Here is a 219947-nt window from a genome sequence, read left to right on the forward strand (position 1 = left end):
ATGGTGGCGCCCGGCAGCGCGGCGCGGAACCCCGCCACCGTCTGCGCGATCGCCGCCGCTTCGTTGTAGCAGGGCAGCAGGACGGCGATTCTGGGTTCGGTCATGCCCTGCCCTATCGTGCCGGAGGCTGCCTTGCAGATGCTATTTTCGGCCACCGAACCCCCTGAAACGCAAATCCCCGGCGGAGGCCGGGGTCCAGTCGGGGAAGGTCCATAACGGAGCTTTACGCGCCGTTATAGTAGCCTTTCCAACTGGACCCCGGCCTCCGCCGGGGAGGTGGCCCGAAAACGGGTCGAGTGCCTCGACGACGAGGCACTCGATCGGCGTTACGCCTCGGTCTTGGTCGGCGCCTTCTTGGCGCGCGGCTTCTTCACCGGTGCGTCGGCAGCTTCGGTGCCCTCGGCATTCTCGGCCGCGACCGGCGACGACTCGGTCACCGCGGTCTCGGCCTCGACCGGTGCCGCCTTCTTCTTGGCAGGCGCCTTCTTGGCGGGCTTGGCCTCGTCTGAAGCCTCGTCCGTCACGGTGTCGTCCGCAGCAGCGTCGTCGGACGCAGGCTTGGCCTTCTTGGCGGCAGCCTTCTTCTTGGGCTTGTGGTTGTCGTGGTCATGCACGTGCGTGCCGCTCGCGAAACCGTCCTCGCTCTCGATCGCAGCTTCCAGCTCCTCGCGGGTCGCTTCGCGATCGGTGATCTCGGCCTTCTCGAACAGGAAGTCGACGACCTTGTCCTCGTACAGCGGCGCGCGCAGCTGGGCAGCGGCCATCGGCTCGGACTGCACATACTGCATGAACTGCTGACGCTGCTCGGCCGGATACTGCTGCGCAGCCTGGGCGAGCAGACGCTGCATTTCCTGGTTGGAAACCTCGACGCCGTTCGCCTGGCCGATCTCGGACAGGAGGAGCCCCAGGCGCACGCGACGCTCGGCGATCTTGCGGTAATCGTCGCGCTCGCCTTCCATCTCGGCCATCGCGGCCTCGGGATCGGCTTCGTGCGTGGCTTCGTGCTGGAGCTGCTGCCAGATCTGGTTGAACTCGGCTTCCACCATCGACGGCGGAACCTCGAAGTCGTGACCTTCGGCGAGCTGGTCGAGCAGCTTGCGCTTCATGTGCGTGCGCGTGAGCCCGTTATGCTCCTGCTCGATCTGACCCTTGAGCAGGCCCGTGAGCTGCTCAAGGCTCTCGAGACCCAGCGACTTGGCCAGATCCTCGTCGATCGCGCTCTCGCCCGCGGTCTTCACCGATTTGACGGTGATGTCGAACGTGGCCGGCTGGCCCGCGAGCGACTTCTCCTGATACTCCTCGGGGAAGGTCACGTTGAGGACCTTGTCGTCGCCGGTCTTCACGCCAACGAGCTGGTCCTCGAAGCCGGGGATCAGACGCCCTGCGCCGAGCTCGACGCCCATGTCGGTGCCGGTGCCGCCGTCGAACGCGACGCCGTCGGCGGTCTTGCCGACGAAATCGACGGTGACAAGATCGCCCATCGCGGCGACGTAATCGTCAGCGGCGTCGTCCCACTTCTTCTGCTGGTCGGCGAACTTCTGGAGCTGCTCGGTGACCGCCTCGTCGGCGACGGGCACGGTCAGGCGCTCGAGCTTCAGGCCGTCGATCGCGGGTGCCGGCACCTGCGGGAGGACTTCCAGCTCAACCTTGACGACCGCATCCTTGCCGATGTCGTAGCCGTCTTCCAGCTCGACCGAAGGCTGCATCGCGGGGCGCAGCTGCTTTTCGGCGACGAGCGTCTGGACGCCCTCCTGGATCGCCGCGTTCACCGCGTCCTGCGTCAGCGCCGGGCCGTGCATCTTGCGGATGAGGTTCGCCGGCACCTTGCCCGGACGGAAGCCCGGCATCTTCATCTGCGGCGCGAGGCGCTTCAGCTCGACATCGACCTTCGCATCGATATCCTTCGCAGTGATGGTGAGGGTGTAGGCGCGCTTGAGGCCCTCGTTCAACGTCTCGACAGTCTGCATGTCCGGCCTTTGTCTAAAAGAGCATTCGGGAAAAATTCGTCTGGGTGTCGCCCCGCCCGAGCGGCGGAGTGGTGCGGGCGAAGGGACTCGAACCCCCACATCTTGCGATGGCAGGACCTAAACCTGCTGCGTCTACCAGTTCCGCCACGCCCGCACAGGACATCGCCGTAGCGGGCGCGTCTATACCAACGTTGTATGCCGGGGCAAGCACGCAAGGCAACTACACGTGATCGCACGCGTTGATGCAGCAGAAGGAGAGAGCATCATGGCTACCCAACCCCCTGCAGAATTCCCGACGCCCTCGTCGCCCGCCGAGCCGACGACGCCCCCGCCGGAGTTCAATCCGCCCGCACCCGACGTGGATTATCCCGATCCGAGCGGCCCCTCGACCGATCCCGCTCCCATCCAGCCGGAGGTGTGACGATGACCGATCCGCATGCAGGCACCAATCCCGAAACGCGTCCCGAGGATCGTGACGCGGACCCGCGCAGCGACATCGAACAGGCGGTGCAGTCGCGCTCGGACGCGGTCGAGCGCGGCGAAGGCGGTGACGAGCCCGAGACGTTTACTGATACCGGCATGCCGGACGGCGTCGGCGGCACCGGTGGCGTGACGAAAAACCAGGACGGCGACGCGCAGTAAGTCGCGCCGGTCAGCAACCATAAATGCGGGGGTGGATAGCATAGGCTGTCCACCCCCTTCTTGCAGGATCCGCCCATTTCCACGCCCGCCAGCACCCCGCTTTCGGGGCTGCTCCCCGACCTTGCCCAGCATCAGACGCTGTACGTGGCGCTTGGGGTCGCAGTACTGGTGTTCGTCGTCGCGCAGCGGATCCCGATCGTCCGGACGCTCGTCAATCTCGCGATGACGCTGGTGCTGGTCGGCCTGCTCTTCGTGGCGATCGGTCAGCGCAGCCAGTTCGATCCGTATCTCGGCAAGATTGCCAAACTGCTGCGGATCGAGGACCAGCAGGTCGTCGGCGGCGAGGTCCGTATCCGCATGGCGGCGGACGGCCATTTCTGGGCGCGGGCGCGGATCGACGGCGTCGAGCGCCGTCTGTTGATCGACAGCGGCGCAACGATCACCGCGCTGTCGGCGAAGACGGCGGACGCGGCGGGGATCGATGCGCAATCGAGCGTCGTGCCGATCGTGCTCCAGACCGCCAATGGCGCGATTCCCGCGCAGTCGGGCCGGATCCGCGAATTGAAGCTCGGCGAGATCATCGCGCGCGACCTGCAGGCGGTGGTGTCGCCCGCGTTCGGAGACACCAACGTGCTGGGGATGAACTTCCTGTCGCGCCTCGCATCGTGGCGAGTCGAGGAGAATGTCCTGATCCTGGTCCCGCATCATCCGCAGAAAGTGGGCGTGTAACGGGAGCCAGACTCATGCTCTCGCCCTACCCTCACATTTGCCACCACCCCGGCGAAGGCCGGGGTCCAGTTGGGGGGGCGAGGTAACGGGACGCAGCGCCTGATCAGCAACGTCTCCCAACTGGGCCCCGGCCTTCGCCGGGGTGGTGGGATTGTTGACGCTTCCCCTAACGCTCTAGTTCCCCCGCGAACGCGGGGGCCCAGGAATCCAGCAGCGTTGCGCGCGGTTACCCTGGACTCCCGCCTTCGCGGGAGAACGGGAACGGCGTTACGGCGCCACCGACTCCCCGAGCGCGCTCTTCAGCACCTCATTCACCACCGCCGGGTTGGCCTTGCCGCCCATGGCCTTCATCGTCTGCCCGACGAAGAACCCGAACAGCTTGTCCTTGCCGCCGCGATAATCGGCGACCTTGTCCGCATTCGCGGCCATCACGTCGGCGATGACCTTCTCGATCGCGCCCGTATCGCTGGTCTGCTTCAACCCGCGATCCTCGACGACCTTCGCCGCGCCGTCGCCGGTCTCGAGCATCACCTCGAACACCTGCTTGGCAAGGCTCCCCGACAGCGTACCATCGGCGATCAGCCCAAGCAGTTCCGCCGCCTGCGCAGGCGATACCGGCGAGTTGGCGATATCCTTGCCCGTCCGATTGAGCGCACCGAACAGCTCCGACGTCGTCCAGTTCGCCGCCGCCGCCGGCTTCACGCCCGCATCGAGCAGCGCATCGAACCAGCGCGCCGCCTCGACCTCGGCGGTCAACACCGTCGCCTGATACGCCGTGATCCCGAGCGCCTCATACCGTGCCCGCTTCGCATCAGGCAGTTCGGGCAGCGACGCCCGGCATTCCTCGAGGAACGCATCGTCGAGCACCAGCGGCAACAGGTCGGGATCGGGGAAGTAGCGGTAATCATGCGCGTCTTCCTTCGACCGCATCGAGCGCGTCTCGTTGCGATCGGGATCGTAGAGCCGCGTCTCCTGCTGGATCTTGCCGCCAGCCTCGAGCACCTCGACCTGGCGCTTGGCCTCCTGCTCGACCACCGCCATCACGAAGCGCACCGAATTGACGTTCTTCGTCTCGGTCCGCGTGCCGAGCTCGTCGCCGGGCTTGCGCACGCTGACATTGACGTCGGCGCGCATCGAGCCCTCTTCCATGTTGCCGTCGCACGATCCGACATAGCGCAGGATCGACCGCAACTTACGCAGGTACGCGCCCGTTTCCGCCGGCGATGCGAGATCGGGCTTCGACACGATCTCCATCAGCGCGACGCCCGAACGGTTGAGATCGACATAGGACTGGGTCGGATGCTGGTCGTGCATCAGCTTGCCCGCGTCCTGCTCGACATGGATGCGCTCGACGCCGATCCGCTTGCCCGCGGCATCGGGGTTCTTCTCGTCGAGGCTGATGTCGATCGCGCCTTCGCCGACGATCGGATGATAGAGCTGGCTGATCTGATACCCCTGCGGCAGATCGGCGTAGAAGTAATTCTTCCGGTCGAACCGCGACCACTTATTGATCTGCGCGTCGATCGCCATGCCGGTGCGTACCGCCTGGCGGATGCACTCGCGGTTCGGCACCGGCAGCATGCCCGGCATCGCCGCATCGACTAGCGAAACCTGCGTGTTGGGCTCAGCCCCAAACGCGGTCGCCGCGCCCGAGAATAGCTTGGCGTTCGACGTCACCTGCGCATGGACTTCGAGGCCGATCACGACCTCCCACTCGCCGGTTTCGCCCTGGATTCTGTAGTCGCTCATGTTACCACCAAGCCTCTGGCCGTGCCGTAAATCCTGCCCGCTGTTCGATTGCGAGCCCTGCGTTCAGCACACCTTGTTCGTCGAGCGGCTTGCCGATGATCTGCAAGCCCAGCGGCAGGCCCTGCTTGTCGAGACCACCCGGCACCGACATCGCCGGCAGACCCGCCAGCGACGACGGCACGGTGAAGACGTCGTTCAGATACATCGCGATCGGATCGGCCGACTTCTCGCCGAGCGCGAACGCCGCGGAAGGGGCGGTCGGCGTGAGCAGGACGTCGCACGTCTCCCACGCCTTTTCGAAATCGCGCGCGATCAGCGTCCGGATCTTCTGCGCCTGCGTATAGTACGCGTCGTAGTAGCCGGCCGACAGCACATAGGTGCCGATCATGATGCGGCGCTTCACCTCGGGACCGAAGCCGTCGGCGCGCGTCGCGGCGTACATGTCCTGCAGGCCCGAGCCCGCGGGCAGGTCGCGGATGCCGTAGCGCACGCCGTCATAGCGCGCGAGGTTCGACGACGCCTCGGCAGGCGCGATAATGTAATAGGCGGGCAGCGCGTATTTGGTGTGCGGGAGCGAGACCTCGACGATCGTCGCGCCGGCATCCTTCAGCCAGTCGATGCCCTTCTGCCAGAGCGCCTCGATCTCCTCGGGCATCCCCTCGACGCGGTATTCCTTGGGGATACCGACGCGCAGGCCCGCGAGGCTGGCCGACAGACCCGCTTCCCATTTCGGCACGTCGAGCTGGAGCGAGGTGCCATCCTTCGAATCGAACCCGGCCATCGCCTCGAGCAGGATCGCGCAGTCGCGCACGTCGCGTGCCATCGGCCCGGCCTGGTCGAGCGACGAGGCGAACGCGATCGTCCCCCAGCGCGAGCAGCGGCCATAGGTCGGCTTGATGCCGCTGATGCCCGTGAAGGCGGCGGGCTGGCGGATCGAGCCTCCGGTGTCGGTACCGGTCGCGCCTGGGCAGAGCCGTGCTGCCACTGCCGACGACGAACCGCCCGACGAGCCGCCGGGGGCGAGCGAAGCGTTACCGCCGTCGTTGCGCTTCCAGGGGCTGATCACGTTGCCGAACGCGGAGGTCTCGTTCGACGAGCCCATCGCGAACTGGTCCATGTTCAGCTTGCCGAGCATCCCCGCGCCCGCATCCCAGAGGTTCTGCGAGACGGTCGACTCATAGGTCGGCGTGAAGCCTTCGAGGATATGGCTCGCCGCGGTCGTTGTGACGCCCTTGGTGCAGAACAGGTCCTTCATGCCGATCGGCACGCCGGCCAGCGGCTTGAGCGTCTCGCCGGCGGCGCGTGCGGTATCGGCGGCGGTGGCGGCGGCGATCGCGTGCTCGGGCGTCTCGACCAGGAACGCGTTGAGCGCCTTGGCCTGGCTCACCTTGACGATGAACGCATCGGCGACGTCGCGCGCCGAGAAGCTGCCGTCGCGCACGCCGTCGCGGATGCCGGCGATGCCGAGATCGGTAAGGTCGGTCATTATTCGATCACCTTGGGCACGGCGAAGAAGCCGTGTTCAGCTACGGGCGCGTTGGCCAGGATCTGCTCGCGGATATTGCCGCCGGTGAGCGGATCGGCGTTGACGACGTCGTCGCGCAGCCGCAGCGTGTTGGGGATGACGGCGGTCATCGGCTCGACGCCGGTCGTATCGACCTCGCCCAGCATCTCGATCCAGCCAAGGATGTTTCCGAGTTCCGGCGCCATGCGGGCGGCGTCCTCGTCGGTGATCGCGATGCGCGCAAGGCTCGCGATCCGCTTCACGGTTGCAGTATCTACGGACATGCCGCTCGGCTAGCACCGCGCGGCGCGCAGGCGCAATATGTTTCCCGTGCGAGATCTAATCCTCCCCCGCCAGGGGGAGGTGGCAGGCGTCAGCCTGACGGAGGGGGAGGAAAGGGAAACCGATGTTCCGTGTCCTCCCCCTCCGTCGCCTTCGGCGCCACCGCCCCCTGGCGGGGGAGGATTGATCGCCCTTCTAGTTCCCCCGCGGAGGCGGGGGGCCAGGATTGCGGGCGCCGCCGCTCAAGATCCTGGCCCCCCGCCTCCGCGGGGGAACAGCTTGCCTCGACGAACAAGAACGCCCCCGTTGCAACCGCCCCCGGCTTGCGGCACGGGGGCCGCACCGCCTGCACGGAAGGTCCCGCTTGGCCCGCAAGTTCCTCTATTTCGTCGCCGTGATGATCGTTCTCGCGATCGCCGCGCTGCTCGCCTACCGCTTGTTCGGGACCGACATGATCCGCATGGCGATGGTCCCGCGCGCCACCTTCGAGGCGCAGCGCGAAGCCCCGCGCAACATCTATGCGCGCAAGATCATGTGGCTCGCCCGCCCCGACGCGCCCGGCAACCCCGCGCTCTGGACGCCCCCCGGCTATACGCCCGGCCCGCGCGGCACGGGCGCGGCGATCTTCTTCATCCACCCGACATCGTACATCAACCGCGACCATTGGAACGCGCCGATCGACGATCCGGAGACCAACGCGCGCGCCGAGCTGTTCCTCCGCGGCCAGGCGAGCGCGTTCAACGAAGCCGGCGACATCTGGGCGCCGCGCTATCGCCAGGCGACGTTCGGCGCGTTCCTGACCAGCGCCGCCGAAAGCGAACGCGCGCTCGCGCTCGCGTACGGCGACGTGTCGGCGGCGTTCGACCGCTTCCTCAAGGAAGTCGGCCCGACCCGCCCGATCATCCTCGCCGGCCACAGCCAGGGCGGCGCGCACCTCACCCGCCTGCTGCGCGACCGGATCGCGACCGACCCGAAGCTGCGCGCACGGATCGTGGCGGCCTATGTCGTCGGCTGGCCCGTCTCGCGCACCACCGACCTGCCGCGCATGGGCCTGCCAGAATGCCGCACCGCCGATCAGACCGGCTGCATCCTGTCCTGGGAGAGTTTCGCCGAGCCCGCCGACCCATCGCTGATCGTCGACGCCTATGACGCGACGATCGGGTTCGACGGTCGCCCGCGCAAGGGCACGCCGATCGTCTGCACCAACCCGCTGACCGGCACCGCCGACGCCGCCGCGCCCGCGACCGCCAACCTCGGCACATTGGTCCCCGCCGCCGATCTCGCGACCGCGACGATGGCGGTCGGCAGCGTGCACGCGCGCTGCGCCGACCGCGGCTTCCTGCTGATCGGCGACGGCCCGAACCTCGGGCCGTACGTGCTGCCGGGTAACAACTACCACGTCTACGACTATAGCCTGTTCTGGGCGAACGTCCGCGCCGACGCCAACCGCCGCCTGAAGGCCTTCGCGCAATGATCACGCTCTCCGCCGCCCAGTTCCGCGACGCGCTCCCCGATGGCGGCCGGCTGATCGGCCTCGACGTCGGCACCAAGACGATCGGCACCGCTTTGTGCGATGCGGGCTGGTCGTTCGCGAGCCCTGCGCTGCTGATCCGCCGCACCAAGTTCCAGAAGGACAAGGCCGCGCTCGCCGAGATCATCACCGCGCAGAAGGTCGTCGGGCTCGTCATCGGCCTGCCGATCAACCTCGACGGCAGCGAAAGCCCGCGCTCGCAATCGACGCGCGCGTTCGCGCAGAATCTCAAGGACATGGGGCTGCCGATCCTGTTGCAGGACGAGCGCTGGTCGACTGTCGCGGTCACGCGCACGCTGATCGAACAGGACGCCAGCCGCGCCAAGCGCGCCGAACTGGTCGACAAGATGGCCGCCGCCTACATCCTCCAGGGCGCGATCGATGCGCTGGTGACCGCGCAGATCTGACCCGCCCCCCAATCCTCCCCCGCCAGGGGGAGGTGGCAGGCTCTTGCCTGACGGAGGGGGAGGTAAGCGACCACCTTTCGGTCCGTGTCCTCCCCCTCCGACGCCTTCGGCGCCACCTCCCCCTGGCGGGGGAGAAACGAGATCGGTCAGCGGCCTGCCCGTTTCCCTTGCCCCCCGCCCCCGCCGCCACTATTCCGCGCTTTTAATGCGAACCTCAGATCACCGCCCCGCCGCCCTCATCGAAGGCGGCGCCGTTTTCCCGCACCGGCACCTCACCGGTATCGACGGGCTCCAGCCGCACGAGATCGCGTTCCTGCTCGACGAGGCGGAGACCTGGGTCGAGGCGAACCGCACGCATGCGACGCCCGACAAGCGGCTCGCCGGCCTGACGCAGATCAACGCCTTCTTCGAGAACAGCACCCGAACGCTCCTCTCGTTCGAGATCGCCGGCAAGCGGCTGGGCGCCGACGTCGTCAACATGCACGCCGCGCAATCGAGCGTGAAAAAGGGCGAAACGCTGATCGACACCGCGATGACGCTCAACGCGATGCGCGCCGACGTCATCGTCATCCGCCACATGTCGTCGGGCGCGGTGCGGCTGATCGCGGACAAGGTCGGCTGCCCGGTGCTCAACGCAGGCGACGGGCGGCACGAGCATCCCACCCAGGCGCTGCTCGATGCGCTGACGATCCGGCGGCGCAAGGGCGCGATCGCGGGCCAGCGTGTCGTCATCTGCGGCGACCTGCTGCACAGCCGCGTCGCGCGCTCGAACATCCTCGCGCTCACCGCACTCGCCGCCGAGGTGCGCGTCTGCGCGCCGTCGACGCTGATGCCGGCGATGATCGAGCGGATGGGCGTCACTGCGTTTACCGATTTCGACAAGGCGCTGGAGGGCGCGGACGTGGTCATGATGCTGCGCTTGCAGAACGAGCGAATGGACGGCGCGTACGTCCCCTCCACGCGCGAATACCGGCTGCGCTACGGGCTGACGCTCGATCGCCTTGCAAAGGCCGCGCCCGATGCGCTGGTGATGCACCCCGGCCCGATGAACCGCGGCGTCGAGATCGACTCGGCGGTCGCCGATCATGCGCGCTCGGCGATCACCGAACAGGTCGAGATGGGCGTCGCGGTCCGGATGGCGTGCCTCGACGTGCTGACGCGAAGAGCGCGCGGCGTGGAGGGTTGGGCATGATCCTCGCGCTCACCAACGCCACGCTCGCCTGCCCGGTCGGCGGCGTGACGACGGGCAATCTGCTGGTCCGCGACGGCGCGATCGTCGCAACCGGGATCGTCGACATCCCCGCCGACGCCGAGATCGTCGACTGCGGCGGCAAGACCGTCGCGCCCGGAATCGTCGATCTCGGCGTGGCCAAGGTCGATCGCGCCGCGTTCCGCGCGGGCGGCATCGTCCGGATCGGCCTGATGCCCGACCAGTCGCCCGTCCTCGACGATCCCGGCATCGTCCAGCGCGCCGCGCTGATCGGCAAGCCCGACCTCTGGATCCACCCGATCGCCGCCGCCACGCGCGGCCTCGAAGGCCACGACCTTGCCGAAATGGCGATCTGCCTGTCGGCGGGCGCCAAGGCGGTCGGCACCGGACGGCACTGGATCGCCGACAGCGGCGTGATGCGGCGCGTGCTCGCCTATGCGCGCGATCTCGACGTGACCGTCGTCACGCATGCCGAGGATGGCGGGCTCACCGCCGGCGCGGTCGCGACCGAGGGCGAGACCGCGACCCGGCTCGGCCTGCCCGCCGCCCCCGCGGTCGCCGAGGCGCTGGCGATCGCGCGCGACCTGATGCTCGCCGAGGATACCGGCGCGCGGCTGCACATCCGCCAGGTGACGACCGCGGCCGGGTTCAACCTGATCCGCGCGGCCAAGCGCCGCGGCGTTGCCGTGACCTGCGGGATCACGCCCGCGCATCTGCATCTGTCGGAGATCGCGGTCAGCGATTTCCGCTCGTTCGCGCTGCTGTCACCACCGTTGCGCGCGGAGAGCGACCGGCGTGCGGCGCTCGCGGCTATCGCCGACGGGACGATCGACGTGCTGTGCTCGGGCCACGAACCACGCGGGCCGGAAGAGAAAAGGCTACCGTTCACCGATGCGACCAGCGGCATGGCGGGCGCGGAAACGCTGCTGCCACTCGCGCTGATGCTGGTGCGCGACGAGCATCTGACGCTGCAGCGCCTGTTCGCGCTGCTGGCGTGCAACCCGGCGCGGGTGCTGGGACTCGATACGGGGACGCTGGAGGTGGGCAAGCCCGCCGATCTGATGCTGTTCGACGGCCAGGCGCCGTGGCAGATCGTCGGCGACGACTTCAAGGCCGAGGCGGGCAATACGCCGTTCGACGGACTGCCCGTGCAGGGCCGCGTGCTGCGGTTGTGGAAAGGTGGCCGGGAGGTTCGGTGAGGCGGGCTCGACCAAGCACCCGAACCACCCCGGCGAAGGCCGGGGCCCAGTTGGAAAGGTCGGCGTAACGGAGCGCCCCCTCAATCAACGACGTTCCCCAACTGGGCCCCGGCCTTCGCCGGGGTGGTGGCTATCCAGCGGCTGGACCGTCTGTCCGCCGCCCCTTCTTACCGCGAAGCGACCTGCACGCCCGGCTTACGCAACCACTGCGCCATCATGTCGCCCGCGCCTTGGCGAACGAAGCACGCCCCGCCCTTCGCGCGATACTGACGGCACATCGAGTCCGCCGCCGAACGGCTGAACCCGCCGACGGACAGGCGGTAGAAATCCTCGCCCTTGGCCTTGAACGCCATCCCGTTCGGCGCATGGCCGGCGAGCACCGCGAACCGGCGTGACGCGCGGCCCCACGCATCCTTCGCCACGCCCGCGCTCTCGAACGCGCCGAGCTGCACGTACCAGCTGCCGGTCGCCTGCGGCTTCACCGGATAGGCAGCCGCCGGCGCGGACGCCGCTGCGAGCTTGATCGCCCCCCCAGCCGGGCGAAGCATCATCGCCGGCAGCGCCTGGACGACCTCCTGTCGCGGTCCGAACGTGACCTTCGAAAAGCCCGCGGCCGGCACCGAGGCGACCTCGACACGACCCGCGTCGACAGCCTCGACCGGATCCGCCGACGCCATAGCCTGCGCCGGAACACCCGGTGCGACCCGCGCCGGATTCAGCGCCAGCGCCACCGGCTGCCCCGAATCCGCCGCGGCCCGCACGCCGAGCAGGCTCGCCACCTGGTCCGACGCGGCGGCCGGCTGCGCGAACAGCGCCCATTGCTCGAGCCGCGCATCGACATCCCCCGGCGCCATGTCCGCCGCCGCGACCACGCGCGCCTCCTGCCAGCGGGCCGCCAGGGCGAAGCTCAGCGCGAGATTCTGCCGCACCTTCACGCTCGTCTCGGGCGACCGCGCGACCTCGGTCAGCAGCGCAATCCCGCCCGCGGTGTCGCCGGCCAGCGACAGCGCGAGCCCGCGATCGAGCGCCGGGATAATCGCCGCCTGAGTCGCCAGCGTCTGTCGTGCCGCCTGCCAGTCGCCGGTCGCGACCTGCGACAGCGCGAGGTTCAGCGCCGCCTTGCCGCTGGTCGGCGACAGCGCGAGCGTATCGGCGAACGCCTGCGAGGCGGACGCGAACCGCCCCCCCTGCAGATAGCTCTGGCCGAGCAGCATGCGATATTCCGCCGACTGCGGCATCAGCGCCACCGCGCCTTCTGCGTAGCCGATCGCCGCACCGCCATCGCGCCGGGCCAGCGCAGTCTGCGCCTTGCCCGCATTGGTCGCCGCGCCCTTGGCCGCCGCCACGCCGCTGCGGTCGCCGGCCGAGGCGAGGCTTCCGCCATTGGCGGCGCAGCCGACCATCGTCCCGCCGAGGAGGAGGGCGGAGATACCGCCGAGGAGAAGTGCGCGCGTGTTCATCGCGGAGTATCCCTGTGTCAACATTTGCGTTTGGCCGGCGGTAGCTGCGCAACCAGCGCATCGACCTCCGGCAAGCTGTTCAGAAAGGCATCGAGCGCCTGCGTGACGAGATATTGCGCAGACCGGCCGGTGACCGCGCTCGCCAGCCGCAGCCGGAGATGCCGCTCGGTCTCGAGCCGCAAGGTGAACGCCACCTTCGCGCCCTTGGCCTTGGCTTGGCTCTCGCGCCCGATCCGTGCCGCGGTCGCCGCCGACACGGGGGCGATCTCCACCGGGCGCTCGATCTCGACCTTGAGCGCGGCGCGTTCGACCAGCACCGGCGGCGGCGCCGTGCCCAAGTCGTTCCAGCCGAGATCGTCGAGCGCATCGGTCGACGGCACGGTCAGGTCCTGCGGTCGCATCGCCGGGCGCGCGGTGCCCTTTCGCGCCAGCAGCGAGGAGGTCAGCGACACGGTGCGTTTGGGCTGCGCCATGACGTCAGCCGACCACCCGGCGGCCGAACCCACCGGCGGCAGGACGCTGCCCGACCGCGGTCGGCACGCTGAACACGGTCCGGCGAAAATTCTTCTCGAGCCGGTCGCAGACATAGGTCCACAGCGCCTCGATCTCGGCGGTCGACTTGCTCCTCGCGTCCAGCTCCATGACGGTGCGGCCATCGATCATCGACGACGCGAAGTCGGTGCGCTGGTGGACGATCACCGGTGCGACGGTGCCGTGCTGCGACAAGGCCAGCGTCGCATCGGCGGTGATCCGCGCCTTGGGCGTCGCCGCGTTGACAACGAAGATCAGCGGCTTGCCGGCACGCGCGCACATGTCGACGGTGGCACCGACGGCACGCAGGTCATGCGGCGACGGCCGGGTCGGCACGACGATCAGCTCGGCGACCTGGATCACGCTCTGGATCGCCATGGTGATTGCTGGCGGCGTATCGATCATCGCCAGCTTGAAGCCCTGTTGCCGGAGGATTTCGAGATCCGCCGCGAGCCGCGAGACGGTGGTCTGCGCGAACGCCGGCTCCTCGGCGGTGCGCTCGTTCCACCAGTCGGACAGCGAGCCCTGCGGATCGATGTCGATCAGCACCACCGGGCCATGCCCCGCCCGCTCCGCCTGGACGGCGAGATGACCCGTCAGGGTCGTCTTCCCCGATCCCCCCTTCTGCGATGCGAACGCTAGAACGCGCATAAGTCCCCAACCCCCTGGCAATCGATGCATATGTGCCATGCGGTGGTCTAAGAACCGGTTAACGGCGCTTCATGATGCGCGCGCGGTGGTGTCGCGGCTGGACGGCGTCGCGATGCCCGCGTCTGTTCTTGCGCAAGCCGTGACCTTTGCCTTGCGCGACGAACGACGGCATGGTGTGGACGAGTTGATGGCGGCGGGCGCGATGGGGTTGGAATGATGACGGTTGGCAAGCTTTTCCTGGGTGCGATCGCGGTGGCGGGGGCGCTCGTCGCCACGCCCGCACTGGCCGACGTCAAGGCCGGCGTCGACGCCTGGGCCAAGGGCGACTTCCCGCGTGCGATCACCGAATGGCGCCCGCTCGCGATCGCCGGCGATCCCGATGCGCAGTTCAACCTCGCGCAAGCCTATAAGCTCGGCCGCGGCGTTCCGCTCGATCCCGCGCTCGCCGAAAGCTGGTTCCGCAAGGCCGCCTTGCAAGGCCATCTCCAGGCCGGCGACAATTACGGCCTCGCGCTGTTCCAGGCGGGCAAGAAGACCGATGCACTGCCCTGGCTCGAAAAGTCCGCGGCACGCGGCGAACCGCGCACGCAGCTCGTGCTCGGCACGATGCTGTTCAACGGCGACGGCATCCCGCGCGATTTCCCCCGCGCCTATGCGCTGATGACCCGCGCCTCGGCGTCCGGCCTGCAATCCGCCGCGCAGACGCTGGCGCAGATGGACCAGTATATCTCGCCCACCGATCGCGAAAAGGGCACCGCACTCGCGCAGCGCTATGCCTTGCAGGCAAGCTCGGCCACGCCGCCGCGCGAGACGGCGGCGAAGGCAGGCGGACAGGCGAGCGGACGGATCGACGTACCCCCCTCACGGATCGCCGAGACGCCGCGGCCGACACGTGTGCCGCCAACCGTCACGCCTGCGCCAGCGAAGCCAACCCCCGCAAAGCCGGCCCCTGCGAAAGCCGTTGCGGCAAAGCCCGCCCCCAAGCCTGCCCCCGTCAAAGCCACCGGCAACTGGCGCGTCCAGCTCGGCGCATTCCGCGATCAGAACAATGCCGAGACGCTGTGGAACACGGTGCGCGGCAAGCTTCGCGGCGCCCAGCCCTTCTACCCCAAGGCTGGCGGCGTGACCCGGCTACAGGCGGGCGGGTTCGCCTCCAAGGCAGACGCGACGCGCGCCTGCTCGGCGGCACGCGTTCCCTGCGTGATCGTTGCCCCCTGACCTGCAAGCGCCAGGACCGGCGCATGGTCGCGTAACCGACTGCTCCTGACGAGGATGTCCGCATGCTGTTCCTGACCTTGGCCCTGGTGTCCGCGTCGCCGACCTGCACCGATATCAAGCAGCAATGTCGCGCCTGCCCGACCGGCGGGAACGTGGGCGCCTGCTCGACGGTGGGCATCGCCTGCCAACCGACGCGCCGCATCTGCGTGCCGGCCAAAACCCCGGCGCGTCCGGACCGGACCACCGACAAGAAAGCGCGCTGAGCACGCCCGAGGCCCCCGTGGCCAATGCCGGATACGCCGCCGCAGGGATCAAATAGCCGGACCGGTCGTTTCGTTTCGACATCGACCGGGAGCTAGATGCATGATTTCGAAGACCTTGGCGCTGGCACTTGCCGGCGCAACGCTGTTGGCCGCCTGTTCTGGCCAGCAGCCTGCAACGACCAATACCGACACGCTGGCGGATAACGGCGTCTCGCTGCGCAACCTCGCCGACACCGACGTCGCAGTCCCCAAGCCCGAGCAGTTGACGGTAAAGGGTAGGCTGATCCCCACCCCGTCCGACCCCACCTCGCGCCATTTCCTGCTGCGCGAGCGCAAGGCGGCTAGCGGCACGATCATCGCGATCCTGCGCCAGGAACATGACGGCAGGATCGCCTATGCGCGGACCGAGACCGATTGCGCCAACCGCCTGTTCCACGTCCTCGGCGTCGGCCCGAACCGTGCGCTGGTAGAGACCAACATCACGCATGACGGCCCGCTGCGCCCGATCAAGGGCCTGCCGTTGCGTGAGGAACTCGCGACCTATGTCTGCGCAGCGAGCGGTACGCCGCTGGCCAAGGCGTAACCCGACTGCGGCCAAACCTGATCCTCCCCCGCCAGGGGGAGGTGGCTGGCTCTTGCCAGACGGAGGGGGAGGAAAGGGCAACAGCTGTTTCGTGTCCGCCCCCTCCGTCGCCTTCGGCGCCACCTCCCCCTGGCGGGGGAGGATCGTACGGGTAGCTAGTCCACAATCCAGTTCCGCCGCGCGATACCCTGCGCATAAAGCAGCGCGGTCAGGTCGCCATGATCCACCCGCGCCGCCGCCGCCGCCGCGACGATCGGTTTCGCGTGATAGGCGACCCCCAGCCCGGCCGCCTCGATCATCGCCAGATCGTTCGCGCCATCGCCCACCGCGAGCGACTCCTCCACCGCGATTCCCCGCTCCGCGATCGCCGCGTTGAGCGTCGTCAGCTTCGTCGCCGACCCGACGACCGGCTTCGTCACCGTCCCCGTCAGCACGCCGCCCTCGATCTCGAGCACATTGGCGATCGCGCGATCGAAGCCGATCGCCTTGGCCACCGGCTCCGCGAACCGCGTGAACCCGCCCGACACCAGCACCGCCAGCGCCCCGCGCGCCCGCATCGTCCGCACAAGCGGCTTGGCGCCCGGCATGATCGTCACGCGCTCGGCCAGACACCGTTCGATGTCGCTCTCCGCCAGTCCCTTGAGCAACGCCACGCGCGCATCGAGCGCCGCCTCGAAATCGAGCTCGCCGCGCATCGCACGTTCGGTGATCTCCGCGATCTGCGGCTTGATGCCCGCATAATCTGCCAGCTCGTCGATGCACTCGACGGTGATCATCGTCGAATCCATGTCGGCGACGAGCAGCGTCTTGGTGCGCGTGAGACTCGATTGCACGACCACATCGGTCTGCGCGAACGCCCCCTCAAGCGCGCTGCGCGCCGCATCCGGTGCCATCCCGAAGATCAGGTCGGCGGCATCGCCCTCGTCGATCCAGCCGCTCGCGCCCGGTGCGCATCCGGCATCGCGCAGCCGGTCCATCGCGGTCGAAATATCGCCTGCGGTCAGCGTGCCCGAGGCTATAAGCGTTGCCGTGAACATGAATAATCTCCCGAAGGTCGCGCTCATCGCAGGGCCGACCGCGAGCGGCAAGTCCGCGCTCGCGCTCGCCATCGCCGCGCGCCACGACGGCGTCGTCATCAACGCCGACTCCGCGCAGGTCTATGCCGATCTCCGCATTCTGACCGCGCGCCCCTCAGCCGAGGAGGAGGCCAGCGCCCCGCACCGCCTGTTCGGCCATGTCGACGCCGCCGACGCGACCTACTCCGCCGCACGTTGGGCCGCCGAGGCGACGCGCGCGATCGACGCCACGCTCGCGGAGGGCAGGCTGCCGATCCTGGTCGGCGGCACGGGTCTCTACGTCCGCACGTTGCTCGACGGCATCGCCCCCGTCCCCGCGATCGACCCGGCGCTTCGCGAGCAGATCCGCGCGCTCCCCGTCGCCGAGGCGCATGCCGCGCTTGCGCAGCTCGACCCGCCCGCCGCCGCGCGGCTCAACGCCGCCGACACCACGCGCGTCGCGCGCGCGCTGGAGGTGGTCCGCGGCACCGGCCGCACGCTCGCCGACTGGCAGACCGAACGGGTGGGCGGCATCGGCGACCGCCTCGACGTCCGCGCGCTGATCCTCATCCCCGACCGCGACTGGCTGAACGCGCGCATCGACCAGCGCTTCGCCGAGATGGCCGAAACCAGCCAGGCGGAAGTCGCCGCGCTTCTGGCCCGCACCGACATCCCGCAGGACGCGCCAATCCGCCGCGCGATCGGCGTTCCCGAGATCGCCGCGTTGGTCCGCGGGGAAACGTCAATAGCCGACGCAATCGCGGCCGGATCGCTCGCCACGCGGCGCTATGCCAAGCGGCAATATACCTGGCTCCGACACCAGCCCCCGGCCGCCTGGACGCGCACGGACGCGCTCGATTTTCCGACGCGCCTGCAGCAATTTGAAACTATATTGCTCAAATGATGTTTGACACGCATCTTTTATATCGGTAGCCGCCCCCTCCACGAGGCGCTAAAGGCGGCGCATTCGAAAGGATTTTGACGTGATGACCGAGAAGAGTGGAGCCGATATCCTGATCGAGGCGCTGTGCGATCTCGGCGTGGAGGTCGTGTTCGGCTATCCGGGTGGCGCCGTGCTGCCGATCTACGACGCGCTGTTCCGCAGCGGCCGGATCAAGCACATCCTGGTGCGCCACGAACAGGCCGCGACGCATGCGGCGGAGGGCTATGCCCGCTCGACCGGCAAGCCCGGCGTGGTGCTCGTCACCTCCGGCCCCGGCGCGACCAACGCGGTCACCGGGATCACCGATGCGCTGATGGATTCGATCCCGATGGTCGTGATCACCGGCCAGGTGCCGACCGCGCTGATCGGGACCGACGCGTTCCAGGAGGCCGATACCGTCGGCATCACGCGCCATTGCTCGAAGCACAATTACCTCGTGAAGGACCCCGCCCGCCTGGGTGCCGTGATCCACGAGGCGTTCCACATCGCCACCTCGGGTCGCCCGGGGCCGGTGGTCGTCGACATTCCCAAGGACGTGCAGGTCGCCACCGCGCGCTACACCAAGCCCGGCCCGATCCAGCACAAAACCTATCGCCCGCAGGTGAAGGCCGACCAGAGCCAGATCGAGCAGCTCGTCGACATGCTCGCCGCGGCCGAACGCCCGATCCTGTATACCGGCGGCGGCATCATCAACTCAGGGCCGGCCGCGAGCCAGCTGCTGTGCGAACTCGTTCGCATCACCGGCGCACCGGTGACGTCGACGCTGATGGGCCTCGGCGCCTATCCCGCGAGCGGCGAGCAGTGGCTCGGGATGCTCGGGATGCACGGCACGTATGAGGCCAACATGGCGATGAACCAGGCCGACCTCGTCGTCGCGCTCGGCAGCCGGTTCGACGACCGCGTGACCGGCCGGCTCGACGCGTTCAGCCCGAATTCGCGCAAGGTGCATATCGACATCGATCGCTCGTCGGTGAACAAGACGGTGCGCGTCGATCTCGGGATCATCGCGGATGTCGGCCATGCGCTCGAGGACATGGTGCGGATCTGGAAAAGCCGCCAGCATCCCAAGCCCGACACGACCGACTGGCAGCGGCGGATCGCCGGCTGGCGTGCGGTCAAGTGCCTCGACTTCCCCGAGAACGACCCGAACGAGATCATGCCGCAGCGCGCGATCCGGGCGCTGTTCGACGCGACGCACGCGCGCAACCCGATCATCACGACCGAGGTCGGCCAGCACCAGATGTGGGCCGCCCAGCATTTCGGCTTCGAAAAGCCGAACAAGTGGCTGACCAGCGGCGGTCTCGGCACGATGGGGTACGGCCTGCCCGCCGCGATCGGTGCGCAGCTCGGCAACCCGAACGCGCTGGTGATCGACATCGCCGGCGAGGCGTCGATCCAGATGAACATCCAGGAGCTGGCGACCGCCACCCAATACCGGTTGCCGGTGAAGATCTTCATCCTCAACAACCAGTATATGGGCATGGTCCGCCAGTGGCAGGAGCTCACCTATGAGAGCCGCTATGCCGAGAGCTATTCGGACTCGCTGCCCGATTTTGTGAAGCTGGGCGAGGCTTACGGCTGGAAAGGCATCCTGATCGAGACTCGCGACCAGCTCGACAGCGGGATCGCGGAGATGCTGGCCTATGACGGCCCGGTGATCGTCGATTGCCGCGTGTCGCAGCTGACCAACTGCTTCCCGATGATTCCGAGCGGAGCGGCGCATACCGACATGATCCTGCAGGCGAACGAAGTGTCGGGCACGATGGACGACGAAGCGAAGGCGCTGGTTTGATGGCGCCGTCACTTCTTCCCCCCTCCCGCATGCGGGAGGGGCCGGGGGTGGGCTCGCGCTCAACCCCGACCGGCATCGCTTGCGGTCATCCGCGCGCCCACCCCCTACCCCCTCCCGCAAGCGGTAGGGGGGGAGACTGAACCATGCATATTTCCCAAGAAAAGGCCGAGCGGCACACGCTCGCCGTGATCGTCGACAACGAACCGGGCATCCTCGCCCGGATCGCCGGCCTGTTCACCGCGCGTGGCTATAATATCGAGAGCCTGACCGTGTCGGAGATCACCGCCGACAAGGCGGTCAGCCGCATCACGATCGTCACCAGCGCGTCGCCCGCGACGATGGAGCAGATCCTCGCGCAGCTCGACCGGCTCGTCCCCGTTCACAAGGTCACCGACCTGACCGCACAGGGCGCGCACGTCGAACGCGAGCTGGCGCTGGTCAAGGTCCGCGGCACCGGCGACCACCGGATCGAGGCACTCCGCCTCGCCGACGTCTATCGCGCGCGCGTGGTCGATGCGACGACGTCGAGCTTCGTGTTCGAGGTGACCGGCGGGATCGACAAGATCGACAAGTTCGTCGAACTCATGGGCGAAGTCGGCCTGATCGAAGTCGCCCGCACCGGTATCGTCGCGATCGCCCGCGGCAAAGAGCCGGCCTGAATTAACACCCGACCACGATTTTCACCGAAGCCCGTCGCCCCCACTCCGTCACCCCAGCGAACGCTGGGGTCTCCCCGCGGCTCCTGTCCCCAAGAGCCGCATGAGATACCAGCGTTCGCTGGTATGACGGATGTGCGGGCGTCGACGCTTCCCAATGCAACGCTTCAAGAAAGGACTCCCCCAATGCGTGTCTATTACGATCGCGACGCCGACCTGAACCTGATCACCGACAAGAAGATCGCGATCGTCGGTTACGGCTCGCAGGGCCATGCCCACGCGCAGAACCTCCGCGATTCGGGCGTCAAGGACGTCGCGATCGCGCTGCGCGAAGGCTCGCCCACCGCCAAGAAGGCGATCGAGGCCGGCTTCGCGGTCAAGTCGAACGCCGAAGCGGCGGCCTGGGCCGACATCGTCATGATCCTCGCCCCCGACGAGCATCAGGCCGCGATCTACGCGACCGACCTGCACGACAACCTCAAGCAAGGTGCGACGATCGCGTTCGCGCACGGCCTCAACGTCCATTTCGGCCTGATCGAGCCGCGCGCCGATCTCGACGTGATCATGATCGCGCCCAAGGGCCCCGGCCACACCGTGCGCAGCGAATATGTCCGCGGCGGCGGCGTCCCCTGCCTGATCGCGATCGACCAGGACAAATCGGGCAACGCGCACGACATCGCGCTCGCCTATGCGTCGGGCGTCGGCGGCGGTCGCTCGGGCATCATCGAGACCAACTTCCGCGAGGAATGCGAAACCGATCTGTTCGGCGAGCAGGCCGTGCTCTGCGGCGGCATCACGCACCTGATCCAGGCCGGGTTCGAGACGCTGACCGAAGCCGGCTATGCGCCCGAAATGGCCTATTTCGAGTGCCTGCACGAGACCAAGCTGATCGTCGACCTGCTCTATGAGGGCGGGATCGCCAACATGCGCTACTCGATCTCGAACACTGCGGAATATGGCGACATCACCACGGGCCCGCGGATCATCACCTCGGAGACCAAGGCTGAGATGAAGCGCGTGCTGGCCGACATCCAGTCGGGCCGCTTCGTGAAGAACTTCATCCTCGACAACCGCGCCGGCCAGCCCGAGCTGAAGGCGGCGCGCAAGCAGGCGTTGGCGCATCCGATCGAGAAAATCGGCAGCGAACTGCGCGGCATGATGCCGTGGATCGGGAAGAACGCTTTGGTCGACAAGGCGAAGAACTGACGCGAACGCGCGATAGCGCGTGAGCGCGGCCGGCACGACGGAGCCCGCCCACAGGGCGCGGCTTCGCCGTGGCCGACGGGCGGGCGCGGAAAGTGCGCTTCGGTTGCCCCAACACCCTCACTCCACCCCGGCGAAGGCCGGGGTCCAATTGGAAAGGTTGTAGTAACGGAGAACGATCCTCCGTTACCGACGCCCCCCAATTGGGCCCCGGCCTTCGCCGGGGTGGTGGCGTTTTGGGGGTAAGCGCGCCACTCCACAAACTCTCCCGCTCGCCAATCCCGCCTCCCCGCCCCCCCCTTGTTCCCCCGCGAAGGCGGGGGCCCAGGGTCTCGGGCGGTGATCGTGGTTTAGCTGAGCCCCCGCATCCGCAGGGGAACCGCATGGGCTCCACCGACCCAAATCCGAAACACAGCGTTGGCATAACGCCGTTTGACGCAGCGCAGCCGCTCGGCCAGCATCGCGCATCAAAAAGGAGACCCCGCATGCGCCTAGTCCTAGCCACGATCCTCGCCCTCACCGCCGCGCCAGTCTTGGCCCAGACCGCCGCCGTTCCCGGCGCCCCCGTCAAGGCACGTGTCGCCGCCGGCACCTATGCGGTCGACCCGAACCACACGCAGGTCACGTGGCAGGTCAACCACATGGGCTTCTCGATGCTCGAAGGGCAGTTCGGCGCGTCGGGCGGCAGCATCACGATCGATCCCTCCAAGCCGAACGCGACCAAGGTCGAGGTCAACTTCGCGATCGACCAGCTTTCGGTCACCTCGGCACCGTTTACCGGTCATCTGAAGTCGAAGGACTTCTTCGACGCCGCGACCTATCCGACGGCCAAGTTCGTCTCGACCAAGGTCGTCGCGACCGGCGACAAGGCGACCATCACGGGTAACCTCACGCTCAAGGGCGTCACCAAGCCGGTCGTGCTCCAGGCGACGTTCGTCGGCGCGGGCGCGAACCCGATGAACAAGAAGCTGAACTTCGGCTTCCGTGCGACGACCTCGATCAAGCGCAGCGATTTCAACATCGGCGCCTATGCCCCCGTCGTGTCCGACAAGGTCGACCTGACGATCAACGCGGCCTTCGCTGCGCAATAATACCTATGCGCACCCTATCGCGCTGGACATTTACCGTGTCCGCGCGATAGGGAAGACGCAATGTCTCACGGTCGCATCCTGCTGCTTCGACTTACGCGCCCTTAGGCGCGCCGATCGTTTGCGTGGTGGCCAGCCCCCGCGCCTCGCGCCTAAGGGCTGACCCGAACGCTCCCGATCACGAGAGACACGAGCCATGCTGCGCGACCCATCGACAAAATACCGACCCTTCCCGCAAATCGACCTGCCCGACCGCCAATGGCCGTCGAAGACGATCGTCAAGCCGCCGCGCTGGCTGTCGACCGATCTTCGCGACGGCAATCAGGCGCTGATCGACCCGATGGATGCCGAGAAGAAGACTCGCTTCTTCGACCTGCTTTGCAAGGTCGGCCTGAAGGAGATCGAGGTCGGCTTCCCGAGCGCCGGCGCGACCGAATTCGACTTCATCTCCGGCCTGGTGAAGACCGGCCGAATCCCCGACGACGTGTCGATCCAGGTGCTGACGCAATCGCGCCGCGACCTGATCGAGACGAGCTTCGCCAGCCTCGTCGGCGCGAAGACCGCGATCGTCCATCTCTACAATGCGGTCAGCCCCGCCTGGCGCAAGATCGTGTTCGGCATGGACCGCGCGCAGGTGAAGCAGATCGCGATCGACGGCGCCAAGGTGCTGCGCGACGAAGCAGCGAAACAACCCAACGTCCGCTGGCAGTTCGAATACAGCCCAGAGACCTTCTCGACCGCCGAGCTCGAGTTCAGCCTCGAGGTCTGCGAGGCGGTGATGGACGTCCTGATGCCGACGCCGGAAAATCCGATCATCTTCAACCTGCCCGCCACCGTCGAGTGCGCGACGCCGAACATCTATGCCGACCAGATCGAATGGTTCGGCCGCCACATCCGCAATCGTGACTCGGTCGCGATCAGCCTGCACACGCACAACGACCGCGGCACCGGCGTCGCCGCTGCCGAACTCGGCATGATGGCGGGGGCGGACCGCGTCGAGGGCTGCCTGCTCGGCAATGGCGAGCGCACCGGCAATTGCGATCTCGTGACCGTCGCGCTCAACATGTACACGCAAGGCGTCGACCCGAAGCTCGACCTGTCGGACATCGACGGCGTCGTGAACACGGTCAACTACTGCACCAACATCCCCGTCCACCCGCGCACGCCCTATGCCGGCGATCTCGTCTTCACCGCGTTTTCGGGGTCTCATCAGGACGCGATCAAGAAGGGGTTCGCCGCGCAGGAGGCGAAGAACGACACGCTGTGGGAAGTCCCCTACCTCCCGATCGATCCCGCCGATCTCGGCCGCAGCTACGAGGCGGTGATCCGCGTCAATTCGCAGTCGGGCAAGGGCGGCGTCGCCTGGGTGATCGAGCAGGATAAGGGGCTGAAGCTGCCCAAGCGGCTCCAGGCCGATTTCAGCCGTCATGTGCAGGCCTATGCCGACGAGACGAGCCGCGAACTGAACGCGGCGGACATCTGGGGCCTGTTCGAGCGGACATACATGCCGCAGGCGAACGACCGCGTCGAACTGCGTGATTACGAGGAAAGCGGCACGGCGGGCCAGCGCGTCTTCATCGGCCGCGTTGCGATCGATGGCGAGGAGCGGTCGATCTCGGGCCGAGGCAATGGGCTGATCTCTGGCGTGATTGCGGCGATCGCCGAGTCGACCGGTCCCACGCTCGACGTCGTGGATTATAACGAGCACGCGATCGGTCACGGCGCCGACGCGCAGGCCGCGGCCTATGTCGAATGCCGGACCGCGCAGGGCAAGACGGTCTTCGGCGTCGGCATGGACACCGACATCGCGACCGCCTCGGTCCGCGCCGTCCTCAGCGCCGCCAACCGCGCCTGACGCCAGGAAGGGCGGCCACCGGTCACGCCGGTGGCCGTTCTCTCAGGCGAGCTTCGCCAGCAGCATCTTTGCCGCGTCTTCTGACGAGGCGGGGTTCTGCCCGGTGATCAGCAATCCGTCCTCGACGACGTGTACGCCCCAGTCCGCGGTCTTCGAATAGCGGCCACCCTGCTGCGTGAGCATATCCTCGACGAGGAACGGCACGATATCGCTGAGCCCAACGGCCGCCTCTTCGGTATTGGTGAAGCCGGTGACCGTCTTCCCCTTGACGAGCGGCGACCCATCGGCCGCCTTCACGTCGCGGAGCACGCCGGGCGCATGACAGACCAGCGCGACGGGCTTGCCCGCGGCGATCGTCGTCTCGATCAGCGCGATCGATGCCTTATCGTTGGCGAGATCCCAGAGCGGGCCGTGTCCGCCCGGATAGAACACCGCGTCGAAATCGGCGATCTTCATCTCGGACAGTTTCCGCGTATCGGCAAGCGCCGCGCTGGCCTCGGCATCCGCCTCGAACCGGCGCGTCGCGTCGGTCTGCGCGTCGGGCTTCGCGCTGCTCGGATCGAGCGGCGGTTGGCCACCCGCCGGCGAGGCGAGCGTGATGGCAACGCCCGCGTCCTTGAACACGTAATAGGGTGCGGCAAGTTCCTCGAGCCAGAAGCCGGTCTTGCGGCCGGTATCGCCGAGATCGGCATGCGAGGTGAGAACGACGAGAATGTTCACCATAAGTCTCCGGATAAGGGGTATGGGGAGGGAACGAACCGGCTTCAGGATCGGCGCCGCTCTCGGTAACCAAATGCGCCCGATCGTGGGACTATCGCTTCGACTCGATAGCGCGTTCTCGCACTATACGGCACCCGATCGCGGCGTCGGGGTAGATATCGGTCTTCATCGTCTCGACCTCGACCCGCCGCACACGCGAGTCACCGAGGCACAGCGTCGCGATCGCCTCGCACAATGTCTCCTGCAACGCGAACGGTCGCTCCGCCGCCATCGCAAGGATCCCCTCGCGGACGAAGTCGTAATCGAGCACCTCGCCGATCGCATCCTCGCCGAGCCGCCCCGGATACACGACTGTCATCTCGACCGAGACGACCACGCGCTGCGGCGCCACCTCGTGCGGATGAATCCCCAGCCGCATCATCACCTCGAGCCCGTCGAGGATCGTCGTGAACTCAGCCATGCCGCCCCTCAAACATCACGTCGCCATCACGCGCCAGAAACCGCTGCCCGCAATCGACGAACACCGTTTGCCCGGTCACGCCCTGTGCGCCAAGCAGCCACGCGACCGCGTCCGCCACCGCTTGCGCACCGACCGGCCGCTTCAGCAGATTGTCGCTCGCCACCGCCGCAAACTCGGCATCGGTCTGGTCGCCGCTTGGCAGCGTCAGCCCCGGTGCCACCGCATTGACGCTGATCCGCGGCCCCAGCGCCTGCGCCAGCATCACCGTCGCCCCCTCCAGCGCGATCTTGCCGCAGCTATAGGAGAAGAAGTCGGGATTGAGATTCGCCACCTTCTGGTCGAGCAGATTCACGATCGCGCCATCGCGCACGTCCTCCTGCGACGCCAGCGCCGAGGCCAGCAGCACCGGCGCCCCGCAGTTGATCGCGGCCAGCTCCGCAAACAGCGCCGGATCGACCGCCGGCGGCCGGTCGAACTCGAACTTCGACGCGCAGTTCACAAGCCCGTCGATCGCCCCCCCGATCGCAGCCCGCGCCGCCGCGAACAGGTCGCCGATCGCACCGAGATCACCCAGATCCCCCTCGACCGCCGCCGCGCGTCCGCCGGTCGCGACGATCTCGTCGACCAGTGCCGCCGCCTCGCCAGGCGAATGCCCCTGATGCACGACCACCGCATGCCCGTCCGCCGCCAGCCGCCGGGCGATCGCCGCGCCCAGCCGCTTCGCCCCGCCCGTCACCAGGACGGTTCGGCTCATGCGCGCGCGCCCATCAGCGACAGCACTTCCTTGCGGCTGCGCTCATCGTCGCGGAACACGCCCATCATCCGGCTCGTGACCATCGTCACCCCCGGAGTCCGCACCCCGCGCGCGGCCATGCAGGCATGAGTCGCCTCGATCACCACCGCGACGCCCTGCGGCTTCAGATTGTCCCAGATGCAATCCGCGACCTCCGCGGTCAGCCGCTCCTGCACCTGCAACCGCCGCGCAAAGCCGTGCAGCACGCGCGCGAGCTTCGAGATGCCGACGACATGGTTCTTCGGCAGGTACGCGATGTGCGCCTTGCCGATGATCGGCGCCATGTGGTGCTCGCAATGCGACTGGAACGGAATGTCCTTGAGCAGCACGATCTCGTCATAACCGCCGACTTCCTCGAACACGCGTTCGAGATGCCTGGCGGGATCGTCGCCATAGCCCGCGCAATATTCCTTCCACGCACGTGCAACACGCCGCGGCGTATCGAGCAGCCCCTCACGGGTCGGATCGTCCCCCGCCCAGCGGATGAGCGTGCGGATCGCCGACGCTACGTCTTCGGGCACAATCGGCTTGCCATCGGGACCCACTTGGTCGGCGACCGCGGACCAGTCCTCTGCCCCGCCCGTTTCATCCCGCATCGCAACACCCTTTATCTACATACCCAAACATCGGAACATGGGTCCTCTTTTGCAACTGTTTCATTTGAGCAACGCCGCGTAAATACCCGTAAAACAGGCCTCAAAAAGCGTTGACGGTTGATTTTTTTAGTCGTTACTTCGCCATACCTGAAAAACTAAATCGTGAATCGGCAAAGACCGGCACGATCGGGGAGAGGACTGCCATGGCAAAGTTCGAATTGCTCGCCGCATCGGCGATGATACTCCTGTCGATTGCGCCGGCAATGGCGCAGACCGCGACCACCACGTCCGCTGAAAACACCGCGCCCACCAACGATCCGGGGCAGGAAGCCCCCTCCACGCAGACCGCCCCGGCCGACACCCCATCCAGCGCCTACGCCTCGCAGGATATCGTGATTACCGCGCAACGCCAATCGCAGCGTCTGCAAGACGTTCCGATTGCTGTGAGTGCCTTTACCGCAGACAACATCGCCAAGCAGCAGATCGTCAACCCGAGCGCGCTCCAGCAGACGCTGCCCAACATCACCTTCACCAAGACCAACTTCACCACGTCGAGCTTCACGATCCGCGGGATCGGCGATCTGTGCACCGGCGCGACCTGCGACACCGCGACCGCGATCCACGTCAACGACATGCCGCTGGTGACGACCCGCCTGTTCGAAAGCGAGTTCTTCGATCTCGAACGGATCGAGGTCCTTCGCGGGCCGCAGGGCACGCTGTTCGGTCGCAACGCGACCTCGGGCGTGGTCAACTTCATCTCCGCCAAGCCCGATCTCTCCGCGATCCATTCGGCGGCCGAGTTCGAATATGGCAATTACGATTCCAAGCGCGTGAAGGCGATGTTCAACCTGCCCTTCACCGACACGCTCGGCATCCGCGTCGCGGGCACCTATCTCAACCGCGACGGCTATACCAAGAACCTGTATGACGGCCGCGACATCGATGGCCGCGATCTCTATTCGGTCCGCGGTACGCTGTCCTGGGAGCCGACCAGCGCCACCCGGATCGACCTGATCGGGTCGTATTTCCGCGAGAAGGACGATCGCTCGCGGTTGCAGAAGCAGCTGTGCCACCGCGACCCGACCGGGATCCTCGGCTGCCTGCCCGACCGGCTCGCCAATGAAACCGCCAACGGCAACTCGACGCTCGCCGCGGTGCTCAGCTCGAGCGAGTTCTTCGCGGTCAACAACCCCGCGCTCGCGCGCTTCGGCCTGCAGAGCCTCTACGGCCAGGACACCTATGCCGGTGTCGTCAACCCGGCCGACGTCCGCACCGTGTCGCTCGACTACAGTCCGACCTATTTCGCCGAGGAGGAGCAATATACCGCCAAGATCTTCCATGATTTCGGCCCGCTCAGCCTGAACTTCACCGGCGGCTATACGCGCAACGTCGTCGACAGCGGCACCGACTACAACCTTGCAGTCGAGAATTCGCTCACCAACAATGCCGGGCTCGCCACGCTGAACGCGCTCGCCCGCACCGGCTCGCCATTCGCGTTCCTCAACGGCGTGCGGCAGACGCTGATCCCCAACGGCCCCGCGGGCGGCGTCTGCCAGTCGGCGGCGGACCCCAATAATGTCGGCGTCTATGGCGGCAACTCGATCGGCTGTTACGCACAGAGCCTCGACTTCGATCGCTCGCGTCAGGTGAACCGCCAATATTCGGCCGAAGCGCATCTCGACAGCAGCTTCGACGGGATGTTCAACTTCCTGCTGGGCGGCATCTATGTCGACAGCAAATCGACCAACACCGATTATTTCGTCAACGCCTTCGGACTCGACTACGCCTCGGGCATCCTCGGCTCGGCGAACGCGGCGGGGCTCGGGCTGCCCGCGGGCAACGGCTATTTTCTGTCGACGCCCTTCTACCGCAACAGCGACACCGAGTTCCGCCTGAAGTCGTACGGGATCTTCGGCGAGACCTATTTCAAGTTCACCGACGCGCTCAAGCTCACCGTCGGCCTGCGCTACAATCACGACAAGAAGACCGACCAGGCGCGCAATCTCGCGCTCAACGTGCTGACGCCGATCGGCGCGACGGGCATCGAACAGGGTCTGAACTACGGCACGGTCGATTTCGACCCGAACCTGCCCGGCCGGCAGGAGTTCGCCAATGCGCAGGTCAGCTTCTCGCGGCTGACCGGTCGCGCGGTGCTCGACTACCGGATCACCGAGAACAACCTGCTCTACGCGTCCTATTCGCGCGGCTATAAATCGGGCGGGATCAACCCGCCGCTGCTGCCGCTGTTCAACGTCAGCAGCACGTTCGATCCGGAACAGGTCAACGCATACGAGATCGGCTCGAAGAATACCTTTGGCGGCGGCCAGCTCAGGCTCAACCTCACCGGCTTCTATTACCAGTATAAGAACCTGCAGCTGAGCCGGATCGTCGCGCGCACGTCGGTCAACGACAACGTCAACGCCGATATCTACGGCGTCGAGGCCGAGGCGATCATGAGCCCGATCCCGGCGTTCGTCGTCAACATGAATGCGAGCTACCTGCATTCGAAGGTGTCGAGCGACAAGTTCCTCGTCAACCCGCGCGACGTGTCAGGCGGGCGTGCGGACGCGGTGATCATCAAGGACATCACCAACGCATCGAACTGCGTCGTCGTCCCCAACGCGGCGGGCAATGCGGCGCTGGCGAACGGCTATGTCGCGGCGGTCAATGCGCGAGTGGGGCTGCGCGCACCGACCGCGATCCCGACGGTCGCGGCGACCGGTGCGTTCGGCATCTGCAGCGTGTTGCAGGCCAATGCGCCGGCAAGCGGCGTATCGGTGCTCGACGGCGTGACCACCAACATCCGCGGCAACCGCCTGCCGCAGGCGCCCACCTATAAATGGTCGGTCGGCGCGCAGTACACGATCGACTTCGCCAACGGCATGAACATCGTCCCGCGCGCGGACCTCAACTATACGGGCGGGTTCGCGGCGAGCATCTTCAACACCGCGGTCGACCGCATCCCGGGCTATGCGGTGGTCAACATGCAGATCCAGCTCAACGCGCGCGAGGACCGGTTCTACGTCCGCGGCTTCGTGCAGAACCTGGCGAACAACAACGCGACGACGGGGCAATATGTCACCGACCAGTCGGCCGGCCTGTTCACCAACATCTTCACGATCGAACCGCGGCGGTATGGCGTAGCGGCGGGGTTCAAGTTCTGAATCGTAGATAGCCGGCTGCGACCCTAACAATCCTCCCCCGCCAGGGGGAGGTGGCGCAAAGCGACGGAGAGGGAGGACATGCGACGGGGGTTTCCCTACCCTCCCCCTCCGTCTGGCAAGAGCCAGCCACCTCCCCCTAGCGGGGGAGGATCATCCGCCACCACCCCCTCGTCATCCTGACGAACGTCAGGATCCAGCGTTACGCATGCTGCGCTGCTTGGCTCTGGATCCTGACTTTCGTCAGGATTACGGAGCGGGGCCGCGAAAAGGTCCGACGGCTACCTCAAGCCCTCAGCCCAACCCGACGCTACACCAACCGCTCGGCATGCCAGGCGACATGATCGCCCATGAACGTCGAGATGAAATTATAGCTGTGATCATAGCCCGGCTGCATCCGAAGCGTCAGCTCGATCCCCGCCGCCTCGCACGCCTCCGCCAGCAATTCCGGCTTCAGCTGCTCAGCAAGGAAGCCATCCGCGTCCCCCTGATCGACCAGGATCTCCGCCACCCGCGCGCCATCCGCGATCAACGCGCACGCGTCGTACGATCGCCACGCCATCCGGTCGGGCCCGAGATACCCGCCAAGCGCCTTCTCGCCCCACGCGCACTGCAACGGCGCCACGATCGGCGCGAACGCCGAGACGCTCCTGAACCGATCCGGATTACGCAGCGCGATCGTCAGCGCGCCGTGGCCGCCCATCGAATGCCCCATGATCCCCTGACGCCCCATATCCGCCATCGGAAACTGCGCTGCGATCAGCGCGGGCAGTTCGTCCTCGACATAGGACCGCATCCGGAAATTGGCCGCCCAGGGCGCCTGCGTCGCATCGACATAGAAGCCAGCCCCCTTGCCGAAGTCATACGCCTCGTCATCGGGCACGTCGTCGCCGCGCGGCGAGGTATCGGGCGCGACCAGGATCACGCCGAGCTCGGCGCAGGCGCGGCGATACTCGCCCTTGTCCATGACGTTGGCATGCGTGCACGTCAGCCCCGACAGGAACCACAGCACCGGCAGCCGCGCACCCTCGGCATGCGGCGGGACGTACACGGCAAACATCATGTCGGTGCCGGTCGCGGTCGAGGCGTGGCGGTACACGCCCTGGACGCCGCCATAGGCCTTGCTGGTGGAGACGGTCTCCATCACGCGACCCGGTGCAGCGCGCAGATCTTGTTGCCCGACGGATCGCGCAGATACGCCAGATACAGCTTCCGCCCGCCGGTCGCCTCGCGCACGCCCGGCGGATCCTCGCAGGCGGTGCCGCCATGCGCGAGGCCGGCGGCGTGCCACGCGTCCGCCGCGTCGGTCGAGGCCGCGGCGAACCCCATCGTGCTGCCATTGCCGTGGCTGGCCGGCTGGCCATCGATCGGCTTGGTCAACAGGAAGCGGCCCCCGGCATGCGCGTAGATCACCCGCCCCCATTCATCGGTAACACCCGCCGGCACGCCGAGCGCGCCGAGTGCCGCGTCGTAGAACGCCTTCGATGCCGCGATATCGTCGGCACCGAGCATGATGTGCGTAAACATGGCCGCTCCTCAGTAGATCACGACGGAGCGGATGCTCTCGCCGGCGTGCATCAGGTCGAAACCCTTGTTGATCTCGTCGAGCGTCAGGCGGTGCGTGATCATCGGGTCGATCTCGATCATGCCGTTCATGTACCAGTCGACGATCTTGGGCGTATCGGTCCGCCCGCGCGCGCCGCCGAACGCGGTGCCGCGCCAGTTGCGCCCGGTGACGAGCTGGAACGGCCGCGTCGAGATTTCCTTGCCCGCCTCGGCCACGCCGATCACGATCGACGTGCCCCAGCCGCGGTGGCACGCCTCGAGCGCCTGGCGCATGACCGTCGTGTTGCCCGTCGCATCGAAGGTGAAGTCCGCGCCGCCGTCGGTCAGCGCGACGATGTGCGGCACGATGTCGCCCACCTCCTTCGGGTTGGCGAAATGCGTCATGCCGAAGCGCCGGCCCCATTCCTCGCGGTCGGGGTTGATGTCGACACCGACGATCATCCCGGCGCCCGCGAGCTTGGCGCCCTGGATCACGTTCAACCCGATCCCGCCAAGCCCGAACACGACGACGGTATCGCCCGGCTGGACCTTGGCCGTGTGCACGACCGCGCCGACCCCCGTTGTCACGCCGCACCCGATATAGCAGCTCGTGTCGAACGGCGCGTCGGTACGGATCTTGGCGACCGCGATCTCGGGCAACACGGTAAAGTTCGAGAAGGTCGAGCAGCCCATGTAATGGAAGATCGGCTGGCCCTTGTAGCTGAACCGCGTCGTCCCGTCGGGCATCAAGCCCTTGCCTTGCGTCGCGCGGATCGCGGTGCACAAATTGGTCTTGCCGCTGAGGCACGACTTACACTGGCGGCATTCGGGCGTGTAGAGCGGGATCACGTGATCGCCGACCGCGACGCTGGTGACGCCCGCACCCACTTCGCGCACGATGCCGGCGCCTTCATGCCCCAGCACGCTCGGAAACAACCCTTCCGAATCAAGCCCGTCGAGCGTGTAGGCGTCGGTATGGCAGATGCCCGTCGCCATGATTTCGACGAGAACTTCGCCGGATTTCGGTCCCTCGAGGTCGAGTTCGACGATCTCGAGCGGTTTTTTTGCCTCGAACGCAACGGCGGCGCGGGTCTTCATCGGTGGGTCTCCTTGATTGCCGCCCTGATGCCTCGCGGCTCGCGCCTTCGCAACCCGCCGCCGATGCAACCAATCGCGCAGTCCCTGGGTTGATCGTTGCAAATCAAGGAGATGCGACGATGAAAGATCCAAAAAAGGGCGACGAGGTCACCTGGAAATCGCACGGCGGCGAGGCGCACGGCACCGTCGAAAAGAAACAGACCAGCGACACGACGATCAAGGGCCACACCGTCAAGGCCTCCAAGGAGGAGCCCCAGTTCATCGTAAAGAGTGACAAGGGGGGCAAGGCAGCGCACAAGGCGGACGCGCTCACCAAGGCGTGACCACGCGCGCAGTGCCAAACGCACGCGCGCAACAGGAAGGAATGCTTATGGCTACAGCTCCCAAGACCGGCGGCATCCACGCCCCCGTTCAGCCCTCCCCCGAGCTCGGCGAGATCGTCGGCAACGACAAGCTGCCGCGCAGCGAAGTGATCAGCAAGGTGTGGGTCTACATCAAGGCCAACAACCTCCAGAACCCTGAGAACAAGCGCGAGATCCTCGCGGACGAGAAGCTGAAGAAGGTCTTCGGGCGTGACAAGTGCACGATGTTCGAGATGAACAAGTACATCTCGCAGCACGTCAAGGCCTAACCGCCAGCACTGCACGGCAAGCGGCGGCGGGGATTCACGCGATACCCGCCGCCCTTGATACCGGGTCGATCCGACCCTGACCAACTCGCGCCCGGCTTAACGTCCGCGCGTTCTCCCCAAGCTTGATCGTCGCCAGCGACCGCGGTATTGCGCGATCCGATGCCCCCGTAGCTCAGCCGGATAGAGCGACGGTTTCCTAAACCGTAGGCCGCGTGTTCAAATCTCGCCGGGGGCACCAGCTTTTCCGCGGATTTCTGCGGAAAACTGGTCCTACGCAAAGCGCGAAACGCGCGACAAGCTACGGTTCGCCCCGACACAGTCGGCGGCACATTATGTTCTCCGCCCGTTCCGCCGTCGTGCCACTGCACGGCGACGCAGAGTCGCGCGTGCTCCACCTCCCAATACTTAGCCTGATGAGGCTCCAGCGCCCGCTCTGACTGGCGCGCCACCACCCCAAAACACGTCCGCGCGGCTGAACACACCGATTCAGCTGGCGCTTTCGTGCGCCCATCGACTTCCCTCCGGGAGCCGACACGATGTCGCTTACCTTCTCTTCCACACCTACGCTGCGGGGCTTCGGCCAGATCGCAGGCACCATCGCTAAAGCTGCGGACGGATCAGTCCGCGATCGCGGACCCGACGCACAGGTTCGCCGCGGCTGCGTCGATGAGGCCGCACCAGCAGCGCAACCGTGGGACCGCAACCGATTCGAGTCGACCGCTGAAAGGATCTCGACCGTCGAGTCCCTGGTGGCGGTAGCGAAAGAGCTGCAGGCGGAACATGCCGCGGAATTTCCGCGGGGCACGAAGCAGAAGCTCAAGCATGAACGTGAGGTGCTGTCAGCTGAGCTGGAGGAACTGATGGGGTGCCCCGACGCCGATCGTCCGAACGGTCGCCCCGCCGCTATCCGGATCGCGCTGGCCGCGATCAAGGCGGACCTCGAGAAGCATTCGCTTGGGATCACCCGCACTGACGTTGCGGTATACGAAGCGGTTTTCAACTTTCTGTGCTTCGCGGGCTCGGGGCGCTGGTTTCCGTCTTGGGCGAAGATTTCGGTCGCGGCACGATGCTCCGAGAAAAGCGTCGGTCGAGCGTTGCGCCGCCTCGGGCATCACGGGCTGCTCGCATGGATCAGCCGCAGCACTACCAAATCACGCCGGAGCGATCCCGCGGTGAAGCAGCGGGTGCAAACGAGCCACGCGTATTTCCTCGATCTCAAGAAACGGATGGCGGAGCGGGTCTACCAGCGCTTCGTCCAGCTGCGCGATCGACGGCGCCTGCGGTTCGGGATCACCAAGGCCGCTGCCAAGCCTGAGCAGGCCGTGCAGCCCGCTCCGTCGAAGGACGTCGCTGAACTCCGCCGCACTATTGCCGGCTTCGGTGCCTCCCTTCTTGCCTCAGACGGACATCTTGGCCGAGTATGAAAGCTTCTAGGTTTATAATGAAAAAAGAACGTCTTCGCTGAACGCGAAGCCGGCGTAGATTTGTTCTCCCCCAAAGCCGAAACGGCATGGCTCAAGGACCCGACCGCCAAGATCCGGCTGTCGGAACGTGGCGGCTTGCGCCGCCCCGGGCTGTCGAGGGGGGAGTGAACGAAAGTCGTTGTTCTTTTCTTGCGTCGCGTATGCGGCGCTGATCAGATGTCGACCAACAGATCCGCCCACTCCTGGAACAGGTCGCGCAGTCGCTGAAGCTGAGCACTGCGATCGTAAGCCGCCTTCACTTTGTCTTTCGGCGTATGTGCCAGAGCCCGTTCGACGACATCGCCATCTGCTCCCTGCGCCTTCTCGTTCATCAGCGTCGAGAACGTAGCGCGCCAACCGTGCGGGACATGCCGCCCCTCGAAACCGGCGCGATCGTACAGCGTGCCGATCGACTTCTCCCCGATCATTCGGCCGGCGCCGCAATCGAAGATCAAACCATGCATATTTGCATCGTCCTGATGCATAATTGCCCGGACCTCGCGCAACAGCGCGACCGCCTGGCGCGACAGCGGCACCGCATGATCGTTCTTCGCATCGAGCTTCTTTGCTGCCGCCAGCTTCATCCGCGCGGCCGGTACCCGCCAAAGCGGCGCAGCCCCGTCGAGATCCTCGATCTCCTCCCAGCGCGCGCCGCGTACCGCGGCGAAACGGACCGCCGTCAGTGCCAGAAATCGCGATGCGAGTTTCACGATCGGCGCGACGTCGACCAGCTCGGCCGCGGCGAGCAGCGCGCGCGCGTCCTCGATCTCGAGCAACGCGGGATGGTGCTGTGCCGGCGCTGGCGGGGTGAGCGCGCGGCTGACGATCGCCGCGGGATCCTGGTCGACCAGGTCCTCTGCCATCGCATAGGCAAATACGGCCGAGATCCGCTGACGCACGCGACCGGTGGTGACCAGGCTGCCGCGCTCCTCGATGACGCGCAGCGCGTTCAGAATCACCGGCACAGTGACGGCGCCGATCGGCATCGCGCCGATCGCCGGGAACACATCACGCTCGAGGCTGGCGAGGACGTCGCCGGCATGCACGTCCGTCCAACGCAGGCGCATGTGGGTGTGCCATTGGCGCGCGACGTGCTCGAAAGCACGAGCCTGACCGGTTTGCGCAAGTTCGCACGTCCGGGGATCCTCGCCGCGGCCGAGCTGCTCGCGCACCTGGTCGCACCGGGCACGGGCGGCGTCGAGCGTCACCTCGGGCACGGCGCCGATCGTCAGCAGCTGCTCCTTCCCGCCGAGGCGGAACTTCATCCGGAATGACTTCCGGCCCGTCGGCGCGACATAGAGGTGCAGGCCGCCCTGGTCGAACAGCTTGTAGGGGGCCGCGCGCGGCCGCGCGGCTTTCACCGCGGCGTTGGTCAGCATAGAATGCTCCAATGGTGGACAGGAAAAAATTAGGACCGCGAATCAAGCGACTGCGCGAACTTTTGAGCGCTGCTACGCCTGGCGATTGGGCGGCAACGGAAGTGGATGGCACGGTCTATATCGACGCAGACGATAGCGGCGATCATCCCATCGCCATGATCATGAGCGGATCGCCGCATAGTCAGGACCGCGCTGACGCCGCGCTAATTTCAGAGATGAAGCGAGCGCTTCCGCTCATCCTCGATGCCTTGAGCTCGGCGGTCGACGACGACAAAGGCGCTACTCGCCTGCATTGAAATGAACGCTTCGCCGCCTGGACCGGCTGGCCCGAAAATAGCCAGTCCACCCGCAATCGGTGCGGAACTCAACACAGATTAGATTGTGAGCGTCCCTCATATGATGGCGACGCGTAGCGAGTCAGCAGTCAGAAGCGCTGATGCAAAAAACGCCTTTATCCCAAGCCGCGAAGCTTTTGAGTATCCTCGAGAGCGGTGTGGTAGAGGCAGAACTATTGGACTTGGAGCTTATCGCTGCGCGTTTGCACGACATCATCGATCTTCTCCGCCCGCTGGACCCTACCAGGGTCAGAAACTGAGCTTGACGGCGGAGGCCCCCTCCGCCGCAGCGACGCTATTCTGCGGGTTATAGCCGCGTCGATACCTCCGATTTAATCAGTCAATACCCCGGCTGCTTTCGCCCAATTGCAGACAGCGGTGCGATCGTTCATCTTCGCGGCCAACTGAGGCCACGAGGTAACGAACAATGAGCTACAAGACGGACCATCGCAGCCGAACGCGGGCGATCGCTGTGTATGGAGCGATCGTTTGCATCGGGGCGGCGCTGGGCTTTCTCGTACGGGCGGGCGTGATCACCGACCACATCCTCTGGTAACAGCTGGCAACGATCATAAGACCGCTTTCCTCCCATACCGGCCAGCCCGCTTCCGCTCAATTCCGGACGCTTCGGTCACAAATCATGACTCCCGATAACGGCCATTCGTTCAGCGCATCTTTCCCGGTTTAAATTTGCCCCATCTGCTCCGAACGGCGACCCTTACCTGCCGCCGTACCGTAAAGGCGCCGTGAAGATTAACTTCAATCAAGTATTATCCGGCAACCTATGGTATGAGTCACAAATTGCTGATCGAGCACGGCCCTTGGCAACTGAGAGACTCAATGCTCCCGCCGATATTACGGGAACTGCGTTTTGATCTCAGAAATTGACCCTCGCGGTTTGTTTGCAAAAAATCTCTTAGCGCATTCGCAGATACAGGTTTTTGACGACGGAGCTTTGGGCCGTTTGAAAGCTCGAACAAGAACCTTCGATTCGGGAAGCTACGTATTCAGGGAAGGCTTGCCAATTTCAGAATATGCATTTGTAATATCGGGGTATTTATTCCGCCAAAAGCAGACATCGGACGGTCACCGGCAAATTGTATCATTAATAATTCCTGGAGACATAGTTAATCCAGAAAACAGATTTGTGAATAATCTGGACCATAACGTGGTTTGTGCGGAAAAATCTAGCATCGGGTATGTGCAAAAATCCGAGTTTGATTCATTAATGGACTCCCATTCATACATTCGGCTGGCCTTAGATTTAATCACTACTGCAGAATCACGCCAATTACGGGAGTGGCTATTAAATATAGGCGGGCGTTCCGCAAGAACTCGTGTAGCTCATTTCTTGAACGAATTTGCTGCTAGAACGAGGCTACGCGGCTTGAATGATGGTTTGCGGTTTTACCTGCCCATCTCGCAGGAGCAGATTGGGGACGCCGTCGGAATTACACCTGTTCACGTTAACAGGGCTATCAGGTCTCTAGTTGAAAGCGAGTTAATCAATCACAAAAACAGAGAATACAAAATAGTTAATCTAGACGGATTTAGGCAAGCTGGTCAATTCTCAGAACAATTTCTTACAGTCAATGATTTTTTTGAATAATTATTGCTGCGTGGATACCTCGACATATAACGTTAAATGCTAAGCGGTTCCATGTCGGCTATTATCGCCTTACCTCTCCATCCCTGATACCGTAAGCAGACAGTTTGCGTTCCTTTCCTTACTGGCCATTCCCGACCATGTATTTGCGTCCGTTCCCATTGGCTGTAGAAGGGCCGCATGCGGGCTCGCCATACCGATCGGTACGCTGTTTACATCTGGCTACCTGCCTTAATTGGCGCCAGTCATTTGTCGCTGTGGTGGGATGATCCAACGCCCAGCACAGTAATGCTGCTGGGAGGCAGCTTCTGGCTGCTGTGTGGGATCGCCGCACTTATCCAACGGATGCGTAAAGCTGAGACTGAACGCTAAAACGTCAATATGCGTCAGTTTTCATCCAAAGCAGCCTGACAGCTTTCCTTTCCCAACCGGCACTTTTTATGAGGCGACATCCGGTCGGGTTTACCGCGTGATCGGACAGTCTCAGCTACACGGGGCGAGGAAAGTAAACAATGACGGCTGGGATAGCATAAATCTTGATATAGTTTAAGTCATCGTCATGCCACGAGTCGCCCTCTCGCCCGTTCAGCGCCTGCGCGAAGACCTGGAGGATGCCTTGGCGCAGGCAGATGCCTTAGACCTATCACTGGTAGCTATCCAGATCGCGGAGGCGCTCGAGATGCTCGGGCCTTGTGAGGACGGCAAAGCCCGGCTGCTCGGTTAGCACGAACGAGGGCGGGGCAAACGTTCAACAGTGCATCGCTTGGTCTTAAACGAACGACTATGCTCCAAAGCGGACGGTCCGCAATCCTGCCCATTCCGACCACTCCGCTTCCGCTCATCTTCGCGCGGAACATGTTCTATACCGCCGCCAGTCTCGGACGATGCATAGGTTAGACATTCTGTCCCAAACATAGGATAGGTGCGCCGTACGACACAGCGTAAGAATCTTCCTTCATGAACGAACAACCGGCGCACCCTGCGGACGTCCTTAAATCACGCATGGAGACGTTACTGGCATTGCTAGATCATTATGATTTTCCACTGCCTGCTGCGTGGCTGGCAAAGGCGATCGAGGCGATGCCAAACGGCGACAATCACTAATGTCCGATATTCGCGAAACCCGGACTATATGGATGACGCGACGAACTGATCGGAAGCGGCCGGTCCGCTTTCCTCCCCAAACCGGACATTGCCGCGGCGAAGGAACTCTGCGCTGCATTGACGCGTCTCCGCGGGTTTGAGCGCCCTCGACACCCCCGATCTGACCAGTCGATACCCCGGCTGCGTTCGCCGAAAAGCGTCCAGAATGACCGCTCCGGAGGGCCTCTTGACAACAGNCCTTGCCTTCGCTCGGGCCGCCGATGACGAGCCGGTGCCGCGGCGAAGGAACTCTGCGCTGCATTGACGCTTCTCCGCGGGTTTGAGCGCCCTCGACACCCCCGATCTGACCAGTCGATACCCCGGCTGCGTTCGCCGAAAAGCGTCCAGAATGACCGCTCCGGAGGGCCTCTTGACAACAGACTGACGGCAATGCTGAAATTTGGGAGTAAGGAGGTTACTATGTTCGACGACCAGGACCGCGCCTACTTTGCTCGACGTGCCGCGATGGAACGCATATCGGCTTCCGAAGCATCAGACCCGGCGATACGCAAAATCCACGCAGATATGGCGGAAGAGTATCAGCGTAGGTCGGAGGGAGCTGAACCCCGAAGTTTGGTTCCTCTCTCCGCCGATAAGCCACTTTTTACGGACGGCAGCTAGCCACCAAAATCAGACATTGTCGCGGCGGAGAAACCCTCCGCCGCAATGACGCATAGCCGACGCCGCCCCACAGGATCGCGAGCCGGTGGAGCGCGAGGAAGGTCACGCCATAGCCGGCNTGGTTCCTCTCTCCGCCGATAAGCCACTTTTTACGGACGGCAGCTAGCCACCAAAATCAGACATTGTCGCGGCGGAGAAACCCTCCGCCGCAATGACGCTTTCTCGCAGGTTTCAGCGGGGCATGTACCCCACTTTTGGGTAGGCGATACCCCGGCGCAGACGCCGCAATAGCTACTCGAAAGCACGAAGATCAGCGCGCCTTGCCAGCGCGACGATGACGCGGATCCGCATCACGACGTTGCGACCTTGCACCGGCCGCGATCAACGTTGCCGATCCGGTGCGCGATCCAGCCCTTATAGAAGACCTTCAGCTTCGGATTCACGCGGACCAGGCGCGCATATTCCGCGGCCTGCGCGCGATCGAGATTGACCAGCGTTGCGACGCACAGGTTGCTGGCGCCGAGCTTGCCCTGGCACGCGCGGTACGCCGCGATCGTCCCGGGCCCGACGCGGCCGTCAGTCACCAGCTTGGTACCGCACAGTGCGTTGGTCGATTGCTGGAACCACGTCGACGGGCGCGCCGGCCCCATGTTCACGGTCGTGTCGAACAGCTCGGCCGTCACCGCGGCGTCGATCGGCACCAGGGCGGCATAGCCGGGCTGCACCAGGTACCGCTTGTAATAGATGCTTTCCGCCACGTCGCGCGGCAGCGTCCGCATCGGCCCGGTGTAGCCGTTCTGCACGGCGACGGCCTTCGTGATCCCCATGTGCGTCTCGCCGCCTGGGTCGGCCGGGTGATTCACATAGCCGCCCTCGATCGTGATCACGCTGGCGATCATGGCGAGCGCGATCGCCGCGATCCCGCCGGCCGCCTTCGGCGCGACCTTGCCGGTGATCGACTTCCACAGGCTCTTGCGCTCACCGGCCGGCTTCTGCGGGATCAGGCGCACGAAGATCGTCGCGACGAACAGCAGCGTCGGAATCACGCGCGCAACCGACTCAGGAAATACCGCACGAATGTCGTCGGGCAGTCCGTTCCAGATCTGGAGCAGCGTGTCGGGGGCGGCCGCGGCAAAGGCGGTGAGGATGGCGCCGAGCGCGGACATGCGCACGGACCACAGCGGCCAGGCGCGCGACCATAGGTCACGCACCCGACGCATGGCGTCGAGTTTCATCGGTATCTCCTGTGAGGGGGGGCGGCCGGCCGCCGGCGGGATCAGGTGCGGGCGGGTGAGCCCAGCGCCGGCGCGGCGCGCGGCCGACGTCGGATATGAACGATCAGCCGGCAGGCGGGCGGGATTCCTTGGATCGCGGCGCCCGCCAGGATCATGAGCATAGGACCGTCGATCATCGCGCGGCCATCTTCGGCGCCGGCGCCATCATCTCGAGCTTGGTCTCGATCCGGATCGTGCGGCCGTCGATCTTGGTCAGCAGATCGGTCTTGGCCTGGTTGGCGGCCTCGAGCACTTCGATACGACGGGTGTTGGTATCGATCTGCGCGGAGCGGTTGCCGTCAGCGCGGAACATGCCGCCGACGACCGCAAGCGGGGCAACCACTGCGCAGCACACCATGATGATGTCCTTCAGCGCCAGGCGCTGTTGTGGGGCGTCGCTCACGCGAGCCGCCGTCCCGCGACGCCAAGGCCCGCGAGGATGTAATTCTTCATGATGCGAGCCTTTGCTTAGACGGGGGGCGGCAGGCGAGGGCCTACTCGGTGGGGGACCGTTCAGGCTCCGGAGCTGCGGCGCGGGCTGCTTCGCTCGGTGTGATCGGCGCCGGTTGATGCCAAGATCCGCAATACGCAGCGCGCAAAATACGGCCATCTTCGCCTCGGCCGAGGCGGGAAACAGCGGTGTGAACGGGATCAGCGTGCGGCGATCGCGGATCCGTCGTTTCCAATCGAGGCAAGCCGTCGACCAGATCGGAACGGTCAATTGATCGTCCGCGTTGGCGCGCCGATCGCGCCGAACTTACGGCCGGCCGCCGCGGCACGATCCTGCGCCTGCGCCTTCTTGCCCTTGGCCGGCGCGCCCGCCTCGTTGATCGTCTTGAGCGAGCTGGCGAGGTTCTTGAGGATCTGCGATCGCGCCGGCAGCGACACCGCCTTCATCATCGCGTTGCGCCGGTTCTCGTCCTCGTCATTGGCGGTCATGATCTCGATCGCCTCCTCGAGTTCGCCCTGGTAGCTCGTCATCGCGTCGAGCTCGTCGAGCATGCGGGCGGCCAGCTGGCGGCCGTTCTCGGCGATCGTGGCGGCATCGATCGGCTCGGACGGCTCGACCGGCACTGCCTGCGCGGCGCGCGGCGCGGGAAGCAAAGTGCGCACCGGTTCGCGCTTGCGGACCGGCCGTTCCCAGCCTTTGGCCTTCGCGCGCTTACGAATAGCCGCTTCCGATATCGCGTAACGGTCAGCTATTTCCCGGATCGAGTCGTCGCTCGACAAGTATTCGCGCTCGATTTGCGCCCACTCGTCAGGTGTTTTGCGGGTCGCCATCGCTCAGCCCCCCGCCCCGAAAGTACGCACCCAGGATCGCCCAGGAGGAAAAAATCTCCGCGTGGGAGCCATAGGGGTCCAGCGGGTCGGCCCCCGTTAGGGATCGACCCACCCCCCTGCCCCGCGCGATCAGGCTAGGAGCGCTGCGCGTTCCGCCCGCTGCTTGCGACTGTCGTGGCACGGCTTGCAGAGCGTCTGCAGGTTGGCGAACAGCCAGAAGAGACGCTCGTCGCCGCGGTGCGGTTCGCAATGGTCCGCCACCAGGCGCGACGTGTCGGCCGAGGTGAAACCGCAGCCAGGCCATTGGCAGGTGTAAAGGTCGCGAGTGAACACGAGCACGCGCAGCGCACGCCAGCGCGCCGACTTGTACCACTTGTGCCAGGGCTTGAAGAGGCGGCGGTCGGCGTCGGCGCTGCGCTCGACGCGCGCAAGGGAGCCCATCGTCGGCTTGAGCCTGGTGAGCGTGCTGCCGACGGCCTTGAGCTTCCCCACGGTGGTTACGCGGATGCCAAGTCGATGGTGACCGGATGCCACGGCGCGTCGTGCGCTGGCCGGTCGTAGAAGCGGACGTAGGTGCGCGAGCCGATGACGCGGATCGAGTCCTTGATCGCCTCCATGGCGCGCAGCCAGCGCGGGTCGGTGAAGTCGAGCCGGAGCAGGCGGAACAGCTCAGCGCGGTTGATCCGGCCTTCCTTGTCGACCTGGAAGACGCCGTTGACGATCGCCTGCAGCTCGACCGGCGAGCCGCCTGCCCAGCCCATGAGGCACTCGTCGATCAGCACCTTCGCGGCCTGCAGCTCGGGGCCGAACTCAAGCAGGTCCGCGACCTGCACCTGGGCGCGCTCGCGGCCGTCGAAGGTGAGCAGCGTGATGTTGCCCTTCTTCCCGCCGACGGTCGTGCCGTACTCCTGCGCGAGCAGCGCCTGGAACGCGCCGACGCGCTCGAACGTCCGCGCCTTGAACGCGGCAATGAGGGCGGACAGTTCGCGCGCGTCCGTCAGGATCGCACGCACCGTCTCGTCCATGAGCAGGTCGACCGGCTTGACCGCGGCGAGCGGGACCAGGCTGCCCTTGGCGTCACGAAGATACGGTGTGCCGGCGACGTCGACCGCGGCGGGGTGCTTGGCGGTGCTCATGCTGGTGCGCCCTGGTTGCCGGGTGGCGCGACGCGCGCGGCGATCGTCGCGACCGGGAGGATGCTGAGGATCTCGCGCAATAGGCTTACCGGGACGCCGACCAGGGCATGATCCGGATGACCGGCGTCGACCGCGCGCTGAATCGCTTCGCGAGGGATTGCCATCACCAGCCGGCCTTCGTGCCATCGGCACTGACATAGAGGGGGGGACGGGCAGCGCGGGTGACGCTGCCCCGGAAGGCGGCGAGCAGGTCGCGGGCGATGCCCCGCGCCTGCTCCTCAAGGACGTTGTAATCGTCCGAAGATACAACGCCCAGCCGCACTCGTTGGGTCAGCTCATCGAACCGCGGTGTGATGCGTTCGAGCTGATCGGCCAGGTTCGAGTTCGACTGGGCGGCCACTGCACCGGATCGGGGAACATCGTGACGCATATCAGATCTCCCTTCACGTAGGACGCACGCACAAAGGGGGGCGGGCCGCGTCCAGCGGATACAGCTGTGGCGGGGTCGATTTGCGAGTTACGTGACCGTTTGGGGAGGTGACCTTGTGGGAAGTTCCCCAAAGGTCACCCCCAAACTTTGGCCATGCCCTCCATCAGATAGGGGAGCTTTTTGGTTTGAACTGGACACGTCGAGCGACTTACAGGTTCGGTCCACTAAATCGCCATTGTACGTTTATCACACGATGTTAGGTCCGCGCCGGATTTATTAACATTTGGTAACGTGTCATATTAACAACGCGCGAATCGGGAATGTATTTAATCCTGCTAGTTCGTGCCAGTTGCCGACGATCTGCTAATAGAGCGCGCGCAGAATGCCTGCGTCGCGGGGGCGATGGCTGCTAATCTTCTAGCCACCCTTGGCAATGAATTGGAGGGACGAAATGCAATATTCTGCAATCCCACATTTGACCGTTCGCGAAGAAGAAGTGTTCCGGCTTGTCGCTAGAGGGCGCTCGGCCAAAGAGGTCGCTCAAGAGCTTAGCATCGCGCCGTGTACCGTCGAGCGCCACATCGAAAATGTGCGACTTAAGACACGGACTCGGAACAGGGGTCATATGATCGCGGTCGTTATGCGAGATAACTGGCTAGCAGCGCTTCCAGCTGTCTAACGCCGAGACCAGGAGCGATCGGGCCCGTCGGTTGGAAAGCCGCCAGTCCCGCGCGGCCGTCGTCAGCGCCATGTCGTCCACGATGATCGCGAGCAGCATCGCACCGTGCGGAGCGACCGCCTCACGCCAACGGGCGTATGCGCGCTCACGAATCACGGCAGCGATAGGCGCGTGCGAAGCGCTGTGCGGACCGCCGCCCGAGCTGCGCGGCTCCAAGTTCGCAGTGCGCACCGCAACCTCGGCCGTGATGGAATGGTACGCCTCGGCGATCTGATCCGCCGCGGCAAGCTGGTGCGCGTCGATCGCACCGGTTCCGACGAGGCGGGCGAGCGCCCCCTCACGTCGCGCTTGCGCAGCAGCGTGTTCGTGCGTCTCAGCCGTGCCGTTCGTCTTGTGCGACCAGCGCTCGCGCAGCTGCACGCGCTCCTCGATGCCAGGCACGAGCGTCACCGTCGCCGCCGCCTTGCCCTTCTTGCGCCGGTTGGCGCCCTTGGGTTTCGGACGCGGCTCGCCAAGCACCAGGTGCGCGACGCGCTGTTGCTCGCGTTCGGTTGTGAGAGCAGGCGCTGCCTGGTCAGTAGGTAGGTGTGGCATGGAGATCCCCGGCGTCGACGTCAGGGATATGCTCGAGGATCGCCACGAGCGGGAGATGACCTTGTGGTAACGGCCGCACGCGATCGGCGTTCGCGAAATCCTCGTTCACGACGACGCCGAGCTGACGCATCCGATCAAGCAACTGCCGCTCGAGCAACCCGGGCACGGTGATCGCCCGTTGCGCGCCAGCTGCGCGCTCGATCATCTTCTCGAATGCCAGCTTCTTCACCAAGGCCTTTGCCCGGGTGTCACTAACGTCGAGCGCGAGCGCGATCTCACGCATTGCGCGACTGCGGCCGTGCTCGAGGATGTACTCGGATATGAAATCGAGCGCCTGCTGCTTACGGCTTGCTGGCGCTGGTAGTACCTCTGAATATGCCCCCATTGTTCCCCCAAATCCCCTAGGAAAACATAGTGAGAATCACGATTCAGCGCTAGCTCCATGACGGGCACTACATATTAGAACGCAACCTGAAGGATCCACGCAGCCAGACGACGGGCGTGATGGTCAAATGTTGGACCCTATATTCGACCATTGGTTGTCGACAGTCTCATCGGCAGCTGCAAGTCTCAGCGATGAGGCGGAATGAGCGAGGATCAGTCCAGGACCTAATTGAGGGCTTGTGGGGCTTGCGTTCCTTAGCGATCCAGCTGGACCTGAAGGTCGTTGGGGCGCTCATAAAGGCCGCTATCGGAGTCATCCCGACCACTCTGCATTAGCCAGGCGCAATGCGGCGCGTACTAAGCCCCATGGCTCGTGCTCTCACGTAGACCGACGCCGGGGTACGACCAAGCAAGTCGGCAATTTCCGCGATATGCTTCGTGGCAACCCATCGGGCTATGACTTGCTCGTCGCCTTCCGACCACGGACATCCACTGTTTGGGTAGGCGGTCTTCGTCACGCGGTGGCTTCCCTATGTTATGCGGCGGAGGCCCCCTCCGCCGCAGCCAATCACACCCCGCAGAAACCTGCGGTTTGCGAGGAGGCTATGCCACGATGTACCCCAACGATACCCCTGGCAGGCAGCGCTCGACAGCTAGCGCAATCAAAGATGGATCGTGCCTCCGTGCTCGTCCGCTTCCGCCCACATTCGGTCGTTCGGCGCGGGCTTCAGGCTTACCGATTGCCGCCGTTCGTTCAGCAAGGCATCATATCGAAATGACGATCACCCCAGCCGTCCTTGCTCAGTTAACGCTGGCCGACGTCCGCGCGGTAGTCTTCTACAAACGGGATGAAATTACGACCGATTTGCTATGCTGCGATGTCGAGGTCGCGGGGCATGTTTGGTCGTTCCATGAGGAAGCGGCTGGCTGGCCAGACCTGATCGCGCATCTATCCGCACTGCCGGGCTTCCGTGCCGACTGGTATGAAGCCGTGGTCAGCCCGCCGTTCGCTACATCCGACACGATTGCGTTCGACAGGCGGTGATCGCCCACTTGAGAACGTTCGCGAACGCTCTTGCCCGGCCTACTAGCGGCCGTCAGGATGCGGCGATGACGAGAATTAAACGGCTGCTTCGATCTTCTGCGCTCGTTTTGTCAGCTGTAGCGGCACTAATTTCCGCCCCTGCGCAGGCGGCTCCCCAAATTCCGCTAGCCGCAGGTAGCTACAAGCAGTTGAGTTTGGTTATGGCTGCGGCAGGCAAGTGCGGATTTCGAAGCTTCCGGATCGGAGAAAGTGCTTGGCCGTACAAGTATCTCTACACAGCCGATGACCTCGGATCATACCCTTGTGTTCAAGCTTGGCTCAAAAATTCGGCGCGACGTCTCGGCCTCAAGCCCCGGTATCCAGAAGATGCTTACCAGCGATAAAGCGCAGCGACGTCGGCTTAACAGCATCAGTCACCGAAAGCAGCCCTTCCGCTTTCCTTCCCCTTGCAGACATTCGCCAGAGAAGCCTAGCGTTAGGCATGACAGCGCCTATCGACCGCAACGGGACTTTCATCGGTCCTGTAATCGCAGGAATAATCCTGATCGTCCTCTTTGGCGGCTATGTGCTCTTCGCGTGGCTGGCAGGCGACGTTTGACGTCCGTTTTCCACCATCTGCGATCCAAAGCGGACAGTCTGCTTTCCTTCCCAAACCAGACATTGGGGCGGAGGATATACCCTCCGCCGCAGCCTTTCCGAACCCGCGGAAAGACGACGTTTTTCGCCACCCTGTTCGACGTTGTACCCCGCCGATACCCCGGTACAAAACGCCCAATAGCGGATGCCCGCTGCCTCTAGAGCGTTCCTAACAGCGGCCGTTCATTCAGGTGAATTTGACGATGACTTCGCTGTTCGCTGGGAGCCCGTGTATATCTTTGAAGGCGGTCAGTGCCTCTCGGATTACCTCGTCTGTTTCTTGTCTAGTTTGATCTCCAAATTGCCCTCTCCGCGGATCGACGAAGTGCACGGTAGGATTCATCGCGGACGGGTGATCGTGCCGCCACTGACGCTCCCGATCAGAGAACCAACTCGTCGAAAATCCAACTTCGGCGCCATCCGTACGAACGATTTTAAATCGGCGATTGCCGTCGGAGCCACCCCCGTTCGTGAAAAGCTCCAGCCCTCGGTCAATATCGATAGTTCGGAGTTCGGCAGGATCAGCTAGAAAGGCCATGCGGTCGCCCTCAACGGTCAACGAAACAGTCCCAAATATTAGGTCGTTTTCGTTAACGATCACCCCCGAAGGCGCCCGTCCGCTTCCCTTCCCGAACCAGACGTTCCAGCCGAGCCTTAGGTAAGCTGAAACCGCGCCGTACATGGCGATGTCTCATTCGCAGAGGCAGGTTGAGCGTTACCACAACTTGCCGCGAGGGTCCGAAAACGCCCAGGCGCAGTCACTCGTCTCGTTGATTGCCGAGTGTACCTAGCCAGTCACCGCCGAGCGACAGCATAGCCATCCCGACGAACGGTGCGGGCAGCACCATCGTGACCCATGCCCAGATGAATACGACAGGAATGCCGATGTTGCGATTGTGGATAGCGGCTGCCTTGGCGTCTTCCAACTCGAACCCGATCCATAACGCCGCAGATAAGCCGACAAGCCAGCACAGCGCCACTCTGCGCTTGAGATGGGTTCGATCGTGGGGGATCAGCCACCGCACTGCCACGAGAATTGCCGCAAAGACCGCACCCCCGATGAGAACGGGAACGACCAAAAGCTTAAGGCGAAGCTCCAACCATCCTTCCATCGGCGTCAGGATGGTGGTCCGCCGCGGACTAGTCAACGACCGCTTGTGTTTCCAAACTGGCCATTCCGCTTACGCCCAAAGTCGGACGATCCGGTAGGCAACTCGCAGTCTCAAAAGCGGTCATCTGTTCATGCCGATGATGCCAAACCCGGCGATGACATGATGCAAAAATCGAAAGTTTTGCATCACGAATGAGGTGGGATCAGCTCGCCTGCTAGCGCGTAGCAGCCGACACCCGCCCGCCGGCTCCTCGCTGTTACATCCAGTAGTGAGCTACAACCATACCGACGCCAATAGCTCCAATCACTATTCCGAGATGGGAACGTCGTGCCTTATAAGAGAGGGATTGTTCGGTATTTAGTAAATCGGCTAAGTCCGGTACCTTGCCCGCTGTAAGCCACGGATGACGGCCTGCTAATGACTTTGCCAGATCGCGCGTGAACTCTGGACCATCGCTCCAGGTTTTGTGCCGATCTAATAGCTTTTCGGCTTCTAGTATTACGTTCGCCTTCCAAGTCGACGGATCGGATAAATATCTTTTAATAGATGATAGATTTTTAGCAGCCTCAAATACAACGTCGCCAGGACTGGTCCGGATTCCGGTAGCAGCGAGAACCTCAATTAAACCCGGGCGGCAATTTAGTTCGCCACTCAAAACTGGATGGACGGCGCGACTAAGCCTAACGCCATAATCCTGCTCCCCCCTGCTGTTGACATAACTGATTACGACACCGTCTTTTTCGATAAATGCCTGCGTATTATAACCAAGAATGCCGTCGGATTGGATAAGCGACCAGCCCTGGCCTGACACCAGCACAGCCATGGGAGGACAGACATCACTCAGCGGAAGCACTTTGGATTTAACCATCGCGCCTTTTTGACAGGCACCAATTGCGAAAACCTAAATGTCAGCTAGCCGGTTGCGATGCAAAACTCACAAGTTTTGCATCGACCAAAGGGCGGCGGAAAACCGAGCGTTCCGCCGATGCAAAAGATTGATGCATGTGGGATGCTTGGCTCAGTGGCCGGTTTCCTGGGGCGCTGCCCGCGAAGCGGAAGGTCCGCTTTCCTTCCCGAGCCAGACCTTGCCGCGGCGGAGACACCCTCCCCCGCAGCTTCTTATAGCCTCACTAAGTCAGCATATTGCGGACGCGCCTAGGCGCGCTGCACCCCCCGCGGTACCCCACTTGATCCTCGACCCGAGGGTCTAGTCCAGTGAAAACATCGGCAACCTTCGGGCGCCCCGCGGCGTAATCACGAGGTGGACCGGCCACGAGACGTCATCAAAAACGGACATCCCATTTTTGGACAAAGCGGAACGTTTGGAGAACAGTTGTCAACGCTAGCGCAGCGTATTATGTAGCGGTAGGCCTGCGACCAGCGAGGATAAATGAGCTATTTAGATGCCACTCCGTCGGGCTTGAGCAAGGCTCAGGTCTACGAAGTTGCGGAGTCCTTTGCGGAACAGTTCGGTTACAAGCCGGGCGAAGATCTGCCGGCGTTCGTGCGCAAGTTAGGCGGAAACGTACAAATTGAAGATACGCTTCTTTCTGATCCAGAGAGATCGGGAAGCCTATACGTAGAGGCACCGGATGAATTCAAAATAATCCTTCCAGCGCACACAGGTCGCGCCCGGGATAGGTTCACTATCGCACATGAGCTGGGACATTACGTCCTGCACTACCTATGGGATCCTACCCGGGTGGGCGGCCGGATGATGGCGCTGAGAAGGGGATCTGATCGCTTAGAGTGGGAAGCAAACTGGTTCGCTGCCGCTTTCCTTATGCCCGCGGCAACCTTCGCAGATGCTTGGAAGAGCGGTTTAGACACAGGATCTATCGCCCAGCAATTTGGCGTATCAGCCCAAGCAGCCGAGCTCAGAGCTAAAACCTTGGGCCTGTCCTAAGTGATAGAGCTGGACCAATGCCCCGAATTCTTGAAACCTCGCCTGCGAATTTTCCTCAGCGCGGATATCATTGGCTCGACGGCACAAAAGCAGTCTAAACTTGGCGCACTCGAACCGAATGGCCAGGCAAACGACCCGTCCTGGTTTACAACCATACAAGGGTTCTATTTCGAAGCGCAACAGTCCGTAGAGCAGTCGTGGGAGCGTCTGCAAAAGGCATTAGGTGTCGGTAGCTACCTGGGCGCCGCGCCAACCCTTTGGAAAACTGTCGGCGACGAAGTCTTATTTACAAAAGTGATCTCCGATCATCGGCAAGTTTTAGCCATCGTACGATGTTGGATTGATGCCCTGCAAGCTATGCGCGAGTTCCTCGCAAGAGAAGGCAAGGGGCGCCTTGGCGTCAAGAGTACGATTTGGCTAGCCGAGTTTCCTATTCGTAATAAGGAGGTGGTGCTCAGCGGTGACACCTTCTCGCAACGCGGACCTATCGAAGATTACTTCGCTGAGAACGGTAGAATCCTAAACACGTACTATCTCAACGGTCGAAAAGACATCAACATCGACTATGTTGGTCCATCAATTGATACCGGATTTCGCCTTACGACGCAGGCCTCAGCTCGCAAACTCATCATCAGCGTGGAGGTAGCTTACATTCTGGCAATGGCCCCGCGTCTTGCGAACCAGGTTATCGTACCTGTAGATCTGCGCTACGATGGGGATGTGCATCTGAAAGGGGTCATGGGCGGTTCGGGTTATCCCCTTTTCTGGATCGATCTTAGCACTGATGACTCGGCTGCGGTGTTGTCAGACCGCCTCTTGGGGCAGGATAAACGTGACAGAGATCTTGTTTCGGACTTTTGCCGAGCCTTCTTCAACGAGAATGAAGATTTCATCTCGCCTCCCTTTATCGTCTCTGCCGAAGAAACAGTACTGACACACTATCCAGATTGGTATGGTGAGCGTCTCGATAACTTGGTAAAGTGGTTTGATTCGCCGTCAGACGGGATTGCATCCATTGAGCAGGCGGAAGCCGCGGCTGATACATCGGCAGGTTTGGGAGACCCGAATTTTCCAGAAAACTGGAAAGCCTTTTCAGAGCGGCTAAGTCGGTTATCGGCGGCCCTCGATAAGAATAACGACGCTACAAAAAGCTAAGTGCGGCGGAGATCCCCCCCGCCGCAGACTAGCGCGGGCGTGCCTTCGCCAGATCTGCCTTGAGACCGGCAATTGCTCGGTTGCACTGCGCTAGATTAAACTTCATTTCGGTATCATCTAAACCGATATCGAACGACTTCAGATAGTATCTGCGAGCGCGGGTATCCTCCGACTTGCCGTATTCGAGAACCAGCGCGTCGGACCGAACTTTGCCAATGACCGACCGACACGTACCGGCCATCATCATTATCCCACCCCGTGCCTGGATAGCGGGCGTCTGCCAACTAGCGAGCCCGCCGTCTTCGAGCATGCTGTCCGTAAATATGGTCGCAGCAGCGTCGGCGCTGAAACCTGCCGGTTTCGTTACGACCTTCGAGAAGACTGGATCCTCGGTCGCCTCAACGCACGTACGGGCGTAGCTCAGCAGAACCGACCTGAGATTGCGCAGCTGCGCTTCGCTTTTGGCGTTGTCAGCTTCGGCCCCTAAATCTCGAAGGAACAGCTTGGTCTGCCGGTCGGACGATTCCGCTGCGAGTTGGTCGAGCCGGTGCTGATCCATGCCCCACCCTGACGCCTCCTCTTTAAAAGCGGCTGCTACTTTTGCCGGAAGGTCAGGATCGATCGTCATGCCAAGACGGCCGCATAACGGAGCAGTGACGACCAGGCGGGAAACTCGATCGATCCGATCTTGTTGCTGCTGAGTTTGCGCGCGCGCTGGCTGAACCGACAATGCGATCGCGCTCGCGATCGCGAGCGCGGCGGAGCCGAGCCAAGTTACCGAAGCGTGCATTACTCCCCTTTTCGGTGCGGCTGCGGCGGAGGATCCCTCCGCCGCGGCCTATTGAGGCCCGCGGAAATGCGCGAGTTTTGATACCAGTCCGCAACGATGTACCCCGGCGATACCCCCATGGACTGCGCCCTCTCGACTAAACGGTCGGACTCTGATTTATAGAACATAAACGGAACAGATTGCCGGGAGGACGGGTGGCTAAGCCTACGCTGCGAATGACGCCAGGTTGCTCTCATGCATGCATCAGATGCGATGTCATCTGCGCTGAGCTTGCGGGATTGCGGGACGATCTGTGGGGAGAGGTCCAGCGCCTTCGACTGCGGCTTTCGACTCATCAAGATCCTGATACAGCTCGGTCGATTGAAGCCGTGCAAGAGCTTTGGGCAGCCGCTTGGCGAGAGCACGAGCTAGCTCGGCGCCAGTCAGTTTACCAAACACCCGAAGCTGAGCCTCGAACATATCCGCCAACGCATCTTCGTTTGGCATGGCAACAGCCAGCAGCAGATGTTGCACGCGTGGCTCACAGCGTGGGAGAGGCGTACCCAATTCGGGATCGTCAGTCTCGCCGATGAGGTATTCGGTCGATGTGTCTAACGCTCGGGACACCTTATGCAGGTGGGCCGAACTGTACGCTAACCCACTAACAATTTTGTGGATTGCCGACTGAGACACACCGACGCGACGAGCTAGCTCAGACTGGCTAAGCCCTTTGGCCTTCATAAGGTCGCGTATGCGTTCGGCTTTGATCACATTCACAATCTATAACAGCGGTAATAAAGCGCACGTCCACCTTGGTGCTTGACCATCTACAACCAGGGTAATAGATGGGCATGATGATTTGCCGGACCCCCCTCGAATCAATCCAGCGTGCGGTCGCGATCTACGGATCGCAGTCTGCAACAGCCCGTGCGCGCGGCGTAAGCCAGGCGGCTGTCTGGAAATGGGTTCACGGAAAGGCGTAGCTTCCCGCAGAACAGGTGCTGGCGATCGAACTTGATACCGGGGTTTCGAAGCATGACCTTCGTCCCGATTTGTATCCGCATGACCTGAAGTCCCACGACGGTCCCGAAAGCATCGAGACATCACGATGAGCGGCCGTGAAGGCCGCCGCCCAGTTTCTCTCTGCCGCCATCCTGGCGGCGAGCGTCGACGGCATTCCTCCCCCCGGTTGCCGTCGACGTACATCTCATTGCGGCATATTTGCCCGCCCCAGGCGCCGCGCGCATCGGGAATCGAAACCGGCGTTTCCCGTCATGGGTGACGTGCAGCTGCCAGTCGCAGAGCGTCGGCTCGCCGAGGCAACCAAGCGGGCCGTGCAGGCCGCAGGCGGTGGGAAGGTGTGCGAGGACGAGACCGGTCTCTCGGACACGCGAATCTCGTGCTTCTGTTCGAAGAACGATCGCGCCAGCATTTCAATCCGCAACGCCGTTCGGATCGACGGCATCGGCGCTCGCGAAGATGGGCATCCTCACATCCTGAACGCAATGGCGAGCCTGCTGGGCGCGGTCGTGATCATGCTACCGGAGCGCGATGGGGCAGAGCCCTGCCTGCGTACTGGCGTAATGGCGCTCAGCATCGAAGTGGGCGACGTCTCCCGCGCCGTGTCAGACGCGCTTGCCGGCACCGGCGAGGACGGTGCGAAGGTGACGCCTCGCGAGGCCCAGGCAGCGCTCGATCACATCGCTGATCTCGAACGCGCCACCGCCAAGCTGCGCTACCAGCTCGAGCACATCGGCTCCCCGCCGGAAGCGCCGCCCTAAGCCCGATCTACTGCTCACCTGACACCGCCGCCCCCCGACCCGCCCGCGATCATCACGATTTGCGGGGCGGGAAACTGCTGCCTGGACTCTCCTGATGCTCAACCGACGCGAAGCCCTCACGAACATATCGAAGGCCCTACGGGAGCAGGCTTGCGCCCTGCAGGCGCTGAACCTGCCGAGTGATCATGACATTCCGCAAGGCATGCGTTTGCTGCTCGACGCGATCGATTATGTCGACGTCGCAGCCGGCGGGAACCTTGACCAGCAGGTCGCGGCATGACGCTGACCCCGGGCCAATACCTGCGAACACGTCGCGAGGCGGCAGGGCTATCGATCGCCGATGTCGCCGAGCGGATCGCGACTGTGCCGCGCTGGGCGCAACATCTCCGCCGCGGCTGGCTTGCGCAGATTGAGAGCGACCAGATGCCTGCGTCGTTCAACACGATCGTCGTGCTTCACCAGGTGGTGCAATTCGACCTTGGCGTGCTGGTCGCTCTGTCAGCAGAGGGTATCGAAGCTCCCCGCTTGTGCGTCGTATGCGCCTGCAGCGAAGCAGACCCCTGCGTCGGCCATGCCGGACCGTGCTCGTGGATCTCAGACGATCGCTGCAGCGCATGCCCTGGCAGCGCCCCTAGAAGCAACGCTGATGCTGCGTAGGCACGTTGCCGTCGTGACGGCCGCAATCTCCCATGTTGACGAGATGAAATATTGCGCGGGGGACCGTATGACGGTCGCCTCCCCCGAACGGGTCGGCATTGCCGGTGCCGTATTGATCACCGGCCTGTCCCGCCGCACCCTGCAGGACCTCGCGCCATCGATTCCCGGCGCGAGCAAGCCGGCGGGACGCTGGCTCTTTGCCGTCGCCGAACTCCGCGCTTGGGTCACACGTACAACGAAGAGGCCTTCATGCCGAAAAATCTATACGTCCGCGCGGGCATCTACTGGGCGCGCTTCAAGGTCCGCGGTGTCGAATACCGAGAAAGCCTACGAACGCGTTCTGAGCGGGTCGCGGTGAAGAGACTGGCGCTTTTACGCGAGCAAATCGAGGACGAGTCGGTCTTTGGGGCTGCCGGTCCCGTGAGCTGGGCCGATGCCGTGGTGAGCTGGAGCCAGCGCATTTCCACGGCTGTCGGTAGTCAAACCTATACCCGCTACCTTTGCAGCTTGCGCCAGGTCCGGGGGCACTTCGACCCGTTGTCAGTGCAGCAGATCTCGGCCGACGTCCTAAAGGACCTCATAAAGGCCCGTCGACGTGCTGGAGTGAAGAACGCAACTATACGCCGTGATCTCACTGCGATTTCGAGCGTGCTCGATAACGCGGCCGACGAAGGCTGGATTTCCGATAATCCGGCGGTCGGATTGAACCGGCGTCGAATCGTGCCGGAGCGCATCGAGCGAATCGTTCTGCCTCAGGAAGCGTCGATCGCGATGGTCTTCCCGCGCCTCGTTCCACGTGTGCGTGACCTATGCGAATTTACGCGCGAAACCGGTCTGCGCCTCGACGAGGTCACCGGTCTGCGCCACGCGTCGATCGATCGCAATGAGCGGACGATCACAGTCGAGAAGGGCAAGGGCGATAAGCTGCGCGTCGTACCGCTGACGAAAATTGCGGAGGCAATCATCGATCGGCAGCCGCGCTACATCGGTAAGCCGTGGGTGTTCTGGAAGGACAAGGGACAGCGCCTGACGGAGGTATCGTCGCGCCTCGGCGATCTGACACGGCGGGTGGCACAGAAAGCGGCACGCGAAGAGGTGGAGTTCCACCGCTTCAGTCACCATGACTTTCGTCACCTGTTCGCCGTTGAGTACCTCCGGTCGGGACGCGGCTCGATCTACGATCTACAGGGCGAGTTAGGCCACAGCACGATCACCGTGACCGAGCGCTATCTCGCGTTTCTTACACCTGACCAGGCGAAGAGCGCCAAGTCGGTGATGGCACAGCGCGGGGCACACTCCCCACGGTTCGAGGCCGCGAACGCTTGATGAAACCGCGCGTTTCTGCCCTTTTTGCGCCATTCCCGGGGGTGGCACGCTACGTCTTCCTAAACCGTAGGCCGCGTGTTCAAATCTCGCCGGGGGCACCAGCTTTTCCGCCTGACCATGACGACGTGATGCGCCCTTCAGTTTAGCGTTTTAGGCGCGGCGGTCGGCAGCAGCGGGGCGATGGGAATACCCTCGTCGACCAGCGCCTTGGCGTCGGCGACGCTCGCCTGCCCGTGGATCGTGGCCTGTTTTTCCTCGCCCAGATGCATTGCACGGGCGCGTTCGGCGAATGCCGTGCCGACCCATTCGGACGTTTTGAGCGCCTCGGCCTGCTGGCTCGCGAGGCGCTGCATCACCGCCTTGATCGCACCCGGCGTCGGCGCATCGGACTTGCTGTTGCCCTTTGAGGCGATTGCGGGCGCCATCAGCGCCTTGGTGACGTCGCCGCTGTCGCACAGCGGGCACCGGACCTGTCCGGCGGCGCGCTGCTCTTCATACGCCGGGGTCGAACCGAACCAAGCCTCGAAGACATGGCCGCCGCCGCATTTCAGGTCGAAGACGATCATCGAACGACCGTCACCGGAGGTATCGACCGCCGGTGTTGCAGCACCGGGATCCTCGACCGGACCGCATCGACGCTGGCGGGATCGAGATCGACGAAGGCGAGGCCCGCCTCCTCCCCCATGTCGAGGATCACCTCGCCCCAGGGATCGACCACGAGCGAATGCCCATAGGTCGCGCGACCATCGGCGTGGATGCCGGTCTGCGCGGCGGCGACAACGTAAGCACCCGCCTCGATCGCCCGCGCACGCAGCAGGATCTGCCAGTGTGCGGCGCCGGTCGGCCGGGTGAAGGCGGCGGGCACGGACAGTAACGTCGCACCCGCATCGCTGAGCGCGCGGTAGAGTGCGGCGAACCGCAGGTCGTAACAGATCGACGCACCGACCATCCCCGCGGGCGTATCGACCACGATCGCGGTCTCGCCGCCGACATAGGCGGCGGACTCGCGCCAGCTTTCGCCCGACGGAAGATCGACGTCGAACAGATGCAGCTTGTCATAGCGCGCCCGGATCGTCCCCGAAGAGTCGATCAGAAAGCCCCGATTGGCGAACTTGCCATCGTCACGGCGGATCGCGAGCGACCCGAGATGCACCCAGATCCCCGCGGCCGCGGCAGCATCGCGGACACTGGCGAGGACCATATCCTGGTCCTCGCGGACGATCGCCTCTCCGGCACGACGCCGGTCACGATCGATCAGCCCGGACATTTCGGGCGTGAACAGCATCCCGGCACCGGCTTTCCCAGCGGCACCGATCGCATCGGTCAGCGTCGCTGCATTGACCGCGGGATCGATCCCGCTGGTCATCTGAAGGACGCCGATCCGTGGCATCAGGCGAGCAGGGGGTCGAGACCACCCTTTGCATCGAGCGCGGCGAGATCGTCCGAGCCACCGATATGCTTACCGTCGATAAAGACCTGCGGCATGGTCATGCGGCCACCCGACCGTTCGACCATCTCCGCCTTTTTCGGGCCGCCCATCGTGACGTCGAACGTCTCGGGCTCGACGCCCTTCGATGCGAGAAGCTTCAGCGCCCGCGAGCAATAGGGGCAGAACTGCTTGATGTAGATTTCAACTTTAGCCATCGGACCGAAATGTGGTTGCGGGTCGCCATTGTCAATCGTCGCGCTCCGCGGGCAGCACGCGCGCCCAGCATAAAATCGTGACGGAGCGGGCACCTGCGCGCAACAGCACGCGCGTACAAGCCTCCGCGGTCGCGCCGCTGGTATAGACGTCGTCGACCAGCACGACGGCCTTGCCGCGAACCCGCCCCGGTGCCGCAACCGCGAAGGCGCCCGCCACCACCGCCGCGCGCTGTCGCCGTCCCAGCCCGCGCAGCGCGACGGTGCGACGCGGCCGGACGAGCACGTCGCGGTCGTGCGGGACGTGCGCCGCCTTGGCGAGCGCGTCGGCGATCAACGCGGCCTGGTTGAACCCGCGCGACCAGATACGTCGGCGATGCAGCGGCACCGCAACGAGCAACTCGGCATCGGTGGGGAGCAGCCACCGCATCCGCAACGCCATCGTCTCGGCAAACGCGGTCCGCCCGCCATATTTCAGCCGAAGCGCCAGGCTCCGCGCGACCGGGCCATAGGCGACCGCCGCGCGGACACCGGCATGGCGCGGCGGATCGCGCAGGCAGTCGCCGCACCGCGCATCGTCGCCGCGATCGAACGCGAACGGCAGGTTGCATCCGGCGCACCAGGGCGGCGCGATGAACCGCAGGCTGCTCCAGCAGGCGGCGCAAAACCGATGATCCTGCGCGACCGGGATGCCGCACCCCGCGCAACGCGGCGGCAACGCGGCGTCGACGACATGGCGTAGCACGGCCGGCAGTTTCAACACCGACCCCTTTTCCTACACCCCGCGCCGCGTAGCCGCCGTGCGCGGTGCGACTGTTTGCGCCCTACCCCTTGTCGGCGATGCCGGTGCGCGGCACAAGCGCCCCCGTGTCCGATCAAGCGCCCCAAATCTTCGACCGTGCCGCCCGCCGCCGGCGCCGCGATCGCGCCGCGCCCGCCTATGCCGAGCACGACTTTCTCCGCGCGACGATGCTCGACGGCATCGACGAACGGCTCTCGGCGGTAACGCGGTCGTTCACCGACATCCTCGATCTCGGCTGTTTCGACGCAGCGCTGCCCGCCCCCGCCGGCGCGCGGATCGCACGGTGCGACCCCGGCCATGCCTTTGCCGCCGCCGCGCACGGCGTGCAGGCCGACGAGGACCGATTACCCTTCGCCGATGCGAGCTTCGATCTGGTGGTGAGCGCGGGCGTGCTCGACCAGATAGACGACCTGCCCGGCGCGCTGTCGCTGATCCGCCGCGTGTTGCGGCCGGACGGGTTGTTTCTCGGCGCGTTCGTCGGCGCGGGAAGCCTGCCCGCCCTGCGCGCCGCGCTGCGCATCGCCGAAGCGGACCGGCCCGCGGCGCGGCTGCATCCGCAGATCGACGTCCGCTCCGCGGGCGACCTGCTGATGCGCGCGGGTTTCGCGCTCCCCGTGGCGGACGTCGAGACGCTCGACGTCGGCTACCGCGATCTCGGTCGGCTGCTGGGCGATCTCCGTGGGATGGGGGCGAGCAACCTGCTCAACCAGCGCCAGCCGATGTCGCGCGACATACTGGGCCGGACGATCGCGGCGTTCGCCGCCGCGGCGGACGATCGCGGCCGCACGCACGAGACGTTCCAGATCGTGTTCCTGACCGGATGGTCCCCCGACCCGTCGCAGCCCAAGCCCGCGCGGCGGGGCAGCGCGACCGCCTCGATGACGGACGCGCTCAAGGCGAGAGACTAGCCGATCATCCCATCGCCCTCGGCATCGCGCGCGAGGATACGGCCCATAGCATCGAACAGCGAATCCATCGCCACCGGCTTGAAGATCACGTCGTCCGCGCCCGCGACGATGCAGCGCTCGCGCAGGTCGGGGGCGATATCCGCGGTGACGACGATGATCGGCACGCGTGCCTTGCGATCGTCGCGCGCGCGGATGTGCTGGATCGCGGTCACGCCGTCCATGCCGGGCATCCGCAGGTCGACCAGGATCATCGCGAAATCCTGTTCGTCGATGATTTCCAGCCCGCGTTCGGCGCTTTCGGCTTCGACCATCGTCACGCCGGCGACGTCGAGCATGTCTTTCACGACCCGCCGGTTCATCCGGTCGTCCTCGATAAAAAGAACGTTCACCAGCGTCTCGTCGACAGCGGGACATGCGAGGGAAATGCGGCCGACATAATCGTGCATCTACGCTTTATGCAGCGTCCGACACAAGGACGGGATGCACGCCCTTTTGCGGTGTCGATTCGCCATAGATCGCCTGCACCAGCGCAGCACCGCTGACCGGCCTCGCAATGACCCTGGTGATGCCTGTCGCCAGCAACTCATCCTGCTCCTGCCCGGCCGATACGGGCCACAACACGCTCGTCTGCGCCCGCGCCAGACCCGCCGCGTCCGCGATGCGGCGAAGGTCGGCGAGCGGATCTTCGCCCAGCCGCACGGTCGCATCGTCGATCAGCACGTGCGCGACGGCGCCCTCCCCCAGCCGCGTGACGGCCGCGTCGGCGGATCCGGCAAACGCGATCTCTCCGGCGTGCGGGGCAAGCAGCGTCTTGAACATGCTCCGGGTGATCGGATTGCGATCGACGACCAGCGTCACCGCGACGTCGTCGGCCGCTGGGGCCGCGACCGGCACGATGTCGACCGCGCGGACGAAGGGCAGCACCAGCGTGAACGTCGTCCCCTGCCCCTCGACGCTGGCGACCAGCACATCGCCGCCCATCGCGCGGGCGAGGTTGCGGCAGATCGCCAGCCCGAGCCCGGTCCCGCCGAACTGGCGGGTGGTGCCCGCATCGGCCTGTGCGAAGGACTCGAAGATCTGTTCGAACTTGTCGGCGGGGATGCCGATTCCGGAATCGGTCACCGCGATCCGCAACCGCCCGTCCGTGCCGACATCGACCGCGAGCATCACGCGGCCGCGCTTGGTGAATTTGAGCGCGTTGGACAGCAGGTTGAACACGATCTGACGGATCCGCGCGGCATCGCCCAGGATCATCGCGGGACAGCCCTTGAGGTCGATCTCGAACGACAGCCCCTTGCTGCGCGCCTGTTCCTGCCACATCCGCGTCGCGTCCATGACGGTTGCGCACAGGTCGAACGGCACCGCCTCGATCGTCAGGTTGCCCGCCTCCATCTTGGCGACGTCGAGGATATCGTCGACCAGCGCGCGCATCGTGATCCCCGCGCCGCGCACGACATCCAGCCGATCACGCAGCAGCGGCGACAATTTAGCGTCCGCCAGCATCACCTCGGTCATGCCGAGGATACCGTTGAGCGGCGTGCGGATCTCATGGCTCGTCGTCGCCAGGAATTCGGTCTTGGCGGCGAGCGCCTTGCCGAGCGCGCCGTTGGTGATCGCCAGGTCGGCGTTCACCGCGCGCACCATGTTGCGACTGCGCCGGATCGTGAACAGCCCGATCGCCAGCAACGCGATCACGATCGCAACCGCCGCCGCGATCCCGAAGAACACGTAACGCTGCGTCCGCACCCGCGCGCGCTCGAACACGATGCCGCGACGCAACTCGTCCGCGCGCAACTGGCTGATCTTCAATTCCTGGTTCGCAAAATCGAACCGCGCCGCCATCAGCGCCGACTTGGTACTGGTCGCGACCTTCGTCGCAGCGTCGTCGATCCGTTTCAGCGCCTGGAGATGGACCAGCGCCGACTTGGGATCATCGGCCGCAAGAAACACGTCATAGGCAGTCTGGTGGAGATCCTTGAGCGAAATGCTCGCACCCTGCGGCCCGGGATTCGCGAGCGCCTGCTTGATCAGCGCCACGGCACGCGGGACCTGCCCGCGCCGCAACGCCAGCTTTGCCGAGATCGCGACGATGCCGGGTCTCAGGACCGCGGTTTCGCGATCCGCGGTCAGCCGCATACCTTCGCGGATCGACTGCTCGGCGCCTCCCAGATTGCCCGACGACAGCTGAAGCAGCGCGAAGTTCGCATAGATCTGCGCCACGAGCGCCGGACTCTTCAGTTCCTTGGCGAGAGACAGCGCGATCTTGAACTCTGCGAACGCCTGCTTGTATTGCTTCAGTTCACCGAACGCCGTCGCGCGATTATTGTAGACCGATATCGACAGGCTCGGATCTGTTCGATAGACTTCGATCGCCTGATCATAATATTTGAGCGCGGTCGTCTGATCCATCGCCTCGGTGTACAGCCACGCGATGAAGACGAGCGCCATCGCCTGCCCGCGATTATCCCCCAGCTGCCTGTACCGCGCGAATGCCGTTTGATAATCCGTCAACGCCGCGCCGGCACGCCCCTGCCCACTTTCGGCGCCACCGCGCGACAGCAGGATATCGGCATACAGCTTGGACTTTGGTGCGATGCTGGCAGCCTTGGCCAACGCCGCGCTGATCAACAGCCGCGCCTTCTCGGGATCGCCCGTCCGTAGATATGATTCACCCTGTAGCCACTGCGCCGTGGCCGTCGAAATCCCGCGAACCGCCGGATCGTCGATCGATGCGGCGATCCGCTCCGCGGCGGCAGCCTTGGTCCGCGCGACGGCGGGATCGATCAGCATAGCCGCCTTCGCATCGGCGATCGTCTGATCGAACCGCCCCGCTGCCGGCAGCTCGGCCCCCTGTGCGCGGCCGGGCGAAATAAGTCCGCAGCCGATAACCAGGCCATACGTGGCCAGGCCCATCCAGCGTGCGGAGAGACGGCTCATCCGCGCTTCCACACGGTCGCAAGCCGGTTGAACGGCGCGCGCGCCTCCGCTGCGATCGCGAGATGCTTCTCTTCGGCGAGGAAGTGGATCAGCGCGTCGAGGTTGATCGGACGACTGATCAGGAACCCCTGGATCATGTCGCACCCCATCACCGACAACAACGCCATCGCCGCCTGAGTCTCGACGCCCTCGGCAACCACTTCCATCTCGAGCGCATGGGCAAGGTCGATCGTCGAGCGCACGATCAGCGGGTCGCGGTTCGAACTCGTGAGTTGCGTGACGAACAGCTTGTCGATCTTTAGCTCGCGCGCGGGCAACTGCTTAAGATAGGCGAGCGACGACAGCCCCGCGCCATAGTCGTCGATCGCGATGACGATGCCGATATCGGCGAAGATCTTGAGGTTCGCGATCGCGCTTTCGGGATCGCGGATGACCGAGGTCTCGGTGATCTCGAACCCGAGCCGCGCGCCGCTGGTCTCGACCAGCGCGCACACCGTCCGGACGAACCGGGCGTCGGCCAGGAGTACCCCTGCGATGTTGATGAAGATCCGCAGCTCATGGCCATGCGCAGCCAGCGTCCTCTGGTCGCGGATCGACCGGCGGATCGTCCACAGCGTGAGCGCGACGATATCGCGCGATTCCTCCGCGATCGGGATGAAGTCGCTCGGCAGCACCAGCCCCCGGGTCGCATGATTCCAGCGGACCAGCGCCTCGACGCTAGTGATCTCCTGCCGCCTGAGATGGACCTTGGGCTGATATTGCAGGAACAGCTCCTCGGCATCGATCGCGATCGTCAGGTCGCTCGCCAGTTGCGCCCGGTCGATTGATGCCGCGCCCGCGTTCACGTCGCGGGCGACCGCGACCCGCTCGCTACGCGCGTCCGCCAAGGCGCGCTCGGCCTCCTCGACCAGATGGACCTCGTCGTGATCGCCGATCGTGGCACCGGCGGCGGCACCGAACTGGACATGGACCTTGTGCTGTTCGCCATCGATGTCGAACGGCAGGTCGAGCGCGCCCTCGAGCGCGGTGATCGCCACGTCGAGCGCAAGCCGCGCCTCGCTCTCAAAGGCGATCTCGACCATGTCGCGGCCGGCGACGACGATTCGCGCGTCGGGCAGCACCGAACCGATCCGCGCCGCGACGTCGAGGATCAGCATATCGGCGCGCGGACGCCCCAGATGCCGGCGTAGGACGCCGAAATTCTCGATCTCGGCCAGGATCAGGAACTGCCAGGCGATGGCACGATGCGGACGCGCCGGAATTAGCGCCTGACTTACAGGGCCTAACGCGCCGACCGGGTCGTCGGCCTGGACGCTGCTGGCAACGCGTGACTGCGGAAACTCCCTCATGCCTCCGCGATATCGGACACGCCTAAACATACTCTTAAGCACAACACACACCGTTGGCCGCAAAACGTGGTTAACAAAATACAAATCTCATTGTTTAACGTTTTGTTATCCATTAAGCCGAAATCGCACCCGATTGGGTGTCAATAAGGGAGCATAAAACATGCTGAATCTCATCATCTCGCTGATCTACAGCGGCATTCGCCCCTGGTGAATGCCGACGTCGGCTCGATCAACGCTGTTCGCCCCTATATGGCGAACACGGTGATCGGGCCGACACTTTACCCATGATGACTAGCGTGAAGCGGCAGGAGGCACGTTGCTTGGTTAAGGCGTCACCGGGGCCGATCGGTCAGTAACACTGCTGTAACATGACACTATAAAGTCGCCGGTCGAGCGCCACCGAGGCCCCGCTCCCGACGCAAACTTACCCTCCCCGCAGCCCAGCCCCACTCCGCGGACGCGCACGATCATTGCGACGATACGGGTCGCCGGGTGCTACACACGATACTGATAGGGAATGCGGGCCGGTCGCCGGCCGCCATGGGGGAACGGCGCGAACGCGCGCCATTCCCCGAACGCTTGGCCTTAGCGCATCAACTCCACCGCCATCGCGGTCGCCTCGCCACCGCCGATACACAGCGATGCCAGTCCGCGCGTCTGGCCGGTGGTTTCCAACGCGGACAGCAACGTCGCCAGGATCCGCGCGCCGCTCGCACCGATCGGATGCCCCAGCGCGCAGGCGCCGCCGTGGATGTTCACCTTGTCGTGCGGCAGGCCGAGGTCGCGCATCGCGATCATCGCGACGACCGCAAACGCCTCGTTGACCTCGAACAGGTCGACGTCGACGGCCGACCACCCCGCCTTCTCCATCGCCTTGCGCATCGCGAACACCGGCGCGGTGGTGAACAGCGCCGGTGCGTGAGCATGCGCGGCATGCGCCACGACCCGCGCGATCGGCGTAATGCCCAGCCGCTCGGCGACGCTCGCCCGAGTCATCACGAGCGCGGCGGCGCCGTCGGAGATCGACGAGGCATTGGCAGCGGTGATCGTGCCGTCCTTCGAAAAGGCCGGCTTGAGCGTCGGGATCTTGGCGACGTCGCCCTTGGCCGGCTGCTCGTCGAGCGCGACCGTGGTCGTGCCTTTGCGGCCCTTAATCTCGACCGGCACGATCTCGCGATCGAACGCGCCCGACGTCTGCGCGCGCTGCGCACGGTGCAGCGATTCGATCGCGTAGTCGTCCATCTGCGCGCGCGTGAACTGGTATTCGTGCGCGGTATCCTCGGCGAAATTGCCCATCAGCTTGCCGGGTTCATACGCATCCTCGAGCCCGTCGAGATACATATGGTCGAACATCCGGTCATGCCCGATGCGCGCGCCGCCGCGGTGGCTCTTCGACAGATACGGTGCGTTGGTCATGCTCTCCATGCCGCCCGCGACGAGCAGGTCGACCGACCCGGCCCCCAGCGCATCGGCCGCAAGGATCGCCGCCTGCATCCCCGATCCGCACATCTTGTTGACCGTCGTCGCCTCGACATGGTCGCCAAGTCCGGCGTTGATCGCCGCCTGTCGCGCAGGCGCTTGGCCGAGCCCGGCGGGCAGCACGCAGCCCATGTAGATCCGCTCGATATCCGCCGCCGACACGCCCGACCGACCGACCGCACCGCGGACCGCATCGGCGCCAAGCTGGGTTGCGGTCGCGCCGGCGAGCGCGCCCTGGAACGATCCCATCGGCGTACGCGCGTAGGACAGGATGACGACGGGATCTCGATCGACGGCCACTTATGCTCTCCATATAGTCTTATGCCCCCGTATCTGGGGTTGATGCGCGGCAATACAAAGCAGCGCGGGATGCGCCTAGACCCGTCGACATGGAAACACTCATCACGACGCTCAAATGGTGTGCCGCGGCGTCCGGGGTGATCGCCGCGTTCATGGTGTCGCTCGATTTCGGGCGACGCGTGACCGGCTGGGGGTTCGTGCTGTTCGTCGGCTCGTCGATCGCCTGGCTCAGCGGTGCAGCCTTGACCGGGGACTGGGCGCTGGGCACGCAGAATATCGTGTTGTTCGGGATCAACCTCCTCGGCGTGTATCGCTATCTGGTGCGCAAGACCGGTGTCTGAGGCCGCGGTCTGGGCGCTGCTGCTGGGCATGCTCGGCGCGATCCTTGGCAGTTTCGTCGCGGCGCTGGTGACGCGCTGGCCGGACGGGCGATCGGTGATGGCGGGCCGCTCGACCTGCGATCACTGCGGGCGGACCCTCCGCGCGGTTGAACTGGTGCCGTTGTTGAGTGCGCTCGTCCTTCGCGGACGGTGCCGCGGTTGTGGCGCCGCGATCAGCCCGGTGCACTGGCGGATCGAGCTGGCGGGAGTGGCGATCGGCGTGGCCGCCGGGATCGTCGCGCCCGGGCCTGTCGGGGTCGCGGGCGCGGTATTCGGATGGCTGTTGCTGGCACTGGCGAGCCTCGATCTTGTCGCGTTCTGGCTGCCCGACCGGCTGACATTGCTGCTCGCCAGCACCGGCGTGATCAGCGGAGCGGTCGGGATCGGCCCGCCGCTACTCGCGCGGGCGATCGGTGGCATTGCCGGATTCGGCACGCTGTGGCTGGTCGCGTTCGGCTATCGACATCTCCGCGGGCGCGACGGGATGGGCGGCGGCGACCCCAAGCTGCTCGGGGCGATCGGGCTGTGGCTCGGATGGCAAATGTTGCCCGCCGTTCTGCTGATCGCCAGCATGATCGGGCTCGGCGTCGTCCTCGCCGCGCACCTCAAGGGGCGCAGCGTGGCGGCGGACACCGCGCTTCCGTTCGGCGCGTTGCTGGCATTGGCGGCTTATCCCGCATGGCTCTTCATGATAGGCCTGACGCCATGATATCGCTCGCTCTTCTCCTCGCCTTGCAGGCTGCGGCCAACCCAGGCCCCGGCCCGCTGGGCGCGATCGGCAAGCAGAAGCTCCCCGCAAAGGGGTGCGCCGCCTATCTCTGGAGCATGGACGCCGGCCGCCAGCTCGTTGCGATGGCCACCGCCGACCCTGGGCAGATCCGCCTGGCGATCGACGGCAAGACCACCGACTATGCGATGGCGACCCAGTCGCCCGCGATCGGCTTCGGCTTCGGCGGCGTCACCCAGTATCGCGGCGGCGACGTCACCGCGACGCTCGACATGGCGGTTTCGGTGCGCGCGGACATATCGGCAGGCGCGACGGTGACGTCCGCGACGCTACGGATCGACCGCCCGGGGCGCGATACCGTCGTCATGCCGGTCGGTGGCCTCATCGGCTGCGTCTGAGTCAATTTTCGTGAAACCAAGCCGCCCTCCGTGCGTTACGTGGGCGAAGATGGGGGTGAATCGTACACGATCGCTGCCGGTAAAAGGGAATCGTGTGACAGCTTCGAACAGCCGGCATCATTGGCTCGCTCTGGCGTTGGTAGCGTCTAATACGGGATTTGCGGGCATTTGTTCCGCCCAGTTGGCAAAGCCCGGCACCGCCCCTGCCAAGGGTCCGGACGCCCCCAAGCCCGGCGATCAGACCCAATCGGCCGATCCGCGCGCTGATGCGCCGATCGTCCCCGATGCCGAGTTCGACAGCGCGCTGCCCCCGCTCAGCAGCGACCTGAACGCGCCGCTCGAACCCATGTCCGCAGCGCCCGCGGTCGCCGCCACCCCCGCGACCGCGACGACGTCCGCAACGACGGTGTCGGGCGACGTCCTGCCGCCGACCGGCCCCGCCGACCCGCAACTCGCGCAACCGCTGATCCCGCTGTCGAGCTTCGACACGACCCCGCTCCAGACCGCGGCGGACATCAAGGACAAGGACGCGCCCGAGATCCGGTACGAGACCGCGACCAAGGGGCTCGACAAGGCTGGCTCCGGGCTGGAGGCTGAATACAAAGCGCTGTCCGCGCTCGCCGAGGGCAAGGGCAAGGCCGCGAACGCCACGCAGGTCGCGGCGCGCGGGCGTGAGGACGAGGCGCTGGCGGTGCGCCTGCTCAAGTCGCTCGGCTATTACGACGCCACCGCGATCTCGACGATCGAGACGATCCCCGACGCCGACAAGACCAAGCCCGCGCGTCTCAAGGCGACCGTCAGCGCGCAGCCGGGCCGGCTTTACTCGCTGTCGTCGATCACCGTGCAAGCGAATGCGACGACGCCCCCCGATCTGGTCCGCCAGCAATTGCCGCTGAAGGTCGGTGACCCGATCGAGGCCGCGCGGATCCAGGGCGCCGAGGCGAATGTCAGCCTGACGCTGCCGCAACAGGGCTATCCGTTCGTCAAGGTCGGCGAGCGCGACATCCTGCTCGACGACCAGACTCCGACGGGGGCGTACACGCTGCCGGTTGACACGGGGCCCCGCGCGTCGTTTGGCCAGCTTCGCACTGAAGGCGATCCGGTGTTCAACCTGGAGCATCTGGGCCTCTTCCCGCGGTTCAAGGCGGGCGAACTCTACGACAACCGGATGACCGACGACCTGCGCGACGCGCTGGTCGCGACGTCGCAATTCTCGACCGTGTCGGTCGAGCCCGTCCGCACCGGCACAGTCAACCCCGACGGCACCGAGCAGGTCGACCTGCTGGTCCGCCAGAGCGCGGGCAAGCCCCGCTCGCTCGGCGGCAATGTCGGCTATTCGACCGGCCAGGGCTTTCGTGCCGAGGGCACGTGGCAGCACCGCAACCTGTTCCCCTATGAGGGCGCGCTGATCGGCTCGGTGATCGCCGGCACGCAGGAACAGGGCCTGTCGGGCACGTTCCGCCGCGCCAATGCAGGCCGCCGCGACCGCACGTTCAGCCTGACCGCGGGCGCGAACCATTCGAATTACGACGCCTATGACGCGTTCACGACCAGCGTCGGTGTCCGCTGGAGCTACGACTCCACGCCGATCTGGCAGAAGCCGCTGACCTATTATTACGGCGGCGAGCTCGTGGGCACGAACGAGAGCGTCTACGACTTCACGCAGGGCAAGGACGTCCGCCGGACCTACGGCATCGTCGCGCTGCCGGGCCAGGTGAAGTTCGATCGCTCGGACAGCCTGCTTAATCCGACCAAGGGCTATCGCCTGACGCTGAACCTAAGCCCCGAAACATCGGTGCAGGGGTCGGTGAAGCCGTACATCCGGACGATGATCGAGGGGACGTTCTACTACCCCGTCTCCAGCAGCATCGTCATCGCCGGACGCGCCAAGGCCGGCTCGATCCAGGGCGTCGACCGTGACGATCTGGCCCCCTCGCGGCGCTATTATGGCGGCGGCGGCGGGTCGGTGCGGGGCTATGGCTATCAGCGGCTCGGGCCGTTCGATCCCAATGGCAACCCGGTCGGCGGCCGGTCGCTCAACGAATTTGCGCTCGAAGCGCGCTACCGGTTCGGCGATTTCGGCATCGTGCCGTTCATCGATGCGGGCAACAGCTATGAGAGCAGCACGCCGAACCTGTCGTCCCTGCGCTACGGTGCAGGTATCGGCGGGCGCTTCTACACCAGCTTCGGCCCGATGCGTTTCGATGTCGCGACGCCGCTAAACCCACGCAAGGGCGACGGCAAGATCGCGCTCTACATCTCGATCGGGCAGGCATTCTGATGGCCGAAAACGGCACCCCTGCGGTCGAGCAGACCGTCATCGTCGAGCGTCGCCCGTTGTGGCAACGTATCCTGAAATGGCTGGCCATCCTGGTCCTCGGCCTCGTCGCGCTCGTCCTGATCGTCCTGTTCGGCATCAACACCGATCCCGGCCGGCGGCTCGTCGCGGACCAGATCGGCGGCTACACCACCGCCTCGGGGCTGAACATCAAGGTCGGCCGCATCGACGGCTCGATCTACGGCGCGATGACCTTGAGCGACGTCCGCGTGTCGGACCCCAAGGGCGTGTTCCTGACCAGCCCGAAGCTCGCCGTCGATTGGCGCCCGTTCGCGTTCGCCAAGAACCATGTCGACGTACGCTCGCTGACGACTCCGCTCGTCACGCTGCAGCGCCGCCCGGTGCTCAACGCGACGCCGACCGATCCGAACGCGCCGTTGCTCCCCGATCTCGACATCGACGTGAACCGTCTGGTGATCGACCGCTTCGTAATCGCCAAGCCCGTGACGGGCCAGACGCACATCGTGAAGATCGATGGCGCGGTGCATATCGCCGATCGCCGCGCGCAGCTCACCACTAACGCAGCCGCGCTCACCGGCCCCGGCATCGCCGGCGGCGATCGCCTCGTGCTAAAGCTCGACGCGGTACCCGACCAGAACAAGTTCGACGTCAACGTGAAGCTGACCGCGCCGGTCGGCGGCGTCGTATCAACAATGGGATCGTTCAAGGCGCCGCTGACCGCGACCGTCGATGGCCGCGGCAGCTGGGCTGCGTGGCAGGGCCGCGCGGTCGCGACGCTCGGCGGCGGGCAGCTCGCGAACCTCGCGCTGACCGCGAAGAACGGCCATATCGAAGTGCGCGGTTCGACGCGTCCCGGCCTGTATCTCGAGGGCCCGGTCGAACGCCTGACCGCGCCACAGCTCGACGTCGCGATCGACACGACGCTCAACGATCGCAAGGCCGACACGCGGGTAACGCTGAAGTCGGACGCGCTTGCGGTCGACGCGGGTGGTCTCATCGATCTCGCCAAAAGCCGGTTCGGCAATTTCGCGGTGAACGCCAAGCTGCTCACCCCCGGCGCGATCCTCCCCAACCTGCGCGGTCGTGACGTCACGGCGCGCGTCGTCCTCGACGGTGCGTTCGCGACGCCGACGGTCGACTACAAGGTGCGCGCGGCGACGATCGCGTTCGGCGACATGGGCGTCGAGAATCTCTACGCCGAGGGTCTTGCCCGCATCAATGCGGACCGCATCCTGGTCCCCGTCAAGGCGCGCGCACGCCGCGTCACCGGGCTCAACGCCGCGGTCGGTGGTCTCGCCACCAACGTCGCGATCGACGGCGACTTCGCAATCTCGGGCGTCAACGTCCTGTCCGACAACCTCAAGATCCGTTCGGACAAGATCGATGCGACCGCGGTCGTCGTCGCGAACATGGCCACCGGCCGCTACACCGGCGCGCTGAAGGGGCGGGTCAACAATTACCGCGTCGACGGGATCGGCATCGTCAACCTGACGACCGACGCCAAGCTGGTGCCGGGGCCGAACGGCGGCTTCGGGATCACCGGCCGCGTCGTCGCGCAGACCTCGCAGATCTTCAACGAAGGCGCGCGCAGCTTCCTCGGCGGTAACGCGATCGTCCGATCGGATATCGGCTACAGCCCCGAGGGCATCGTCACCTTCCGCAACCTGCGGATGAACGCGCCACAATTCCGCGTCACGCGCGGCGAAGGCCGGTTCGATCCGGCGACCGGCGCGGTGCTGGTGAACGCGGATGCCTATTCCACCGTCTACGGCCCGCTGTTCGCGCGCGTGACCGGCAGCGCGACCGCCCCCGTCGTCGTCCTGCGCGCCCCGCGTCCGGGCGTCGGCGTCGGGCTCGTCAACCTCAACGCCCGCATCGTCGGCCGCGGCGGCGCCTATGCCGTCACCGCGAGCGGCGGCACCAATTACGGCCCGTTCACCGCCGACGTGCTCGTCACGCCGGGGACGCAGCTCGCGGTCGACGTGCGCCGCGTGGTATTCGCCGGGATCGTCGGCAGCGGGCGTATCGTCCAGACCGCCGCAGGTTCGTTCGCCGGCGCGCTCCAGTTCGCGGGTCAGGGCCTGTCGGGCAACGTCCGTCTCGCTAATCAGGGCGGCTATCAGCGCGCCGACGTCGCAGCGCGCGCCAATGGCGCCCGGATCCCCGGGATGGTCGATTTCACGATCGGCCGCGCGATCATCAATGCGACCGCGGTCCTGACTCCGACGCCCCAGATCGTCGCCGACGCGCAGGTCGCGGACATGCGCTACGGCGCGATCGTCCTCTCCGCAGGCCGCGCGAAGGTGAACTATGTCGGCGGCAACGGCACCGCGCAGGCGTTGCTCACAGGCTCGAACGGCGTCCCCTTCCGTCTCGCGGTCAACGCCAAGCTCAGCCCGAACAATTACCTCGTCGCGGCGCAGGGCCAGGCCAACGGCATCGACTTCCGCACCGTCAACCCGGCGCGCATCCAGGCGGTGAAGGGCGAATACCGCCTGTCGCCGACCCGGATCGACTTCGGTGGCGCAGGCGGTGGCTCGGCCCGTCTCGCGGGCACCTATGGCCGCGGCACGACCGCACAGGTCCGGCTCGATCGCCTCGATCTGTCGACCCTGTCCGCGCTCGTCCCCAATCTGGGGATCGGCGGCAAGGCCACCGGCAGCCTCGACTTCACGCAGGCCAATTCGACCGCACTGCCGACCGCCGACGCGCGCATGACCGTCACCAACTTCACCCGCTCGGGCCTCGCCGCGGTCTCCGATCCCGTCGACATCGTGTTCGCCGGGACGCTCGGCGGCGAAGGCGGCATCGGCCGTGCGCTGGTGCGTCGCGGCACCTCGGTGATCGGCCGGATGGTCGCGAACCTGCGCCCGCTCCCCGCGGGCACCGGCTCGTGGAGCACGCGCCTGATGGCAGCGCCGCTGTCGGGCGGGATCCGCTATAACGGCCCGTCCGCGGTGCTGTTCAGCTTCGCGGCGATCCCGAACCAGCAATTGTCGGGGCCGATCGCGGTCGCCGCCGATGTCTCCGGGCGCCTCCAGGCACCGCAGCTCAACGGCGTCGTCCGTGCCGACAATCTGACCTACGACAACGAGACCTATGGGACTCGCCTGTCGCAGATGCGGATCGCCGGCCGCTTCTCGAACACCGACTTGCAACTGACCCAGCTCAGCGCGAAGGCCGGCGACGGCACGGTGCAGGCGCAGGGCTCGATCGGGTTCGCGGCCGACAGCGGCTTCCCGATCGATCTGCGCGCGACGCTGAACAATGCGCAGCTCGCCAAGAGCGATGCGATCAGCGCCACCACGACGGGCACGATCCACCTGACCAACGGGCGTGACGGCGGCCTCATCCAGGGCGATCTCCAGATCCCCGAGGCGCGCTATCAGATCATCCGCCAGGGCCAGGCCGAAGTGCCCGAACTGACCGGCGTCCGCCGCAAGAGCGACATCCGCACCCCGCTCTCGACCGACCGGTCGCAGGTGCCCGCGGTCGGCAAGTTCAAGCTCGACCTGCGCGTGCGTGCGCCCAACCAGCTGTTCGTGTCGGGCATGGGGCTCGAATCCGAATGGGAGATGGACATGCGGATCGGTGGCACGTCCGCCGCGCCGGTCATCACCGGCGGGATGGATATCGTGCGCGGCACCTATTCCTTCTCGGGCAAGCGGTTCGAGGTCACCAAGGGCCAGATCCGCTTCCGCGGCGGTGCGCTGACCGATCCGGACATCAACATCCAGGCGAGCACCACGACCAGCGACATCACCGTGACGATCAACGTCACGGGCACTGGCCAGCGTCCGCAGATCGCGTTCACCTCGACCCCGACGCTGCCGCAGGACGAGGTGCTCAGCCGCCTGTTGTTCGGGTCGAGCCCGGCCAATTTGTCGGCGACCGAGGCGATCCAGCTGGCGTCTGCGCTGAACTCGCTGCGCGGGTCTGGCGGCGGGGGTCTCAACCCGCTCGGCAAGCTGCGCTCGGCGACCGGGTTCGATCGCCTCCGCGTCCTCGGCGCCGACGAGGCGAGCGGGCGTGGCACCAGCCTGGCTGCGGGCAAGTACATCACGAAGAACATCTATGTGGAGATCGTGACCGACGCGAAGGGCTATACCTCGACGCAGCTCGAGATCGCGCTGACCAGGGCGCTCAGCCTGTTGTCGGCGGCAGGATCGAGCGGCGGGCAAAGCGCCAGCGTCAAATATACGAAGGACTATTGAGTAAAGATCACAACAGGATAAGTTTGGTTATGAAACCTATGGCGTAACGCCGGGGCGAGGGGATGCAGCATGGCCGAGCATGTCGACGTGATCGTTGTGGGTGCCGGGATTTCCGGGATCGGAACCGGCTACCATCTCCAGACCCGCTGCCCCGATCGCAGCTACATGATCCTCGAGGGGCGCTCGGCGATGGGCGGGACGTGGGACCTGTTCCGCTACCCCGGCATCCGCTCCGACTCGGACATGCACACGCTGGGGTTCGCCTTCCACCCCTGGACCGCGGCCAAGTCGATCGCTGACGGTCCCTCGATCCGCGCCTATGTCGAGGAAACGGCGAGGGAATACGGGATCGACGCCAAGATCCGCTACGGCCACCACGTCAAGTCCGCGGCGTGGTCCACCGCGGATGCGCGGTGGACAATCGAGGCGACCGGCCCCGATGGCTCCCCGGTGACGCTCACCTGCAACTTCCTGTCGATGTGCGCGGGCTATTACAATTACGCCAAGGCCTATTCGCCCGAGTTCGAGGGCGCGGAGAGCTTTGCCGGGCAGATCGTCCACCCGCAATTCTGGCCCGAGGATCTCGATTATAGCGGCAAGCGAGTCGTCGTGATCGGCAGCGGCGCGACCGCGGTGACCTTGGTGCCGACGATGGCACAGACGGCCGAGCACGTAACGATGCTCCAGCGCTCGCCCACCTACATCGTCGCGCGCCCCGGCGAGGATGGCGTCGCGAACTGGCTGCGCGGCAAGCTGCCGGCCAAGGCCGCGTACGGCATCACGCGGTGGAAGAACGTCCTGATGGGGATGTTCTTCTTCCGCCTCGCCCGCAAACGCCCCGCCAAGGTGAAGGAGCGGATGATCGGCATGGTCCGCGATCATCTCGGCCCAGACTATGACGTCGCGACGCATTTCACGCCGCGCTACAATCCGTGGGACCAGCGCGTCTGCCTCGTGCCCGACGGCGACCTGTTCACCGCGATCAACGCGGGCAAGGCCTCGATCGTCACCGACACGATCGCGCGGATCACGCCCAACGGCATCCACCTCGATTCAGGCAACGACCTGCCCGCCGACGTCATCGTCACCGCCACCGGGCTCGAACTGCAATTGATGAGCGGCGTCTCGTTCAGCCTCGACGGGCAACCGATCGAGCTCGCCGGGCGGCTCCAATATAAGGGGATGATGTTCGACGGCATCCCGAACCTGTCCTCGACCTTCGGCTACACCAACGCGTCATGGACGCTGAAGGCGGACCTGACTGCGGTGTACGTCTGCCGCCTGCTCAACACGATGACCAAGCGCGGGCTTCGGCAGGCAACGCCGCACAACGACGACCCGACGATGAAGAGCGAGGCGTTCCTCGATTTCTCGTCGGGCTATGTCCAGCGCGCCGCCGCCGCGCTGCCTGCACAGGGCGAACGCAAGCCGTGGAAGCTCAACCAGAATTATGCGTTGGATCTTATGGCGTTGAAGTTCGGCTCGGTCGACGACGCGATGCGCTTCTCGAACCCCGCCCCGGCGAAGGAGCGATTGCCCGCCTAGTAGATCAGGGCAGCGTCTCGCCCGCCTCGACGCCCCACAGCGCGCCGATGTCGACAAAGCCCGCCTGCCCCTTCACGTCGAACCGGCACCAGCCATTGCCGCACTGCGCCAGCCGCCCGACCACGCCGGGTGCCGCACGGTACAGCACGCGGCCCGACGTGGCGGGCTTGTCGCGCAGTTCGACCGGGCCCGCCCCGCGGACGATCGCGGTGCGCGTGCCGCTCAGCAGATTGGCCTGCATCCAGCCCTCGGTCCCGTCGGGATCGGCGACCTTGCGCCATTCCTTGAAGATCGCGACGACCTTGATCGGCAGGTCCTGCCGCTGATACAGCCAACTTGCCGGATAGGTCCGCGCCGGCCCGGTCCGCATGCGGGCGCGCGACGCCGAGATCGAGGCGTAATAGGGCACCGCCCGCTTCGTCGCGTCGGCGGCAGCCGCCGGCTCGGACACCAGCGCGGTGAAAACAACGGCGGAAAGCGCTGCGGCGAGAATGCGCATGGTCATGTCCTAACTGGCAAGCCGACCTCCTATCGCGATGAACCGCTTTCCTCAACCGAAGTTGGAGTCTCGATGTTGACGACCGCACGGGCCTTCGCCAAGCCGTCTCCATGACCGACACACGCCGCTGTCCGAACCCCAAGGTCGTCGTCACGCGCGAGCTCGCGGATACGCTGATGGACCGGATGGAGGCGCTGTTCGATACGCGCAACAACCGCGCCGACGCGAAGCTGACGCGGGCCGAGCTTGCCGAGGCGATGGCGGACTGCGACGTGCTCGTCCCCACCGTCACCGACGATATCGACGCAGAGCTGATCGCGGGCGCGGGCGACCGGCTGAAGCTGATCGCCAACTATGGTGCGGGCGTGAACCATATCGACCTGAAGGCCGCGCGCGCGCGCGGGATCATCGTCACCAACACGCCGGGCGTCCTCACCGAAGACACCGCGGACATGACGATGGCGCTGATCCTCTCGGTCCCGCGGCGGCTGGCAGAGGGCGAGAAGCTGGTCCGATCGGGCCAGTGGAAGGGCTGGAGCCCGGGCGGCATGCTCGGCCACCGGATCGGCGGCAAGGCGCTCGGGATCGTCGGGATGGGGCGGATCGGCCAGGCGGTCGCGCTCCGCGCGCGTGCGTTCGGGCTCACCATCCATTACCATAATCGCCACCGACTTCCCGCGGTGCGCGAGGCGCAACTGGCCGCGACGTTCCACGACTCGCTCGACGCGATGCTCGCCGCGGTCGACATCGTGACGATCCACACCCCGCTCAATCCCGACAGCCGCAACCTGATCGACGCGCGCCGGATCGCACTGATGCGACCGCACGTCTATCTCATCAACGCGGCGCGCGGCGGGATCGTCGACGAGGCGGCGCTGGTCGAGGCGCTCGAGGCGGGCCGCCTCGCCGGCGCCGGTCTCGACGTCTGGGCCCACGAACCCGCGATCGACCCGCGCCTGCTCGCGCTCCCCAACGTCGTGATGCTGCCGCACATGGGTTCCGCCACGCTCGAAGGCCGGATGGCATCGGGCGAGCGCGTCATCCAGAACATCCGCATGTGGGCCGACGGCCACCGCCCGCCGGATCAGGTGCTCGACGGCTGGATCTGAGCGATCCGAAGCACGATGCCGGAACCGTTACCGCGATGCAGCATTTGTTGGATACCCCCGGAGAGACAGGAGTATCCAAGATGAAGAAGTTTGCCGTTTCCGCCCTGCTGCTCGCGTCCGCCGTTTCGATGAGTGCATGCTCGACGCTCAAGGGCGCAGGCATCGGCGCAGCGGGTGGCGCAGGTGTCGCTGCCGCAACGGGCGGCAGTGTCGAGAAGGGCGCAGCCGTTGGCGGCGCAGGGGGTGCCGTCGTCGGCACCGTGGCCGACTGACCTGACCCAGACCCCGGGCAGCGTATCGAACGCGCCCGGGGCTTATCCTTCCCCGCAAAGTAAAGAATTGTAGCGGCCGTCTCAGACCGCGCGCATCCAGTGCGTCCGCGCGACGTTCCCCGTCAGCACCTTCGACCCGAACGCCTTGATGATCCTGGCGGCGTCCACGCTGTTCATCAGCACGACGCGCGTGCCCCCTGACGGCAGGCTTTCGATCGCGCTGATGATCGCATTGTGCTTCTTGCACATCGCCACGACCTGCGGCTGTTCGACGCTGACGTTCACCGCGCGTGAGATCGGTACGACCGTGTCCACCTCGGTCGTCACGAAATGCGTCCTGAAGTCACGATGGAAGAAGAGATCGTCATGCGGCATTCCCGGCTCGGAGCGGGAGCGCAAAGCATCTCTCAGTCGCAGCCTGCCCGTATGAAGCGCCGCGATGCGCCGGGTATGCGCGCTATCGCCCCGATCGGCAATGGCGACCGGCGCGTTACGGTCGCACCCTCAGCAGCGCGAGCCCGAAACCGACGAAGATCGCCCCCGTCAGCCGGTCGAACGCACGCCGCATCGCCGGGCGGGTCAGATACCGAGCGAGCGTCCGCCCACCCGCCACATACACGCCGTACCAGAAGCTTTCGACCACCGCGAAAGTGGCGACGAGGATCGCGAACTGCGGTCCCTGCGGTGCGGCCCGATCGACGAATTGCGGGAGAAACGCCGCCGCGAACAGCAACAGCTTGGGGTTGCTGATCCCGATCACGAACCCGCCGCGATACAGCCGCGCCGCCGATGCGGCCGGCATGCGCGTGACCGGCGACGTATCGTCCCCCACGTCGATCGGCGATCCCGCCCCGCGCCAGGCCTTGATCCCGAGGAAGATCAGATAGGCGACACCGGCATAGCGCAACGCGTCGAACACGCGCGGCCAGGCCGCGAGCAACGCCGACACCCCCGCCGCCGACGCCGCCAGCACGAGCACCAGCGCGGTCAGGCAGCCCGCCATCGCGGCGATGCTGCGTCGCGCGCCAAATGTAATGCTGCGCGTCATGACGTGCAGCATATTGGGCCCCGGCGTCCCGCACAGCAGGAACACCGCACCCAGGAACAGCCACCAGGCGTGTAGCGTCATCCTTGCCCCCTGCCCTCAAGATCCGCGGTCACCGACCGGCATGGCGACCCCGGGCCCGCCGGGGTTGCCCTTGTCCGCAGTATCAGTCGCCCGTGAGGATCCGGTCCACGAGCTGCCCGACGCTGGGCACGAACCCGTTCGAATAGAACGGATCCTTCTTGAAGTTGTACGCGGCATGGCCGGCAAACATCAGGTTCTGGTCGATGTCGCCGCCATGCGCGATGTCCTGCAGCGTCTTCTGGATGCAGAAGCTGCGCGGATCGGCGAGGCGTCCGGTCGAGTTCGTCTCGGTATCCGCCCAGCTTGAGAACGAGCATTGCGACAGGCAGCCCATGCAGTCCGCCTGGTCCTTGCGGATCATGCCCTTCTCGTTCGGGCTGACGAACACCAGCGTGTTGTCGGGCGTCTTGAGCGCGTCGGTAAAGCCCTCGCCGAACCACTGGCGTGCGCGCAGCAGGTCGTTGCGCGTGACCCAGAAATTCTTGCCCTTCACGCCGACGTCGAGCTGGAAGATGTGGTCGCCCGCCTCCTGCGTCGAGAACGCGATCTGGCGTTCCGAGCGCGCCTCGAGGCTGCGCAGGAACGGGTTGCGCACCGCGGACGAATAAAAGCCGGTCGGCGAGAATTTGTGCAGCAGCACGTCGCCTTCCTCGATCTGCGTCAGCGCGTTCTTCCAGTCCGCGGGGATCGGGCTTTCGCGAGTCAGCAAGGGCCGCGTGCCGAACTGGAACGCGATCGTGCCGAGCTCGGGATTGTCGATCCAGTCGTTCCAGTCGCGTAAGTACCAGACGCCGCCTGCCATCACGATCGGCACCGCGTCGCTGATGCCGCCTTCGCGCATCACGTCGCGCAGTTCCTTGACGCGCGGATAGGGATCCTGCGGCTTCAACGGGTCCTCGGCGTTCGACAGGCCGTTATGCCCGCCCGCGAGCCACGGATCCTCGTACACGACCGCGGCGAGCCACTCGGCCGCCTTCGAATAGGCGCGCTTCCACAGCGCGCGGAACGCCCGGCCCGAGCTGACGATCGGCAGGTAGCTGACGCCGTAGGACGCGGTGATCTCGCTCAGCTTGTAGGGCATGCCCGCGCCGCAGGTGACACCGGCCACCTTGCCGCGCGTCCGCTCGAGCACGCCGTGCAGGATCCGCTGTGCGCCGCCCATTTCCCACAGCACGTTGATGTTGATCGCGCCCTTGCCGTCGGCGATCTCGTACGCGCGCTCGACCTGCTGGACCGCACCCTCGATCGCGTACTGGACGAGCTCCTCGTGCCGGTCGCGCCGCGTCAGCGCCGCATAGACCTGCGGGATGATCTTGCCCTCGGGATCATAGCTGTCGGCGTTGACCGCCGACACGGTGCCGATACCGCCGGCCGCAGCCCAGGCGCCGGCCGACGCGTGGTTGGTCGCGGCAACGCCCTTGCCGCCCTCAACCAGAGGCCAGACTTCCCGACCGTTATAGACGATAGGCTTCAGGCCCTTGAACACGACGTCACCTCTCCCGGAAAATACGGCCCCCTATATCGCAAGGACGCAGCGCGCGAGCAAATTAAGACCTAGGTTAGCGCACCGGCTCGTCCCAGTGCACTCTCGTACAGGCTGCGATAGCGCGCGATCATCATTGCCTCGTCGAATTCTGCGCGTGCCTTGGCCTGGTTTGCAAGCCCGACCGAGGCGCGGAGCGTCGGATCCGCGACCAGCGCCTGCAACGCGTCACGCAGCCGCACCTCGTTGGCGATGTCGGTTACGAACGGCAGATTCTCGGGCGAGACCATCCGCTTGATGTCGCCGACGGGATAGCTCGCGATCGGCAGGCCCGCGGCCATCGCCTCGACCACCGAGATCGGGAACTGCTCGCTGCGCGACGACACCGCCAGCATGTCGAAATGGCCGATATAGCGGTAGGGCCGATCGAGGAATCCGGGCAGCACCAGCTTGTCCGCCATCCCCATCGCCGCCGCTGCCTGCACGATGTTGGCACGCTCGGGCCCCTCGCCGACGATCACCAGCCGTACCCGCCCCGACACGCCACCGACCGCGCGGACCAGTGCGGTGAGGTCCTTGACCTCGCGCAGGCCTGCCAGCGCACCGATCACGACCTCCTTGGCGTTCGGCACGAAGCCGGGGATCGCCTTGGGCTCGGGCTTCTGCGCGTAATAGGCGGTGCCGATCCCGTTGACGATCCGGTGGACGCGCGCGCGCGGCTGCTTCCAGGTGTTGAGCGCGATCGCCTCGAGCGCCTCGGACGGCACTGCCAGCGCATGCGCGGCGCCCAGCGCGAGCCGCCGATAGATGTTGCGCTCGATCTTGAGCCCGCCCGCCTCGTCCGCGTTGAACCCGTCTTCATGATGGACGAGCGGCGGCGCGCCCTTGCTGAACGCGCGGCGCGCCATCGCCCCGTCGATCGCGCCCCAATTATAGGTCAGCACCAGGTCGAACCGCCGCATATATTGCGCGATCGCCTCGTAGCGCTTGACCGAGGGCTTGCCGGTCAGCGGCGGCGGGTTCTGCGCGATCTCGTAGCGGATGCCCTTGGCGATCGAATCGCGTGCATCCAGCGCATCGGGCACGCCGGAGACGATCGTGTGCTTCGCCCGGTCGCCGAACGCATTCATCAAGGCGACCGCCCGCGCCTCCTTGCCGCCCAGGCTGAACGAGGAGTGGAGATGCAGGATGTTGACGGGTGCGGCCATGTCCGAGCGATGCCGATTTTTCAGCGCATTTTCAAGGGATCTGCCGCCCCCGGCAGGGCATGAAGCGCACCCGCCGCGCACCACGTATCTGAATAGCACCGCCGATTCAGACCTTTCTCCCACAGATATCGATCGATCGCATAGCAAGACGGACAAGCTTAGATTTGCGCTGGATACTATAGCGTTCTTTATACCTCCTTACCGGAACACCGGTACAGAGAGGATGATCATCATGACAACTTATGATTTCGATCAAAAACAGATCCAGAGCGTTCTGGATGCCGCATCGGAGCATGCGAAAGAGGCCAATCTGACGGGGTTGAGCCCGACGACCGATGTTTCGGGCGGCGGTGCGATGATGTTCGCCGGCGGCTGCATCAGCGTCACGGTCAAGAATCACCGTATCTGCCTCAACCTGCCGCTGGGCTTCGGGTCGTTCTGCTTCCCGATCCCGTCCATCTTCCCCGACGGCACCGCCGCGAAGGCGTGTATCGACATCTGCACGACCTGGGGCATTCCGACCGGCGTCAAGGTGTCCGTCTCGGTCGCCGGCCATGTCGTCGTGTCGAAGTCGTTCGGACGCTGCTGATCCGACCTGCCGGGAGGACACGCGCCCCGTGTCCCCCCGCTTGGTCCCTCTATGCGTCTCCGCTCAGCCCGCGAACACGGCCTTGTCGATATGCGTGATCCGGCAGGCGAGGTCCGCCTCGCCGCTCGCCACGACATAGAAGTCGCCCGCATCCGCGATGCCGGTCGTGAACACGACATTGTCGAGATACAGGCTGTCCTTGAGCGGCTCGGTCAGCGCAGGGTTCGGCTCGAGCAGCGCCTTGTGCTCGGTCGCGACGGTGATCGACGGATCGTCCCTGTCGAGGATCGACCAGTAGGTGCGATAGATGCCGACAACGCCCGACGGCTCGACGCCGTGCCACAGCGTCAACCAGCCGCGATCGGTCAGGATCGGCGGCGCACCGCCCCCCATCCGCGCGGTCGAGACGGTGGCGGCGTGTGGCCGGATGCCGGGCTTGTCGTGCGGCTTCCAGTGCAGCGCATCGGGCGAGCGCGACAGGTTGATCGACGGTCCCGCCCGCCACTCGCTGCCCGGCGGATAGGCGAAGTACAGGTCGCCGAGCGGCCGCGTCTGCGCCCAATATTGCCCGCCGATCAGCCCCTCGAAGATCAGCATGTCCTTGTTCTGGTGATCGAGCACGATCCCCTCGAGCTGCCAGTCGAGCGCATCGGCGGAGGTGTACAGCGTCGTCGAATGCCGCTCCGGACTGACCGAGCAGGTGGTCATCAGATACCGATCCCCGACCTTCGAGATCCGCGCATCCTCGACGCCATAGCACTGATACGACGTCCGCGGCGCGATCGCCTTGTCGTAATGCACCGCAACGACCGATCGCCCTTCCGCGTCCAGCTCAACCGGCAACAGCCACGACAGCGACGTCAACGCCATCACCTTCCACCCCCCGCCGGGAATCAGAAACTTACGCGGATCCTTGGTATCAACCATCTGCAACGGCCATGCATCAAGCAGATAGGCGCCATCCTGCCAGCGGATCGCATGGACGTTGCCGCCCTTGATCGGCTGGCGCAGCGCCTCGGCCACGCGCACCATCAGCAGCAGGTTGCCGTTCGCCAGCCGCGTCATCCCCGGGTTGAACGCGCCGAGCACATAGGTCTCGGCGCCGACCTTGCCCGCCAGCGGCGAGCGCGACAGGTCGATGTCCGCGGGAGTGAAGACGAGCTGGTCGAACATGCGATTCTCCTTGGTGATGAATGGCGACGCGACCATTCATAGCGTTCGTCAGGATGACGGGAGGGTTTGCGCCTGATGGCATACCGCCAACCTGGCTGCGTTATTCCCCCTCGAGCGCCCGCGGGACGATGACGATCTGCTGGATCACGGACCGTGTCGGCTGCGTCAGCAGGAACTCGACACCCGCGGCGATATCCTCGCCGCGCAGCATCTGCTCCGCCGCGATCATCGCGCGCTGCTTGTCGTCGGGCACGTCGGGATATTGCATGTTCGAGCCGACCTTGCCCGGCTCGACCAGCGACACGCGGATACCCTTGGGCCCCAGTTCGCGCCGCAGCGCCTCCGAGAAGCCGGCGATGCCCGACTTGATGCCGGCATAGACGGTCGAGCTCGGCCCGAGGATATGCGCGCTGAGCGAGCCGATCAGGACCATGTCGCCGATCGGCGTCATCCGGTGCGCGGCGTGGTGCGCGCTCAGCAGATAGGCGGTGAAATTGACCGCGATCGCATAGCGCAGCGCGTCCTCGTCCATCTGCGTCAGACCACCCGCGGCCACCGCCGCGTTGATCACGGTGATGTCGAACCCGCCGAGATAGGCCTCGCCCGCATCGAAGAACGCGCGCACCTTGTCGGGGTCAGCCAGTTCGGTGACCATGCCGTCACCCGTGCCGACCGCCCGGATCTGCGTCAGCGCGTCCTCCAGATGGCCCGCGTCGTGGCCGCAGATATAGACGCTGACCCCCTGCCCAGCGAGCATCACCGCGATCGCCCGGCCGATCCCGGTCGTCCCCCCGGTGATGATCGCACGGCGGCCCTTCAGGGGGCGTGCGCTGGTATGAAGATCGGCATGGTCGGTCATGAAATTTCCTGGTGCATCGGCGCAGTGCGCAGCATCCGGCGGGCTTAGGCGCGGATCGCCGCCCCCTCAAGCGCGCGCGCCAGCAGCCGGTCGATCGGCGCCTGCACGATCGTCTCGGTCAGCGTCGGGGCATGGCCGACGCCCGGCACCGTCACCAGTTCGGCGCGGTCGAGCGATGCCACCATCCGCTCCGCGGTCGCCGCCGACAACAGGTCGGATCGACCGCCGCGCACGATCAGCGTGGGCACGTCCCGCAGCGACGCGAGCGCCTGCCACATGTCCGGCCCCGCTTCGTTGCCCGGCACGCGGAACGGCTCGGCGATCTTCAGGTCGTAATCGAGCACGATCCGCCCCGAACTGTTGAGCCGGTACAGCCGCTTGGCCATCGCCAGCCACTCTTCGATGCCCCAGTCGGGATAGACGTCGCCGTTATTCTCCGCGACGCAGCGTGCGGCGTGCATCCAGGTCGGGAAGACGCTCGCCTTGCCGACATAGCCGCGGATCCGCGACAGGCCCTGCGCATCGACCTCCGGCCCGACATCGTTGAGCAACGCTGCCACCATCCGCCCGCGCGATGGCCCCGCCATCAGCATCGCGACGATCCCGCCGAGCGACGTGCCGAACGCGACATAGCGATCCACCCCCTGCTCGGTCAGCAGCGCCTCGACGTCCTGGACATAGGTCAGCGGGACATAGGACATCGGGTCCTTCGCATAGGCGCTCTCGCCGCGGCCGCGGAAATCGACCGCGATCAGCCGCCACCGCCCCGCCAGCCTTGCCGCGATCGCATCGAAATCGCGCGCGTTCCGCGTCAGCCCGGCCATGCAGAGGATCGGCGTCTGGCCTTGCTCGCCGCCCGGATAGTCGCGCGCGTGCAATCTCAGCCCGTCGTTGGACCACCAATAGAGGTTTTCGTAAGCGGCCATGGTTGCGTCCTTCGGGTAGCGGCCACCATATCGCCGCATGCCCATCGACCCGCAAGCCTTCCGCTCCGCTCGCTATCGCCCGGAGACTCGCCTTCTGACGCTGGGAGAGGGGTTCTTCGATCCGGTCGTCCCCGCCGACTTTCCCGAGACGCGGCTCCGCTTCCGCAACGATCGCGCCGCCCGGCAGATCGGGCTCGAAGCGCTGGGCGACGATGCGTGGACCAGTCATTTCGGCCGGTTCGTGCCGCTGCCTCGCACGCTCCCGCAGCCGCTCGCGCTGCGCTATCACGGCCACCAGTTCCGTCAGTACAATCCCGAGATCGGCGACGGTCGCGGCTTCACCTTTGCGCAGATGCGCGACGATCGCGACCGGTTGATGGATCTGGGTACCAAGGGATCGGGGCAGACGCCGTGGAGCCGGTTCGGCGATGGCCGCCTGACGCTGAAGGGCGGCGTGCGCGAGATCCTCGCGACCGAGATGCTCGAAGCGCTCAACGTGCCGACCTCGCGCACGCTGTCGCTGATCGAGACCGGCGAAGAGCTGCAGCGCGGCGACGAGCCCAGCCCGACGCGCTCCGCGGTGCTCGTCCGCCTCAATCACAGCCATGTCCGCATCGGCAGTTTCCAGCGCCTCGCCTATGAGCGCGACGAGGCAGGCCTGCGCACGCTCGTCGGCTACACGCTGCGCAACCTGTACGACGAGGACAGCGACGATCCCGTCCGCCTGCTCGACCTCGTGGTCGGCCGCACCGCGCGTCTCGCGGCGCGCTACATGGCGGCGGGCTTCGTCCACGGCGTGCTCAATTCGGATAATATCAACGTCACCGGCGAGAGCTTCGATTACGGCCCGTGGCGCTTCGCCCCGACCTGGGATCCCGCCTTCACCGCTGCCTATTTCGATCATCAGGGCCTCTACGCGTTCGGCCGCCAGCCCGAGGCGATCCACTGGGACGTAATGCAGCTCGCGATCGCGCTCCGCCAGATCGCCGAGAGCGAGCCCTTGATGGCCGCGCTCGACCAGTTCGGCCCGCGCTATCAACCCGAGGTCACGCAGGCGATCCTCTGGAGGCTCGGCGTCCGCCCGCGCGATCCCGACACCGACGGCGACTTGGTGCAAGCTACGGAACGCGCGCTCCGTACCTCGGGCGTCGGCATCGACCGCTTCTTCTTCGACGCGTTCGGCGGCGACTTGCCCGAGACCTATGGAGAACCCTGGGCCGACGTCCGCGCTGCACTCGCGTCCTATGAACCGCGCAAGGATCGATCGCACGCCTATTGGTCGGGCGAACCGTGCAGCATGCTGATCGACGAGGTCGAGGCGATCTGGGCCCCGATCGCCGAGCATGACGACTGGACGCTGCTGAACGCGAAAGTCGCTGCAATCCGCGCGATGGGCGAGGCGCTCGCCGAATAATTGGAATCACGTCCGATTTGAGGCAAGAGCAGCGCATGTCCGACGAGATCATCTCCTACGAACCGGCCACCGGCGCGATTCTCTGGCGCCATCCGATCGGCGACGTCGACGCCGAAGTCGCCTGCGCGCGGGCCGGATGGTCGAGCTGGGCGTCCAAGCCGCTCGCCTTCCGGATCGAGACGATGCGGCGCTTCGCCAACATCGTCCGCCAGCGCAACGATGCGTTTACCGATCTGATCGCGCGCGAGACGGGCAAGCCGATCTGGGAAGCCCGCGGCGAAGTCGAGACCGTCATCGCCAAGGTCGACATCTCGGTCAGCGCCTATGCCGATCGCACCGCGCAGCGACGGTTAGAGGCGACGATGGGCTCGCGCATCGCCGTTCGCCACAAGCCGCACGGCGTGCTGGCCGTTCTCGGGCCGTACAACTTCCCCGCGCATCTGCCCAACGGCCACATCGTGCCAGCACTGATCGCCGGCAACGCGGTCGTCTTCAAGCCATCGGAAAAGACCCCCGCGGTCGGCGCATTCCTCGTCGAATGCTTCCGCGCCGCGGGCGTGCCGGCAGAGTGCATCCGGCTCGTCATCGGCGGCCCGAGCGAAGGCAAGGCGCTCGCCGCGCACCCCGATATCGACGGCCTGCTGTTCACCGGCTCGGCGCATACCGGCCTCGCGCTCAACCGCGCGTTCGCGGACAAGCCCGAGAAGATCCTCGCGCTGGAGATGGGCGGCAACAACCCGATCGTCGTGTGGGACACGCCCGACCTCCACACCGCGGCGATCCTGATCATCCAGTCGGCGTTCACCACCGCAGGCCAGCGCTGCACCGCCGCCCGCCGGCTGATCGTCGATACCAAGCTGTACGAGCCGCTCATCGCGACTCTCGACAAGATGGTCGGCCGGATCATCGTCGGCGAACCGCACGCCAACCCGGCGCCGTTCATGGGCCCGGTGATCGACAATGACGCTGCCGACCAGCTGACCGAGAGCTTTCTCGCGCTGCTGATGCGCGGCGGCCGCGCGATCCGCCACCTCGAACGCCCGGTCGAGACCCTGCCGTTCCTCAAGCCCGCGCTGATCGACGTCACCGACGTCGCCGACCGGCCCGATGTCGAACTGTTCGGGCCGATCCTGCAGGTCGTCCGCGTCGACGATTTCGACGCCGCGATCGCCGAGGCCAACGCCACGCGCTACGGCCTGTCCGCCTCGCTGATCAGCCAGACGCCCGCGCTCTACGACCGGTTCTGGGCCAATATCCGCGCGGGCATCGTCAACTGGAACAAGCCGACAAACGGCGCCTCCTCGGGCGCGCCGTTCGGCGGCATCGGCTGGTCGGGCAACCACCGGCCAAGCGCCTATTACGCAGCGGACTATTGCGCCTATCCGGTCGTCAGCAGCGAATCCGAAAGCGCACGCGCCAGCATCGGCATCGGCCTGGCGGACGGGTGACCGCCGCCGATCCTCCCCCGCCAGGGGGAGGTGGCTGGCTCTTGCCAGACGGAGGGGGAGGTAAGCGATGACCTCTGCTCCGTGTCCGCCCCCTCCGTCGCTTCACGCCACCTCCCCCTGGCGGGGGAGGATCGTTAGGCCCGTTGCTCCGGACATGCCGATCGATCCGGTCGGCAAAAGCTCTCCTACCCCCCGCCAAAGCATCATTCGGTTGCAGCGCAGCGCGTTGCCGCCCATCTCCCATGCCATGGCAAGTCTCCTAGACCCTACCGCCCGCGGGCGCGTCATCCTCGTCGGGGCGGGCCCGGGCGATCCCGGCCTGCTCACCGTCCGCGCGGTCGAGGCGCTCAAGACTGCGGACGTCGTCGTGCATGACGGCCTGATCGACCCGCGCGTGCTCGATATCGCACCGCCGGGGGCACAGCGCATCTCGGTCGCCAAGCAGCGCGCGCGCCACACGCTGCCGCAGGAGGCGATCAACGCACTGATCATCGCGCATGTGAAGACCGGCGCGATCGTGATCCGGCTAAAGGGCGGCGATCCGTTCGTGTTCGGCCGCGGCGGCGAGGAAGTCGAAGCCGTGCGCGCCGCGGGGCTGCCCGTCGAGGTCATCCCCGGCGTCTCGGCTGCGCTCGGTTGTGCCGCCGAGGCGATGCTGCCGCTCACCCACCGCGATCATTCGAGCGCGGTCAGCTTCGTTGCGGGCCAGTGCAAAGGTCTTGACGAGCAGAACTGGGCCGGGCTTGCCGGCCAGGGTCGGACGCTCGTGATCTACATGGGCATCGCGACCGCGACCGACATTGCCGACAAGCTGATGGCCGACGGCGTGGCGCCCGACATGCCCGTCGCGGTGCTCGAACGCGGCACGTTGCAAGGGTCGCGCGCGATCCGCACGTTGCTGGCCGATCTCGGCGCGATGGTGACTCGCGAAGCCGTGAAGAGCCCCGCGATCATCGTCGTCGGCGAAGTCGTCGAACTGTCCGACGCGCAAGACAAACTCGCCCGCTGGGCACGCATTGCAGAGGCCGCCGCATGAAGCTGTTGACCGGAAACGACCTTCCCACCGGCGACGTGATCTGGTGGACCGGCGAAGGCTGGTCGCGCCATATCGAGGATGCGGTCGACGTCGGCGTCGCGGGCGAATCGATCCTGCAGGCGGAGGAAGGCGCGCGCCGCGTCAACGTCCCCTATCTGATCGAGGCGACGCAGACCGACGACGGCCCCCGCCCCGCCCATATCAAAGACCGCATCCGCGCGCTTGGCCCGACGATGCGACCCGATTTGACTCTCAAACCCGCCGACCCCGATGCCGGCAGCTGGGTGATCTGACATGTACAAATATGACGAATACGACCAGGCCATCGTCGACCAGCGCGTCGACGAATTCCGCGATCAGGTCCGCCGCCGCCTCTCGGGCGAGCTGACCGAGGACCAGTTCAAGCCGTTGCGGCTGATGAACGGCCTGTATCTCCAGCTGCACGCGTACATGCTGCGCGTCGCGGTGCCGTACGGCACGCTCGACGGCCGGCAGATGCGGATGCTCGGCCACATCGCACGCAAATATGATCGCGGTTACGGCCATTTCACGACTCGACAGAACATCCAGTTCAACTGGATCCAGCTCGACCAGACCCCGGACATCCTCCAGGAGTTGTCGACCGTCGAGATGCATGCCATCCAGACGTCGGGCAACTGCATCCGCAACATCAGCTCTGACCAGTTCGCCGGCGCCGCCGCGGACGAGGTCGCGGATCCGCGCCCCTGGGCCGAACTGATCCGCCAGTGGTCGACGTTCCACCCCGAATTCACCTACCTCCCGCGGAAATTCAAGATCTGCGTGATCGCGGCGGATGAGGATCGCGCGGCGATGCGGCTGCACGACATCGGCATCGGGCTGCACGTCCGTGATGGTGAACTCGGCGCGAAGATCTATGTCGGCGGCGGCATGGGCCGCACGCCGATGATCAGCCACGAGATCCGCGATTTCGTCCCCGCCGACGACCTGATGAGCTATCTCGAGGCGTGCCTGCGCGTCTACAATCGCTACGGTCGCCGCGACAACATCTACAAGGCGCGGATCAAGATCCTGCTGCACGAGATCGGCCCGGACGAATATCGTCGCCAGGTCGAGGAGGAATTCGCCGCAGTGAAGGGCCTCGGCCTCGATCCGCCGCGCGCCGAGCTTGAGCGGATCACGAGCCATTTCGGCGCGCCCGCATTCGAGGAAAACGCATCCACCGAGATCGACCGCAGCGATCCCGACTTCGCGGTCTGGCTCGACCAGAACGTGAAGGCGCACAAGCAGCCCGGCTATGCGATCGTCAACATCAGCCTGAAGCCCGTCGGCGGCATCCCCGGCGACGCGTCGGCGGACCAGATCGACGTGATGGCCGATCTCGGCACGCGCTACAGCTTCGACGAGCTGCGCGTCACGCATGCGCAGAACATCGTCCTGCCGCATGTCCGGATGGCCGATCTGCACGCGGTGTGGTCGACGCTCAGCGAGGCGGGTCTCGCCGAGGCCAATCTCGATCTGATCAGCGACATCATCGCCTGCCCCGGTCTCGATTATTGCAGCCTCGCCAATGCGCGCTCGATCCCGCTCGCGCAGAAGATCGCGACCCGCTTCGGCAGTCTCGATCGCCAGCGCGATCTGGGCGAGCTGAAGCTCAAGATCAGCGGCTGCATCAACGCCTGCGGGCATCACCATGCCGGGCACATCGGCATCCTCGGCGTCGACAAGAAGGGCACCGAGAATTACCAGCTCTCGCTAGGCGGATCGGGCGCGGAGGATGTGAGCCTCGCCAAGATCACTGGCCCCGGCTTCTCCGAGGACGGCGTGGTCGACGCGATCGAACGCGTCACCGACCGCTATCTGCAGGTGCGCGACCCCGGCGAGCGGTTCCTCGACACCTACCGCCGCGTCGGCTTCGAGACGTTCAAGGAGGCGATCTATGGTTGAGTATCCGGACCAGACGCTGCTGCGCTTCCGCGACGACGAGCCGCATGACGAGCCTGCGGTGACGCTCGATTCGTTCATCGGCCAGAGCAACGCGGCCGCGGTGCGGCTCGAAGCGGGCGACGATGCGCGCGCGCTGTTGCCGCAGATCGACCAGCTCGCGCTGATCGAGGTGAGCTTTCCCGGCTATCGCGACGGGCGCGGCTACTCTTCCGCGCGGATCCTGCGCGAGGCGGGCTATACCGGTGAACTCCGCGCGCAGGGCGACGTACTCGTCGATCAGATCCCGCTGATGCGCCGCTGCGGGTTCGACAGCTTCGCGCCGCAAGCGCCGATCGACATCGACGTGCTGCGCGCGAGCCTCGAACGCTATGACACGCCGTACCAGAAGGCAGCGGACGGCGCGGCGCCGGTGTGGAAGCTGCGCCATGGGTGAACCCGCCCGCATACTCGACATGATCGACGTCACGCCTGCGTTCACGCGCGGGGACGCGCAGGCGATGCAGACGCGGTTCGAGGGCGTGTCCGCGCAGGACATGCTGCGCGAACTGCTCGCGGGCGAGTTGCGCGGGCGGATCGCGGCGGTGTCGTCGTTCGGCGCCGAATCGGCGGTGCTGCTGCACATGGTCGCACAGGTCGATGTCGACGTGCCGGTGGTCTTCACCAACACGCAGAAGATGTTCGGCGAGACGCTGGCATACCGCGACGAGCTGGCGGAGAAGCTCGGTTTCACGGACCTACGCGTATTCCGGCCCGATCCGCGGTTGCTCGCGATCAAGGACAAGACCGGGCTTCGTTGGTCCTACGATCCCGACGGCTGCTGCGACCTGCGCAAGGTCGAGCCACTGCGCCGCGCACTGGCGCCGTTCGATTCGTGGATCTCGGGGCGCAAGGGCTTCCAGTCGGGGACGCGCACCGCGTTGCCGCGGTTCGAGGAGGATGAGGGCCGGCTGAAGATCAACCCGCTGGCGGATTGGGACAAGGCCAAGCTCGACGCCTATTTCGCCGAGCATCAGCTCCCCCGGCATCCGCTCGAGGCGCAGGGCTATCTCTCGATCGGCTGCGCGCCGTGCACGACGAAGGTGGCGCCTGGCGAAGATCCGCGCGCAGGCCGGTGGCGCAGCTTCGACAAGGTCGAATGCGGCATCCACGCCCCCACCGATTACGACCCGATGATCTGACTCCGGTCCCTCTCCCCTCCGGGGAGAGGGAGGGAGGAGCCGTAGGCGACGGAAGGGTGAGGGGCGTTGGGAGGCGACGTCCCGAGCCCCACACCCCTCTCCCTTCCCACGGCCAAGAGGCCGCGGGCCCCTTCCCTCTCCCCGACGGGGAGAGGGACATAAGAGCCTCAATACTCGGCGAGATCCGAGAACTTCGTGATCGTCGGATCGAACTTCATCCGCACCTTGCCGGTCGCACCGTGACGCTGCTTCGCGATGATCAGCTCGGCCAGGCCATACACGCGCTCCATCTCCGCCGCCCATGACGCGTGATCCTCGAAGATCTTCGCGCTGTCGCCTTCGGCCGGGCGCTTGGGCTCCTTCGACGCGACGTAATAATCTTCGCGGTACACGAACCAGACCATGTCGGCGTCCTGCTCGATCGACCCCGATTCGCGAAGATCCGACAGCATCGGCGTCTTGTCCTCGCGCGATTCCACCGCACGCGACAGCTGCGACAACGCCAGCACCGGCACGTTCAGATCCTTCGCCAGCGTCTTCAACCCACGCGAAATCTCCGAGATTTCCTGGACACGGTTGCCATCCTTGCTCTTGCCCGACCCCGACAGCAGCTGGAGATAGTCGACCACCACCAGCCCGATCTCGTTGTTATGGCGACGCTGCAACCGGCGGACGCGCGTGTGCAGCGCACCGATCGACAGACCGCCGGTATCGTCGATGAACAGCGGCAGGTTCTCAAGCTCGGCCGCCGCCGCCGCGAGCTGCGCGAACTCGGTGCGGCTGATCTTGCCCATGCGGAGCGATTCGGACGAAATCTGCGACTGCTCGGCGAGAATACGCGTCGCCAGCTGATCCGCGGACATCTCCAGCGAGAAGAATGCGACCTTCGCGCCGACCGAGTCCTTGGGCGCGATCCCGTCGGCCATGTCGCGCATCCAGCGCCGCGCCGCGTTGAACGCGATATTGGTGGCGAGCGACGTCTTGCCCATACCCGGACGGCCGGCGAGGATCATGAGATCGCTGTGATGCATGCCGCCGATCTTCGCGTTGATCGAATCGATGCCGGTCGTGACGCCCGACAGATTGCCGCCCGAGTTCAGCGCACGCTCGGCCATCTTCACCGCCGCGGTCGTCGCCTGCGCGAACGACTTCACCGAATTCTCCGAGCCGCCATCGGCTGCGACCTTGAAGAGCTCCTCCTCGGCCAGCTCGATCTGCGCGCGCGGATTGACCTCTTCCGACGTGTCCATCGCCCGATCGACGAGCGTCCGCCCGACCGACACGAGCGCGCGCAGCATCGCAAGGTCATAGATCTGCTGCGCGAACTGGCGCGCACCGATCAGCCCCGCGCCGCTCCCCGTCAGCCCCGCCAGATACGCCGGCCCGCCAAGCTCGCGCATCCCCTCGTCCGCGTCGAACATCGGCCGCAGCGTCACCGGCGTCACCAGCATGTCGTTGCCGCGCAGCGTCTTGATCGCCGCGAAGATCCGCCCGTGCACGGGTTCGAAGAAATGCCCGGGCTCGAGCTTGTCGACCAGATCGTCGGCGAGCCGGTTGTCGATCATCATCGCGCCGAGCATTGCGGCCTCGGCCTCGACGTTGCGGGGAAGCTGCTGCGGCTCGGCCACAGCGGGAACGGGGAATGCGAGAGTTGCCATCCCCCGCACCTACGCGATGGACGGGTCCTCGTCCAAGCTGCTCGCGCCGGAATGCTGGGGATAAGTGACAGGCCGAACGCGCCCCGCTATCGAACCCGAATGGCCGACCCGCGGATCATCGATGTTGAGCTTGACGAGACCAGTCTCGGCTGGCGCTCGCCCGACGTCGAACAGGAGCGCCGGATCGCGATCTTCGACCTGATCGAGGGCAATCACTTCGCGCCGCAGCGCGCCTATCCCGATGGCTATGCCGGTCCCTTCAAGATCAAGCTCCAGTCGGAGGAAGGGCGCCTCGGCATCCATATCCATCGCGAGGACGACACGCATCTCGAGACTCTGGTGCTCGCGCTCGGGCGGTTTCGCCGGCCGATCCGCGATTATTTCGCGATCTGCGACAGCTATTACCAGGCGATCCGGCAATCGACCCCGGCGCAGATCGAGACGGTGGACATGGCGCGTCGCGGCATCCACAACGAAGCCGCAGAGCTGTTGAAGGAGCGCCTCGATGGCAAGATCGAAGTCGATTTCGACACCGCGCGACGGCTGTTCACGCTGATCTGCGTCCTCCACATCCGCAATTAGAAGACCCATGGCTTACGGACTTTTGAAATTCGCGGCCGCGCTGGCCGCGACCGGCTTTGTCGGCATCTGCGGCTGGACCGCCGCCACCGGCTGGCACCCCGACGTGAAGCAGTATCCGTTGCAGGGCATTGACCTTGCCGAGAATCCCGGCCCCGTCGAATGGGGCACGGTGCGCGCGCGCGGCGCCGACTTCGCCTATATCGTCGCGACGTCGGGCACCGATCGCCGCGATCCGGGGTTCGAGGCGAACTGGGCGGCGCTCCCTGAGGCCGGTCTCAGGCGCGGCGCGGTGCATGTCTATTCGCTGTGCCAGCGTGCGGACGAACAGGCCAATGCGTTCAACACCTTCGTGCCGCGGACCGCGGATGCGTTGCCGACTGCGGTCGACATCGCCTTCCATGACGACTGCACCGCGCGCCCGAATCGCGCCACGCTGATCGCCGACGTCGCGCAGTTCGTGACGATGGTCGAGACGCACACCCGGCAGCCCGTGATGCTGCGGATCAGCAAGGCGGTCGACACGCAATATAGCCTGTCGGGTGCGGTGCCGCGGCCGCTATGGGCGGTGGAGAATGTGCTCAAACCCGACTACACCGCGCGGCCGTGGCGGATGTGGCGTGCGAGCGATTTCCGCCGCATCGACGGGATCGAGGGACCGGTGAATTGGGACGTAGTGGCATCATGACTGAACACGCAACGCGGCTCGTCGCCGCAGCCCGAGACGCTTCGCGCAATGCGCACGCGCCCTATTCGCGGTTCGCGGTCGGCGCGGCTGTGCTGCTCGACGACGGCAGCGTGATCACCGGCGCCAACTTCGAGAATGCCAGCTACGGCCTGTCGCTCTGCGCCGAGACGGTCGCGATCGCCACCGCGAGTGCTGCAGGCCGCCTCCGCGATATCGTCGCGATCGGCGTGATCGGCGGCGCGATGGACGCCGAGGGTCGCGCGACCGGCACCTCGCCCGTCAGCCCCTGCGGCCGCTGCCGCCAGGTCATCAACGAAGCCGCGCAGATGGGCGGCCGCAACCTCCCCGTCCATTGCGGCGCGGCAGAGGGCGACGCGATCCGGACCTACACCGTGTCGGAACTGCTCCCCGACGCGTTCGGCCCGGCCGATCTGGGGATCCGCTAAGCCAGCTTGCTCAGTAATTCCACTGCAGCTGCGTGCGGATGAGGTTGCCGTCGGCCCGGCCCTCGCGCCGCTCGTCGGCCTCGCGGCGCTTCATCCGCGAATAGGCGATCGTCAGTTCGATCGGCGGCGTCGGCTGGAATTCGATCCCGAGCTCGAGCTCGTCGGTTTCCAGCCGCGGTGCGTTCGGCAGCGCCTTCCACCCGCCGCGATAATATTGCCAGCGCGCATAAGGCATGAACGGCCCCAGCGGCGACGCCTTCACCCGGCCCATCGTCTGGACATAGCCCCCGTTCAGCGGCTTCGTCCGGATCGACTGCGACGCGCGGTCATATTCAGGGCCCCGACCCCAGTTCCACTCCGCCTGGAAGCCGATTGGCTGCGGATAGAGGATCGCGTGGATGCCCAACCGCTCGTCGGCGAACGCTGCGCTGCTCACACCACCGCTGCGCTGCTCGACCTGCACGCGGTTGCGGATCGCCGCCCCGCCCGCCTCGAGCACCTGGCCTGCAAACGCGGAGCCCAAACCGTCCAGCGCGAACGGCCATGTCGCCATCGCCACGGTCGCCACCCCGTCGTTATTCTCGGTCCGGCTGATGCCCTGCCCGTTATAGACGCCGACCCCGAACGCGCCGTAATTGCCGAACAGCTTCTGTCCGTCCTCCTCGAGCCGGTCCCAGACCCGCTGCACCTGTGGCGGCGTGTAGTAGCCGACGATGCCGAGGTCGCGCTCGCCCGGCACCGCGCTGTTGATCCCGTCGCTGCGATCGAGCGTCAGCCGGTTCGACGAGGACTGCATGTTCTCCCAGCCAAACGGCACCTTCGACTGGCCGAAGCGCAGTCGTAGCGAGCGATCCGCATCGAGGAACGTATCGACATAGGCATCGCGGAGTTGCGCAAAGCCCTCGCGGCGTTCGCCGACCGACTGGTTGCTGACGTTCACCGCGAAATCGGGCTGCAGATAGAAGGACACGCGGTCGCTCAGATCCCCTTGCAGCACGACGCGGACGCGGCGGAGCGAGAAGTTGTTGTTGTCGCCGATCGCCCCGTCATGCACCGACCGCAGCCGCGAGCGGCCCTCGGGCGCGGTGCGATCGCCCGACAGGATCTCGTTGAAGCGCAACTGCGTATAGCCGCGCAGCGTGATGCGATCATACCAGGCCGGTTTGGGCTTGGCCGGCGCCGCGGCCAGCTGCGGGGCCGGGGCGGGCTGCGCCGGTGGTGCGGTGGTCGATGGTTCTACGCGGCGAGCCATTTCGGTTGAGGGCGCGGTCGCCGGGACGGCCGGCGCCGCCTCGCGACTGGCACGCCCGGTCGGGACCGCCTGCGCGGCCTTGAGCTCGGCGATCGTCGCTTTGAGTTCGTCGATCTGGCGTTGCAGGTCCTGTACCGTCTGCGCCGATGCGGGCGCGACGGGCAGAGTCAGCGATCCCGCGATCGCGATCAGGCGGCGCGAACGCCGGCGGAGTGTCCGACTCGCGCCATCGCTCGTGACGCTCAGGGCAGCCTCCGGGATACGGGACCACGGAGCGAAAGGCGCTTCGACGTGCTGCGACGGGTTCATGACATCTCCATGAAGCCCCCATGACAATAGCCGACTTTTCCGGCAACGCCATTTTTGCGCGCGATGCACCGGGGGCCCTGGATCCCCTTGCCGCGGCGGATCATCCGCGCGAAAGCGCTCGCCGAAGAGGAGCTACCATGTCCGTCATGTCCGACCGCTGGATTCGCGAGCGCGCGCTCGGCGATGCGATGATCGAACCGTTCCACGAGGCGCAGCGCCGCGATGGCTGCATCTCCTACGGGCTGTCATCCTATGGCTATGACGCGCGCGTGGCCGACGAGTTCAAGATCTTCACCAACGTCGACAGCGCGATCGTCGATCCGAAGGACTTCGCGGCGAACAGCTTCGTCGATCGTAAGACCGACGTGTGCATCATCCCGCCCAACAGCTTTGCGCTGGCGCGCACCGTCGAATATTTCCGCGTGCCGCGCGACGTGCTCGTGATCTGCCTCGGCAAGTCGACCTATGCGCGCTGCGGGATCATCGTCAACGTGACGCCGCTGGAGCCCGAATGGGAGGGGCATGTGACACTGGAATTCTCCAACACCACGCCGCTGCCGGCCAAAATCTATGCCAATGAGGGCGCGTGCCAGTTCCTGTTCCTCAAGGGGAACGAGCCGTGCGAGGTCAGCTATGCCGACCGCGCAGGCAAATATATGGGACAGCGCGGGGTGACCTTGCCGCGGCTGTAAGGCCGCAACATCTCGCCGGGCGGCAAAGCATGTCGGTTCGACCGACCATAGCGGGAACGGCGTGAGCGTGGCCGTCACGGCGCAGAATGGCTACGTTGGGATCGGAAAACTTCGCGAGCTATCGCTGATGTACGGTCCAATGAGAACCGCCAGCGAGTCGCCATTGAGGACGGATCATCCCTCGCCTTCAGCAGCGCCTCCCCTCCCGGGAGAGATACGGACGCACGATCAGTCCCCAATACCCCCCCAACCGCGATAATCTCATCCTCCCCCGCCAGGGGGAGGTGGCACGCGAAGCCTGACGGAGGGGGCGGAAACGCGACGACCGCGATCGTCCCGCCGCCAACAGCACCCCCTCAACGCGTCGCGCAAGGTCAAGACTGACGGTCGGCGATCAAGGACAGCAACGTCCGTGTCGCGGGCCGCTAGCCTCGAAATTGCTTCAAAGGCTCCGGATGCCCCGCTGCGCCCGGAGCACAACGAAAAGCGTCATCACGAGATCATCGACGCAAATTAGCCGCTCAGCGAGTCGCGATCTGCTGTGCCTGTCGACGCAGCGCAAGGTTCGCCAGGTCGTGCGACGATGCGACGGCGCCCGATGGCAGGTCCAGCGCCACCGACGGCCGTGCCAGCACTGCGGCGTACAGCGCCCGCGCCTCCGAGTCGCGGCCAGTCCGCGCATAGACCGACGCCAGGTTGAGCATCAGCTCGGGGCGCTGCGGGAAGATCCGCCGCTCGGCAACGATGCGCTGTTCCGCGGTCGCGAGGTCCCCCGCCGCGATCGCCCTGTAGCCGGTACGATCCACGGTCGCCGACGGCGCTGCCAGCGCGGGCGTTGCAGCGCCCAGGGCTGCGAGAACGAACAGGACGGTCTTGCGCATCTCTCATCTCCTCTGCCCTCCGATGATCCGAAGGTTTCATTTTTGTGACAACGGTGTGTCACTTCCATGACTGGCGCACAAGAACACTGATCAATTCCGATCGCGCAGACCCACTTTTCGTCGATGCGTACGCCGCCCCCCTCGAACGCCCTGACGATCCGCAAGCGAGTAGCGACCGCGCACAACGAAAAAGGGCGGCCCCGGAGGACCGCCCTTTGGACGTACGAAACTGTAGGCAGGCGACTTAGAAGTCGTTGCGATACTGCTCGTTGCCGATGAAGCCGAGCTTGGTGATCGCGGACCGCTTGATCACGGCCAGCGTGCGATCGACCACTTCGTACCGTGCCTGCGGGTCAGGCTGGAAGTGGAGTTCCGGCTCGGGCGTCATGCCGGCAGACTGATCCAGATACTGGCGCAGCGTGACCTCGTCGACGGGCGAACCGTTCCATGCCACGACACCCGCCGGATCGATCGAGATCTTGTTCTTCTCGGGATTGACCGGGTTCTGCGGCTGGTTCGGGCTGTTGACCGGAAGGTCGACCTTGACCGCATGAGTCTGGATCGGGATCGTGATGATGAACATGATGAGGAGAACGAGCAGGACGTCGATCAACGGCGTCATGTTCATTTCCATCATCGGCGCGCCATCTTCTTTGCCGCCGCTCATTGCCATTCTATGCTACTCCTAAATACGTCCGAGCGTCCATCAGTGTCCGGCATCAGCGTTCGGTGGTGCCGCCGGGAGGCGGCTCGGAGATGAAGCCGACGCGGGCGAAGCCGGCGCGCTGCATCGTATAGATCGTGCCGCCGATGCACTTGTACGGCGTGTTCACGTCGCCGCGAATATGCGCCTCGGGCAATTCCAGACCAGCGGCGCCAGGACCACCCTGACGATCGATCTCGGCCTTCAGCTTGACCACGGCGCGATCGAGCAGCTCGGTCGAGGTGACGGGCGACATGCCCCAATAGACGGCGCAGCTGCCGTCGGGCTTGGTCGTCACCGACAACGAGACGTTCTCGGGCTTCGTCATCGTCGGATCGAAGCGAACCTCGGGGAGCTTCAGCTGCACGGCCTGGACCGCGACGGTCGTGGTCACCAGAAAGATGATCAGGAGCACGAGCATGACGTCGACCAGCGGCGTCGTATTGATGTCCGATATCGAACTCTCGGTGGAATCGCCACCAACACTCATCGCCATGTGCGAACTATCCTATCCATATAATCGCCACCGGAACCGCCGGCGGCAATGAAGCGGGGCCGCTGCGAACAGCAGCCCCGCCTTTCGCGTCTTAGTTGGCGCGCGGCACGCCACCGGTCTGGCCGGCAGTCGTGGTCGTCGAGACAGGCTTGGCCGGAACCGGCTTGGCGCCCGATGCGATCGACGGACGCACAGCGCCGTTCGAAGCGAGGAAGCCGAGCACGTCGTTCGAGAAGGCCGACAGGTCCTCTGCGATCGACTTGTTGCGGCGCTGCAGCCAGTTGTACGACAGAACGGCAGGAACCGCGACGACCAGACCGAGGGCGGTCATGATCAGGGCTTCACCGACGGGGCCTGCGACCTTGTCGATCGATGCCTGGCCCGATGCGCCGATCTTAACGAGCGCGCGGTAGATGCCGATAACCGTACCGAACAGACCGATGAACGGCGAAACCGAACCGACCGTCGCGAGGAAGGCGAGACCGCCACCCAGCTTCGAGTTGATCGCGGCTTCCGAACGCGCCAGCGAACCGTGCAGCCAGTCATGCGCTTCGACCGGATCGGTCAGCTTCGAATGCTGCTCCTGAGCGGCCAGGCCGTCGTCGACGATCTGCTTGTAGGCCGAGTTCTTCTCGAGCTTGGCCGAACCCTCGCGCAGGCTGTTCGACGACCAGAAGGCCTGACGAACGCGCTTGCCCTGGCCGATGATCTTCTGCTGCTCGAACAGCTTCGAGAACAGGATGTAGAACGACACGACCGACATCAGCACGAGGATGCCGAACACGGTCTGCGAGATCAGACCGCCTTCGCGGAGTGCTGCCTGCAGGCCGTACGGGTTGGCGTCGGCAGCGGCGGTCCCTGCCGCTGCAAGGATGGTGGTGATCATGGTCGGTTTAGTCCTCTGACTGAATTTTATCTGGTGCGGTTAGGGTAGGTGGGATCAATCCTCTGGAAGGACCCACCGAACGTTCAACTGGTACGACGATGCGATCGGGTTGCCGCTTTCGTCCTTGGCCGGGGTGAAACGCACCTTGGCCTTGGAGATGCGGCACGTCGCGTCATCGAGCGTCGTGTTGCCGCTGCCCGTCGTCACCGTACAGCCGGTCACCCGACCATCCGTACCGATCGTCAGCTTCGCGGATACGCGACCCTGTGCACCCTCGCGCTGCGCCGACGGCGGATAGTTGTCCGCGCCGAAATACTGCCCTGGGTTGCCCTTCAGACCGGCAGCCTGCGACACCCTCGGCGCTGGCGCCGGTGCTGGCGGAGCCGGCGGCGCGGGAGGCGCTGGCGGAGCCGTCGGCTGGCTGAGCGGGATGATGTTCGACGTCTGCAAGGCAGGCGCCGGCTGAGGCGTGACAACCACCGGCGGCGGCGTGACGACCGTGGTCGGCGGCGGCGGCAGGTTTGGCTGGTCAGGTGGCGGCGGCGGGGGCTCGTCGGGCGGAGGCGGCGGCGGTGGCGGCTCCACGTCGAACGTCGTCATCTTTTCTTGGGCCTTTTTCACGTACTGAAACGCGAGGCCCGTGACGAAAGCGTAGCCCAAGGCCGCATGAATCAGCGCGACGATCACGATCGCGACGATTTTGCCTCCGGACATCTTCTGGTCAGTATAGGCCATTCAGAAACGACACTCCCTTAATCTGCCTGCTCCGTACGCATGGTTCGTACTCGGTACGCGACGCATGCGTCTGCCGTTGGCCGGAATAACCACGGGGCAGTCGCCGAGTCCTATCGCCACGTCATGCGACACGCAAACGCTTTGTCGGACGCAACAAACGTACAACCTCGGCATGACAGATTTATTTCTGTATCGTTCAGCTTGGGTCGCGTAGCGTGAAGCCATGAATTCATCGTTACACGTTACGGCTTCGGCCCTTTCGATCGCGCTGCTCGCGCTGCCCGCCTGCGCCGGCGAAATGCCCGTACGCCCCCAGAATTCCTACGCCAACGGCGCCGTTTCGGGTGCCGCGGCGCAGCAGGACTCGCTCGGCGGCCCGGGCTATGCGGACATCGCGGATCTGGTTTTGTCGGCCCCGGTGATCGCCGATGCGACGGTACGATCGACCGCAAAAATCAAACCGGCCGAGGCGCCGAATCTCGCACCCGGTCTTGTCCGACTATATGTCGAGGTCGATGTGACCGCATTGATCCGGGGCGCGGACGGGCTGCCGCCGCGAATCGGGTATCTGCTCGACGTCGCCCCCGATTCGGCGGGTCGGGTGCCCAAATTCAAGAAGGCGCGCGTGCTGCTCTTCGCGCGGCCGGTGGCGGGCGCGGGCAACCAGGTGCAGCTCGTCGCGCCCGATGCGCAGATCGACTGGACGCCGTCGGCGGATGCGCGCGCGCGGAAAATCGCCAAGGACGCGCTGGCGAGCGACGCGCCGCCCGTCATCACCGGGATCGGCAACGCGTTCCACGTCGCGGGCGCGCTGCCCGGCGAAGGCGAGACTCAAATCTTCCTGACGACCGCCGACCAGCGCCCGGTGTCGCTGTCGGTGCTGCGGCGTCCCGGCGAGCAGCCACGCTGGGCGGTCGCGCTGAGCGAGATCGTCGACGAGTCGGCCGCGCCCCCTGCCCCCGAGACGTTGCTCTGGTACCGGATGGCCTGCGCCTTGCCGCCGACGCTGCCCGAGCGGAGCACCGGCTCGCTCGAGGCCGCCGACGCGGCGATCGCGCGCGAGGATTACGCCTTCGTGGTCGCCGCGCTCGGCCCCTGCGGACGCACGCGCAAGATCTAGCAACGCCCCGGCCAGGCCTGCGCCGGGGAAAGTCGTTCAGCGTCGTCGCTGGTGGATCTCGATCACCTGCCCCGTCGTCGATCGTGCCTGTTCGAGGAACGCGACGGCCGCGTCCACATCGGCGGCATGAGCCCCCTCCGCCAGAACCACCGCGTTGACGCGAGTCGCCGGCGCCGACTCGATCGCGAGCGGCCCGATCGCGGCCCTCGCCTGCGCCATCGCCAGCGCGTCGAGCGTCGCCGGAATCACCACGACCCGCGAGTCGCCGGTCGCCCCCCGCACCAGCGCGGCGACGTCGCCGCCCGGTTCGAGCGTCAGTCGCACCGTGTCAGCGGCGATGGCGGACGAGCGTCACGCCGATCGCCTCGTCCGCTTCGGCGATCGCCAGCTTCACGATCTTTACCTTCACGCGCAGCACGCGTGCGTCCTGAAGGAACAGCGTCTCGCAGATATGATCCGCCACGCCCTCGATGAGCGTGAAATGCACGCCCTGCGGCAGCGATGTGGTCGCGGCGTTCTTCAGGTCGAGGTAATTCTTCGACGCCGACAACGGCGTGTCGGGGTCGAACCGCGTCGGACATACCATGTCCACGGTCAGCGAGATCCGCAGCGGCTGCGGCAGATGAGTCTCCTCCGAATAGATGCCGGTCAGGACCTGCACTTCGAGATCGTGGACTTCGAGTTGAAGACTGTCTTCCATCGCCGCGCCTCTAGCAGACGCGCGGCCAGATGAAAGTCGGGTCTTCGCCGTTCGCACCCGTCCGGTTATCCTTGCGTTCAGCCTCGTCGCCGCTAAAGCGCGCTGCCCCAATATCCGCGCGGCGTCGACCCGCGGCGCATCCGGGGCAGGAGATGCCGGTGATCACGCTCGTCCCCCTCGATACGATCAATCCGACCGCGGTCGAGATGCTGCTCGATGCCGCGTTCGGTCCGGATCGCTTCACGCGCACCGCGTACATGATCCGCGGCACCGGCACGCCGCTCGCCGCGCTCAGCTTCGCCGCGATCGAGGACGGCACGCTGGTCGGCTCGATCCAGTGCTGGCCGATCGCGCTGATCGACGCCGCGCGCCAGACCCCACTGGTGATGGTCGGCCCGGTCGCGGTCGCCCCCACCCGCCAGGGTGACGGGATCGGCCGCAACCTGGTGGCGCAGGTGCTCGACGCCGCGGCGGCAAACCGTCTCGACGATGCGCTGATGCTGATCGGCGACCCCGATTATTATGGCCGCTTCTTCGGCTTCTCGGCCGCGCGGACGTCGCGCTGGAATGCTCCCGGCCCGGTCGAGCGCCACCGCCTGCTCGCGCGTGGCGACGGGGTGCCCGATACCGCCGGCATGCTCGGTCCGCGGATGGCGCAGGCGATGCCGGTCACCGCATCCGTATAAGGCACCGCTTTACCTAAGCCCCCTGCCCGCCTAGTCCGCCGCGATGCCCATGGATCCCATCCCCGATATCGCTTCGTTGAGCCTCGCCGAAATCGCCCGCCTGGTCGAGGAGGCGAAATTGCCGCCCGTCGAAAAATGGAATCCGACGCATTGCGGCGACAGCGAGATGCGGATCGCGCGCGACGGCACCTGGTATCATCAGGGCTCGCCGATCGGGCGCCCGGCAATGGTCCGGCTGTTCTCGACGATCCTGCGCCGCGAACCCGATGGCAGCCACGTACTCGTCACCCCGGTCGAAAAGCTCGATATCGCGGTCGAGGATGCGCCCTTCACCGCAGTCGAGATGAAGGCCGAGGGCAGCGGCCGCGACGCGAAGCTCGCCTTCCGCCTCAACACCGGCGATCTCGTCACCGCAGGCCCCGACCATGCGCTGCGGTTCGTCGAGGATGCCGATGGCCCGCGCCCCTATCTGGTCGTGCGCGGCGGCATGGAGGCGCTGGTCGTGCGCTCGGTCTATTACGAGCTCGCCGAACGCGCGATCGCCGACGGTGCGACGCCGCCGGGGCTCTGGAGCGGCGGCGCGTTCTTCGCGCTCGAGCCGGCCGCACCGGATCTCGCCGCATGATGCTGAAGGACCGGCTGGCGGCGGCGCTGGCCAAGGGCGCCGGCGCGCACATGATCCTGCTGACGGGCGACCAGCATGACGGTGATCTCGCCGCGACCGACACGCTGCTCCCCGCGGCGGTGCTGATCGCGGTCACCGACCGTGCCGATCCGGGCGTCATCCTGACGCAGCGCACCGACACGATGAGCCGCCATCCCGGCCAGATCGCGTTCCCGGGCGGGCGGATCGATCCCGGCGAGGACGTCGTCACCGCCGCGCTGCGCGAGGCCGAGGAGGAGATCGCGCTGCCGCGCAGCCACGTCACCGTGATCGGCGAGGCGGACAGCTATCGCACCGTCACCGGCTTCCAAGTGACGCCGGTGATCGGCATCATCCCCCCCGACCTGATCTTCACCCCGAGCGAAGCGGAGGTCGCCAGCGTCTTCGAGGTCCCGCTCGCCTTCCTGCTGGACGAGGCGAACCATGTCGAGGCGACGCTCGAATGGCAGGGCCATGACCGGCATTATTACGAGATCATGTGGAACGACCGCCGGATCTGGGGCGCGACCGCGGCGATGATCGTCAACCTCGCGCGCCGCCTGAGGTGGTCTTGATACTCCCGGTCGCGGCGTGGCGCCTGCGTGACGGTCTCGAACCCCTGGCCGAGGTGCTCGGCGCGGCGGACGGCGACTCGCGCTTCGTCGGCGGCGCGGTGCGCGATACGCTGCTCGGGATCGACGTCGCCGATGTCGACATCGCCACCCGCCTGCCGCCGCAGGAGGTGATCGAACGCCTGCAGGATGCGCGGATCAAGGCGGTCCCGACCGGCCTCGCGCACGGCACCATTACCGCGGTCACCGCGGGCGGCCATGTCGAGGTGACGACGCTGCGCCGCGACGTCTCGACCGACGGACGCCATGCGATCATCGCCTATACCGACGACTGGCGCGAAGACGCCGCGCGCCGCGATTTCACGATGAACGCGCTCTATGCCGATCCGGCGACGGGCGAGATCTTCGATTATTTCGGCGGCCTCGACGATCTCGCGGCGCGGCGCGTGCGCTTCATCGGCGATCCGCTGCAACGGATCGCCGAGGATCACCTGCGAATCCTCCGCTTCTTCCGCTTCCACGCGCGCTTCGGGTCGACGATCGACGAGGCCGGGCTCGACGCGTGCACCGCGCGCGCGAACGACCTGATGGCGTTGTCGCGCGAACGCGTCGCGAGCGAAGTGCTCAAGCTGCTCGTCGCGGCCAATGCGGTGCCGGTCGTCGCGCTGATGGTCGAGCGCGGGATCTTCCGTGCCGTACTGCCCGAGATCGACGCCGAGGGCGCAGACCGTCTCGCGCAACTCGCCGACCGCGAGACCGCGGCAGGCATCGCTCCGGATCCGATCCGCCGGCTTGCCATGACGATCGCCCCCGCCGCCGCCGAAGCCGTCGGCGCGCGGCTGAAGCTGTCCAACACCGACCGCAAACGCCTGATCGCCGCCACCGCGGAGCCGGGGACCGAAGGCTCCAAGGCGCTCGTCTATCGCGCCGGATCCACCGTCGCGATCGACCGCCTGCTGATTGCCGGCGAAGACGTGTCGGCGGTCAAGGACTGGACGCCGCCGGCCTTCCCCTTCTCCGGGGGAGCGTTGGTCGAACGCGGTCTTCGCAAGGGTCCCGACGTCGCCGCCATGCTGCGCCGGGTCGAAACGCAGTGGATCGTCGAAGGCTTTCCCGATGCCGCCCGCGTCGGCGCGATCGCGGACGAGATGGTGGCGGGCGCGCTGGACTGATGCGGCGCCGGGGCGCGTGCGGTTAGGCGCTCACCCCGGTCCCGATCATCGCGAACGCGGCATCCGCCTCGAGCGGCTTGGCGTAGAAATAGCCCTGCCCATAGGTGCAGCCGAGCGCGGCCAGAGTCTGCGAGAGTTCGTTCGTCTCGATCCCCTCGGCGGTGGTCTTCATGCCCAGCGCCTGCGCCAGGCTCAGGATCGCGCGGACGATCGACACCTTGTCGCGATCCGCGAGCATCCCCGTCACGAAGCTGCGATCGATCTTCAGTATGTCGATCGGCAGCTTCTGGAGATACGCCAGGTTGGAATAGCCGGTCCCGAAATCGTCCATCGCCAGTGTCGTGCCCAGCGCCTTGAGCGCATGCATCGTGCCCGCGATCCGGTCCGGGTCGGACACGATCGCGCTTTCGGTCAGTTCCAGCGTGAACCGGTCGCCGGTCAGCCCGGTCGAGTCGAGCGCCGAACCCAACACCGGCGCGATGGCGTCGCGCTGCAACTGGATCGCCGACAAATTGACCGCGACCTTGACGCCGCACGGGCCGCCGTGACGCGAATCCCAGAGCGCCAGAGTCTGCGCCGCCTCCTCGATCGCCCAGCGACCAAGCGGCACGATCAGCCCCGATTCTTCGGCCACGGGGATGAAATCGGTCGGACAATGGACATTGCCCTGCGGATCGGTCCAGCGTGCCAGCGCCTCGAACGACACGATCCGCCCGGTCGCGAGGTCGCAGATCGGCTGATACGCCAGCCGCAACTCGCGATTCTCGATCGCGCGGCGCAGCGCGGTCTCCATGCTGAACTGCGCGCGCGCGATCGCCAGATCCTGCGGCAGGTAACTCTCGGCATGGCCGCTCGCCTTGGCGCGCTTCACCGCGAACTGCGCATGACGGATCAGCTCGGCGACGTCGTCGGCCTCGTCGGCGCCATAGGCGATCCCGACCGAGCATTCGACGCTGATCTCGTAATCGGTCAGCCGGAACGGCGTCGTCAGTGTCCGGTGGATCCGCTTGGCCAACGCATGCGCCTCGTCGCGATCGCCGTCGATCGTCATCAGGATACCGAACTGGTCGCCGCCGATCCGCGCCAGCGTATCGCGCGTCCGCAGCGCGCCCTTGATCCGCCGCGCGACCGTGATCAGCAGTTCATCGCCCGCCAGCGAGCCCAGGCACGAATTCAACCGTCCGAACCGGTCGATATCGATCGCGAGCACGGCCGTCTTGCTGCGGTCCCTGCCCTGCTCGATCAGGTCCTCGAACCCCTCGCGGTTGGGCAGACCGGTCAGGCTGTCGGTGGTCATCTCGCGGCGCAGACTGCGCTCGGTCTGGATCTGCGACGTCTGGTCGACGAAGCTGATCGTGCAGCGATCATGGAAGGTGGCGAACGCGCGCGCGATCGTGACCCGGTAATAGCGACAGTCGATCGTCTGACCGAACACCCATTCGAAATCGGACCGGATCAGCTGCGATTCGAGGAACGCGATGATCCGTGGGCCGAGATCGGCTATCATCGCCGACCGCTCCGCGACGACACCGAACCCCGCCAGCCGATAGGCGCGGTTCATCGCGAACAATTCGAACTGCCCGCCGGTCAGCACCAGATGCGCCGCGGGAATGGGGATGAGCTCGAGCGCACGTGCGGCCAGATCGGTCGCAACTAGGGTTTGCTCTATAGCGTCCGGGGCCATCACTGCCATGACCCCGTGACTAGCCCGTCTTAGTTAAGACGGCCTGAAGGAACCAAAAAGGACGGCAAACTGTCACTTTTTGCCAATTCCCCGGTTTTACAGCGTGCTATGCGATTTCGTTAGCCAAACCGATTGTCGCGGGGAAAACCGGTCGGCGGCATTCTTCCTGCCGCACCGCGTGCCGCACGCCATGGCCCCAGGTCCGATTCGGTCCTTGTACGCCCCGTCCCGCCGCCCATCGCCCAGCTCAGCCCGTCGGCAAAGACGAATGTGATCGCATCCGCCAGCCCGCCGTCACGGTAGCGCTGCAACTGCAGCCCCTGCCCGCGAGTCATCTCGACCAGCTCCGCGAGCGGGAAGACGAGCATCTTTCGGTTATCGCCGATCGCCGCGACATAGTCGTCGTTCGGCCCGATCGGCCGCACGATCTTCAGCTGCGCGCCCGGCCGCGGCGTGACCACCGTCTTGCCCTTGCGCGTCTCCGCGATCACCTCGGCGCTGCTCACCGAGAAGCCACGCCCATCAGTCGCCACCACCAGCAATTTGGGATGCCGGCTCGCGGGCAGCAGCGCGACGATGCCGATGCTCCCGTCGAGGTCGATCATCGCGCGCACCGGCTCGCCAAAGCCGCGCCCACCCGGCAGCTTGTCCGCCGCCAGCGTGTAGAACCGCCCGTTCTCCGCCGCGAGCAGCAGCTTGTCGGTCGTCTGCGCATGGAACGCGAACGCGGGGCCATCGCCCTCCTTGAACTTCAACGCCTCCGGGCTGGCGAGGTCGTTGTGCCCCTTCATCGCCCGGATCCAGCCGCGCTGCGACAGGATGACGGTGATCGGCTCGCGCTCGATCATCGCCTCGAGCGGGATGTCGCGCGTCGGTGCGGCCTCCTCGATCGTGGTCCGGCGCTTGCCGAGCACCGTCTCCAGCCCATAGCGATCGCGGATCTTGGCCATGTCGCGCTTCATCCGCGCGCGCTGCTTCTTCGGATCCGCCAGCAACGCGGCGAGCGTCGCCTGCTCCTTGTCGAGCTTGTCGCGCTCGGTCTTGATCTCGAACTCTTCGAGCCGCCGCAAGCTGCGCAGCCGCATGTTGAGGATCGCCTCGGCCTGACGATCGGTCAACGCGAACTCGGCGATCATCACCTTCTTGGGCTCATCCTCGGTACGGATGATCTCGATCACGCGGTCGAGGTTCAGATACGCGATCAGATAGCCGTCGAGCAGTTCGACGCGGTCGGCGATCTTCGCCAGCCGATGCTCGGTGCGCCGGCGCAGCACGACGAACTGGTGATCGACCCACGCCGCCAGCGCCTGGCGCAAGGACATCACGCGCGGTGTGCGATCCTTGTCGAGCACGTTGAGGTTGAGGCTCACGCGCGTTTCGAGATCGGTCAGCCGGAACAGCCCGTCCATCAGGATCTGCGGATCGACCGTGCGGCTGCGCGGCTCGAGCACGATGCGTATCTCGGTATCCGATTCGTCGCGGACGTCGGCGAGGATCGGCAACCGCTTGGCGTTGATCAGCTCGGCGATCTGCTCGATCAGCTTGCCCTTCTGCACGCCGTACGGAATCTCGGTGACGATCAGCTGCCAGCCGCCGCCCTTCTCGCGCTCGGTCTCCCAGCGCGCGCGGACGCGGAAGCCGCCGCGCCCGGTCGCATAGGATTCACGGATTACCGCGGGCGGATCGACGACCAGCCCACCGGTCGGGAAATCGGGGCCCTTCACGTGGGCCAGGATAGCGGCATCGTCGGCGTCGGGCGTGTCGATCAGCACGATCGCCGCCTCGAGCAGCTCGGCGGCGTTGTGCGGCGGGATGCTCGTCGCCATCCCGACCGCGATCCCGCTCGCGCCGTTCGCGAGCAGGTTGGGGAACAGCCCCGGGAACAACTCGGGCTCGTGATCCTCGCCATTATAGGTCGGGCGATACGCGACCGCGTCCTCGTCGAGCCCATCCATCAGGTCGATCGCGACCTGAGTCAGCCGCGCCTCGGTATAGCGATAGGCCGCCGCGTTATCGCCGTCGATGTTGCCGAAATTGCCCTGCCCGTCGACCAGCGGGTATCGCATCGCGAACGACTGCGCCAAGCGCACCATCGCGTCATAGACCGACTGGTCGCCATGCGGATGATATTTGCCGATCACGTCGCCGACGACGCGCGCGCACTTCTTGTACCCCTGCGCCGGGTCGAGTTTCAGCAGCCGCATCGCCCATAACAGCCGGCGATGCACGGGCTTCATCCCGTCGCGCACGTCGGGCAAGGATCGCGCGGTGATCGTCGACAACGCATAGACCAGATACCGCTCGGAGAGCGCGCTATCGAAGGGGGCGTCGACGATGCTGTCGAAGGGATCTTTGAAGTCGCTGCTGGCCATTGGGACGAGCGATAGCAGCCGCGCGCGTAACGATCAAAGCATCCCGCGCGCTTTCGTCACCTTTTGTTCTCCTGACCGGTTCGCGGCGTGCCCCGCGACCGCCGCCGCAAGCAGCGCGCGGTGCTGCCGCCCGGTCTCGCGCCAGTCATAGCGCTCGCCATAGATACGCGTCGCAGTGCGATCGGGCAGGTTGGACAGCAGCCGCGCGATCCCGTCGGCGATCGCCGCATCGGAGCGATCCGCGGTCAGCACGCCCGCCTCGGGCACGCGGACCACCTCGGGCGATCCCCATACCGGCGTCGCCACCAGCGGCGTTCCGCAGGCGAGCGATTCGAGCAGGACGTTGGCGATCCCCTCGCGGTCCGAACAGCTCGCCGTCGCGTCGGCCGCGGCATATAGATCGGGCAGGCGATGCTGGTCGACATGGCCGAGGAAATCGACGCGTCCCGATACCCCCAGCGTCGCGGCGAGCGCGCGCAGCGCCGGCTCGCACGGCCCGTCGCCCGCGATCATCAGTCGCACGTCCGGCAAGCTCGCGATCGCCCGGATCGCGAAGTCGTGGCCCTTGCGGTCGATCAGATGGCCGACGGACAGGATCGTCGGCGCGGCGATCCCCATTCGCGCACGCAGCGCCGCGCGGTCCTGCGGCGGCGAGAACAGGGTCAGGTCGACACCATGCTCGACCACGCAGGTCCGGTCCGCGGGCGCCCCCAGCCCGACCAGCGCGTCGCGCAACGCGGCCGCCACCGCGGTCGTCGCGCTGGCCCGCTCGATCGCCGACAGGATCATCGCCCGCTCGAGCCGGTGCTGCGCGATCTGGCTGACGTCGGACCCCAGCGCGCTCATCACGAACGGCCGGTCGAACCACCGCGCGAGCAAGCCCGCCGCGACACCGTCGGGATAGAGATAATAGGAATCGATCACGTCGAAATCGAACGTGCGCCGAAGCCGCGCGATCCGGGGGTACAAAGCCGCCGCCATCAGCCACGGCGCCGACGCCATGCCGATCTTCGGGATGACGGGATAGCGCGGATGCGTGATCGGCACCCCGCGCCGGACCGCCATTTTCGGCGCGCTGGCAAAGTCGGCATAGCGCCCGAACCGTGGGTGACGGCTCGGGAACCATGGTATCGGCGCCACCACGCGCACCTCGTCGCCGGGCCCGGCGACGTGCCCGACACGGTGTTCGATAAATATCCCGTGACGCCGCTGGACAGCATTCGGGTACAGGCTCGACACCACCAATATCTTCATCACGCCCCTGTGCCCGCGCTGCGCGCGCGGCTTTTTCCCCACGGCCCCTGGACCGCGGGTTGCCCCCAGCGCGCCTTTTACGTCCGTTCTCCCGTCATTTGCGGCAAAATTTCCGGCGCGGCGTCTCCGGACGGGACAGGTCGGCGGCGGTCGGCTAGCGTCTGCGCATGCGCCTATTCCTCGCCGCCGCCCTGCTGCTACCGTTGGCCGTGATGCCGACCCCCGCCGCTGCCGACCTGCTCACCTGGTCCGTGCTCACCGCCCGCCCCAAACCCGTCGCCGACGCGACGATCGCCTATGGCCCAGACCAGATGCAGAAGGTCGACGTCTGGCTGCCCAAGGGCAAGGGTCCGTTCCCGGTGGTCGTCATGGTGCATGGCGGGTGCTGGACGACCAGCATCGCCGACCGCAGCCTGATGAACTGGGTCGCGGACGATCTGCGCCAGAGCGGCGTCGCGGTCTGGAACATCGACTATCGCGGCGTCGATCGCACCGGCGGCGGCTATCCCGGCACGTTCGCGGATGCGGCACAGGCGACCGATCAGCTCGCGAAGCAGGCGCGCCGGTTCAAGCTCGACACGGCCCGGGTTACCGCGATCGGCCATTCGGCGGGCGGCCACCTCGCGCTCTGGCTCGCCGCCCGCCCAAAGCTGCCCGCGACCAGCCCACTTTATTCTGCACATCCGCTCCGCATCGATCATGTCATCAGCCTGGGCGGTCTGCCCGATCTTGAAGCGACCGCGGCCAGTCCCGAAAATGGCTGCGGGGTCGAAGTGGTCACCAAGCTGGTCGGCCCGCCCGGCGCGCGGCATCCCGACGTCTATGCCGACACGTCCGTGCCCCGCCTGCTCCCGCTCGGCGTGCGGCAGGACCTGATCAACGGCCGCGAGGACCGGATCATCCCCTTCGTCATGGCCACCGACTATGTCGGCAAGGCCGTCGCGGCGGGCGACACGGCCACGCTTCACGTCATCCCCGCCACCGGCCATGTCGAGCTGATCGCCCCCGAAACCGCCGCCTGGGCGGAAGCAAAACGCCTGATCCTCGCAGACCTCGGGAAAACCCAGTGACTCGGGAAAATACAGTGACTCTGGAAGACGCCCGCGCGCTCGACGCGACCGACCCGCTCGCCGCCTGCCGCGACGATTTCCTGCTCCCCGAGGGCGTGATCTATCTCGACGGCAACTCGCTCGGCGCGCTGCCCAAGGCGACGCCCGCCGCGCTCGCCGACGTCGCGACGCGCCAATGGGGCGACCGTCTCATCCGCAGCTGGAACGAGGGGTGGATCGACGCCCCCCAGCGGATCGGTGCCAAGATCGCGCCGCTGATCGGCGCCGCCGCCGACTCGGTCATCATCGGCGACACCACCTCGACGCATCTCTTCAAGGCGCTGGTCGCCGCGCTGCGCAGCAACCCGACGCGCCACACGGTCGTCAGCGAAGCCGGCAACTTCCCGACCGACCTCCACATCGCCGAAGGCGCGGTCGGCTGCGTTCCCGGTGCGCGGCTGAAGGTGGTCGCGCGCGAAGACCTGGCCGCCGCAATCGACGACGACACCGCGGTCCTCCTGCTGACGCACGTCCATTACAAGACGAGCGACCGCTTCGACATGGCCGCATGGACCGCGCGCGCGCATGCCGCCGGCGCGCTCATGCTCTGGGACCTCAGCCACAGCGTCGGCGCGGTGCCGATCGACCTGACCGCCGCCAACGCCGACATGGCGGTTGGCTGCACCTACAAATACCTCAATGGCGGGCCCGGCGCGCCGGCGTTCCTCTACGTCGCGAAACGCTGGCAGGACTCGCTCGCCAGCCCGCTGTCCGGCTGGATGGGCCACGCCGCGCCGTTCGCGTTCGAGGATGCCTATCGCCCCGCCCCCGGCATGAAGCGCTGGCTTGCCGGCACCCCGGCAATGCTCTCGACCGCCGCGCTCGAAACCGCGCTCGATCTCTGGGCCGATATCGACCAGCACGCGGTCGCCACCAAGAGCGCCCGCCTCTTCGATATCCTCGCCGCCGCCGGCGATGCGCTGGGCCTCGACTGCGTCAGCCCCCGCGACCCCGCCAGGCGCGGCAGCCATATCAGCTTCCGCCATCCGCAGGCCTATGCGCTGACGCAGGCGCTGATCGCCCGCGGGGTAATCGGCGACTTCCGCGACCCCGACATCCTCCGCCTCGGCCTCACGCCGCTATATCTCAGCCATGAGGACGTCTGGCGCGCCGGCGACATCCTGCGCGAGACGATGGAGAGCGAGGCATGGCGCGATCCCGCCTTCTCCGAACGCCTCGCGGTGACGTGAGCGGCGACGGAGTCGTCATCGCAAGCCGGTAGCGCGCCTGCCCAAGCGCTTGTATCGGTGCGCGATGACGCATCCATTCTACGCGATCCATAGTCATGGGCTGATCCGGGTCGCCGCCGCCACGCCGCGCGCTTCGGTGGGGGATACCGGCGCCAATGCCGACGCGACGATCGCGCTGGCCCGCGAGGCGGATGCGCGCGGCGTCGATCTGGTCGTGTTCCCCGAACTGAACCTGACCTCCTACGCGATCGACGACCTGCATCTGCAGACGGCGCAGCAGCGCGCGACGCTGGCCGCGATCGCGACGGTCGTCGCGGCGAGCGCGACGCTGCGCCCGGTGCTGCTCGTCGGCGCGGCGCTGGTGCGCAACGGACGGCTGTACAACTGCGCGCTGGCGATCGCGCGGGGCACCATCCTCGGCGTGGTCCCCAAGACATTCCTTCCCAACTACCGCGAATTCTACGAAAAGCGCTGGTTCGCGAGCGGCGCGGGGCTGACCGGGCTGACGATCGCGCTTGGCGGCAAGGACGTGCCCTTCGGTACCGACCTGATCTTTGCCGCGCGCGACCTGCCCGGCTTCGTGTTCCATGCGGAGATCTGCGAGGATTACTGGGCCCCCACCCCGCCCTCGACCGCGGGTGCGCTCGCGGGGGCGCTGATCTGCTGCAACCTGTCCGCCTCGAACATCGTGATCGGCAAGGCGCGCGAGCGGGCGATGCTCGCGGCGGCGCAGTCGGCGCGAGCGGTGTGCGCCTATGTCTATTCGGCCGCGGGGCCGGGCGAGAGCACGACCGAAGTCGCGTGGGACGGCCAGGGCCTGATCCACGAACTCGGCGAACAGATCGCGGAATCGAAGCGGTTCGCGACCGAACCCGAACTCGTCGTCGCTGATGTCGATTGCGAACGGATCACGCAGGAACGCCTGCGGTTCGGCACGTTCAACGATGCCGTCACGTTCGCCGGCACGCCGGAGACCCGCTTCCGGCGGATCGCGTTCGATCACACGCCGGTGCTGGACGCCGAGATCGGCATCGACGCGTACGATCCTCCCCCGCAAGGGGGAGGTGGCAGGCGTAGCCTGACGGAGGGGGAGGCACACGCAACGCCTGCTCCGTGTCCTCCCCCTCCGTCCCCTTCGGCGACACCTCCCCCTGGCGGGGGAGGATCGGGCGGCCTGGAGCGCGCCATCCGCCGCTTCCCGTTCGTGCCCAACGATCCGGCACGCCGCGACGATGATTGCTACGAAGCGTTCAACATCCAGGTAGAGGCGCTGTCGAAGCGGCTCGTCGCCGCACATGCCGAGACGATCGTGATCGGCGTCTCCGGTGGCCTCGACTCGACGCATGCGCTGATCGTCGCGGCCAAGGCGATGGACCGGCTCGGGCGCCCGCGCAGCGCGATCCTCGGCTTCACCATGCCCGGCTTCGCGACCGGCGAAGGCACCAAGGCCAACGCCTGGGCATTGATGCGCGCGCTCGGTATCAGCGCGGAGGAGATCGACATCCGCCCCGCCGCGCGGCGGATGCTGGAGGATATCGGCCACCCGTTCAGCGACGGCGACCCCGTCTACGACATCACCTTCGAGAATGTGCAGGCGGGCCTGCGGACCGACTATCTCTTCCGCCTTGCCAACCAACGGCGCGGGATCGTGCTCGGCACGGGCGACCTCAGCGAGATGGCGCTGGGCTGGTGCACCTACGGCGTCGGCGACCAGATGAGCCATTACGCGGTGAACAGCGGCGTGCCGAAGACGCTGATCCAGTTCCTGATCCGCTGGTGCATCCGCACCGACCAGTATGACGCGGCGACCGACGCGATCCTGGCGACGATCCTGGCGCAGGAAATCTCGCCCGAGCTCGTGCCCGCGGGCGCCGATGGCGCGCTGCAGAGCACCGAGTCGATGATCGGTCCCTATGCGCTGAACGATTTCTTCGCGCATTATGTGATCCGCCACGGCCTTGCCCCGTCGAAGATCGCGTTCCTCGCCTGGCATGCGTGGCGCGATGCGGGCCTGGGCGCGTGGCCGCAGGACCTGCCAGCCGATGCGCGCATCGCCTATGACCTGCCGACGATCCGCCACTGGCTGGAGAAGTTCCTCGTCCGCTTCTTTGCGACCAGCCAGTTCAAGCGGTCGGCGATGCCCAACGGACCGAAGGTTTCTGCGGGGGGCGCGCTGTCGCCGCGTGGCGACTGGCGGGCACCGTCGGATGGTATCGCGACGGCCTGGATCGAAGAATTGCGGTCAAGCGTTCCCTAGGGTTCGACGCGTGACCTTGCATAAATTGCGGGCGCGGCGCATTGTGAACATCCTATGACAGTGGCTCCACCGGATGGATCGCGCGATCGCCGGATCGAGATCCCATCTAACCTTTGGCTGATTCACCCGGCAGGCCGTGCGCTTTTGCCGCTGGCTTTGGCGCGTGGAATTTCCGCCAACGCGGTTTCGGTTGCGGGTCTGTGCCTCGGTGGCCTGGCCGCGCTTGCCTATGCGCAGTGGGATAGCTGGGCGCTCGCGCTGGTGGGTCTCGTCCTGTCGGTGGGCTGGCTGATCGCCGACGGGCTCGACGGCATGGTCGCGCGCGCGACCAAGACTGCGAGCCCGCTGGGGCGGATGCTGGACGGGCTTTGCGATCACGGCGTGTTCGCGCTGATCTATATTTCGCTCGCGATCACGATCGACACGCCCGAGGCATGGATCCTCGCGATCGCCGCCGGTTGTGCGCATGCGGTGCAGTCGAACATGTACGAAGGCGAGCGGTCGCGCTTCCATCGCCGGCTCAAGGGCATCGCGCTCGATGCGCCCCCGGTGCCGACCGGCAATGCGCTCGTCCGCTTCTATGACGGCGTCGCCAGCAGCATCGACCGCATCGCCATGCCGTTCGAGCGCACGCTCGGCCAGGCGCTCGATCCGGTCGCGCTGGGCGCCAGTTACGGGGCACGTGCGGTCGCGCCGTTGCGCTTCATGGCCTTGCTTACCGCGAATGTCCGGGTATGGGCGATCTTCGTCGCCTGCTTCGCGGGCAACCCACGCATCTTCTGGTGGTTCGAGATCGTCCCTCTGACGCTCGTCGCCATCGTCGGGCTCGTCTGGCACCGTCGTGTCGAGCGGGCCTTCGTTCGTACTACTACGCCGCCGCGACCAAAGACCGCGTCGCGCATGCATCTTTCGTAAGGAACAGGGTCAGTAATGAATAGCATTCGGATTGCCGTGGTCGGCATCGGCAACTGCGCCAGCTCGCTCGTGCAGGGTCTCGAGCATTATCGCGAGGGGGCTAACGACCAGGTCGGCCTGATGCACTTCGACATGGGCGGCTACAAGCCGAGCGACATCAAGGTCGTCGCGGCCTGGGACGTCGATCGTCGCAAGGTCGGCAAGGACGTGTCGGAGGCGATCTTCGCCAAGCCGAACTGCACCGCGGTGTTCGCACCCAATGTCGGCCCCACCGGCACGATCGTGAAGATGGGCAAGAAGCTGGACGGCGTCGCCGACCACATGGCCGACTTCAAGGACGACCGTACGTTCCTGGTCGCCGACGCCGCCGAGCCGAGCCGTGAAGACGTCATCGCCGAGCTGAAGGCTTCGGGCGCCGACGTGCTCATGAACTACCTGCCGGTCGGGTCGCAGGAAGCCACCGAATTCTACGCCGACTGCGCGATCGAGGCGGGCGTTGCGTTCGTCAACAACATCCCCGTCTTCATCGCCTCGAACCCGGTCTGGGCCAAGAAGTTCGAAGACGCCGGCGTCGCGATCATCGGCGACGACATCAAGGCGCAGCTCGGCGCGACGATCGTCCACCGCGTGCTGACCGACCTGTTCGCCAAGCGCGGCGTGAAGCTGGATCGCACCTACCAGCTCAACACCGGCGGCAACACCGACTTCCTCAACATGTCGAACCATCGCCGTCTCGAGTCGAAGAAGATCTCGAAGACCGAAGCCGTCCAGTCGGTCGCGGCCGAGCGGATGGACGACGACAACGTCCATATCGGCCCGTCGGACTATGTGCCCTGGCAGAACGACAACAAGGTCTGCTTCCTGCGCATGGAAGGCCAGCTGTTCGGCGGCGTGCCGATGAACATCGAGCTGCGTCTCTCGGTTGAGGACAGCCCCAACTCGGCGGGCGTCGCGATCGACATGATCCGCTGCGCCAAGATCGCCAAGGACCGCGGCATCGCCGGCGTCATCGATCCCGCCTCGGCCTATTTCTGCAAGCACCCGCGTACGCAGATGACCGACGATCTCGCGCAGATCGAAGTCGAGCGGTTCATCAAGGCCGCCTGACATGATCGAGACGGCTGTCCTCCTCGCCGCCGGGGAAGGCAGCCGCCTTCGCACCTCCGCCCCGTACAAGCCGCTCTGCGCGGTCGCGGGGCGGCCGCTGATCGCGCACGCGCTCGAGGGGCTGGCCGAGGCCGGTTTCGCGCGCGCGATCGTGACGGTCAGCTATGGCCGCGAGGCGATCGAAGCCTATCTCGCCAGCCGGCGCTGGCCCCTGGCGGTCGAGACGGTCCTCGCCGATCACCGCGAACCCAATGGCGTGTCGGTCCTGGCCGCGCGTGAGGCGCTGGCCGGCAGCGAAGCGGTGCTGGCAATGTGCGACCATCTCGTCAGCCCAGCGCTCTATGCCCGCATGGCAGCCGCGGGGGCCGGTGGTGGCCTGCGGCTCGGCATCGACCGGCGGCTCGGGCATGACTGGGTCGATCCCGAGGACGTCACCTGCGTCGCGACCGACGGCGACCGCATCGTCGCGATCGGCAAGGGCCTGGAGCCGCACGACTGCTACGACACCGGCGTCTTCGCGATCGGCCCCGCGCTGTCCGACGCGCTGGCCACGCTCGCCAGCCCCTCGCTGACCGAAGGCGTCCGCCTGCTCGCGGCGGATGGTCTCGCCCGGATCGTCGATTGCAGCGACATCGACTGGATCGACGTCGACGACGCCCCCGCGCTGGCGAAAGCCGAAGCGTGGATGGCGACCAGGGCCGACGCCGTCGCCGCCTGACCCCGGGCGTCAGAGCCTAGCGCGCCGGCCGATCACCGTTCCAATTTCCGACACCACCCCGGCGAAGGCCGGGGCCCAGTTGGGGGACGGCGGTAACGAGCCGCAGTCCGCCGTTACTGCAACCTCTCGAACTGGGCCCCGGCCTCCGCCGGGGTAGTAAAGTTGTCGGCGCCGTACGCGAGCCTATTGGGCGCGCCGCACCGTGAGGATCTTCACCGGCGCGGCGATCATCTGCCCCTTCATCACCCCCACGCCCGCCGTCGCCGACGTCGGCGCACCGAGGATGCGTTTCACCACGTCCATCCCCGCGACGACATGCCCGAACGCCGCATAGCCCGCCGTGTCCCCGCTCCCCGCAGGCGCCGCATCCAGCGACAGCACCGGGCCGATGGTGATGAAGAAGTCCGCCGTCGCCGTCCCCGGTGCCAGCCGCGCGAGCGAGATCGTCCCATCGACATGCGACAGCCCCGTCTTGCTGGTCGGCTCGTGCGCCACCGGCTTCAGGATGCGCTTCGGATCGTTCTGCGGCCCGCCCTGGATCAGCCCGGTCCCCTGCCCCAGGTTCATCGCCCGGTAGAAGGTCACGCCGTCGAGCCGCTTCTGATCGACATAGCGCAGGAAATTCGCGGTCGTCAGCGGCGCACGCGCCTTCTCCAGCGCCAGCGTGATCGGTCCCTCGCTCGTCGTCATCACGATCGAGACGGTCTCCGCCGGCACCGCATCGGCAGCAACCGGCGCGCTCGGTGCGGCCGGAACGAGGGTTTGCGCGGAGGCGGAAACGGCGAAAAGAAGCGCGAGCGACGCGCCGATCAGTGTGGAGGTCATCGCCAAGGCTACCGCGCCACGCCCGCGCTGTCAGCCAAGAACCGCAGCCGGGAACGATGCGAAATTGCGCACCCCAAACTATTGCTTGGGTTTGCACACCCGCGCGCAATGCGTATCCGTCGGACGATGACCGATCTCGCCATTCTCTACGAGCACCCGCTCTGGTTCGAACCGCTGTTCGCCGCGCTCGATCGCCGCGGCGTCGACTTTTCGCGCGCCACGCCCGACGGCTTCTGGAACCCCGCGGACCAGACCGCCCCCGGCCGCGTCGTGTTCAACCGGATCGCGATGTCGAGCTTCCTGCGCAACGACGAGCATCCGATCTTCGATACGATGGCGATGCTCGATCACTGGCGCCGCACCGGCGCGCGCGTGATCAACGGTGCCGACGTTCTCGCGATCGACGCGTCGAAGGCGCGGCAACTGTCGCTCATCGCGTCGCTCGGCCTCGCGATCCCCGAGACGCGCATCGTCCACCGCGCCGCCGACGTCGTCGCCGCCGCGCAGACGCTGCGCTTCCCGCTGGTCGTGAAGGCCAATATCGGCGGATCGGGTGCGGGCATCATCCGCTTCGACAGTCTCGACGAACTGCGCACCGCGGTCGCCGATAGCGGCCTGCCAAGCAGCGTCGACGGCGTGTTGCTAGTGCAGGAATATGTCCCCGTCCGAGGTGGCGCGATCACCCGGATCGAGACGCTCGACCGCAAGTTCCTCTACGGAATCGAGGTCGCGGGTGGCGGCGCGTTCGATCTCTGCCCCGCCGATGCGTGCGTCGTCCCCGGCTCGGGGATCAAGATGGCCGCCGTTGAGCCGTCGCAGACGCTGAAGGATGCAGCCGAGGCGATCGCCCGCGCGGTCGATCTCGATGTCGGCGGGGTCGAGGTGATGATCGACGACCGCGATGGCGTCGCGCGCTTCTACGACATCAACGCGCTGTCGAACTTCGTCGCCAAGCCGTTGGAAACACTCGGCTGGGATCCCCACGACCGGCTCGTCGATTACCTGATCTACAGAATCGGGAAGGCTCGCTGATGCGCTATGGATACTGGACTCCGGTTTTTGGCGGCTGGCTGCGCAACGTCCCTGACGAGGGGATGGAGGCGAGCTGGGCCTATACCAAGGCGCTGACGCAGAATGCGGAGCGCTGGGGCTATGACCTGACGCTGATCGCCGAGCTGAACCTGAACGACATCAAGGGCGTCGAACAGCCTGCGCTCGATGCATGGTCGACCGCGGCGGCGCTGGCGGCGGTGACCGACAGCATCGAGCTGATGGTCGCGGTTCGCCCGAACTTCCACCACCCCGCGCTGTTCGCCAAGGCGGCGGCCAATATCGACCGGATCTCAGGCGGCCGGCTCGCGCTCAACGTCGTGTCGTCCTGGTGGGCGGACGAGGCCAAGCAATACGGCCTCCAGTTCGACCAGCATGACGATCGCTATGCGCGCACCGCCGAATGGCTGACCGTGGTCGACGGGCTGTGGACGCAGGAGCGGTTCGACTTCGCCGGGCAGTTCTACACCACCGAGCAGGCGATCTGTTCGCCCAAGCCCGTCAAGCGCCCCACCGTCTATGCCGGCGGCGAGAGCGAGAAGGCCAAGGCCATGATCGCCGCGCAGTGCGACGCCTATGTCATGCACGGCGACCCGGCCGACGCGATCGCGCCGAAGATCGCCGACATGGCGGCGCGACGTGCAGCCGCCAATGAAAAAAGGGGGGGCGGCGCACCGATGCAATACGGCATGGCCGCCTATGCGATCGTCCGCGACAGCGAGGCGGAGGCGAAGCGCGAGCTCGAGCGCATCACCAGCGTCACCGAACTGCCCGCGGGCTATGCGAATTTCGACCAGTGGCTGTCGGGCACGCAGCTCGAACGCGAACTGAAGATCCAGGAATATTCGGTCTCCAACCGCGGCCTGCGCCCCAATCTGGTCGGAACGCCCGAACAGTTGAAGGAACGCGTGGCGGAGTATGAGGCCGCGGGTCTCGACCTGCTGCTGCTCCAGATGAGCCCGCAGGCCGAGGAAATGGAGCGGTTCGCGGTGCAGGTCATGGGGTCCGCATGATCCGCCTCACCGACGTCATCAAAACCTACCCGGCAAGCGATGCGGCGGCGCTCGACGGCGTGTCGCTGGAGATCCCTGCGCGCGGTGTGTTCGGGGTGATCGGTCAATCCGGCGCGGGCAAGTCGACGCTGATCCGGCTGATCAACGCGCTCGAACGGCCGACATCGGGGCGCGTCGAGGTCGATGGCATCGACGTCGCAGGCCTGTCGGCGGCGGAGCTCCGCGCGCTCCGGCGGCGGATCGGCATGATCTTCCAGAACTTCGGACTGCTCTCCTCGCGCACGGTCGCGGCGAACGTCGCGTTCCCGCTGGTGCTCGCCGGCGTCGCCAAAGCGGCGCGCGAGAGCAAGGTCGCGGCCTTGCTCGACCGGGTCGGCCTGTCCGATCATGCCGCCAAATACCCTGCCCAATTGTCCGGCGGCCAGAAGCAGCGCGTCGGCATCGCCCGCGCGCTCGCCACCGATCCCGACATCCTGCTGTGTGACGAGGCGACGAGCGCGCTCGACCCCGAAACCACGCGCTCGGTGCTCACGCTGCTCCGCGATCTCAACCGCGACCTCGGGCTGACGATCGTGCTGATCACGCACGAAATGGACGTCGTCCGCTACGTCTGCGACCGCGTCGCGGTGCTGGAACGCGGCCAGGTCGTCGAGACCGGCACCGTCACCGACATCTTCGCCAACGCCGCGCATCCGGCGACCAAGCGCATGCTCGCGGCCCTCGCGGCATGACCTTCTTTGCGAACATCGACTGGTCCGACATCGGCCAGGCGTGCCTCGACACGCTCATCATGCTGGGCGGCTCGTTGATCCTCACCATCGTGCTCGGGCTGCCGCTCGGCGTGCTGCTGTTCCTCACCGGCCAGGGCCGGCTGGCGCAGAACCGCGTCGCCAACGCCGTGCTCGGCATCGTCGTCAACATCCTGCGCTCGGTGCCGTTCATCATCCTGCTGATCGTGATGATCCCGCTGACCGTCATGCTCGTCGGCACCTCGCTCGGCGTCGCGGGCGCGATCCCGCCGCTCGTCGTGGGGGCCGCGCCCTTCTACGCGCGGCTCGTCGAGGGATCGCTGAAGGAAGTCGACCGCACGACGATCGAGGCGGTCCAGGCGATGGGCGCAACCACGCGCCAGATCGTGACCGGCGCGCTGATCCCCGAGGCACTGCCCGGGCTGATCGCGGGCGCCACCGTCACCGCGGTCGCGCTCGTCTCGTTCACCGCGATGGCGGGCGTGGTCGGGGCCGGCGGGCTCGGTGACCTCGCGATCCGGTTCGGCTATCAGCGGTTCCAGACCGATGTGATGGTCGTCACCGTCGTGCTGCTGGTCGTCCTCGTCCAGATCATCCAATATACCGGCGACGCGCTCGTCCGCCACTTTACCCGCCGCTAGGAATATTCATGAACCGCCGCACTCTGCTTGCCACGCTCTCGCTGCTCGCGCTCGCCGCGTGCGGTGGCGCAAAGACCAATGACGGAAAGACGCTGACCGTCGCCGCGACCGCGGTGCCGCATGCCGAGATCCTGGAGTCGATCAAACCCGCGCTCGCCAAGGAAGGCGTCGACCTCCAGATCCGCGTCTTCAACGATTATGTGCAGCCCAACCTCCAGGTCGAGCAGAAGCAGATCGACGTCAGCTATTTCGAGACCAAGCCCTATCTCGACGAGTTCAACGCCTCGCGCGGCACGCATCTGGTGCCCTATGCGGGCATCCATGTCGAACCGCTCGGCGCCTATTCGCGCAAGTGGAAGACGATCGCTGAAGTGCCGAACGGCGCCACCGTCGCGATCCCGAACGAGCCAAGCAACGGCGGCCGCGCGCTGCTGCTGCTGCAAAAGGCCGGGCTGATCACGCTGAAGACCCCGACCAATCCGCTGTCGAGCCTCAACGACATCGCGACCAACCCGAAGAACCTGAAGTTCAAGGAGCTGGAGGGTGCTACCCTGCCCCGCACGCTCGGCGAGGTCGATCTGGCGCTCATCAACACCAATTACGCGCTCGACGCGAAGCTCAACCCGGTGCGCGACGCGCTCGCGATCGAGGACAAGAACAGCCCCTATGTCAATTTCGTCGTCGGCCTGCCCGGCGGCGACAAGGACCCGCGCGTGATGAAGCTGATCGCGGCGCTGCGCAGTCCGGCGACCAAGGCGTTCATCGCGCAGCATTATCAGGGTGCGGTGCTGCCGGCGTTCTGATACCGGCGCGGGCTTCGTTCGTGTAACTCCGAGGCCCCATGACGGTCGTCGCTGCGTATCTCTATCGTCACGGGAAACGCGTCCGCGCGGTCTCGATCGACGAGAAGGTCGATTGCCCCGCGGACCGGTCCGAGTTCGTCTGGATCGGCATCTGCGACCCGACCGATGACGAGATGCGGACGCTGCAGCAGCAGTATAACCTCCACCCGCTCGCGGTGGAGGACGCGGTCAAGGCGGACCAGCTGCCCAAGGTCGACGTGTATGGCAACCAGCTGTTCGTCGTCGCACGCACCGCGCAGCTCGAGGGTGACAAGATTGCGTATGGCGAGACCGCGATCTTCGTCGGCCACAGCCATATCATCAGCGTCCGCCACGGCTCCGCGCGCTCGCACAAGGCGCTGCGCGAACAGCTCGAGGCCGCACCGACGCTGCTGATCAACGGCGTCGACTATGTCCTCCACGCGATCCTCGACTATGTCGTCGACGGCTATCTGCCGATCATGGAGAGCATCGAGGACGAGGTGCTCGCCATGGAACAACGCACGATCGACGCCTTCCTCGGCCGCGACGAGATCGTCCGGATATTCGGCTTAAGGCGAGAGATGATCCGCTTCCAGCGCATCCTGGGTCCGATGGGCGAGGTCGCAGGAAAGATCGTCCGGCTCGACCTGCCGTGCATTGATACCGAGGCGAAGCCGTATTTCAGCGATGTGCTCGATCACGTCCGCCGCGTCCAGACGATGGTCGAGGGGCTCCGCGAAGTGCTGACGTCGGTGTTCGAATTCAGCAATCTGCTCGAACAGCAGCGCACCGGTGCGATCACCCGCCAGCTCGCCGCCTGGGCCGCGATCCTTGCGGTCCCGACCGCGATCGCGGGGATCTACGGCATGAATTTCGAGCACATGCCCGAGTTGAAGACGCAATATGGCTATTTCGTCGTGCTGGGCGTGATAGCGGTGGTGTGCTCGACGCTGTATCTGAAGTTCAAGCAGGCGAAGTGGCTGTAGAGAAGGCCGCGCTACAAAAGCATGTTTCCCCGCAAAAAAGGCGGGGACCCAGACTGGGCTCCCGCCTTCGCGGGAGAACAAGGACGAGGCAGAGACACTGACCGAGCCGGTGCGTCCCGGCCGTACTCCTCAGACCTTCACGAGCATCTTGCCCGTGTTGCCGCCCGAGAACAGCCCGAGAAACGCGTCGGGCATCGTCTCGAGACCCTCATGGACGGTTTCCTGGCGCTTGAGCGTGCCGGCGCTCAGCATGCCGCCCATGTCCTTGTAGAACTCGTCGCCGCGGCTCATGAAATCGCTGACGATGAAGCCGCGGATCTGGATGCGGTTGCCGATCAGCCGCGCGAGATATTTGAGCTGCGTGGCCGCACCGCTATTGTAGACGTCGATCATGCCGCAGATCGCGAACCGCGCATGCAGGTTGGCGTGCGCCAGCGCCGCGTCGAGATGCTCGCCGCCGACATTGTCGAAATAGACGTCGATGCCCTTTGGTGCCGCCTCGCCGAGCGCCTTCACCACCGGCACGTCGCCCTTATAGTCAATCACAGCGTCCGCCCCGAGCGACTTCACCCACGCGCATTTCTCTGCACCGCCGGCCGATCCGATCACGGTCATGCCCTTGGCCTTCGCGACCTGCACGACGGTCGAGCCGACCGCGCCCGCCGCCGCCGACACGAACACCGTGTCGCCCGCCTTCGCCTCGGCGACCGCGAGCAGCCCGAAATAGCCGGTCATCCCCGGCATGCCGAGCTGGCCGAGAAACGCCTGGGGCGGCACGTCGAGCGCGGGCAGCTTCTGCACCTGCGTGGCAGGGACGACCGCCTCGTCGCGCCAGCCGGCCATGTGCAGCACCATGTCGCCGACCTTGATCCCGTCGTCGTTGCTCTCGACGACCTCGCCGACCGCGCCGCCCTGCATCGCCTCACCCAGCGCGAACGGCGGAACATAGCTCTTCACGTCGTTCATCCGCCCGCGCATGTACGGATCGACCGACAGCCAACGGTTGGCAATACGGACCTCACCGGCGCCGAGCGTCGGCTGGTCGAGATCGATCATGGCGAAGTCGGTATGCTTGGGCATGCCTTGCGGACGAGTCTTCAGGCTCCATGCACGGGCCATAGCTTTGCTCCTGTCTTGAATATTCGTATTATGGGTATGGCGAAACGCATGTGCCGCGCAACCCGCAAAAAAGCCCGGACGTTTCCGCCCGGGCTCGTTGCCGGCCGGCGTCAGGCGACACCGGCCGATGCAATCACAGGATCAGTACGTGCCCGAACCCGACTTACCGAGCGTGTCCGACGTCGTGCCGGTGGTCGATGCAGCACCCGTCGTGGTGGTGCCGCCGGCCTGCGTGGTCGACGCGTAACCGGTTGCACTGGCGTCCTTCTTGTCGCCGCCGGTGCGGTCGCCATACTCGAACATCGCCGAGTTGCGCTCTTCCTCTTTCCACGCCGCCTTGGCTTCGTCCGCCGACTTCGACAGGTTCACCTTGCCGTCGACGGTCTTGATCCAACGCGACGGGATCGAGTGATGCACGCCGCCCGCATCGCGGTCGTTCTTGGTCAGGAGGATGCGATCGCCCTTCACCTTGTCGACGGTGCCGACATGGCTGCCGTCGGAACCGACGACTTCCATATGCTCGGTGACCAGCGACAGCGAACTGCGCTGGCCCTGACGCTCGGTGCGCCACGACGAAAATTCATTCTCGAACTTCGTGCGGTTCTCGTTGCGATACTCGTCATAGTCGCGGTCGAGCGCGGCGATCTGCGTGCTGCGCCAATTGTGGTAATGATCGTCGTGCGTGCTCGACGACCGACTGCCGGACGATCGATCGCCCGGATTGCCATAGGACCGCTCGTCATAGCGTGCATCGGCCTCGCGACGGCGCTCCGCTTCGTCGTCGCCGAACCACGAACGCACTTCGTCGCCCGCACGCGCGATAAAGCCGCGATCGTCATAGTCGTAACCCTGCGGCTGGCGGCCATAGCCGCGATCGTCGCCGCGGGGCTCGCTGCGACGATTGTCGTCGTCCGCGTGGCGGTTACGGCCGACGTCCTGGAAGCGATGACCGTCCGATGCATAGCTGCCATGATATTCGGTATCGCGCGGGCCTTGGCCACGCTGGCCATAGGCCTGCTGTCCGTAGCGCGACTGGCCCGACTGCGGTTGGCCATAGCGGTCACCGCCGGTCGGCTGCTGGCGATCATTATGGCCGCCATAATAGTCGCGACCGCCCTCGTCGCGCTGCTCGCTGCCATAGCGGCCACGATTGCCTTGGTCGTCACGCCCGCGGTTGCCGTCGCGATCATATTCACCGGCTGCTGCATAGTCGCGCGCACTGGATCGACCGTAATCGCCACCATCAGACCGGAAATCGCGGCCGTAATCCTGCGAGTTCGGCCGACCATAATAGTCGCCCGACTGGCGATCTCGGGTATTGCGTTCGTAGACCATAGGAACCTCCTAATTGCTGTCCTGCGGCTGCCGGTGTCATCGAATGCGACGCCGTGCACTCCACCGTCTACAAACGCCGATGCCTTTGATAGTTCCTGTGTTTGCGGCAACTTGACGGTGACACGAAGCTGCGTTGCGACGACGTGCTACAGATCAGGCGGACCCGGTCTCACAACCCGGTTGCATCCCCCAAATCGACCCGTTAAGGCGCGATCATGGCCTGTGGCCAACCGCGCGGGGCCGTAGCTCAGATGGGAGAGCGCTGCAATCGCACTGCAGAGGTCAGGGGTTCGATTCCCCTCGGCTCCACCACGCGACGGTGACCGACACAGTTTGGTCTGAGATGAGCCGCTAGTGACGCAGCATCTTTAGTGTCGCCAGCCTATTACCGCCTCAGAGTCTCCAGCACTGATAATCTATCGGCGCGGTGTGAATCAGGCCGGTTTGCTACACACGCCAGACCCACATTGCCGTCACTCCGTGATGCTTGGCAGATCTCCGGGCTTGAGTGCGAGCGCCTGACGAAGCGCCGCCACCTCGGCATTCAGCGATGCGAGCCGGTCCGGCGTCATTCCCGATCGCTCGACGATCAGCGGGCCGAGGCACCCCGTCTCGGCCCAGCATGCCCTTCCCGCATCGGTCAGGCGAACCCGGACCTCGCGTTCGTCGGCCGGGTTGCGGATCCGTGTGACAAGTCCTGCGGCCTCGAGGCGTTTTGCCAGCGGCGTGATGGTGCTCGGCTCGAGCGCGAGCCGTTCGGCAATCGCGCCGATCGAACGACCATCCTCCGCCTCGTTGAGCGTCTGCAGGACCAGAAACTGCGGATAGGTGATGCCAAGCCCGTCGAGAACTGGCTTGTACGCGCGGTTGATCGCGATCGTCGCCGCGTAGAGCGAAAAGCAAAGCTGGTCGTCGAGTGGGAGTGGGACGGACACGAGACAGGCTCCTTCTAGGCCAGCTGCCTACCACGCAAATGATTATCGCGCAAAATGATACTGGACAGTGCCGTCGGCCGCGGCTAAATGATTATCGCGATAAGCAATTGGAGACCCGGAATGTCGATCGACGTAAAATACACCACTGAAGCCACCGCAACCGGAGGCCGTGACGGTCACGCGCGGTCGCAGGACGGCCGGTTCGACGTTGCCCTGTCGACGCCAAAGGAACTGGGCGGCGCAGGCGGCGATGGCAGCAATCCCGAACAGTTGTTCGCGGCGGGCTATTCCGCGTGCTTCATCGGTGCGCTGAAGGTCGCCGGCCAGCAGTTGAAGATGAAGCTGCCTGCAGACGTCGCGGTCACGGCCAAGGTCGGCATCGGCCCGCGCTCGGAGGGTGGCTTTGGCATCACGACGGATCTGACGGTATCGCTGCCGGGCCTCGAGCGTGACGAGGCGCAGAAGCTCGTCGATGCGGCCCACCAGATCTGCCCCTATTCGAACGCCACGCGCGGCAATGTCGACGTGGGCCTGACGCTCGCCTGAGGCCTTCGACACGATGTCGGTGCAGGACATGGCGCTTCCGTGCTGTGTGCTGCACCGTTTTCCGGCCGGGAATCCCTCCCGGCGAGCCATCGTGTTGCAGACTGCGTACGCTTCCCGGTGTGCGACAGTCCCCGCCAGCAGCGCTGCGGGCGGTCCTGAAAAGCAACCTAGGATACGGCTTGCGCGGTTTCTGCGTTTATCTTGAGCGAGAGCAATAAAGTAGTCCGATCGGGCCGGACATTACAGCGATACATCCGCGTTCACGATCGCCAACACAGGCTTCGTGGAGAGAATGACATGGCTGTTAAATTCGCCGGAACGATGAACGCGATCAATCGCGGACTGGATGCGACCAAGCCGACCAAAGGCGCCGACATGGTCGAGGATTGGGAAGCAGCGCTGGCCGATAGCGACGTTTCGGGCGCCAAGGGTATTTTGCGCGACCTCGGATCGCTGCGCAAGCAGCTCGAGAAGGACACGCCCGACGCGGACCGCGTCCATGCGCTTCTGCACCGACTGGGCACCGCGACGACGAAGATCGCCGAGAAGGCCGATTCGTCGCAGGAGAAGCTGAAAGCGCTTGGACAGGCGCTGACCGAAGCCGGCGAAGATACGCCGGACGAAGAGGAAGACATTGAAGCCGCTGCAAGCCCGAAGCGCGCGCGCAAGAAGGCCTGATTCCTGGGGCCGGCCGGACGGCCGGCCCCACTATTTTCCATACCGGATCGTCTGGTATCGTGGCGGACGCACCCTTAGGCTGACCCGGTTGTCCCGATCAGCTTCAAGGATATTGCCATGCGTTTGACCTCAGCCATTGTGGCGACACTGCTGGCCAGTTCGGCGCTCGCGCAAACAACGTCGGTCGAGACGCACGTCACACTCGACAGCGGCAAGCTACGCGGGCGCGCTACCGACGGCGTCATCGCGTTCAAGGGTATCCCGTTCGCCGCGCCGCCCGTCGGGCCGCTTCGCTGGCGTGCGCCCCAGCCCGTCGCTCGCTGGTCAGGCGAACGCGACGCGAGTCGCTACACCAATGATTGCATGCAAAAGCCTTTCCCGAGCGATGCCGCGCCGCTCGGCACGCCGCCGGCCGAGGATTGCCTCTATGCCAATGTGTGGAAGCCCGCCGGTGCCTCGTCCAAATTGCCGGTGATGGTGTGGATCTACGGTGGCGGCTTCGTCAATGGCGGGTCATCGCCGCCGACCTATTCGGGCAGCGCGCTCGCCAAGTCGGGTATCATGGTCGTCAGCTTCAACTACCGCCTAGGCCGGTTCGGCACGTTCGCGCACCCGCAATTGAGTCACCAGAACCCGGATCGGGGGTTGCTCGGCAATTACGGCTATATGGATCAGCTCGCGGCGCTGAAATGGGTGCAGCATAATATCGCCGCATTCGGTGGTGATCCTGCGAATGTGACCATCATCGGAGAAAGCGCGGGCGGCATGTCGGTCCATACGCTGCTGACGTCACCGATGGCCCGCGGGACGTTCAATAAAGCGGTCGTGATGTCAGGCGGCCCCGGGGCCGGGCCTGCCAGCACGATCGAGTCTGCCGAGGCGGTCGGCGTTGCGTTCGCGCAGTCGAAGGGGATCGCGCCCGACGATCCGCAGGCGCTCGCAAAGCTTCGGCGGCTTTCGGCAGATCAAGTGACCGACGGGCTGAACCTGGCGGCGATGTTCACCCCCGGCTCGGGACCGCAAACCTACAGCAAGCCCGTCGTCGACGGCCGCATCGCGGTCGATCCGGTCGCGGCGTTTGAAGCGGGAAACTTTGCCAGGGTTCCGGTGATGATCGGCGCGACCAGCGACGATATCGGCGGTCCGCAAGGCTATATGATCGAGGGCGCGCGCGACACCGCGGCTTTGCTCGCCGCGAAAGGCGTGCCGACCTATTATTACCGGTTCTCATATGTCGCGTCATCGGCACGGACCGACAAGACCGCCGGTGCATCGCATGCATCCGACATTCCGTTCTTCTTCGATACCGCCGCGATCAAATATGGCGCGAAGACCAGCACGGCCGACCGGGCGGCGGGACGGACCGCGAGCACCTATCTGGTCAATTTCGTGAAGCGTGGCGATCCAAACGGGGCGGGCCTGCCACATTGGCCGGCAACAAGTGCGCGCACGCCGAAAATGCTCGAGCTCGACTCGAGCGGTGGCGCGGCACTGGTCGAGGACAAGCGTTAGAGCCCACCCCCTCCATGCTGCGCGGCGGGGCTGTCCTATGCGAGGGCGGACCCGCCGCGAGCCGCATGGATCAGGTCGACGAGCTGCTTGTTGATCGACGCGCCGTGCAGATGAAGATGCACTGCGTCATAGCCCTCTCGCCGCAACCGCTGACGCAGCGCATTGACCGACTCGCATTCGCCCGACCGTGCCAGTTCGAATGCTCGCTCCACCGTGGTAATTTGTCCCGTCATCCCGTCGCCCTAAGCGATATCCCGACAGGCCGCGAGCGCTCATTCGTCCGGCACGCAAGTCTTTATAATGGCTGCCAAGTTTAATAAACCTAGATCAAGTTTTCAGTTCTGCCCGGGTGTGCGCCCCACCGTTTCGTTCTATCTTTGTTCGCAATCCTGGCGTATCGTCGAGCGATGACGACGGGTCGACCAGTTCGCGGCGCAACACGAAACGACGAGAGCCGGCGTTTCAACCTGCCGCAGACCGAGCTGGACGGCGACTGGCTCGACATGCGCGAGGGGATCGACGGGATCGCACCGAAGCTTCGAACGACGGTGACAGTCGAAACTCCGAGGACGATCATTAGCCGCAACGCCTCGCCTGACGTCCCGTTCGATCGCTCGGTCAACCCGTATCGCGGCTGCGAACACGGCTGCATCTATTGTTTCGCGCGCCCGAGCCATGCGTTTCATGACCTCTCGCCGGGGCTCGATTTCGAAAGCAGGCTGTTCGCCAAGCCGTCCGCCGCCACCCTGTTGCGCGCGGAGCTCGGCAAGCCCGGCTATGTCGCCGCGCCGATGGCGCTGGGGACGAACACCGATCCCTATCAGCCGATCGAGAGCGACTGGCGGATCACGCGCGGCATCATCGAGGTGCTGGCGGAGACCGATCATCCGCTGACGATCACGACCAAATCCGACCGTGTCGTGCGCGACCTGGACCTGCTGGCACCGATGGCGGCGAAGCGGCTAGCGGCGGTGGCGATGTCGATCACCTCTCTCGATCCGAAGATCGCGTCGACAGTCGAACCGCGTGCGCCGCATCCCGAGCGGCGACTGGCGGCGGTGCGCAAACTCGCCGATGCGGGGGTGCCGGTCTATGTCTCGATCTCACCCGTGATCCCGGCGATCACCGATCACGAGATCGAAACTCTCATCGCGCGCGCTGCCAAAGCGGGCGCGACCCGGGCGTTCTTCATCCCCGTGCGCCTCCCGCACGAAGTGGCCCCGTTGTTCCGCGCGTGGCTCGACGAGCATTTTCCCGATCGCGCGGGGAAGGTGATGACGACGATCGCGTCGTTGCGCGGCGGCAAGGACAACGACCCGAACTTCTTCACGCGGATGAAGGGACAAGGACCTTGGGCAGACCTGCTGGCGACGCGGTTTCGGATCGCCTGCGCTAAACATGGCCTGAACCAGGAGCGCATCGCACTGCGGAGCGACCTGTTCCGCGCACCGAGGGGGCCGCAGGGGGAACTGTTCTAAGGGCGCGGGCATGACGGGCTGACGACCGCCCGACGGTGCGAGTACCGATCAACCATCCTCCCCCGCCAGGGGAGGATGAGGATAGCCCGGAGTCAATCGCGATACGCCAGCCCGGAATGGCGATCGATCAGTAGGCGCGGCCGATCAGGATGCGCTCAACCGCAGGCTCGCCGGTGAAGATGCACGCGCCGTTATCGCAGCCGGTCTGGCCCATCGGCGAGTTGCGGATCGTGAGCTTGAGCGCCTTCAGGCGGGTGACGACCGTCTCCAGCGCAGGACCGGTGGGCTTGGACCAGCGAACGTCAACCCAGCCGGGGTTCTTGATGCCGTCCGCGAAGTGCGATTCGAGCGCGGCGAAATCGTCGACCGGGACGATATTGGCCTTGAGACGGTTCATCGATTCGACATGGAGCGTCGCCTGCACGTCGTGCAGCATGCCCGACACCTCGCCAACGAAATCGGCCCGCGCAACCGCGTTGCTGTCGAGCTTGCCGTTCTCTCGATACAGACGATCGCGGCGAATGACCGAGACATTGCCGCCAGCGACGTCTCGCCCGCCGACCTCGATAATGATCGGCGCGCCCTTCTTGACCCAGCCCCAGCGCTTTGTCGCGGCCTTGGCGGGTTTGAGGTCGAGCAGCGCACGGACCGGCTCGCCAAGCGCGGACTGCTTCGCCAGTTCGGCCTGGAGCCCCTTGCAATAGTCGATGATCGCCGCGTCCTCGGGCACGTCGCGCAGCATCGGCACGATCACCACCTGCCACGGCGCGATCATCGGCGGCACGCGCAGGCCGTCGTCGTCGCCGTGGACCATGATGACGCCGCCGATCATCCGCGTCGACACGCCCCAGCTCGTCGTGTTGCACAGCTCGAACTCGCCGCCCGCATTCTGGAAGCGGATGTTCTGTGCATGCGCGAAGTTGGTGCCGAGGAAGTGCGAGGTGCCGGCTTGCAAGGCCTTGCCGTCCTGCATCATCGCCTCGATCGAATAGGTCGCGACGGCGCCGGGGAAACGCTCGTTCTCGGGCTTCTCGCCTGCGATGACGTGGAGGCCGAGGCACTCCTCGGCGAAGTCGCGATAGACCTCGAGCATCTTGAGCGTCTCGTCGCGCGCCTCTTGCGGGGTGGCGTGGGCGGTATGTCCCTCCTGCCAGAGGAACTCGCTGGTGCGCAGAAACATGCGGGTGCGCATTTCCCAGCGGACGACGTTGGCCCATTGGTTGATCAGCACCGGCAGGTCGCGCCACGACTGGACCCAGCGCGCGAACGCGGCGCCGATGACCATCTCGGACGTGGGGCGCACGACCAGCGGCTCCTCGAGCTTGGCGTCGGGATCGGGGACGAGCCGGCCATAGCCGTCGGCCTTCAGCCGGTGATGCGTGACGACCGCCATTTCCTTGGCGAACCCGTCGACATGCTCGGCCTCCTTCTCGAAGTACGAGAGCGGGATGAAGAGCGGGAAATAGCAATTCTCGTGGCCGGTCGCCTTGATCCGATCGTCGAGTAGACGCTGGATTCGCTCCCAGATGCCATAGCCCCAGGGGCGGATGACCATGCAGCCGCGGACGCCCGATTCCTCGGCGAGGTCGGCTTCCGAAATGACGGCCTGGTACCAGGCGGAGAAATCCGCCTCGCGGGTGACGGGGAGTGCGCGCTTTATCATAGCGTCGCGGATAGCGGGTGTGGATTGGTTCGTCACCCCATCTACAGTGCAGGCCAAATTGGGATCAGCGTGCGAATTCATTAGAATCGATTGGCGGCACGACGATCGTACCGGCGACCGCGGACGCCCTGAAAAACCGCAATCCATGATCCTTCCCGTTGCGCGTATCGTAGACCATCCAGCCGAAATCGATCGATTCCGATGCGTAGTGGCTCGCAGGCGGGATATCGTCCTTTTCCAGCAAAGTGATCGCGGCGGGGAATTCGGTCAGGCCAAGAAAGGGCGGATGATGGTACCGCCCCTGCACGACCCGCCGCCGGAACGATCCTGCATGCGCGGCTGCCGTGTCAGAACGATCCGCAACCGACGTCAGAGAGAAGCTGGCGGTCACCATATAGTTGACGTCGACCAGGATGTTCGCGCGACGAGGCCCCATCCCGCGGTGGTCGACGGTCGTCCAATGCCGCTGGATCGGATGCAATATCGCGATCTGCTCGATCGTCCAGCGAATGGACGGCGGCCCGTGAATGGCTTCGAAGAGTGTCCGCGCGGAGCCCGGTGGGATCGCGTCGTAACTTACGAGATCGACATTGAATTCCGGACGCCGGAAACACGCGCGGTCGCCGCGGATCAGCACTTTGAAACCCACAGATTCTCGCCTTGTGTCTTTTTTGTTCGTCTTATGTTTTCTTTATTTTCAATTTTCGGGCAAGAGAAAGTGTCGCCGAAACGGATCCGCTTTTCCCGACGCTTGCTATACCAGCTCCTATCGTTCGCGAGCCGCTGGCATTGTCAGCGATTTTTAGGAGGGCTAGCCTCATGAAGACGAAAATCACGGCGACATGCGTTCTGAAAGACGCCAACTGGACCGCGATCACAGTTGCAGTGGAACGTCGGGACCCGCGCTCCACCGTTCCGCCGCCCCCATGCAGAGCCCGCGACCGCAGCGCTGCCATTGCCGATCCTGCAGACGGGACCGGCTGCGGCTGACGAGATCATCAGCGCGGAAAGCGGAATGACGTAGCCAAGATGTATGGCTAGGACGCGCTCATGCCCTCAGACCGCATCCTTCCCGCCATCGGCATGCGGTTGCTGTCGGTCGTGATCTTCGCGCTGATGAATAGCGCGATCAAGTTGGCCGAGCGGCACGGCGCGAGCGTGTCGGAGATTCTGTTCTTTCGGCAGTTCGGCGCGTGTCTGCTGGTATCGGGCGTGATCCTGGCCGGCCCCGGTCTGCCGTCGATCGCGACCAAGCGATTGCCGGCGCATGTCGTCCGTGCGGTCGTCGGGCTGTCGGCGATGGCGTTCACGTTCAACGGGATCGTCGCGCTGCCGCTCGCGGAGGCGACCACGATCGGGTTCACTGTACCGGTATTCGCGACGATCCTAGGCGCGCTGGTGTTGCGCGAGCCGACCGGGTGGCATCGCTGGGCTGCGGTGGCGACCGGGTTTGCGGGTGTCTTGATCGTTGCGCAGCCGGGGGGCGATCACTTTCCCCTGTGGGGTGCGGGCTGTGCGCTGGCGGGCGCGTTCGGGACGGCGAGCGTGTCGATCCTGTTGCGCCAGATCGGCAAGACCGAAAGCGCGCTGACGACGGTGTTCTGGTTCTCCGCGCTGTCGCTGGTGCCGTTGTCGGTGATTTACGCGCGGGCAGCGCAGTCGCATGATCTGGTGACCTGGGCGTGTCTCGCGAGTGTCGGGATCTTCGGCGGCCTCGCGCAGATCGCGATGACGACGTCGTTGCGGCTCGGGCCGGTGTCGGTGGTGGTGCCGATGGATTATTCGAGCCTGTTATGGGCGACATTGCTCGGCTGGCTCGTGTTCGACACGCTGCCCGCAAAGGCGACGTGGTTCGGTGCGCCGGTCATCGTCGCGAGCGGGCTGTATATCGTCTGGCGCGAGCATGTCCGCCGGCGGGAAGAGACGGATCGCGCGATAGCGTGAGGGCGAACGCCCCCTGGCGGGGGAGGATCGCTCAGGTCTGGCGAGCGCGGGCGGTGTCCAATAGCCGTTTGGCGCGCAGGTACATCTCGATGCGTTGCGTCGTGAACAGGCCGAGCGCGAGCGCGACCAGCATGTCGGTGATCGCGAACGGATCGAGGTGCAGCGCGTGGCCGTCACCGATCACCGCCCGCGCGCCGGTGCGGAGCGCGACGATCGCGACGATGAACAGCACCGCGGCAGGCGACGACGTCGTGTTGAGCGCGTGGCTGTCGGGATCGATCGTGATCCGCATCATCTTCCCGCGCTGCCAGCCAAGTGCTGCGCCCATCACGAGCGCCAACGCGCAGAAGAGCCAGGCAAGTCCCTGCGGCGGGTACATCACGACCATGTAGAGTGCGACCGCAGCATAAAGCGCCGGGAAGACCCAGAGGCGTTCGAGCTTAAGCGGCTTGACCACGCTCATGCGACGCCAGCGAACCGCAAAGACGATCCCGATAATGACGGCCGTGATCGCGTAGCTGATCCAGCCCTGTGCCTCGTTCGCCTGCATCGCTTCCCCCTGCAACGTTACCCCATACAGTGTAGTATGGACGCAATACAGCGGGAGTAAAGGGGGCATGCTTGGTCCGGTCATCCTGACAGTCGCCAGGATGACCGGAGGAGAGCGTTACTCGGCCGCCTGCGCGAGCGGCGCGGGGTCCTTCCAGACCAGCACCGGCTTGCGTGCCGCGAGCGTCTCGTCGAGGCGCGCGCGGGGGGCGAAACGCGGCGCGGTCTTGAGGCTCAGATCGCCCGCCTTGGCGCGCTCGGCGACCGAGCGGAGCGCGGCGATGAACTGGTCCAGCGCCGCCTTCGACTCGGTCTCGGTCGGCTCGACCAGCATCGCACCGTGAACGACGAGCGGGAAGTACATCGTCATCGGGTGGAAGCCCTCGTCGATCAGCCCCTTGGCGACGTCGATCGTCGAGAAGCCCTCGGCAAGACCCGAGTCCGAGAACAGCGCTTCGTGCATGCACGGACCCGACGGGCCGAACGGCGCGTCGAGCGTGTCGTCGAGACTGCGCAGGATGTAGTTCGCGTTGAGCACCGCATCCTCCGACACTTGGCGCAGGCCATCGGCGCCGTGGCTGAGGATATAGGTCAGCGCGCGCGTGAACATGCCCATCTGGCCGTGGAACGCGACCATGCGGCCGAAGCTGCCCGCGTGATGCTCGCCCGCGGTTTCTTCCTCGACGAGGACGAATTGGCCATCCTGCTTTTCGACGAACGGGAGTGGGGCGTAGGGCGTGAGCGCCGCCGAGAACACCACCGGACCCGAACCCGGACCGCCGCCGCCATGCGGGGTCGAGAAGGTCTTGTGCAGGTTGATGTGCATCGCGTCGATACCGAGATCGCCCGGGCGGACGCGCCCCACGATCGCGTTGAAGTTCGCGCCGTCGCAATAGACGAAGCCGCCCGCCGCATGCACCGCGTCCGAAATCTCGCGCATGTCGCGCTCGAACAGACCGCAGGTGTTGGGGTTGGTGATCATCACGCCGGCGACGTCGGGGCCGAGGCGCGCCTTCAGCGCGGCGGTGTCGACGCGGCCTTCGGCGGTGGCGGGGATATCCTCGACGCTATAGCCGGCGAACGCGGCGGTCGCGGGGTTGGTGCCGTGCGCGCTCTCGGGGACGAGGATGATCTTGCGATGCCCCTCACCCTTGGCTTCGAGCGCGGCGCGGATCGCGAGGACGCCGCACAACTCGCCATGCGCGCCAGCCTTCGGGCTCATCGCGACCGAGGTCATGCCGGTGAGCGTGACGAGCCAGTGTGCGAGTTGGTGGATGACCTCGAGCGCACCCTGCACCGTGTCGACCGGTTGGAGCGGGTGGACGTCGGAAAAACCGGGCAACCGCGCCATCTTCTCGTTGAGGCGCGGGTTGTGCTTCATCGTGCACGAGCCGAGCGGGAAGAAGCCGAGATCGATGCCGTAATTCTGGCGCGACAGGCGCGTGTAATGGCGGACGGTTTCCGGCTCCGAAAGACCGGGGAGGCCGATCGGGTTGGCGCGAGCGAGGCTGCCGAGACGCGATAGCCCTCTCCCCTCCGGGGAGAGGGTTGGGTGAGGGGCTGTCCCGGAAGACGCCGCTTGGGGCTGCCCCTCACCCCGGCCCTCTCCCCGGAGGGGAGAGGGAGACGCGAAATCGACGCCGGTCGTGTGCGTATCGCCGATCTCGAAGATCAGCGCTTCCTCGAGCATCAGCGCCTTGTTGCCGGTGACGCTGGCGGGGACGTTGCCCTTGCCCTGCTCGGGCGCGGTCGGGCGCCAGCCGCTCTGGTTGATGCTCATGCCAGTATCTCCCCAAGTACGGTGGATAGTGCGGTGGCAAGCGTTTCGACGTCCTCCGCGGTGGTCGTTTCGGTCACCGCGACGACGAGGCCGTTCGCGAGATCGTCCTTGCCGGGATAGAGCCGCCCGAGCGAGACGCCCGCGAGGATGCCGCGATCGGCAAGCGTACGGACGACGGGGCGCGCCTCGACCGGCAGCTTCAGCGTGAATTCGTTGAAGAAGCTGTCGTTGATCAGTTCGACGCCGGGGATCTGCGACAGGCGGTCGGCCGCGGCCACGGCACCCGCATGGTTCACCGCGGCGAGCTGGCGCAAGCCCGCCTCACCCAGCAGCGTCATGTGGATCGAGAAGGCCAGCGCACAGAGCCCCGAATTGGTGCAGATGTTCGACGTCGCCTTTTCGCGACGGATATGCTGCTCGCGCGTCGACAGCGTCAGCACGAACCCGCGGCGGCCATCGGCATCGACGGTTTCGCCGCACAGCCGGCCGGGCATCTGGCGGACATATTTGTCCTTGCACCCGAACAGGCCAACATAGGGCCCGCCGAACTGGAGGCCGACGCCGAGCGACTGCCCCTCGCCTACGACGATGTCCGCGTCCATCTCGCCGGGCGAGGTGATCGCGCCGAGCGCGACCGGCTCGGTGACGACCGCGATCAGCAATGCCTTCTTGGCATGGCACGCATCCGCGAGCGGACGCAGATCGGCGATGCGGCCGAGGATGTCGGGATACTGGACGACCACGCACGACGTATCGTCATCGATCTTCGCGATCAGCCGGTCGAGGTCCATCTCGGGCACCAGCCGCGGGTCGGTCGTGTCGAGCACGTCGCCGGTGAACTTGGCCATCGTGTTCGACACCGACACGTAATGCGGGTGCAGCCCCGCCGACAGGATCGCCTTGCCGCGCTTGGTGATACGCCGCGCCATCACGATCGCTTCCCAGCACGCGGTCGAGCCGTCGTACATCGACGCGTTGGCGACGTCGGTGCCGAGCAGCCGCGCGACCTGCGTCTGGAACTCGAACAGCATCTGCAGCGTGCCCTGCGCGATCTCGGGCTGATAGGGCGTGTAGGCGGTCAGGAACTCGCCGCGCTGGATCAGGTGATCGACCGACGCGGGGACGTGATGCTTGTACGCGCCGCAGCCGAGGAAGAACGGGGCTTCACCCGCGGTGAGGTTCTTCTTGGCGAGCGCCGACATGTGGCGTTCGACCGCCATCTCGGAGGCGTGCATCGGCAGGTCGCGGACGGGACCGTCGAGGCGGGCGGCCTCGGGGACGTCGACGAAGAGATCATCGATCGTTGCGGCGCCGATAACGGCGAGCATCGCCTCGCGGTCGGGCTGGGTCAGGGGAAGGTAGCGCATTGTCGGCACTCCCCCCCTCCCGCAAGCGGGAGGGGGTTGGGGGGTGGGCGCCCGGGCTATCGCGGGCGGAACGTCTGGAGGTGAGCGCGTGCCCACCCCCTGCCCCCTCCCGCATGCGGGAGGGGGTTCTAGGACTTAAAGCCCTTCGACGAAGGCCGCGTACGCAGCTTCGTCCATCAGGCTGTCGAGCTCGCTCGGATCGCTGAGCGTCAGCTTGAAGAACCAGCCCGCGGCTTCGGCGTCCGAATTCACCAGGCTCGAATCGTCGGCGAGCGCGGCATTGCCCTCGATGACGGTGCCCGACACCGGCGAATAGACGTCCGAGGCCGCCTTGACCGATTCGACGACCGCGGCATCGGCGCCCTTGGTCAGCTGCTTGCCGGCCTCGGGAACCTCGACGAACACGACGTCGCCGAGCTGGCTCTGCGCATATTCGGAAATGCCGACGGTGCCGACATCGCCGTCGACATCGACCCATTCATGATCTTGCGTGAAGAAACGGCTCATATCACTTGGCTCCTGCGCGGACGTAGCGGTGGGGAATGAAGGGCATCGCGGTGACGGTGGCGGTATGGACCTTGCCGCGCTGTGCGATCTCGATGCGGGTGCCGGGGGTCGCCAGCGCGAGCGGCACATAGGCCATCGCGATCGGCTTCCCGAGCGTCGGCGCGAACCCGCCGCTGGTAAGACGGCCGATCGTCGCGCCGGTATGGTCGATCACCTCGGACCCTTCGCGCGCGGGCTGGCGGCCCTCGACGATCAGGCCGACTCGCTTGGTGGCGGGGCCATGCTCGCGCTGGGTGAGGATACGCTCGGCACCGGGGAAGTCGGCGGCTTCGCGGCGGCGCTTGGACAGCGTGAACCCGAGGTCTGCCATCACCGGCGTGATCTCGGGATCGAGGTCGTGGCCGTAGAGCGGCAGGCCCGCTTCGAGACGCAGCGAATCGCGCGCGCCGAGGCCGATCGGCTTGATCTCGGGCAGCGCGAGCAGCGCGTCGGCAAAGGCGACGGCGTGGTCGGCGGGGATAGAGATCTCGACGCCGTCCTCGCCGGTATAGCCCGATCGGCTGATCCAGAGCGGTACGTCTTTCCAGTGGAACGCGCCCGCGGTCATGAACACGAGGCTGTCGATGCCGGGAACGATCCGCGCGACCGCGTCGACCGCCTTGGGGCCCTGCACCGCGAGCAGCGCCTGGTCCTCGAGGATGTTGATCGTGACGTCGTCGGGCAGATGCTCGATCAGATAGCTGACATCGTCGTACTTGGTCGCGCCGTTGACGACGACGTAGAAGCTGCCGCTCGCGGTCGGCGACGGGTGGAGCGGGTCGTACGCCTCGGGCTCGACGTCCTGCGCGGAGAAGGGCGACGGCTGATCGTCGGGCAGGCGCGTCGCCATCAGGTCGTCGAGGATGCCGCCATCCTGCGCGAGCAGCAGCGAATAGCGCATCTTGCCTTCGCCGAGCCCTGCGATGTCGCCCGGCAGCACGGTTTCGAGCGAGTGGGCGACGCCTTCGCCCGAGAAGACGAGCTGGCCCATATGGCTGACGTCGAACAGGCCGGCCGAGTCGCGCGTCCACGCGTGCTCGGCCATGATGCCGTCATACTGGATCGGCATCTGATAGCCGGCGAACTCGACCATCCGCGCGCCCTGTGCGCGGTGCCACGCGTCGAGCGGCAACGGCAGGACCTCGGGCTCGACGTAATCGTCGGCCTCGTCGATGATGCTGGCATAATCTCGAATGTCGGCGTCGCTCATGTCGGTCTCCGTCGAAGGGGCGCGCGGCACCCTGTGGTGCTGCGATCCAACCCCCTCTGTCACGGAACCTGAGAGCTTTCACCGCCTGATTGGCGGCTTACCCCTTCGGTGGCCCTCGGCGCGAACGCCAGGACGCTTTCCAGAGTGTCGATCAGCCCCGCGCGGTCTCTGGTGCCTGAGAGATTCCGGGGTGGTTGCTCCTTCGGCGGTCCCCTGCCCTTTCAAAGGCCAGTCCTTGAAGGACCAGGAAACGCTCTCCCGCGCGGTGCCATGCCGGTTGCCCGACATCGACGCGCCAAGCTCTGACGCGCCGCACAATCTTAGTCAATCGGGGGTTTCGCGTGCTGCGAAGATAAACCGGATCAAAGCAAAGCTAACACTGCAACCGTCATTCCCGCGAAGGCGGGAATCCAGACTGGCTGCCGTCAATGCGTATCGCCAACGGCTGAGGATATGGATCCCCGCCTTCGCGGGGATGACGGTGAACAGGACGTATCACCGTCTAGCACCGCATCAGCGCGTGGCGTTGTACTTGAGCTGGTCGTCGGTGAGCTGGAAGCCGACCAGCGCCTCGAAGCTTGCGCGCAACACGGCCTGCCGGACTTCGGGAGTGCTCAGCGGATCGACGGCTGCGTCCTGATCGCCCGCCTTGCGCTTGCGCGTCAGCTTCTCGCGGACGTCATCGGGCAGCGTTGCGGCCGAACGCGCAACCGTGGCCGACGCCGTCGCAGACGCGGATGCCAGCGCCTGCCCTGCATCGAAGTGAAGCGCGACGCGGCCGATGCGCTTGGCGACGACGGCGCTGCCGCCACGGACGACGGTAATGAAGTAAGGGAGCGTCACGTCGCGCGCGCCCTCGGTACGATTGCGACGCGCGCGGATGTCGAAGGTGACGCTGGTGACGACCTGGTCAGTCGCGTCGGCGCAGGTCGAGCGCACATTGGTCATCAGCGCGGCGACGTCGATCGCCGACTGTTCGCGGCTGCCGGCCGGATCGAACAGCGTGATGTCGCCGGTCGCCGCAGGAATCGCGACAGGCGGGCAGACCGAACGCACCGCGGAGATGCCGCCGGTTGCATCGACTTCGCCCTTGCCGGCGCATCCGCCGAGCAGGGTGGCGCCGAGAATTACAGCAATGGCCGATACGGCTGGGATAGGGGCTTTCACGGCGACGCTTACCTTCTCGAACGAGCGAAAGGGCCACCGCGTGTCGCAAGCGGCCCCTGTCGCGGCGCACCATAGGAACCGGCTATCGTCCAGGCAAGCAATCGCGTAGAGGCTGGCGCATCATGAGCCCAAACGACAAGCCGCCGCTCGAACTGTTGATCGCAGCACCCCGAGGCTTTTGCGCGGGGGTCGACCGCGCCATCCGGATCGTCGAACTGGCGATCGAGAAGCATGGCGCGCCGGTCTATGTCCGCCACGAGATCGTCCACAACAAGTTCGTCGTCGACACGCTGAAGGCACAGGGCGCGATCTTCGTCGAGGAACTCGACGAGGTGCCCGATGGCGCGCCGGTCGTGTTCTCCGCGCACGGCGTGCCCAAGTCGGTGCCGCTGGATGCGCAGAATCGCGGTCTCGAATATCTCGACGCGACCTGCCCGCTGGTCTCGAAGGTCCACCGCCAGGCCGAGCGGCTGGTGGCGCAGGGACGGCATATCGTGTTCATCGGCCATGCCGGGCATCCCGAGGTGATTGGCACGTTCGGGCAGGTTCCGGAAGGCGCGATGTCGCTGATCGAGACGGTCGACGATGCCGAGGTGTTCGCCCCCGCCGATCCGGCCAACCTCGCCTTCCTGACGCAGACGACTCTGTCGGTGGACGATACCGCTGCCGTCGTGGCGACGTTGCAGCGCCGCTTTCCGCAGATGCTCCCGCCGCGCGGCGAGGACATCTGCTACGCGACGTCGAACCGCCAGACCGCGGTGAAGGCGATCGCGCACAGCGTCGACGCGGTGCTGGTGATCGGCGCGCCCAACTCGTCCAACTCGGTCCGCCTCGTCGAGGTCGCCGAGCGCGAGGGGACGCCTGCGATGCTGATCCAGCGCGCGAGCGAACTTGACTGGAATTTTCTGGTGGGCGTCGGCACGCTGGGCATCACGGCGGGCGCGTCGGCCCCCGAGCTGCTGGTGCGCGAACTGGTCGATCGGTTGTCCGAGCGCTTCACGGTCACCGAGCGCGAAGTCGAGACGAACCGCGAGACGATCGCGTTCAAGCTGCCGCGCGGGCTGGAGGCGGCCGCCTAGCATGGCGGTCTATACGCAGGTTTCGGCCGAGGCACTGGGCGCCTTTCTCGCGCGCTACGACCACGGCGAGCTTCTGTCCGCCAAAGGCATCGCCGAGGGGGTCCAGAACAGCAACTACCTCGTCGAGACGACCGCCGACCGCTTCATCCTGACGCTGTACGAAGAGCGAACGTCGACCGAAGACCTGCCGTTCTTCCTCGACATGCTCGATCATCTTGCAGCGGACGGCAATCCGGTGCCGCGAGCGCTGCCCGACCGGGACGGCGTCGCGATCCAGCAGCTGGCAGGGCGATCGGCATGCCTGATCGAGTTCCTGACCGGCGTGTCGGTGTCACATCCCACCGCTGCGCAGGCCTATGCCGCGGGTGCTGCGATGGGTCATATGCACACCAGCCTTGCCGGTTTCGGGCAGACCCGCGCCAACCCGCTCGGGGCCGATACGTGGCGGCCGTTCCTCGCGCGATGCGGGCGCGACATCGACTCGATCGCGCCGGGGCTGTTCGACCGGACCGAGGCCGCGCTGAGATCGGTGCTGGCGCAGTGGCCGCGCGACCTGCCGATGGCGGCGATCCATTCCGATCTGTTTCCCGACAACGTGCTGATGCTCGGCGACCGGGTGACCGGCGTGATCGACTTCTATTTCGCGTGCACCGACATCCGCGCCTATGACTTGGCGGTGATGCACACGTCCTGGGCGTTCGACGGCAATGGCGAGAATTACAATGCCGCGATCGGCAAGGCGCTGATCGATGGCTATGCCGGCCAGTTCGCGCTGTCCGACGCCGAGCGTGCGGCGCTGCCGATCCTCGCGCGGGGCGCGTGCCTCCGGTTCCTGCTGACGCGCGCGTGGGACTGGCTCAACACGCCGGCGGATGCGCTGGTGACGCGGAAGGATCCGCTGGCCTATTGGCGGCGGCTCGAGACGTATCTCAAGGACGATCTGTTTGCATGACTGACGAAGCTGCCGTTTCCATCACCAAGGTCGAGATCTTCACCGACGGTGCCTGCAAGGGCAATCCGGGCCCCGGCGGCTGGGGCGCGGTGATCCGGATGGGCGCGCACGAGAAGGAATTGTCGGGTGGCGAGTCGCCGACGACGAACAACCGAATGGAGATGACCGCGGCGATCGAGGCGCTCAACGCGCTGACCCGGCCGTGCGCGGTAACGCTGTACACCGACAGCAAATATGTGATGGACGGCCTGACCAAGTGGGTGAAGGGTTGGCAGCGCAACGGCTGGAAGACCGCCGACAAGAAGCCGGTGAAGAATGCCGAACTGTGGCACGCGCTGCTCGCGGCGGTCGCGCGGCACAGGATCGAATGGCAATGGGTCAAAGGCCATGCCGGCCACCCGGAAAACGAGCGCGCCGACAAGCTGGCGAGCGACGCCGCGGTAGCGGCTGGCCGGCGGTAAGCGCGGCTGGCCGGTGGGTTTTTGGGAATTGCGGCAGGGCGCGCCGCTACTTGCCGATCAGGTAAACCGACCCGGCGCGTAGCGGTCGGCGTCGATCCCCGCGACGACCGGGTCGGGGTTGCTGCCCAGCAGCAGAGCGGCGGCGAGCAACGCTGCGGCGGGCGCGGTCTGGATACCGAACCCTCCCTGCCCCGCAGCCCAGAAGAATCCGGGTACGTCGCGGTCAAAGCCGTAGACCGGGAGGCGATCAGGCGCGAACGTGCGCAACCCCGCCCAGCGGCGCTCGACCGCGGCGACCTGCCAGTCGACGGCCTGCTCGAATCGGTCAATAGCGATCGCGACGTCGATCTCTTCCGGCGCCGCATCGCAGGGGTCGGTCGGCGTCTCGTCATGTGGGCTGAGCCACAAACGGCCGCCCGGCTCGGGCTTGAAATAGAATCTCCCGGCAATGTCGGCGACGTGCGGTAGGGCGTCGGGTGCACCCGGATTGGTACGCAGCTGGACCATCGTCCGGCGATAGGCCTGCAGCCCGAGCGGGCTTGCGCCTGCGCGGATCGCCACACTGTCCGCCCACGCCCCGGCGGCGTTGACGAGGATGCGTGCGCGCGCCGTTCCCGCCTGCGTGGCGATCGTCCAGATACTGTCTGCGCGGGTCGCATCCTGGAATGCGGCATCGGTGACGAACACGGCGCCGGCGCGGCGGGCGGTCGCGATGGACCCCGCGTGGAGCGCGGCGACGTCGATATAGGCGCAACTCGGCTCCTGCACGCCGAGGACCCAGTCGCTGCGCAGACCGGGGATGAACGCGGCCGGGTCGACCCGGTCGAGGACCACGGCGCTGTCGACGAACGCCGCCAGGAACGCATCGATCGCCGCCGCGTCCTTCGCACGGCCGATATGCAGCGATCCGAGCGGCGCCAGATGCCCCCCCGCCTCGAGCATCGGGCCCGATGCGGTGGTCAACGGCTGGATATCCGGGCCGCCATAGGTCTCCGACCAGAACGCCGCGGACCGCCCGGTGGCATGATAGCCGGGCGCCGCCTCCGCCTCGAGAACCAAGACGCGCGCGTCTGGGCCTAGCGCCGCGGCCAAACTGGCCCCGGCCATCCCCGCGCCGACGATCACCACGTCGTAGATCGGATCAAACACGGACGTCACGTGCGAGGCGGCACGACGGCAGCTAGGAAGGAATCGATCGCAGCCAGCGCCCGATTGCGCACACCATCCGCCTCGCGAAGGATCTCATGTGCCGATTCGCGGCCGAACCGGACGATTTGCACATCGGGCAACCGCGCGCCGAGCCGCAAGGTTGCGCGGGGTTCGACCAGCTTGTCGGCTTCTGCGACGAGCATCAATATTGGCGTTTTGATGGTTTCGATACGTGGATCTACCGCAAGTTCGGCGGCGGCGGCGAAGCCGTGTGCCAGCCATGTCCAGCTTGGCGGGCCGAGGCGGAGCGCGGGGTTCTGCTCTTGCCACCAGCCTTCGTCGTCGTAGCGCGACCTGTCGTGAGTCAGCAGGGTCTGGCGCGACGCGATCGAACCGGGGCGTTCGTTGCTACGCCATGCGCCGCGCGCGGGATTGCCGTGCGCCGCCATCCACCGGGCCGCACGGCCGGCAATCCCGGCGCCGACCGGCGACTTCAGCCCGATCATCGGCGCGACGAGGATCGCGGCATCGGCGTCGATCGCGCGGGCGGCGAGCGCACGCATGACCATCATGCCGCCCATCGAATGGCCCAGCACGACGTTCGGCTGACCGTCGCCGTCGCCCTCCGCGCGCCAGTCCGCCCAGAAAGCCGCGAGGTCGCGGTCGTAGACCGTGTAATCGCCGACGTGACCGATATGCGGATCGGCGGACAGGCGCCCCGAGCCGCCCTGTCCGCGCCAGTCGAATGCGGTGACCGACCATCCGTGCGCGTGGAGATGCGCGAACGTCTCCAGATACTTCTCGACGCTGTCGCCGCGCCCGGTCTGGAACAGTATGCGGCCCCGCCGCGCCGGCGCCGGCCAGTCGAAGCGCCGCAGTTTCCAGCCATCGGAAGCGGTCCAATAACCGATACGCGCATCGGCCGGGATCGCACGCCGAACGGTGGCGGCATCGCCACGCTGCGTAACGTGCGGGTTGCCGGGCGAATAATCGGTCGGGACGGTTACTTTTTCGAAAGCCATCTTCGTTAGGGCCTAGCCGATGGGGTGGAACATTGCTCTTCCAATTTTGATTTTCGCGCTTGGCGGCCTGCTGGTGTCCGCCGGCATCGAGGATGCACGAACGCGCGAGATCGCCAACTGGAAAAACGCCGCGGTCGCGCTTCTGGCGCCGCTCTGGTGGTATGCCAACGGGCTCGACATCTGGCCGGACATGGCGCTGCAGCTCGGCGTCGCGCTGGCGGTGTTCGCGGTGTTCCTGCTGGTATTCCATTTCGGGCTGATGGGCGGCGGTGACGTCAAGCTGATCGTCGCGCTCGCGCTGTGGCTGCCGTTTCCGGCGTATCTGTCGATGCTGATGGTCATGTCGATCGCAGGCGGTGTCGTCACGATCGTCATGATGGCCGAGCGCATCATAAAGAAAACGTCGGCGACCATCGAAGTCCCGTACGGCGTGGCCATAGCATTCGCCGGGCTGCTGGCGCTGCGCGAACCACTCCTTAATCAGTTTCAGTCATGATTAACGTCGAAGTGAAATCCCGGCGCCCGAAAGGCACGAACTAGTCATGGATAGTCGCAAGATCATATTGCTGGTAGGCGCGCTGATTGTCGCAGGCCTTACGGCATTCTTTGCCAGAACGCTGATCGCCGGCAGCTCTGCCCCGCAGGCCGGTGCCGTCGCGATGGCCGCACCGGTGATCGACGGTCCCGAAGTGCTCGTCGCGACGCGTTCGCTGCCGGTCGGTACGATCCTCGACGCCACCGCGCTGAAGTTCCAGCCCTGGCCCAAGGAGCTGGTCGACAACGCCTATTACCTGCGTGACAAGACCAACCTCCAGTCGCTGCAGGGCACCGTGGTGCGCAGCAACATCACCGCCGGGCAACCGGTGACGCAGGGATCGCTCGTCAAGCCGGGCGACCGCGGCTTCCTTGCTGCCGCGCTCGGGCCCGGCATGCGTGCGGTCACCGTGCCCGTCTCGGCGCAGGCGGCAGTCGCAGGCTTCGTGTTTCCCGGCGACCGGATCGATCTGGTCCTCACTCAGACCGTCGCGGGCGGTGGCGAAGGCCAGCCGCTCAAGGTGTCCGAAACCATCATGCGCAACATCCGCGTGCTCGCCACCGACCAGCGCACCGACAATCTCGTCGGCGAGGACGGCAAGACGCAGGTCCGCACCTTCTCGAACGTGACGATCGAGGCGACGCCGAAAATGGCCGAACAGGTCGCCGTGGCGCAGACGCTCGGTTCGCTGTCCTTGTCGCTGCGCTCGATCGCCGACAATTCCGCCGAGCTCGAGGAAGCGATCGCATCGGGCGCGGTGAAAGTGCCCGAGGGCAACGATCCCAAGGCAGAAAAGGCAATGATGGTCCGGCTCGCTAGCCAGCCATCGGCGGGCGCATCGAGCTACCAGACCGGGGCTGACGTGTCGCGCTACCAGCGCAGCACGATCCCCGGCAAGCCGGTCGGCGGCGATGGCCCGGCGATGCAGGGCGTGCCCATCATGCAGTCCGGTGGTGGCGGCGGGGGCGGCACGCCTGCGATCCAGGGACCGGTCGTCCGGGTCGCACGTGGCACCGCGATGACCGTGGTTCCAGTCGGGGGGAAGAACTGACATGCGTATTGCGAAGACCCCGCTGGGATGGCCGCTGGCCGTCGCCCTGGCCGCCGCGAGTGCCGCCCCGTCCGTTCCTGCACTGGCGCAACGCCGCGGCGCGGCGACCGCACCCGCAGGCGCGCCGGTCGTCCAGCTCAACACCGGCCGCGGGCGGTTGGTAACGCTGGCCCAGCCGATGACCGACCTGTTCGTCGCCGACGACTCGATCGCCGACGTCCAGGTGCGGTCACCGACCCAGCTCTATGTCTTCGGCAAGAAGACCGGCGAGACGACGATCTCGGCAACCGCCAAGGGCGGCGCGGTCGTCTATGCGGCCACCGTCCGCGTCGGCAACAACCTCGACTCGGTGCAGCAGATGCTCGCACTGGCGATGCCCGAGGCACAGGTCGTCGCCACGCCGATGAACGGGCTCATCCTGCTGACCGGAACAGTGCTCGCCCCCGAGGACGCGGCTGAGGCCGAACGGCTCGTCCAGGCATTCGTCGGTGATTCGACCAAGGTGCTGTCGCGCCTCAAGACCGCGACGCCGCTGCAGGTGAACCTCCAGGTGCGCGTCGCCGAGGTCAGCCGCAGCTTCGTCAAGAATATCGGCGTCAACCTGCTGACGCAGGATCGCGGTGGCTCCGGCATCCTGTTCGGCAGCACATCGGGGTCGCCGGGCACGATCACCTATGACTCGACGACGGGATTGAAGACGTCGACCTACACCAAGGGGGCACAGCGCACGACGCTGGGGCTCGCGGGCAACCTGCTCGGGCTGGATTTCCTCGCGGCGATCGATCTCGGCGAGACGACCGGCCAGGTGACGACGCTGGCAAACCCGAATCTGACCGCGCTGTCGGGCGAAACGGGGACGTTCCTGGCGGGTGGCGAGGTTCCGATCCCGCTCGCGCAGGCGCTCGGCACCGTGTCGGTCGAGTATAAGCAATATGGCATCAGCCTGGCCTATACGCCGACGGTGCTGTCGGATGGCCGCATCTCGCTGCGCGTCCGCCCCGAAGTGTCGCAGCTCGATTATTCGAACGCGGTAACACTGAGCGGCACGCGAGTCCCCGGGCTGACGACCCGGCGTACCGAGACGACGGTCGAACTCGGGTCGGGCCAGAGCATGATGATCAGCGGCCTGCTCTCGAACAGCCACAATAATTCCTACGACAAGACGCCGGGGCTCTCGAGCCTGCCGATCATCGGCGCGCTGTTCCGATCCAACGCGTTCCAGCGCAACGAGACCGAGCTGGTCATCGTCATCACCCCGTATCTGGTGAAGCCGGTCAACAGTTCGCGCGACATCGCGCTGCCGACCGACGGCGCGCGCGCGCCGAGCGATCTCGACCGCGTGCTGCTGGGCACGCTCAGCGCGAGCAACGGCGGCAAGCGGCCGGTGCCGACGGTCGCGCCCTCGCGCTATGCGGCGCCGTCGGTCGGGGCCGCGGCGCCGGTGATGCCGGTACCGCGCGGCGATACCCGCCGCACCGAGGACTCGACCATCCCGGCGGATACCGTGGCGGCGGCGAACAGGCGCGGCAAGGCGAAGCCCGGCGCCCTGCCCGCCCCCGGCTTTTCGAACTGACCGGGACGCACTGACATGAGCCTGCGCCCCACGCACCAAGGATATCCGATGAGCAAGCCCTCGATCCTAGCGTCCCTGCTGCCCGCCTTGCTGCTCGCCGTGCTGCTGGCCGGCTGCATGGGCACGGAGAATCGCGGCCTCGAATCGGTCCACCAGCCGGTCGTCAGCCGATCCGATTATGCGCTCGATCTCGGGCTGTCCGGCGGCGAGCTTGCCCAGGGCGAACAGGAGCGGTTGGCCGGCTGGATGACGACGATGCATCTCGGCTATGGCGACCGCGTGGCGATCGACGATCCTGCCGCGGAAGGGTATCGCGCGCGTACCGATGTCGCCGCGGTCGTCGCGCGCTATGGCCTGCTGCTGAGCGCCGATGCACCGGTGACGCCCGCGCCGGTGACGCCAGGCACGATCCGCGTGGTGGTCAGCCGGATGCGCGCGGACGTGCCGCGCTGCCCCGACTGGTCGCGCAATTCGTCGGATGATTTCGCGGCGAACACCTCGTCCAACTATGGCTGCGCGATCAACCGCAACCTGGCGGCGATGATCGCCAACCCGGCCGACCTGGTCCGCGGCGCCCCCGGCACCGAAACAACCGATGCCGCTCTGTCGTACAAGGCGATCGACACCTATCGCAAAAAGGCGCCGACCGGTGCCGGTGGGCTCAGCGCCAGCAGCACGGGAGGGAAGTGATGAACGCACCCTGGAAGCCCGGCGGCATCGCACAGCGCGAACCCTTTACCGCCTATGTCTGCGACGAGACTACCGCCGAGGCACTGCGCCCGGTCGCGAGCGAACTCGGCTGGGCGGTCGAGAAGATCCACAAGGGTGGCCTGCGCAACGCGATCCAGTCGCTGTCGGTCTCCGCCTCGCCGCAGATCCTGTTCGTCGATCTCGCCGAATCGGGTGACCCGCTGAACGACATCAACGCGCTCGCCGAAGTGTGCGAGCCAGGGACCGTCGTGATCGCGGCTGGCCAGGTGAACGACGTCCGGCTGTACCGCGATCTCGTGTCGAGCGGGATCCAGGATTATCTCCTCAAGCCGCTGCACGCGGACATGCTCCGCGAGGCGTTCGGCCATGCGCAGGCGCTGCTGAACGCGCCCAAGCATGTCGAGATCTCGACCGACCGGCCGCATTGCTCGGTCGCGGTGATCGGTACGCGCGGCGGCGTCGGTGCCTCGACGGTCGCGACGTCGCTCGCCTGGCTGCTGGCGGACAAGGAAAAGCGCGCCACCGCGTTGCTTGATCTCGACGTCCATTTCGGGACGGGGGCGCTCAGCCTCGATCTCGAGCCGGGGCGCGGGCTGACCGACGCGATCGACAATCCGAGCCGGATCGACGGGCTGTTCATCGAACGCGCGATGGTCAAGGCGTCGGAGAAGCTGTCGGTCCTCTCGGCCGAGGCGCCGATCAACGCGCCACTCGTGACCGACGGCTCGGCCTTCTACCAGTTGCAGGAAGAGATGCGCGCCGCGTTCGAATGCACCGTCGTCGATCTGCCGCGGGCGATGCTGATCCAGCATCCGCAGCTCGTCAGCGACGTCCAGCTGGCGGTGATCGTGACTGAACTGACGCTCGCCTCCGCCCGTGACACGATCCGGATCCTGTCGTGGATGAAGACGAACGCGCCGCAGACCGAGCTGTTCGTGCTCGCCAACAAGATGCACGCCGGCGGTCAGCTCGAGATCAGCCGCAAGGATTTCGAGGGCTCGATCGAGCGCAAGATCGATTATCTCGTGCCGTTCGACCAGAAGCTCGCCGCGCAGGCCGCCAAGCTCGGCAAGCCGATCGTCGAGGTGGGCAAGACGTCGAAGACGATCGCGCCGATCACCGCGCTCGCGAACGCGATCGCCTCCGCCGTGCCCGACGGCGCGACCGACGGCGCCAAGTCGAAGGGCAAGTCGCTGATCGGCAAGTTCGGTGACCTGAAGGGGTTGATCCCCAAGCGCGCGCCCAAGGCAAAAGCGAAATGAGCCGCGGTCCGATCCTCCCGAGCGGAAGGCGATAGGCGCGATGGAGATGATGCCGTTCGTGCTGGTCATCGTCGGCGCGTCGATCGTGCTAGCGATGGTCGCGCTCGCGTTTTCGGGCCCGTCCGCCGGCCGCGCGCAGTCGCGGCGGATCGCGGCATTGCGCGACCGTCACGGCGACGCGCTGGTGGTCGCCGAGGCGCAGCTGCGCCGGATCTCGATGAACCGCGACACCCAGATGGATCTCGCCTTCACGCGGATCCTGCCCAATCCGGTCCAGCTCGCCAAGAGGCTCGCAATGACCGGCAAGACCTGGACGGTCGGCCAATATGGGCTGGCGACCGCGGGGATCGGGCTGGTCGTTGCGGCGCTGATGCTGCTCAAGGGACTGCCGATCCTGCTCGCGCTGCTGTTCGGCGTGTTCGTCGGCGTCGGGTTGCCGCATTTCTTAGTCGGCAAGACGATTGGTCGGCGGGTCGGGAGGTTCACCGCCAAGTTCCCCGATGCGATCGACCTGTTGGTACGCGGACTGCGCTCGGGCCTGCCGATCAGCGAGACGATTGGCGTCGTCGGCCATGAGATTGACGGCCCGGTCGGCGAGGAGTTTCGCGCGGTCAGCGACAAGATGAAGATCGGCCGGACGATGGATGCCGCGCTGCAGGAGACCGCGGACCGGCTGGGTACGCCCGAGTTCCAATTCTTCGTGATTACGATCGCGATCCAGCGCGAGACCGGCGGCAATCTGGCGGAGACGCTGGCCAACCTGTCCAACGTGCTGCGGCTGCGCGGCCAGATGAAGCTGAAGATCAAGGCGATGTCGTCGGAATCGAAGGCCTCGGCCTACATCATCGGCGCGCTGCCGTTCATCGTGTTCGCGATGATCTGGGTGATCAACGGCACGTACATGCAGAAGTTCTTCATCGACGAGCGGCTGATGGTGCTCGGCATGGGCGGGATGGTGTGGATGGGAATCGGCGCCTTCATCATGTCCAAGATGATCAGCTTCGAGATTTAAGGGCCAAGATGATGGGCACGACCGCCGGACCTACCATTCTCGGGATCGACGTCCTGCTGGTCGCGACGATCCTGTCGGGCGTCGCCGCGTTCGCGGTGATGGTCGCGATCTACGCCGCCACCACCGTCAGCGATCCGATGACCAAGCGCGTCAAGGCGCTGAACGATCGCCGCGAACAGCTGAAGGCCGGCATCACCGCCTCGACCAAGCGCCGCGCCAAGCTGGTGCAGCGCAACGACACCGCCGACAAGATGCGCGGCATGCTCTCGTCGATGAAGATGTTGCAGGACAGCCAGGTCAAGGCGGTCCAGCTGAAACTGATGCAGGCGGGCATCCGATCGAAGGAATGGGCGCCCGCGGTGATCTTCGGCCGGCTGGTGCTGCCGATCGTGCTGGGGAGCGCGATGCTGTACTGGGTGTACGGCACCGACGGCTTTGCGACCTGGGGCCCGCTGAAGAAATACGGGCTCGTCGCGATGACGTTCATCCTGAGCTACAAGGCGCCCGACCTCTTTCTAGACAACAAGATCAAGAAGCGCTCGGACGCGATCCGCAAGGGGTTGCCCGACGCACTCGATCTGCTCGTGATCTGCGCGGAAGCGGGGCTGACCGTCGACGCCGCGTTCCACCGGGTCGCGCGCGAGCTCAGCCGCGCCTATCCCGAGCTCGGCGAGGAGTTCACGCTGACCGCGATCGAGCTGGGGTTCCTGACCGATCGGCGGACGGCGTTCGAGAATCTGGCGATGCGCGTGAAGCTGGACGCGGTGAAGGGCGTCGTCACGACGATGATCCAGACCGAGAAATACGGCACGCCGCTGGCATCTGCGCTGCGCGTACTGTCGGGCGAATTCCGCAACGAGCGGATGATGCGCGCCGAGGAAAAGGCCGCGCGGCTGCCCGCCATCATGACGATCCCGCTGATCCTGTTCATCCTGCCGGTGCTGTTCGTCGTCATCCTCGGGCCGGCGGCGTGTTCGATCTCCGATGCGCTCATCAAGACCTAGGCAACCGCAGCGCGGGCGGATCGTTGAGCTGCCGTAACAGGAGGGTTTTACGATGCCGTTGTTTTCCACACCTACGCAGTTCGCGGCGCTTGCGCTGGTCTTTGTTGCCGGCTGGCTGTTCGGACTGGCGAGCCATCCGGGGGGCAAGAAGTGGAAGGCGCGGTATCTGGCCGAGCGTGACGCACACGGGGCTGCTAAGAAGGATTCGGACCTGAGGGCGGTTGCTGCGGAGAAGCGGGCGACTGAGGCGGAGCATGAGAATGCACGGCTGGTGAAGGCGGCTTCGGTTGCGCCGGTCGCGGCGCCGGTCGTGGAGCGTCGGCCGGTTGGCGATACGGTTGCGCGGTCTGAGGCTCGGCCGGCGTATCGGGCCGATGGGACCAAGCGTGGCTGGTTCGATTTCGATCAGCGTCGGTAAGGTTTGGAGCGGGGGGTGAGGTTTCCTCCCGCTTCCTTGTGCTCCCGCGAAGGCGGGAGCCCAGTCTGGGTCCCCGCCTTCGCGGGGACACAGTCTTCTTCTTTTACCACCCCGGCGTAGGCCGGGCCCAATTGGGGATGCTGAGTAACTTGGGAAAATCCTTAGTTACTCAGGACGTTCCAATTGGGCCCCGGCCGCCGCCGGGGTGGTGTTGTTTTTTGGGTTGGCGTTACTTCTTCGTCAGCGCTGCCTGCGCCGCGGCGAGGCGGGCGATCGGGACGCGGTACGGTGACGCCGAGACGTAATCGAGGCCGACCTTCTCGCAGAACGCGATGCTTGCCGGGTCGCCGCCATGTTCGCCGCAGATGCCGAGCTTGATGCCCGCGCGCGTCTTTCGGCCGCGTTCGGCGGCGATCTCGATCAGTTCGCCGACGCCCTCGACGTCGATGCTGACGAACGGGTCCTTCGCGTAGATGCCCTGCTCGACATAGGCCCCCAGGAACCGCGAGGCGTCGTCGCGGCTGACGCCGAGCGTCGTCTGCGTCAGGTCGTTGGTGCCGAACGAGAAGAACTCGCCGACTTCCGCGATCTCACCAGCGCGGAGTGCCGCGCGGGGTAGTTCGATCATCGTGCCGACGAGATACTCGATCGTGCGGCCCTTGTCGGCGAACACGGCCTGCGCGGCCTTGTCGACGACCGCCTTCATCAGTTCCAGCTCGCGACGCGTCGCGACCAGCGGGATCATGACCTCGGGGATCGGTGCCGCGCCCGACTTCTCCGCGACGTCGACCGCCGCCTCGAAGATCGCACGTGCCTGCATCTCGTAGATCTCAGGGTAGGTCACGCCGAGACGGCAGCCGCGATGGCCGAGCATCGGGTTGAACTCGTGCAACTCCGCCGCGCGGCGCTTCAAGGTGTCGACATCGACGCCCGCCGCGGTCGCGACTTCGGCGAATTCGGATTCCTCGTGCGGCAGGAATTCGTGGAGCGGCGGATCGAGCAGGCGGATCGTCACCGGCAACCCGGCCATCACCTCGAGGATCTCGGTGAAATCCTTGCGCTGTTCGGGGAGCAGCTTGTCGAGCGCGGCGCGACGGCCCTTCTCGTCGCTGGCCAGGATCATCTGGCGGACGTTGGTGATGCGGCTGCTTTCGAAGAACATGTGCTCGGTACGGCACAGGCCGACGCCCTCGGCGCCGAACTCGCGTGCGACGCGGCAATCCTCGGGGGTCTCGGCGTTCGCGCGGACCTTCAGGCGGCGGACCTCGTCGGCCCATACCATCAGCGTCGCGAAATCGCCCGACAGTTCGGGCTGTACGGTCGCGACCGCGCCGATCATCACTTCGCCCGTGGTGCCGTCGATCGTGAGCAGGTCGCCCTCCTTAACCTCACGACCGCCACAGCGCATGATCTTCGCCTTGGCGTCGATCGACAGCGTGCCGGCGCCCGAGACGCAGGGGCGTCCCATGCCGCGTGCGACGACGGCCGCGTGGCTGGTCATGCCGCCGCGTGCGGTGAGAATGCCCTTGGCCGCATGCATGCCGTGGATGTCGTCGGGCGAGGTCTCGGTGCGGACGAGGATGACGGCGACGCCATCGGCGGCCTTCTTCTCGGCGGCATCGGCGTCGAACACGACCGCACCCGAGGCGGCGCCCGGCGAGGCGGGAAGCCCCTTGGTCAGCACGTCGCGGTGCGCCTTGGGATCGAGCGTCGGGTGGAGCAGCTGGTCGAGCGCCATCGGCTCGACACGCAGGATCGCCTCCTCGCGCGTGATCAGGCCTTCGTTGGCCATGTCGACCGCGATCCTGAGCGCGGCCTTGGCGGTGCGCTTGCCGGCGCGAGTCTGGAGCATCCAGAGCTTGGTCTTCTCGACCGTGAACTCGATGTCCTGCATGTCGCGATAATGGTTTTCGAGCGTGTCGAACACGTCGGCGAGCTGGCCATAGACCTCGGGCATCGCCTCTTCCATCGAGGCGGGCTTGGCGCCGGCGTCTTCGCGCGCGGTCCTGGTCAGGTACTGCGGCGTGCGGATGCCGGCGACGACGTCCTCGCCCTGCGCGTTGATCAGGAACTCGCCGTAATAGGCACGATCGCCCTTGGACGGGTCGCGCGTGAACGCGACGCCGGTCGCCGAGGTGTCGCCCATGTTGCCGAACACCATCGCCTGGATGTTGACCGCGGTGCCCCAGGCGGCGGGGATGTCGTTGAGGCGGCGATAGACTTTCGCACGCTCGGACTGCCACGAGCCGAACACCGCGCCGACCGCGCCCCAGAGCTGATCGTGGACGTCCTGCGGGAAGGGCTTGCCCCACTGCTTTTCGACGAGGCCCTTATATTCGGCGACGAGCGCGCGCAGGTCGTCCGCGCTGAGCTCGGTGTCGAGCGTGAAGCCCTGGTCTTCCTTGGCGATCTCGAGCGCTTCCTCGAACGCGCCGTGATCGAGCTCGAGGACGACGTCGGCGTACATCTGGATGAAGCGGCGATAGCTGTCCCACGCGAAGCGCGCGTCCTCGGACTTGGCGGCGAGGCCCTCGACGGTCTGGTCGTTGAGGCCGAGATTGAGGACGGTGTCCATCATCCCCGGCATCGACGCGCGCGCGCCGCTGCGGACCGAGACGAGCAGCGGGTCGGCGGCGTCGCCGAACTTCTTGCCGGTGACGCCTTCGATATGCGCGAGGCCGGTCGCGACCTCGTCGCGCAAGGCCTGCGGGAACTGGGCACCCTCGTCGTAATAGACTGCGCAGAACTCGGTCGAGATCGTGAAGCCCGGCGGGACCGGCAGGCCGATCGACGCCATCTCGGCCAGGTTCGCACCCTTGCCGCCGAGCAGGTTGCGGTCGCCCTTGCCGCCATCCGAAACACCGCCGCCGAAGCGGTACACATATTGGGTCATCACGGGTCCTCTAAGTGCTTGTTTTTACGGGCAGGGCAAAAGTGAAGTATAGGAAGTGCAGACGCTGGGAGCTGTCTGCACATCCATTCCCGTCAGCCCTCGATCTTCGAAAAATCTGCAACGTTGTGCACTGCGGCACGGACTCGCTCAAGTAGGGCGAGACGGGCGGAGCGCTTGGCGGGATCGGCGTCGTTGACGATAACGCTATCAAAGAAGGCGTCGATCGGCGCGCGCAGCGACGCGAGCGCGGCCATCGCAGCGGCGAAATCCTCGCGGGCGATTGCTGCGGTGGCGTGGGGTTCGGCGGAGTCGAGCGCGGTCATCAGCGCAGCCTCTGCCGGTTCGGGCGTGTAGGACAGCGGTTCCTTCTCGCCTTCTGCTGTTCCCTCGCGAACGCGGGGGGCCAGGTCCGCACCCTCCCGGAGTTCGCCGCCGCTGAGTCCCTGGGCCCCCGCGTTCGCGGGGGAACCGGAAGGGGCTTCCTTCTTGAGGATATTGGCGGCGCGCTTGTAGCCGGCGAGCAGGTTCTTGCCGTCCTCGGTGGTCACGAACGCCTGGAGCGCGTGGACGCGCGCGAGCAGCCGGACGAGATCGTCCTCGCCACCGAGCGCGAACACCGCGTCGATCAGGTCGTGGCGGACACCGGCTTCGCGTTGCTGGACTTTGAGGCGGTCGGCGAAGAAGTCGAGGAGCTTCGATATCGTTGGAAGAATTTGCTTCTCATAAAGCTCATCCATCGCTTGCTGCGACATTGATACGGATTTTGCGTGAGAACGGGCATCAGCGTAGTCTAATTCGGTAACAAGCGACCCAGCTGCTCTGTGCGCAGCCATCGCCTCTTCAAAGGCACGAACGTCTTCCCTGCCGGCAATTGAAGCCGCCAGAGCACTCATGGGAAACGCAAGTGCCCATCGGAGTTGAACACGAATATTATTTTTAAGTAGCAGACTTAGCACCCCCAATGCTGCTCGCCGCAAGGCGAACGGATCCCGAGAGCCCGATGGCGGCAAATCGGATAGAAAGAATGCAGCAATCGTATCAAGCTTGTCAGCCAAGCTGACTGCCACCGTAACCGGGTCGGTGGGGACGTCATCCCCCTGCCCGACCGGCTTGTAATGGTCGCGGATCGCGGCGGCGACGGCGGGGTGCTCGCCCTGGGCTGCGGCGTAGTAGCCGCCCATCAGGCCCTGCAATTCGGGGAACTCGCCGACCATGCCGGTGACGAGATCCGCCTTGGCGAGACGGGCGGCGCGTTCCGCGAGGTCCGCCAGTTCACCACTCCCCTCCCGCKMGCGGGAGGGGAGCAGAAGACGTGACGATACCCTCTTCGACCAGCCAGCGGGCGAGCTTCGCGACGCGGTCGACCTTGTCGGCCAGCGTGCCGAGCTTTTCGTGGAAGACGATCTTTTCGAGCTTGGCGGCCTGCTCTTCGAGCGGCACCTTCAGGTCGGTGTCGTAGAAGAACTTCGCATCCGACAGCCGTGCGGCGAGGACCTTGCGGTTGCCCTCGACGATCTTCGCGCCGCCGTCGTGCGCGGCGATGTTAGCGGTACAGACGAACGCGTTGGCGAGCGTCCCGTCGGCGCTGCGGCAGACGAAATATTTCTGGTTCACGCGCGCGGTGAGCTGGATCACCTCGGGCGGCACGTCGAGAAACGCGGGGTCGAACTGGCCGAGCAGCGGAATCGGCCATTCGGTGAGCCCGGCATTCTCGACGACGAGACCCTCGTCGTCGATCAGTTCGAGCCCGGCCTGCATCGCGGCCTCGCGCGCGTGATCGCGGATCAGCGTCGCGCGCTCGTCCTGGTCGACGATGACGTGGCAGGCGCGCAGCTTCTCGACATAGTCGTGCGCGCCGCCGATCGTGATCTGGTACGGGTGGTGGAAACGGTGGCCGAGCGTGGCGGCGCCGCTCTCGATCCCGGCGATCTCGAACGGCACGATCTCTTCGCCGAGCAGCGCGACGATGCCTTGCAGCGGGCGGACCCAGCGCAAGCTTTCGGTGCTGGCCGAGGCGTCGCCCCAGCGCATCGACTTGGGCCATGGGAACGCACGGACGATCGCGGGGATCGCCTCCGCCAGCACGGCGGCGGTGGCGCGGCCGGGCTTTTCGGTGACCGCGAACAGCGTGCCGCCGCGATCGACGAGCTGCTCGCGCGTGAGACCGGTCTTGCGCAGGAAGCCTTCGAGCGCCTGCGGGGGGGCCGACGTCTTGGGGCCCTTCACCTCTTCGGAGACCGCGGCGGTCTCGAGCGGCAGGTCGCGCGCGATCAGCGTCAGCCGGCGCGGCGTCGCGTAGGTGACGATGTCGCTGGTGGCGATCCCGGCCTTGGCGAGTTCGGCGGTGAACAGCTTGGCGAGGTCTTCGCGCGCCTTCGCCTGCATGCGGGCAGGAATTTCTTCGGAGCGGAGCTCCAGGAGGAAGTCGGTCATTCGGGCTCACCGGTCGGAGCAAAAACACTCTGCGCTCTCTGCGCCTCTGCGCGATAGTCTGTTCGCGCAGAGGCGCAGAGGACGCGGAGAGAAGACGAGATACAGCCTGCGGCGCTTGGGCGCATCATGCCGCCCATCCGTGCTTGTCCATCCAGGCGGCGCAGGCGCCTTTGGCGAGGTCGCGGACGCGGCCCATATAGGCCTGGCGCTCGGCGACCGAGATCACCCCGCGCGCCTGGAGCAGGTTGAAGACGTGGCTGGCCTTGATCGCCTGCTCGTACGCCGGGATCGGCAGCTTGTGGTTCAGGCTGTTCTCGCATTCGGCGACGTGCTTGCGGAACTGGTCGAACAGCGAGTCCGTGTCGGCGACCTCGAAGTTCCACTTCGACATCTCCTGCTCGTTCTCCAGGAACACCTCGCCATAGGTGACGCCGGCGTCGTTGAACGCGAGGTCGTAGACGCTGTCCTTGTCCTGGATATACATCGCCAGGCGCTCGAGCCCGTAGGTCAGCTCGCCCGCGACGGGCTTCATGTCGAAGCCGCCCATCTGCTGGAAATAGGTGAACTGCGTCACCTCCATGCCGTCGCACCAGACCTCCCAGCCGAGCCCCCAGGCGCCGAGCGTCGGGCTTTCCCAGTCGTCCTCGACGAAGCGGATGTCATGCTTCAGCATGTCGATGCCGATCGCCGCGAGCGAGCCCAGATACAGCTCCTGGAGGTTCGCCGGCGATGGCTTCAGGATCACCTGATACTGGTAATAATGCTGGAGCCGGTTCGGATTTTCGCCGTAGCGGCCATCGGTGGGACGGCGACAGGGCTGGACGAACGCGGCGTTCCACGGCTTCGGCCCGAGCGCGCGCAGCGTCGTGGCGGTGTGGAAGGTGCCCGCACCCATTTCCATGTCGTAGGGCTGCAGGATCAGGCACCCGTGCTCGCTCCAATAGTCATGGAGCGTGAGGATCATGCGCTGGAAGCTGAGAGGCTTTTTCAGGGGCTGGGTCACGCGCGGGCTTTGGCGGATGGGGGTGCGAGAGGCAAGTGGTGCGTTTGAGTGGGGCATCCTACATGGGGGCGACCAACGATAAGGATGCCCTGGCCTTGAAGCTGTTTTCGAAGATCGTCCCGTTCCGATCCGCGCTCTCCGCGATCGCGATGGCGTTCGCCCTCCCCGCCTGCGCGCAGGTCGCGCCGAAGCCCGTGCAGGCCGCCAACGATGCCGATCCGGCGTTGTGGGTGGTGAAGGACAAGGACACGACGATCTATCTGTTCGGGACGATCCATGTGCTGAAACCCGGCATGACGTGGTTCGACGAGGCGGTGAAGACCGCGTTCGACCGGTCGCAGCAGGTGGTGCTCGAGCTGGTGATGCCCGATGCGAACAAGATGCAGAGCCTCGTGATGGCGACCGGCGTGGCGAAGGATGGCCCGACGCTGACCGAACAACTGCCCGCGGACAAGCGTGCTGCCTATGCGAAGGCGGTGACCGACCTGGGGCTGCCGGCGAACGCGTTCGATCGGTTTCGGCCTTGGCTCGCGGCGACCAACCTGTCGATCGCGCCGCTGTCGAAGCTCGGCTATGACTCGGAGAATGGGCCCGAGCATGTGATCACCGCGGCGGCCAAGGCGGCGGGCAAGCCGGTGATCGGGCTGGAGACGGCGGAGCAGCAGCTGGGCTATTTCGGCGGGCTGTCGCAAAAGGCGCAGCTGCAGTTTCTCGGCACCACGATCGACGAACTGCCGAAACTCGAGACGACGATGGCGACGATGGTCGACGAATGGGCGAAGGGCGATCCCGAGGCGCTGGCACGGGAGATGAACGACAGTCTGAAGGATTCGCCCGAGGTGGCGAAGGTGCTGCTGGTGGATCGTAACGCGCGCTGGGCGGAGTGGGTCGCGAATCGGATGAAGTCGCCGGGAACGGTGTTCGTTGCGGTGGGCGCGGGGCATCTGGCGGGGCAGGACAGCGTGCAGGCGCAGTTGGCCAAGCTTGGCGTGAAGGCGGAGCGGGTGAAGTATTGAGCTGCTGAATCCCTCTCCCCTTGGGGGAGAGGGAGGGAGGAGCCGTAGGCGACGGAAGGGTGAGGGCACGCGTTTGGGGCAGCCCGTGCCCTCACCCTCCCACGTGCAAGTGCACGCGGGCCCCTCCCTCTCCCCCGAGGGGAGAGGGTATAGTTGATTAAAACGTGTACTTCCGCTATGCGCCCGCGCTTCCGGTCCATGGTCATCCCTGGAGGCGTGGGCGGGAAGAACAACAAACGAGTTTCGGAGAATATTGATGAGCGACCAGTTGACGCTCGCAGCCGAGACGCGTGACCGGGTTGGCAAGGGAGCCTCCCGGGCGCTGCGTCGTGATGGCCGCGTGCCTGCCGTGATCTACGGCCTGAACAAGGAACCCACCTCGGTTCATCTCGAGGAAAAGGCGCTGATGAAGGCGCTGATGACCGGCCACTTCATGAATTCGGTCGTGATGGTCAACGGCGTCCGCACGCTGCCGAAGGACGTCTCGTTCCACCCGGTCAGCGATCGCCCGATCCATGTCGACTTCCTGCGCATCGGCGAGCACTCGACCGTCACCGTCGCGGTGCCGATCGTGTTCACCGACGAAGACGACGCGCCGGGCATCAAGAAGGGCAAGGGCGTCCTCAACATCACGCGTCATGAGATCGAACTGGTCGTCGACGCATCGGACATCCCGAGCGAGATCTCGATTTCGCTCACCGGCATGGAAATCGGCGATTCGATCCACATCAGCGACGTGACGCTGCCCAAGGGCGCGACGCCCGCGATCGACGACCGCGACTTCGCGATCGCCACGATCGTGCCGCCGACCGTGCCGACCGTCGAGGACGAAGAGCTCGAGGCTGAGGTCGCCGAGGCGCAGGCCGCCGAGGCTGCTTCGGACGAAGAGCCGGTCGTCGAGCCTAACGACGACAACAACGACGACGACAAGATCACGCCGCAGAAGAAGGACTAAGGGCTCCGGCCCTTCGTCTTCGGATGATGGTTTTGACGTGATCGGGCGGGCGGGAAAGCTAGGGCTTTCCCGCCCGTTTCGTTTTGGGGGATCGGCGGGCTTTGTCCGCGCCTTCCCCACCCCTGCCCGTCATCCCCGCGCAGGCGGGGATCCAGACCCTCGGACCTTTGTGAGGAATCGAGAGGTTTGCCAGTATGGGTTCCCGCCTCCGCGGGAATGACGGTAGGGGCACAGGCAGCGACTTTTTCTTGGAGAATAGAACGTGCAGATCTGGGCGGGACTCGGCAATCCGGGGGCGCAATATGCGATGCACCGGCACAATGTCGGGTTCATGGTCGCCGACGCGATCGCCGAAGTGCACGGCTTCGGCGCGGTCAAGAAGCAGTTCCAGGGCTGGACTCAGGAGGGGCGGATAGGCTCCGAGAAGATCCTGCTGCTCAAGCCCGCGACCTTCATGAACGATAGCGGCCGGTCGATCGGCGAAGCGCTGCGCTTCTACAAGCTCGACGTCGACGCGCTGACGGTGTTCCACGACGAACTCGACATTGCCCCCTTCCGCGTCAAGGTGAAGACCGGCGGCGGGACCGCGGGGCATAACGGGCTGCGCTCGACCGACCAGCATCTGGGCCCCGATTTCCGCCGCGTGCGGCTCGGCATCGGGCATCCGGGGCACAAGGACCGCGTCACCGGCTATGTGCTCGGCAATTACGCCAAGGCCGAGATCGAGCCGCTGTCCGACATGCTCGGCGCGATCGCCGCGGAGGCGGCGTGGCTGGCGGCGGGCGACGACGTCCGTTTCATGAATGATGTCGCTGTGAGGATGCAACCATGACCACCCGCTCGCTGTTCGCCACCCGGTTCTACGAGGCCGATCTCGGCGATGACGATCTGGTCGAGGAGCTCGAGGACGCTGCACTCGAACTGTCCAAGGCGGACCGCGCGGGTGTCGCGTGGTCGAAGGCGCATGGCTATCGCGGGTACACGTCGTACGCGTCGCTCAACGACCTGCCGCTGCGCGATCCGCGGTTCGGCGATCTGGTGCGGGTGCTCAACAAGCATGTCGCGGCGTTCGCGAAGGATTGCGCGTTCGATCTGGGCGGGCGGAAGTTGAAGCTCGACAGCCTGTGGGTGAACGTCCTGAAACCGGGCGGCGCGCATTCGGGGCATATCCATCCGCACAGCGTCGTGTCGGGGACGATGTACGTGACGATTCCCGAAGGCGCGGGTGCGCTGAAGCTGGAGGATCCGCGGCTGCCGATGATGATGGCGGCGCCGACTCGCCTCGACGATGCGCCGGAGGATCTGCGGACGTTCGTCTATGCGGTGCCGAAGCCGGGGAGCGTGTTTTTGTGGGAGAGCTGGCTCAGGCATGAGGTGGTGCCGAATGCTGCTAAGGGCGAGCGGATCAGCATCAGTTTCAATTATCGGTGGTGAGGCAGGCAGGCCTCACGACCACCTCCGTCATCCTGACGAACGTCAGGACCCAGAGCCAAGCAGCGTAGGCGCCCGTAACCCTGGGTCCTGACTTTCGTCAGGATGACGGGGGGAAGAGGGCAGCACGCACCGCGCGCCGCCCTCCTGCCCGATCAGGCCGTCGGCATCGACGCCATGTCGATGACGAAGCGGTACTTCACGTCGCTCTTGACCATGCGGTCATACGCCGGCTCGATCTCGTCCATGCGGATCATCTCGATGTCCGACACCAGGCCGTGCTCGTTGCAGAAATCGAGCATTTCCTGCGTCTCCGCGATCCCGCCGATCAGCGAGCCCGCCAGCTGGCGGCGGCGGAAGATCAGGTTGCCGACCGAGGGCGACGGATGCGGCTCGGCGGGCACGCCGACCAGAGTCATCGTGCCGTCGCGCTTGAGCAGCTCGAGGAACGGGTCGAGATTGTGCGGTGCGGCAACGGTGTTCAGGATGAAGTCGAAGCTGTTCACATGCTCTGCCATTGCATCGGCATCCTTCGACACGATCAGGTCCTTGGCGCCGAGACGCTTGGCGTCGTCGCGCTTGTTCGGTGAGGTCGAGAAGACATAGACCTCGGCGCCCATCGCGTTGGCGATCTTTACGCCCATGTGGCCGAGACCGCCGAGACCGACGATGCCGACCTTCTGGCCAGGGCCGACCTTCCAATGCTTGAGCGGCGAATAGGTGGTGATGCCCGCGCAGAGCAGCGGCGCGACCGCGGCGAGATCGGCCTCGGGATGCGAGACCTTCAGCACGAAACCCTCGTCAACGACGATATGATCCGAATAGCCGCCGAAGGTGTGGCCGCCGAGCACGGGATCGGGGCCGTTATACGTGCCGACGAACCCGGTCGTCTCGCAATATTGCTCCTCGCCATCGGTGCAGGACGGGCACTGGCCGCAGCTGTCGACCATGCAGCCGACGCCGGCGATGTCGCCGACCTTGAACTTGGTGACGTCGTCGCCGACCGCGGTGACTCGCCCGACGATCTCGTGGCCTGGGACGCACGGGTAGAGCGTGCCCTCCCACTCGCCCTTGGCGGTGTGGAGATCCGAGTGGCAGACGCCGCAGAACGCGATGTCGATCGCGACGTCGGTCTTGCCCGGCGCGCGGCGCTCAAAGCTGAACGGCGCGAGCGGCGTTGCGGGGGATTGCGCGGCAAAGCCGTTGGCGGTGGTGGTCATGCTATTCCTAAATTCTGACGGGCAGAACGCGATATACGCACGGGGATCGGTTTATCTACCGAGCGGTACGGTAATTTTGCTGCATTGCGGCAATCGAGTGGGTCGATCAGTCGAACGTTCCGTCATCCTGACGAAAGTCAGGATCCAGAGTAACGGACGGCGCCCCTCGCGACCCTGGATCCTGACTTTCGTCAGGATGACGGGAGAGTTGGAGCGAAGGCTGAGGCCTGATGCTGGCGTTCCGCCCCGCCCTGCCCTAAAGCCCGGCGCACATTCTCATACCAAGGGCATATCATGGGTTTTCGCTGCGGCATCGTGGGGCTGCCGAACGTCGGCAAGTCCACCCTCTTCAACGCGCTGACGCAGACGGCCGCGGCGCAGGCGGCGAACTATCCGTTCTGCACGATCGAGCCCAATGTCGGCAATGTCGGCGTGCCCGACAAGCGGCTCGACTCGCTGGCCAAGATCGCCGGCTCGCAGAAGATCATCGAGACCCAGCTCGGCTTCGTCGACATCGCCGGCCTGGTGCGCGGCGCGTCGAAGGGTGAAGGGCTCGGCAACCAGTTCCTCGGGAACATCCGCGAGGTCGACGCGATCGTCCACGTGCTGCGCTGTTTCGAGAATGGCGACGTGACGCATGTCGACAACAAGGTCGATCCGATCGCCGATGCCGAGACCGTCGAGACGGAACTCATGCTGAGCGATCTCGAAAGCCTGGAAAAGCGCGTCCCCAACCTCGCCAAGAAGGGCATGCAGGGCGACAAGGAAGCCAAGATCGGCGCCGCCGTGCTCGGCCAGGCGCTCGAATTGCTGCGCGAAGGCAAGCCCGCGCGGCTGACGGTGCCGAAGGACGAGGACGAGGCGCGCGTGTTCGCACAGGCGCAGCTGCTGACCGCCAAGCCCGTCCTCTACGTGTGCAACGTCGACGAGGGCGATGCCGCGAACGGCAATGCGCTGTCGGCACGCGTGTTCGAGAAGGCCGCGGCCGAGGGCGCCGAGGCGGTCGTCGTGTCGGCAGCGATCGAGGCGGAAATCGCGACGATGCCCGCCGTGGATCGCGGCGAGTTCCTGGGCGAGCTGGGGCTGGAAGAGACCGGCCTCGCCCGCGTCATCACCGCCGGCTACAAGCTGCTCCAGCTGCTGACCTTCTTCACCGTCGGCCCGAAAGAGGCGCGCGCCTGGACCGTCCATGCGGGCGCGACCGCGCCGCAGGCCGCGGGCGAGATCCACGGCGATTTCGAAAAGGGCTTCATCCGCGCCGAGACGATCGCGTATGACGACTTCATCGCGCTGGGCGGGGAATCGAAGGCGCGCGAGGCGGGCAAGCTGCGCGCGGAAGGCAAGGCCTATGTCGTCCATGACGGCGACGTGATGCACTTCCTGCATAGCTGATCGCGAAAGCGGCGAGGCTCGAAAACGAGTCCTCGCCGTCGCCGTGCATGGCTGCACGCGCGCTGGGCTTCCCGCGATAGGGAAGCGCGTCCCCATGCGTCCCTGAGCCTGCCGATAAATACCGCGCATGTCGTCCACACTGCTTCCGCACGTGGCGCATGGCCGGTAGAGAGCGCGGCATTCGGGATTCGTTCGGGACGACCATCTATGAAGACTGCGGCGACCTTCCTTGGCGCGATGCTGGCCACCGCCGTCTCCGGCTGTGCCTATCCCTATACGCCACCCGCGCTCGCGCCGATCATCGCGCCTGCTCCGCGCACGACGGCCGCCGCGATGCCGGTTTCGGAGGCGCGCGCGCCCGTCACGATCCTCGTGTCGATCGACGGGTTCCGGCCCGATTATCTCGACCGCGGGGTGACGCCCAACCTTAACCGGCTGCGCGCGGGCGGGGTGTTCGCGAGCATGCGGCCGTCCTTTCCCAGCATCACCTTTCCCAATCACTGGACGCTGGTGACGGGTCTGCGCCCCGATCGCAGCGGGATCGTCGGCAACAAGATGGAGGACCCCGCGCGGCCGGGCGAGACCTTCACGATGGCGAGCGACGATCCGTTCTGGTGGAGCGAGAGCTCGCCGATCTGGGTCGATGCGGAAAAGGCCGGGATCCGGACCGCGACGATGTTCTGGCCGGGCGCGAACGTCGCGGTCGGCGGGACGGTGAAGCCCGACAGCCACGGCGCGATCGACGGCGGCACGCGGCCGGAGGACTGGCAGCAGTTCAACCAGCAGGTGTCGGGGACGCAGCGGGTCAATGCGGTGCTCGACTGGATGCGGCGCCCGGCGGCGATCCGGCCCAAGCTGGTGACGCTGTATTTCGATACGGTCGACAGCGCCGGCCATGCGGATGGCCCCGACAGCGCGGGTGTCACGCGCGCGATTGCGGACGTCGATGCGAGCATCGGTGCGCTGGTCGAGGGGCTCGCGGCGCTCGGGCAGCGCGCGAACCTGGTGATCGTCGCGGACCACGGCATGGCGGCGACGAGCAGCGACCGGGTCGTCGCGCTCGACACGATCGCGGACAAGGCGGATTACCGGACGGTCGAGACCGGGCCCTATGCGACGCTGTTCGCGGTGCCGGGGCATGAGGCGGCGCTCGAGGCGCGGTTGCTCAAGCGCCACGATCACCTGCAATGCTGGCGCAAAGGGGAGATCCCCGCGCGGTTCCATTATGGGCGCAATCCGCGTGTGCCGAGCTATCTGTGCCTCGCCGATGTCGGCTGGCGAGTCGATCCGAGCGCGCCGACCAAGACGTTCGTCGGGGGCATGCACGGCTATGACAATATGGCGCCCGAGATGCGCGCGCTGTTCCTCGCCAACGGGCCTGCGTTCGCGCGCGGCAAGACGCTTGCGAGCTTCGACAATGTCGCGATCGAGCCTTTGCTGCGCGACCTGATCGGCTTGCCGGCGGAGGCGGGGCTGGACGGCACCGACGCGCCCTTCCAGAAGGTGATGCAACGATAAGAGGAGCCGCGCGCATGCAGTATTTCGAGGATATCGAGGTCGGTAGGACCGCGTCGTTTGGCCATTATGCCGTGACCCGCGAAGAGGTGATGGACTTCGCCACGAAATATGATCCGCAACCGTTCCACCTGTCGGACGAGGCTGCCGCGGCGACGCATTTCGGGCGGCTGTCGGCGAGCGGCTGGCATACGTGTGCGATGACGATGGCGATGCTGGTCGCGCATCTGAAGGAGAACCGGCAGGCGGGACTCGGATCGCCCGGGATCGACGAACTGAAATGGGTCAAGCCCGTCTATCCGGGCGACACGCTGCGATGCGAGAACGAGGTGCTGGAAAAGCGCGTCTCGGCGAGCCGGCCCGAAATGGGGATCTTCAAGAGCCGGATGCGCGTGTTCAACCAGGACGACGTGGTGGTGATGACGTTCGTGTCGAACGGGCTGGTGCAGACGCGCCCCCAAGACGCGCCTGCACAGTCCGCCTAAGCCCGGCGCGCCTTAGCGTGGCGTGCGGTTGCCGCCGCCACCGCGATTGCCGCCGCGGTTGCCGCCACCGAAGCTTCGACCGCCACCGCCATTGCCGCGGTTCTGGCGGAACTCGCGGCGGTCCTGCCGGGCTTCGTTGCGATAGCCCTGACGCGCGTCGCGGCGCTCGCCGCGGAACTGGTCGCGCGTGATCTGGCCGTTGCGGAGTTGCCCGCGATCCTCGCGGCGGTCCTGGCGGAAGTCGCGGTTGGCCTCGCGACGATCCTGGCGATAGTCGCGTGCGGCGGGGCTGTTGCCGCGCGCGAAATTGCCCCAGTTGCCGCCACCGCGGTAATTGCCGCGATGGCCCTGCCAATAGCGCTGCTGGTCGCCGTTCCAGCGATAGGGGCGCCGGTTGCGATCGTAGACGTACACGCCCGAGCCGGGATAATAATAATCGCCGCTCCAACCGTAATAGGAGTTCAGGCCGCCATAGCCTGCGAACCCGTCATAGCCGCCGTAACCGCCGCCATAGCCTGCGCCGCCATAGCCTCCGCCGTAATAGGGGTCGCTCGCATAGCCGACTCCGGCGCCGCCATAGCCATAGCCGTCGGTGCAGCCCGCGACACCCAATCCGAGACCCAGGGCCAGGCCGATAATGCCGAAGCGCTTCATAAACATGGAGATTCTCCCGTACGTGGAGAGCGGACACAAAGCGCCGCCATTCGTCGCACAACGGACTCTGTATGTCGCAAGTTCCATGAACGGGGTCTGACGGGGGGTGGTGATCGAGCGACCGGAGCGACTCCTGTGGCCGCAGCGAGGGCGTATTCGGACGCCCGGAAGAAAGGCACCTCCCCGGCGGAGGCCGGGGTCCAATAGCGACGACAGGGGTAACTCCGCGCAGCCACCCGTTAGCGACGTTCCCCAATTGGACCCCGGCCTCCGCCGGGGGGGTATTTAGGGGGGTGTAGGTCAGTCCGCTCCAAGCACGGGCTTGGTGCAAGCATTGCATGACGACGTGTATGGGCGCCGCCCGGGCGATCTCGTCGCTCAGCAATATGACGGCGCTGCTGATGGGGAGCGGTGGAGGTCGGCGCGGCTGGAGAAAGCCACGCCGAAGATCATGGCGACACCCTAGCTGTTCCCCCGCGGAGGCGGGGGGCCGGGGTGGCGGGGTGCTGCGGTACTTAGCTGGGCCCCCGCGTCCGCGGGGGAACAGATTGGTGGGTTTCTGTGGCTGACGGGCGATCAGTGGCCGGGGAAGTCGATCAGCGCCGTGGCGTCGATGCCGTCGGCGCGTAGGGCCTCTGCGCCGCCGAGATCGGGGAGGTCGACCAGGAACTGCGCGTGCGTGACCACCGCGCCCGCCTTGTTGAGCAGGCGGACCGCGGCGCGGGCGGTGCCGCCGGTGGCGATCAGGTCGTCGACCAGCAGGACGCGGGCGCCGGGCGCGAAGGCGTCGGCGTGGATCGCGATGCGGTCGGTGCCATATTCGAGCGCATAGTCTTCGGCGATCGTCGCGCCGGGGAGCTTGCCGTCCTTGCGGATCAGCAGCACGCCCGCCTTCAATGGCGCGGCAAGCGCGGCGGCGAACAGGAAGCCGCGTGCCTCGATGCCGGCGACCAGATCGACCGGGCCCGAGACCGCCGCGACCATCCGCTCGATCGCGGTCGCCCAGCCGGTCGGGTCGAGCAGCAGGGTGGTGATGTCGCGGAACTGGATGCCGGGCTTGGGGAAGTCCGGGATGGTGCGGATCAGCGCCTTGAGGTCGGCGTTGCGCTCTTCGGTATCGGACATGGGCGTTCCCTTCTTCGCACGGGCGGCAGACGTATCGCGCCGCCGCGCTACGGCCAAAACGAAAGCGGCGGATCGGGCTGTTCGCCCGTCCGCCGCTCCCTCTATCCGTGCGCCCTTACCGTGGGAGCCCTGCGATCATCAATGCTTAACGTCGCGCCAGACGTTCTGATAAGCGCCCCAGGCAAGCCCGCAGAAGATCAGGATGAAGATGATCGACGCGAACCCGGCGGCGTGACGCGCCTCGAGGTTGGGCTCGGCGGTCCAGGTCAGGAACGCCGACACGTCGGTCGACATCTGCTCCTTGGTGGGCTTCGTCCCGTCCGCATAGGTCACCTGACCATCCGAGGTCAGCGGCGGCGGCATCGCGATATTGAGGTTCGCGAAATACGGGTTGTAGTGGAGACCCTCGGGCGTCTTGATGTCCGGGAATTCCTTCAGCAGCGCAGCAGGCTGCGTCGTGTAGCCGATCAGCAGCGAGTGGACATAGGCAGTGCCGTCCTCACGCGCCTTGGTGATCAGCGAGAGATCGGGCGGCAGCGCGTTGTTGTTCGCGGCGCGGGCGGCGACCTCGTTGGCGAAGGGCGACGGGAAGCGATCCGACGGGATGTTCTTGCGCGTCGCGGGCTCGCCCGTCTCCGGGTTGATCGACGGCTGCTCGATCACCCACTGGCTGGCGATCGCCTTAACCTCGGGCTCCGAATAGCCGATCTTCTGCAGGTCGCGGAACGACACGAGCCGCAGCGAATGGCAGGCGGCGCAGACCTCCTTGTAGACCTGGAAGCCGCGCTGGAGCTGGCGGCGGTCGAACTTGCCGAACACGCCATTGGAGGCGAGCTCGAGTTCCTTGGGATGCTTATGCGCGACGCTCTCGGCCGACGGCGCGACGGGGTCGGTGATCGCCCCCGAGATGCTGCCGAAGAGCGCGATGCCGAGCACCAGCACGAAGGCCGCGCCGACGATGGATGCGATGAGACGAACCATGTGTGTGTCCTCGAGTTCGTATCAGTGCGCGGCGTGCGGCGTGGACGACGTCGGCGACGTCTCAAGGGCGGTGTGCGCAGGGCTCGTCCCACCGTGATTGGCCAGCACGGCCTCGGTGATCGAGTTGGGCAGCGGCCGCGGACGCTCGGAGCGCGAGATGATCGGCAGGATGATCAGGAAATGCGCGAAGTAATAGGCCGCGCAGATCTGGCTGAGGATCACGTAGAACGCGTTGGCCGGCGCGCCACCGCAATAGCCGAGCACCAGGATGTCCGCGACCAGCACCCAGAACGCGATCCGCGCCTTGGGACGGTAGTTCATCGAACGGACCGGCGAGCTGTCGAGCCAGGGCAGAAAGAACAGCAGCAGGATCGAGCCGAACATCGCCAGCACGCCCCAGAGCTTGGCCGGCAGGATGAAGTCCGCGGTGAAGGCGCGCAGGATCGCGTAGAACGGCCAGAAATACCATTCGGGGACGATGTGCGCGGGCGTCGAGAGCGGGTTCGCCGGGATGTAGTTGTCCGGGTGGCCGAGATAGTTCGGGAAGAAGAACAACAGGCTGGCGAACACGAGCAGGAAGATGCCGAGCCCGAAGCCGTCCTTCGCGGTGTAATAGGGGTGGAAGGGCACGGTGTCCTGCTCGCCCTTCACGTCGACGCCGGTCGGGTTGTTCGAGCCCGGGATGTGCAGCGCCCAAATGTGCAGGATGATGACGCCCGCGATCACGAACGGCAGCAGGTAATGCAGCGAGAAGAAGCGGTTGAGCGCGGCGTTGTCCGGCGCGAATCCGCCGAGCAGCCAGATGCGGATGGTGTCGCCGACGAGCGGGATCGCCGAGAAGAACCCGGTGATGACCTGCGCGCCCCAGAAGCTCATCTGCCCCCAGGGGAGGACATAGCCCATGAACGCGGTCGCCATCATCAGCAGGAAGATGACCACGCCGAGCAGCCACACCATCTCGCGCGGCGCCTTGTACGAGCCGTAATAGAGCCCGCGGAAGATGTGCGTGTAGACGACGATGAAGAACATCGACGCGCCGTTGGCGTGCGCATAGCGCAGGAACCAGCCCGCGTTGACGTCGCGCATGATGCTCTCGACCGAGTCGAACGCGACTGCGCCGTTGGCGGCGTAGTGCATCGCCAGCACGATGCCGGTGATGATCTGGATCGCCAGCGCGGCGCCGGCGAGGACGCCGAAGTTCCAGAAGTAATTGAGGTTGCGCGGGACGGGATAGCCGCCGCCGAGTGAATTATAGACGAGCCGGGGAACGGGAAGCCGCTCATCCAGCCACCGCGTCAGCGGCAGCTTCGGTTCGTATTGCTTGGCCCAGGGAAAGCTCATGTCGTTTTCCTCAGCCTACCGTGACGACGGTGTCGGAATTGAAGGCATAGTCCGGCACGTGGAGGTTGGTCGGTGCGGGGCCTTTGCGGATGCGCGCGGCGGTGTCGTAGGCCGAGCCGTGGCACGGGCAGAAATAGCCGCCGAACGGGCCCTTATTCTCGCCCTCGCCCGCGCCGAGCGGCACGCAGCCGAGATGCGTGCAGACGCCCAGCGTGATCAGCCAGTTCTTCTTGCCCGCCTTGGTGCGCTGCTCGAGTGTCTGCGGATCGCGCAAGGTCGAGATATCGACCGCGTCGGCCTCCGAGATTTCCTTCGGCGTCAGGTTGCGGACGAACAAGGGCTGCTTGCGGAAGCTGGTCTTGATCGCCTGGCCGGGGAGGATCTTCGACAGATCGATCTCGGTGGTCGACTGTGCGAGCACGTCGGCCGAGGGGTTCATCTGGTTGATCAGCGGCAGGACGATCGCGACCGCGCCGACCCCGGCGAACGAGACGGCGGCGATGTTGATGAAATCACGGCGGCGAGGGTCATGGGCCTCTTCGTGAAACGGCTCTGGCGATTCGCCGGGAGGAACCATGTCGTCGACTGTCGCCATTCATCTCGCCCTTGCACGTTATTTTTTTCGTGACGGTCTAAGCTGTCGGTTTCGCAAAACCCTATGCCCAATCCGCCCGACCGTCCCCACGGAGGCTATCGTCTGATAGACGGCGGGACCGCGCTTTGCCAACTCCCTTTTGCTTTGGGTTACCCTTGGACGCTCGGCGCGCTAGAGGATCGGGTATGCGTATTGCCCTCTATCAGCCCGATATCGCCGGAAATGTCGGCGCCATCCTGCGCACCGCCGCGTGCATGGGGATCGGCGTCGATCTGATCGAACCGATGGGATTTACCTGGAGCGAAAAGGCCGTGGCGCGCTCGGGTATGGATTATGTCGGCGCGGTCGACGTCGTGCGCCATGCCGATTGGGACGCGTTCCTGGCGCAGGCGAGCGGGCGGATCGTGCTGCTGACGACCAAAGGCGCGGTACGGCTGGACGTGGCCGCGTTCCGCGACGACGACATACTGCTGATGGGGAGCGAGGGGACAGGCGTGCCCGAGGACGTGCATGCGCGCGCCGACCTGCGCGTGCTGATCCCGATGCGGCCGGGCTTGCGATCGATGAACATCTCGGTGGCGGCGGGGATCGTCGCGGCGGAGGCGTTGCGCCAGACGGGCGGCTGGCCGAGCTAATCCTCCCCGGCACGGGGAGGGGGACCGTGCGAAGCATGGTGGAGGGGGCTCACCACAAACGCCCCGCCTCGTCATCACGGTCGTTACGCTCGTGGCAATCCCCCTCCACCCTTCGGCCAAGTAGCCGAACGGTCCCCCTCCCCGTGCCGGGGAGGATTTGGTAGGGGTGGCGCCATGATCGAACTCGACCCCCAGCAAGCCGCCGCCCGCCACTGGTTCGAATCGCTTCGCGACCGCATCTGCGCGGAATTCGAGGCGATCGAGCGCGAGGCGGGTTCCGATGCCGCGTTCGCCTATACGCCGTGGGACCGGGTCGATCCGTCGGGCGGGCCGGGCGGCGGTGGCGTGATGGGCGTCATGAAGGGCCGCGTGTTCGAGAAGGTCGGCGTCAACGTCTCGACCGTCGGCGGCACGTTCGAGGGCGAGTTCGCCAAATCGATCCACGGCGCGGGCGAGGATCCCCGCTTCTTCGCGACCGGGATCAGCCTGGTCGCGCACATGGCCAACCCGCACGTGCCCGCGGTGCACATGAACTGCCGCTTCCTCAACACCACCAAGCGCTGGTTCGGCGGTGGCGGCGATCTCAACCCGCCGCTGCCGATCGAGGAAGATACGGCCGACTTCCATGCGACGATGAAGGCGGCGTGCGACGCGCATGATCCGACGCACTACACGCGGTTCAGGGAGTGGGCGGAGACCTATTTCTACATCCCGCACCGGAAGGTCAGCCGTGGTGCCGGCGGGATCTTCTTCGATCACCTCGATGGCGATTTCGAGACCAACTTCGCGTTCACGCGCGACGTCGGCGAGGCGTTCCTCGATTCCTATCCGCGGATCGTGCGGCGGCGGATGAACACGCCGTTCGACGCGGCCGACGAGGCGCGGATGCTCGAATGGCGCGGGCGCTATGCCGAGTTCAACCTCGTCTACGATCGCGGCACGCTGTTCGGGCTGAAGACCGGCGGCAATATCGACGCGATCCTGATGAGCCTGCCACCGCGCGCGACCTGGTCGTAGGATGGCGCTGATCCCGGTCGCCGGCGACACGCTGGCGACGATCGTCACGACGCTCGAGATGCGGACGCGGCCGCCGCTCAAGCCGAGCCCGGGGTCGCGGCTGAGGCTGGTGCGGTGGGACAAGCCAGCACTCGAGAAATACCGCGCGCTGTTCCGGCGCGTCGGCGGCCCGTGGCTGTGGTTCTCGCGGCTGGTGATGGCGGACGAGGTGCTGGCGGCGATCGTCCATGATCCGGGGATCGCGGTGTATGCGGTGCTCGATCCGGCGGGGATCGAGGTCGGGATGCTCGAACTCGATTTCCGCGAGGCGGGCGCGTGCGAGATCTCGTATTTCGGGTTGATCCCCGAACTGGCGGGGCAAGGTCATGGCCGGTGGCTGATGGCGGAGGCCTGCGCGCGGGCCTGGGCGAAGGGGGTGACGCGGGTCTGGCTGCATACCTGCACGCTCGATCATCCGAGCGCGCTGGGCTTCTACCGCGCGCAGGGGTTCGTGGCGGTGAAGCGGACGATCGAGACGTTTCCCGATCCGCGGGTCTCGGGGGTGCTGCCGCCGGAGACCGCGCCGCAGATTCCGTATCTGGGGACGCTGGGGTAGCCCCCTACTCCGTCACCCCCGCTACTGCATCGATCCCATTCGACTTGGTCCACCTCCCCGGCGGAGGCCGGGGTCCAGTTGGGGACGGTGCCAACTGCGCGGTGCGCCCGGTTACTGCGACCTTTCCACCTGGGCCCCGGCCTTCGCCGGGGGGGGTGTTGTCTATTGGGGGACCGGCGCCCTACCGTGCCAGGCGACGATAGGCCGAGATCGCGATCAGCGCCATCGCGATGCCCGCCGCCATGGCCGCCACCGCGGCGCCGGCATCGACGATCACGAGCGCCACGGGGTTGGGCTCACCCCCCTCGCGCAGTGCGCGGTCGAGCATCATGAACGGCGCGCCGGCGAGCCAGCCCGAAATGTAGCTGAACGCCGCCAGCCCCATCAGCGGCAGTCCCGCGCCGCGGCTCAGCGCGAAGCTCCGGCGGATCGCGCCGAGCGCGCCGAGCGGCGCCTCCGCGAACAGCGCCGGGCCGGTCAGCATCGTCCGGCCGAGGATGTAGAGGCCGGGGATCGCATAGAGCAGCAACCCTGCCCCCGCCGGCAGCGACACGATCACCATCGCCAGCAGGAAGCGCGGGAAGATTCGCAGGCAGCGGGTCAGCGCCTGACGCAGGTCGAGCTTGTCGCGATCGAGATACAGCCCGTAGAACAGCGACGTACCGAAGAAGCTCATCACATAGGCGAGCAGATACCAGCCGCCATGCGCCGCCGCCCAGGTCTGTACCGCGTCGGCCCAGGCCATCGCCTGCGCCTCGTTGTCGCCGGCGCCTGCCACCGGCATCGGCGGATCGGGGACGACGAGCGCGAGCGCGAAGGCGGGCAGGAACAGGAACGGCGCGGCGATCCGCAGCAACAGGTCGCGGTCGCGCTTGAACAACGTCCAGGCATCGGTGAGGACGGTCGCGAAATCGAGCTTCATGGGACGGCGTGTTTCTCTCTGACGGCGACATAGAGCTGCGCGGTGAAGACCGCCGCGAGCACGGTGAAGGCGGTGGTGACGATCGTCGCGGCGATGCCCGACAGGAAGGTGGCCGTGACGATCCCGTCGGCGCCGAGCGCAAGGCGGAAGATGATCCCCGTCACCGACTGCGCGGCCCAGGTCGAGACGAGCATGACGATCGCGAACAGGATCAGGACGCCGATGATCCGCCATGTCAGACCCTTGGTCAGCTGGACCGAGCGGCGGATCGCGCCGATCCCGCGGCGTTCGTTAAGGATGACCGGGTTGAGCAGCACCAGCCGCGCGCCGATCCAGATCGCCACCACCAGATAGGCAAGGCCATAGAGTGCGGTGAACCCGGCCGCACCCGCGCTGGGCGCGGTCATCTGCGCGCTGGTGCCATTGGCGGCGGCGGCGAAATCGAACCCCGACTGGAGCAGGACTATCACCGGCGGCACCGCCAGCAGCATCGCGAGGGCGGTGAGCAGCGCGGTGATGCCGAGCGCGGGCAGCAGGCGCGCGCTCGCCTGGCGACGCGCGGAGGCCGCGTCGGTGGCGGGATCGGTCGCGATTCCGACAATCGCGAGTTGCGCCCACAGCATCGCCGCCAGCGTGCCGATCGCGAGGACGATGCCGACCAGGGCGAACTGCATCGTGCCCGGCGTCGAATAGGCCGCGAAGCCGTCGCGGACGACGCTGGGCAGCAGCATGCCGAGCAGCGCGATCGGCGCGATCATGCCGGTGCGCCCGTTGAGCACCTCGATCGTGCGGTCCCAGACCGTTCCCATCTTCACCATGCGCCGAACTCCCCGTTCCCGTTCCTGCGCGGACTAGCCCAAGCCCCCGCGCTTGACCACAAGGTTGCGGGATAGGTGCTGGGCGCGTCGGAGTTGCAACTTGGGGCCGGGGTGCGCAATTGGGAGGGGTGACCAGCCCCCTTCCCCCCGAGATCGAGTGGCGCACCAGCGCCGGCCTCACCCCCTATGCCGATGCGCTCGCCGAGATGGAGGCGCGCGCGGCCGCGGTCGGCGCCGGCGACGCGCGCGAACTGCTGTGGATGCTCGAGCACCCGCCGATCTACACCGCGGGGACCAGCGCGGAGCCGGGCGACCTGATCGAAGCGCGCTTTCCGGTAATCCCGACCAGGCGCGGCGGCAAATACACCTATCACGGGCCGGGCCAGCGGATCGGCTATGTCGTGCTCGACCTGACCAAGCGCGGGCGCGACGTGCGCTGTTACGTCCACGCGCTAGAATCCTGGGTGATCGCGGCGCTCGGCGAGCTGGGCGTCGAGGCGTTCGCGGTCGATGGCCGCGTCGGCATCTGGACGCTGGAAAACGGACGTGAAGCGAAGATCGGTGCGATCGGCGTACGCGTGAAACGGTGGGTGACGCTCCACGGCTTTTCGGTGAACGTGGCACCCGACCTGGCCCATTTTGGTGGCATCGTCCCGTGCGGCCTTCCCGAGTACGGCGTTACCAGTCTGCAATCGCTTGGCATTTCGGCGGACCTTGCAACCTTCGACGCTGCGCTTGCGTTGACGGTCGATGCTTTCCTTGAAACAGTTTCTTGTCCTCAAGAAAACGAGGCTTGAGGGCGAAGCGTTATCGGATTAATGTCCACTACGATTTGGGTATTAAGGGCGAGCAGCCAGCCAAATCCTCTATCTAGGGAGCTTCCACATGCGTGCACTCATTTCCAAGGTCCTGACCGGTTCGCTGATCGCCAGCGCAGCACTCGCGGTTTCGGCTTGCGGTCCGAAGACCGAGACGACCACCGACAACACGATGGTCACCGACATGAACGCCACCGAGGGCATGGACACCATGACCGACAACATGACCGCCGTTGACGGTGCGTCGAACGGTGGCATGATGGCCAACGACAGCATGATGGCGAACGACACGATGATGTCGAACGACACCATGATGACCAACAACGCGATGTAATCGTCGCGAGGGCCAGCCGCCTCGGCGGACGGCCTTCAAAGACATTGCTAGTGTGAAGGGCCGTCCGGGCAACCGGGCGGCCCTTTCGCGTTGTGGGCTTGCCGGGGGTGGATCAGGCGATCCGATCAGGGCATGAATGGCGGTAAAGCTGGGTCGTTTCGCAGCCGTCGAATCGGTATGCTGCACGCGTGAAATCGTGCTGCCCAAAAGGTTAAAATCGCTTGGGGGTTTGACGGAAACGCTTTAGATTCGTCGACTTGGAATGCCCCTGGGGAGGTTTGAATGAAAGTGTTGCGTACTGCGCTCGCGCTCTGCGTGGCGTCGAGCGGGCTTGCCGTAGCGCAGTCGGCATCGGCGCAGTTTTTCCTGCAGTCGCGCGACTTTTCGGGTGCGGCGGTGGTCGGTGACGAGGCCGATCTCGGCCAGCCCCTGCCCGGCGCCACGTCCGCCGAAACGCGCGCCGCGCTGGTGTGGCATATGCGCGCCGCGCTCAACGTCGCTGCGCTGCAATGCCAGTTCGAGCCGACGCTGCTGACCGTGCCGAACTACAACTCGATCCTCGCCGATCATGGTGACGAGCTGAAGGGCGCGTTCGATACGCTGACCAAATATTTCCTCCGCGTGAACAAGGCGGCTGGCCTCAAGGCCGGGCAGGCCGCGCTCGACCAGTTCGGCACGCGGACCTATTCCAGCTTCGCCACGGTCGCCGCGCAATATGGCTTCTGCCAGACCGCCGCGTCGATCGGTCGCGACGCGGTGTTCGCACCGCGCGGGCATTTCGCCGATGTCGCGCTGGCGCGCTCGCGCGAGCTGCGCAACAGCCTGATCCCGTGGGGCGAGCAGCGCTTCCCGCGCTATATCGGTCGCGACCGCAATGCCCCGATGCCGCGGCTCGATGCGATCTGCTGGGACAAGAAGGGCGAATGGGTCGCCAAGAAGTGCGGCGCGCAGAACTGGCCGCCGGAAGGCGTCGGCATCGCCGGGCGTTGAGAATCGCGCCGGCCCCGCGCATGTCGCCCCTTCCTTCCCGGGGCCATGATGTGCGGGGCCGGAGCCCGGTGGTTTAGCGCAAGCCCAGCAGCTTGTGCGTCTGGAGCGACAACCGCCATTGCGGCCGCTCCATCACCATATCGACGCAGGCCTCGCGGTTCGCGTCTGCACGCGGATCATCGAGCGGCTGGAGCAGCAGGTTCGCGAAGTCCCACGTCTCGACATCGTCGATATCCGTACCGGGCTGCGGCCAGACCAGCTTGAGTTCGTGCCCCGTACGCTGGACGACGACGCTGCCCGCCTTGGGGCTCACGCAGATCCAGTCGATGCCGGGGTGTGCGGCAATCGTCCCGTTGCTCTCCATCGCGATCCGGAAGCCGTGCGCGTGGAGCGCATCGACGATCGCGTCGTCGATCTGCAGCATCGGCTCGCCCCCGGTCAGCACGACGAACCGGTCCTGCGAGCCTTCGCCCCAGAAGCCCGCGACCGCCGCCGCCAACGCCTGTGCGTCGGCGAACTTGCCGCCGCCAAGCCCATCGGTGCCGACGAATTCGGTATCGCAGAACCGGCACACCGCGGTTGCGCGGTCCTGTTCTCGCCCCGACCAGAGATTGCAGCCGGCAAACCGCACGAACACCGCACGGCGACCGGCGTTCACGCCCTCGCCCTGCAACGTCAGGAACATCTCCTTGACCGCATAGCTCATCGCTCAGCCGTGCTCCGTACCGGGGCGTGCGGCGTAGACGGTCGGATCGGCGATCCCGGCGTCCTCGAACCCCTTCGAGCGCAGGCGGCAACTGTCGCACGCGCCGCAATGCTTGCCGTCCGGCGTCGGATCGTAGCACGACCAGCTGAGCCCGAGATCGAGCCCGAGGCGCGTGCCTTCGCGCACGATGTCCGCCTTGGTCATCATTTGCAGCGGTGCCTGGATGCGGAACGGGTCGCCCTCGACGCCGGCCTTGGTCGCGAGCTCGGCAAGGCCTTCGAACGCGGCGATGAATTCGGGGCGGCAGTCGGGATAGCCCGAATAATCGAGCGCGTTGACGCCGATATAGATGTCGCGCGCGCCGGACGCTTCCGCCCAGCCGAGCGCGAGGCTCAGGAAGATCGTGTTGCGCGCGGGGACATAGGTGACGGGAATGCCGCCGCCGTCCTCGGTGCCGACGCCGTCCTTCGGCACGTCGATATCGGCGGTGAGCGCAGAGCCACCGAACGCCGAGAGGTCCATCGGCAGGACGATGTGGCGCTCGGCCCCCAGCGCCTCCGCGACCCGGCGCGCGGCATCGAGTTCGATGCGGTGGCGCTGGTTATAGTCAAAGGAGAGCGCGAGCACGCGCTGGCCGGCTTCGCGCGCGAGCGCCGCGGATACCATCGAGTCGAGACCGCCCGAGACGAGGGCGACCGCATAGGGAGCAGGAGATGTCATGATGCGCCGTTCGCTAGGCCAGCGGCGGGCAAAAAGAAAGGGGCCGCCCGGTGAGGCGGCCCCTGAGGTTGGCGCGAACCGCGCCACTAGGGAGAAAAAACGTGCCGAACTAAAAGCACAGCCGACTATATACCCGAAATGGGTAAATAAGACATTAATTCCTCGCCTTACCTAGATCAGGTGCGACGCAGCATCAGTCTTCGACCGGAACCGGGAATTTTTTGGCGCAAAACGCGCAGTCGACGACGATGAACCCCGTCTCGTCTGCCATCGATCGCCGTTCCTCGACCGGGAATTTCGAGATCACGCCCTTGATATAGTCGGGATCGCAGCGGCAGCCGCGCGTGATCGGGATGTCGGCGAGGATGCGGACGTCCTCCTCCTCGTTGAAGAGCCGCCACACGAGCGTCTCGAGCGGGAGTGCCGCGTCGGTCAGCTCGTCCGCGCCCATCGTATTGCCGAGCGTGGCGACATGCTCCCATTCGGGATGATCGAGCTTGGTGTGCAGCCGTTCGCGGCCATCCTCGCCCTCGGGCAGGTGCTGGAGGAACAGGCCGCCCGCGACGCAGCGACCGTCGGGCCCCTTGGCCATGCCCGTGCGGACCATCGTCGGGATCTGTTCGGACTGGGTGAAATAGCTCTGCGCCGCCTCCGACAGCGTGTCGCCGTCGAGCGGGACGATGCCCTGATAGCGTTCGTTGCTGCTCGCCATGTCGAAGGTGATCGCGAGATAGCCCGCGCCGAACAGCGCGAACAGCGACGGCTCGGCCGGGGCCTCGGCGAGCTTGTCCGCATCATATTCGATATAGCCGCGGACTTCGCCACCGCGATAGTCGCAGACCAGCAGCTGGACGACGCCATTGTCGGTGCGAGTCTGCATCGTCAGCTGGCCGCTGGCGTCCTTCAACGTCGAGCCGATCAGCGCGGCGAGCGTGAGGGCTTCGGCGAGCAGTTTCTCGATCGCGGGCGGATAGGCGTGCGCGGCGAGCACCTCGTCGAGTGCGGTGCCGAGCCGGACGATCCGGCCCCGCGCGCTGCGCGCGGGGATCGCGAAGGCCAGCGCGCGGTCGAGATCGGTCATGTTGGGGTCGTTCAAAGCTTCACCTCGTCATCACAACGCCGTCCGTCATCCCAGCGAACGCTGGGATCTCGTGCCGCAGGGGCAGTCTCCGTTATCGGGAGATCCCAGCGTGCGCTGGGATGACGGGCAGGCGAAGGATGAAAATGGGGAGCTCGCCCCGGCCCTTCAACCAATCTGCCCGAAGCACCAGCGCAGCACCGATTTCTGCGCGTGGAGGCGGTTTTCGGCCTCCTGCCAGATCAGCGACTGCGGGCCGTCGATCACCTCGGACGTGACCTCCTCGCCGCGATGTGCGGGGAGGCAGTGGAGGAACTTCGCGTCGGGCTTGGCCATCGCCATGAGCGCGGCGTCGACCTGATACGGTGTCAGCGCCTTCAGCTTGGTGTCCGAATCACTCTGCCCCATCGAGATCCAGGTGTCGGTGACGATGATGTCCGCCCCCTCGACCGCCTCTTGCGGCGACGCGACGACCTTGGCGCGGCCCTTGCCGAGCGCGACGTCGGCGTCGGTCGGCTGATAGCCTTGCGGACAGGCGGCGACGACGTCGAACTTCATCAGCCCGGCCGCCTCGACGATCGAGGCGAGCACGTTGTTACCGTCACCAAGCCACGCGACCTTGAGGCCGGGGAGCGTCTTGCCGCTCTCGATGATCGTCAGCAGGTCGGCCATGATCTGGCACGGGTGCGACGCGTCGGTCAGGCCGTTGATGACGGGGACGCTGGCGTAATGCGCCATCTCCTCGATCTTGGCGTGATCGTCGGTGCGGATCATGATCGCGTCGACATAGCCCGACAGGATGCGCGCGGTATCCGCGACCGACTCGCCGCGGCCGAGTTGCATCGAGCCTGCGTCGGACACGATCGAGGTGCCACCGAGCTGGCGGATCGCCATGTCGAACGAGAAGCGCGTGCGGGTGGAGTTCTTCTCGAACACCATCGCCAGCGTGTGGCCGGCGAGCGGCGCGTCGGCGTCCGCGCGGCCCTTGGGGAAGCCGGCGCGCGCCGCCTTGCGATCGAGCGCATCGGCGAGCATCGCGGCGATGCCGTCGGCGCCGGCGTTGGTGAGATTCAGGAAATGGCGGGTCATATCATCCTCCCCGGCACGGGGAGGGGGACCGCGCTCGCAGAGCGGGGTGGAGGGGGGCCTCCACGAGCGCTGCGCTGCGGGGCGATCCCCCTCCACCATGCTTCGCATGGTCCCCCTCCCCGTACCGGGGAGGAACAGTTCAATCGTCGGCGGCGGGCACGTAGACGCGCGCAGCGGTCGACAGCTTGTCGAGGCACTCGGCGATGTGGCTCTCGTCGATCACCAGCGGCGGCAGGATGCGGATGACGTTCTCGCCCGCCGATACCAGCAGCAGATTGTGATGATCGCGCGCAAACGCGACGAACGCGCGGCTGTCGCTCTTGAGCTTCAACCCGAGCATCAGCCCGGTGCCGCGGACGCTGTCGAACAGGTGATCGTGGTTGGGGATCATCTGCTCGAGCCCCTGCCGCAGCCGGTCGCCCATCGCGGTGACGTGCGCGAGGAACCCGTCCTCGAGGATCACGTCGAGGATCGCCTCGCCCGCCGCCATCGCCAGCGGGTTGCCGCCATAGGTCGAGCCGTGCGTGCCCGCGACCATGCCCTTGGCCGCCTCTTCGGTCGCGAGGCACGCGCCAAGCGGGAACCCGCCGCCGATGCCCTTGGCGACCGACATGATGTCGGGGGTGATGCCGTACAGCTCGTGCGCGAAGAACTTGCCCGTTCGGCCATAGCCGCACTGGACCTCGTCGAGGACGAGTAGCAGGCCGTGCTCGTCGCATGCTTTGCGCAGGCCGGTCAGGAATTCGTGGCTAGCCTGGCGGATACCGCCCTCGCCCTGGATCGGCTCGACCAGGAAGCCTGCGGTGTTGTCGTCGATCAGCGCGAGCGCGCCTTCGAGATCGTTGAACGTGGCATAGGCGAATCCGGGCAGCAGCGGCTCGAACCCGTCGCGCATCTTCGCCTGGTTGGTCGCCGAGATCGCGCCGAGCGTACGGCCGTGGAACGCGGTGTCGAACGTGATCAGCGTGTGACGCTCGGGATTGCCGTTGGCGAAATGATAACGCCGCGCGGTCTTGATCGCGCACTCGACCGCTTCGGCACCCGAGTTGGTAAAGAACACCGTGTCGGCAAACGTGTTGTCGACGAGCCGCTGCGCGAGGTGCTCGCCCTGCGGGCTGCCGTACAGGTTCGACACGTGCATCAGCGTGGCGGCCTGGTCGGCGATCGCCTTGGTCAGATGCGGGTGGCCATGGCCGAGCGCGTTGACCGCGATGCCGCTGGCGAAATCGAGATACTGCTGGCCGTCCTCACCGAAGAGGTACGCGCCCTCGCCTCGGACCGGACGCACGCCACACCGCGGGTAGACGGGCATGAGCGGGGTGATGGTCACGACGGCAGCTCCTTCAAACAACGAGGGCGACCTGTATCGGCCGCCCGAGCTGCTTGATACGAGGCCGAGACGCCCGGGGCAACACCGGTTAGACGCCATGCGCGATGACCCGGCTGGTGCAGCCATGGGCGCTGTGTCGACCCGGTACGGCAAACCGGTAACGACGGGCCGGGGGCCGCCGTGGCTGGTCAGCTCATTCCAGGCTCGACCGTCAGATCGAGTATCTCGATATGCGGAACGGACGACCGCGCACGGATCCGCGTCCCCTTCATGCTGACGACGTCGTAGACGATGGAATATCGCTCGATCCGCCGAAGCCCCTCATCGGACGGGGCGCGTTGCAAGGGCCGGTACCGGCGCTCGCCCAGCGCGTCGGTCACCAGTTTCATCCAGCCCGCATCCACATTAGTCGACGTGCGAACGGTATCGATGTCGCGGACCGTTCCATCGGGCGCGACCCGGAATGCGACATCGGCCCATTGCGGCGTCGCTTCGCCGTGCAACCGCGCCACGGTCGAGGGATTTTCCTGCCGCCAGTTGTTCAGGTCGATCGGCGGCGCGTAGATGAGTTCCGCCTTGCTGACACGATCGGTATTCGTCGCCGCGATACAGTCGCGCCCGGCGTTGACGCCCGTGCCCTGCAGACGGCACCGCAGGAACTTCGCGGCATCGCGAAACGGTGCCAGATCGGGTTCGGTCGTCTCGTCGATGCGACGGAGCGAATCGAACGCCGTTTGCCGATACGCCGGCACGAGCGGCGCGATCGACGTGTACAGGCCTGCGATACGAAAGAGCGCATAGCCTTTGACCCGGACGTCCCCCGCCGCCGCCGCCTGATTCGCGACCTTGTTGTAGACGTCGCGCGCGGCGATGAAGCGGCCCTCCTTGGCGAACGCGTCGCCGACCGCGAGTCGCTGGATGAATATCCGTCGGTCGGTCGAGGGAAGGCCGCTCTTGAGCGCGTCGAGCGAGTCGATGGCGGTAATGCGCGCGGCATCGCGTTGCCCGTTCACCGCCAGCATCCGGCCGCTGGCCCGCAACAGATCGCCCACCTCGACGGGCAATTCGCGTTTGTACCGCATGTTGCGCCCGCGTGCCTTTGCCAGCGTGCGCTGCGCCTCGGGATAATCGCCTGCGAGGAACTGGTCCTCCGCATACGCCAGCGAGGCGTCGATCTCCTCCTTCGGCGGACACTGCCGCGCGATACAGGCTGCCAGCGCGCGTGCGCTGTCCTCGACCCGCCGACCGACCACCACGATGGTCTTTCCCTCGCCATCGGCAGAATGTGCGGGCGCGACGGGGGCTGGCGCGGCCGCCTGACTGGAAACGGCCGCCTGAAGCAAAACGAAAGCAAACGGGATCATGCAGATACCCCTATTCATTCGACGGCGTACGCGCCGCGATCGGAACAGTGTATGCGCATGTATTGGTTACGCAAGATGATCGTTACGAAGAAATTTGCGGCGTCCTGGACGGCGTGATCGGCAGATACCGAGTCTAGCGACCTAGGCTTGACCTTGGCCTTTGCTCAGGCGTCGATCGCTTCCTCGTCCATGCGGCCCGCATTCTCCTGGATGAAGGCGAAGCGGTGGGCGGGGTTGTTGCCCATCAGGCGGTCGACGAGATCCTTCACCCCTGCCCGCTCCTCATATTCCTGCGGGAGCGTGATGCGGAGCATGCCGCGCGTGGCGGGGTCCATCGTGGTTTCGCGGAGCTGGTTCGGGTTCATCTCGCCGAGGCCCTTGAAGCGGCCGACGTCGACCTTTTTGCCCTTGAACACGGTGCGCTCGAGTTCGGCGCGGTGCGCGTCGTCGCGCGCGTAGACGCTCTTGGTGCCGACGGTCAGGCGGTAGAGCGGCGGCTGCGCGAGGTAGAGATGCCCGCGGCGGACCAGTTCGGGCATCTCCTGGAAGAAGAACGTCATCAGCAGCGTGGCGATGTGCGCGCCGTCGACGTCTGCGTCGGTCATGATGACGATGCGTTCGTAGCGCAGCGTGTCGGGCGTACAGTCCTTGCGCGTGCCGCAGCCGAGCGCGAGCGTCAGGTCGGCGATTTCCTGGTTGGCGAAGATCTTCGCGCTGGTCGCCGAAGCGACGTTGAGGATCTTGCCGCGGATGGGGAGGATCGCCTGAGTCTTGCGGTCACGCGCCTGCTTCGCCGAACCGCCTGCCGAGTCGCCCTCGACGATGAACAGCTCGGTGCCTTCGGGCGAGTTGGCGGAACAGTCGGTGAGCTTACCCGGCAGACGCAGTTTACGCGCGGAGGTCGCGGTCTTGCGCTTGACGTCGCGTTCCTGCTTGCGGCGCAGGCGTTCGTCCATCCGCTCGAGCACATAGTTCAGCAGCGCCTTGCCGCGATCCATGTTGTGGCTGAGAAAATGATCGAAATGATCGCGGACCGCCTTCTCGACGAGGCCCGCGGCCTCGGGGCTGGTGAGGCGATCCTTCGTCTGGCTCTGGAACTGCGGTTCGCGGATGAAGACCGACAGCATCAGTTCGCTGCCGACCATCACGTCATCCGCGCTGATATCCTTGGTCTTCTTGTTGCCGACGAGATCGCCGAACGCGCGAAGCCCGCGGACGAGCGCCTGGCGGAGGCCCTGTTCGTGCGTGCCGCCATCGGGGGTCGGGATGGTGTTGCAATACCAGCTGTACGAGCCGTCGCTCCACAGTGGCCAAGCGACGGCCCATTCGACGCGGCCTTGCGTCTCGCCGTTCGCGCTCGGGAAATCCTGCGAGCCCGAGAAGAAATCGGACGTCGCGCATTCGCGGCCGGCGATCTGGTCGCGCAGGTGATCGGCGAGGCCGCCGGGGAACTGGAACACCGCCTGTGCGGGCGTATCGTCACCGATCAGGTCGGGCGCGCAATGCCAGCGGATCTCGACGCCCGCGAACAGATACGCCTTCGAGCGGACGAGCTTGTAGAGACGCGCTGGCTTGAAGTTCAGTTCGGTGCCGAAGATCTCGGTATCGGGGGTGAACGCGACGCTGGTGCCGCGGCGGTTGGGCGTGGGCCCGAGATGCTCGATCGGGCCGAGCGTCTGCCCCTTGGCGAAGCGCTGGCGGTACAATTGCCGATCGCGCGCGACCTCGACGACGGTGTCGGACGACAGCGCGTTGACGACGCTGATGCCGACGCCGTGCAGGCCGCCCGAGGTGGCGTACGCCTTGCCCGCGAACTTGCCGCCCGAGTGCAGCGTCGAGAGGATCACCTCGAGCGCGGACTTGTCGGGAAACTTGGGATGCGGATCGACCGGGATGCCGCGGCCATTGTCGACGATCGTCAGGCGGTTGTCGGCGTCGAGCGTCACCTCGATCCGCGTCGCATGGCCGGCGACCGCCTCGTCCATCGCGTTGTCGAGCACTTCGGCGGCGAGGTGGTGCAGCGCGCGCTCGTCGGTGCCGCCGACATACATGCCGGGGCGGCGACGTACGGGCTCGAGCCCCTCGAGGACCTCGATCGAGGAGGCGTCGTAGGTATTGGCGGCGGGTTTGCCGACGCCGGGTGCGCCCGGGGACGCGAACAGATCTTCAGCCATGCACAGAGCGTAGCCGCAGGCGCTGGACAAAGCCACAGGCTCTGTTTGTTCTCCCTGTTACCGTAAAGTCACATGCGCTCAAATTGTTGCGTTGCGGGGAGAAATTCCTGCGCCCGCCCCGTTTATGAAAAACCTGTCATGATGTTTCCGGGAGTGAACATGAACAAGACGATGATGGTGGCCCTGATCGGGACCGCCGCACTGGGATTCGCCGCGACGCCTGCCGCGGCACAGGAGATGGCCGACGACGCCGCACCGTTCAGCGGCATCTATGTCGGCGCGGCCGGTGGGTATGACGTGCAGCCGAACGATGTGGGGTCGTCGATCCAGTTCGACCGCAACCTCGACGGCCGGTTCGGCGATGCGGTCACGACCGCGACGGGCGCCAACGCGTTCTCGCCCGGCTTCTGCAACGGCGCCGCGACCAGCAGCACCGCGCCCGCGGTCGGTGGCCGTGGCTGTCGCAACGACAAGAACAACACGGCCTATTATGCGCGAGTCGGGATCGACCAGCAGATGGGTAATATCGTCGTCGGCGTCGTCGGCGAGTTCGGCAAGTCGAACATCCGCGACAGCGTCAGCGCATTCTCGACCACGCCCGCCTTCTACACGATGACTCGCGACCTCGATTGGGAAGCCGCGATCCGCGGTCGCGCGGGCTATGCGGTCAACACGACGCTGTTCTACGGCACGTTCGGCGCGGGCTATGCGCGGATCAACCGCGATTTCTATTCGAGCAACACCGCCAACGCCTATGCGCAGAGCGGCAAGAAGAACCAGTTCGGCATCACCGGCGGCGGCGGCATCGAGCAGAAGCTGGCCAAGAACGTCTCGGTCGGGCTGGAATATATGTTCCACCAGTATCAGGACGACGATTACCGCGTCCTCGTCACGCGTGGGACGCAGCCGGCGACCAACCCGTTCGTCCTCGCGCCGAACACGGCGGGGACCGCGTTCAAGCGGTCGGACGATAATTTCCGGTGGCACAGCGTGCGCGGCACGGTGGCGTTTAGGTTCTGAGGCGCAGGGCGAGTCCTGCACCAAGCTGGTGCAGGACTCGCCCAAGCCCGGCCGGCGCGGCTCGCCGCGGTCGACGACATGGGCTTTGCCCATGTCTAGCCGAGACAGAAAAGGCCGCTTCCCCAGTCGAGGAAGCGGCCTTTTCATGTTCGGGATGCCTTGGCTACCGTCCTGCCCAGCGCGATGGTGGTTTGCTACCGATCCGCTAGCGTTTTCCCCGCGAAGGCGGGGATCCAGACTGGGCTCCCGCCTTCGCGGGAGAACAAGGCAAAGATTCTCGCCAGCAAACACACGGACCACCCCGGCGAAGGCCGGGGCCCAACTGGGGAACGTTGCTAACAGAGCGGAGCGCACGATTCCCGAGACCTTCCCGATTGGGCCCCGGCCTTCGCCGGGGTGGTGCCTCTCGAAGTCTAGGTGGTAGCAGTTTTGAAAAGGCCGCTTCCTCACCCGAGGAAGCGGCCTTTTCAAATCACGCTAGCCATGGGCAAAGCCCATGTCGTCGGCCGCGGCGAGCCGCGCCGGCCGGGCTTGGGCGAGTCCTGCGCCAGGCTGGCGCAGGCCGCCCTACGCCTCAGCGAGGCCGTGGGCCGCCGAACGGCAGCGGTGGCGTCGGGCGGCGATCGCGGCGGGGCAGCTGTGCCTGGTACGCATGACCGCAATGGTCGACGCAATAGGGGAAGCCCGGGTTCACGGCCTTGCCGCAGAAATGGAAATCAGGCTCGCCCGGATGACCCAGCGGCCATTTGCAGATGCGGTCGTTGAGTTCGAGTAGGCTCGTCTTGTTCGCCATCTCGGCGGACGGCTTGGCGGGCACGAGGCGACGCGGCGGCGCGGGCGTGCTCGGCGGCTGCTGCTCGCCGGGGGCCTGGCGGAGGAAGCCGCCGGGGCCGACCGAGCGCAGGATCGGCTGCGGCGCGCGAACCGGCGCGGCGACGGCAGGTGCCGCCTCGTCCTCGTCCTCGTCTTCATCCGCGTCGTCCTCGGGCTCTTCGGCGACCGGTTCGGGCGCGGCGGGCTTTGCAGCGGCAACGGGCGGCGCGACCGGTGCGGGTGCAGGCGCTGCAACCTCGACAGGCTCCGGTGCGGCGACTGGCTCGGGCGCCGCCGCTGCGACGGGTGCGGATGCCTCGGTCGCGGCGGCCGCCTTGGCGTCGGGATCGTTCGGCTTCACCGGCGACGGGCGCGCCTGCAGTTCGAGGCGGTGCGCCTTGCCGATCACGGCGTTGCGGCTGACGCCACCAAGCGCTTCGGCGATCTGGCTGGCGGTCTGCCCGGCCTCCCACATCGTCTTGAGCGTCGCGATGCGCTCGTCGGTCCAGGACATATTCGTTCCTTAGTCAGCGTCAGCCGGCCAGTGTTAAGCGGTTGCGGGCAGCAGCGGCAGCGATTACCCGCAACCTCCATGAGCAGCCAGCCCCCAATCGGTGAAATCCATTCGGCGGTGCATTCCGCCCCCGGCGTTCCCGTCATCAAGAGCGTGAACTGGGAGGGATTGCGAACCCTCTATATCAAGGAGGTGCGCCGGTTCTTCAAGGTGCAGCTTCAGACGGTATGGGCACCGGCGATCACGACCCTCCTGTTTCTGATCGTGTTCACCATCGCGACCGGCGCGAAAAGCCCGGTTCCGGTCGATGGCCAGATCGTCGCGTTCGCCGATTTCATCGCCCCCGGCCTGATCATCGCGCAGGGGATGATGGGGCCGGCGTTCGCCAATGCGAGCTTCTCGCTGCTGGTCGGCAAGATGCAGGGGACGATCGTCGATTATCTCCAGCCGCCCTTGTCGACGGGTGAGCTGCTGGGCGCGCTGGTCGGTGGCGCTGTGACTCGCGCGGTCATCGTCGGGGTCGTGGTGTGGGCCGCGATGGCACTGTATCCGGGCGTGCACGTCACGCCGCACGCGCCGCTCGCGATCATCTGGTTCGGGTTGCTCGGCGCGGTGTTCCTGGCGTTGCTGGGCGTGCTGACGTCGATCTGGGCGGACAAGTTCGATCATGCCGCCGCGGTCACCAACTTCGTGATTGCGCCGCTCTCGCTGCTGTCGGGCACCTTCTATTCGGTCGACAAGCTGGCCCCCGCCTTCCGCGCGTTCAGCCATGCGAACCCGTTTTTCTATATCATCTCGGGCTTCCGCTACGGGTTCCTGGGAATCGCCGATTCGCCGGTGATGATCGGCGGGATCGTGATCCTCGTGATCGACGTCGTGCTCGCGACCTTGTGCTACCGGTTGCTCAAGAGCGGGTGGAAGCTGAAGAACTGATGCGCAGGCTGGCACTCCGGCTGCTCGCGATCCTGATGGCGCTGTTGCCCGTCGGAGTCGGTGCGCAGGGGGTTCAGCCAGACGCGGCGTTGCGCGCCAAGGCGGACGCGCTGGTAGAGATACTGGACGGTCGCGGGGCGTACGAAACCTATTTCGCGGCGACTTTCCGCGACAAGGTCCCGGCGGCGCAACTGTCGGCGATCGGCGCGCAGTTGAAGGCGGCGATCGGCGCCCCGCAACGACTCGAGACGTTCACCGCGACCTCGGCTTGGTCGGCGGACCTGACCGTCGGGTATGCGCGCGGTACTGCGAGCGTCCGCCTGGTGATCGATCCCGCCCCGCCGCATGCCGCAACCGGGCTGCTGATCACCGGCACGGCGCCGCGCGACGACAGCATGGCCAAGCTCGAAGCCGAGTTTCGCGCGCTGCCGGGGGCCAGCGGGTTCGGGCTGTATGCGCTGGGCCAGGGTAAACCCGTGCCGCTCCTCGCCTATCGCGCCGATGCCGCCGCGCCGCTCGGGTCGGCGTTCAAACTGTGGGTGCTCGCGGAGTTGGCGCGACAGGTCGCGGCGGGCGAGCGGCACTGGGCGGACGTCGTGACGGTCGGCGCGCCGTCGCTGCCCTCGGGTGTGATGCAGACCTGGCCGGCGGGATCGCCGGTGACGGTGCAGACGCTGGCGACACTGATGATCTCGATCAGCGACAACACCGCGACGGATACGCTGCTGACGACGCTGGGGCGCGCGAAGGTCGATGCGATGGCCGCGTCGGCCGGCGGCAGCGTGCCGGTGATGACGACGCGCGAGATGTTCGCGGTGAAGGGCGATGCGGCGCTGACCAGGGCTTGGACGGCGGGGTCGGTCGAGGCGCGCCGGTCGCTGCTGGCCGCAAACGCGGCGAAGATCGCGACGGCCAGGCTGGATCCGACCGTGTTCGCGGGGAAGCCGGTGGCGATCGACAGCGTCGAATGGTTTGCCAGCCCGGCGGCGATGGCGGGGCTGCTCGATCGGTTGCGCGGGGCGGATGCCACGACCCGGGCCATACTGTCGGTCAATGCGGGGGTGGATCCGGCGATCGCCAAGCGGTTCGGCTATGTCGGGTTCAAGGGCGGCGGCGAACCTGGGGTCGTGACGTTGAACTACCTCGTCCAGACCAAGGACGGGCGCTGGTATGCCGCGACCGGGAACTGGCATCGCGCGGATGACGCGGTGAGTGAGGTCCGGTTCGCGGGGTTGATGGGGCGGGCGCTGGCGTTGCTGGCGGCGCGGTAGGCCGCTTCATCGCACTACGGTTCCCCCGCGCAGGCGGGGGCCCAGGATACCAGACGCCATCGCCTGCGGCCCTGGGCTCCCGCCTTCGCGGGAGAACGGCAGTGGGGTCTCCCAAGCTGAAGCGGCCCCCCGGCGAAGGCCGGGGCCCAGCTGGGGGACGGTGCTGACTGAGGGCGGCGCTTCGTTATATCCACCTATCCACCTGGGCCCCGGCCTTCGCCGGGGTGGAAGAGGTGGCTTAGGCGCGCCCGGCGGCCTGCCAGCTGTCCGCGCACAGCCCGTAGATCAGGCTGTCGCGCAGGCCGAGATGCGTTTCCCATTCGTCGCGCAACAGTTGCTCGCGGCGAAACCCCAAGCGCTCCAGCAACAGGATCGACGCGGTATTCTCGGTATCGGCGTCGGCGAACACGCGTTTGCGCCCCTCGGCGAAGAGTCGATCGATCACCGCCGACACCGCCTCGCGCGCAATCCCCCGTCCCCACGCCTCACGCGCAAGGATGAAACCGATCTCGGTCACCCCGGCCCCGTCGGCCTCGCTGCCCGAGACCCAGCCGATCGCGCGGTCGTCGCCGGTGCGGGTGATCGCCCAGGTGCGCTGGTTGCCGGGTGCGGCCTCCTCGGCGAGATACGTGCGGACATCGTCGACGCTGTCGAGCGGACCGTCGGCGGAATAGGCCATCAAGTCCGCATCGGCGAGCATCGGGTGCAGCGCCGTCGCATCGCCTTCGACGAGCGGGCGCAACCGGAGCCGGCGGGTCCTCAGCACCGGCGAAACGCCGGCACGCCGCGGTCTGCGCCCGGGCTGCCTCACGCGGTGAGCGCGTCGACGAGCGCGCGGACCTTCTTCTGGCGCCATTGCGGCAGCGGCGCGACCAGCCAATAGCCGCCCTGCGACGGCTGCGATTCGCCGATCAGCCGTACGCGGGCCTGCGCCAGATCGCGCCGCGCCAGCAGTTCGGGGACGGTCGCACGCCCCAACCCCGCCGCCGCCGCATCGATCGCGAGCCCGGCGTCGGTGACGCGCACCAGCGCCACGCCGTCCTCACCCGACCAGGCGATCGCCGAATCGCCATCCCTGCCGGGCGCTGCGATCGTCACCATGCCTTCGGATTCGATCGCCTCGCCCTCATGCTCGCCCGGGCCATCGCCCCAGCGTATCGCGAGATCGAGATTGGCCTCGGTGAAGTCGACATTCTCGTCCGCGGTGATCAGCACGAAGCGGAGTTCGGGATCGGCCTCGGCAATCTGCGCGAGCCGCGGCATCAGCCATTTCTCGGTCAGGTCGCGCGGCGCGGCGATCGTCAGCGATTTGGAGGACTGGCCGGCCTGCATCGCGCGGACCGCCTCCTCGAACTGGAGGAAGCCGCCGCGCAGTGCACCGAGGCCAGCCTCGGCTTCGGGGGTCAGTTCGAGCCCGCGCGTGGTGCGCCGGAACAGGACGACGCCGAGCGTATCCTCGAGCGCACGGATCTGCTGGCCGACCGCCGCCGGCGTGACCGCCAGCTCGTCCGCGGCGCGCGTGAACGACAGATGCCGCGCGGCCGCGTCGAGCACGCGCAGGCCGTTGAGCGGGAGATGCGTGCGCTTCATCGCGAACTCCTCAATGCAGCACCGCGGGCGCGAGGAGCGCGAAACGGGGGATCTCGACGTCGAAGATCGCGCCGTCCTCGCGGACCATGCGGTACGTGCCCTGCATCGCGCCCGATGGCGTCGCGAGCGGGCAGCCCGAGACGTAGTCGAAGCTGGCGCCCGGTTCGATCACCGGCTGTTCGCCGACCACGCCTTCGCCCTCGACCGAGTGACGCGCGCCGCGGCCGTCGGTGATCACCCAGTGGCGGGTGAGCAGCTGGACGGTCTCGTCGCCCTCGTTCTCGAGCCGGATGTGATAGGCCCAGAACCAGCGGCCACGCTCGGGCTCGGACTGTTCGGGCAGATAGCTGACCGACACGCGCACCGTTACCCCATCGGTCGTCGCCGCGTTGGGGAACAGCGCCTTCATAGACCGGCCTTGCTCAGCGCTTGGTCGAGATCGTCGATCACGTCCTGCGCGTCCTCGAGCCCGACGTTGATGCGGAGCAACCCTTCGGTCACGCCCATCTCGGCCTGCTTGTCGGGCGAGACACTCGCGTGCGTGGTCGAGGCGGGATGCGTCATCAGCGAGCGCGAGTCGCCGATGTTGTTCGAGATGTCGACCAGTTCGAGCCCGTCGAGCAACGCATGCGCCTGTTCGCGCCCCTCGACCTCGAACGCGAAGATCGGGCCGCAGGCGTCCATCTGGCGCATCGCCAGTTCGTGTTGCGGGTGGCTCGGCAGGAAGGGGTGCAGGACGCGCGGCACGCGGCCTTCGAGGAATTGCCCGACCTTCATCGCGTTCTCGGACTGGCGGTGGATCCGCAGATCGAGCGTTTCGAGGCCCTTGAGCACCACCCAGGCGTTGAACGGCGACAAGGTCGGGCCAGTGTTGCGCGTGAAGGGGAGCAGCGTGTTGGTGATGAAATCCTCGGTCCCGCAGACCGCGCCTGCGAGCACGCGGCCCTGCCCGTCCATCATCTTGGTTGCGCTGTAGGCGGTGACGTCCGCGCCAAACTCCATCGGCCGTTGGAGCGCCGGCGTCGCGAACGCATTGTCGACCACCGTCGTGATGCCGCGTTCGCGTGCGATGTCGCAGATCGCCTTCAGGTCGGCGATGTCCATCGTCGGGTTGGCCGGCGTCTCGAAGAAGAACACTTTGGTCTCGGGGCGGACCGCGTCGAGGAACGCCTGCGGATCGCGCGCATCGACGATCGTCGTGGCGATCCCGAACTTCGGCAGCAGCGTGTCGGTCAGCCAGCGGCACGAGCCGAACGCCGCGCGGCCGCCGACGAGGTGGTCGCCGGTCTGCAGCTGGCAGAGCAACGCCGCGGTCATCGCCGCCATGCCGGTCGCCATCGTCCGGCACGCCTCGGCGCCTTCGAGCAGCGCGATCCGCTCCTCGAGCATCTGCACGGTCGGGTTCTGCAGGCGGGAATAGGTCATCCCCTCCTGCTCGCCGGCAAAGCGCGCCGCGGCGTCGCCCGCCTTGTCGTAGCAATAGCCCGAGGTGAGGAACAACGCCTCCGACGTCTCGCCATATTCGCTGCGGGCAGTGCCGCCGCGGATGGCGCGCGTCGCGGGACGCCAATTTTGGGTGATCGAACGATCCTGGCCGGTCTTGCGCTTCATGCGCGCCGCTTTGCCGCTGGGGAGCCGCGATGACAAGCCTTGCGGCCGTAACGGTTGGGTTAGACCTACTCCAACGTCTCGATCCTCCCCCGCCAGGGGGAGGTGGCTGGCTCTTGCCAGACGGAGGGGGCGGTCAGGGAAACGCCGGTTGCGCGTCCTCCCCTCCGTCACCTGCGGTGCCACCTCCCCCTTGCGGGGGAGGATTTGGGCGTTGCTAGTACCGCCCCCAGGTGAATTTCGACGACAGCGCATAGTTCCAGACCGCGCCGACGAGCACGCCGATCAGAGCGGACGCCGCCCAGGCGCCGTCGCGCATCTCGTACAGGAACGCGGCGATGCCGACATTGGCGACTGCGCCGACCGAGCAGATCACCGCGAACGACACCCAGCCGTCGACGAGCTGCCGCCACCCCTTCAGCCGGCGATCGCGATAGGTCAGCGCGTTGTTGAGGAAGAAGTTGAAGGTGAGCGCGGCGAGAGTCGCGACGATCTCGGCCAGCACGAACTTCGCGCCGAGCCCGACGAACAGCGCGGTCAGCACCGCCATGTGGATACCGACGCCGAGCACGCCGATCGCGGAGAACATCGCGAACCGCACCGGCACGAACCGTCCGAACATCCGGTCGTACAGCGCGATCAGATATTCCATCGCGACGACGTGATCGAGCTTGCTCTCGCCCTCGGTGCGGCAGCGGAAGGTGTAGGGGACCTCGACGAAGCGGAGCGGCTGCGGGCTGGCGGTCAGCAGGTCGAGCAGAATCTTGAACCCGATCGCTGACAGCGACGGCGCGAGCTGGCGGACGATGTCGGTGCGGATCATGAAGAACCCGCTCATCGGATCGTTGAGATCGCACTTCAGCACGCGCCGCGAAAGCCGGGTGGCCAATGCAGACTTGGCGACGCGGTCGCTGTCCCATTCGCCGGTGCAGCCGCCGGTGACGAAGCGCGAGCCGATCGCCACCTCCGCCTCGCCGGTCTTGAGCAGGTCGAGCATCGCGGGCAGCACGGTCTCGTCATGCTGGAGGTCGCCGTCGATGACCGCCACGAACGGCGCCGCGGTGGCGCACATCCCCTCGATGCACGCCGACGACAGCCCGCGCCGGCCGATCCGCTGGATCACGCGCACCCGCGTGTCGAGCCGCGCGATCGCGCGCGCGGCGTCGGCGGTCCCGTCGGGACTGTCGTCGTCGACGAAGATCGCCTCCCACCGGCGCCCGACGAGCGCCTGATCGAGCTTGGCGATCAACGTCGCGACATTGCCCTTCTCGTTGAACGTCGGGATGACGATCGCGAGCTCGAGAAGGGCGCCGGTCAAGCGAGGTTGGCCAACACCGCATCGCCCATCTCACGGGTCGTCAGCGTGCCGCCCAGATCGGGCGTGCGCGCACCGGCGAGGATCGCCGCGGCGACTGCGGCCTCGATCCGGTCGGCGGCATCGGGCAGGTCGAGCGAGTGGCGCAGCATCATCGCCGCGGACAGGATCGCGGCGCACGGATTGGCCTTGCCCTGCCCGGCGATGTCGGGCGCGCTGCCGTGGATCGGTTCGTACATGCCCTTGTTCGAGTCGTTGAGCGCGGCCGACGGCAGCATGCCGATCGAGCCCGCGCACATCGACGCCTCGTCGGACAGGATGTCGCCGAACAGGTTGCCGGTGACGATCACGTCGAACTGGCCGGGGTTGCGGACCATCTGCATCGCCGCGTTGTCGACATACATGTGGCTGAGCTCGATATCGGGATAGTCGGCCGACACCTCGATCACGACGTCGCGCCAGAGCTGCGAGGTCTCGAGCACATTGGCCTTGTCGACCGACAACAGCTTGCCCTTGCGCGTGCGTGCGGTCTCGAAGCCGACGCGGGCGATGCGCGCGATCTCAGCCTCGTCGTAGCGCATCTCGTCATGGCCTTCGCGCAGGCCGTCGGCGGTGGTGCGGATACCCTTCGCGCCGAAATACACGTCGCCGGTCAGTTCGCGGACGATGACCATGTCGATCGACCGGGCGATCTCGGGGCGCAGCGCGGACGCATCCTCGAGGCCTGCGAACAGCTTGGCGGGACGTAGGTTCGCGAACAGGCCGAGGGCCTTGCGCAGGCCGAGAATGGCTTGCTCGGGGCGGAACTGGCGTTCGAGCGCATCGCAGTCGGGATCGCCGACCGCACCGAACAGGATGGCGTCGGCACGGCGGGCGAGGTCGAGCGTCTCGGGCGGCAGCGGATGCCCCGCGGCCTTGTACGCGGCGCCGCCGACAAGGCCCTCTTCATAGGTCAGGTCGAGGCCGAGCGTATCGAGCACCCGGCGCGCTTCCGCGGTGACTTCGGGTCCGATGCCGTCGCCGGCCAGTATCGCGATCAAGGGCATGTGCGTTCCTCCTGCGCGGCCCTTGCCGGGCAGTGCGCGCTCACGCAACCGCCCTTTTGAGCCGATCGACCAGCCGATCGCGCGCCGAGAGCGGGTCGGCGCGCCGGTCGACGAGGATGTCGCGGGCGAGGAAATGGCCGGTCAATCGGAGCCCGTCGAAGATGTCGGGCCAATCCGCCTCGCCGCCGACCATGAGGAAGCTGGGCAATCTGAGCAGCTTGGCCTCATAGCCGAACGCCGCCCCGCGCGAGACCGCGGCGCCGCTCTTGGGGCTTACGAAACCGAGATCGTCCGCGGTGCCGCTCGCGACGCACCGGTCGAGGTCGAGCCCGAAGCCGAGCTCCGCCAGCATCAGCAATTCGTACCGCACCAGCGCCGCCGCCCAGCCCCGCGCGGACGGCGCCGCCTCGATGGCGCCGAGCACGCCGTCGAGCGCGTCGTGGATCTGCGGATAGGGCTGCGCTTCGGGCAGCGCCGCCGCGGTCAGCGCGGTGGCCCATTCGAGCGCACCTGCCGCCAGCGGCTCGCCGTGCATCTGCGCGCGGCTGTGGATCAGCTCAGCGGTGAGCGAGGCGAGCTGCTCGCCGGTGCGCGCACGCCATTCGCCCTGGATGACGTTCGCCTGCAGCAGCACCGGCCGCATCGCGCGCGACCGCCCGCCGCGGACATAGCCGGGCTGCACGCCGTCGTTGCGGGTCAGCGCACGCACGATCGCGCCATGCTCGCCGTGCTGGCGGACGGCGACGACGATGGCGGCTGCGCGAAGGTGCATGGGGGGCCTATACCCCGGTCGTCTCGGGAGCGGGAGGGGGACCGCCTTCTGTCATACTTACGCCCGGCGATACTGCCCCGCGCCGTCTTGCCCCGCGCCATCCTGCTCCATCACCGTCATCCTGACGAAAGTCAGGATCCAGGGTAACGAGTGTCGCCCTGCGTGGCTCGGGATCCTGACTTTCGTCAGGATGACGGCGGGGGTGTGGGGCCTGCGATTCGCGGTGCGACGACATGGGTTCGTCACCTTGCTTGGGACTGGCAATCGCGACCCTAGCGGCGGATCTTCCGGGCGAACCTCGCCAGCGCCGGATGCGTCGCCGCCCGCTTGGCAGACGCCATCGCGCCGTCGAACCCCCGCAACGCCGCCAGCGTCGCGCGGTTGCCCAGCGTTGGCCGCAGCATCAGCACATCGACGCACGCCGTCCCCGCCGTCGAGAATTGGCGCTTGTGCTGGCCTTCCCCCTCGGTGAAGTCGAACCGTGCGAACCGGGCTTCCGCAAACAGGTCGCGCATCGCCTCGACCTGGAGCACCGCGCCGGGCGACAGGTCGTTATGCGCCGGATCGTGGCCGACATGATCGTATCGCAACGATTCGCCGTCGGCGGTGCAGCAGAGATACGCGACCGGCGCGCCCTCGACGAACAGCAGCCACGCGCGCAGCCGGTCCGCGTCGGCGAGCGACTCGAGCTCCCGCACCGACGCGGCATCGTCGGGCAGTCCCGATCCGAGCAGCTTCTCCTGATAGGTCGCCGCCGACACCGCGCGGGCGAGCGGGTGGAAGACCGCGAACGCCGCCGCATCGTGATAGCGCCGGATATCGAGCGCGCCGCCGTTCGCCGCGGCGAACTTCTTCGCCTTGCGCTTGATCCCCGAGCGCGCGCTGCCCGACAGGCCGGCGAGCCACGCCGCCTCGCCCGCCGCCAGATCGACATGATAGCGGACATAGCGCTGGCGGACGACCGCGATCAGGCCATTGCCGTCGAGGCCGGCGAGCATCGTCTCGGGCAGCGACGTCACCAGATAGCCGTCGGCCTCGTCGGGTAGCGCGGGCAGTGCGAATGGGGCCTTTTCTGCCGACGAAGCCAGCACGGCGTCGAGCGAGAACGGCACGCGCACCAGTCGTCGCGCTACCGTCGCCAGCGTCCGCGCGCCGATCTGGAACTTCAGCGCCAGCCGTCGAACGCGCGGGTCCGCCGTCGCCGGCGGCGCGGTCATGAGCGTTCCTCGACCCAGTTCGACCAGAGTTGCTCGGCTTGCCGCCAGCGCATGCGCAACCGGTCCGGCGCGAGCGGCACGTCGGGATGACCGAGCGCGAGCGGGGGGCGATCCGCGAAATGATGCGTCGGCAATGCCGCGCGCATCTCGTCGAGCATCGCACACAATGCGCGGAAACGCCGGACATGCACCGCGTTGGGCCGCGTCCCGCTGCGGTTGGCGAGTTCGAACCCGTGGCTGACGATCGTCACTGCGCCATGCCCCGACACCGCGGCATGTTCGAGCGCGTCATAGCTCTCGCCGGCGGACAGCGCGCAAAGCTGGAACGTGCGCACCCGGTCGCGCCGCTCCTCGATCACCGTGACCGGCACCTCGATCACGCCGCCGTCGCGACTGCGCTGCACGGGTGCGATCTGCTGCGCGGGCAGCGAGATCCGGCTCGTATGGGGCGCTTCGGAGCCGTTGTGGCTGCTGTCATAGGTGAAGCCCAGCGTCGACAACGCGGTCAGCGTGTCGTCATTGGCGGCGTAGCTGCCCGCGCGAAACGCGATCGGCTTGGGCGCGCCGGCCTCGACCAGCAGATCGGTCGCGCGCACCAGCAGGTCGATCTGCTCGGCCAGGCTATAGTCGTAGAGCTGGAAGCGGCCGTGATGCTCGCCCCGGTCCCCCCGCCGCGCCGCGGTCCAGTTCGGGTGGAGATGCAGCTGGATTTCCTGCCCCGCGGCGAGGATCGTCTCGACCATCCGCCGCACGGGCGCGAGGCCGTAGACGAGCGCGGGCATCGGATCGACGAAGAAACAGGCCTTGAGCGAATGCCGGGCGAGTTCCGCAAGCTGATAGCTCAGCCCGACGCCGGCGGGTTCGAGCGACCGCGCATAAATCTCGTCAGAATCGCGCCCCGCCGCATGATGACGCCAAGCGAATTCGGTATCGACGGTCAGGAAAACGGGCGTTGGCACGTCACAATGTAACAATGGCGAGTGAAGAATGGGTTTAGTTTTATGCAATCAGTTTGATCTCGATCTATTTCCACGAACGCAGCCTGGGTTTGGGGCAGGTGTGGCGCCCCGTAGCGCCCCCCGCCCCGTCACCGCGAATGGTAGAAGTCGTAGACCTGTTGCGCGACGCCCGCCGAGACGCCCGGCGCCTGTTGCAGATCCTGCAGGCTCGCGTTGCGCACCGCGCGGCCGGTGCCGAAATGCATCAGCAATGCCTTCTTGCGCGCGGGGCCGATGCCGGGGACCTCGTCGAGCGGGCTGGCGCCGATCGCCTTGCTGCGCTTGTCGCGGTGGACGCCGATCGCGAAGCGGTGGACCTCGTCGCGCAGCCGCTGGAGGTAGAACAGCACCGGCGCGTTGACGGGCAGCTGGAATTCGCGGCCGTCGAGCATGTGGAACACCTCGCGCCCGTCGCGGCCATGCTGCGGCCCCTTGGCGATCCCGACGAGGCACACGTCCTCGACGCCGATCTCTTCGAGCGCAGCCTTGACCGTGTTGAGCTGCCCCTTGCCGCCGTCGATCAGCACCAGGTCCGGCCATTCGCCCGAATCGCGATCGGGATCCTCGGCCTGCGCACGTGCGAAGCGCCGCGTAAAGACCTCGCGCATCATCCCGAAATCGTCGCCCGGGATGGTGTCCTTGTCCTTGATGTTGAACTTTCGATACTGGCCCTTGCGGAAGCCCTCGGGCCCCGCGACGACCATCGCGCCGGTCGCGGCGGTGCCCTGGATATGGCTGTTGTCGTAGATCTCGATGCGCTGCGGCGGCTCGGCGAGGTCGAACAGGTCGGCGACCTCGCGCAGCAGCTTCGCCTGCGTCGTCGATTCGGCCTGGCGACGCTCGATCGCCTCGATCGCGTTGCGCTTGGCCTGATCCATCAGGCGGCGGCGATCGCCGCGTTGCGGGACCTGGAGCGCGACCTTGTAGCCCGCGCGTTCGCCCAGCGCCTCGACCAGCAGCGCGGCCTCGGGGAGTTCGCGGTCGAGCAGGATCTGGCGGGCGGGCGGCACGTCCTCGTAGAACTGGCCGAGGAAGCTGGTGAGCACCTCGTCCTCGGGCACGTCGTTGGTGTGCTGCGGGAAGAAGCTGCGATGCCCCCAATTCTGGCCGCCGCGGATGAAGAACGCCTGGATGCCGATGAGGCCGTCCTTGCACGCCATCGCGAAGATATCCGCGTCGCCCACGCCCTCGGCATTGATCGCCTGCGTGCCCTGGATGAACGTCAGCGCCTTCAACCGGTCGCGCAGCAGCGCGGCGAGTTCGAAGTCCATATTCTCGGCCGCGGCCTGCATCTGCGCGCCGAGCTTGGCCTGCACGCCGGTCGACTTGCCCGCGAGGAAGCTCTTCGCGTCGTCGACCAGCTCCTTGTACGCGCCCTCCTCGATCCGGCCGACGCACGGCGCGGAGCAGCGCTTGATCTGGTAGAGCAGGCACGGCCGGTCGCGCGTCTTGAAGAAGCTGTCGGTGCAGCTGCGCAGCAGGAACAGCTTCTGGAGCGCGTTGAGCGTGTTGTTGACCGACCCGGCGCTGGCGAACGGGCCATAATAATTGCCCTTCGCACGCCTGGCGCCGCGGTGCTTCTGGACGCGCGGGAAATCATGATCGTCGCGCAGCAGGATGAAGGGGAAGCTCTTATCGTCGCGCAGCAACACGTTGTAGGCAGGGCGATAGCGCTTGATGAGCTGCGATTCGAGCAGCAGCGCCTCGGCTTCGTTGTTGGTCGTGACGATCGTCATCGACCGCGTCTGCGATACCATCCGCTGGAGGCGCTTCGTCAGCCGCTCGACCTGCACATAGTTGGCGACGCGGTTCCTGAGCGCACGCGCCTTGCCGACATAGAGCACGTCGCCGCGCGCATCCTGCATGCGATAGACGCCGGGGCGTATCGGCAGCGTGTCGAGCACGTTGCGGATCGCCGCGACGCCCGCCGCAAGATCGGGCGCTTCACCACCGCCGCGCACCGCGAACGTGGATTTGTCTTCGTTGAATCGATCGGGGGAGTTGGGAGAGGACATTGCAGGGGAATCTAGGCGCTACCCCCCGCTTCCGCCACCGTTGGAAAAAATCTTAGATCCCGTGCGCTTGAACCGCTCGCTCCGGTCCCAGACACGACCCCGACCGTCGCAGACACGACAAAGGCCGGTCCGACCCCTGTCGAACCGGCCTTCCAGACCTGCATGCGCTGATACCAGCGCTGCCGGGGTTACTTCGGCGCGAGCACCATCAGCATCTGACGGCCTTCCATGCGCGGATACGCCTCGATCTTGGCGATCTCCGCGACGTCGTCCTGCACGCGCTTCAACAGGTTCATGCCCAGCTGGCCATGGCTCAGCTCGCGGCCACGGAAGCGCAGCGTGATCTTGACCTTGTCGCCCTCGCCGATGAAGTCGTTCACCTTCTTCATCTTCGTGTCGTAATCATGGTCGTCGATGTTCGGACGCATCTTGATCTCCTTGATCTCCTGCGTCTTCTGCGACTTGCGTGCGAGGTTGGCCTTCTTCTGCGCCTCGTACTTGAACTTGCCGACGTCGAGGAACTTGGCGACGGGCGGATCGGCGTTGGGCGAGACTTCAACCAGGTCCAGGCCGTGTTCGGCCGCCTGCTCGATCGCTTCGCGCGTGAACATCACGCCCAGATTCTCGCCCTCGTGATCGATCACGCGGACCTTCTGGCTCTGGATGAATTCGTTGAATCGCGGGCCGTTCATCGCGGGCGCCTGCATCGGCCGGCGCATCGTGGGAGGACGTATGGGGGTTGCTCCTGTTGTTTCTGACGAAGTATTTGGGCCGGCTTATAGCGCAGAAAGCTCTGCGCGGAAAGCCGGCCTCGTCCATCACATATCGGGTGCGCGCGCCTCGACCGCAACCCGTGCCGCCGCATCGTCGAGCGCCATCATCTCCTGGCCCTGGCTGCCGAGCCGCCGGATCGCGACCGTTCCCTCGTCCGCCTCGCGCTTGCCGACCACGAACAGCAGCGGCACCTTGGCCAGCGAATGCTCGCGCACCTTGTAGTTGATCTTCTCGTTGCGCAGATCGGTCTCGACCCGCATCCCCGCCTTGCGCAGGTCGGCCGCGACCTTGAGCGCATAGTCGTCCGCATCCGACACGATCGTCGCGACGACCACCTGCACCGGCGCCAGCCATAGCGGGAAACGCCCGGCATGATGCTCGATCAGGATGCCGATGAACCGCTCGAACGTGCCGAGGATCGCGCGGTGGAGCATCACCGGCCGATGCCGCTCGCCATCCGCACCCACGTACGACGCGTCGAGTCGCTCGGGCAGCACGCGGTCCGACTGGATCGTGCCGACCTGCCACGTCCGCCCGATCGCATCGGTCAGGTGGAATTCGAGTTTCGGCGCATAGAACGCCCCCTCGCCCGGCAGCTCCTCGAACTTGTCCTTGATCGTGTCGGACAACGTCGACTGCATAACCGCCTCGCGCAGCTCGGCCTCCGCCTTGTCCCACATCGCATCGTCGCCGAACCGCTTTTCGGGGCGCAGCGCGAGCTTCACCGCATAATCCTCGAAGCCCAGATGCTTGTACACGCTGTCGAGCAGCTCGCAGAACTTGCGCACTTCCTCGACCAGCTGGTCCTCGCGGACGAAAATATGCGCATCGTCCTGCGTGAACTGGCGGACGCGCATGATGCCGTGCAGCGCGCCATGCGGCTCGTTGCGATGGCAGCAGCCGAACTCCGCCATCCGGATCGGCAGGTCGCGATACGACTTGATCCCCTGCTTGAAGATCAGCACGTGCGCCGGGCAGTTCATCGGCTTGAGCGCCATCAGGTCGCCTTCGCCCGACAGCACCGCGCCCTCGTCTTCCACATTGGGGATCTCGTCGGGCACGACGAACATGTTCTCGCGATACTTGCCCCAGTGGCCCGACTGCTCCCACTGCTTGGCGTCCATCAGCTGCGGCGTCTTCACCTCGGCATAGTCCGCCGCGTCGAGCCGCCGGCGCATATACGCCTCCAGCTGGCGCCACAGCACGAAGCCGTTGGGATGCCAGAACACCGACCCCTGCGCCTCGGACTGGAGGTGGAACAGGTCCATCTCCTGCCCGATTTTCCGATGATCCCGCTTGGCAGCCTCCTCGAGCCGGAAGAGATGCTGGTCGAGCTGCTTCTTGTTGAGCCAGCCGGTGCCGTAGATGCGGCTGAGCATCGCGTTCTTCTGGTCGCCGCGCCAATAGGCGCCGCTCACGCGCGTCAGCTTGAACGCGGCGGGATCGAGCTTGCCGGTCGAGACCATGTGCGGCCCGCGGCACATGTCGAGCCACTCGCCTTGGCGATAGATCGTCAGTTCCTCGCCCTCGGGAAGCTCGGCGGCCCATTCGGCCTTGAACGTCTCGCCCTGCTCGGTCCAGCGGTCGATCAGCTGCTGGCGAGTCCAGACCTCGCGCAGGAACGGCTCGTTCCGCGCGATGATCGCGCGCATCTCCGCCTCGATCGCGGGAAGGTCCTCGTCGGTGAACGGGCGATCCTTGGGCGCGAAGTCGTAATAGAAGCCGTCGTCGGTTGCCGGCCCGAAGGTGATCTGCGTGCCCGGGAACAGGTGCTGCACGGCTTCGGCCATGACGTGCGCGAGATCGTGGCGGACCAGCTCGAGCGCATCCGCCTCATCGCGGGCGGTGACGAGCGCGAGCTGCGTATCGCCCTCAAACGGCCGGCTCAGGTCCCGCACCTGCCCATCGATCCGCGCGGCGAGCGCCGCCTTGGCGAGCCCTGGCCCGATCGCGGCGGCGACGTCTGCGGGCGTAGTCCCGGGCGCAACCTCGCGGACGGAGCCGTCGGGAAGCGTAATGCGGAACATGGCGGACATGGGGAACTTTCTCGTGATGGAAGAGCGGCGCTTATGCCGTCGCGGGGCCGATATAGGCAACCCGCCTCGCACGGACACCCCGCCCCCGCCGTCATCCTGACGAAAGTCAGGACCCAGAGCCAAGTAGCGCGCCCCGCAACCCTGGGTCCCGGGTCAAGCCCGGGATGACGAGGAAGGAACAACCGCACACCTCCACCCGTCATCCCAGCGTCAACCGTCATCCCAGCGAAAGCTGGGATCTTCCAGTTCCAGCCCTACCGTCCGCCAACAGGAAGACCCCAGCGTGCGCTGGGGTGACGCTAATGGCGCGCCCTCAAACCACCCCGAACGGCACCACATGGTTCGCCTGCGTGTGCCCGATCTCGGCGCGCCCGAGATACGGCACGCCCATGTCGCGCGACCACCGCACCATCATATAGTCCAGCGTCTCACCCCAGGCCGGCTCGTTCGCCTGCACCGCGGTCACCGCGCCCAGCCTAAGCCCCGCAATCCCCTTCAGCTGGGTCGCGTTCGCCACCTTGAACAGCATCCGGTCGATCGCATACATCGGCTCCGACACCTCCTCGACGATCAGCACGTGATCGGTCAGGTCGGGCAGCCACGGCGTCCCGATCAGCGACGTCAGGATCGACAGGTTGAACGCCGCCGAGGGCTGCCCGCGCAACCCCGGCTCGAGCCCCGCCCGGTCGCCGCGCGCCATCCAGCCGAGCGACCGCGCGACCGTCGCCTCGCCGTCATGCCGGTGGATGTCGCTCACCATTGGCCCGTGCACCACCCGCCCGATCCGCCGCGCGTAGAGCGCCCCCAGCAGGAACCCGACGTCCGAATAGCCCAGGTACGTCTTGTGCCGCGCCGCGCGGCCCAACTCGGGCACCACCATCTGCAGGATGCGGTTCGCGCCATAGCCCCCACGCAAGAACCAGAGCGCGTCGAACGCCGGATCGTTCGCATATTCGAGAAACGCCGCCGCGCGCGCGAAATCCGACCCCGCGAAATGCCCGTCGGTCGCGGTGCATTGCGGATGAAACACCAGCTCGACCTCGGGAAACGCAGTCGCGGCATACGCCGTGATCGCAGGGATCGCCGAGGGATTGGTCCGGCTCGACGCGGCGAGAACACCGATGCGCATGGTTCGTCCTGTCTTGCCCCGTTACGTAACCGCCGATAGCGCGAGCGCATGGATATCACCAACCCCTCCGACCATACCGCCGATCAGCCCGCCTATTTCTTCGTCGGCATCGGCGGCAGCGGCATGATGCCGCTCGCGATGATCCTGGCGGGTCGCGGCGCGACCGTCGCGGGATCGGACCGCAATCTCGACCAGGGCCGGGTCCCTGCCAAGTTCGCCGACCTCGCCGCCAAGGGCGTCGCGCTGTTCCCGCAGGACGGCAGCGGCATCGTGTCCGCGGACCAGCGAGTCGTCGCCTCCGCCGCGATCGAAGCCACCGTTCCCGACATGATCGCCGCCGACGCGCTCGGCTGCCCGCGCGCCACCCGCGCCGAACTGCTCGCCTCGCTGTTCAACGACAGCCGCCTGCCGATCGGCGTGGCGGGGACCAGCGGCAAGTCGACCGTCACCGGCATGATCGGCTGGATCCTCCACGCGGTCGGCCGCGACCCGACCGTCATGAACGGCGCGGTGATGAAGAACTTCGCCACCGACGACGCGCCGTTTGCGAGTGCGCTCGTAGGGGCGGGCGACATTTTCGTCAGCGAGGTCGACGAAAGCGACGGCTCGATCGCGCATTATGCGCCGAGGATCGCAGTGCTCAACAATGTCAGCCTCGATCACAAGTCGCTCGAGGAATTGCGCGTGCTGTTCGGCGGCTTCATCGCGAAGGCCGAGACGGCGGTCGTCAACGCCAACGATCCCGACGCCGCCGCCCTCGCCTCGCGGCTGCCGCGCGGCCAGGTGACGACGTTTGCGATCGACGCGTCGGCCGATCTGCGCGCCGAAAACCTCAAGCCCGAACCGTTCGCAATCCAGTTCGACCTCGTCTCGCGCGGCGCCCGGACGCGCGTGAAGCTCGCCGTCCCCGGCCGCCACAACGTCTCGAATGCGCTCGCCGCGATCGGTGCGGCGATGGCGGCGGACGTGTCGCTGCCCGACGCGGTCAAGGCGATCGCAGGCTTCACCGGCCTGCGCCGCCGCTTCGACCTGGTCGGAGAAGCCGCCAGCGTCGCGGTGATCGACGATTTCGGCCACAACCCCGACAAGATCGCCGCCACGCTCGACACGCTCCACGCGTTTCCCGGCCGCCTGCTCCTCCTGTTCCAGCCGCACGGCTATGGCCCGCTCAAGGTCATGGGCACCGAACTCGTCGCCACCTTCGTCGAGCGGATGGCACCCGACGACCTGCTCGTCCTTCCCGACCCGGCCTATTATGGCGGCACGGTCACGCGCGAAGTCACCAGCGCCGACCTCGTCGCGCAGATCGCCGCGGGAGGCCGGGACGCACGGCACATCGCCGACCGCGCGGAGGCCGCCGCCGCGCTGGTCGCCGAAGCCCGGCCCGGCGACCGGATCGTGGTGATGGGCGCGCGCGACGATACGCTGAGCGTGCTGGCCGCCGGCATGGTCGACGCGCTGGCCGCGCGATGATAGGGTGCGCCGCAGGAGACTGCCGATGTTTCGCCGCCTGTTCCTCGACCATCCCGCAACCGTCGGCGAAAGCTATGCCGAGCATTTCGGTGTCGCCAGCCGCTTCGGCCTGACGATGATCAAGGGCGGCCTCGGCGCGCTGGTCCACGCAGTCGTCCCCGCGCTCTGCAAGACGCGCGGCAGCGAGACGGTCGCCGAACTCCACCGCCAGATGGTCGAGAAACGCGGCGCGGTCGCCGCCGACCAGGCGCAGATGAAGACGGTCGAATTCACCATCTGACAAGGGCGAAGTCCGTCCCGTCGATCCTCCCCCGCCAGGGGAAGGGGGCGGCCGGCGTCAACCCTGGTTCCGTACCCTCTTCACCAGCCGCTCGAAGACAGTCTAAAGCTGCGGGATGACCGATACGACCCCGCAGCCCGCCGCCTCGCCTCCCGCCAAGGAGCGCCCGCGCCTCGCTTATCACCACACCCCGGGCACCGGGCCGACGATCGTGTTCCTGTCGGGCTATGCGTCCGACATGACCGGGACCAAGGCGGTGACGCTCGAGGCCTGGGCAAAGTCCGAGGGGCGTGCGTTCCTGCGGTTCGATTATGGCGGGTGCGGGCAGAGCGAGGGCGCGTTCGAGGAACAGACGCTGGCCGACTGGCGCGACGACGTGCTCGCGATGCTGGATGCGCTGGTCGAGGACGGCGCGGTGATCGTCGGGTCGTCGCTCGGCGGGTGGCTGATGCTGCTGGCGGCAAAGGCGCGGCCGGATCTGGTCAAGGGGCTGGTCGGCGTCGCGCCGGCGCCCGACTTCACCGACTGGGGCTTTACCACCGACGAGAAGATGGCGCTGTTGACCAGCGGGCGGCTGGAGCGCAAGAATCCGTACGGTCCGGCACCGACCGTCTATACCCGCGCCTTCTGGTCCTCGGGCGAGGCCAACCGGCTGATGTACGGCGAGATCGCGTTCGATGGCCCGGTGCGGCTGGTGCAGGGCCAGCGCGACCCGGACGTGCCGTGGCAGCGGACCGCGCGGCTCGCCGAGCTGGTGCGTTCAGCCGATGTGCAGACATGGCTGGTCAAGGACGGCGACCACCGCCTGTCGCGCGACAGCGACATCTCCCTCATCATCCGGGCGGTTGAGGATGTGATCGCCGCCTTATGATCCTGCCATTGCTGCTTCTCTCGCTCGCGCAGGCCAGCCCTGCCGACGCCACGCCCAAGTCCAAGGTGGCGACGCCCAGGGCCGCCGCCGGTCCGCTCGAGATCCGGACCGACCGGTTGCAACGCTGCGTCGCGCTTGCCGAGAGCGATCCGGAGGCGGCGCGCGCGGAGGCTGGACGCTGGCGGATTGCAGGCGGGCGCTTTCTCGCGCGGGGTTGCGCCGGGCTCGCGTTCGCGGCGGAGAAGAGCTGGCCCTCGGCCGCGGGCGAGTTCGAGGACGCGGCGCGCGAGGCTCAACTCGCCAAGGATGCGGGGGCGGCCAATTACTGGGCGCAGGCGGGGAATGCGTGGCTGGCGGCGGCGCAACCCGCCAAGGCACGCGCGGCACTCGATTCGGCGTTGACCGCGGGGACGCTGACCGGGCTGCCGCTGGGCGAGGCGCAGCTCGATCATGCGCGCGCGCTGGTGGCCACGGGCGATCTCGAATCGGCGCGCACCGATATCGACCTGGCGCTGACCAACGCCGCGGACGATCCGCTCGCATGGCTGTTGTCGGCGACGCTGGCGCGGCGCGAGGGCAATCCCGTGCGCGCCAAGAAGGATATCGGCGAGGCGTTGAAGCGCGCGGCGGACGATGCTTCGGTGCAGCTCGAGGCGGGCAATATCGCCGCGCTGGCGGGCGACGAGACCGGTGCGCGCGAGGCTTGGGGGCAGGCTGCGCGGCTGGCGCCCGAGACGGCGGTGGGGCGGAGTGCGGTGACGGCGTTGCGGCAGTTCGATGCGGGGAGCGGTGCGCCTCGCGCCGACGCTCCCGGTACGAGCGCGCCGATCGGACGCTAGCGTACCACCTCCCCGGCGAAGGCCGGGGCCCAGTTGGGGGACGTTGCCAACTTTGGGGCGGCGCTACGTTACGACCACCTTCCCAACTGGGCCCCGGCCTGCGCCGGGGAGGTGCTTGGGGCAATCGTTCGCCCCACCTTTCATCGCCCCTTCCCCATTCCTATCTGCGGTTCCGAACAACCCTCGGAGCAAGCATGAAATACCTCCACACGATGATCCGCGTGACCGATCCGGCGAAGACGATCGCGTTCTTCGAGATGCTCGGGCTGAAGGAGGTCCGGCGGATGGAGAACGAGAAGGGCCGCTTCACGCTGATCTTCCTGTCGGTCCCCGGCGACGAGGGCGCCGAGGTCGAGCTGACGCACAATTGGGATCCCGAGGACTATGGCGAGGGCCGCAATTTTGGGCATGTCGCCTACCGCGTCGACAATATCTACGACACCTGCCAGCGGCTTCACGATGCCGGCGTGACGATCAACCGACCGCCGCGCGACGGCCACATGGCGTTCGTGCGGACCCCCGACAACATCTCGATCGAGCTGTTGCAGGCCGATGGTGCGCTCGATCCGGCCGAGCCGTGGGCGTCGATGCCGAACACCGGCAAGTGGTAAGACGCTGATGCTCGATATCGTCCGCGTCCCCGTCCTTTCCGACAATTATGCCTGGCTGATCCACGACACCGTCTCGGGCGAGACGGTGGTGGTCGATCCGGGCGAGGCGGGGCCGGTGATCGCCGCCGCCAAGATGCGCGACTGGCGGATCGACCGGGTGTGGACGACTCACTGGCATCCCGACCACACCGGCGGCAACGCCGAGATGAAGGCGTATGGCGCAACGATCGTCGGCCCCGCGGCGGAGGCGGACAGGATCCCGACGCTCGACGAGCAGGTCGGCGAAGGCGATGTCGTCCGGCTCGGCGCGCATGCGGCGACCGTCATGACCGTGCCGGGGCATACGCAGGGGCATATCGCGTTCCACTTCGCCGACGATGCGGCGATCTTCACCGGCGATACGCTGTTCGCAATGGGGTGTGGCCGGTTGTTCGAGGGCACGCCCGCCGACATGTTCGCGAACATGCAGCGATATGCGGTGCTGTCGGACGAGACCGAGGTGTTTTGCGGACACGAGTACACGCAGAGCAACGGGCGCTATGCGCTGGTCGCCGAGCCGGACAATGCCGACATCGTCGCGCGGATGGCCGAGGTGGACGCGGCGCGCGCCAAGGGCGAGCCTACGGTGCCGACGACGATCGGGCTGGAGCGCGCGACGAATCCGTTCCTGCGGGCGACGTCGGTCGAGCAGTTGGCGGGCTATCGCGCGGCGAAGGATGCGTTTCGCGGGTAAGAGGCGTATGGGGGGGTAAGACTTTCGAGGAGCGTTGCGATGCGTATGCTGGTCCTGCCACTCCTGATGCTGCCGGCCGTGCTGCTCGGCGCGTGTACGCAGACGCAGGCGGACGTCGAGCGCGCGCAGGTCCGCAAGGCGGACGTGCAGGAGAAGCTGGCGAAGGAGCTCGCCGGGCTCGTACCGGGCAAGCCCGAGACGTGCATCAGCCAGTTCCCGCAAAAGCAGAGCTCGGGCTACGGCGCGACGATCCTGTACCGGGTCAATAACGGGCTGGTGTACCGGAGCGACACCGTCGGCGGGTGCGAGGGGATCGCGCGCGGCGATATCCTCGTGACGCGCACGCCGAGCGGGCAATTGTGCCGCGGCGATATCGCGCAGACGTTCGACCAGACGTCTCGCTTTCCGACCGGGAGTTGCAGCTTCGGCGATTTCGTACCGTATCGGAAGCCGTGATGCGCGCACCGGTTCTCGCAGCGGTCGCGCTGATGCTGGTGGCGGGCAAGTCCGATCCGCTGGCGGGGCGGATTGCGGGGGCGCCGGTGCGGTGCATCAACCACCAACAGCTCAACGGGCCCGAGATCGTCGATTCGCAGACGATCCTGTACCGGCAATCGGGCAAGCGGATCTGGAAGACGGGGCCGGTCGGCGAATGCGATTCGTTGCGGCCGTTCGATACGATGATCGTCGATGTGTATGGCGGGCAGCTCTGCCGGAACGATCGGTTCCGGACGGTGTCGAACGGCATGTCGATCCCGTCGGGCTCTTGCCGGTTTCGGGATTTCACGCCGTACGACAAGGTGAAGTAGGGGCGCTTCCTGACCCCTCTAACGCCCCACCCCGGCGAAGGCCGGGGTCCAGTTGGGCGACGCTGATGGTGTCGGACGGCGCTTCGTTACGACCACCTTTCCAACTGGGCCCCGGCCTCCGCCGGGGTGGTGGTAAAGAGGTAAACGCCACCCCCCTCCCCCGTCATCCTGACGAAAGTCAGGACCCAGGGTTACGGCGGGCGGCGTGCGGTGCTCTGGGTCCTGACTTTCGTCAGGATGACGCGCGCGCGCCCGCGGGGGGCTCAGTCCTCGAACACCGCCGCCCGCTTCTCCATGTTGGCCCGCACCTGTTCGACCTGGTTCGGCGTGCGGATGACCTTGAGCTGTTCTTCGGTCTCGGCGTGCAGGACCGCCACCGCGTCCGCATCCGCCGCGAGGTTGTAGAGACGCTTCGAACCCTGGATCGCGTGGGGGTTCCTGGACGCGATCTCGCGCGCGAGCATCATCGCCTCGCCGAGCGGGTCTTCGGACAACCGCGTGACGAAGCCGTGCCGCACCGCCTCCGCGCCATCGAACTCGCGCGCGGTATAGGTGAGTTCGCGCAACACGTCGTCGCGCGCCAGCGTCCGCCACAGCGCGATGCCCGCCATGTCGGGGACGAGGCCCCAATGGCTTTCGCGGATCGCGAAGCGCGCGCTGGGGTGCGCGATGCGGATGTCGGCGCCCGACATGATCTGGAAGCCCCCGCCGAACGCGACGCCGTGGACCGCGGCGATCACCGGCATCGGCAACGTGCGCCAGCCCCACGCAACCTGCTGGGGGAGGTTCGCGCCACCCGCCGTCCGGTCGCCGAGCGGCAGCCCCGACCCGCCGCTCGCCATCGACGCCATGTCGAGCCCCGCACAGAACGCCTTGCCCTCGCCCGACAGTACGACGCAGCGGACGTCCTTCATGCCCGCAAGCTGGTCGATCGCCGCAGCGATGCCCGCGAACATCGCCGGATCGATCGCGTTCATCTTGTCCGCGCGGTTGAGGCGGACGTCGGCGATACCCTCGGCGACGGTTATAGTGACGCGGTCGTTCATCAAGCGATCCTCTCGATCTTTGCCGGGACGCTAACCGGCCCTGCGCTCGCCCGCAATGTTGCGCCCGCCCACGCGGCGTGTAGAGGCGGGCGGATGGCTGGTTTTGATCCACAATGGTTTGCGACGCGCGGGTTCGGCGGGCACGGCGCCGCGCTGGGGATGCGCTATCACGCGCATGGCGACGACTGGGCGGAACTTGCGCTGCCCTATGACGAACGGTTGATCGGCGATCCGGCGAGCGGCGTGATCGCGTCGGGGCCGATCATCACGATGATGGACATGGCGACGAGTCTGGCGATCTGGATCAAGCGCAACGCGTTCGTGCCGCACGCGACGCTCGACCTGCGCGTCGATTACCTGCGCCCCGCGACGCCCGGCAAGACGGTGATCGGGCGCGGCGAATGCTACCGGATCACGCGCTCGATCGCGTTCGTGCGCGGGCAGGCGCATGACGGCGACCCGAACGATCCGCTCGCGCATGTCGCGGGGACGTTCATGGTGGTGGGCGATGTCGCCGGCATGGGCCTCAACAGAAGGATCGAGGCATGACGATCGGCCTGCCGCCCTATGCGGAGATCCTGCGCGTCTCGGTCGAGATCGAGGCGGGCGCGCCACCCGTGCTGCTGATGCCATTTGCGGACGACGTGCTGGGGCGGCCGGGGTTCCTGCACGGCGGTGCGATCTCGGGGTTGCTCGAGATGGCGGCGATCGCGGCGTTGCAGCATGCGCTGGAGGCCGAGGGCGCCAATGGGTCCGACCCGCGGATCAAGCCGGTCAACGTCACGGTCGATTTCATGCGTGGCGGGCGCGACAAGCCGACGCGCGCGGCCGGCGTGGTGACGCGGCTGGGCACGCGCGTTGCGAACGTCGAGGCCACCGCCTGGCAGGACGAACGCGACAAGCCGATCGCCGCGGCGCGGATGAACTATCTCATTGTGCGAGACTGATCTTCTACTCCCCTTCCACTTGCGGGAGGGGTCGGGGGAGGGGCGTGTCCCACCAGCCGGACGCCAGTACGTACGTCGCCCCCTCCCCTGACCCCTCCCGCAAGCGGGAGGGGAATGTGGCCTACTTCGCGGTCAGCTTGATCAGGCGACCTTGCGAATCGCCGCCGTCTTCCAGCACCCAGATCGCGCCGTCCGGACCCTGTTCGACTTCGCGGATGCGCGCGCCCATGTCCCATTGGTCACCCTTCGCGGCGGTCGTACCGTTCAGGTCGACGCGGACGAGCGATTGCGACGACAGCCCGCCGATGAACGCATCCCCCTTCCACTGCGGGAACATCGCGCCAGAATAGATCATCAGCCCGCCGGGCGAGATCACCGGATTCCACGACACCTTGGGCGGCTCATAGCCATCCCCCGACTTGTGATCGGGAATGTCGCGACCGTCATAGTGGCTGCCGTTCGAGGCATTGGGCCAGCCATAATTGAGGCCGGGCTTGATCAGATTGACCTCGTCGCCGCCCTTCGGCCCCATCTCCTGTTCCCACAGATTGCCCTTCGCGTCGAACGCGATGCCGAGCAGGTTGCGGTGGCCGTAGCTCCAGATTTCGGGCGCAAAGCCCTTGGCCGTCAACGGATTGCCGGGCGCGGGCTTGCCGTCGAGCGTCAGGCGCAACACCTTGCCGAGCGTCCCTTTCGGATCCTGCGCCGGGGTGAATTTCTGCCGCTCGCCATTGGTGAAGAACAGATATTTGCCATCGGGCGAGAAGGCGATGCGGCCGGAGTAATGGCCGTTGCCCTCCACGAACGGACGCGCGCGGTACAATTCGGTGATGTTTTCCAGATGGGCAAAGTCGCAGGGCGCCTGGACGCACACGGGAATCGACAGCTGCCCCCGTGCGAGAACGACGCCCTTGCCGCCCTCGCCTGTAGTCGAATAGCTGAAATAGACGCGCTGGCTGGTCGCGAAATCGGGGGCGAGGACGACGTCCATCAAACCACCCTGCCCGGCCGAATCGACCTTGATCGTCGCTATCGTCTGGCGCGATCTGCCATCGGCGGAGACGAGCAGCATCTGCCCCTTCTTCTCGGTCACCAACATGCGCGCGTCGGGCAGGAACGTCATCGCCCAGGGCGATTCGAAATCGGCTACGACCGTCTCCTTGAACGGCTTGCCGGCCGCGGCGGGTTGCGCGGAACAGGCAGTCGAAGCGAGCAGCGTGGCGGACAACAGGCTGGTGGCGAACAGCGTTTTGCGGATCATGATTCTCTCCCGGAAATCTCTAGTCAAACGCGGCGTGACGAACGAAGGTTGCCCGCGCTTGCGGACCAGCGCCACCCGGCGTATAGAGACATCACTTCTCTACATCGCCAGGTGAAGAGGCTGCGGGGCTTGCTCCGCGGCGGAAACCCCCTGTGCTTTGGCCCTGTTTGGAATTTCGATGGCGAATATCGCCCTGCTGACCGACCTGATCGAACCCGAAGCCAAGGCGCTCGGCCTTAGCCTCGTGCGCGTGCGCATGCAGGGCGGCAAGTCCGACCCGACGCTGCAGGTGATGGCCGAGCGCCCCGACACCCGCCAGCTGGTGATCGAGGATTGCGCCGAGCTGTCGCGCCGCATCTCGGACAAGTTCGATGCGCTCGAGGCCGAGGGCAAAGACCCGGTCGGCGAGGACGCGTATCGTCTCGAGGTATCGAGCCCCGGTATCGACCGCCCGCTGACCCGGCTCCAGGACTTTGCCGATTGGGAAGGCCAGGAGGCGCGTATCCGTCTCGTTGAGCCGTTCGAGGATCGCAAGCAGATCTCGGGCAATCTGATGGGCGTCGAGGGCACCAAGATCACCGTCGACGTGAACAAGCACAAGATCATGACGATCGACTTCAGCCAAGTCGCCGACGCCAAGCTCGTCATGACCGACCGACTCATCGCCGCGACCGCGCCGCTTTCGATCGAAGGCGCGGACGAAGTTTTCTATCAAGACACGCCCACCGATGAGCCTGACGCTCACGAGGCCGACACCGAAGAAGGACAGCATTGATGGCCACGGCAGTCACCGCAAACCGCGCGGAACTGATCGCGATCGCGAATTCGGTCGCGTCGGAGAAGATGATCGACAAGGCGATCGTGATCGAGGCGATGGAGGACGCGATCCAGCGCGCCGCCCGCTCGCGCTACGGTGCCGAGAACGACATCCGCGCCAAGCTCGATCCGAACACCGGCGATCTGCGCTTGTGGCGCGTCGTCGAAGTGGTCGAGGCGGTCGATGACTATTTCAAGCAGGTCGACGTCAAGGGCGCGCAGAAGCTCCAGAAGGACGTAGCGCTCGGTGACTTCATCGTCGATCCGCTGCCCCCGATCGAATTCGGCCGCATCGCCGCACAGGCCGCCAAGCAGGTCATCTTCCAGAAGGTCCGCGACGCCGAGCGCGAGCGCCAGTTCGAAGAGTATAAGGACCGTGCAGGCGAGATCATCACCGGCGTCGTCAAGCGCGTCGAGTTCGGCCATGTCGTCGTCGACCTGGGCCGCGCCGAGGGCGTCATCCGCCGCGACGCGCAGATCCCGCGCGAAGTGGTACGCGTCAACGACCGCATCCGCTCGCTGATCCTCAACGTCCGCCGCGAAAACCGCGGGCCGCAGATCTTCCTCAGCCGCGCGCACCCCGACTTCATGAAGAAGCTGTTCGCGCAGGAAGTACCCGAAATCTACGACGGCATCATCGAGATCAAGGCGGCCGCGCGCGATCCCGGTTCGCGCGCGAAGATCGGCGTCATCAGCCATGATTCGTCGATCGATCCGGTCGGCGCGTGCGTCGGCATGAAGGGCAGCCGCGTTCAGGCCGTCGTGCAGGAGATGCAGGGCGAGAAGATCGACATCATCCCCTGGTCGCCCGATATCGCGACCTTCGTCGTCAACGCGTTGCAGCCGGCTTCGGTCAGCCGCGTCGTGATCGACGAGGAAGAAGAGCGCATCGAGGTGGTCGTTCCCGATGACCAGCTGTCGCTGGCGATCGGCCGTCGCGGCCAGAATGTGCGGCTTGCATCGCAGCTGACCGGCAAGGCGATCGACATCCTCACCGAGGCCGATGCCTCCGAGAAGCGCCAGAAGGACTTCGTCGAGCGTTCGGCGATGTTCGAGAAGGAGCTCGACGTCGACGAGACGCTCGCGCAGCTGCTGGTCGCCGAAGGGTTCACGAACCTCGAAGAGGTCGCCTATGTCGAGGTCGAGGAGATCGCCGGCATCGAGGGCTTCGACGAGGATCTGGCGGGCGAGCTGCAGAACCGTGCGACCGAGGCGCTTGAGCGTCGCGACGCGGCCAGCCGCGAAGAGCGCACCGCGCTCGGCGTGGAGGACGCGCTGATCGACATGCCGTATCTGAACGAGGCGATGCTCGTCACGCTCGGCAAGGCGGGCATCAAGACGCTCGACGATCTCGCCGATCTGGCGACCGACGAGCTGGTCGAGAAGAAGCGCGTCGAGCCCCGTCGTCGCAACGACGATGCGCCCAAGCGTCCCGAGCCCAAGGGCGGCATTCTCGCCGAATACGGGCTGAGCGACGAGCAGGGTAACGAGATCATCATGGCCGCGCGCGCGCACTGGTTCGAGGACGAGGCCCCCGAGGCTGATGCTGACGCGGCGGACGAGGCTCCGGTGGAAGCGGCTCCGGCTGAGGACACTGCGGTTGAGGAGACTGCGGCGGATGACGCTGCGGAGTCGACCGACGCGAAGAGCGAGGACGACAAGGCCTGATGCCGTTTGTCAGCATCCGCATTTCGGGGTCCGCCACCAGGGACCAGAAGGCCGGCATCGTCGCCGACGTCACCCAGTCGCTCGTCGAGCGGCTGGGGAAGAACCCGGCTGCGGTGCAGATCGTGATCGACGAAGTCTCGACCGAGAATTACGGCGCGGGCGGCCAATTGCTGGTCGACCGCGACGCGCCCAAGACCACTCCGGTGCAGGAGGACGCACATGCGGAACCCTCCCGATGAGACCAAGCCGCTAAACTCCCCTCCCGCTCGCGGGAGGGGTCGGGGGAGGGCAGCCACGGCTGCCGCCCCTGCGGATAGCCCCTCCCCTGACCCCTCCCGCATGCGGGAGGGGAATGAGCCCGTGCGCAAGTGTATCCTGTCAGGCGAACGCGACGTTCGCCCGCATCTGGTGCGACTCGCGCTGGCCCCCGACGGCCAGATCCATCCCGACGTGCGCGCCAAGGCCCCGGGCCGCGGCGCGTGGATCGGGGTGACGCGACTCGAACTCGAAGCGGCGATCAAGAAGGGCAAGCTGAAAGGCGCGCTCGCTCGAGCGTTCAAGACCGGCGAGTTCACCATCGCACCCGAACTCCCGGCGATGATCGAATCCGCGCTGGAGCGTAACGCGCTCGACCGGCTCGGGCTCGAATCGCGCTCGGGCACCGTGCTGATCGGATCCGACCGGATCGAACAGAACGCCCGCTCGGGCAAGCTGAAGGCGCTGTATCACGCGTCCGACGCGGCCGAGGATGGCAACCGCAAGCTCGATCAGGCGTGGCGCATCGGCAACGATGTCGAGGGCTCGGGTTTGCGGGGGTTGGCACTGCCTGCGTCGCGCACCATATTGGCGTTGGCGCTGGGACGGGAAAATGTGGTACACATTGGCCTGACAGACCGCGCTGCAGCAAAGCGGGTGAGCGAAGCGCTCGACCGTTGGCTGCATTTTATCGGCTCCGAACCTTCTTCCGTGTCTTGCGAAACGGCCTCGCAGGGCGCATCGGCGTCACAAAATATAGGGGCGTCCGGATCGACCGGACAACGCCCGGCCGTGGACATGACTGAGGAATTTGAGTGAGCGACACGGACAACGAGAAGCCGAAACTTGGCATGCGCGCACCTTTGGGTGTGAAGCGCACGGTCGAGACCGGCCAGGTGAAGCAGAGCTTCAGCCACGGCCGATCGAATACGGTGATCGTGGAAACCAAGCGCGCGCGCGTACTGCGCCGTCCGGGCGAGCCCGACGGCCCGGTCGCGGATGCCGCGCCGGTTGCCGCGCCCACCCCGGTTGCGGCGCCCGCACCGGCCCCGCAGCCGCGCGCGCCGCAGCCTGCACCTGCCCCCGTGCGCCAGCAGGCGCCGAGCAACCTGTCGCCGCAGGAGCGTCAGGCCAAGCTGCTCCGCGAGGCTGAAGAGCAGCGCATGAACACGCTCGAAGAAGGGCGTCGTCGCCAGGAGGCCGAGCGCCTCAAGGCGGCAGAGGAC

General features: G+C 66.2%; 228 protein-coding genes, 3 tRNA genes, 1 pseudogene and 1 riboswitch (2 of these 233 running past the window's edge). Of the genes and pseudogenes, 120 read left to right on the forward strand and 112 right to left on the reverse strand.

Annotated features, from left to right (window positions below):
- The 3 genes from ASE79_RS02130 to ASE79_RS02140 form a co-directional block, all read right to left on the reverse strand.
- A protein-coding gene (locus tag ASE79_RS02130; RefSeq protein WP_056411327.1) for a glycosyltransferase family 2 protein crosses the window boundary here: on the reverse strand, window positions 1-104 show its beginning. It extends 823 nt beyond the left edge of the window; 104 of the gene's 927 nt are visible here — the first part of the coding sequence; it begins with the start codon at window positions 102-104; the stop codon falls past the left edge of the window.
- 222 nt (window positions 105-326) lie between these two features.
- The gene (gene tig / locus ASE79_RS02135; RefSeq protein ID WP_056411329.1) at window positions 327-1967 is read right to left on the reverse strand and encodes a trigger factor; all 1641 of its coding nucleotides are present in this window, start codon (window positions 1965-1967) and stop codon (window positions 327-329) included.
- Between the two features lie 69 nt (window positions 1968-2036).
- Window positions 2037-2121, reverse strand: a tRNA-Leu gene (locus ASE79_RS02140).
- Window positions 2122-2232: 111 nt separating this feature from the next.
- Between ASE79_RS02140 and ASE79_RS21360 the strand changes: the two genes are divergently transcribed.
- From ASE79_RS21360 to ASE79_RS02150, 3 genes are read left to right on the forward strand one after another with little or no spacing between them, the layout of a single operon-like run.
- Window positions 2233-2388, forward strand: a complete 156-nt coding sequence (locus ASE79_RS21360; protein WP_165391673.1) for a hypothetical protein — start codon at window positions 2233-2235, stop codon at window positions 2386-2388.
- Window positions 2389-2390: 2 nt separating this feature from the next.
- Window positions 2391-2609 (forward strand): hypothetical protein, encoded by a 219-nt coding sequence (locus ASE79_RS02145; protein ID WP_056411332.1) that lies wholly within the window; start codon window positions 2391-2393, stop codon window positions 2607-2609.
- A 60-nt stretch (window positions 2610-2669) separates the two neighbouring features.
- Window positions 2670-3338: a retropepsin-like aspartic protease family protein gene (locus tag ASE79_RS02150; RefSeq protein ID WP_235516718.1), complete on the forward strand. Its 669-nt coding sequence runs from the start codon at window positions 2670-2672 to the stop codon at window positions 3336-3338.
- A gap of 267 nt (window positions 3339-3605) precedes the next feature.
- Here ASE79_RS02150 and gatB read toward each other — a convergent pair whose 3' ends face one another.
- The 3 genes from gatB to gatC are packed head-to-tail and all read right to left on the reverse strand — an operon-like array spanning window position 3606 to window position 6875.
- A complete protein-coding gene (gene gatB, locus ASE79_RS02155) occupies window positions 3606-5087 on the reverse strand; it encodes an Asp-tRNA(Asn)/Glu-tRNA(Gln) amidotransferase subunit GatB (RefSeq protein WP_056411334.1) in 1482 nt (493 codons plus the stop codon).
- A 1-nt stretch (window position 5088) separates the two neighbouring features.
- A complete protein-coding gene (gene gatA / locus ASE79_RS02160) occupies window positions 5089-6573 on the reverse strand; it encodes an Asp-tRNA(Asn)/Glu-tRNA(Gln) amidotransferase subunit GatA (RefSeq protein ID WP_056411335.1) in 1485 nt (494 codons plus the stop codon).
- A complete protein-coding gene (gatC, locus tag ASE79_RS02165; RefSeq protein WP_056411338.1) occupies window positions 6573-6875 on the reverse strand; it encodes an Asp-tRNA(Asn)/Glu-tRNA(Gln) amidotransferase subunit GatC in 303 nt (100 codons plus the stop codon). The genes gatA and gatC overlap by 1 nt, the downstream gene beginning before the upstream one ends.
- Before the next feature lie 362 nt (window positions 6876-7237).
- Between gatC and ASE79_RS02170 the strand changes: the two genes are divergently transcribed.
- From ASE79_RS02170 to ASE79_RS02185, 4 genes are all read left to right on the forward strand, one after another.
- Entirely contained in the window at window positions 7238-8347 is a 1110-nt protein-coding gene (locus ASE79_RS02170; RefSeq protein WP_056411340.1) for a DUF3089 domain-containing protein, read from the forward strand.
- Window positions 8344-8811 carry a Holliday junction resolvase RuvX gene (gene ruvX / locus ASE79_RS02175; RefSeq protein WP_055872724.1) on the forward strand — a complete coding sequence of 156 codons (468 nt, stop codon included), beginning with the start codon at window positions 8344-8346 and terminating at the stop codon, window positions 8809-8811. Before ASE79_RS02170 ends, ruvX begins: the two co-directional genes overlap by 4 nt.
- A gap of 205 nt (window positions 8812-9016) precedes the next feature.
- Complete coding sequence (locus ASE79_RS02180; RefSeq protein WP_056411342.1) at window positions 9017-10003, forward strand: aspartate carbamoyltransferase catalytic subunit; 987 nt, start codon at window positions 9017-9019, stop codon at window positions 10001-10003.
- Entirely contained in the window at window positions 10000-11220 is a 1221-nt protein-coding gene (locus ASE79_RS02185; RefSeq protein ID WP_056411344.1) for a dihydroorotase, read from the forward strand. Before ASE79_RS02180 ends, ASE79_RS02185 begins: the two co-directional genes overlap by 4 nt.
- 167 nt (window positions 11221-11387) lie before the next feature.
- On the opposite strand, the gene ASE79_RS02190 is transcribed toward ASE79_RS02185, so the two are convergent.
- The 3 genes from ASE79_RS02190 to ASE79_RS02200 are packed head-to-tail and all read right to left on the reverse strand — an operon-like array spanning window position 11388 to window position 13862.
- Window positions 11388-12680, reverse strand: a complete 1293-nt coding sequence (locus ASE79_RS02190; RefSeq protein WP_056411346.1) for an SPOR domain-containing protein — start codon at window positions 12678-12680, stop codon at window positions 11388-11390.
- Window positions 12681-12697: 17 nt separating this feature from the next.
- Window positions 12698-13153 carry a hypothetical protein gene (locus tag ASE79_RS02195; RefSeq protein WP_056411348.1) on the reverse strand — a complete coding sequence of 152 codons (456 nt, stop codon included), beginning with the start codon at window positions 13151-13153 and terminating at the stop codon, window positions 12698-12700.
- Between the two features lie 4 nt (window positions 13154-13157).
- Complete coding sequence (locus tag ASE79_RS02200; RefSeq protein ID WP_056411350.1) at window positions 13158-13862, reverse strand: ParA family protein; 705 nt, start codon at window positions 13860-13862, stop codon at window positions 13158-13160.
- Window positions 13863-13899: 37 nt separating this feature from the next.
- Here ASE79_RS02200 and ASE79_RS02205 point away from each other — a divergent pair, with 37 nt between their 5' ends.
- The 4 genes from ASE79_RS02205 (at window position 13900) to ASE79_RS02220 (ending at window position 15926) form a co-directional block, all read left to right on the forward strand.
- Window positions 13900-14079 (forward strand): hypothetical protein, encoded by a 180-nt coding sequence (locus ASE79_RS02205; RefSeq protein WP_056411352.1) that lies wholly within the window; start codon window positions 13900-13902, stop codon window positions 14077-14079.
- Entirely contained in the window at window positions 14079-15080 is a 1002-nt protein-coding gene (locus ASE79_RS02210) for an SPOR domain-containing protein (RefSeq protein ID WP_156359486.1), read from the forward strand. The genes ASE79_RS02205 and ASE79_RS02210 overlap by 1 nt, the downstream gene beginning before the upstream one ends.
- A gap of 62 nt (window positions 15081-15142) precedes the next feature.
- Window positions 15143-15343, forward strand: a complete 201-nt coding sequence (locus tag ASE79_RS02215; RefSeq protein ID WP_056411356.1) for a hypothetical protein — start codon at window positions 15143-15145, stop codon at window positions 15341-15343.
- Window positions 15344-15443: 100 nt separating this feature from the next.
- Window positions 15444-15926 (forward strand): hypothetical protein, encoded by a 483-nt coding sequence (locus ASE79_RS02220; protein WP_056411357.1) that lies wholly within the window; start codon window positions 15444-15446, stop codon window positions 15924-15926.
- A gap of 155 nt (window positions 15927-16081) precedes the next feature.
- Here the strand turns inward: ASE79_RS02220 and serB are convergent, their stop codons facing one another.
- Complete coding sequence (gene serB, locus ASE79_RS02225; protein ID WP_056413213.1) at window positions 16082-16963, reverse strand: phosphoserine phosphatase SerB; 882 nt, start codon at window positions 16961-16963, stop codon at window positions 16082-16084.
- Here serB and miaA point away from each other — a divergent pair.
- The 6 genes from miaA (at window position 16962) to leuA (ending at window position 24518) form a co-directional block, all read left to right on the forward strand.
- On the forward strand, window positions 16962-17885 hold the full coding sequence (gene miaA, locus ASE79_RS02230) for a tRNA (adenosine(37)-N6)-dimethylallyltransferase MiaA (RefSeq protein ID WP_200910302.1): 924 nt from the start codon (window positions 16962-16964) through the stop codon (window positions 17883-17885). The genes serB and miaA overlap by 2 nt on opposite strands.
- Window positions 17886-17967: 82 nt before the next feature.
- Window positions 17968-19716, forward strand: coding sequence for an acetolactate synthase 3 large subunit (locus ASE79_RS02235; RefSeq protein WP_056411359.1), 1749 nt, complete (start codon window positions 17968-17970; stop codon window positions 19714-19716).
- A 143-nt stretch (window positions 19717-19859) separates the two neighbouring features.
- Window positions 19860-20375 (forward strand): acetolactate synthase small subunit, encoded by a 516-nt coding sequence (gene ilvN, locus ASE79_RS02240; RefSeq protein WP_031395186.1) that lies wholly within the window; start codon window positions 19860-19862, stop codon window positions 20373-20375.
- Window positions 20376-20558: 183 nt separating this feature from the next.
- Window positions 20559-21578, forward strand: coding sequence for a ketol-acid reductoisomerase (gene ilvC, locus ASE79_RS02245; RefSeq protein ID WP_031439771.1), 1020 nt, complete (start codon window positions 20559-20561; stop codon window positions 21576-21578).
- 482 nt (window positions 21579-22060) lie between these two features.
- Complete coding sequence (locus ASE79_RS02250) at window positions 22061-22666, forward strand: YceI family protein (RefSeq protein WP_056411362.1); 606 nt, start codon at window positions 22061-22063, stop codon at window positions 22664-22666.
- Between the two features lie 193 nt (window positions 22667-22859).
- Window positions 22860-24518, forward strand: a complete 1659-nt coding sequence (gene leuA, locus ASE79_RS02255; RefSeq protein ID WP_056411364.1) for a 2-isopropylmalate synthase — start codon at window positions 22860-22862, stop codon at window positions 24516-24518.
- A gap of 42 nt (window positions 24519-24560) precedes the next feature.
- On the opposite strand, the gene ASE79_RS02260 is transcribed toward leuA, so the two are convergent.
- The 4 genes from ASE79_RS02260 to folE form a co-directional block, all read right to left on the reverse strand.
- Window positions 24561-25238, reverse strand: a complete 678-nt coding sequence (locus tag ASE79_RS02260; protein WP_056413217.1) for a type 1 glutamine amidotransferase domain-containing protein — start codon at window positions 25236-25238, stop codon at window positions 24561-24563.
- Between the two features lie 91 nt (window positions 25239-25329).
- A complete protein-coding gene (locus ASE79_RS02265) occupies window positions 25330-25698 on the reverse strand; it encodes a dihydroneopterin aldolase (protein WP_056411366.1) in 369 nt (122 codons plus the stop codon).
- Entirely contained in the window at window positions 25691-26452 is a 762-nt protein-coding gene (locus ASE79_RS02270; protein ID WP_056411368.1) for an SDR family oxidoreductase, read from the reverse strand. The genes ASE79_RS02265 and ASE79_RS02270 overlap by 8 nt, the downstream gene beginning before the upstream one ends.
- Complete coding sequence (gene folE, locus ASE79_RS02275) at window positions 26449-27087, reverse strand: GTP cyclohydrolase I FolE (protein ID WP_056411370.1); 639 nt, start codon at window positions 27085-27087, stop codon at window positions 26449-26451. Before folE ends, ASE79_RS02270 begins: the two co-directional genes overlap by 4 nt.
- A gap of 203 nt (window positions 27088-27290) precedes the next feature.
- Here folE and ASE79_RS02280 point away from each other — a divergent pair, with 203 nt between their 5' ends.
- A complete protein-coding gene (locus ASE79_RS02280) occupies window positions 27291-30251 on the forward strand; it encodes a TonB-dependent receptor (RefSeq protein WP_056411373.1) in 2961 nt (986 codons plus the stop codon).
- A 307-nt stretch (window positions 30252-30558) separates the two neighbouring features.
- On the opposite strand, the gene fghA is transcribed toward ASE79_RS02280, so the two are convergent.
- From fghA to ASE79_RS02295, 3 genes are read right to left on the reverse strand one after another with little or no spacing between them, the layout of a single operon-like run.
- Window positions 30559-31392 (reverse strand): S-formylglutathione hydrolase, encoded by an 834-nt coding sequence (gene fghA, locus ASE79_RS02285; RefSeq protein ID WP_056411375.1) that lies wholly within the window; start codon window positions 31390-31392, stop codon window positions 30559-30561.
- Window positions 31392-31775 (reverse strand): VOC family protein, encoded by a 384-nt coding sequence (locus ASE79_RS02290; RefSeq protein WP_056411377.1) that lies wholly within the window; start codon window positions 31773-31775, stop codon window positions 31392-31394. Before ASE79_RS02290 ends, fghA begins: the two co-directional genes overlap by 1 nt.
- Window positions 31776-31784: 9 nt before the next feature.
- Window positions 31785-32891: an S-(hydroxymethyl)glutathione dehydrogenase/class III alcohol dehydrogenase gene (locus ASE79_RS02295; protein WP_056411378.1), complete on the reverse strand. Its 1107-nt coding sequence runs from the start codon at window positions 32889-32891 to the stop codon at window positions 31785-31787.
- 119 nt (window positions 32892-33010) lie between these two features.
- On the opposite strand from ASE79_RS02295, the gene ASE79_RS02300 reads away from it, so the two are divergent.
- The 4 genes from ASE79_RS02300 to ASE79_RS02315 all read left to right on the forward strand — a co-directional run bounded on the left by ASE79_RS02300 (window position 33011) and on the right by ASE79_RS02315 (window position 34946).
- Window positions 33011-33214, forward strand: a complete 204-nt coding sequence (locus ASE79_RS02300) for a DUF2945 domain-containing protein (protein ID WP_056411381.1) — start codon at window positions 33011-33013, stop codon at window positions 33212-33214.
- A gap of 47 nt (window positions 33215-33261) precedes the next feature.
- On the forward strand, window positions 33262-33522 hold the full coding sequence (locus ASE79_RS02305; RefSeq protein WP_056411383.1) for an SWIB/MDM2 domain-containing protein: 261 nt from the start codon (window positions 33262-33264) through the stop codon (window positions 33520-33522).
- Window positions 33523-33683: 161 nt separating this feature from the next.
- A tRNA-Arg gene (locus tag ASE79_RS02310) sits at window positions 33684-33760 on the forward strand.
- A gap of 298 nt (window positions 33761-34058) precedes the next feature.
- Entirely contained in the window at window positions 34059-34946 is an 888-nt protein-coding gene (locus ASE79_RS02315) for a hypothetical protein (RefSeq protein ID WP_107958248.1), read from the forward strand.
- 212 nt (window positions 34947-35158) lie between these two features.
- Here ASE79_RS02315 and ASE79_RS02320 read toward each other — a convergent pair whose 3' ends face one another.
- Entirely contained in the window at window positions 35159-36364 is a 1206-nt protein-coding gene (locus ASE79_RS02320) for a tyrosine-type recombinase/integrase (protein ID WP_056411387.1), read from the reverse strand.
- Window positions 36365-36375: 11 nt separating this feature from the next.
- On the opposite strand from ASE79_RS02320, the gene ASE79_RS02325 reads away from it, so the two are divergent.
- The 3 genes from ASE79_RS02325 (at window position 36376) to ASE79_RS20670 (ending at window position 39409) form a co-directional block, all read left to right on the forward strand.
- Complete coding sequence (locus tag ASE79_RS02325; RefSeq protein WP_146168821.1) at window positions 36376-36660, forward strand: hypothetical protein; 285 nt, start codon at window positions 36376-36378, stop codon at window positions 36658-36660.
- Window positions 36661-37570: 910 nt separating this feature from the next.
- Window positions 37571-38308 carry a Crp/Fnr family transcriptional regulator gene (locus tag ASE79_RS20120; RefSeq protein ID WP_082445010.1) on the forward strand — a complete coding sequence of 246 codons (738 nt, stop codon included), beginning with the start codon at window positions 37571-37573 and terminating at the stop codon, window positions 38306-38308.
- Window positions 38309-39262: 954 nt separating this feature from the next.
- Complete coding sequence (locus tag ASE79_RS20670; RefSeq protein ID WP_156359487.1) at window positions 39263-39409, forward strand: hypothetical protein; 147 nt, start codon at window positions 39263-39265, stop codon at window positions 39407-39409.
- Window positions 39410-40419: 1010 nt separating this feature from the next.
- Here ASE79_RS20670 and ASE79_RS21530 read toward each other — a convergent pair.
- From ASE79_RS21530 to ASE79_RS02355, 8 genes are all read right to left on the reverse strand, one after another.
- Window positions 40420-41304 carry a glycoside hydrolase family 108 protein gene (locus ASE79_RS21530; protein WP_235516719.1) on the reverse strand — a complete coding sequence of 295 codons (885 nt, stop codon included), beginning with the start codon at window positions 41302-41304 and terminating at the stop codon, window positions 40420-40422.
- A 41-nt stretch (window positions 41305-41345) separates the two neighbouring features.
- Window positions 41346-41480, reverse strand: coding sequence for a hypothetical protein (locus ASE79_RS21850; protein WP_268796141.1), 135 nt, complete (start codon window positions 41478-41480; stop codon window positions 41346-41348).
- On the reverse strand, window positions 41477-41746 hold the full coding sequence (locus ASE79_RS20680; protein WP_056411391.1) for a hypothetical protein: 270 nt from the start codon (window positions 41744-41746) through the stop codon (window positions 41477-41479). Before ASE79_RS20680 ends, ASE79_RS21850 begins: the two co-directional genes overlap by 4 nt.
- Window positions 41747-42060: 314 nt before the next feature.
- A complete protein-coding gene (locus ASE79_RS21535; RefSeq protein ID WP_235516720.1) occupies window positions 42061-42624 on the reverse strand; it encodes a hypothetical protein in 564 nt (187 codons plus the stop codon).
- Window positions 42625-42753: 129 nt separating this feature from the next.
- Window positions 42754-43116 carry an HNH endonuclease gene (locus ASE79_RS02345; RefSeq protein ID WP_056411393.1) on the reverse strand — a complete coding sequence of 121 codons (363 nt, stop codon included), beginning with the start codon at window positions 43114-43116 and terminating at the stop codon, window positions 42754-42756.
- Between the two features lie 5 nt (window positions 43117-43121).
- A complete protein-coding gene (locus ASE79_RS02350) occupies window positions 43122-43760 on the reverse strand; it encodes a DUF3164 family protein (protein ID WP_056411395.1) in 639 nt (212 codons plus the stop codon).
- The gene (locus ASE79_RS20685) at window positions 43757-43924 is read right to left on the reverse strand and encodes a hypothetical protein (protein WP_156359489.1); all 168 of its coding nucleotides are present in this window, start codon (window positions 43922-43924) and stop codon (window positions 43757-43759) included. Before ASE79_RS20685 ends, ASE79_RS02350 begins: the two co-directional genes overlap by 4 nt.
- Window positions 43924-44190 carry a hypothetical protein gene (locus ASE79_RS02355; protein ID WP_156359490.1) on the reverse strand — a complete coding sequence of 89 codons (267 nt, stop codon included), beginning with the start codon at window positions 44188-44190 and terminating at the stop codon, window positions 43924-43926. Before ASE79_RS02355 ends, ASE79_RS20685 begins: the two co-directional genes overlap by 1 nt.
- Before the next feature lie 451 nt (window positions 44191-44641).
- Between ASE79_RS02355 and ASE79_RS20130 the strand changes: the two genes are divergently transcribed.
- Window positions 44642-44869, forward strand: a complete 228-nt coding sequence (locus ASE79_RS20130; protein ID WP_082445104.1) for a response regulator transcription factor — start codon at window positions 44642-44644, stop codon at window positions 44867-44869.
- Here the strand turns inward: ASE79_RS20130 and ASE79_RS02360 are convergent.
- Entirely contained in the window at window positions 44846-45463 is a 618-nt protein-coding gene (locus ASE79_RS02360) for a hypothetical protein (protein WP_156359491.1), read from the reverse strand. The two genes, ASE79_RS20130 and ASE79_RS02360, sit on opposite strands and share 24 nt — an antisense overlap.
- A complete protein-coding gene (locus ASE79_RS02365; protein WP_156359492.1) occupies window positions 45444-45746 on the reverse strand; it encodes a hypothetical protein in 303 nt (100 codons plus the stop codon). The genes ASE79_RS02360 and ASE79_RS02365 overlap by 20 nt, the downstream gene beginning before the upstream one ends.
- An 876-nt stretch (window positions 45747-46622) precedes the next feature.
- Here ASE79_RS02365 and ASE79_RS02370 point away from each other — a divergent pair.
- On the forward strand, window positions 46623-46892 hold the full coding sequence (locus ASE79_RS02370; RefSeq protein WP_056411402.1) for a hypothetical protein: 270 nt from the start codon (window positions 46623-46625) through the stop codon (window positions 46890-46892).
- Between the two features lie 823 nt (window positions 46893-47715).
- Here ASE79_RS02370 and ASE79_RS02375 read toward each other — a convergent pair.
- From ASE79_RS02375 to ASE79_RS20690, 3 genes are all read right to left on the reverse strand, one after another.
- Window positions 47716-48210 (reverse strand): hypothetical protein, encoded by a 495-nt coding sequence (locus tag ASE79_RS02375; protein ID WP_056411404.1) that lies wholly within the window; start codon window positions 48208-48210, stop codon window positions 47716-47718.
- Window positions 48211-48286: 76 nt separating this feature from the next.
- Window positions 48287-48640, reverse strand: a complete 354-nt coding sequence (locus ASE79_RS02380; RefSeq protein ID WP_056411406.1) for a hypothetical protein — start codon at window positions 48638-48640, stop codon at window positions 48287-48289.
- A 256-nt stretch (window positions 48641-48896) separates the two neighbouring features.
- Complete coding sequence (locus tag ASE79_RS20690) at window positions 48897-49508, reverse strand: hypothetical protein (RefSeq protein WP_162236986.1); 612 nt, start codon at window positions 49506-49508, stop codon at window positions 48897-48899.
- A 522-nt stretch (window positions 49509-50030) separates the two neighbouring features.
- On the opposite strand from ASE79_RS20690, the gene ASE79_RS02385 reads away from it, so the two are divergent.
- Entirely contained in the window at window positions 50031-50546 is a 516-nt protein-coding gene (locus ASE79_RS02385) for an ImmA/IrrE family metallo-endopeptidase (RefSeq protein WP_056411409.1), read from the forward strand.
- Entirely contained in the window at window positions 50547-51701 is a 1155-nt protein-coding gene (locus ASE79_RS02390) for a hypothetical protein (RefSeq protein ID WP_056411411.1), read from the forward strand. It begins immediately after the preceding gene.
- Window positions 51702-51729: 28 nt separating this feature from the next.
- Here ASE79_RS02390 and ASE79_RS02395 read toward each other — a convergent pair whose 3' ends face one another.
- The 3 genes and pseudogenes from ASE79_RS02395 to ASE79_RS22005 all read right to left on the reverse strand — a co-directional run.
- Window positions 51730-52491, reverse strand: coding sequence for a hypothetical protein (locus ASE79_RS02395; protein WP_056411413.1), 762 nt, complete (start codon window positions 52489-52491; stop codon window positions 51730-51732).
- 255 nt (window positions 52492-52746) lie between these two features.
- Window positions 52747-53004, reverse strand: a complete 258-nt coding sequence (locus ASE79_RS21540; RefSeq protein ID WP_235516721.1) for a hypothetical protein — start codon at window positions 53002-53004, stop codon at window positions 52747-52749.
- 69 nt (window positions 53005-53073) lie between these two features.
- Window positions 53074-53247, reverse strand: a pseudogene (locus tag ASE79_RS22005) (helix-turn-helix domain-containing protein); the annotation flags it as partial.
- A gap of 77 nt (window positions 53248-53324) precedes the next feature.
- Here ASE79_RS22005 and ASE79_RS22010 point away from each other — a divergent pair.
- From ASE79_RS22010 to ASE79_RS20145, 5 genes are all read left to right on the forward strand, one after another.
- The gene (locus tag ASE79_RS22010) at window positions 53325-53453 is read left to right on the forward strand and encodes a YdaS family helix-turn-helix protein (RefSeq protein ID WP_416354501.1); all 129 of its coding nucleotides are present in this window, start codon (window positions 53325-53327) and stop codon (window positions 53451-53453) included.
- A 135-nt stretch (window positions 53454-53588) separates the two neighbouring features.
- Window positions 53589-54251 (forward strand): phage regulatory CII family protein, encoded by a 663-nt coding sequence (locus ASE79_RS02400; RefSeq protein WP_156359496.1) that lies wholly within the window; start codon window positions 53589-53591, stop codon window positions 54249-54251.
- A 94-nt stretch (window positions 54252-54345) separates the two neighbouring features.
- Window positions 54346-54531, forward strand: coding sequence for a hypothetical protein (locus ASE79_RS02405; RefSeq protein WP_056411416.1), 186 nt, complete (start codon window positions 54346-54348; stop codon window positions 54529-54531).
- Complete coding sequence (locus ASE79_RS02410; protein WP_056411417.1) at window positions 54528-54908, forward strand: helix-turn-helix domain-containing protein; 381 nt, start codon at window positions 54528-54530, stop codon at window positions 54906-54908. Before ASE79_RS02405 ends, ASE79_RS02410 begins: the two co-directional genes overlap by 4 nt.
- A gap of 249 nt (window positions 54909-55157) precedes the next feature.
- The gene (locus tag ASE79_RS20145) at window positions 55158-56234 is read left to right on the forward strand and encodes a tyrosine-type recombinase/integrase (RefSeq protein WP_156359497.1); all 1077 of its coding nucleotides are present in this window, start codon (window positions 55158-55160) and stop codon (window positions 56232-56234) included.
- A gap of 137 nt (window positions 56235-56371) precedes the next feature.
- On the opposite strand, the gene ASE79_RS02420 is transcribed toward ASE79_RS20145, so the two are convergent.
- The 4 genes from ASE79_RS02420 to ASE79_RS02435 are packed head-to-tail and all read right to left on the reverse strand — an operon-like array spanning window position 56372 to window position 58638.
- Window positions 56372-56800 (reverse strand): DUF1178 family protein, encoded by a 429-nt coding sequence (locus tag ASE79_RS02420; protein WP_056411419.1) that lies wholly within the window; start codon window positions 56798-56800, stop codon window positions 56372-56374.
- Window positions 56797-57624 carry a carbon-nitrogen hydrolase family protein gene (locus ASE79_RS02425; protein ID WP_056411421.1) on the reverse strand — a complete coding sequence of 276 codons (828 nt, stop codon included), beginning with the start codon at window positions 57622-57624 and terminating at the stop codon, window positions 56797-56799. Before ASE79_RS02425 ends, ASE79_RS02420 begins: the two co-directional genes overlap by 4 nt.
- Entirely contained in the window at window positions 57624-57878 is a 255-nt protein-coding gene (grxC, locus tag ASE79_RS02430) for a glutaredoxin 3 (RefSeq protein ID WP_056411423.1), read from the reverse strand. Before grxC ends, ASE79_RS02425 begins: the two co-directional genes overlap by 1 nt.
- Window positions 57879-57909: 31 nt before the next feature.
- On the reverse strand, window positions 57910-58638 hold the full coding sequence (locus tag ASE79_RS02435; protein ID WP_056411425.1) for a ComF family protein: 729 nt from the start codon (window positions 58636-58638) through the stop codon (window positions 57910-57912).
- Between the two features lie 77 nt (window positions 58639-58715).
- Between ASE79_RS02435 and ASE79_RS02440 the strand changes: the two genes are divergently transcribed.
- Window positions 58716-59585 carry a class I SAM-dependent methyltransferase gene (locus tag ASE79_RS02440; RefSeq protein WP_056413225.1) on the forward strand — a complete coding sequence of 290 codons (870 nt, stop codon included), beginning with the start codon at window positions 58716-58718 and terminating at the stop codon, window positions 59583-59585.
- On the opposite strand, the gene ASE79_RS02445 is transcribed toward ASE79_RS02440, so the two are convergent.
- From ASE79_RS02445 to ASE79_RS02460, 4 genes are all read right to left on the reverse strand, one after another.
- Window positions 59582-59974 (reverse strand): response regulator, encoded by a 393-nt coding sequence (locus ASE79_RS02445; RefSeq protein ID WP_056413229.1) that lies wholly within the window; start codon window positions 59972-59974, stop codon window positions 59582-59584. The two genes, ASE79_RS02440 and ASE79_RS02445, sit on opposite strands and share 4 nt — an antisense overlap.
- 64 nt (window positions 59975-60038) lie before the next feature.
- Window positions 60039-62522 (reverse strand): ATP-binding protein, encoded by a 2484-nt coding sequence (locus ASE79_RS02450; RefSeq protein ID WP_156359498.1) that lies wholly within the window; start codon window positions 62520-62522, stop codon window positions 60039-60041.
- Window positions 62519-63871: a GGDEF domain-containing phosphodiesterase gene (locus ASE79_RS02455; RefSeq protein WP_082445014.1), complete on the reverse strand. Its 1353-nt coding sequence runs from the start codon at window positions 63869-63871 to the stop codon at window positions 62519-62521. Before ASE79_RS02455 ends, ASE79_RS02450 begins: the two co-directional genes overlap by 4 nt.
- A 585-nt stretch (window positions 63872-64456) precedes the next feature.
- The gene (locus tag ASE79_RS02460) at window positions 64457-65650 is read right to left on the reverse strand and encodes an acetyl-CoA C-acyltransferase (RefSeq protein WP_268796142.1); all 1194 of its coding nucleotides are present in this window, start codon (window positions 65648-65650) and stop codon (window positions 64457-64459) included.
- 89 nt (window positions 65651-65739) lie between these two features.
- Here ASE79_RS02460 and ASE79_RS02465 point away from each other — a divergent pair, with 89 nt between their 5' ends.
- The 6 genes from ASE79_RS02465 (at window position 65740) to ASE79_RS02490 (ending at window position 75213) form a co-directional block, all read left to right on the forward strand.
- Window positions 65740-65991, forward strand: a complete 252-nt coding sequence (locus ASE79_RS02465) for a hypothetical protein (RefSeq protein WP_055879041.1) — start codon at window positions 65740-65742, stop codon at window positions 65989-65991.
- A 28-nt stretch (window positions 65992-66019) separates the two neighbouring features.
- On the forward strand, window positions 66020-66739 hold the full coding sequence (locus ASE79_RS02470) for a prepilin peptidase (protein ID WP_056413241.1): 720 nt from the start codon (window positions 66020-66022) through the stop codon (window positions 66737-66739).
- Entirely contained in the window at window positions 66736-67155 is a 420-nt protein-coding gene (locus ASE79_RS02475; RefSeq protein ID WP_056411427.1) for a hypothetical protein, read from the forward strand. The genes ASE79_RS02470 and ASE79_RS02475 overlap by 4 nt, the downstream gene beginning before the upstream one ends.
- Window positions 67156-67336: 181 nt before the next feature.
- On the forward strand, window positions 67337-69436 hold the full coding sequence (locus ASE79_RS02480) for an autotransporter assembly complex protein TamA (RefSeq protein WP_235516722.1): 2100 nt from the start codon (window positions 67337-67339) through the stop codon (window positions 69434-69436).
- Complete coding sequence (locus tag ASE79_RS02485; protein WP_056411431.1) at window positions 69436-73668, forward strand: translocation/assembly module TamB domain-containing protein; 4233 nt, start codon at window positions 69436-69438, stop codon at window positions 73666-73668. The genes ASE79_RS02480 and ASE79_RS02485 overlap by 1 nt, the downstream gene beginning before the upstream one ends.
- 69 nt (window positions 73669-73737) lie before the next feature.
- Window positions 73738-75213, forward strand: coding sequence for a flavin-containing monooxygenase (locus ASE79_RS02490; RefSeq protein ID WP_056411432.1), 1476 nt, complete (start codon window positions 73738-73740; stop codon window positions 75211-75213).
- Between the two features lie 4 nt (window positions 75214-75217).
- On the opposite strand, the gene ASE79_RS02495 is transcribed toward ASE79_RS02490, so the two are convergent.
- On the reverse strand, window positions 75218-75718 hold the full coding sequence (locus tag ASE79_RS02495) for an SH3 domain-containing protein (protein WP_082445016.1): 501 nt from the start codon (window positions 75716-75718) through the stop codon (window positions 75218-75220).
- 104 nt (window positions 75719-75822) lie between these two features.
- Between ASE79_RS02495 and ASE79_RS02500 the strand changes: the two genes are divergently transcribed.
- Together ASE79_RS02500 and ASE79_RS02505 are read left to right on the forward strand one after the other, a co-directional pair.
- Window positions 75823-76821, forward strand: a complete 999-nt coding sequence (locus ASE79_RS02500) for a 2-hydroxyacid dehydrogenase (RefSeq protein WP_056411433.1) — start codon at window positions 75823-75825, stop codon at window positions 76819-76821.
- A gap of 80 nt (window positions 76822-76901) precedes the next feature.
- Complete coding sequence (locus ASE79_RS02505; RefSeq protein WP_055879018.1) at window positions 76902-77093, forward strand: hypothetical protein; 192 nt, start codon at window positions 76902-76904, stop codon at window positions 77091-77093.
- Window positions 77094-77174: 81 nt separating this feature from the next.
- Here ASE79_RS02505 and ASE79_RS02510 read toward each other — a convergent pair whose 3' ends face one another.
- The 4 genes from ASE79_RS02510 to ASE79_RS02525 form a co-directional block, all read right to left on the reverse strand.
- Window positions 77175-77420 (reverse strand): hypothetical protein, encoded by a 246-nt coding sequence (locus tag ASE79_RS02510; RefSeq protein ID WP_146168768.1) that lies wholly within the window; start codon window positions 77418-77420, stop codon window positions 77175-77177.
- Between the two features lie 163 nt (window positions 77421-77583).
- On the reverse strand, window positions 77584-78222 hold the full coding sequence (locus tag ASE79_RS02515) for a LysE family translocator (protein WP_056411435.1): 639 nt from the start codon (window positions 78220-78222) through the stop codon (window positions 77584-77586).
- 82 nt (window positions 78223-78304) lie between these two features.
- The gene (locus ASE79_RS02520; RefSeq protein WP_056411437.1) at window positions 78305-79708 is read right to left on the reverse strand and encodes an NAD(P)H-dependent flavin oxidoreductase; all 1404 of its coding nucleotides are present in this window, start codon (window positions 79706-79708) and stop codon (window positions 78305-78307) included.
- A 68-nt stretch (window positions 79709-79776) separates the two neighbouring features.
- Window positions 79777-80913 carry a glycosyltransferase gene (locus ASE79_RS02525; protein WP_056411438.1) on the reverse strand — a complete coding sequence of 379 codons (1137 nt, stop codon included), beginning with the start codon at window positions 80911-80913 and terminating at the stop codon, window positions 79777-79779.
- A gap of 232 nt (window positions 80914-81145) precedes the next feature.
- Between ASE79_RS02525 and ASE79_RS02530 the strand changes: the two genes are divergently transcribed.
- A complete protein-coding gene (locus ASE79_RS02530; RefSeq protein WP_151991089.1) occupies window positions 81146-81502 on the forward strand; it encodes a hypothetical protein in 357 nt (118 codons plus the stop codon).
- Window positions 81503-81565: 63 nt separating this feature from the next.
- Here the strand turns inward: ASE79_RS02530 and ASE79_RS02535 are convergent, their stop codons facing one another.
- From ASE79_RS02535 to ASE79_RS02545, 3 genes are all read right to left on the reverse strand, one after another.
- Window positions 81566-82675 carry a glycosidase gene (locus ASE79_RS02535; RefSeq protein WP_056413250.1) on the reverse strand — a complete coding sequence of 370 codons (1110 nt, stop codon included), beginning with the start codon at window positions 82673-82675 and terminating at the stop codon, window positions 81566-81568.
- Between the two features lie 100 nt (window positions 82676-82775).
- Window positions 82776-83534: an SDR family oxidoreductase gene (locus tag ASE79_RS02540; protein WP_056411442.1), complete on the reverse strand. Its 759-nt coding sequence runs from the start codon at window positions 83532-83534 to the stop codon at window positions 82776-82778.
- 44 nt (window positions 83535-83578) lie between these two features.
- Window positions 83579-84460, reverse strand: coding sequence for an alpha/beta fold hydrolase (locus tag ASE79_RS02545; RefSeq protein WP_056413253.1), 882 nt, complete (start codon window positions 84458-84460; stop codon window positions 83579-83581).
- Between the two features lie 37 nt (window positions 84461-84497).
- Here ASE79_RS02545 and ASE79_RS02550 point away from each other — a divergent pair, with 37 nt between their 5' ends.
- The 7 genes from ASE79_RS02550 (at window position 84498) to ASE79_RS02580 (ending at window position 91462) form a co-directional block, all read left to right on the forward strand.
- The gene (locus ASE79_RS02550; protein WP_056411444.1) at window positions 84498-85874 is read left to right on the forward strand and encodes a protein adenylyltransferase SelO family protein; all 1377 of its coding nucleotides are present in this window, start codon (window positions 84498-84500) and stop codon (window positions 85872-85874) included.
- Between the two features lie 35 nt (window positions 85875-85909).
- Entirely contained in the window at window positions 85910-87322 is a 1413-nt protein-coding gene (gene astD, locus ASE79_RS02555; protein ID WP_056411446.1) for a succinylglutamate-semialdehyde dehydrogenase, read from the forward strand.
- Window positions 87323-87569: 247 nt separating this feature from the next.
- Window positions 87570-88358, forward strand: coding sequence for a uroporphyrinogen-III C-methyltransferase (gene cobA / locus ASE79_RS02560; RefSeq protein WP_056411448.1), 789 nt, complete (start codon window positions 87570-87572; stop codon window positions 88356-88358).
- Window positions 88355-88651 (forward strand): DUF2849 domain-containing protein, encoded by a 297-nt coding sequence (locus ASE79_RS02565; RefSeq protein ID WP_056411450.1) that lies wholly within the window; start codon window positions 88355-88357, stop codon window positions 88649-88651. The genes cobA and ASE79_RS02565 overlap by 4 nt, the downstream gene beginning before the upstream one ends.
- A 1-nt stretch (window position 88652) precedes the next feature.
- Window positions 88653-90284, forward strand: a complete 1632-nt coding sequence (locus tag ASE79_RS02570; RefSeq protein ID WP_056411452.1) for a nitrite/sulfite reductase — start codon at window positions 88653-88655, stop codon at window positions 90282-90284.
- Window positions 90277-90717: a DUF934 domain-containing protein gene (locus ASE79_RS02575; protein WP_056411455.1), complete on the forward strand. Its 441-nt coding sequence runs from the start codon at window positions 90277-90279 to the stop codon at window positions 90715-90717. Before ASE79_RS02570 ends, ASE79_RS02575 begins: the two co-directional genes overlap by 8 nt.
- Window positions 90710-91462 (forward strand): phosphoadenylyl-sulfate reductase, encoded by a 753-nt coding sequence (locus ASE79_RS02580; protein ID WP_056411456.1) that lies wholly within the window; start codon window positions 90710-90712, stop codon window positions 91460-91462. The genes ASE79_RS02575 and ASE79_RS02580 overlap by 8 nt, the downstream gene beginning before the upstream one ends.
- A gap of 167 nt (window positions 91463-91629) precedes the next feature.
- Here ASE79_RS02580 and ASE79_RS02585 read toward each other — a convergent pair whose 3' ends face one another.
- The gene (locus ASE79_RS02585) at window positions 91630-93120 is read right to left on the reverse strand and encodes a replicative DNA helicase (protein ID WP_056411458.1); all 1491 of its coding nucleotides are present in this window, start codon (window positions 93118-93120) and stop codon (window positions 91630-91632) included.
- A gap of 99 nt (window positions 93121-93219) precedes the next feature.
- Here ASE79_RS02585 and ASE79_RS02590 point away from each other — a divergent pair, with 99 nt between their 5' ends.
- From ASE79_RS02590 to ASE79_RS02600, 3 genes are read left to right on the forward strand one after another with little or no spacing between them, the layout of a single operon-like run.
- On the forward strand, window positions 93220-93702 hold the full coding sequence (locus ASE79_RS02590; RefSeq protein WP_056411460.1) for a UPF0262 family protein: 483 nt from the start codon (window positions 93220-93222) through the stop codon (window positions 93700-93702).
- Window positions 93703-93709: 7 nt separating this feature from the next.
- On the forward strand, window positions 93710-94387 hold the full coding sequence (locus tag ASE79_RS02595; RefSeq protein WP_056411461.1) for a glycoside hydrolase family 25 protein: 678 nt from the start codon (window positions 93710-93712) through the stop codon (window positions 94385-94387).
- A complete protein-coding gene (locus tag ASE79_RS02600) occupies window positions 94384-94833 on the forward strand; it encodes a cytidine deaminase (protein WP_056411464.1) in 450 nt (149 codons plus the stop codon). The genes ASE79_RS02595 and ASE79_RS02600 overlap by 4 nt, the downstream gene beginning before the upstream one ends.
- A 10-nt stretch (window positions 94834-94843) precedes the next feature.
- Here ASE79_RS02600 and ASE79_RS02605 read toward each other — a convergent pair whose 3' ends face one another.
- A complete protein-coding gene (locus ASE79_RS02605; RefSeq protein ID WP_082445017.1) occupies window positions 94844-96394 on the reverse strand; it encodes a porin in 1551 nt (516 codons plus the stop codon).
- A 137-nt stretch (window positions 96395-96531) separates the two neighbouring features.
- On the opposite strand from ASE79_RS02605, the gene dcd reads away from it, so the two are divergent.
- Window positions 96532-97086, forward strand: a complete 555-nt coding sequence (gene dcd / locus ASE79_RS02610) for a dCTP deaminase (RefSeq protein ID WP_055878967.1) — start codon at window positions 96532-96534, stop codon at window positions 97084-97086.
- A gap of 521 nt (window positions 97087-97607) precedes the next feature.
- Here the strand turns inward: dcd and ASE79_RS02615 are convergent.
- The 5 genes from ASE79_RS02615 to ASE79_RS02635 all read right to left on the reverse strand — a co-directional run bounded on the left by ASE79_RS02615 (window position 97608) and on the right by ASE79_RS02635 (window position 100787).
- Complete coding sequence (locus ASE79_RS02615; RefSeq protein WP_056411466.1) at window positions 97608-97967, reverse strand: tetratricopeptide repeat protein; 360 nt, start codon at window positions 97965-97967, stop codon at window positions 97608-97610.
- Between the two features lie 244 nt (window positions 97968-98211).
- Window positions 98212-98640 carry an ExbD/TolR family protein gene (locus ASE79_RS02620; protein WP_056411469.1) on the reverse strand — a complete coding sequence of 143 codons (429 nt, stop codon included), beginning with the start codon at window positions 98638-98640 and terminating at the stop codon, window positions 98212-98214.
- 46 nt (window positions 98641-98686) lie between these two features.
- On the reverse strand, window positions 98687-99166 hold the full coding sequence (locus tag ASE79_RS02625) for an ExbD/TolR family protein (RefSeq protein WP_056411471.1): 480 nt from the start codon (window positions 99164-99166) through the stop codon (window positions 98687-98689).
- Between the two features lie 91 nt (window positions 99167-99257).
- A complete protein-coding gene (locus ASE79_RS02630) occupies window positions 99258-100052 on the reverse strand; it encodes a MotA/TolQ/ExbB proton channel family protein (protein WP_056411472.1) in 795 nt (264 codons plus the stop codon).
- A gap of 54 nt (window positions 100053-100106) precedes the next feature.
- Window positions 100107-100787, reverse strand: a complete 681-nt coding sequence (locus ASE79_RS02635; protein ID WP_056411474.1) for an energy transducer TonB — start codon at window positions 100785-100787, stop codon at window positions 100107-100109.
- Between the two features lie 298 nt (window positions 100788-101085).
- Here ASE79_RS02635 and ASE79_RS02640 point away from each other — a divergent pair, with 298 nt between their 5' ends.
- Window positions 101086-101907: a hypothetical protein gene (locus ASE79_RS02640; protein ID WP_056413259.1), complete on the forward strand. Its 822-nt coding sequence runs from the start codon at window positions 101086-101088 to the stop codon at window positions 101905-101907.
- A gap of 36 nt (window positions 101908-101943) precedes the next feature.
- On the opposite strand, the gene ASE79_RS02645 is transcribed toward ASE79_RS02640, so the two are convergent.
- Window positions 101944-102231: a Rossmann fold domain-containing protein gene (locus tag ASE79_RS02645; protein ID WP_056411476.1), complete on the reverse strand. Its 288-nt coding sequence runs from the start codon at window positions 102229-102231 to the stop codon at window positions 101944-101946.
- A 4-nt stretch (window positions 102232-102235) separates the two neighbouring features.
- Window positions 102236-102607 (reverse strand): dihydroneopterin aldolase, encoded by a 372-nt coding sequence (locus tag ASE79_RS02650; protein ID WP_056411477.1) that lies wholly within the window; start codon window positions 102605-102607, stop codon window positions 102236-102238.
- 158 nt (window positions 102608-102765) lie between these two features.
- Here ASE79_RS02650 and ASE79_RS02655 point away from each other — a divergent pair, with 158 nt between their 5' ends.
- Genes ASE79_RS02655 through ASE79_RS02670 form a run of 4 tightly spaced genes read left to right on the forward strand, consistent with a single transcriptional unit; the run spans window position 102766 to window position 105680 of the window.
- The gene (locus ASE79_RS02655; RefSeq protein WP_056413262.1) at window positions 102766-103293 is read left to right on the forward strand and encodes a GNAT family N-acetyltransferase; all 528 of its coding nucleotides are present in this window, start codon (window positions 102766-102768) and stop codon (window positions 103291-103293) included.
- Between the two features lie 43 nt (window positions 103294-103336).
- The gene (locus ASE79_RS02660; protein WP_056411479.1) at window positions 103337-103918 is read left to right on the forward strand and encodes a DUF1285 domain-containing protein; all 582 of its coding nucleotides are present in this window, start codon (window positions 103337-103339) and stop codon (window positions 103916-103918) included.
- Window positions 103915-104511 (forward strand): CoA pyrophosphatase, encoded by a 597-nt coding sequence (locus ASE79_RS02665; protein WP_056411481.1) that lies wholly within the window; start codon window positions 103915-103917, stop codon window positions 104509-104511. Before ASE79_RS02660 ends, ASE79_RS02665 begins: the two co-directional genes overlap by 4 nt.
- On the forward strand, window positions 104502-105680 hold the full coding sequence (locus ASE79_RS02670; protein WP_056411483.1) for a CCA tRNA nucleotidyltransferase: 1179 nt from the start codon (window positions 104502-104504) through the stop codon (window positions 105678-105680). The genes ASE79_RS02665 and ASE79_RS02670 overlap by 10 nt, the downstream gene beginning before the upstream one ends.
- 22 nt (window positions 105681-105702) lie before the next feature.
- On the opposite strand, the gene ASE79_RS02675 is transcribed toward ASE79_RS02670, so the two are convergent.
- The 3 genes from ASE79_RS02675 to ASE79_RS02685 all read right to left on the reverse strand — a co-directional run bounded on the left by ASE79_RS02675 (window position 105703) and on the right by ASE79_RS02685 (window position 110990).
- The gene (locus ASE79_RS02675; RefSeq protein ID WP_056411485.1) at window positions 105703-107373 is read right to left on the reverse strand and encodes a putative bifunctional diguanylate cyclase/phosphodiesterase; all 1671 of its coding nucleotides are present in this window, start codon (window positions 107371-107373) and stop codon (window positions 105703-105705) included.
- A 110-nt stretch (window positions 107374-107483) separates the two neighbouring features.
- Window positions 107484-109736, reverse strand: a complete 2253-nt coding sequence (gene parC / locus ASE79_RS02680) for a DNA topoisomerase IV subunit A (RefSeq protein WP_056411487.1) — start codon at window positions 109734-109736, stop codon at window positions 107484-107486.
- A 33-nt stretch (window positions 109737-109769) separates the two neighbouring features.
- A complete protein-coding gene (locus ASE79_RS02685; protein ID WP_056411489.1) occupies window positions 109770-110990 on the reverse strand; it encodes a glycosyltransferase in 1221 nt (406 codons plus the stop codon).
- A 167-nt stretch (window positions 110991-111157) separates the two neighbouring features.
- Here ASE79_RS02685 and ASE79_RS02690 point away from each other — a divergent pair, with 167 nt between their 5' ends.
- The 6 genes from ASE79_RS02690 (at window position 111158) to ASE79_RS02715 (ending at window position 118286) form a co-directional block, all read left to right on the forward strand.
- Window positions 111158-112060 carry an alpha/beta hydrolase gene (locus tag ASE79_RS02690; RefSeq protein WP_199860925.1) on the forward strand — a complete coding sequence of 301 codons (903 nt, stop codon included), beginning with the start codon at window positions 111158-111160 and terminating at the stop codon, window positions 112058-112060.
- Window positions 112061-112074: 14 nt separating this feature from the next.
- Window positions 112075-113289: a kynureninase gene (gene kynU, locus ASE79_RS02695; protein WP_056411492.1), complete on the forward strand. Its 1215-nt coding sequence runs from the start codon at window positions 112075-112077 to the stop codon at window positions 113287-113289.
- Between the two features lie 64 nt (window positions 113290-113353).
- Complete coding sequence (locus ASE79_RS02700) at window positions 113354-115546, forward strand: NAD(+) synthase (protein WP_056411494.1); 2193 nt, start codon at window positions 113354-113356, stop codon at window positions 115544-115546.
- Window positions 115547-115702: 156 nt separating this feature from the next.
- Window positions 115703-116461, forward strand: a complete 759-nt coding sequence (locus ASE79_RS02705; RefSeq protein ID WP_235516723.1) for a CDP-alcohol phosphatidyltransferase family protein — start codon at window positions 115703-115705, stop codon at window positions 116459-116461.
- 15 nt (window positions 116462-116476) lie between these two features.
- On the forward strand, window positions 116477-117568 hold the full coding sequence (locus ASE79_RS02710) for an inositol-3-phosphate synthase (RefSeq protein WP_056411497.1): 1092 nt from the start codon (window positions 116477-116479) through the stop codon (window positions 117566-117568).
- 1 nt (window position 117569) lies between these two features.
- Window positions 117570-118286, forward strand: a complete 717-nt coding sequence (locus ASE79_RS02715; protein WP_056411499.1) for an NTP transferase domain-containing protein — start codon at window positions 117570-117572, stop codon at window positions 118284-118286.
- A gap of 183 nt (window positions 118287-118469) precedes the next feature.
- Here the strand turns inward: ASE79_RS02715 and ASE79_RS02720 are convergent, their stop codons facing one another.
- On the reverse strand, window positions 118470-119111 hold the full coding sequence (locus tag ASE79_RS02720; RefSeq protein ID WP_056413265.1) for a peptidylprolyl isomerase: 642 nt from the start codon (window positions 119109-119111) through the stop codon (window positions 118470-118472).
- A 126-nt stretch (window positions 119112-119237) separates the two neighbouring features.
- Between ASE79_RS02720 and ASE79_RS02725 the strand changes: the two genes are divergently transcribed.
- The 6 genes from ASE79_RS02725 to ASE79_RS02750 are packed head-to-tail and all read left to right on the forward strand — an operon-like array spanning window position 119238 to window position 124374.
- The gene (locus ASE79_RS02725) at window positions 119238-120143 is read left to right on the forward strand and encodes an ATP-grasp domain-containing protein (RefSeq protein ID WP_056413268.1); all 906 of its coding nucleotides are present in this window, start codon (window positions 119238-119240) and stop codon (window positions 120141-120143) included.
- Complete coding sequence (locus ASE79_RS02730) at window positions 120143-121174, forward strand: LLM class flavin-dependent oxidoreductase (RefSeq protein WP_056411501.1); 1032 nt, start codon at window positions 120143-120145, stop codon at window positions 121172-121174. Before ASE79_RS02725 ends, ASE79_RS02730 begins: the two co-directional genes overlap by 1 nt.
- Window positions 121171-121905: a methionine ABC transporter ATP-binding protein gene (locus tag ASE79_RS02735; RefSeq protein ID WP_082445020.1), complete on the forward strand. Its 735-nt coding sequence runs from the start codon at window positions 121171-121173 to the stop codon at window positions 121903-121905. Before ASE79_RS02730 ends, ASE79_RS02735 begins: the two co-directional genes overlap by 4 nt.
- Window positions 121902-122564 carry a methionine ABC transporter permease gene (locus ASE79_RS02740; RefSeq protein ID WP_056411503.1) on the forward strand — a complete coding sequence of 221 codons (663 nt, stop codon included), beginning with the start codon at window positions 121902-121904 and terminating at the stop codon, window positions 122562-122564. The genes ASE79_RS02735 and ASE79_RS02740 overlap by 4 nt, the downstream gene beginning before the upstream one ends.
- Before the next feature lie 8 nt (window positions 122565-122572).
- On the forward strand, window positions 122573-123367 hold the full coding sequence (locus tag ASE79_RS02745) for a MetQ/NlpA family ABC transporter substrate-binding protein (RefSeq protein WP_056411505.1): 795 nt from the start codon (window positions 122573-122575) through the stop codon (window positions 123365-123367).
- A gap of 38 nt (window positions 123368-123405) precedes the next feature.
- Window positions 123406-124374: a magnesium and cobalt transport protein CorA gene (locus ASE79_RS02750; RefSeq protein ID WP_056411507.1), complete on the forward strand. Its 969-nt coding sequence runs from the start codon at window positions 123406-123408 to the stop codon at window positions 124372-124374.
- 129 nt (window positions 124375-124503) lie between these two features.
- On the opposite strand, the gene ASE79_RS02755 is transcribed toward ASE79_RS02750, so the two are convergent.
- Window positions 124504-125493: an NADP-dependent oxidoreductase gene (locus tag ASE79_RS02755; protein WP_082445021.1), complete on the reverse strand. Its 990-nt coding sequence runs from the start codon at window positions 125491-125493 to the stop codon at window positions 124504-124506.
- Between the two features lie 141 nt (window positions 125494-125634).
- Window positions 125635-126828 carry a DUF2171 domain-containing protein gene (locus tag ASE79_RS02760; protein WP_056411510.1) on the reverse strand — a complete coding sequence of 398 codons (1194 nt, stop codon included), beginning with the start codon at window positions 126826-126828 and terminating at the stop codon, window positions 125635-125637.
- A 236-nt stretch (window positions 126829-127064) separates the two neighbouring features.
- Between ASE79_RS02760 and ASE79_RS02765 the strand changes: the two genes are divergently transcribed.
- Window positions 127065-127140 (forward strand) — tRNA-Ala (locus ASE79_RS02765).
- A 161-nt stretch (window positions 127141-127301) separates the two neighbouring features.
- Here the strand turns inward: ASE79_RS02765 and ASE79_RS02770 are convergent.
- Entirely contained in the window at window positions 127302-127763 is a 462-nt protein-coding gene (locus ASE79_RS02770) for a MarR family winged helix-turn-helix transcriptional regulator (RefSeq protein WP_056411512.1), read from the reverse strand.
- Between the two features lie 120 nt (window positions 127764-127883).
- Here ASE79_RS02770 and ASE79_RS02775 point away from each other — a divergent pair, with 120 nt between their 5' ends.
- The 3 genes from ASE79_RS02775 (at window position 127884) to ASE79_RS02785 (ending at window position 130499) form a co-directional block, all read left to right on the forward strand.
- Complete coding sequence (locus tag ASE79_RS02775) at window positions 127884-128309, forward strand: organic hydroperoxide resistance protein (RefSeq protein ID WP_056411515.1); 426 nt, start codon at window positions 127884-127886, stop codon at window positions 128307-128309.
- A gap of 297 nt (window positions 128310-128606) precedes the next feature.
- Window positions 128607-128987: a hypothetical protein gene (locus tag ASE79_RS02780; RefSeq protein WP_235516724.1), complete on the forward strand. Its 381-nt coding sequence runs from the start codon at window positions 128607-128609 to the stop codon at window positions 128985-128987.
- Between the two features lie 117 nt (window positions 128988-129104).
- The gene (locus ASE79_RS02785) at window positions 129105-130499 is read left to right on the forward strand and encodes a carboxylesterase/lipase family protein (protein ID WP_056411517.1); all 1395 of its coding nucleotides are present in this window, start codon (window positions 129105-129107) and stop codon (window positions 130497-130499) included.
- Between the two features lie 35 nt (window positions 130500-130534).
- Here the strand turns inward: ASE79_RS02785 and ASE79_RS20150 are convergent, their stop codons facing one another.
- Complete coding sequence (locus ASE79_RS20150; protein ID WP_082445022.1) at window positions 130535-130732, reverse strand: hypothetical protein; 198 nt, start codon at window positions 130730-130732, stop codon at window positions 130535-130537.
- 174 nt (window positions 130733-130906) lie between these two features.
- Between ASE79_RS20150 and ASE79_RS02790 the strand changes: the two genes are divergently transcribed.
- Window positions 130907-131977, forward strand: coding sequence for a PA0069 family radical SAM protein (locus ASE79_RS02790; protein ID WP_056411519.1), 1071 nt, complete (start codon window positions 130907-130909; stop codon window positions 131975-131977).
- A gap of 127 nt (window positions 131978-132104) precedes the next feature.
- On the opposite strand, the gene ASE79_RS02795 is transcribed toward ASE79_RS02790, so the two are convergent.
- Window positions 132105-133640, reverse strand: a complete 1536-nt coding sequence (locus ASE79_RS02795; RefSeq protein ID WP_056411521.1) for an aminoacyl--tRNA ligase-related protein — start codon at window positions 133638-133640, stop codon at window positions 132105-132107.
- 64 nt (window positions 133641-133704) lie between these two features.
- Complete coding sequence (gene cas5 / locus ASE79_RS02800) at window positions 133705-134289, reverse strand: CRISPR-associated protein Cas5 (RefSeq protein ID WP_056411524.1); 585 nt, start codon at window positions 134287-134289, stop codon at window positions 133705-133707.
- A gap of 401 nt (window positions 134290-134690) precedes the next feature.
- Here cas5 and ASE79_RS02805 point away from each other — a divergent pair, with 401 nt between their 5' ends.
- Window positions 134691-135584: a DMT family transporter gene (locus ASE79_RS02805; protein ID WP_056411526.1), complete on the forward strand. Its 894-nt coding sequence runs from the start codon at window positions 134691-134693 to the stop codon at window positions 135582-135584.
- A gap of 31 nt (window positions 135585-135615) precedes the next feature.
- Here the strand turns inward: ASE79_RS02805 and ASE79_RS02810 are convergent, their stop codons facing one another.
- From ASE79_RS02810 to ASE79_RS02835, 6 genes are all read right to left on the reverse strand, one after another.
- The gene (locus ASE79_RS02810; RefSeq protein WP_056411528.1) at window positions 135616-136134 is read right to left on the reverse strand and encodes a CcdC protein domain-containing protein; all 519 of its coding nucleotides are present in this window, start codon (window positions 136132-136134) and stop codon (window positions 135616-135618) included.
- 117 nt (window positions 136135-136251) lie between these two features.
- Complete coding sequence (gcvPB, locus tag ASE79_RS02815) at window positions 136252-137913, reverse strand: aminomethyl-transferring glycine dehydrogenase subunit GcvPB (RefSeq protein WP_056411531.1); 1662 nt, start codon at window positions 137911-137913, stop codon at window positions 136252-136254.
- Complete coding sequence (gcvPA, locus tag ASE79_RS02820; RefSeq protein WP_056411532.1) at window positions 137910-139280, reverse strand: aminomethyl-transferring glycine dehydrogenase subunit GcvPA; 1371 nt, start codon at window positions 139278-139280, stop codon at window positions 137910-137912. Before gcvPA ends, gcvPB begins: the two co-directional genes overlap by 4 nt.
- A 135-nt stretch (window positions 139281-139415) precedes the next feature.
- Window positions 139416-139787, reverse strand: a complete 372-nt coding sequence (gcvH, locus tag ASE79_RS02825; RefSeq protein WP_055872811.1) for a glycine cleavage system protein GcvH — start codon at window positions 139785-139787, stop codon at window positions 139416-139418.
- Between the two features lies 1 nt (window position 139788).
- On the reverse strand, window positions 139789-141036 hold the full coding sequence (gene gcvT, locus ASE79_RS02830; RefSeq protein ID WP_082445023.1) for a glycine cleavage system aminomethyltransferase GcvT: 1248 nt from the start codon (window positions 141034-141036) through the stop codon (window positions 139789-139791).
- A 152-nt stretch (window positions 141037-141188) separates the two neighbouring features.
- Window positions 141189-141307, reverse strand: a riboswitch (glycine riboswitch).
- 242 nt (window positions 141308-141549) lie between these two features.
- Entirely contained in the window at window positions 141550-142203 is a 654-nt protein-coding gene (locus ASE79_RS02835; RefSeq protein WP_234422683.1) for a hypothetical protein, read from the reverse strand.
- 122 nt (window positions 142204-142325) lie between these two features.
- On the opposite strand from ASE79_RS02835, the gene ispH reads away from it, so the two are divergent.
- From ispH to rnhA, 3 genes are read left to right on the forward strand one after another with little or no spacing between them, the layout of a single operon-like run.
- Entirely contained in the window at window positions 142326-143282 is a 957-nt protein-coding gene (ispH, locus tag ASE79_RS02840) for a 4-hydroxy-3-methylbut-2-enyl diphosphate reductase (protein ID WP_056411534.1), read from the forward strand.
- 1 nt (window position 143283) lies between these two features.
- On the forward strand, window positions 143284-144234 hold the full coding sequence (gene thrB, locus ASE79_RS02845; protein ID WP_056411536.1) for a homoserine kinase: 951 nt from the start codon (window positions 143284-143286) through the stop codon (window positions 144232-144234).
- On the forward strand, window positions 144231-144695 hold the full coding sequence (gene rnhA, locus ASE79_RS02850; protein WP_056411539.1) for a ribonuclease HI: 465 nt from the start codon (window positions 144231-144233) through the stop codon (window positions 144693-144695). The genes thrB and rnhA overlap by 4 nt, the downstream gene beginning before the upstream one ends.
- A gap of 57 nt (window positions 144696-144752) precedes the next feature.
- On the opposite strand, the gene ASE79_RS02855 is transcribed toward rnhA, so the two are convergent.
- Window positions 144753-145802, reverse strand: a complete 1050-nt coding sequence (locus ASE79_RS02855) for an NAD(P)/FAD-dependent oxidoreductase (RefSeq protein ID WP_056413279.1) — start codon at window positions 145800-145802, stop codon at window positions 144753-144755.
- A 47-nt stretch (window positions 145803-145849) separates the two neighbouring features.
- Window positions 145850-146866, reverse strand: coding sequence for an alpha/beta fold hydrolase (locus tag ASE79_RS02860; RefSeq protein WP_082445024.1), 1017 nt, complete (start codon window positions 146864-146866; stop codon window positions 145850-145852).
- 46 nt (window positions 146867-146912) lie between these two features.
- On the opposite strand from ASE79_RS02860, the gene ASE79_RS02865 reads away from it, so the two are divergent.
- From ASE79_RS02865 to ASE79_RS02900, 8 genes are read left to right on the forward strand one after another with little or no spacing between them, the layout of a single operon-like run.
- Window positions 146913-147362 (forward strand): A24 family peptidase, encoded by a 450-nt coding sequence (locus tag ASE79_RS02865; RefSeq protein WP_416354495.1) that lies wholly within the window; start codon window positions 146913-146915, stop codon window positions 147360-147362.
- A gap of 46 nt (window positions 147363-147408) precedes the next feature.
- Entirely contained in the window at window positions 147409-148452 is a 1044-nt protein-coding gene (cpaB, locus tag ASE79_RS02870; protein ID WP_056411542.1) for a Flp pilus assembly protein CpaB, read from the forward strand.
- Between the two features lies 1 nt (window position 148453).
- Entirely contained in the window at window positions 148454-150025 is a 1572-nt protein-coding gene (locus tag ASE79_RS02875; RefSeq protein ID WP_056411545.1) for a type II and III secretion system protein family protein, read from the forward strand.
- Window positions 150026-150073: 48 nt separating this feature from the next.
- Complete coding sequence (locus ASE79_RS02880) at window positions 150074-150715, forward strand: CpaD family pilus assembly protein (protein WP_056413285.1); 642 nt, start codon at window positions 150074-150076, stop codon at window positions 150713-150715.
- Window positions 150715-151998, forward strand: a complete 1284-nt coding sequence (locus tag ASE79_RS02885) for a P-loop NTPase (protein ID WP_056411547.1) — start codon at window positions 150715-150717, stop codon at window positions 151996-151998. Before ASE79_RS02880 ends, ASE79_RS02885 begins: the two co-directional genes overlap by 1 nt.
- A gap of 40 nt (window positions 151999-152038) precedes the next feature.
- A complete protein-coding gene (locus ASE79_RS02890) occupies window positions 152039-153010 on the forward strand; it encodes a type II secretion system F family protein (RefSeq protein ID WP_056411549.1) in 972 nt (323 codons plus the stop codon).
- Between the two features lie 11 nt (window positions 153011-153021).
- Window positions 153022-154014, forward strand: a complete 993-nt coding sequence (locus ASE79_RS02895; protein WP_056413288.1) for a type II secretion system F family protein — start codon at window positions 153022-153024, stop codon at window positions 154012-154014.
- A 52-nt stretch (window positions 154015-154066) separates the two neighbouring features.
- A complete protein-coding gene (locus ASE79_RS02900) occupies window positions 154067-154432 on the forward strand; it encodes a hypothetical protein (RefSeq protein ID WP_056411552.1) in 366 nt (121 codons plus the stop codon).
- Between the two features lie 229 nt (window positions 154433-154661).
- On the opposite strand, the gene ppdK is transcribed toward ASE79_RS02900, so the two are convergent.
- From ppdK to ASE79_RS02915, 4 genes are all read right to left on the reverse strand, one after another.
- Window positions 154662-157325, reverse strand: a complete 2664-nt coding sequence (gene ppdK / locus ASE79_RS02905; RefSeq protein WP_056413291.1) for a pyruvate, phosphate dikinase — start codon at window positions 157323-157325, stop codon at window positions 154662-154664.
- 92 nt (window positions 157326-157417) lie between these two features.
- On the reverse strand, window positions 157418-158539 hold the full coding sequence (locus ASE79_RS22015; RefSeq protein WP_416354496.1) for a glycine--tRNA ligase subunit beta: 1122 nt from the start codon (window positions 158537-158539) through the stop codon (window positions 157418-157420).
- 58 nt (window positions 158540-158597) lie between these two features.
- Window positions 158598-159758, reverse strand: a complete 1161-nt coding sequence (gene glyS / locus ASE79_RS22020) for a glycine--tRNA ligase subunit beta (RefSeq protein WP_416354497.1) — start codon at window positions 159756-159758, stop codon at window positions 158598-158600.
- Window positions 159759-159882: 124 nt separating this feature from the next.
- Window positions 159883-160722 (reverse strand): glycine--tRNA ligase subunit alpha, encoded by an 840-nt coding sequence (locus ASE79_RS02915; RefSeq protein WP_056411553.1) that lies wholly within the window; start codon window positions 160720-160722, stop codon window positions 159883-159885.
- A gap of 188 nt (window positions 160723-160910) precedes the next feature.
- Between ASE79_RS02915 and ASE79_RS02920 the strand changes: the two genes are divergently transcribed.
- The 4 genes from ASE79_RS02920 to ASE79_RS02935 all read left to right on the forward strand — a co-directional run bounded on the left by ASE79_RS02920 (window position 160911) and on the right by ASE79_RS02935 (window position 164166).
- On the forward strand, window positions 160911-161777 hold the full coding sequence (locus ASE79_RS02920) for a TraB/GumN family protein (protein WP_056413292.1): 867 nt from the start codon (window positions 160911-160913) through the stop codon (window positions 161775-161777).
- Between the two features lie 256 nt (window positions 161778-162033).
- A complete protein-coding gene (locus ASE79_RS02925; RefSeq protein WP_056411556.1) occupies window positions 162034-162732 on the forward strand; it encodes a 50S ribosomal protein L25/general stress protein Ctc in 699 nt (232 codons plus the stop codon).
- 262 nt (window positions 162733-162994) lie between these two features.
- Window positions 162995-163564, forward strand: coding sequence for an aminoacyl-tRNA hydrolase (pth, locus tag ASE79_RS02930; protein ID WP_056411558.1), 570 nt, complete (start codon window positions 162995-162997; stop codon window positions 163562-163564).
- The gene (locus tag ASE79_RS02935; protein WP_056411560.1) at window positions 163561-164166 is read left to right on the forward strand and encodes a TIGR02466 family protein; all 606 of its coding nucleotides are present in this window, start codon (window positions 163561-163563) and stop codon (window positions 164164-164166) included. Before pth ends, ASE79_RS02935 begins: the two co-directional genes overlap by 4 nt.
- A 152-nt stretch (window positions 164167-164318) precedes the next feature.
- On the opposite strand, the gene ASE79_RS02940 is transcribed toward ASE79_RS02935, so the two are convergent.
- A complete protein-coding gene (locus ASE79_RS02940) occupies window positions 164319-165383 on the reverse strand; it encodes an NAD(P)-dependent alcohol dehydrogenase (RefSeq protein ID WP_056411562.1) in 1065 nt (354 codons plus the stop codon).
- Between the two features lie 294 nt (window positions 165384-165677).
- Between ASE79_RS02940 and ychF the strand changes: the two genes are divergently transcribed.
- From ychF to ASE79_RS02955, 3 genes are all read left to right on the forward strand, one after another.
- Window positions 165678-166775, forward strand: coding sequence for a redox-regulated ATPase YchF (gene ychF, locus ASE79_RS02945; protein ID WP_056411564.1), 1098 nt, complete (start codon window positions 165678-165680; stop codon window positions 166773-166775).
- A gap of 207 nt (window positions 166776-166982) precedes the next feature.
- Window positions 166983-168293, forward strand: coding sequence for an ectonucleotide pyrophosphatase/phosphodiesterase (locus ASE79_RS02950; protein ID WP_056411567.1), 1311 nt, complete (start codon window positions 166983-166985; stop codon window positions 168291-168293).
- A 14-nt stretch (window positions 168294-168307) separates the two neighbouring features.
- Window positions 168308-168775, forward strand: coding sequence for a MaoC family dehydratase (locus tag ASE79_RS02955; RefSeq protein WP_056411568.1), 468 nt, complete (start codon window positions 168308-168310; stop codon window positions 168773-168775).
- Between the two features lie 12 nt (window positions 168776-168787).
- Here ASE79_RS02955 and ASE79_RS02960 read toward each other — a convergent pair whose 3' ends face one another.
- The 5 genes from ASE79_RS02960 to petA all read right to left on the reverse strand — a co-directional run bounded on the left by ASE79_RS02960 (window position 168788) and on the right by petA (window position 173453).
- Entirely contained in the window at window positions 168788-169435 is a 648-nt protein-coding gene (locus ASE79_RS02960; protein ID WP_156359500.1) for a hypothetical protein, read from the reverse strand.
- A 570-nt stretch (window positions 169436-170005) separates the two neighbouring features.
- On the reverse strand, window positions 170006-170554 hold the full coding sequence (locus ASE79_RS02965) for an adenine phosphoribosyltransferase (RefSeq protein WP_056411572.1): 549 nt from the start codon (window positions 170552-170554) through the stop codon (window positions 170006-170008).
- 138 nt (window positions 170555-170692) lie between these two features.
- The gene (locus ASE79_RS02970) at window positions 170693-171535 is read right to left on the reverse strand and encodes a cytochrome c1 (protein WP_056411575.1); all 843 of its coding nucleotides are present in this window, start codon (window positions 171533-171535) and stop codon (window positions 170693-170695) included.
- A gap of 21 nt (window positions 171536-171556) precedes the next feature.
- Entirely contained in the window at window positions 171557-172876 is a 1320-nt protein-coding gene (locus ASE79_RS02975; RefSeq protein ID WP_056411577.1) for a cytochrome b, read from the reverse strand.
- A 10-nt stretch (window positions 172877-172886) separates the two neighbouring features.
- Entirely contained in the window at window positions 172887-173453 is a 567-nt protein-coding gene (gene petA, locus ASE79_RS02980; protein WP_056413295.1) for a ubiquinol-cytochrome c reductase iron-sulfur subunit, read from the reverse strand.
- Window positions 173454-173656: 203 nt separating this feature from the next.
- On the opposite strand from petA, the gene ASE79_RS02985 reads away from it, so the two are divergent.
- The 3 genes from ASE79_RS02985 to ASE79_RS02995 all read left to right on the forward strand — a co-directional run bounded on the left by ASE79_RS02985 (window position 173657) and on the right by ASE79_RS02995 (window position 175718).
- A complete protein-coding gene (locus tag ASE79_RS02985; protein WP_056411580.1) occupies window positions 173657-174106 on the forward strand; it encodes a tRNA (cytidine(34)-2'-O)-methyltransferase in 450 nt (149 codons plus the stop codon).
- 174 nt (window positions 174107-174280) lie between these two features.
- Window positions 174281-175123, forward strand: coding sequence for an oxygen-dependent coproporphyrinogen oxidase (hemF, locus tag ASE79_RS02990; protein ID WP_056411582.1), 843 nt, complete (start codon window positions 174281-174283; stop codon window positions 175121-175123).
- A 1-nt stretch (window position 175124) separates the two neighbouring features.
- The gene (locus tag ASE79_RS02995) at window positions 175125-175718 is read left to right on the forward strand and encodes a GNAT family N-acetyltransferase (RefSeq protein ID WP_056411583.1); all 594 of its coding nucleotides are present in this window, start codon (window positions 175125-175127) and stop codon (window positions 175716-175718) included.
- Window positions 175719-175899: 181 nt separating this feature from the next.
- Here ASE79_RS02995 and ASE79_RS03000 read toward each other — a convergent pair whose 3' ends face one another.
- Together ASE79_RS03000 and ASE79_RS03005 are read right to left on the reverse strand one after the other, a co-directional pair.
- Entirely contained in the window at window positions 175900-176640 is a 741-nt protein-coding gene (locus tag ASE79_RS03000) for a hypothetical protein (RefSeq protein WP_056411585.1), read from the reverse strand.
- Window positions 176637-177458, reverse strand: a complete 822-nt coding sequence (locus ASE79_RS03005; protein WP_056411587.1) for a glycerophosphoryl diester phosphodiesterase membrane domain-containing protein — start codon at window positions 177456-177458, stop codon at window positions 176637-176639. Before ASE79_RS03005 ends, ASE79_RS03000 begins: the two co-directional genes overlap by 4 nt.
- A gap of 128 nt (window positions 177459-177586) precedes the next feature.
- On the opposite strand from ASE79_RS03005, the gene lipB reads away from it, so the two are divergent.
- From lipB to ASE79_RS03020, 3 genes are all read left to right on the forward strand, one after another.
- Complete coding sequence (lipB, locus tag ASE79_RS03010; protein ID WP_056411589.1) at window positions 177587-178255, forward strand: lipoyl(octanoyl) transferase LipB; 669 nt, start codon at window positions 177587-177589, stop codon at window positions 178253-178255.
- An 88-nt stretch (window positions 178256-178343) separates the two neighbouring features.
- A complete protein-coding gene (locus ASE79_RS03015; protein WP_056411591.1) occupies window positions 178344-178610 on the forward strand; it encodes a hypothetical protein in 267 nt (88 codons plus the stop codon).
- Window positions 178611-178892: 282 nt separating this feature from the next.
- Window positions 178893-179600: a hypothetical protein gene (locus ASE79_RS03020; RefSeq protein ID WP_056411593.1), complete on the forward strand. Its 708-nt coding sequence runs from the start codon at window positions 178893-178895 to the stop codon at window positions 179598-179600.
- A gap of 73 nt (window positions 179601-179673) precedes the next feature.
- Here the strand turns inward: ASE79_RS03020 and queE are convergent, their stop codons facing one another.
- From queE to parE, 7 genes are all read right to left on the reverse strand, one after another.
- Window positions 179674-180306: a 7-carboxy-7-deazaguanine synthase gene (queE, locus tag ASE79_RS03025; RefSeq protein WP_056411595.1), complete on the reverse strand. Its 633-nt coding sequence runs from the start codon at window positions 180304-180306 to the stop codon at window positions 179674-179676.
- A gap of 3 nt (window positions 180307-180309) precedes the next feature.
- Window positions 180310-181026 carry a 7-cyano-7-deazaguanine synthase QueC gene (queC, locus tag ASE79_RS03030; RefSeq protein ID WP_056411596.1) on the reverse strand — a complete coding sequence of 239 codons (717 nt, stop codon included), beginning with the start codon at window positions 181024-181026 and terminating at the stop codon, window positions 180310-180312.
- A gap of 193 nt (window positions 181027-181219) precedes the next feature.
- Window positions 181220-182107 carry an Hsp33 family molecular chaperone HslO gene (locus ASE79_RS03035; protein ID WP_056413298.1) on the reverse strand — a complete coding sequence of 296 codons (888 nt, stop codon included), beginning with the start codon at window positions 182105-182107 and terminating at the stop codon, window positions 181220-181222.
- Window positions 182108-182272: 165 nt separating this feature from the next.
- On the reverse strand, window positions 182273-183193 hold the full coding sequence (gene argF, locus ASE79_RS03040) for an ornithine carbamoyltransferase (RefSeq protein ID WP_056411598.1): 921 nt from the start codon (window positions 183191-183193) through the stop codon (window positions 182273-182275).
- 139 nt (window positions 183194-183332) lie between these two features.
- Window positions 183333-184523, reverse strand: a complete 1191-nt coding sequence (locus ASE79_RS03045; RefSeq protein WP_056411600.1) for an aspartate aminotransferase family protein — start codon at window positions 184521-184523, stop codon at window positions 183333-183335.
- Between the two features lie 188 nt (window positions 184524-184711).
- Window positions 184712-185887 carry a hypothetical protein gene (locus ASE79_RS03050; protein WP_056411602.1) on the reverse strand — a complete coding sequence of 392 codons (1176 nt, stop codon included), beginning with the start codon at window positions 185885-185887 and terminating at the stop codon, window positions 184712-184714.
- A gap of 164 nt (window positions 185888-186051) precedes the next feature.
- On the reverse strand, window positions 186052-188061 hold the full coding sequence (gene parE, locus ASE79_RS03055) for a DNA topoisomerase IV subunit B (RefSeq protein WP_056411604.1): 2010 nt from the start codon (window positions 188059-188061) through the stop codon (window positions 186052-186054).
- A 159-nt stretch (window positions 188062-188220) separates the two neighbouring features.
- On the opposite strand from parE, the gene ASE79_RS03060 reads away from it, so the two are divergent.
- Window positions 188221-189081 carry an outer membrane protein gene (locus ASE79_RS03060; RefSeq protein ID WP_056413299.1) on the forward strand — a complete coding sequence of 287 codons (861 nt, stop codon included), beginning with the start codon at window positions 188221-188223 and terminating at the stop codon, window positions 189079-189081.
- Between the two features lie 574 nt (window positions 189082-189655).
- On the opposite strand, the gene ASE79_RS03065 is transcribed toward ASE79_RS03060, so the two are convergent.
- Window positions 189656-190408 (reverse strand): GcrA family cell cycle regulator, encoded by a 753-nt coding sequence (locus ASE79_RS03065; RefSeq protein ID WP_056411606.1) that lies wholly within the window; start codon window positions 190406-190408, stop codon window positions 189656-189658.
- A 78-nt stretch (window positions 190409-190486) separates the two neighbouring features.
- Between ASE79_RS03065 and ASE79_RS03070 the strand changes: the two genes are divergently transcribed.
- Both ASE79_RS03070 and ASE79_RS03075 read left to right on the forward strand, forming a co-directional pair.
- On the forward strand, window positions 190487-191341 hold the full coding sequence (locus ASE79_RS03070; protein ID WP_056411608.1) for an ABC transporter permease: 855 nt from the start codon (window positions 190487-190489) through the stop codon (window positions 191339-191341).
- Window positions 191323-192612, forward strand: coding sequence for a serine hydrolase (locus ASE79_RS03075; RefSeq protein WP_235516726.1), 1290 nt, complete (start codon window positions 191323-191325; stop codon window positions 192610-192612). Before ASE79_RS03070 ends, ASE79_RS03075 begins: the two co-directional genes overlap by 19 nt.
- Window positions 192613-192850: 238 nt before the next feature.
- Here ASE79_RS03075 and ASE79_RS03080 read toward each other — a convergent pair whose 3' ends face one another.
- The 13 genes from ASE79_RS03080 to ASE79_RS03140 all read right to left on the reverse strand — a co-directional run bounded on the left by ASE79_RS03080 (window position 192851) and on the right by ASE79_RS03140 (window position 207112).
- Complete coding sequence (locus ASE79_RS03080) at window positions 192851-193354, reverse strand: GNAT family N-acetyltransferase (RefSeq protein WP_235516727.1); 504 nt, start codon at window positions 193352-193354, stop codon at window positions 192851-192853.
- Window positions 193355-193419: 65 nt separating this feature from the next.
- Entirely contained in the window at window positions 193420-194202 is a 783-nt protein-coding gene (locus ASE79_RS03085; RefSeq protein ID WP_056411615.1) for a LysR family transcriptional regulator, read from the reverse strand.
- Between the two features lie 10 nt (window positions 194203-194212).
- On the reverse strand, window positions 194213-194611 hold the full coding sequence (gene apaG / locus ASE79_RS03090; RefSeq protein WP_056411617.1) for a Co2+/Mg2+ efflux protein ApaG: 399 nt from the start codon (window positions 194609-194611) through the stop codon (window positions 194213-194215).
- Entirely contained in the window at window positions 194608-195813 is a 1206-nt protein-coding gene (locus ASE79_RS03095; protein WP_055881074.1) for a trans-sulfuration enzyme family protein, read from the reverse strand. The genes apaG and ASE79_RS03095 overlap by 4 nt, the downstream gene beginning before the upstream one ends.
- A 214-nt stretch (window positions 195814-196027) precedes the next feature.
- Entirely contained in the window at window positions 196028-197128 is a 1101-nt protein-coding gene (locus ASE79_RS03100; protein ID WP_056411621.1) for a glycosyltransferase family 2 protein, read from the reverse strand.
- Window positions 197125-198171 (reverse strand): 3-isopropylmalate dehydrogenase, encoded by a 1047-nt coding sequence (gene leuB / locus ASE79_RS03105; protein ID WP_056413303.1) that lies wholly within the window; start codon window positions 198169-198171, stop codon window positions 197125-197127. Before leuB ends, ASE79_RS03100 begins: the two co-directional genes overlap by 4 nt.
- Window positions 198172-198211: 40 nt before the next feature.
- Complete coding sequence (gene recO, locus ASE79_RS03110; protein ID WP_056411623.1) at window positions 198212-198943, reverse strand: DNA repair protein RecO; 732 nt, start codon at window positions 198941-198943, stop codon at window positions 198212-198214.
- A gap of 272 nt (window positions 198944-199215) precedes the next feature.
- Window positions 199216-200160 carry a GNAT family N-acetyltransferase gene (locus ASE79_RS03115; RefSeq protein ID WP_056411626.1) on the reverse strand — a complete coding sequence of 315 codons (945 nt, stop codon included), beginning with the start codon at window positions 200158-200160 and terminating at the stop codon, window positions 199216-199218.
- Window positions 200157-201119 (reverse strand): hypothetical protein, encoded by a 963-nt coding sequence (locus ASE79_RS03120; protein ID WP_056411628.1) that lies wholly within the window; start codon window positions 201117-201119, stop codon window positions 200157-200159. The genes ASE79_RS03115 and ASE79_RS03120 overlap by 4 nt, the downstream gene beginning before the upstream one ends.
- 128 nt (window positions 201120-201247) lie before the next feature.
- Window positions 201248-203173 carry an excinuclease ABC subunit UvrC gene (gene uvrC / locus ASE79_RS03125; RefSeq protein ID WP_056411630.1) on the reverse strand — a complete coding sequence of 642 codons (1926 nt, stop codon included), beginning with the start codon at window positions 203171-203173 and terminating at the stop codon, window positions 201248-201250.
- A gap of 188 nt (window positions 203174-203361) precedes the next feature.
- A complete protein-coding gene (gene infC, locus ASE79_RS03130) occupies window positions 203362-203892 on the reverse strand; it encodes a translation initiation factor IF-3 (protein WP_056411632.1) in 531 nt (176 codons plus the stop codon).
- Between the two features lie 99 nt (window positions 203893-203991).
- Window positions 203992-205983: a threonine--tRNA ligase gene (gene thrS, locus ASE79_RS03135; protein WP_056411633.1), complete on the reverse strand. Its 1992-nt coding sequence runs from the start codon at window positions 205981-205983 to the stop codon at window positions 203992-203994.
- 313 nt (window positions 205984-206296) lie between these two features.
- A complete protein-coding gene (locus ASE79_RS03140; protein WP_056411635.1) occupies window positions 206297-207112 on the reverse strand; it encodes an LD-carboxypeptidase in 816 nt (271 codons plus the stop codon).
- Between the two features lie 48 nt (window positions 207113-207160).
- On the opposite strand from ASE79_RS03140, the gene ASE79_RS03145 reads away from it, so the two are divergent.
- From ASE79_RS03145 to ASE79_RS03180, 8 genes are all read left to right on the forward strand, one after another.
- The gene (locus ASE79_RS03145; RefSeq protein WP_056411638.1) at window positions 207161-208585 is read left to right on the forward strand and encodes a UDP-N-acetylmuramate--L-alanine ligase; all 1425 of its coding nucleotides are present in this window, start codon (window positions 207161-207163) and stop codon (window positions 208583-208585) included.
- Window positions 208586-208610: 25 nt separating this feature from the next.
- Window positions 208611-208865, forward strand: a complete 255-nt coding sequence (locus tag ASE79_RS03150; protein WP_056411641.1) for a DUF6356 family protein — start codon at window positions 208611-208613, stop codon at window positions 208863-208865.
- Window positions 208866-208980: 115 nt separating this feature from the next.
- Complete coding sequence (locus ASE79_RS03155) at window positions 208981-209736, forward strand: alpha/beta fold hydrolase (protein WP_056411644.1); 756 nt, start codon at window positions 208981-208983, stop codon at window positions 209734-209736.
- Window positions 209733-210575: a hypothetical protein gene (locus ASE79_RS03160; RefSeq protein ID WP_056411645.1), complete on the forward strand. Its 843-nt coding sequence runs from the start codon at window positions 209733-209735 to the stop codon at window positions 210573-210575. The genes ASE79_RS03155 and ASE79_RS03160 overlap by 4 nt, the downstream gene beginning before the upstream one ends.
- 194 nt (window positions 210576-210769) lie before the next feature.
- Window positions 210770-211186 carry a VOC family protein gene (locus ASE79_RS03165; protein ID WP_056411647.1) on the forward strand — a complete coding sequence of 139 codons (417 nt, stop codon included), beginning with the start codon at window positions 210770-210772 and terminating at the stop codon, window positions 211184-211186.
- A gap of 7 nt (window positions 211187-211193) precedes the next feature.
- Window positions 211194-211919 carry a hydroxyacylglutathione hydrolase gene (gene gloB / locus ASE79_RS03170; protein WP_056411650.1) on the forward strand — a complete coding sequence of 242 codons (726 nt, stop codon included), beginning with the start codon at window positions 211194-211196 and terminating at the stop codon, window positions 211917-211919.
- Between the two features lie 39 nt (window positions 211920-211958).
- Complete coding sequence (locus ASE79_RS03175) at window positions 211959-212375, forward strand: hypothetical protein (RefSeq protein ID WP_082445027.1); 417 nt, start codon at window positions 211959-211961, stop codon at window positions 212373-212375.
- Entirely contained in the window at window positions 212375-212728 is a 354-nt protein-coding gene (locus tag ASE79_RS03180; protein WP_056411655.1) for a hypothetical protein, read from the forward strand. Before ASE79_RS03175 ends, ASE79_RS03180 begins: the two co-directional genes overlap by 1 nt.
- A 263-nt stretch (window positions 212729-212991) precedes the next feature.
- Here the strand turns inward: ASE79_RS03180 and ASE79_RS03185 are convergent, their stop codons facing one another.
- Complete coding sequence (locus ASE79_RS03185; RefSeq protein WP_056411657.1) at window positions 212992-213774, reverse strand: crotonase/enoyl-CoA hydratase family protein; 783 nt, start codon at window positions 213772-213774, stop codon at window positions 212992-212994.
- Between the two features lie 93 nt (window positions 213775-213867).
- Between ASE79_RS03185 and ASE79_RS03190 the strand changes: the two genes are divergently transcribed.
- Window positions 213868-214323 (forward strand): PaaI family thioesterase, encoded by a 456-nt coding sequence (locus ASE79_RS03190; protein ID WP_056411660.1) that lies wholly within the window; start codon window positions 213868-213870, stop codon window positions 214321-214323.
- Window positions 214320-214721, forward strand: coding sequence for a PaaI family thioesterase (locus ASE79_RS03195; protein WP_056411662.1), 402 nt, complete (start codon window positions 214320-214322; stop codon window positions 214719-214721). The genes ASE79_RS03190 and ASE79_RS03195 overlap by 4 nt, the downstream gene beginning before the upstream one ends.
- 121 nt (window positions 214722-214842) lie before the next feature.
- Here ASE79_RS03195 and ASE79_RS03200 read toward each other — a convergent pair whose 3' ends face one another.
- Window positions 214843-215982 (reverse strand): PQQ-dependent sugar dehydrogenase, encoded by a 1140-nt coding sequence (locus tag ASE79_RS03200; RefSeq protein WP_056411664.1) that lies wholly within the window; start codon window positions 215980-215982, stop codon window positions 214843-214845.
- 178 nt (window positions 215983-216160) lie between these two features.
- Here ASE79_RS03200 and rimP point away from each other — a divergent pair, with 178 nt between their 5' ends.
- The 5 genes from rimP to infB all read left to right on the forward strand — a co-directional run.
- The gene (rimP, locus tag ASE79_RS03205; RefSeq protein WP_055881131.1) at window positions 216161-216757 is read left to right on the forward strand and encodes a ribosome maturation protein RimP; all 597 of its coding nucleotides are present in this window, start codon (window positions 216161-216163) and stop codon (window positions 216755-216757) included.
- Window positions 216757-218466 (forward strand): transcription termination factor NusA, encoded by a 1710-nt coding sequence (nusA, locus tag ASE79_RS03210; RefSeq protein WP_056411666.1) that lies wholly within the window; start codon window positions 216757-216759, stop codon window positions 218464-218466. The genes rimP and nusA overlap by 1 nt, the downstream gene beginning before the upstream one ends.
- The gene (locus tag ASE79_RS03215) at window positions 218466-218705 is read left to right on the forward strand and encodes a tautomerase family protein (protein WP_056411668.1); all 240 of its coding nucleotides are present in this window, start codon (window positions 218466-218468) and stop codon (window positions 218703-218705) included. Before nusA ends, ASE79_RS03215 begins: the two co-directional genes overlap by 1 nt.
- Window positions 218706-218805: 100 nt before the next feature.
- Window positions 218806-219540 carry a DUF448 domain-containing protein gene (locus tag ASE79_RS03220; RefSeq protein ID WP_056411670.1) on the forward strand — a complete coding sequence of 245 codons (735 nt, stop codon included), beginning with the start codon at window positions 218806-218808 and terminating at the stop codon, window positions 219538-219540.
- On the forward strand, window positions 219537-219947 hold the 5' end (the start) of the coding sequence (infB, locus tag ASE79_RS03225) for a translation initiation factor IF-2 (protein ID WP_056411672.1). Its footprint extends 2439 nt past the window's final position; only the first 411 of its 2850 coding nucleotides appear in the window; its start codon is at window positions 219537-219539; its stop codon lies beyond the right edge, outside the window. The genes ASE79_RS03220 and infB overlap by 4 nt, the downstream gene beginning before the upstream one ends.

Origin of the sequence: Sphingomonas sp. Leaf28 (assembly GCF_001421685.1) — a bacterium.
Taxonomy (GTDB): domain Bacteria; phylum Pseudomonadota; class Alphaproteobacteria; order Sphingomonadales; family Sphingomonadaceae; genus Sphingomonas; species Sphingomonas aurantiaca.

What these genes read in the sequence shown, in the direction of transcription:
- ASE79_RS02715 (WP_056411499.1), top strand. Translation starts at nt 117,570, where the DNA reads ATGATCGAGACGGCTGTCCTCCTCGCCGCCGGGGAAGGCAGCCGCCTT.
- ASE79_RS02755 (WP_082445021.1), bottom strand. Translation starts at nt 125,493, where the DNA reads ATGGCCCGTGCATGGAGCCTGAAGACTCGTCCGCAAGGCATGCCCAAG.
- ASE79_RS03115 (WP_056411626.1), bottom strand. Translation starts at nt 200,160, where the DNA reads ATGACCGCGCCGCCGGCGACGGCGGACCCGCGCGTTCGACGGCTGGCG.
- ASE79_RS02965 (WP_056411572.1), bottom strand. Translation starts at nt 170,554, where the DNA reads ATGTCCGATACCGAAGAGCGCAACGCCGACCTCAAGGCGCTGATCCGC.
- ASE79_RS02465 (WP_055879041.1), top strand. Translation starts at nt 65,740, where the DNA reads ATGGAAACACTCATCACGACGCTCAAATGGTGTGCCGCGGCGTCCGGG.
- ASE79_RS03185 (WP_056411657.1), bottom strand. Translation starts at nt 213,774, where the DNA reads ATGAACGACCGCGTCACTATAACCGTCGCCGAGGGTATCGCCGACGTC.
- ASE79_RS02805 (WP_056411526.1), top strand. Translation starts at nt 134,691, where the DNA reads ATGCCCTCAGACCGCATCCTTCCCGCCATCGGCATGCGGTTGCTGTCG.
- ASE79_RS03000 (WP_056411585.1), bottom strand. Translation starts at nt 176,640, where the DNA reads ATGAAGCTCGATTTCGCGACCGTCCTCACCGATGCCTGGACGTTGTTC.
- ilvN (WP_031395186.1), top strand. Translation starts at nt 19,860, where the DNA reads ATGCATATTTCCCAAGAAAAGGCCGAGCGGCACACGCTCGCCGTGATC.
- ASE79_RS02420 (WP_056411419.1), bottom strand. Translation starts at nt 56,800, where the DNA reads ATGATCGTCTTCGACCTGAAATGCGGCGGCGGCCATGTCTTCGAGGCT.
- ASE79_RS02875 (WP_056411545.1), top strand. Translation starts at nt 148,454, where the DNA reads ATGCGTATTGCGAAGACCCCGCTGGGATGGCCGCTGGCCGTCGCCCTG.
- ASE79_RS02775 (WP_056411515.1), top strand. Translation starts at nt 127,884, where the DNA reads ATGTCGATCGACGTAAAATACACCACTGAAGCCACCGCAACCGGAGGC.
- infC (WP_056411632.1), bottom strand. Translation starts at nt 203,892, where the DNA reads ATGCGCCGGCCGATGCAGGCGCCCGCGATGAACGGCCCGCGATTCAAC.
- ASE79_RS03050 (WP_056411602.1), bottom strand. Translation starts at nt 185,887, where the DNA reads ATGATCCCGTTTGCTTTCGTTTTGCTTCAGGCGGCCGTTTCCAGTCAG.
- ASE79_RS02925 (WP_056411556.1), top strand. Translation starts at nt 162,034, where the DNA reads ATGAGCGACCAGTTGACGCTCGCAGCCGAGACGCGTGACCGGGTTGGC.
- ASE79_RS03155 (WP_056411644.1), top strand. Translation starts at nt 208,981, where the DNA reads ATGACCGATACGACCCCGCAGCCCGCCGCCTCGCCTCCCGCCAAGGAG.
- ASE79_RS02485 (WP_056411431.1), top strand. Translation starts at nt 69,436, where the DNA reads ATGGCCGAAAACGGCACCCCTGCGGTCGAGCAGACCGTCATCGTCGAG.
- ASE79_RS02620 (WP_056411469.1), bottom strand. Translation starts at nt 98,640, where the DNA reads ATGGCAATGAGCGGCGGCAAAGAAGATGGCGCGCCGATGATGGAAATG.
- hemF (WP_056411582.1), top strand. Translation starts at nt 174,281, where the DNA reads ATGATCGAACTCGACCCCCAGCAAGCCGCCGCCCGCCACTGGTTCGAA.
- ASE79_RS02495 (WP_082445016.1), bottom strand. Translation starts at nt 75,718, where the DNA reads ATGACCATGCGCATTCTCGCCGCAGCGCTTTCCGCCGTTGTTTTCACC.
- ASE79_RS02470 (WP_056413241.1), top strand. Translation starts at nt 66,020, where the DNA reads ATGCTCGGCGCGATCCTTGGCAGTTTCGTCGCGGCGCTGGTGACGCGC.
- ASE79_RS02565 (WP_056411450.1), top strand. Translation starts at nt 88,355, where the DNA reads ATGAAGCTGTTGACCGGAAACGACCTTCCCACCGGCGACGTGATCTGG.
- ASE79_RS02290 (WP_056411377.1), bottom strand. Translation starts at nt 31,775, where the DNA reads ATGTTTACGCACATCATGCTCGGTGCCGACGATATCGCGGCATCGAAG.
- ASE79_RS02960 (WP_156359500.1), bottom strand. Translation starts at nt 169,435, where the DNA reads ATGTTTATGAAGCGCTTCGGCATTATCGGCCTGGCCCTGGGTCTCGGA.
- apaG (WP_056411617.1), bottom strand. Translation starts at nt 194,611, where the DNA reads ATGAAGGCGCTGTTCCCCAACGCGGCGACGACCGATGGGGTAACGGTG.
- uvrC (WP_056411630.1), bottom strand. Translation starts at nt 203,173, where the DNA reads ATGTCCTCTCCCAACTCCCCCGATCGATTCAACGAAGACAAATCCACG.
- ASE79_RS03150 (WP_056411641.1), top strand. Translation starts at nt 208,611, where the DNA reads ATGTTTCGCCGCCTGTTCCTCGACCATCCCGCAACCGTCGGCGAAAGC.
- ASE79_RS02730 (WP_056411501.1), top strand. Translation starts at nt 120,143, where the DNA reads ATGCGCTATGGATACTGGACTCCGGTTTTTGGCGGCTGGCTGCGCAAC.
- folE (WP_056411370.1), bottom strand. Translation starts at nt 27,087, where the DNA reads ATGCGGGATGAAACGGGCGGGGCAGAGGACTGGTCCGCGGTCGCCGAC.
- ASE79_RS02920 (WP_056413292.1), top strand. Translation starts at nt 160,911, where the DNA reads ATGGCGTTCGCCCTCCCCGCCTGCGCGCAGGTCGCGCCGAAGCCCGTG.
- ASE79_RS02375 (WP_056411404.1), bottom strand. Translation starts at nt 48,210, where the DNA reads ATGTACGGCGCGGTTTCAGCTTACCTAAGGCTCGGCTGGAACGTCTGG.
- ASE79_RS02995 (WP_056411583.1), top strand. Translation starts at nt 175,125, where the DNA reads ATGGCGCTGATCCCGGTCGCCGGCGACACGCTGGCGACGATCGTCACG.
- ASE79_RS03160 (WP_056411645.1), top strand. Translation starts at nt 209,733, where the DNA reads ATGATCCTGCCATTGCTGCTTCTCTCGCTCGCGCAGGCCAGCCCTGCC.
- ASE79_RS02300 (WP_056411381.1), top strand. Translation starts at nt 33,011, where the DNA reads ATGAAAGATCCAAAAAAGGGCGACGAGGTCACCTGGAAATCGCACGGC.
- miaA (WP_200910302.1), top strand. Translation starts at nt 16,962, where the DNA reads ATGAATAATCTCCCGAAGGTCGCGCTCATCGCAGGGCCGACCGCGAGC.
- thrS (WP_056411633.1), bottom strand. Translation starts at nt 205,983, where the DNA reads ATGTCCGCCATGTTCCGCATTACGCTTCCCGACGGCTCCGTCCGCGAG.
- ASE79_RS03180 (WP_056411655.1), top strand. Translation starts at nt 212,375, where the DNA reads ATGCGCGCACCGGTTCTCGCAGCGGTCGCGCTGATGCTGGTGGCGGGC.
- dcd (WP_055878967.1), top strand. Translation starts at nt 96,532, where the DNA reads ATGTCCGTCATGTCCGACCGCTGGATTCGCGAGCGCGCGCTCGGCGAT.
- ASE79_RS02205 (WP_056411352.1), top strand. Translation starts at nt 13,900, where the DNA reads ATGCGGTGGTCTAAGAACCGGTTAACGGCGCTTCATGATGCGCGCGCG.
- ASE79_RS03200 (WP_056411664.1), bottom strand. Translation starts at nt 215,982, where the DNA reads ATGATCCGCAAAACGCTGTTCGCCACCAGCCTGTTGTCCGCCACGCTG.
- ASE79_RS20685 (WP_156359489.1), bottom strand. Translation starts at nt 43,924, where the DNA reads ATGGCAATCCCTCGCGAAGCGATTCAGCGCGCGGTCGACGCCGGTCAT.
- queC (WP_056411596.1), bottom strand. Translation starts at nt 181,026, where the DNA reads ATGACATCTCCTGCTCCCTATGCGGTCGCCCTCGTCTCGGGCGGTCTC.
- gloB (WP_056411650.1), top strand. Translation starts at nt 211,194, where the DNA reads ATGCTCGATATCGTCCGCGTCCCCGTCCTTTCCGACAATTATGCCTGG.
- queE (WP_056411595.1), bottom strand. Translation starts at nt 180,306, where the DNA reads ATGAGCTATGCGGTCAAGGAGATGTTCCTGACGTTGCAGGGCGAGGGC.
- ASE79_RS02700 (WP_056411494.1), top strand. Translation starts at nt 113,354, where the DNA reads ATGACGCATCCATTCTACGCGATCCATAGTCATGGGCTGATCCGGGTC.
- ASE79_RS02810 (WP_056411528.1), bottom strand. Translation starts at nt 136,134, where the DNA reads ATGCAGGCGAACGAGGCACAGGGCTGGATCAGCTACGCGATCACGGCC.
- ASE79_RS02720 (WP_056413265.1), bottom strand. Translation starts at nt 119,111, where the DNA reads ATGACCTCCACACTGATCGGCGCGTCGCTCGCGCTTCTTTTCGCCGTT.
- ASE79_RS02985 (WP_056411580.1), top strand. Translation starts at nt 173,657, where the DNA reads ATGCGTATTGCCCTCTATCAGCCCGATATCGCCGGAAATGTCGGCGCC.
- parC (WP_056411487.1), bottom strand. Translation starts at nt 109,736, where the DNA reads ATGGCCAGCAGCGACTTCAAAGATCCCTTCGACAGCATCGTCGACGCC.
- ASE79_RS02490 (WP_056411432.1), top strand. Translation starts at nt 73,738, where the DNA reads ATGGCCGAGCATGTCGACGTGATCGTTGTGGGTGCCGGGATTTCCGGG.
- ASE79_RS21530 (WP_235516719.1), bottom strand. Translation starts at nt 41,304, where the DNA reads ATGAAACTCGACGCCATGCGTCGGGTGCGTGACCTATGGTCGCGCGCC.
- ASE79_RS02585 (WP_056411458.1), bottom strand. Translation starts at nt 93,120, where the DNA reads ATGGCAACTCTCGCATTCCCCGTTCCCGCTGTGGCCGAGCCGCAGCAG.
- ASE79_RS02530 (WP_151991089.1), top strand. Translation starts at nt 81,146, where the DNA reads ATGACAACTTATGATTTCGATCAAAAACAGATCCAGAGCGTTCTGGAT.
- ASE79_RS02305 (WP_056411383.1), top strand. Translation starts at nt 33,262, where the DNA reads ATGGCTACAGCTCCCAAGACCGGCGGCATCCACGCCCCCGTTCAGCCC.
- ASE79_RS02525 (WP_056411438.1), bottom strand. Translation starts at nt 80,913, where the DNA reads ATGGCCGCACCCGTCAACATCCTGCATCTCCACTCCTCGTTCAGCCTG.
- ASE79_RS02975 (WP_056411577.1), bottom strand. Translation starts at nt 172,876, where the DNA reads ATGAGCTTTCCCTGGGCCAAGCAATACGAACCGAAGCTGCCGCTGACG.
- ASE79_RS02635 (WP_056411474.1), bottom strand. Translation starts at nt 100,787, where the DNA reads ATGGCCTATACTGACCAGAAGATGTCCGGAGGCAAAATCGTCGCGATC.
- ASE79_RS02855 (WP_056413279.1), bottom strand. Translation starts at nt 145,802, where the DNA reads ATGGCCGGGGCCAGTTTGGCCGCGGCGCTAGGCCCAGACGCGCGCGTC.
- ASE79_RS02955 (WP_056411568.1), top strand. Translation starts at nt 168,308, where the DNA reads ATGCAGTATTTCGAGGATATCGAGGTCGGTAGGACCGCGTCGTTTGGC.
- ASE79_RS02550 (WP_056411444.1), top strand. Translation starts at nt 84,498, where the DNA reads ATGCCCATCGACCCGCAAGCCTTCCGCTCCGCTCGCTATCGCCCGGAG.
- ASE79_RS03065 (WP_056411606.1), bottom strand. Translation starts at nt 190,408, where the DNA reads ATGTCCTGGACCGACGAGCGCATCGCGACGCTCAAGACGATGTGGGAG.
- argF (WP_056411598.1), bottom strand. Translation starts at nt 183,193, where the DNA reads ATGACCCGCCATTTCCTGAATCTCACCAACGCCGGCGCCGACGGCATC.
- ASE79_RS22015 (WP_416354496.1), bottom strand. Translation starts at nt 158,539, where the DNA reads ATGGTCGGCGAGTTCCCCGAATTGCAGGGCCTGATGGGCGGCTACTAC.
- ASE79_RS02185 (WP_056411344.1), top strand. Translation starts at nt 10,000, where the DNA reads ATGATCCTCGCGCTCACCAACGCCACGCTCGCCTGCCCGGTCGGCGGC.
- ASE79_RS02685 (WP_056411489.1), bottom strand. Translation starts at nt 110,990, where the DNA reads ATGAAGATATTGGTGGTGTCGAGCCTGTACCCGAATGCTGTCCAGCGG.
- ASE79_RS02660 (WP_056411479.1), top strand. Translation starts at nt 103,337, where the DNA reads ATGCCCATGGATCCCATCCCCGATATCGCTTCGTTGAGCCTCGCCGAA.
- nusA (WP_056411666.1), top strand. Translation starts at nt 216,757, where the DNA reads ATGGCCACGGCAGTCACCGCAAACCGCGCGGAACTGATCGCGATCGCG.
- ASE79_RS02795 (WP_056411521.1), bottom strand. Translation starts at nt 133,640, where the DNA reads ATGATAAAGCGCGCACTCCCCGTCACCCGCGAGGCGGATTTCTCCGCC.
- ASE79_RS02440 (WP_056413225.1), top strand. Translation starts at nt 58,716, where the DNA reads ATGCCGGTGCGCGGCACAAGCGCCCCCGTGTCCGATCAAGCGCCCCAA.
- fghA (WP_056411375.1), bottom strand. Translation starts at nt 31,392, where the DNA reads ATGGAGACCGTCTCCACCAGCAAGGCCTATGGCGGCGTCCAGGGCGTG.
- ASE79_RS02625 (WP_056411471.1), bottom strand. Translation starts at nt 99,166, where the DNA reads ATGGCGATGAGTGTTGGTGGCGATTCCACCGAGAGTTCGATATCGGAC.
- ASE79_RS02750 (WP_056411507.1), top strand. Translation starts at nt 123,406, where the DNA reads ATGACGGTCGTCGCTGCGTATCTCTATCGTCACGGGAAACGCGTCCGC.
- ASE79_RS21535 (WP_235516720.1), bottom strand. Translation starts at nt 42,624, where the DNA reads ATGGCGACCCGCAAAACACCTGACGAGTGGGCGCAAATCGAGCGCGAA.
- ychF (WP_056411564.1), top strand. Translation starts at nt 165,678, where the DNA reads ATGGGTTTTCGCTGCGGCATCGTGGGGCTGCCGAACGTCGGCAAGTCC.
- ASE79_RS02935 (WP_056411560.1), top strand. Translation starts at nt 163,561, where the DNA reads ATGACCACCCGCTCGCTGTTCGCCACCCGGTTCTACGAGGCCGATCTC.
- ASE79_RS03085 (WP_056411615.1), bottom strand. Translation starts at nt 194,202, where the DNA reads ATGAAGCGCACGCATCTCCCGCTCAACGGCCTGCGCGTGCTCGACGCG.
- ASE79_RS02860 (WP_082445024.1), bottom strand. Translation starts at nt 146,866, where the DNA reads ATGGCTTTCGAAAAAGTAACCGTCCCGACCGATTATTCGCCCGGCAAC.
- ASE79_RS03015 (WP_056411591.1), top strand. Translation starts at nt 178,344, where the DNA reads ATGCGTGCACTCATTTCCAAGGTCCTGACCGGTTCGCTGATCGCCAGC.
- ASE79_RS03190 (WP_056411660.1), top strand. Translation starts at nt 213,868, where the DNA reads ATGGCTGGTTTTGATCCACAATGGTTTGCGACGCGCGGGTTCGGCGGG.
- ASE79_RS02395 (WP_056411413.1), bottom strand. Translation starts at nt 52,491, where the DNA reads ATGCACGCTTCGGTAACTTGGCTCGGCTCCGCCGCGCTCGCGATCGCG.
- ASE79_RS02890 (WP_056411549.1), top strand. Translation starts at nt 152,039, where the DNA reads ATGGAGATGATGCCGTTCGTGCTGGTCATCGTCGGCGCGTCGATCGTG.
- ASE79_RS20670 (WP_156359487.1), top strand. Translation starts at nt 39,263, where the DNA reads ATGAACGAACAACCGGCGCACCCTGCGGACGTCCTTAAATCACGCATG.
- ASE79_RS03095 (WP_055881074.1), bottom strand. Translation starts at nt 195,813, where the DNA reads ATGAAGCGCAAGACCGGCCAGGATCGTTCGATCACCCAAAATTGGCGT.
- ASE79_RS02615 (WP_056411466.1), bottom strand. Translation starts at nt 97,967, where the DNA reads ATGCGCAAGACCGTCCTGTTCGTTCTCGCAGCCCTGGGCGCTGCAACG.
- ASE79_RS02365 (WP_156359492.1), bottom strand. Translation starts at nt 45,746, where the DNA reads ATGCGTGAGATCGCGCTCGCGCTCGACGTTAGTGACACCCGGGCAAAG.
- parE (WP_056411604.1), bottom strand. Translation starts at nt 188,061, where the DNA reads ATGGCTGAAGATCTGTTCGCGTCCCCGGGCGCACCCGGCGTCGGCAAA.
- ASE79_RS02545 (WP_056413253.1), bottom strand. Translation starts at nt 84,460, where the DNA reads ATGGCCGCTTACGAAAACCTCTATTGGTGGTCCAACGACGGGCTGAGA.
- gcvH (WP_055872811.1), bottom strand. Translation starts at nt 139,787, where the DNA reads ATGAGCCGTTTCTTCACGCAAGATCATGAATGGGTCGATGTCGACGGC.
- ASE79_RS02570 (WP_056411452.1), top strand. Translation starts at nt 88,653, where the DNA reads ATGTACAAATATGACGAATACGACCAGGCCATCGTCGACCAGCGCGTC.
- ASE79_RS21850 (WP_268796141.1), bottom strand. Translation starts at nt 41,480, where the DNA reads ATGATCGACGGTCCTATGCTCATGATCCTGGCGGGCGCCGCGATCCAA.
- gatA (WP_056411335.1), bottom strand. Translation starts at nt 6,573, where the DNA reads ATGACCGACCTTACCGATCTCGGCATCGCCGGCATCCGCGACGGCGTG.
- ASE79_RS02745 (WP_056411505.1), top strand. Translation starts at nt 122,573, where the DNA reads ATGAACCGCCGCACTCTGCTTGCCACGCTCTCGCTGCTCGCGCTCGCC.
- ASE79_RS02895 (WP_056413288.1), top strand. Translation starts at nt 153,022, where the DNA reads ATGGGCACGACCGCCGGACCTACCATTCTCGGGATCGACGTCCTGCTG.
- ASE79_RS03195 (WP_056411662.1), top strand. Translation starts at nt 214,320, where the DNA reads ATGACGATCGGCCTGCCGCCCTATGCGGAGATCCTGCGCGTCTCGGTC.
- ASE79_RS02315 (WP_107958248.1), top strand. Translation starts at nt 34,059, where the DNA reads ATGTCGCTTACCTTCTCTTCCACACCTACGCTGCGGGGCTTCGGCCAG.
- ASE79_RS20145 (WP_156359497.1), top strand. Translation starts at nt 55,158, where the DNA reads ATGCCGAAAAATCTATACGTCCGCGCGGGCATCTACTGGGCGCGCTTC.
- ASE79_RS02145 (WP_056411332.1), top strand. Translation starts at nt 2,391, where the DNA reads ATGACCGATCCGCATGCAGGCACCAATCCCGAAACGCGTCCCGAGGAT.
- cpaB (WP_056411542.1), top strand. Translation starts at nt 147,409, where the DNA reads ATGGATAGTCGCAAGATCATATTGCTGGTAGGCGCGCTGATTGTCGCA.
- ASE79_RS02900 (WP_056411552.1), top strand. Translation starts at nt 154,067, where the DNA reads ATGCCGTTGTTTTCCACACCTACGCAGTTCGCGGCGCTTGCGCTGGTC.
- ASE79_RS02880 (WP_056413285.1), top strand. Translation starts at nt 150,074, where the DNA reads ATGAGCAAGCCCTCGATCCTAGCGTCCCTGCTGCCCGCCTTGCTGCTC.
- ASE79_RS02760 (WP_056411510.1), bottom strand. Translation starts at nt 126,828, where the DNA reads ATGGTCTACGAACGCAATACCCGAGATCGCCAGTCGGGCGACTATTAT.
- ispH (WP_056411534.1), top strand. Translation starts at nt 142,326, where the DNA reads ATGAGCCCAAACGACAAGCCGCCGCTCGAACTGTTGATCGCAGCACCC.
- ASE79_RS02515 (WP_056411435.1), bottom strand. Translation starts at nt 78,222, where the DNA reads ATGACGCTACACGCCTGGTGGCTGTTCCTGGGTGCGGTGTTCCTGCTG.
- ASE79_RS02640 (WP_056413259.1), top strand. Translation starts at nt 101,086, where the DNA reads ATGCCCGTACGCCCCCAGAATTCCTACGCCAACGGCGCCGTTTCGGGT.
- ASE79_RS02535 (WP_056413250.1), bottom strand. Translation starts at nt 82,675, where the DNA reads ATGTTCGACCAGCTCGTCTTCACTCCCGCGGACATCGACCTGTCGCGC.
- ASE79_RS03070 (WP_056411608.1), top strand. Translation starts at nt 190,487, where the DNA reads ATGAGCAGCCAGCCCCCAATCGGTGAAATCCATTCGGCGGTGCATTCC.
- gatB (WP_056411334.1), bottom strand. Translation starts at nt 5,087, where the DNA reads ATGAGCGACTACAGAATCCAGGGCGAAACCGGCGAGTGGGAGGTCGTG.
- ASE79_RS02180 (WP_056411342.1), top strand. Translation starts at nt 9,017, where the DNA reads ATGCGAACCTCAGATCACCGCCCCGCCGCCCTCATCGAAGGCGGCGCC.
- gcvT (WP_082445023.1), bottom strand. Translation starts at nt 141,036, where the DNA reads ATGAGCGACGCCGACATTCGAGATTATGCCAGCATCATCGACGAGGCC.
- ASE79_RS03035 (WP_056413298.1), bottom strand. Translation starts at nt 182,107, where the DNA reads ATGACCGATCTCGACCGCGCGCTGGCCTTCGCGATCCCCGCGCGCAGC.
- ASE79_RS03020 (WP_056411593.1), top strand. Translation starts at nt 178,893, where the DNA reads ATGAAAGTGTTGCGTACTGCGCTCGCGCTCTGCGTGGCGTCGAGCGGG.
- ASE79_RS02265 (WP_056411366.1), bottom strand. Translation starts at nt 25,698, where the DNA reads ATGGCTGAGTTCACGACGATCCTCGACGGGCTCGAGGTGATGATGCGG.
- ASE79_RS02450 (WP_156359498.1), bottom strand. Translation starts at nt 62,522, where the DNA reads ATGAGCCGTCTCTCCGCACGCTGGATGGGCCTGGCCACGTATGGCCTG.
- ASE79_RS02360 (WP_156359491.1), bottom strand. Translation starts at nt 45,463, where the DNA reads ATGCCACACCTACCTACTGACCAGGCAGCGCCTGCTCTCACAACCGAA.
- ASE79_RS02250 (WP_056411362.1), top strand. Translation starts at nt 22,061, where the DNA reads ATGCGCCTAGTCCTAGCCACGATCCTCGCCCTCACCGCCGCGCCAGTC.
- ASE79_RS02675 (WP_056411485.1), bottom strand. Translation starts at nt 107,373, where the DNA reads ATGGCAGTGATGGCCCCGGACGCTATAGAGCAAACCCTAGTTGCGACC.
- leuA (WP_056411364.1), top strand. Translation starts at nt 22,860, where the DNA reads ATGCTGCGCGACCCATCGACAAAATACCGACCCTTCCCGCAAATCGAC.
- ASE79_RS20150 (WP_082445022.1), bottom strand. Translation starts at nt 130,732, where the DNA reads ATGACGGGACAAATTACCACGGTGGAGCGAGCATTCGAACTGGCACGG.
- ASE79_RS02915 (WP_056411553.1), bottom strand. Translation starts at nt 160,722, where the DNA reads ATGATCCTCACGCTCCATGACTATTGGAGCGAGCACGGGTGCCTGATC.
- ASE79_RS03165 (WP_056411647.1), top strand. Translation starts at nt 210,770, where the DNA reads ATGAAATACCTCCACACGATGATCCGCGTGACCGATCCGGCGAAGACG.
- gcvPB (WP_056411531.1), bottom strand. Translation starts at nt 137,913, where the DNA reads ATGAGCATCAACCAGAGCGGCTGGCGCCCGACCGCGCCCGAGCAGGGC.
- ASE79_RS02280 (WP_056411373.1), top strand. Translation starts at nt 27,291, where the DNA reads ATGGCAAAGTTCGAATTGCTCGCCGCATCGGCGATGATACTCCTGTCG.
- ASE79_RS02410 (WP_056411417.1), top strand. Translation starts at nt 54,528, where the DNA reads ATGACGCTGACCCCGGGCCAATACCTGCGAACACGTCGCGAGGCGGCA.
- ASE79_RS02950 (WP_056411567.1), top strand. Translation starts at nt 166,983, where the DNA reads ATGAAGACTGCGGCGACCTTCCTTGGCGCGATGCTGGCCACCGCCGTC.
- ASE79_RS02780 (WP_235516724.1), top strand. Translation starts at nt 128,607, where the DNA reads ATGGCTGTTAAATTCGCCGGAACGATGAACGCGATCAATCGCGGACTG.
- ASE79_RS02595 (WP_056411461.1), top strand. Translation starts at nt 93,710, where the DNA reads ATGGCTTACGGACTTTTGAAATTCGCGGCCGCGCTGGCCGCGACCGGC.
- ASE79_RS02580 (WP_056411456.1), top strand. Translation starts at nt 90,710, where the DNA reads ATGGGTGAACCCGCCCGCATACTCGACATGATCGACGTCACGCCTGCG.
- ASE79_RS02190 (WP_056411346.1), bottom strand. Translation starts at nt 12,680, where the DNA reads ATGAACACGCGCGCACTTCTCCTCGGCGGTATCTCCGCCCTCCTCCTC.
- ASE79_RS03005 (WP_056411587.1), bottom strand. Translation starts at nt 177,458, where the DNA reads ATGGTGAAGATGGGAACGGTCTGGGACCGCACGATCGAGGTGCTCAAC.
- ilvC (WP_031439771.1), top strand. Translation starts at nt 20,559, where the DNA reads ATGCGTGTCTATTACGATCGCGACGCCGACCTGAACCTGATCACCGAC.
- ASE79_RS03140 (WP_056411635.1), bottom strand. Translation starts at nt 207,112, where the DNA reads ATGCGCATCGGTGTTCTCGCCGCGTCGAGCCGGACCAATCCCTCGGCG.
- ASE79_RS20690 (WP_162236986.1), bottom strand. Translation starts at nt 49,508, where the DNA reads ATGGTTAAATCCAAAGTGCTTCCGCTGAGTGATGTCTGTCCTCCCATG.
- ASE79_RS02970 (WP_056411575.1), bottom strand. Translation starts at nt 171,535, where the DNA reads ATGGTTCGTCTCATCGCATCCATCGTCGGCGCGGCCTTCGTGCTGGTG.
- ASE79_RS02590 (WP_056411460.1), top strand. Translation starts at nt 93,220, where the DNA reads ATGGCCGACCCGCGGATCATCGATGTTGAGCTTGACGAGACCAGTCTC.
- ASE79_RS02320 (WP_056411387.1), bottom strand. Translation starts at nt 36,364, where the DNA reads ATGCTGACCAACGCCGCGGTGAAAGCCGCGCGGCCGCGCGCGGCCCCC.
- gatC (WP_056411338.1), bottom strand. Translation starts at nt 6,875, where the DNA reads ATGTCCGTAGATACTGCAACCGTGAAGCGGATCGCGAGCCTTGCGCGC.
- ASE79_RS22010 (WP_416354501.1), top strand. Translation starts at nt 53,325, where the DNA reads ATGATTTGCCGGACCCCCCTCGAATCAATCCAGCGTGCGGTCGCGATC.
- ASE79_RS02370 (WP_056411402.1), top strand. Translation starts at nt 46,623, where the DNA reads ATGACGATCACCCCAGCCGTCCTTGCTCAGTTAACGCTGGCCGACGTC.
- ASE79_RS03060 (WP_056413299.1), top strand. Translation starts at nt 188,221, where the DNA reads ATGAACAAGACGATGATGGTGGCCCTGATCGGGACCGCCGCACTGGGA.
- ASE79_RS02385 (WP_056411409.1), top strand. Translation starts at nt 50,031, where the DNA reads ATGAGCTATTTAGATGCCACTCCGTCGGGCTTGAGCAAGGCTCAGGTC.
- ASE79_RS02475 (WP_056411427.1), top strand. Translation starts at nt 66,736, where the DNA reads ATGATATCGCTCGCTCTTCTCCTCGCCTTGCAGGCTGCGGCCAACCCA.
- ASE79_RS02350 (WP_056411395.1), bottom strand. Translation starts at nt 43,760, where the DNA reads ATGAGCACCGCCAAGCACCCCGCCGCGGTCGACGTCGCCGGCACACCG.
- ASE79_RS02885 (WP_056411547.1), top strand. Translation starts at nt 150,715, where the DNA reads ATGAACGCACCCTGGAAGCCCGGCGGCATCGCACAGCGCGAACCCTTT.
- petA (WP_056413295.1), bottom strand. Translation starts at nt 173,453, where the DNA reads ATGGTTCCTCCCGGCGAATCGCCAGAGCCGTTTCACGAAGAGGCCCAT.
- ASE79_RS02600 (WP_056411464.1), top strand. Translation starts at nt 94,384, where the DNA reads ATGACTGAACACGCAACGCGGCTCGTCGCCGCAGCCCGAGACGCTTCG.
- ASE79_RS02650 (WP_056411477.1), bottom strand. Translation starts at nt 102,607, where the DNA reads ATGGAAGACAGTCTTCAACTCGAAGTCCACGATCTCGAAGTGCAGGTC.
- ASE79_RS02575 (WP_056411455.1), top strand. Translation starts at nt 90,277, where the DNA reads ATGGTTGAGTATCCGGACCAGACGCTGCTGCGCTTCCGCGACGACGAG.
- ASE79_RS02325 (WP_146168821.1), top strand. Translation starts at nt 36,376, where the DNA reads ATGGTGGACAGGAAAAAATTAGGACCGCGAATCAAGCGACTGCGCGAA.
- ASE79_RS02425 (WP_056411421.1), bottom strand. Translation starts at nt 57,624, where the DNA reads ATGCCACGGATCGGCGTCCTTCAGATGACCAGCGGGATCGATCCCGCG.
- ppdK (WP_056413291.1), bottom strand. Translation starts at nt 157,325, where the DNA reads ATGACCCAATATGTGTACCGCTTCGGCGGCGGTGTTTCGGATGGCGGC.
- ASE79_RS03175 (WP_082445027.1), top strand. Translation starts at nt 211,959, where the DNA reads ATGCGTATGCTGGTCCTGCCACTCCTGATGCTGCCGGCCGTGCTGCTC.
- ASE79_RS02940 (WP_056411562.1), bottom strand. Translation starts at nt 165,383, where the DNA reads ATGACCACCACCGCCAACGGCTTTGCCGCGCAATCCCCCGCAACGCCG.
- recO (WP_056411623.1), bottom strand. Translation starts at nt 198,943, where the DNA reads ATGCACCTTCGCGCAGCCGCCATCGTCGTCGCCGTCCGCCAGCACGGC.
- rnhA (WP_056411539.1), top strand. Translation starts at nt 144,231, where the DNA reads ATGACTGACGAAGCTGCCGTTTCCATCACCAAGGTCGAGATCTTCACC.
- cobA (WP_056411448.1), top strand. Translation starts at nt 87,570, where the DNA reads ATGGCAAGTCTCCTAGACCCTACCGCCCGCGGGCGCGTCATCCTCGTC.
- leuB (WP_056413303.1), bottom strand. Translation starts at nt 198,171, where the DNA reads ATGCCCTTGATCGCGATACTGGCCGGCGACGGCATCGGACCCGAAGTC.
- ASE79_RS02735 (WP_082445020.1), top strand. Translation starts at nt 121,171, where the DNA reads ATGATCCGCCTCACCGACGTCATCAAAACCTACCCGGCAAGCGATGCG.
- ASE79_RS20130 (WP_082445104.1), top strand. Translation starts at nt 44,642, where the DNA reads ATGCAATATTCTGCAATCCCACATTTGACCGTTCGCGAAGAAGAAGTG.
- grxC (WP_056411423.1), bottom strand. Translation starts at nt 57,878, where the DNA reads ATGGCTAAAGTTGAAATCTACATCAAGCAGTTCTGCCCCTATTGCTCG.
- ASE79_RS02405 (WP_056411416.1), top strand. Translation starts at nt 54,346, where the DNA reads ATGCTCAACCGACGCGAAGCCCTCACGAACATATCGAAGGCCCTACGG.
- ASE79_RS02270 (WP_056411368.1), bottom strand. Translation starts at nt 26,452, where the DNA reads ATGAGCCGAACCGTCCTGGTGACGGGCGGGGCGAAGCGGCTGGGCGCG.
- tig (WP_056411329.1), bottom strand. Translation starts at nt 1,967, where the DNA reads ATGCAGACTGTCGAGACGTTGAACGAGGGCCTCAAGCGCGCCTACACC.
- ASE79_RS02220 (WP_056411357.1), top strand. Translation starts at nt 15,444, where the DNA reads ATGATTTCGAAGACCTTGGCGCTGGCACTTGCCGGCGCAACGCTGTTG.
- ASE79_RS02725 (WP_056413268.1), top strand. Translation starts at nt 119,238, where the DNA reads ATGACCGATCTCGCCATTCTCTACGAGCACCCGCTCTGGTTCGAACCG.
- ASE79_RS02200 (WP_056411350.1), bottom strand. Translation starts at nt 13,862, where the DNA reads ATGCGCGTTCTAGCGTTCGCATCGCAGAAGGGGGGATCGGGGAAGACG.
- ASE79_RS03215 (WP_056411668.1), top strand. Translation starts at nt 218,466, where the DNA reads ATGCCGTTTGTCAGCATCCGCATTTCGGGGTCCGCCACCAGGGACCAG.
- ASE79_RS02380 (WP_056411406.1), bottom strand. Translation starts at nt 48,640, where the DNA reads ATGGAAGGATGGTTGGAGCTTCGCCTTAAGCTTTTGGTCGTTCCCGTT.
- ASE79_RS02665 (WP_056411481.1), top strand. Translation starts at nt 103,915, where the DNA reads ATGATGCTGAAGGACCGGCTGGCGGCGGCGCTGGCCAAGGGCGCCGGC.
- ASE79_RS02500 (WP_056411433.1), top strand. Translation starts at nt 75,823, where the DNA reads ATGACCGACACACGCCGCTGTCCGAACCCCAAGGTCGTCGTCACGCGC.
- ASE79_RS02455 (WP_082445014.1), bottom strand. Translation starts at nt 63,871, where the DNA reads ATGAGGGAGTTTCCGCAGTCACGCGTTGCCAGCAGCGTCCAGGCCGAC.
- ASE79_RS02605 (WP_082445017.1), bottom strand. Translation starts at nt 96,394, where the DNA reads ATGAACCCGTCGCAGCACGTCGAAGCGCCTTTCGCTCCGTGGTCCCGT.
- ASE79_RS02215 (WP_056411356.1), top strand. Translation starts at nt 15,143, where the DNA reads ATGCTGTTCCTGACCTTGGCCCTGGTGTCCGCGTCGCCGACCTGCACC.
- gcvPA (WP_056411532.1), bottom strand. Translation starts at nt 139,280, where the DNA reads ATGCGCTACCTTCCCCTGACCCAGCCCGACCGCGAGGCGATGCTCGCC.
- ASE79_RS02630 (WP_056411472.1), bottom strand. Translation starts at nt 100,052, where the DNA reads ATGATCACCACCATCCTTGCAGCGGCAGGGACCGCCGCTGCCGACGCC.
- ASE79_RS03220 (WP_056411670.1), top strand. Translation starts at nt 218,806, where the DNA reads ATGCGGGAGGGGAATGAGCCCGTGCGCAAGTGTATCCTGTCAGGCGAA.
- ruvX (WP_055872724.1), top strand. Translation starts at nt 8,344, where the DNA reads ATGATCACGCTCTCCGCCGCCCAGTTCCGCGACGCGCTCCCCGATGGC.
- ASE79_RS02690 (WP_199860925.1), top strand. Translation starts at nt 111,158, where the DNA reads ATGCGCCTATTCCTCGCCGCCGCCCTGCTGCTACCGTTGGCCGTGATG.
- ASE79_RS21360 (WP_165391673.1), top strand. Translation starts at nt 2,233, where the DNA reads ATGGCTACCCAACCCCCTGCAGAATTCCCGACGCCCTCGTCGCCCGCC.
- ASE79_RS02785 (WP_056411517.1), top strand. Translation starts at nt 129,105, where the DNA reads ATGCGTTTGACCTCAGCCATTGTGGCGACACTGCTGGCCAGTTCGGCG.
- ASE79_RS02710 (WP_056411497.1), top strand. Translation starts at nt 116,477, where the DNA reads ATGAATAGCATTCGGATTGCCGTGGTCGGCATCGGCAACTGCGCCAGC.
- serB (WP_056413213.1), bottom strand. Translation starts at nt 16,963, where the DNA reads ATGTTCACGGCAACGCTTATAGCCTCGGGCACGCTGACCGCAGGCGAT.
- ASE79_RS02790 (WP_056411519.1), top strand. Translation starts at nt 130,907, where the DNA reads ATGACGACGGGTCGACCAGTTCGCGGCGCAACACGAAACGACGAGAGC.
- ASE79_RS03145 (WP_056411638.1), top strand. Translation starts at nt 207,161, where the DNA reads ATGGATATCACCAACCCCTCCGACCATACCGCCGATCAGCCCGCCTAT.
- ASE79_RS02505 (WP_055879018.1), top strand. Translation starts at nt 76,902, where the DNA reads ATGAAGAAGTTTGCCGTTTCCGCCCTGCTGCTCGCGTCCGCCGTTTCG.
- astD (WP_056411446.1), top strand. Translation starts at nt 85,910, where the DNA reads ATGTCCGACGAGATCATCTCCTACGAACCGGCCACCGGCGCGATTCTC.
- ASE79_RS02740 (WP_056411503.1), top strand. Translation starts at nt 121,902, where the DNA reads ATGACCTTCTTTGCGAACATCGACTGGTCCGACATCGGCCAGGCGTGC.
- ASE79_RS02195 (WP_056411348.1), bottom strand. Translation starts at nt 13,153, where the DNA reads ATGGCGCAGCCCAAACGCACCGTGTCGCTGACCTCCTCGCTGCTGGCG.
- ASE79_RS02235 (WP_056411359.1), top strand. Translation starts at nt 17,968, where the DNA reads ATGACCGAGAAGAGTGGAGCCGATATCCTGATCGAGGCGCTGTGCGAT.
- rimP (WP_055881131.1), top strand. Translation starts at nt 216,161, where the DNA reads ATGGCGAATATCGCCCTGCTGACCGACCTGATCGAACCCGAAGCCAAG.
- ASE79_RS02540 (WP_056411442.1), bottom strand. Translation starts at nt 83,534, where the DNA reads ATGACCGACCATGCCGATCTTCATACCAGCGCACGCCCCCTGAAGGGC.
- ASE79_RS02295 (WP_056411378.1), bottom strand. Translation starts at nt 32,891, where the DNA reads ATGAAGACCCGCGCCGCCGTTGCGTTCGAGGCAAAAAAACCGCTCGAG.
- ASE79_RS02355 (WP_156359490.1), bottom strand. Translation starts at nt 44,190, where the DNA reads ATGCGTCACGATGTTCCCCGATCCGGTGCAGTGGCCGCCCAGTCGAAC.
- thrB (WP_056411536.1), top strand. Translation starts at nt 143,284, where the DNA reads ATGGCGGTCTATACGCAGGTTTCGGCCGAGGCACTGGGCGCCTTTCTC.
- ASE79_RS02210 (WP_156359486.1), top strand. Translation starts at nt 14,079, where the DNA reads ATGACGGTTGGCAAGCTTTTCCTGGGTGCGATCGCGGTGGCGGGGGCG.